This window comes from Bradyrhizobium sp. Ce-3, from assembly GCF_022835695.1.
In the GTDB taxonomy this organism is placed as follows: Bacteria; Pseudomonadota; Alphaproteobacteria; order Rhizobiales; family Xanthobacteraceae; genus Bradyrhizobium.
Genome location: NZ_BQUV01000003.1, coordinates 55,251 through 281,190 on the forward strand (window position 1 = coordinate 55,251; position 225,940 = coordinate 281,190).

A 225,940-nucleotide genomic window follows, 5' to 3' on the forward strand; every position below is an offset into this window, starting at 1 on the left:
TGTTCGGCCCCTCGCGCCGGAAATGGATCGCGCTATGAAACACCTTCGCATTCTGGTGCTGATGCATCCCGATTGTGTGCCGCCTGATTCCAGCGATGGATACTCCGCGCGGGAAATCAACGAATGGAAAACCGAGTACGACGTCGTGAGTACCCTGCGCGCGGCCGGCCACGAGGTGCGTCCGCTCGGCGTGCAGGAGGAGATCAAGCCGGTGCGCGACGAGATCGAGGGCTTCAAGCCGCACATCGTGTTCACCCTGCTGGAGGAGTTCCACTACGACGTCGTCTACGACCAGCACATCGCGAGCTATCTCGAACTGATGAAGATCGCCTATACCGGGTGCAATCCACGCGGCCTGATCCTGGCGCGCGGCAAGGATCTGTCCAAGACGCTGGTGCATCATCGCCGGATCCCGGTGCCCGCTTTCGCGGTGTTCCCGATGCGCCGCAAGGTCAAGCGGCCGCCGCGTCTCGAGTTGCCGTTGATCGTCAAGAGCCTGAGCAGCGATGGCTCGCTCGGCATCTCGCAGGCATCCATCGTCGATACCGACGAGAAGCTCGCGGAGCGCGTCGCCTTCATCCATGAGCGGATCGGCACCGCCGCGATCGCCGAGCAGTTCATCGAGGGACGCGAGCTCTATGTCGGCGTGATCGGCAACAACAGGCTGCGGGTGCTGCCGGTGTGGGAGCTGAAGTTCGGCAGCATGGGCGGCCCCGCCGCGCGGCAGATCGCCACCGAAAAGGTCAAGCACGACACCAGCTATCAGGAGCGGGTCGGAATCGTGGATGGGCCGGCCGAGGATTTGACGCCGGAATTATCCGCGCACATCCAGCGGCTGGCGAAACGCATCTACCGCACCCTGGGGCTCGACGGCTATGCGCGCATCGACTTCCGTCTGTCCACCAACGGGGTGCCGTATTTCATCGAAGCCAATCCGAATCCCGAAATCGCCAAGAGCCAGGAGTTCGCGACCGCCGCGGGCCATGACGGACTGAATTATCCGGATCTGCTGCATCGCATCGTGACGCTCGGAATCAACCGCGCCAAGGCCGGCGTGTCGTTGGGTTGAGGGGAGCTTTAGGTTTCTTGTTCTGACGCGTTTTCTTCACGCGAACCGGTGCCCACTTCGCTCGAAAACGCTTTAGAGACTGCGCTGCATCGAATGGCGTCGCGGATCCCTGGGGATGAACATCGCAAACGTTTCCCTAACGCGCGCCGCCGGCGTGGCGTTGGCGGCCGTCGCGGAAACGGCGGCCGCCGTGGCACGAAACTCATCCGGTTCCGGCCATCGCCGGGCAAGGATTTCGTTTACCGAAGCCGGCATCGAGCCGCCGTCGCTGCGGCAGGCGTCCTCAACGTACAAAACAGCAAGAAAAATCGATACGACAACAAGGATCGTCCTGAAAATCGGCATTGTGATTGCGCCTTCTTGATTGAGGCGAACAATGCCCGGCGACGGTGAACCGCGCGTTTAGCGCTGCGGCCGATCGGCCGATACGGTTCCCAACTGATGAACGGGCTTCAGGTAAACGGCTCGCTTACCAATGCCTTCAAGGTTGCGGCAACCAGCTTTCCTCACCGGCGGGAAAGAACTCTCTGGCATTGAGGGAGCAAGAAAAAGACTGAGGAGGCACCATGTTCGTCGCCATTCGAGTCATGATCCTGATCGCCAGTGCATACGCCGGCTCGGCCGTTGCAGAGATGCAGTTCGCGCCGCTGCCGAGCCTTGCGGCGTCGTCGGCGCCGTAGCGCCGGCAAGCCACGCAACGCCGCGGCGTCATGCTGGATTCGGCGTCGCCGCGCCAACCCCGATGGCGCGGGCTGCGTTCTCCGTCATCCGGGTCGCGGTCAGGCGCAGGAAATACAGCGACAGTCCCGGATTGCGCTCGCACAGCTTTCGCAGCGCGCCGTCGCTGATCCACAGCAGATCCACGTCGGTCGCTGCGATCGCCGTCTGCGTGCGGCGGCGCTCGAGCGAGAACAGTCCGATCTCGCCGAACAATTCACCGGCCGAGACGCCGCGATCGATCTCGGGAAACCTGACCTCGCCGGACACGACCATGTAGAGCAGGTCCGCGGCGTCGCCCTTCCGGAAGATCGTTTCTCCCGCCTTGACGTGTTTCGGCCGCATGAACGGTTGCAGCCAGTTCGGAGAAAGGTCCGTCGCTGCAGCACGCTTCGCTTTCCGAAGCAGCCGAACCATCTGGAACAGCAATACCACGTTCAGCGGCAGCAGAATGATATGCAGGAAGAGCACCGGGTAGATCCGGTCGCCCAATCCATAGCTGATGAATGCCAGATTGCTGAATATCGCGACAGCGCGCAGGCTCAACATCGTGCTCATGCAGAACGTCAGCAACACAAGCGCCGACGCCAGATAACCCAGGCCATCGATGAATGTCATGATAGCACTCACTGAAAAATGAATTGCAAGCAAACCGATCTGAAAACGGCGAGCAACATACACCGATGAGTTGATTTCCCTCAGCGGAAATCTGGCTGGCGCGCGCTTGCGGCGGTGCACCCGTCGTGACGCGGCCCAGTTCGACGCCCGCGCGGGCCTTGACGAGCGAAGCTACGATATCGGCGGTTCCAGCGCGGAACGTTGCCGCTATCCACATTGGAACTTCGGCGCTTTCCGGAGCTTGACGGAAGGTAGTGACGTTGGGATCCGCGATGTTCCGCCCGTTTTCCGCTGCACGTTTTGCCATTGCAGTTCTGCTTGCGCCGGTCGCGCCGGCGATGGCCGCCGGACTCGATGCCGCCGCGATCAATGACGCGGCCGCGCCTTCGGCAAAATTGCCTGACCGTCACCAGGTCAGCGCTTCCATCGTCAGGCTCGAGATCCTGCTCGACCGCGCGCATTTCTCTCCCGGCGAGATCGATGGCAAGCTTGGCGAGAACGCGCAGAAGGCGCTCGCGGCGTTTGCCAAGGTGAATGGATTATCCTTCGACAAGGCGGTGACGGCGGATATCTGGGACAGGCTCGCCGCTGCCAGCGAAGGTGCCGCAATCGTCACCTACACGATCGCCGATGCCGACGTGAAAGGCCCGTTCCTGACGAAGCTGCCTGCAAAGATGGAAAGCATGAAGAGCCTGCCGGCGCTGAACTACACCAGTCCGCGGGAAGCGCTCGCCGAGAAATTCCACATGAGTGAGACGCTGTTGCAAGCGCTCAATCCCGGACGAAAGTTCGACAGGGCCGGCGAGACCATTGCGGTTGCGAATGTGCTCGGCGTCGCGAGCCCGGTGCCGGTCGCGCGCGTGGAGGTCGACAAGACGCGACAGACGCTCAGCACATTCGATGCCGCGGGGAAGCTCGTCGCCGTCTATCCTGCAACGGTCGGCAGCGCGGAGAAGCCGACGCCGAGCGGCACGCTGAAGGTGACGGCGGTCAACAAGGACCCGACCTATCGTTACAATCCGAAATACAAGTTCAAGGGCGTCAAATCGAGCAAGCCGTTCACGATCAGGCCCGGCCCGAACAATCCGGTTGGCGCGGTGTGGATCAACCTGTCGGCGGAAGGCTATGGCATCCACGGCACGCCAGATCCCGGCAAGGTCTCCAAGGCGGAGTCGCATGGCTGCGTCCGGCTTACCAACTGGGACGCGCAGCGCGTCGCGGCCGGCGTCGCGAAGGGGACGCCGGTCAGCTTCGTGGACGGCACGCGCTAGCGTGATCGGCGCGGAGCCGGCGCGGGATTGGATCTACGTCGGACGTTTGCGGCACAGCGAGCATCGCGCTACGGGTTCGGCGGAGGGCATGGCATCGTCCAGCAACAGAAAGTGCACGCAGCCTTCGACCGCTTGCGACGAACGGGCAAATTGCTCGGCGAGCTCGAGAATGATGGCGCGCTTGTCCGGCTCCATGATGCAGTAGAACGCCAATGCGAGCCTCAGTGCGTCCTTGTCGTCGGGGCGGCCGAGCATTCAATCGTCCGCTGGCGTCGTTGCTTGATGAGCGGTGAAGGTCACCTTCGACAGCACCTCGATCGTCGCCGATGCCTTCTCGAATGCCGTGATGAAATCCTGGCGCGACACCCACAGTCTTTCGAGCAGCCCTTGCCGGGACCCAGCGGCAGCGTGCCGCTCGATCAGCTCTTCGATCGCGACCGTGATTTCGAGGATCGTGCCGATCTGACGCCGCACCGCCCGGCAGGCTGAAAGGGCGGCAGCGGGGTCTGCTTTCGATTGGCGTCCTGATGCTTCGCTTTCCCCGACGTCACCGATGCGATTGCGGAACTGCTGGAGGTCGATGATGCGTCCCATTCAGAGTGGACCTCGCTGGCAACGGAGCATAACGCCACGGCAATGCTCTGCATCGGCCTATATCCCGAACGCCGGGTCGCAATCGATTTCAAGAGAAAGGCTCGAAGCCGTTCGCAGAATCGGAAACACCGTCGCAAGCTTAATCGCTCGCCTGCGCAATTCACCTCGTAACTTTACTAGTTTTGAACCCGTCACGCGGTTGGTGTTGCTGCTAGAGCAAGTTCAGACGAATGGCGATGGTCGCGGCGTGCACCTTGTTCGTCGCATTCAGCTTGCGCGTTGCGTTGCGCAGATGGAATTCAACTGTTCTGGCGCTTCTGCCTATAGTTGCTGCGGTTTCTGCAGCGGTCTTGCCAGCGCTGACCCATCTCAAGCACTCCCGTTCCTTGTCGGTGAGCTCGATTTCTCCACCTCCGCTGCCGGTAACGGTCACGGCGTTTCGAGTGGGGGCCGGTTCTTTCTGAGCCTCGGACGATTGCGAGGCCTGCCCGGCTTCGGGCGTGCGAAACTCGGTAATGTCGGTCACGCAGCCGATCGCGCGGCGGTGATGGCTGGAGGAATCCCGGATCAGACAGGCGACCGAGCGGAGCCAGCGGATCTCTCCGGACGGACGCACAATCCTGAACTCGACCCGGTAGTGTTCATTTTTCGCCAGCAGCTCAGATACTTCGGCGTCATCGATTCTTGTCGCGATCTCCAGATCGTCGGGATGAATATAGGGTTTGAAGGCTTCGATCGAAGTGATCGGGTGTGTCGCCTGAGCCAGGCCCAAGATCTCGTACCAGCGCTCGTTGCAGAACAGAATGTCGGCATCGATATCGTAGTCCCAGAGGCCGACACCCATCGCCTTGAACGAGAGCGAGAGGCGCTCATACTCGAGTTGATCGATTGCGCTTCCCTTGGTCGGCTTCCGCATTGTGCTTGGCCTCAACGCTCCGTTGACCTGCGAATGCACTCTTGCGCTTCTTCTCGTCGTGGCTCGAGCCGGCATCGACTCGTCGCGATTTGGCTGACTTGCAAATCGATTTGCAAGTGCCGAGTGGCCGGCATCGCGAGTTGGTGCCACCGACATCGACAGGTTTGCACAAGGTGCGTCCCCGATGCGCCGGTCAAGCGATCGGACGCGTTGCAGAGATAAGAGCCAGATGGGGCTCTGACCCCCAGCCTTCATCAGGAAGATTTCGGATCGTTTCCGCGCAGCCGCCAACGCCCGGTTTGGCGAGCACCTCAACAGCCGGCGCAACCCCGCAAGGCAGAAGTGATGATTTCACGCTCTGGCATGGGAAACTTTGGTATGCCAGTATCTCGCGTAAACCCGCGGGAGGTCAGCATGCGAACAAGAAGAACGAACATGATGGGAGCGCTTTGCGCCCTCGCAATGGTTGCGAGCGCACACGCGGCGGTCAAGGAGGAGCCGGTCACCTACACCGACGGCGAGACCACGATGAAGGGCTTCGTGGTCTATGACGACGCCACCCAGGCCAAGCGGCCCGGCATCGTTATGGTGCATGAATGGTGGGGCATCACCAAGCATATTCACGACGAGGCGCGGAAGTTCGCGGAGCAGGGCTACGTCGCGTTCATCGCGGATATGTACGGCGACGCCAAGACCGCCGACAACCCGAAGGACGCCGGCGCGCTGGCGGGGTCGGTGATGAAGGACCCGAAGGTGATGGAACAGCGCTTCAACGCCGCGCGCGAGCAACTCGCCAAGCAGGCCGCGGTCAATCCGCAGCGGATCGGCGCCGTTGGTTACTGCTTCGGCGGCGCGGTGGTGCTGAACATGGCGCGCACCGGCGCCGATCTCGCCGCCGTCGCGGGCTTCCACGCCTCGCTCGGTCTCAACACCCCCGCTCCGGCGCCGGGTACCGTCAAGGCGAAGATCCTGATCCTGAACGGCGCCGACGACCCGTTCGTGAAGCGCGAGCAGTATGATGCGCTGAAGAAGGATTTCGACGCCGCGAAGGCCGACTATCGGATCGTCGAGTATCCCGGCGCGGTGCACGCGTTCACCAACCCGGAAGCCACCGAGCTCGGCAAGAAGTTCAATCTGCCGCTCAGATACGACGCCAAGGCCGATCAGGAAGCGAAGGCCGAAGCGGCCAGGCTGTTTGCCGCAAACCTCAAGAAATAAGCAAAAGGGCCACCACCGCGGTGGCCCTTTTCATCCGTGGCCGGGTTAGTTGCGGAGGAGCGCCTCGCGCCGGCACGCTCGCGCCTTGAAGCCATGCGGAGGACGCAGCCGGCCGCGCGGACGCTGGCCGGCTCGCACGGTTGCCATGCGCTGCCGCCCGGCCGATGATGCGCAAAACGGATCTAATCCGATCGAGAGGGAGCGAATGCGCGGGCGCCGTGTGCTGATGGAATCGTTCGTGTCGCACGGCGTGCGCCACATCTTCGGCAATCCCGGCACGACGGAAACGCCGTTGCTTGACAGCCTGCCGGCATTTCCGCAACTCGACTACATCATGGCGCTGCACGAAGGCGTCGCCGTCAGCGCCGCCAGCTTTTACGCGCAGGCATCGGGACGCGTTACCGTCGCCAATCTGCACGTCGCGCCCGGCCTCGGCAACGGCATCGGCTCGCTTTACGGCGCGCTGAAGGCAGGTTCGCCCGTGGTCGCAACGGCCGGCCAGCAGGACACGCGGATGCGGCTCAACAATCCGCTGCTCGGCCATGACCTCGTCGCGATGGCGGCACCGGTGACCAAGTGGAGCGTGCAGATCGAGCGTGCCGACGAGATCGCGCCGATCATGCGCCGGGCCTTCAAGGTGGCGACCGATGCGCCGCAAGGGCCGGTGTTCGTGTCGCTGCCGATCGACGTCCTGGAGCAGGAGACCGCGGTGGATGCGTCGGCGCCGGATCGTCTGTGGCGCGCGACGCGCCCCGATCCGGTCGGCATCGACGCACTGGTCGCGCTGCTCCTCAAGGCGAACAATCCGGCCATCATCGCCGGCGACGACGTGGCGCGATCGGGCGGCGAGCAGGCGCTGGTGGCGCTTGTGGAGGCGATCGGCGCCACCGTGTGGTTCGAAGGGCTGCGCCATCACGCGCCGTTCCCGACCAGCCATCCGAGCTATCGGCAGTCGCTCCCGGGCGACGCCCGGCAGGTGCGCAAGGCGCTCGGCGAGACCGATCTCGTGCTGCTGGTCGGCGGTCCCTTCTTCGAGGATATCTGGTTTGCGCCCGGCGGCCACATTCCCGACGGTGCGTCCCTGCTGCAGATCGAGGCTTCGGCCGAACGTCTTGCGCTCAACAACCGGCTCGATGCCGGCATCGTCGGCGACATCGCGATCAGCATCAGTGCATTGACGGACGCGTTGCACGCCAAGGCTGGCGCGGACTTCAAGCAAGCCGCACAAAATCGCAATGCGCGGCTTGGCGAAGTGCAGGCGAAAGAAAAGGAAGCCTATCGCGCGCGGGTCGAGAAGAGCTGGAATCGCGAACCGAGTTCGATGCCGCGCGTCACCGCGGAACTGCGCCGCGGCCTGCCCGACAATGTCGTGATCGTCGATGAAAGCATCACGGCGAGCCTCGATCTCGCGCGCGCCTTCGACTATCGCGGCTTCGGTGATTATTTCGGCGGTCGTGGCGGCGGCATCGGCCAGGGCCTGGCCGGTGCGATCGGCGTCAAGGTCGCGATGCCGGATCGTCCGGTCGTCGCCATTTCCGGCGACGGCTCGGCGATGTATGCGATTCAGGCGCTGTGGACCGCCGCGCACCACAGGCTTGCGATCGTGTTCGTCGTGCTGGCGAACCGCGAATACCGCATCCTCAAGCACAATGTGGACGTCTGGCGGCAGAATTTCGAAGCCGGCACCCAGCATCCCTATCAGAACATGGATATCACCGGCCCCGCGCTCGACTTCGTGCATCTCGCGGCCGGCATGGGCGTCGAGGCCGTGAGGGTCGAGAAGGCCGACGACATCGCCGGCACCGTCGCAAAGGCCGTGGCGGCTCAGCGGCCGTATCTCGTCGAGATCGCGATCGAAGGCAAGCGCTGATCACCGGAGCAGTTTCATGACAGGCATTCTGGACGGCAAGGCGGCATTGGTGACCGGCGGCGGCTCGGGCATCGGCCGGGCAACTGCGATTGCGATGGCGCGCGAAGGCGCGCGTGTGGCGGTCTCCGACCTCTCGAAGGACGGCATCGACGAGACGGTCGCGTTGATCAATGCCGCCGGCGGCCAGTCGATCGCGATCCGGGGCGACGTCACCGACGAGGCCGATGTCGCGAACATGGTGGCGCGCACGGTGTCGGCATTCGGCCGCATCGATTGTGCGTTCAACAATGCCGGCGTCGCAGGGCGCTCCGTCGGCCCGCCGGGCCAGCGCATTCATGAACTGACGCAGTCCTCGGTCGCGAAGATGTTCTCGGTGAACCTGATGGGCGTGTTCCTGTGCCTCAAATACGAGGTCGCACAGATGCTCAAGCAGGGCGGAGGCGGCGCCATCGTCAACACGGCCTCGATCGCAGGCCTGGTCGGCCTCGCCACCTCGGGCCATTATGTCGCGACCAAGCACGGTGTCGTCGGGCTGACAAAGTCTGCTGCGATCGAATATGCCCAGGACGGCATCCGCGTGAATTGCGTCAATCCCGGATACATCAAGACGCCGATGACCAAGGAGACGATGGACGAGCGTTACGACGAGATCATCGCCAAGGTGCCGATGCGTCGCCTCGGCGTACCCGAGGAGATCGCCGAAGCCGTGGTCTGGATGTGCTCGGACAAGGCGTCCTTCATGACCGGCGCATCGCATGTGGTGGACGGCGGCTACAGCGCCGCCTGATGATCTGAAGGGCGTCGATGAGAAGCGCGATGGGGGCCGTCGCGGCGTAATCGCGGCAGCCGCAAACGCGACGCAATTCGGTCGTCGGTGGTCGGGGAAAATTCTGTCAGCGTGGTTCTCAAGAATGAGACGGCATCACCTGGACGACTTCGTCATTCGACCAGCGACCGAGGCGGACGCAGCATCCATTGCTGAAATACATACTGCAAGCTGGCGCGATGCGTATGCGCACATCCTCGCGCCGGATTTCCTGAGCGGCAGCATCGAAACAGACCGGCTCGCCGTCTGGTCGCAGCGGCTCCGTGACGGCTCTCCAACGCAACTGGTCAACGTCGTCCTTTCCCCGGCTGGGCAGGCGCAGGCGTTTGTCTGTGGCTATTGTGATTTTGACCCGGTTTGGGGAAGTCTTGTGGACAATCTTCACGTTCGTCCCGACGCGCGTGGTCGAGGGATAGGTGACCGGCTTTTTCGTGCTGTCGCCGGCGAACTGTCGGCAAAAGCTTCCGGCTCCGGCTTGCACCTGTGGGTGTTCGAGGCAAATGTGGCGGGCCTTCGCTTCTACGAACGGCTCGGCGGTCGTGTCGTCGAAAGCGCCAGGTCTGAGATTCCAGCGGCGGGCGGAAAGGCTGTCTTGCGGGTACACTGGCCAACCATCGTGCAGATTGGCTGAACGAGACGTGACAGCTTCTGCTCCCGGCTCAAAAGCAGCCATCCCGGCGATGCCAGCTTGCGACCCTTCGGGAGATCGCGTGACGACCGGCAAGATCGTCCCGGCTGCATGGCTCCATGCACGCGCAGTCAGGCCACCGGAGAACTGCGCGCTCAACGTTTCGGGTTGCGCCCGCGAATATGGTCAAAGCCTTGCTTGATGGCGGCGAAGCGCGCGTCGACCAACGGCTCGAATTCGAGGTCAGTGAAAATATATGGCCAGTCGTTCTCGACGCCTTCGCGGACGAGTTCACCGACATAGAAGGGATCGATGCCCTGAGCGACCCGTTCCCGGACCTGATTGATCCGCTCGGCAAGCGGGCCCGACGTCGGCATGGCACGGACCGCCCCCTCGAAGCGCTTGGGCAGGTTGCGCCCTGAGTTTATGATTTGAGTGCGGATGAATCCGGGACAGAGCACCGATACGCCGATCCCGCGGGGGGCGAGTTCAGGCCGCAGTCCCTCGGACAGCGCGACCACACCGTACTTTGAAACGTTGTAGGCCGTGCTTCCCCCTGAAATGAGACCGGCGAGCGAGGCTGTGGAGACGATGTGTCCACCCTCACCATGCTGCTCGATCAGCGGCCCGAAAATCTCGATCCCCCAAATCGTCGCCATCAGGTTGACGCCCAGGGTCCAATTCCACGACGCGTCGGTCCAGGTGCCATAGGGCCCGCCGCCGCCGACGCCGGCGTTGTTGACCAGGATATGCACCTTGCCGTAGCGGGCGGTCGTGGCTTCGGCGGCGGCCACGAGTTCGGCCTTCAGCGAGACGTCCGCCTTCACGCCGTCGACATCGACGTTGGTACGCCTCAGTTGCTCGAGCGCGGCGGACAGCGCCGCGTCTTCAATGTCGCACAGCATGACTTTCACCCCCGCCTGGGCGAGCGCGGTCGCGATCCCCAGTCCGATGCCTGACGCGGCACCGGTGACGAACGCGGTCTTTCCAGCGAGGTCCTTCACGCGCATTCTCCCCGTGCAAGCGGACACCGTCGTGCAAAAAACGCCAAGTATCGCAGGACGCCAAGTATCGCAGGACGCCATATGACCGCACTTTCAGGCGATTGGGAAGTGTGCGGGATGTCCGCTTCCGACCCAAAGCGAGCATCGCGGTTGCGGTGATGTCTCCGTCTGGTCCCAGGCATCTTGGCGAGCCCTTCGCCAATCAGCCCTGCAGGGCGGTGGGTTGATCCGCCTTGTGGGCTCACGTAGTCGTTCGTGATGAGCGAGCGTAAGGCCGGCGCCAGGACTGCAGCCCCTCCAGATACGAAAACCATTTTGCTCGGGGTCGCCTGCGGCCTCGGCGCGGCGCTTTGCTGGGCGCTCGGCTTCGTGGCGACGCGGCACGGCCTGAGGGTCGGGTTCACTCCCGTCGATCTCTTGATGCATCGCTTCCTGTGGTCGGGCATCGCCTTCCTGCCGCTCGTTGTGCGCGCCGGCCTCCGCGATCTCTGCGGCATCGGCTGGGGCCGCGGCATGGCGCTGATGCTGCTGGGCGGGCCGGTGATGTCGCTGATCAGCTATGCCGGCTTCATGTTCGTGCCGCTCGGCCACGGCAGCGTGATCCAGCCGTCCTGCGCGACGCTGGGCGGGCTGTTTCTCGCGGTAGTCCTGCTGAAGGAGGCGATCTCGCTCTCTCGGATCGCCGGCGCTGTTATCATCGTGGTCGGCCTTGCGGTGATCGGCAGCGAGTCGATCGGCCACATGGGAACGAGCGCCGTGATGGGCGATCTGATCTTCGTGATGACCGGATTGATGTTCGCAGGCTTCGCCACCCTGGTGCGCTATTGGCGGGTCTCTGCGTTCTCGGTGGCGACGGTCATCAGCGTGCTGTCGCTCGCGCTGTTTCCGCTGTACGCCGCCTCGGGCGGGCTGGCGCGCGATGCGGCCATCGGCCTCAACGAAAATGCGCTGCAGGCTGTCGCTCAGGGCATCCTGGCCGGGCCCGTGGCAATGTATCTGTTCGCGCGGTCGATCCAGCACCTCGGCGTTGCCCGCGCGGCGGTTCTTCCCGCGACCGTGCCGGCGCTGACCCTGCTGTTGGGATGGCTCCTGATCGGCGAGCCGCCGACCACGCTGCAGGTGGCCGGATTGGTCACCGTGCTGGCCGGATTCTACCTCGCGCAACGCCAGGGTTAGGGGTGCTGTCGTCGCCACGCGTGAGGCGGCCCGATGGATTCCGGGCTCTCGCTTCGCGAGCCCGGAATGACAGTGAGGTGGACGCTCTCTTCGGACCCCCTAGGGGGTGAGCGACGACAGCGGTGGACGTAGCGCGATGTGCGTCCCATGCGCCCATCGAGGGCGAGGCGTCGAGCTTAGTGGTCGGTCTTCGGCGCCTTCGCCGCAAAGTCGAGGCCGAGACGGAGGGCGCGCTCCTCGCGGTCTTCGGTCAAGAACTTCAGTTCCCGTTCCAGCGACCGCGCGACCTCGTCTTGTGTTTCCTTGGCGTGGCGGCGGGAGCCGCCTGACGGTTTGGCCGGTTGGGCAGTCACGGGAGAACCCTTGTCATCGCAGTGTCACAGGCTCAGGCATGCCACGGTGGGCGTCGCGCGCACAATCAAAAAGAATTCAGTGCGCGCCGATTGGAATGTTTGTTGTGCATCTGACTCAAATTTAAGCAGGAAATTCTCCAGCCTCGTTTCGGGTCGCGCCGCGGCCGCGATCTCATCAATTCGGATGAGAAAGCCCGGTTCCGACGAAATCATTTCTGAAATCGCACGAAGGCGTCCTGAAACGGACAAGGTCTAACCTTAGTAGCGTTGTGAAGGACAGGTGCCTGGTAGACGCTGATGGCCAGCGGTCGTGAGATTCACGACGGAGGTCGTTGGTCAGTGCGCCTGAGTTGTTGGGGATGATCCCGGAAATGAAGAAGCCGAATGCTGTGCCATATGTCTGGGCGGCCGCGCTGATCGCGGTCGCCATCTGGGGTGTGAGCGGCACCCCGCAGATGGCACATACCTCCGCCAGCACGCATCTGGCCCGCGCGCGGTAAAGCCCTCTCGCGTGCATTTGGCTCCCGGTTCGTCCGGAGAGCGCGTCAGAACCTCAGAACAGAAGCCTAGAGCTTCGGCCGCAGCGAGCGCTGCATATCCATCGTGTAGGTGTAGCGCCCTTCGGGGTGCGTGGTGATGGTGACCTCGAACAGTTCCTCGCGCAGCCCGTAGTAGCGGCGTACCACGGTGAGCGCCGGCGAGCCGGTCTTGACCCCGAGCGCCTTGGCGATCGGCGCCGGCATGCCGCGGACGAAGATTTCCATCTGCGCGCGCTCGGTGACCTGGCCGTACATCTTGGCGATCTGCTCGTGCACCGGGGTGCGGCCGTGGTCGCTGCGGGTCACCACATCGGCGAACCGGCGCAGCACATAGATCTCGGTCCAGCCGAGCGGGGCGGCGAACTGGTCTGAGCGGCGCACCGCCTCGATCAGGAACCAGCTCTTGCCGGGCTCGCATTTCAGCAGCCCGGCGAGCTTGCGATCGGCGACGATGTCGCTGCTGTTGACGACGTCGCGGTAGGTCTCGTTGGAATAGCGCAGCCATTCGCCGAGCGACTTGACGCTGTGGGTGAACAGCACCGGCGGCTCGGAAGCGATCACCACCGAGCCGAGCCCGGCGCGGCGCACGATCAGGCCCTGGTCGATCAGGATGCGCAGCGCCTCGCGCACGGTCTGGCGGCTCGCCTGATAGCTCGCCATCAGCTCGGTCTCGGTCGGCAGCAGATTGCCGACCGCGTAGGTGCCGAGACGGATGTCCTTCTGCAATCCGGTGGCGATGTCGCGGTAGCGGGACGATCTCGCCCTCTCCGGTTGTTCAGACATGGCGGATCACTGGTATGCCGTATGGCAGGCGACCGGATGTCCAGACTGCATCGACTGCAGCGCGGCCTCGAATGCGGCGAGCGTCGCCAGCACATCTGCCTCCGGCACCGGGAACGGCTGCGTGCCTGCGATCGCATCGGCAAAGGCGGCAAGTTCCGCAGCTAGCGTGTCGACCGCCGGGTAGCGTCGGGTCGCGGGCGCCGCGCCGGATGTCCGTAGCACCATCGTCGTCTCGTCGAGCACTTCGGCAGATCCCTTCGTTCCGAACACATGCACGCGCCAATAGAACGGTGTTGCGCGGATCGTCGCAAGGGTTGCACTCACGCCATTCACAAATTCAATCGCTAAAGTTGCAGTGTCGAGCGGCGGCGGTCCCGCTTCGCGTTCATGCAGCGTGGCATAAACCTGTCGTGCCGGGCCGAGCAGGCTGACGAAACCATCGAGCACATGCAGCCCAGCGCCGGTCAGCCCGCCGCCCGGCGACTCCCCGGGCGACAGCCGCCAGCCCTGCGTGATGCCTTGCGAGTTCTCGTTGCTGTTGTGGCCCTCGACATGCAGGATCGTGCCGAGCTCGCCGTTCGCGGTGATCGCGCGCAGCGCCTGCATCGACGGCCAGAACCGGCGGTTATGCCCGACCGCGAGCGTCACGCCGGCGCTGCGGCAGGCCGCGAACATCTCGGCCGCATCGCTGCGCCGAAGCGCCAGCGGCTTCTCGCAAAACACCTGCTTGCCGGCCCTCGCTGCCGCGATCACCTGGCCCTTGTGCAGCGAATGCGGCGTCGCCAGCAGCACCGCATCGATGGCGGGGTCGGCGAGCACGGCGTCCAGGCTCGCTGCGGGCGACAGGCCGTGCGCGGCGCAAAAGCTCGCGGCGCCGGCGATGTCGGGTTCCACCGCGCTTGTTATCCTGAGCCGGGGTTCGTTGCGCGCGGCCTCGACCAGCGCGCGGCCCCATCGCCCGAGGCCCGCGATCGCACAATTGATCATGAATGGTCCTTGTCCTGATCGCGTCCGGCCCGGATCGCCTCGATGACGGCGGCGCTGTCGCTGTCCGGGCCTTCGAGTGTGATCGCCGCGCGCAGCAGCTCGGCCTGCACCGAGGTCAGCGGCAGGGGCAGGCCGTGCCGGCCGGCCTCCTGCAGGATCAGCTCGGCGTCCTTCAAGGTCTGCGCGATATGCGATTGCGGCGAGAAGTCCCGCGCCAGCATCTTCGGTCCCTTGCTGTCCATCACCTTGGAATATGCGGCCGATCGCCGCGCGGTCGCAAGGAACGTCGCGCCGTCGAGGCCGAGGCTCTCGGCAAAGGCGATGCCTTCGGCCAAAGCGGCGCGGTTGTTCTGCAGGATCAGGTTGATGGCGAGCTTGGTGCGGCTGGCATTACCGATCGCCCCGACGTCGATCCGCTGCGGGCAGAGAATGTCGAGCGTTGGCGCGGCGGCGGCGATGACGTCGGCATCGCCGGCGACCAGCGCGGTAGCGGTGCCGGCGCGGACCTCGGCGCTGGTGCCGGAGATCGGCGCTTCGATCAAGGAGAGGCGCGAGCGTGCGGCGAACTCGGCGATCGCCGCGATCTCGCCGGGGGCGCAGGTGGTGGTGCAGATCAGGCGCGGCGGCACGGCCGCGTTGGCGAAGTCCGGCAGCAGGCCCGTGACCTGGGCCGCGTCATACACCGCGATGACGATGGTCCGGCAGCGCGCCGCGACGTCGGCGGCGAAGGCCGCGAACTCGGCGCCGCTGGCCCGCAGGCCGTCCGTCTTCGCCGCGTCGATGTCGAACCCGATCACGCCTATGCCGGCGTCGATCAGCCGCGCGGAAAGCGCCGATCCCATCAACCCCAGGCCAATCATGCCGACAGGTGTCTCGCGAGCCATGATGAGCCGCCGCTTCGTGCTATTGCGGCTGGATGCCGGCCGCCTTCACCTCCGCCGACCAGCGCACCACCTCGCTCTTGACGAAGGCGCCGAACTCGGCCGGCGGCAGCGGCGCCACGATCACGCCGACATCGGCGAGCTTCTTCCTGGTCTCCGGCATCGCGAGGTATTTCGCGCATTCGGCGTAGAGCTTGTTGACCACCGGCTCCGGCGTGCCGGCTGGCGCGAACAGGCCGTACCAGATGGTGGCCTCGAAGCCGGGCATCGCTTCTGACAGCGCGGGCAGGCCGGGCGTCAGCTCGTTGCGGGTCGCCGATGTCACGGCGATACCGCGCAAGGTGCCGCCTTGCATCTGCGGGATCGCGACCGAGAAATCGCCGAAGGTCAGGTCGATCACCCCCGCCATCACGTCGGTCATGGCCTGCGGCACGCCGCGGTAGGAGGCGGCGATCAGCGACAGGCCGCCGCGCGACTGCAGCTGCGCGATCGAGATCTGCGATGCGCCGGAGCCATAGCCCGCGGTCAGGTTGGGCGTTGCCTTGGCGTAGGCCAGGAACTGCGGCAGGTCCTTGGGCGCGAGCTTCGGGTTGACCAGCAGCACCATCGCCGTGGTGGTGGTGCGGATGACAGGTGCGAAATCCTTCACCGGATCGTAGGGCAGGCTCTTGAGCGTCGCGACATTGCTGGCATGGGTGGTGTTGGTGCCCATCAGCAGCGTGTAGCCGTCGGGGGCACTGCGGGCGACTTCCTGGGCGCCGATGCTGCCGAGCGCGCCGGCGCGATTCTCGATCAGCACGGTCTGGCCGAATGCGTCCTGCAGATGCTGGCCGACCAGCCGCGCGACATTGTCGGGGCCGGCGCCGGCCGGGAACGGCACGATGATCTTGAGCGGCCGTTGCGGGAAATCGTCCGCCGCGAAAGCCGGCAGGACCGGAAGTGCCGCGAGCAGGACGACGAGCAGCCCCAGCCGTAACTTCATCCCGGTCCCCTCCGTGTCTGCTTTTGCAACTTTATACGGACAAATATGCGGAAAGTGCAAGCCAGAAGCCTATCGGAATATTGAGATGCGACATATTTATCCGTATAAATAGCCCAAACAGGGGAGCCAGACGACGATGGTGGACATCAGCGATCTCCATGCGCGCGGGCTGCGCCGGCGCCAGAAGATGTTCGGCGAGGGCGATGTCGCCAAGCGGATGGCCGCCGCGGGCGATTTTGGCACGCCGCTGCAAAACATCATCAATGCTTACGTCTATGGCGACGTCTGGGAGCGCTCCGGGCTGTCCGACCAGATTCGCAGCCTGGTGATGCTCGGCATCACCGCGGCGAGCAGCAAGCCGACCGAGTTCCGCGTCCATGCCAAGGGCGCGCTCGCGAACGGCTGCACCGCCGCACAGGTCCAGGACGTGCTGCTGCTGGTCGCGATGTATTGCGGCATTCCGGCCGCGATCGAGACCAGCAAGATCGCAGCCGAGGTGTTCGGCGAGGCGTCGCCGGAGGGGTAGGGCGCTGGGCTCCGCCGTGATAGGGACGTTGCCAACTGCGATCGGCAACAGGATGCGCCCAAGGATCTGCCCATGTCCGGCTTCCCGACCTCGACCACCGTGCTGGATTCCGTGCTGTTTCGCGATGCCTTCGGCACAAGCGAGATGCGCGAGGTGTTTTCCGACCTGCGGCTGGTCGCGCGTTATGCCGAGGTCGAGGTCGCGCTGGCAAAGGCCGAGGCGCGCTGCGGCGTGATCCCGGCGGACGCGGCCGCGGAGATCGCGAAGCGGACCGATGTCGCCGCATTCGATTTCGACCTGCTGCGCCAGGAGACCGACGTGGTCGGCTATCCGATCCTGCCGCTGGTGCACCAGATGGCCAAGCAGTGCGGCGAGGCCGGCCGCTATGTGCATTGGGGCGCCACCACGCAGGACATCATGGACACCGCCGTGGTGCTGCAGCTGCGCGATGGCCTTGCGATCATCGAGGACGATATCGCTGCGCTGCGCGGCATCCTCGCCGATCTCTCGAAAAAATACCGCGACACGCCGATGGCCGGCCGGACCCATCTGCAGCAGGCGCTGCCGGTGACCTTCGGCTACAAGACCGCGATCTGGCTCGCCGCGCTCGATCGCCACGCAGCGCGGCTGGCTGAACTGAAGCCGCGCGTGCTGGTCGGCCAGTTCGCGGGGGCTGCCGGCACGCTGGCCTCACTGGGCGGCAAGGGATTCGAGGTCCAGGCCGCGCTGTGCGAGGAACTCGGCCTCGGCGTTCCCGTCTCGACCTGGCATGTCGCGCGCGACGGGCTCGCCGAAGCGGTGAATTTCCTCGCGCTGGTCACGGGTACGCTCGGCAAGATCGCGCTCGACATCATGATCATGGCGTCGACCGAGTTCGCCGAAGTCTACGAGCCGTTCGTGAAGGGGCGCGGCGCCTCCTCGACCATGCCGCAGAAGCGCAACCCGATCTCGTCGGAGCTGATGCTCGCCGCCGCCAAGGCGGTGCGGCAGCATGCCGGCCTGATGCTGGATGCGATGGTGCAGGATTTCGAGCGCGCCACCGGCCCGTGGCACGCCGAATGGATGGCTATCCCGGAAAGCTTCGTGCTGACCGCGGGCGCGCTGCACCAGGCCAGGTTTGCGCTTGGCGGCCTCATTGTTGATGAAAAGCGGATGGCCGCCAATCTCGACATCAGCCGCGGGCTCATTGTGGCCGAGGCCGTGATGATGGGGCTTGCGCCCGCGGTCGGCCGGCAGGAGGCGCATGATTTGGTCTACGACGCCTGCCGTGTCGCCAACGACAAGGGTCTGACGCTGGCTGAGGCGCTGGCGGCGGATCAGCGCGTCGCGAGCCGGATCGATCGGGCGACGATCGATCGCCTCACCGCACCGAAAAACTATCTCGGCCTCGCCCCCGAGATGGTCGATCGCGTGCTGGCCTCGGTGAAGCGGTAAAATTCGAGGCAATTGCTCGCCGTCGCGTGATCGGACGCGACGGGCAGGAACCTTGCGAATGCGGATCGAATTGGACTACGAATCCTAAAAGCCCTCAAACGACACGGCCGGACGCTTCATGACCGCACATCAACGCAATCTTTCCGCCTCGATCGATCCCGTCAAACTTGATCGGCTCGCCGAAGTCGCGATCAAGGTCGGCCTGCAGCTGCAGCCGGGGCAGGATCTCCTGCTGACCGCGCCGTCCGCGGCCATGCCGCTGGTGCGGCGGGTCGTCGAGCATGCCTACAAGGCCGGCGCCGGTCTCGTGACCCCGTTCTTCTCCGACGAAGAGCTCACGTTGGCGCGTTACCGCTACGCCAATGATGCGAGCTTCGATCGTGCCGCGGGCTGGCTCTACGAGGGCATGGCGAAGGCGTTCGGTGCCAACACCGCGCGGCTTGCGATCGTCGGCGACAATCCGATGCTGCTGTCGGGCGAAGACCCGGCCAAGGTGGCACGCGCCAGCAAGGCCAATTCGATCGCCTACCAGCCGGCGCTGGAGAAGATCGTCAATTTCGACACCAACTGGAACATCATCGCCTATCCGAGCATGTCGTGGGCGAAGCAGGTATTTCCTGACGATGCCGAGGACGTCGCGGTGGCCAAGCTTGCCGATGCGATCTTCTCCGCGTCCCGGGTCGACCAGGACGGCGCCGTCTCCAACTGGGACAAGCACAATGCCAGGCTTCGCGAGCGTACCGAATGGCTGAACGGTCAGCGCTTCCATGCGCTGAAATATTCCGGTCCCGGCATGGACCTCACGATCGGCCTTGCCGACGGCCATGAATGGGAAGGCGGCGCCTCGACCGCCAAGAACGGCATCGTATGCAACGCCAACATCCCGACCGAGGAAGTCTTCACCACGCCGCACTGCCGCCGCGTCTCAGGCCACGTCGTCAGCTCCAAGCCGCTGTCGTATCAGGGCACGCTGATCGACAACATTTCGGTCAAGTTCGAGGAAGGCCGCATCGTCGAGGCCAAGGCCTCGCGCGGCGAGGAAGTGTTGAAGAAGGTGCTCGACACCGACGAGGGCGCACGCCGCCTCGGTGAGGTCGCGCTAGTGCCGCACTCCTCGCCGATCTCGAAGAGCGGGCTGTTGTTCTTCAACACGCTGTTCGACGAGAATGCCGCCTCGCACATCGCGCTCGGCCAGTGCTACTCGAAATGCTTCGTCAACGGCGACAAGCTGACGCCGCAGCAGATCGCCGAGCAGGGCGGCAACAAGAGCCTGATCCACATCGACTGGATGATCGGCTCCGCCCACACCGACATCGACGGCATCCACGCCGACGGCCGCAGCGTGCCGGTGTTCCGCAAGGGCGAGTGGGCGTAAGGCGCGGCTCACCTGCCTAATCCCGTCATCCTGAGGTGCGCGCTCTTGCGCGCCTCGAAGGATAGAGGGCCCGGATATCGCGTGCGCGGAGAGACTTCGGTCGTTCGCCCTTCGAGGCTCGCTTCGCTCGCACCTCCAGGGTGACGGGAATAGATTAGTGTTCTCGAACCATTCCGAATGATCGCCTATTGAAACCGCCGCTCCCGCGCGGCGATCAGCTCGCTCCGCGGCGCGCTGAAGCGGCAGGTCTCGTGCTGCGGCTTGAAGCCGAGCCGGCGGTAGATCTTCAGCGCGGGCGCGTTGCGGCTCGAGACGTTGAGCCAGCAGGGATGCTCGACCGACACGTCGTGGGCGGCCAGCACGCGATAGACCAAGAGCTGGCCGAGCCCGCGTCCCTGTCGCGCCGGGTCGACGGCGACCGACTCGATCCACATCGAGTTTCGCTCCGGCTCGGTCAGGCAGAAGCCCGACATCTGTCCATCCTCCGACGCGATCCAGACTTCGCTCTCGGTCAGGACCTGCGCCATCTCCTCCCGCGAGTACAGGCGGAACGCGGCGTCCGAGGCATAGGCGGCGTTATGGATGCGCGCGACCTCGCCCGCACAGGCGGTGACGTCTGAGGCCTGTTCGATGGTGGCGCGGGCGGCCGCGAGCGTACGCGCCGGCTGCAACGGCTCGACGCATTTCATCCCGATCTCGGACTCAAGATGAACGAAGCCGAAGGCGGCGACGAACGCCATTCCCGCCGGCCAGTCGCTGCTCACCAGCGTCTGGACCGCGAGATCCGCGTCGGTGTCGATCGCAAGCACATCGTCGAACAGCGCGAGGCCAATCCGGCGGCGCCGCATCTCGGGCGCCACGACGATCTTGAGGAACCGGGAGTGATGCGCGCCCTGATCGCGCATCGAGGACTCGGCGAGCCCGAGCAGCCGGCCATGGCGCTCGGCGACACGAAAGTCGCGGCCGCCACGGTTCTGCGGCAGTTTCAAGAACTGGTCCCATTGCGGCAGCGTGACAGGGCCTAGCCGCGGTTCCACCGCAGCTGCCTTTGCGTAGAGTTCAACCACCGCTTCTGCATCAGCCTCTCGAAGCGGCCGGATGGTGATGCTGTCATCCATGAGTCGAGAGTTTACCCGATATCGAGCCGATAGACATCCTTTGCCGTCTTCAAGAACAACGCCGTCTTTTCGGCTTCGCTATATTGTGATGCAAGCCGTTTAAAGGTGTTGAAGATCACCTGATAGCTGCACTGTCCCTTATCAGGTGGGAAGTTGCTCTCGAACATGCAACGGCTCGGCCCGAACGCCTCGATGCAAGTCTCCACATAGGGCCGCCAGGCGGCGGCGAGTTCCTCCGAGGAGGGCGGCCTGGGGCGGAGGTGGAAGTCGTAGCCGAGCAGGCACATCGCCAGCCCGCCTAGCTTGACCGCGACATTCGGGCATTTGGCGATCTCCTGGATCGACGCCTTCCAGACCGGAAAGGTCTCCTCGCGCTTGCCCGCGAAGCGGCCGGTGCCGACCGGGCCGCCGCAATGGTCGAGCACGATCCTGGTGTCGGGGAAGGCGCGGGCGAGGTCGGTCAGCTCGCCGATCTGCGGGTGGAACAACCAGGCGTCGAAGCTGAGGCCGAGCGGCGCCAGACAGGCGAAGCCCCTGCGGAAGGTGGAATCGAGCAGAATTCCCTTCGGCCGGTTGGCGTACATGTGGGCGACGTTGGGGTCCTCGTCCCATGCCGAGGAGTGGCGGATGCCGCGGAACCGGCCGTTGCCGGCAGCGATCTCCGCCTCCAGCACCGCCTTGGCCTGGTCGCCGATCAGAAGGTTAACGTGGCTGACGATGCCGGCGCAGATCGCCGCCTTGCCGTAGCCGCCGCTCGCCGCCATCGCCGCGACGCCGTTGGCGAACTCGACCTCGCCGACCGGGCGGAACGCCTCCGGCCCGTCGGCACGATACATCGACCGGCAATCGACATAGACGGTCGCGACGATGTTGTGGCCGGAGGCGATGTCGTCGCGCATCTCCTCGATCAGATAGCGCAAGCCGCCGCGATCCCAGAGATGGTGGTGCGGATCGACGATCGGCCGGTTAGGATCGATGATCTCCTCGGTATATTGAGCGAGCCAATCTTCGCGCGGATTGGCATAGAGCCCGCTGGCGGAGGCGGGTAACGTGCTGGCCATCGATTTTCACTCCCGTTGGTTTTGCTTCTTCTTGAATAGAGCCGCTACACCCCGTCGAGGATGATCACCGTCGGCGTCGCCGGCAAGGTGTCGCGCGATATCCGCAGCGTGCGCTCGCCGCCGCGGCGGTCGATCTCGAACTGCTGGCCGATCAGGCGCATGAATTCGTCGAGCGGGGTGGCGAAGCGGTGCATCGGCAGCACCACGGCGGCGCGCAGCCGCTTGGTGATCTCGGAGATGCCGTCGAGCGACATCGTATAGGTGCCGTCGATCGGCACCATCACGATGTCGAGCCGGCCGATCGCCGCGAAATGGCTGTCGTCCAGCTTGACGTGGAGGTGGCCGAGATGGCCGATGCAGAGGCCGGCGACCTCGAAGATGAAGATCGAGTTGCCGTCCTTGATCATGTCGCCGCCGGAATCCTCGCCCCAATAGCGGCGGATGTCGGTCGTGACGTTGCGGAAATAGACGTCGCCGATCCGCATCGCGTAATGCGTGGCCTGGCCGTTGTCGCCCCAGCCATGCAGCACGTGGGGAATCCTGGGGTCCGGAAACAGCGTGTAATGCGTCGCATGGGCCCGGTTCATGGTGGCGACGTCGGGCAACCGTCCGGTCTGATAGACGCCGTTGTAGTCGGTCGCGATCCTGATGCCCTCAGGGGTGTCGATGTAATAGGTCGAGTGGCCCGCATAGGTGATTGCGACCTCGTCGGCTTTGGCCGCGACGCGCCGGTAGTTCACCGGGACGGCGCGCGGCGGTGCATTGGCCATCGCCAGACATTCGCTGCGCTGGGCATCCTGCGCGAAGGCGTGGCTGATGAACGTTCCCAGCAAGACGAGCGCGGCGAGCAATCTCAGCATGACCTGTTCCGCTTTCGGCGAACTCCGCCGTGGCGAGACTATCGCGCAATTGGCGTGCCGTCATGATGAGACCGGTGCATCGCTCCATGGCGCCGGCTGCAACGCGATCGCAGCGGATTGTTGCGTCGGGACGCGCTATCATGCCGCGCAGACAACCGGGATCAGGGAGTTACGCGTGACTGACACTGCCTCCGCGCCGCGCGCGCCTTCGACCAAGCGGCTCGAACCATTGCGCCATGTCGACGCAGGCGTGCTCAACATCGCCTACTACGAGGCTGGTCCGGCCGACGGGCCGGCCGTGATGCTGTTGCATGGCTTTCCCTACGATATCCATGCCTATGTGGACGTCGCGCCCGCCCTGGCGGCGCGGGGCTGCCGGGTCATCGTGCCCTATCTGCGCGGCTACGGGCCGACCGTGTTCCGCGACAAGGCCACGCCCCGCTCGGGCGAGCAGGCCGCGGTCGGCGCCGACCTGATGGCGCTACTGGATGCGCTCGGCATCAAGCGCGCGGTGTTCGCCGGCTATGACTGGGGCGGCCGCGCCGCCTCGATCGGCGCGGCGCTGTGGCCGGAGCGTTGCATCGGGCTGGTCTGCGCCAATGGCTACATGATCCAGGACATCGCCCATGCGATGGTGCCGGCGCGCCCGGAGCGCGAGGTGCCGCTGTGGTATCAATATTACTTCCAGCTCGAGCGGGGGCGGGCCGGGCTTGCCGCCAACCGGGTCGGAATTGCGAAGATCCTGTGGTCGCAATGGTCGCCGAGCTGGGCGTTCGACGAGGCCTGCTTCGCGCGCAGCGCGGTTGCATTCGATAACCCTGATTATGTCGACGTGGTGATCCACAGCTACCGGCATCGCTACGGCGTTGTCGCTGGGGATCCGCAGTATGCCGACATACAGCGGCGGCTGGATGCGCTGCCGGCGATCACAGTCCCCACCATCTCGCTCGACGGCGCCGACGACGGCGTGACGTTCGTGACCGACGGCAGCGGCACTGCGGAAAAATATACAAGCCGCCTGGCCTATCGCGTGATTCCAGGCGCCGGCCACAATCTGCCGCAGGAAGCGCCCGAGGCGTTTGCCGCGGCGGTGCTGGAGGTGATGAAAGCCTGATCGCCGTCAGGCGCGCCGCGGGCTGATCTTCCAGGCGATCGCCAGCGTCAACAGCGTCAGAATGCCGCTGATGAGCGCGCCGATCGGGATCGTCAGGGCCAGAGCCGCCGTTGCGGCCCAGCCGATCGAGCAGAAGGCTTCCGCGAAGGTGGCAATGCGCGAGGAGGTCTGGCGCCGGCGGAACTGGCTGCGCTTGGCCTGCGCGCGGAACCAGAGCTGGACCGCGGCGGCGGATGCGGTCGCAATGATGATCGCGATCGCCGTCACCGCGGCTTGCTGCAGCGAAGCGAATGCCAGCGCGGCCACCAGCGGCGCGAACACGGCGGCGATCGCGAGCAGGACGACTTCGACCTTGGCGCGGGTCACGCGTGACGGCGGCAGCGGCGCGGTCGCCACCAGGTCGGGCGCGTCCTCGCCCGAGATGGTCAGCCAGGCGAGCCCGCCGGCGAGCTGGCCCGCGGCCATCACGATCACAGGCGTGATCAGCACGATCGCGGTCGACGTGCCGGAGAAGCTGCGCCACAGCATCAGCGCCGGCGGCAGCAGATAGAGCATTTGCATCAGGCTCTGCGACAGCAGCCACGGATCGCGGCGCAGCAGCAGAAATTCCTTGCGCCGCAGCGCCTGTTGCCGCGAGCCGGTCCGGAACGCGCGGGCGCGCCCCCGCGTGACCGCGGCCGGATTGGCGGCGACGCGTGCAACCGTGTCGGCAAACCGCGGCGCGAACACCGCCATCACGACGCCGAGCAGCACGAGGCTTGCGGCGAGCAGCAGCATCATGATCTCGAGATCGCCGAGTGATGCGCGCGCTGGCCACCAGATCAGGCTGTCGGGGGCGGGGGCAATGTGCGCGGCAGTTTCCGAGGTCAGAAAGGCAAAGCGCGACAGCGTGCCATAGGACAGCACGGCGACGACCTGCAGCGCGATGACGAAGCCCGCGCCGATCACGGCGGAAACGATCTGCGCCACCAGCCGCGTCCGGCCCGGCCCGATCAGACGGAACAGCAACGCCGTGATGGCGATCGCGGTGGCTGCCGCTGACAGCCCGATCGCCGCGACGACGCCGAAGCCGGAGAGCCAGCGCGGGCCGCCGAGATACACCAGCACGTCGATGAACGGCGTGGACAGCAACAGCGCCATGCTGCTCACCGTCAGCGCGATGGCGGCGATCCGGATCGAGAAGATGTTGGTGAGCTTCGCCGGCGACGACATGATCAGATCGAGATCGGCGCGGGCATAGAACACCCGCGTCACCGACTCGATCGCCTGCGACAGCATCAAGGCCCAGGCCAGGAAGATCGTCGCGGTCAGCACGATCAGCGAGGACGGATCGAGCGGAAACCGCAGCTCGGCGTAGCGGTTGACCACGGCATAGGCCGGCAGATGCAGGATCGCCGCGAAGATCAAGAGCCCGATCACGGCGCGATTGCGCCGGCGCCGGCCGCCGGTCATCATCGCCAGCCATTCGCGCCAGGCCAGGCGGAATTCGTGGCGCGCGAACCAGCCGAGATGGGCGACCGAGCTCACGCGGCCGCCGCCTCTGTATCGACCAGCGCGATGAACATGTCCTCGAGGGTGGTGTCGTTGCGGCCGTTCTGCGCGCGCAACTCGGCCAGCGTGCCCTCGGCGATCAGTCTTCCGGCCGCGATCACGCCGATCCGGTCGGCCATGCGCTCGGCGACTTCGAGAATATGGGTCGTCATGATCACCGTGCAGCCGGCGCGGACGCGCTCCTGCAACAGTCCCTTGACGTGGCGCGCCGACAGCGCATCGAGGCCGGTCAGCGGCTCGTCGAGGATGATCAGGCGAGGATCGTGCACCAGCGCGCCGGCCAGCGCCACCTTCTGGCGCATGCCCTTGGAGAAGCCTTCGCACCGCTCGTTGAGATGCGGCTCGAGCCCGAGCGACACCAAGAGATCGTGCGCCGACCGCTCCGACGTGCGCGGATCGATGCCCCACAGGCCGGCGACGAATTCGAGATATTCCAGCGGCGTCAACTTGTCGTAGATCATCGGCTCGTCGGACACCCAGGCCATGATCTGCTTGGCGGCGACGGGATCGGCCAGCGCATCGATGCCGAGGATCGACACCGAGCCGGCGTCGGGCCGCAGCAGCCCTGCGACCATCCGCAGCGTCGTGGTCTTGCCGGCGCCGTTCGGCCCGAGCAGCGCATAGAACTCGCCGACACGGATGGTGAGATCGAGCGCGTCGACCGCCGGCCGGTCAAAACGCTTGGTTAACCCTCGCACCGCGAGTGCGGACAGTTCCGATGTCATGGTGTGTAGCGATCCGGGATTTCGCTCGTCGGTTGCGCAAGATGGACAAAAACCGTTTCGGTGCAGTGAATCGCACGGGGTAAATCGAAGGTGATATCCGTATTAGTCCGTGCTGCGGCAAATCTCCGCAAATGTGATGATATAGCCGGAACAGCGGTTTGTTGACAGGGATCGGGCCTTTTGGCTCAATCGGGGCGGACATAGGCGGCTTTCAGCGCTTCCGACACAAGGGCGTGAAGGCGGGATGCAACGAGCGATCGGATAAGAATCGCCGGGCATCGGGGAGGGAACGATGCTGGACTTTGTTCAGCAGCTCGTCAGCGGCATTGCGCTCGGCTGCGTTTACGGCCTGATCGCGCTTGGCTTCGTGCTGGTCTACAAGGCAACCGAGGTCGTCAATTTCGCGCAGGGCGATCTGATGATGCTGGGCGGCTTTTTCGCCTTCACCTTCATCGGCATGCTCGGACTGAACTACTGGGTCGGCTTCGCCGGCGCGGTGATCTGCATGGCGCTGTTCGGCATGCTGGCCGAGCGGCTCGTGGTGCGGCCGATCCTCGGCTATCCGCAGTTCTCCATCATCATGGCGACGATCGGGCTCGGCTATTTCCTGCGCTCGGTCTCCGGCATGATCTGGGGCACCGACGACTTCAAGATCGAGACGCCGTTCAGCCAGGGCGTGCTGCGGATCGGCAGCCTGGTGCTCGCCTATGACAAATTGTCGGTGATCGCGGCGACGATCATCCTGTGCGCGCTGCTCTATCTGTTCTTCAACCGCACCACGCTCGGCACCGCGATGCGCGCCAGCTCGGAGAACATGCTGGCTGCCTATTACATGGGCATCCCGGTCAAGCGCGTGGTCTCGATCGTTTGGGCGATCTCGGCGGCGGTCGCAACCTGCGCCGGTGTGCTGCTGGCGCCGATCACCTTCATCCATTCCAATGTCGGCCTGGTGCTGGGGCTGAAGGCGTTTCCGGCCGCGGTGCTCGGCGGCTTCGGCTCGATCCCCGGCGCGGTGGTCGGCGGCGTGCTGATCGGCGTGATCGAGAGCATGGCCGGCTTCTATCTGCCGCAGGGCTGGAAGGACGTCGCGCCCTACATCGTGCTGCTCGCGGTGCTGCTGCTCAAGCCCGAGGGCCTGTTCGGCCTTCACGTCCGCAAGAAGGTCTAGAGCATGATCCGGAAAAGTGGAAACCGGCTTTCCGAAAAGATCATGCTCAAACAAGGAGACGAGATCATGATGCGACTGAATCGCACCATGATCTAGGGAGCAACGCATGCGGTTTCTCTTCAAGACCGACTATGAAGACGACATCAGGCTGTTCCCGCATTCCGGCTATATCTATTCCTACGGCCTGCTGCTGGCGGTGCTGCTGCTCGCGCCTTACGTGCTCTCAAGCTACCTGATGAGCCAGGTCGTTTTCGTCTGCATCTACGCGACCGTCGGTGTCGGGTTGTTGATCCTGACCGGCTTCACCGGACAGGCCTCGCTCGGCCATGCCGCGTTTCTGGCGATCGGCGCCTACACCGCGGCCTATCTGCAGCAATTCAACGTGCCGTTCCCGGTCTACTTCCTCGCCGCGGGACTGTTGACCGGCGCGGTAGGCGCGCTGGTCGGTTTTCCGGCGCTGCGGCTGCAGGGCATTTATCTCGTGATCGCGACGATCTCGTTCGCCTTCATCGTCGAGGAGATCCTGGCGCGCTGGGAAAGCGTGACCCACGGCAATGAGGGCATGCGGGTCAAGACCATGCAGCTGCTCGGCACCACGGTGTCGCGCGACGGCCCGACTTTCTACTATCTCTGCCTCGCGGTGCTGGTGCTGACCATCGTCGGCACGCTCAATCTGCTGCGCTCGCCGACCGGGCGCGCCTTCGTCGCGATCCGCGACAGTGAGACCGCGGCGCGCAGCATGGGCATCAATGTCGCGCTCTACAAGGTGAAGTCGTTCGCGATCTCGGCCGCGATCACCGGCTTCGCCGGCGTGCTGTTCGCGCACAAGCTGTCGTTCATCTCGCCCGAGATGTTCACCTTGCAGCTCTCGATCGAGTTCATCATCGTGATCCTGATCGGCGGCACGTTCAGCCTGCATGGCGCGGTGCTCGGCGCGATCTTCCTGGTCATGATCGATCCGTTCCTGACCTACCTGAAGGACGACATGCCCGGCGTGATCGCCGGCGTCGCGGCAACACTCGGCGCGGGCACCGAACGTGCCGGCCACATCCAGGATGCGGTCGCGGCCTTCGCCTCAGCCAACGGGCTGAAGGGCGCGATCTACGGCATCATCATCGTGGTGTTCGTGCTTTTCGAACCCTTGGGACTCTACGGCCGCTGGCTCAAGATCAAGCTCTTCTTCCAGCTGTTCCCGCTCTACAAGCGCGCCACCTTCAAGCGGCAGAAGATCTACGTGAAATCGGAGCGGAACCGATGAGCTACTTCCGCGCCGAGAACCTGTCCCTGCATTTCGGTGGCCTGAAAGCGGTCGATGCCGTGAGCTTCGCGGTCGAGAAGGGCGAGATCCTGTCGATCATCGGGCCGAACGGTGCCGGCAAGAGCTCGATCTTCAACCTGATCTCGCGGATCTATCCGCCGACCTCCGGCAAAATCTTCTTCGAGGATCAGGACATCACCCAGGAGCCGGCTTACGATATCGCCAAACTCGGCATCGCGCGCACCTTCCAGAACATCGAGCTGTTCGAGAATGCCACCGTGCTGAGCAATCTCCTGGTCGGCCGCCATCGCCACTCCACCACCCGGCTCTGGCAGGAGCTCTTGTTCCTGCCGAATGTCCGCGCCGGCGAGAAGGCGCATCGCCGCCGGGTCGAGCAGGTGATCGAATTCCTCGATCTCGAGCCGTACCGCGACAAGCTGATCTCGGGGCTGCCCTACGGCGTGCGCAAGGTGATCGAGCTGGCGCGCGCGCTGTGCTCGGAGCCGAAGCTGATCCTGCTCGACGAGCCGTCGTCCGGCCTCAATGTCGAGGAGACCGACGACATGTCGTTCTGGATCCGCGATATGAAGAGCGAGCTCGGCATCACGGTCTTGATGGTCGAGCACGACATGACGCTGGTCAACCGGGTCTCCGACCGCGTCATCGCGTTGAACTACGGCCGCGTGCTTGCGATGGGCTCGCCGTCCGAGGTGCAGCACCATCCCGACGTCGTCGCAGCCTATCTCGGCGCATGAGGATGATGCCATGAGCACGTCGGACATCATCCTGAAGCTCTCCAACATCGAAAGCTATTATGGGCCGATCATGGCGATCCGCGGCATCAGCCTCGAGGTGCCGCGCGGCCAGATCGTGACGCTGCTCGGCGCCAACGGCGCCGGCAAGACCACGGTGCTGAAGACGATCTCCGGCATCCTCGATCCGCAGAAGGGCTCGATCGAATTCCTGGGCAAGCCGATCCAGCGCATGGAGGCCGACCGGATCGTGCGACTCGGCCTCAGCCATGTGCCCGAGGGACGCGAAGTGTTTCCGTTCCTGTCGGTGCGCGAGAACCTGATGATGGGCGCCTATCTGCGCAAGGACCGCGACGGTGTGGCGCAGGACCTCGAACGCGTCTACGGCTATTTTCCGCGGCTGAGGGAGCGGCTCGGCCAGCCCGCCGGGCAGCTCTCGGGCGGCGAGCAGCAGATGCTGGCGATCGGACGGGCGCTGATGAACCGGCCGACGCTGCTGCTGCTCGATGAGCCGTCGCTCGGGCTGTCGCCGATCCTGGTGAAGGAGATCTTCACCATCATCCGCCGCGTCAATGAGGAGCAGGGCATGTCGATCCTGCTGGTCGAGCAGAATGCCAAGATCGCGCTGGAGACGGCGCATTACGGCTATGTGCTGGAGATCGGCCGCGTCGTCATGAACGACACCTGCGAGCGGCTGATGAATTCACCCGATATCCAGGAATTCTATCTCGGCGCCAAGGAAGCCGGCGCGCGGGGCGAGCGGCGCTGGAAAAAGAAGAAGACGTGGCGTTGAGGAGGGCTGGCGTTGAGGAAGGCTGGCGTCGACGAAAGTCGACGCTGCGTTGAGCGAGAGTTGGAGCTAGGTTTCAGGCCTGTTTCGCGAACAAGACCGGCATTCGAGCCGGCGCGTGAAGCAGGCGGCAGAGGAGGGAGCGCGCATGGCAGGACCAGCGGTGCTGACGGTTGCCGACACGATCGCGCGGAGCTTTCTGCTCGCGGTTCAAACGCGTGGCGACAGGCCTGCGATCCGCGAGAAGAAGTTCGGCATCTGGCAACCGACCAGTTGGCGCGAATGGCTGCAGATATCCAGGGATATTGCCTTCGGCCTGCATGCGACCGGCTTCCGCCCCGGCGACGTCGCCTCGATCATCGCCAATGCGGTGCCGGAATGGGTTTATGCCGACATGGGCATCCTGTGCGCCGGCGGCGTCTCGTCCGGCATCTACCCGACCGATTCGGCGGCACAGGTCGAATACCTCATCAATGACTCCCGTACGCGGGTGATCTTCGTCGAAGACGAGGAGCAGCTCGACAAGGTGCTGACCTGCCGGTCGCGCTGCCCGACGCTGGAGAAGATCGTGGTGTTCGACATGGAGGGCCTCTCCGGCTTCTCCGATCCGATGGTGCTGTCGCTCGCCGAGTTCACCGCGCTCGGCCACAACCATGCGTGGGGCAATGACGCCTTGTGGGATGAAATGACCGGCAGCCGCACCGCTGCGGATCTCGCAATCCTGGTCTATACGTCGGGCACGACAGGGCCGCCCAAAGGCGCGATGCATTCCAACCGCAGCGTAACGCACCAGATGCGCCACGCCAACGATCTCTATCCCTCGACCGACAGCGAGGAGCGGCTGGTGTTCCTGCCGCTCTGCCATGTCGCCGAGCGGGTCGGCGGCTATTACATTTCGCTCGCGCTCGGCTCAGTGATGAATTTCGCCGAGAGCCCGGAGACGGTGCCGGACAATCTGCGCGAGGTGCAGCCGACCGCCTTCCTCGCGGTGCCCCGGATCTGGGAGAAGTTCTATTCCGGCATCACCATCGCGCTGAAGGACGCGACCCCGTTCCAGAACTGGATGTATGCCCGCGCGCTTTCGATCGGCAACCGGATGACCGAGTGCCGGCTGGAGGGCGAGACGCCGCCGCTGTCGCTGCGACTTGCCAACCGCGCGGCTTATTGGCTGGTGTTCCGCAACATCCGCCGCATGCTCGGGCTCGACCGCTGCCGGATTGCCTTGACGGGTGCCGCACCGATCTCGCCGGATCTGATCCGCTGGTATCTCGCGCTCGGCATCGACATGCGCGAGGTCTACGGCCAGACTGAGAATTGCGGCGTCGCGACCATGATGCCGGCGGACCGCATCAAGCTCGGTTCGGTCGGCAAGGCCGCGCCGTGGGGCGAGGTGATGATCTGCCCGAAGGGCGAGATCCTGATCAAGGGCGACTTCCTGTTCATGGGCTATCTCAACCAGCCGGAGAAGACCGCCGAGACGATCGACGCCAAGGGCTGGCTGCACACCGGCGATGTCGGTGCGATCGACAATGAAGGCTATGTCAAGATCACCGACCGGATGAAGGACATCATCATCACCTCCGGCGGCAAGAACATCACGCCGTCCGAGATCGAGAACCAGCTCAAATTCTCGCCCTATGTCTCGGATGCGGTCGTGATCGGCGACAAGCGGCCGTATCTCACCTGCCTGATCATGATCGATCAGGAGAATGTCGAGAAATACGCCCAGGACCAGGACATCCCTTTCACCAATTACGCGAGCCTGTGCCGTGCTCGCGAGATCCAGGACCTGATCCAGCGCGAGATCGAGGCGGTCAATGTGAAGTTCGCCCGCGTCGAGACCATCAAGAAATTCTTCCTGATCGAACGCCAGCTCACGCCCGAGGATGAGGAGCTGACGCCGACCATGAAGCTGAAGCGCAGTTTTGTGAACAAGCGCTACGCGGCCGAGATCGACGCCATGTATGGCGTGCGGGCGGTGGCTTAGAGCATGATCCGGAAAAGTGCGAAGCGGTTCTCCGGATAGATCATGCTCAAGGAGAGAGACGAGGACAGACGCAGCGAAGGAGCGAGCAGGCCCGACCCTTCGCTCAACATGGGCCATGTAAGGAGGAGACTGCAATGTCGAAATCGCTGAAGGCGCTGGGCCTTGCGGTGAGCGCGCTGGCGCTGACCTGTCTGCCGGCCGCAGCCCAGACCAAGGTCACCAATGAAGGCATCTCGCCAACCGAGATCGTGATCGGGACGCATCAGGATTTGTCCGGTCCGATCAAGGTCTGGGGCGTCCCGGTATCCAACGGCATGAAGATGGCGGTCGAGGAGATCAACGCCAGCGGCGGCATCAACGGCCGCAAGATCAAGATGATCCTGGAGGACAACGGCTACGACCCGAAGAAAGCCGTGCTGGCCTCGCAGAAGATGGTCGAGCGCGACAAGGTGTTCGCGATGATCGGCCCGATGGGGTCGCCGACCGTGCTCGCCGCGCAGGACATCCTGTTCGACGCCGGCGTGCTGCAGCTGTTTCCGCTGACCGCCGCCGAATTCACCTTCAAGTTCGATCCCGCCAAGCCGCAGGAACGTCTGAAGTTCAACAACCTCTTGCCCTATGTCGAGAGCACGCGCGCTGCGCTCAAATACATGATGGACTGGAAGAGCTTCAAGAAGCCCTGCATCATGCACCAGGACGACGAGTACGGTAAGAACGTGCTCGACGGCTTCACCCAGCAGCTCGCTGCGATGAAGGTGCAGCCGGCCTCGGTCACGAGCTACAAGCGCGGCGCCTCCGACTTCTCGGCGCAGGTCGCCAAGATGAAGTCCGATGGCTGCGACCTCGTCGTGCTGGGCACCGTGATCCGCGAGACCATCGGCGCGATGAACGAGGCCAGGAAGCTCGGCTGGGACGTGACCTTCCTCGGCGCCACCCCGACCAACGTGCTCGAAGTGCCGGCGCTCGGCAAGGAAGCCGTCGAAGGGCTCTATGCGGCGTCGGGCTTCGAGATTCCCTACGAGGACACGGCCAAGGGCAAGGTGAAGGACTGGCTGGTCAACTACAAGAAGATGTTCAACTCCGACGCCAACACGCAGGCGATCATCGGCTACAACGCGGTGATGACCTTCGCCTTCTACGCCCAGAAGGCGGGCAAGGATCTCACCGGCCAGAAGATGCTGGACGCGCTGGAGTCAGGCGACAAGTTCCTCGACATCTTCAGCTCGCCGCCGACCAAGTTCTCCAAGACCGATCATCTTGCCAACACCATCACCCAGGTGCAGCAGGTCAAGGGTGGCCGTTGGGTGCTGGTGAAGGACAATCTGATGTTCTGAGCGGATGGCCCGCGTCGCCAACCGGCTGTCATTGCGAGCGAAGCGAAGCAACCCATTCTTCTGCGCATGCGGAGCGATGGATTGCTTCGTCGCTTCGCTCCTCGCAATGACGGAAAATGAGTCTAGATCGCCTGATTTAATTCATCCGCGCCGCCGGCCGCCACGCGGCCTCGGTGACGAGCGGCGCATCGACGTAACGGCTGACGCCGTTCTGGTCGATCACGAAGGTCGGCCGAAAACTCCTGATGTCGGTATCCTCGATCATCGCCATGCGGCGGTTGTCGAGCGTCAGCCAGTGGCCGTCGAGCCGGGCCGCCACCACCGCATGGTCCTCGCCGCCGAGCAGATCATGCATGACGACGATGCGCAGATCCTCCGGCGCCACGCCGGCCTTGGCGAGCGCCACCAATTTCGCGATCGCATAGTCCTCGCAATCGCCGCTGCCGCGGGCGAATGTGGCGAGCGGCGTCGCCCAGACGTCGGGCTCGCCATAGGCCGCAAGATCGCTGCCCGGACGAATCGCAAGGTTGATGGCACGGTTGATCTCGCCGAGCCTGGCGCGGCCTTGGCGTGCCCGTCCGGCATCGACGATTGCCAGGAACCGCAGTGCTTCCGGCGACGCGCAACCGGCGCGGTCGCGCTCGCAGGCTGCGAGTTGCGCCAGTTCATCGGCGAGCTGGCGCTGCACGCCGAGCCATTTGTCGTGCAGACCGCCGTCGGCAAGCAGGCTGGTCGCGAGGCCAAACGGTTCGGTGGACGTTCTGAGCAGGGTTGCCGGGCCGGGCGAGAGCAGCGAAGCGGCATTGAGCTCGGCAACCGGCGCGGCGACGGCCAGGCCGAAGCCCAGCATCACGGCGCGCAGCGCATACGAGCGAAGCGAGAATCCCATGTGACACCCCCTGTCCGCTCGTCGGCGGGTGGACACTACACCGCACACGCGACCGGATCGTTTCATGCCGCCAGCATGACCAACGATCCGTTCGAATCGACTTAAGATGTGGGGAATCAGGCCGGCAGGCTGAAGGGCGCCTGCCCGGGGTCCCGAAAACTTTACCGGTTTGTGAAACGAACCGGCGAACCTTTATCCACCGTCTTCCGTCTCATGCTTGCCTCCTGGTTAACCGGCCGGTCCGCGCGCGGGACTGCTGTGATTTGTAAGCTCATTCACAGCTTTGGCCGGGAATTTGGAGTCAAATGCCCTCTCGGGGCTGCGGGGAAATAGAGGCAAGTACAGAAATGCCGGTTAATACCACGAATACGTGGCGGAATACCTATCTTGGCATAAATCCCACCATATGCTACCACTCCATGAGCCGAAACTACGCGGCTTCTACAAGAGTGAGCCAAGTCACACCCGCTCAAACGGCACGATCGAACCACCTTGCGCAAGCACAGGACAGTTTCGTCGAGCTTTATCCGATGATATGCAGGCAAAATCGTTCGGATATTCTTGAGTTATTAACCTTCGTGGTGCGGTGATCCGCAGTGAACTTTGTCGAGAAATTCGACGGCCATTCGCCGAACGTGGACGGTTATGTCCGCGGATCGGTGCATGTCGACAGCGTTTCCACGCACGCTCCGCCCGGCGCGATCACGGTCGACGACGGGCAATTGCTGTTCACCGGCGACTTCAAGCGAACCGGGCTCGACCTCGCCATCTCGAAGGACGACCAGGAACTCGTCCTGCACGACTACTTCAAGGGCGAGAAGCGCGCGGCGCTGGCGTCGCCCGATGGCGCGCATCTGACCGGCGACCTCGTCAACGCGCTCACCGGTTACACACAATATGCCCAGGCCGGCGGCCCGGCGGAGCCGGCCAAGGTCATCGGCCATGTCACCAAGCTGACGGGCAGTGCCACCGCCATCCGCAACGGCGTCGCCGTCGTCCTGAACCAGGGCGACAACGTCAACAAGGGTGACGTGGTTCAGTCCGGCAGCGACTCGACGCTCGGCATCACCTTCATCGACGGCACCGTGTTCGGTCTCGGACCGAACGCCAAGATGGTGCTGAACGAGATGATCTACGACCCGAACGGGTCGAGCAATTCGTCGCTGATGAGTCTCGTCTCGGGCACGATCTCGTTCGTTGCCGGCGCGACCGCCAAGCATGGCGACATGAAGGTCGATACGCCGGTCGCGACCATGGGCATCCGGGGCACCGCGGTGCTGGTCGAGATCGATTTCGACGTGCAGGGCACCGGCGGGGTGCCGCCGGCCAAATTCCAGGTGCTGGTCGAGCCCGACGGCAGCACCGGCTCCTACATCCTGTTCGACAAGACGACGCTCAATCCGATCGCGACCGTCGATCAGGCCGGCACCCAGACCATCGTCAACGGCCAGGGCAGCGTCAGCTTCGTCTCGTCGGCGCAGCTGTCGACCGACGCGCAGAAGCTGATCTCCGACGTCTTTGCGCTGAAGTTCACCGACAACAACAATCCCAACACCAAGCTCACGACGAACTTCACCGACAGCGTCGTGCCGGTCACGACCACCCTCAAGCTCGCTACCGGCGAAGTGACGTTACCGACCAGCTTTCTGCTGGCCTTGACCGGCAATGCCGGACCGCAGGCCGCTGCCCCCAAGACCGACCATGCCCCCGGGCCGCCGGCGGTCGTGACGCAGAATGCCGCGTTCACCGAGCAGGCCGGCCAGACCCATAGCGGGGCGCTCGACACGGTGACCGGCCGGATCAACTGGCTGGACGTCAATCTCGGCGACAAGCCGAGCGCGATCGTCTCCTTCAGCGCGTTCAGCTACCACGACGCCGGCGGTGCCGACGTCACCTCGTCGCTGACGGCTGCGGAACAGCAGGCCATCAAGGCCGTCGAGATTCCGCTGCTGCTCGAGCACAATCCGCTGAACACAAACTTCGGCTCGGCAACCTGGACCTACAGCCTTGCCGACGGCGCCTTCGACTTCCTGGCCGCCGGCGAGACGCTGACGCTGACCTATATCGCGCGCGTCGACAACAACTACGCGCCGAGCAACGAGACTGCGTTCAAGACCTTCACCATCACGATCACCGGCACCAACGACACGCCGGTCGTGACGTCGGCGGCGCAGGTCGGCTCGATCACCGAGCTGCCATGGACGACGAATTCCGCGGCGCCGGATACGGTGCTGGGCACCATCACGTTCACCGATGCTGACCTGACCGATACGCACACGGTCGCCATCATCGGCGTCACCGAAGCCGGCGTCACCAGCGGACTTGCCAGCCAAGCCACCGTGCTGAGCTGGTTGTCGCTGGGCGCGCTGACCGATGCGACCGACGGCGTGACGGGATCGCGCGGCTGGACGTTCTCGGCCGCCGACAAGAGCTTCGACTACCTCGCCGCCGGCGAGACGCTGACGCTGACCTACACGATTCAGATCGACGATCATCTTGGCGGTGTAATCACTGTGCCCGTGACGATCACGATCGTCGGCACCGACGACGTGCCGGTGATCACCTCGCCGACCCAGGCGGCCGCCATCACCGAGGCCCAGGGGATCACCGGTTCGGTGAAGCCGGATACCGCGACCGGTACCGTGGCCTTCACCGATGTCGATCTCAGCGACACCCACAGCGTCACCGTGGCCAGTGTCACCGAAACCGGCGTAACCACGGGACTTCCGGGTCAGGCGACGATACTGAGCTGGATGTCGCTCGGCGCGCTGAAGGATTCGACCGGCGGCGTCACCGGATCTAGCGCCTGGACGTTCTCGGCCGCCGACAAGAATTTCGACTATCTCGCAGCCGGCGAAAAACTGACGCTGACCTACCTGATCCAGGTCGACGACCATCATGGCGGCGTCGTCACCCAGCCCGTCACGATCACCATCACCGGCACCAACGACACCCCGACATTCGCATCGGAGCCGTCGACCGTCACGGTCCCCGAGATGATCGGCGAGACCGGTTCGCTCAAGCCGGACACGGCGATCGGCGTCGTGGCGTTTGCCGACGTCGACCTCAGCGACACCCACACCGTGTCGATCACCGGTGTGACCGAATCCGGAACCACCACCGGCCTGCCCGAGGACGAGTCCACGGTTCTCAACTGGCTCTCGCTCGGCACGCTGACGGATTCGACCGGCGGGGTGGCCGGGTCGCAGGCCTGGAGCTTCTCGGCCGCGGACCAGAATTTCGATTATCTCGCCGCCGGCGAGATGCTGACGCTGACCTACACGATCCAGATCGACGACCATCATGGCGGCGTGATCAGCCAGCCCGTGACGATCACGATCACCGGCAGCAATGACACGCCAACCGTCACGTCTGCGGCGCAGACGGCGATCATCCCCGAGCAGCCGGACACGACGGGTTCATCCGACCTGGACAGCGCATCGGGCGCCGTGACCTTCACCGATGTGGACCTCAGCGATACACACAGCGTGACCATCATCGGCGTGGCCGAAGCCGGAGCGATCGCGGGCCTGCCCGAGGACGAGGCCACCGTCCTGAACTGGCTGTCGCTCGGCACGTTGACGGATACCACCAATGGCGGGATCGGATCGCAGGCCTGGACGTTCTCGGCCGCGGACCAGAATTTCGACTACCTCGCCGTCGGCGAGAGCCTGACGCTGACCTACACGATCCAGATCGACGATCATCATGGCGGCGTCATCAACGAGCCCGTGACGATCACGATCAACGGCGCCAACGACGCGCCGACGCTGGCTGACGTCAATGCCGGTACGCTCACCGATACGCCAGCTGACGACACGTTCGGCGCGCTGACCGGAACGCTCCATGGCCATGATGTCGACGATGGCGAGACCGCGACGCTGACGTATGCCGCCGTCAATTCGGACCACGCTGCGGTCAACCAGATCTCGGGCCTCTACGGCGTACTCACCGTCAATCCGAACGGCACCTACAGCTATGCTCCCGACGCTGCCGCGATCAATGCGCTGGCCAAGGGAACCTATGCCGACGTCTTCACCGTCGAGACGATCGACGCGCAAGGCGCAGTTGGAACGGCCAAGCTGACCATCGATGTGATCGGCGCCGACGATGCGCCCGTGATCCATGCCGATAACATAGGCATCACCGACAATGCCAACGGGACCGAGACGATCACCGGGCTGACGGTGACGGATGTCGATGCGGCAGCCAACGAGACCTTCAGCGTAGCGGCGACGACGACGGGTTCGGGCAGCAGCGTGACGCCTGCCTCGCAGGGAGGACTTCTCTCCAGTATCAATACCGCGCTCGGATCGACCGGCCTCGTCTACAACCCCGGCCAGACCCCACCGGCGACCGACAAGATCGCGCTGTCAGTGACCGACGGCCATGGCGCGACCGATACGGTCAATCTGATCTTCAACGTCCAGCAGGATCCGCCACAGCCCGTGACGCTGACGGGGACCAGCGACAAAGACGTCTTCTTCGGATCGGGCTATCAGGACAAGTTCGTGTTCGCGCCGAACTTCAACCACGACACGATCCTGAATTTCACCCCGGGCCAGGACCAGATCGACCTGTCGACGGTCACCTCGGCAAGCACCTTCAGCAGCTGGTTCGATCAGTATGTGGCGACATCGCCGACCAATTCGGCCGATACGCTGATCACGATCGATAGTGCAGACACCATCACGTTGCACAATGTCTCGAAGGCGAGCCTGTCTCAGAACGACTTCATCATTCATTACACGTGACGGGCGTAGGCCTCCCAGAGGCCGGCGGGGCGCTGCGTTGCGCAGTGCTTGCCCGATTGGAACCCGCTCTGGCGCGTGATATCCAGACGACATGAAACGGCTGAAGGCGATACGAAGGTGGTTCGGACGGCGCTTCGGTTATGCGCGGCTGGCCTGTGTAGCGCTGCTGATCGGCTTTGCTGCGCTGCGGGCCGCGGATCCGGCCCCGGTACAGGAGCTTCGCGTCAGGACGTTTGACACATTCCAGGTGCTCGAACCCCGCCAGAAGACCGCGCGCCCCGTCACCATCGTCGACATCGACGAGAAGAGCCTCGCCGATCCCCGGCTCGGGCAATGGCCTTGGCCACGGACCCGGCTCGCCGACATCGTCACCAATCTCACCCGGCTCGGCGCCGTGGTGATCGCCTTCGACGCGGTGTTCTCCGAGCCGGACCGCCTCAACCCCGACATCGCCGCCGATACGTTCAGCAGCCTCGACGAGGAGATGCGCGCCCGGCTGCGGCAATTGCCGAGCAATGACAGCATCCTCGCCGATGCCATCAAGAATTCACGCGTGGTGCTCGGCGAATCCGGCGGGCCCAACGTGCGCGCCGACCTCAACGAGAAGCTCCCGGTCACCGGCCTTGCGACGCTCGGCGAGGAGCCGCAGCCCTTCATGTTCATGTTTCCGGGGTTGCTGCGCAATGTGCCGGTGCTGGAGGAGGCGGCCGCCGGGCGCGGCCTGTTCACGATCCGGCCGGAGCGCGACGGCATCGTGCGCCGCGTGCCGATGATCATGGTGGCGCAGGGCATCACCATGCCGTCGCTGAGCTTCGAGATGCTGCGGGTGGCGAGCGGCTCGGGCACCATCCTGATCAAGGCCGACAAGGCCGGCATCCAGAGCCTCGGCCTCAAGGGCTTTGCGATCCCGACCGACCTCCATGGCCAACTCTGGATTCACTACGCCCGCCGCGATCCCTCGATCTATGTCTCGGCCGTCGATGTGCTGGACGGGCGCGTATCCCCGGACAGGATTGCCGGCAAGCTGATCGTGATCGGCACCTCGGCGGTCGGGCTGAACGACATCAAGACGACGCCGGTGACGCCGGCAATGCCTGGGGTCGAGGTTCACGCCCAGGTGCTGGAGAGTGCGCTGACCGGCGACGTCGTTTCGCAGCCGAACTACGGCATCGGCATCGAGTTCTTCGCCGCGTTGATCATGGGGCTTCTGGTGATCGCCTTTGCGCCGAAGTTCGGTCCGATCACGCTGGTCGTCGTCGGCGGGATGTTCGCCTCGGTGCTGACCGGCGCGTCCTGGTACTTCTATTCCCAGCACCGACTGCTGATCGACTTCACCTATCCGCTGATGTCGACCACGGCGATCTATCTCACGCTGATCTTCTCCGCCTTCGTGCGCGAGCAGCAGCAGCGCCGGCAGATCAGGTCGCAATTCGTGCAGTACATGTCGCCGGCGCTGGTCGAGCAGCTGGCGCAGTCGCCGGAGCGGCTCGTGCTCGGCGGCGAGGAGCGCGAAATGACCATCATGTTCTCGGACATGCGCGGCTTCACCTCGATCTCGGAAACCTACAAGAGCGATCCGCAAGGCCTCACGGCGCTGATGAACCGTTTCCTCACGCCGCTGTCGAACGCGATCCTAGCCCGCAAGGGCACCATCGACAAATATATGGGCGACGCCATCATGGCGTTCTGGAACGCGCCGCTCGACGACAGGCAGCATCAGCTCAATGCCTGCGGCGCGGCGCTCGACATGCTGGAGCGTGTCGACGACCTCAACCGCGCGCGCGAGCAGGAGGCCAAGGACGGCGGCCATGTCTATGTGCCGCTCAACATCGGCGTCGGTCTCAACACCGGCACCTGCGTGGTCGGCAATATGGGCTCCGACGTGCGCTTCGATTACTCGGTGTTCGGCGACAGCGTCAATCTGGCCTCGCGGCTGGAGGGGCAATCAAAGGAATACGGCTTCCCGATCATCGTGGGATCGAAGACCGCGCTCGCGGTGAAGGAGAAGTTTGCGATCCTCGAGCTCGATTTCATCATGGTCAAGGGCAAGAAGGAGCCCGAAGTGATCTATGCGATCGCCGGCCGCGAAGACGTGGCGACTTCCGGCCGCTTTCAGCGGCTGCGCAACCTGACCATCGAGATGCTCGCCTGCTACCGCAGCCGCGACTGGGACGGTGCGCTCGCCGCGATCGAGCGCGGCCGCAAGACCGACGAGGCGCAGACGCTGCAATATCTCTACCGCCTCTACGAGGCGCGCATCCGCGCCTTCCAGAAGGAGCCGCCGCCGGATGACTGGGACGGCGCCTTCGCGTTGACGACGAAGTAGGTGTCTGTCGTCGTCCCGGCTGGGGACGAAGTAGACGCCACAAACCGAGCGTCGTCCCGGCGAAGGCCGGGACCCATAACCACAAATGGGCGTTGGCTGAAGAGCGTCTCGCCGCGTGCCCATTGCGCCGGCCGCGGAGTATGGGTCCCGGCCTTCGCCGGGACGACGGTGGAGAAATCTACTCCAGCCCGATCTGCGTCAGATCCTGAAACCAGTGCTGCGCCTGCACGAACCGCTTCACCTTCGGCGATAGCGCGTGCGGATTGGTGTCGTGCACCACCCACACCAGCGCCGCATCGTCGACGATCAGCGCGTGCGCCTGTGCCAGCAATTCGTCCTGCCTGGCGGTGTCGAAAGTCTGCTTGGCCTCGTCGATCAGCGCGTCGACCTTTGGGTTCTTGTAGCCGCCCCAGTTGACGCCAACCGGCGCCACCTGGCCGGAATGGAAGAAACGCACGATGGCATACAGCGGGTCCGACGTGACATAGGCGATGTTGTTGGCGGTGATGCCGGCGTTCATCTCGTCGGCCGCGCCCTTGCGCCAGTGTGAATAGAGCGTCTCAAGCTCGACCACCTTGAAGTCGATGTCGATGCCGATTTCCTTGAAGCTCTGCTGCAGGAATTCGTTCATCGGCAGCGACAGCATCTGCCCGGTGCCGCCCTGGGCGATGATGAAGGTGGTCTTCAGCGGCTTGTCCTTGGAGTAGCCGGCTTCCTCGACCAGCTTCTTGGCCGCCGCGAGGTCGTATTTCAGCTCGAAGCTCGGCTTGCCGAACCATGGGCTCGACGGGTCGACCTGGCCTTTGGCGGGCTTGGCGAGACCATTCATCAGGCCGACTACGGCATCGCGGTCGATCGCAAGGTTGAGCGCCTTGCGCAGCCGGATGTCGGTCCAGGGCGAGCCCGGCAGCACGCTCAGATGGTAATTCCAGACATGCGGCGTGACGTTGTCGACGATCCTCATGCCGGCGGCCTTGAGCTGCGGCACGGCGTCGGGCGCCGGCGTTTCGATCAGGTCGACCTGGCCGGCCAGCAGCGCGTTGGTGCGGGTCAGCGCCTCCGGCATCGGAATCAGGATCATCTTGTCGACCTTGGCCAGCCGCTTCTTGTCCCAATAGTCCGGATTCCTGGTCAGCTCGGCGAGCTCGCGCGGCACCAGCTTGGTCAGCTTGAACGGGCCGGTGCCGGAGGGCTGGCTGGCGAACTTGTCCCAGTCCTTGCCGAGCTTCTCATATTGCGCGGGGCTCGAGACCAGGAACCAGAGCATCTGGTAGGGAAAGAAGGAGTCGACAGTCTTGGTCGTGATCTCGATGGTATAGTCGTCGATCTTGGCCCAGCTCGCGACCGAAGGCAGCCGGGTCTTGACCTGCGCACTCTGCCGCTTGTCGAATTGCGGTGCCTTGTCGTTCAGCACCTTGTCGAGATTCCAGATCACCGCGTCGGCGTTGAAGTCGCTGCCATCGTGGAATTTGACGCCCTTGCGCAAGGTGAAGCGCCACTTGGTCTTGTCGTTGTCGTCGACCTTCCATTCGGTCGCAAGCCCGGGCACCAGTTTGCCTGGCCGGTCGGCAACGTCCATCTCCCAGGCCACCAGCGGATCGTAGATCGTGTAGGCGGTGAACTGGTAGGCGCCGGCGCCGCGATCGGGCTGGCCCGTCGTCAGCGGAATGTCGGCCATGGAAATGCCGTAGCGCACAACGGACTCCGCGCGCGCCGGCGCGGTTCGCCAGTTTGCGATGAGGGCGAGCAGCGTTGCCGCCATCAGGATTGAACTGCGCGCACGCATAATAAAGGCTCCGTTGCTGAAAGTCGGAGCTGAAACGTGCAAGCATGGTGCCAGAATAGGCACGGTTTCCCCGTCTTAGCCTAAGGTGGGAAGAAATGACGCGCCCAGTGGTTATTTGCTGAAGAACTATTCCCCTTGGCACACGCATTGCATACGCTTGCCCAAGAAATAATCACCAAAACGTCACCGGACTTGAAGGGGTTGCTCAGATGCGTAACAGGAAGACCAATGCGACGGCGATCATGCTGGCGCTTGCGATGGCGGCGTGTGTGCCTGCCATCGCCAGTGCCGAGACCGTGCTGCGTATTGGCATGACGGCTGCCGATATTCCGCGCACGCTCGGCCAGCCCGACCAGGGTTTTGAGGGCAATCGCTTCACCGGCCTGACGATGTACGACGCGCTGACGATGTGGGACCTGTCCTCGGCGGACAAGGCGAGCGCGTTGATCCCGGGCCTCGCCACCGAGTGGAAGGTCGACGATGCCGACAAGACCAAATGGGTTTTCAAGCTACGTCCCGGCGTCACCTTTCATGACGGCTCGCCGCTCAATGCCGATGCCGTGGTCTGGAACGTCGACAAGGTCCTGAAGCAGGACGCACCGCAATTCGATCCCAGCCAGGTCGGCGTCACCGCCTCGCGCATGCCGACCCTGGTTTCGGCGCGCAAGATCGACGACATGACGGTGGAGCTCACCACCAAGGAGCCGGACAGCTTCCTGCCGATCAACCTCACCAATCTGTTCATGGCGAGCCCGGCCAAATGGCAACAATTCTACGACAAGGCCGAAGGCGCCGATGCCAAGGCGAAGTCGCAGGCTGCCTGGGCCGCGTTCGCCAAGGATGCGTCGGGCACCGGCCCCTGGAAGATGTCGAGCTTCACCCCGCGCGAGCGGCTCGAGCTGGTGAAGAACGACAACTACTGGGACAAGGCGCGCGTGCCGAAGACCGACAAGATGGTGCTGTTGCCGATGCCGGAGGCTAACGCGCGCACCGCGGCGCTGCTGTCCGGGCAGGTCAACTGGATCGAGGCGCCGGCGCCGGATGCGCTGCCTGAGATCAAGCAACGCGGCTTCAATCTCTATTCCAACGAGGAGCCGCATGTCTGGCCGTGGCAATTCTCGCGCGTCGAGGGCTCGCCGTGGAATGACATCCGCGTCCGCAAGGCCGCCAATCTCTGCATCGATCGCGAAGGACTGCGTGACGGCCTGCTCGCGGGCCTGATGGTGCCGGCGACCGGGACGTTCGAGCCCGGCCATCCCTGGCGCGGCAACCCGACGTTCCAGATCAAATACGACAAGCCAGCCGCGCAGAAGCTGATGCAGGAGGCGGGCTTTGGTCCGAACAAGAAGCTGACCGTGAAGATCCAGACCTCGGCGTCAGGGTCGGGCCAGATGCTGCCGCTGCCGATGAACGAGTATCTGCAACAGGCTTTGGCCGAGTGCTATTTCGATGTGCAGCTCGACGTCATCGAGTGGAATACGCTGTTCACCAACTGGCGGCGCGGCGCCAAGGATCCGTCGGCCAACGGTTCGAATGCGACCAACGTCACCTATGCCGCGATGGATCCGTTCTTCGCGCTGGTGCGCTTCCTGCAATCGGGCATGGCGCCGCCGGTCTCGAACAATTGGGGCTTCATCAACAATCCGAAGTTCGACGAGCTGGTGAAAAAGGCGCGCCAGACCTTCGAGCCGGCGGCCCGCGACGCGGCGCTCGCCGAGCTGCACGCCGCCTCGGTCGACGACGCGGCGTTCCTGTACGTCGCCCACGATGTCGCGCCGCGTGCGATGAGCCCGAAGATCAAGGGCTTCGTGCAGCCGAAGAGCTGGTTCGTCGACTTCTCGCCGGTCACGGTCGCGCCGTGACGCCGGCGGCGTAAACCGGTGCACCCTCTCCCCTGTGGGAGAGGGTGGCTTCGCGGCAGCGAAGCCGGGTGAGGGGGTCTCCGCGGACGCTCCTCCCCGATCTGAAGTGACGATGTCCGCGGACAGAACCCCTCATCCGGCGCGCTCGCGCGCCACCTTCTTCCACAAGGGGAGAAGGAAGAAAGAACGCAACGTGCTCGCCTATACGTCCAGACGGATCGTCTACGTCATTCCGATCGTGCTCAGCGTCGCGCTGGTGTGCTTCCTTCTGGTGCATATCACGCCCGGCGATCCGCTGGTCGCGGTGCTGCCGGCCGATGCCTCGCAGGAGCTTGCCGCGCAATTGCGCACGGCCTACGGCTTCGATCGCCCGCTGCCCGTGCAGTTCGGGCTGTGGCTGTGGCGCGCGATCCATGGCGATCTCGGCAACTCGATCGCGACCGGGCGCCCCGTCCTGTCGGAGGTGATGCGCGCGGTCGGCAACACCGTGATGCTGGCGATCGCGGCTGCGATGATCGGCTTCACGCTCGGCCTGCTGTTTGGCCTGATCGCCGGTTATTTCCGCGACACCTGGGTCGACAAGGTTGCGACCTCGATCGCCATCGCCGGCGTCTCGCTGCCGCATTACTGGCTCGGCATGGTGCTGGTCATCATCTTCTCGGTGCAGCTCAACTGGCTGCCGGCGGTCGGAGCAGGTCCCGGCGGCTCCGGCGCCTGGGCGTGGGACTGGGAGCATCTGCGCTATCTGGTGCTACCCGCGATCACCACCGCGGTGATCCCGATGGGTATCGTCACCCGCACGGTACGCGCGCTGACCGGCGATATCCTGAGCCAGGATTTCGTCGAAGCGTTGCGCGCCAAGGGCCTGCGCGAGACCGAGGTGTTCCATCACGTCATCAAGAACGCGGCGCCGACTGCGCTTGCGGTGATGGGTCTGCAACTCGGCTACATGCTCGGCGGCTCGATCCTGATCGAGACCGTGTTCTCCTGGCCGGGCTCGGGGCTGCTGCTGAACTCGGCGATCTTCCAGCGCGATCTGCCGTTGCTGCAGGGCACGATCCTGGTGCTGGCGTTGTTCTTCGTCCTGCTCAATCTCCTGGTCGATATCGCGCAAGCCGCGATCGATCCGCGGATCAAGCGGAGCTGACCAATGAGTGCGATGAGCGATACCGCATTGCAGGCTGCCCCCGCGACCAAGGCGCGCGGCTACTGGGCGACGGTCGGGCGCCGCATCCGGCGCGACAAGGTCAGCATGGTCTGCGCCATCATCCTGGTGCTGATCTTTGCCTCGGCGTTGCTTGCGCCGTGGCTGCATCTCGCCGATCCCTACCAGGGCTCGATGATCCGCCGCCTTCGCCATATCGGCACGCCGGGCTATCTGCTCGGCACCGACGAGCTCGGGCGCGACATGCTGGCGCGGCTGATCTATGGCGGCCGGCTGTCGCTGGTGATCGGCATCCTGCCGGTGATCTTCGCTTTCGTGATCGGCACCTCGCTCGGCCTCGTCGCCGGCTATGTCGGCGGCAAGCTCAACACCGCGATCATGCGCACCGTCGACGTGTTCTACGCCTTCCCGTCGGTGCTGCTGGCGATCGCGATCTCGGGCGCGCTCGGCGCCGGCATCACCAATTCGATCGTGTCGCTGACCATCGTGTTCGTGCCGCAGATCACCCGCGTTGCCGAAAGCGTCACGACCGGCGTTCGCAACATGGATTTCGTCGAGGCCGCGCGTGCGTCGGGCGCGGGTCCCTTCACCATCATGCGCGTGCACATGCTCGGCAATGTGCTCGGCCCGATCTTCGTCTACGCCACCGGCCTGATCTCGGTGTCGATGATCCTCGCCGCCGGCCTCTCGTTCCTCGGGCTCGGCACCAAGCCGCCGGAACCGGAATGGGGCTTGATGCTGAACACGCTGCGCACCGCGATCTATGTCAATCCGTGGGTCGCGGCGCTGCCGGGTGCGATGATCTTCGCGGTCTCGATCTGCTTCAACCTGCTCAGCGACGGCATGCGCAGCGCCATGGACATCAGGAACTAGTGTGATGACGGATGCGAATCCCGTAACCGACATGCTGGAGCCGGTCGCCGACATCGGCGGTGCCGCGCAGCCGCTGCTGCAGGTCAACGGGCTGACCAAACACTTCCCGGTGCGCGGCGGACTGTTCAGTCCGCGCAAGACCGTGCGGGCCGTCGATGACGTCAGCTTCGCGGTGATGAAGGGCGAGACCGTCGGCATCGTCGGCGAATCCGGCTGCGGCAAGTCGACCACGGCGCGGCTCTTGATGCATTTGATGACGCGCGACGCCGGCGACATCATCTATGACGGACGGCAGGTCGGCCCGGCGCTCTCGCTGCGCGATCTGCGGCGCGGCGTGCAGATGGTGTTCCAGGACAGCTACGCCTCGCTCAATCCGCGCCTCACCATCGAGGAGTCGATCGCCTTCGGACCGAAGGTCCACGGCATGGCCGACGACACGGCGCGGACCCTGGCGCGTGAGCTGCTCGGCAAGGTCGGCCTGCGGCCGGAGATATTCGCCAACCGCTATCCGCATGAAGTGTCCGGCGGCCAGCGCCAGCGCGTCAACATCGCCCGCGCGCTGGCGCTGTCGCCGCGGCTCGTGATCCTCGACGAGGCGGTTTCCGCGCTCGACAAATCGGTCGAGGCGCAGGTGCTCAATCTGCTCGCCGACCTGAAGCGCGAATTCGGCCTGACCTACCTCTTCATCAGCCACGATCTCAACGTCGTCCGCTACATCTCCGACCGCGTGCTGGTGATGTATCTCGGCGAGGTCGTCGAGCTCGGCCCGGTCGACGCGGTGTGGGCCGCGCCGGCGCACCCCTATACCCGCGCGTTGCTGGCGGCGATGCCGTCATCCGATCCCGACAGGCGCACCGAGGTGCCGCCGATTTCGGGTGATCCGCCCAATCCGATCGATCCGCCCTCGGGATGCCGGTTTCACACCCGTTGCCCATTCGCGGAGCCGCTCTGCGCAAACGTCACGCCAAAACTCAGCGATCTCGATACAATGGGCCATCAAGCGGCGTGCTACATGGCCATTCCTGGCTCGGGGCACAGCCGCGCGCCGGCAAAAGCAAAAGGAGAAAACGCGGCATGACGAGACCCACTCCCAAGGACGTCAAGGTGATCGCGCAGGTCGCCGACCTGCCCGCCGACGACGAAGTCGCCACCCGCATCGCCAATTCGATCGGGCCGGCTTTCGACGGTTTCGCACCGATCTCCGGCACGCTGCCCTTCGATCTCGAACCCGCGAGCTTCCTGCTGGCGCAGATCGCAAAGGTGTCGAAATGAGCGCTGATCCGGCCCTGATGACATTAACCGCAGTCGCCAAGGCGATTGCCGACAAGAAACTCTCCTCGCATGAGGTAACGCGCGCCGTGCTGCACCGCATTGCGGAATGGCAGCCGCGGCTGAACGCCTATATGGCGATCGAATCCGAACAGGCGCTCGCCGCCGCCAGCGAAGCCGATGCCGCGCTTGCCAAGGGCAGTTCGCGTGGCCCGCTGCATGGCGTGCCGCTGGCGCACAAGGACATGTATTACGATGCCGGCAAGGTCGTGACCTGCGGTTCGCTGATCCGCCGCGACTTCGTGCCGAAGACGACGTCGACGGCGTTGCAGCGGCTGAAGGATGCCGGACAGATCCGGCTCGGCTCGCTGCAGATGGTCGAGTTCGCTTTCGGGCCGACCGGACACAACGTGCACTACGGGGCGGTGCGCAATCCCTGGAATGTCGAGCACATCACCGGCGGCTCGTCGTCGGGGTCGGGCTCGGCGGTCGCCGCGCGGCTCACCTTTGCCGCGCTCGGCTCCGACACCGGCGGATCGATCCGGATGCCGGCGCATTTCTGCGGCGTCACCGGGCTGAAGACCACGGTCGGCCGCGTCAGCCGGGCCGGCGCGATGCCGCTGTCGCAGTCACTCGATACCGTCGGTCCGCTGGCGCAGACCGCGGAAGACTGTGCGCTGCTGCTCGGCCTGATGGCTGGTGCCGATCCGGAGGATCTCACCGCGTCGACGCAGCCGGTGCCCGACTACATGGCCGCGACCAGACAGTCGCTGAAGGGTCTGAAGATCGGTGTGCCGACGGCGTTCTATATAGACGACCTCGATCCCGAGGTGGCGCGCAGTCTCGACGAGACCGTTGCCACGCTGAAGAAAGAGGGCGCCGAGATCGTCAAGGTCGAGTTGTCCGATCAGCGCCAGCTCTCGTCGGCCTCGCAACTGGTGCTCGCGGTCGAGGCCGCCGCCCTCCACAAGCGCTGGATGATCGAGCGGCCGCAGGATTACGGCGCGCAGGTTCTGATGCGACTGCAGAACGGCCTGACCATTCCGGCCGTCACCTATCTCGAAGCGATGCGCTGGCGTGGCCCGGCGCTCGCCGCGCACAATGCGGCGGTCAACGGGATCGATGCCGTCATCGCGCCGTCGTCGCCGGTGCCGGCGCCGACCATTGCCGAGAGCGATGTCGGCAACGGTCCGGGCGCCGACGCGGTGCTGCAGCGGCTGACGCGGTTCACTCGCCCCGTCAACTATCTCGGCCTGCCGTCACTCTCGATTCCATCGGGCTTCACGAAGTCAGGCCTGCCAGTAGGCATGCAACTGATCGGCCGTTCCTTCGAGGAAGCGACATTGCTCCGGATCGGCGCGGCCTTCCAGCGCGCGACCGACTTCCACGCCAGGGTGCCCAAACTCGCATGACCAATCTCGTCGAGATCAACAACCTCAACATCCGCTTCACCGGCGACCGCACGGTCCATGCCGTGAACGACCTTAGCTTGCGGCTCGGCGAGGGCGAGGTGTTGGGGCTGCTCGGCGAGTCCGGCTCGGGCAAGAGCGTGACGCTGCGCGCACTGATGCGGCTGTTGCCGCGAAAGCGCACGCAGATCTCCGGTAGCGTCAAGGTGCTGGGGCAGGAGGTGTTGGCGATGGATGACGACGCGCTGTCCGCGTTCCGCGGCCAGACCGTTTCGATGATCTTCCAGGAGCCGGCGCTGGCGCTCGATCCGGTCTACACCATCGGCCGCCAGATCGCGGAGACGGTGATGCGCCACGAGGGCAAGAGCGAACGCGAGGCCACCGCGCGCGCGCTCGAGATGCTCGAAGTGGTGCGAATCCCCTCCGCCAAGCGACGGCTGGACTCATATCCGCACGAGATGTCGGGCGGCATGCGCCAGCGCGCGATGATCGCGCTCGCGCTGGCCTGCAAGCCGAAGATCCTGCTCGCGGACGAGCCGACCACGGCGCTCGATGCCACCGTGCAGATCCAGATCCTGCTGCTGCTGCGCGAACTGCAGCGCGAGTTCGGCATGTCGGTCATCTTCGTCACCCACGACATCGGGGTCGCCATCGAGATCTGCGACCGGGTCGCGGTGATGTATGCCGGCCAGATCGTGGAGCAGGGCGCGCTGCGCGACATCGTGCGCACGCCGGTGCATCCTTATGCGAAGGGCCTGCTGGCCTCGACCATCCATGGCGCGCTGCGCGGCCAGCGGCTCGAGACCATCCCGGGTACGCCGCCTTCGCTCGACCAGGCCCCGGCCAGCTGCTCCTTTGCGCCGCGCTGCAAGTTCGCCGAGCAACGTTGCAGCGAGAGCTTGCCGCCGAGCGTGCAGGTCGCTCCCGGTCACCTTGCACGCTGCGTCCTGGCTGAATCCGCCGCCGCCGCGGTCTAGCTGGCGCGCGCGACCGCGTCGGCGATCCAGCGCCGCACGGCTGATATCCGCCGGTCGCGTGCCTGTTCGGTGCGGGACACCAGATAGATCGTCTCGCTGTGGACGGGCTCGAACGCAAACGGCGCCACCAACCGCTTGCCGAAGCCCGGCCGCGCCTTGATCAGGGGCGCCATGGCCAGCGCCACGCCGAGCCCGTGTTCGGCGGCCTCCAGCATCGCCGGCACGCTGTCGAGCCACAGGTGTCCTCGTGGCGAAAGATTTGGCAGCCCGGCCTCCTTCAGCCACGCCGGCCACGCCCGCGGTTGCGTCGTAACATGGATCAGCACCTCGCGCGACAGGTCGGCAGGCGTCCGAAGACCGGCCTTGACCAGCGTCGGCGTACAGACCGGCAATCCCGTGACCTTGACCAGCGGCTCGACCTTCAGCCCGGCGGCATGTTCCCGCCCGTAACGGATCGCGACATCGACGCGCGAGCTTGCGAAGTCGGCATATTGATGGGTGGCCTCGATCCGCAGCATCAGCTGCGGATGGCGCCGCTTGAACTCCGGCAGCGCCGGCAGCAGCACGGCGCTGGTGAAGAACGGCAGCGAGCTGATCCAGAGTTCGCCGCTGGCCTCGCCACGTTGCCGCAGCATGTCGCGGCTCGCCTCCTGCAAGGTCGCCAGCGCCACCGATACTTTTGCCAGATACCGCTCGCCGTCGTCGGTCAATCGCACCGAGCGCGCGCCGCGGATGAACAGCCTGGTGCCGAACTGCTGTTCCAACCCGCGGATCTGGTGGCTGATCGCGGATGGGCTCAGCGACAGGTCGCGTGCGGCGCGGCGGAAGCTGAGCTGGGTGGCCGCGCGCTCGAAGGCGAGCAGCGCCGAAAGAGGCGGGATGGCCCGCGGGTCGGGGGCATCCAATGGATGAATTCTGCTCACCTGGAGTGAGGAATGGCCTTTTGTCATGGCCATAAATTTTGGATCAGATCGGCCGGACGCTCAATCCCATTCATCTGTCGGATCACACCCTTGGCCATCTTCGAACCTACAGCCACGCCCCATCACTGGAAACCCGCTGCATTGGCGGCGGGGCCGTTCGCAGGCCTGCAGGGCGGCGCGGTTGCGAGCCTGTTGACCGGCGAGGTCGAGGCGATGGCCGGTGCGCGCAACTGGGGCAGTGCGATCTCGGCTTCAGCCTGGTTCCTGCGGCCGACGCCGATGGCAGAGCTGCGCACGCGGGTTGCCGTCGTGACCGAAGGCGGCCGGGTCAGCGTCGTCGACAACACGCTGTGGCCGGCCGGCGAGGAGCAGCCTTGTGCAACGGTGCGCGTGACGCTGTCGCGGGAGCGTCCGGTGGACGTCCCGGGCTTCTGCAGGCCGGCAGCCGACCGCGTCGACCCCACGGTATTTCCGCTGCGCAGCCCGCACGCCGTACACGGCCGCAGCTGGTTCATGGACGCGATGGAAGCCCGCGCCGGCGGCGATGTCGCCTGGTTTCGCATGCATCACAGCGTGATTACGGACGCCGGCCCGCTGGCGCGGGTGCTCAGTCCCGCGGATTGGACCCACGGCATTGCGCGCCCGGTGCAGAACGCGGTGGCCGATCCCAATCCGAACCTCGCGGTCCAGCTGTTCAAGCCGCCGCGGGGCGAATGGATCGGCGTGCGCGCCGAGGCGCGGTGGCGCCCGGAGGCCGGGCTCGGCGTCGGCAGCGGGGTGTTGCTCGACGTGGACGGCGAGATCGGCCGGGTCTCGATGTCGGTCATTCTCGTGCCGTTTCCGAGAAACGCGCCCGCCTCCGGGGCGGGTTCCGCGGCCGGTTAACCCTAATTATTCCGTCAACTGTCTGTGCGATCACAAAAATAGGCCGCGAACCGTGCTCTGATGGATGCGACTTGAAATGGACGGTGGTCGCAAACGTCTGTACAACGTGGTGATCACGTAACGCTTTTGTTTTGCAGAGATCAGTTTTCATGGCAGCCGCGCCCGCTGTCCGGCGTTCCGAACTGGCTGAGGCGCTGCGCGCGTGCCGCAGTGCCTTCGTCGGCGTCGGCCTCATCAGTTGCATGATCAACCTGCTGTACCTGACAGGTTCGATGTTCATGCTGCAGGTTTACGATCGGGTGCTGCCGAGCCGCAGCGTTCCGACCCTGGTCGGTCTCGTCGTCATCGCAGCCGCCCTCTACATGGCTCAGGGCGTGCTCGATCTGCTGCGCGGACGGATCCTCGGCCGCGTCGGCACCTCGCTCGACGAGGCGCTCAATGCAAGGGTGTTCGACACCATCGTGCGCCTGCCGCTGCTGGCCGGCAACCGCAGCGAGGGCCTGCAGCCGCTGCGCGATCTCGACAATGTGCGCTCCTTTCTCGGCAGCATGGGCCCCGGTGCGTTCTTCGATCTGCCCTGGCTGCCGTTCTATCTGTTGATCTGCTTCGCGTTCCATTGGCTGCTCGGCGTCACCGCGCTGGTCGGCGCCATCATCCTGGTGACGCTGACGCTGATCACCGAATACATGTCGCGCACGCCGGCCAAGGAAGCGATGTCGCTGGCGGCGCGGCGCAACGATCTCGCCGCCTCCAGCCGCCGCAACGCCGAGGTGCTGGTCGCGATGGGCATGGCCGGGCGGATGAACCGGCGCTGGAACGAGGCCAACGAGGAATATCTGTCCGGCAACCAGCGTGCGAGCGACGTCACCGGCGGGCTCGGCGCGGTCGCCAAGGTGCTGCGCATGATGCTGCAGTCGGCCGTGCTCGCGGTCGGCGCCTATCTCGTGATCCATCAGGAAGCCACCGGCGGCATCATCATCGCCGGCTCGATCCTGAGCGCGCGGGCGCTGGCGCCGGTCGATCTCGCGATCGCACATTGGAAGGGCTTCGTCGCCGCACGGCAGAGCTGGCAACGGCTCAACCGCCTGCTGCAGCAGATGCCGGCGCGGCCCGAGCAGACGCTGCTGCAGGCGCCGGAGAAGAGGCTTTCGGTCGAGGCGGTGACCATGGTGGCGCCGGGCGACCAGCGCTCCATCGTGCAGGACGTCACCTTCACCGTCGAGGCCGGCAGCGGCGTCGGCGTGATCGGCCCGAGCGGTTCCGGCAAGTCGTCGCTGATCCGGGCGCTGGTCGGCGTCTGGGTGCCGGCGCGCGGCAAGGTGCGGCTCGACGGCGCCGCGCTCGACCAGTGGTCGTCGGACGAACTCGGCCGCCATGTCGGCTATCTGCCGCAAGACGTCGAATTGTTCGCCGGCACGGTCGCGCAGAACATCTGCCGGTTCGATCCCGACGCCAAGTCGGACGGCATCATCGCGGCGGCCAAGGAGGCCGGCGTGCATGAAATGATCATCAAGATGCGCGAGGGTTACGACACCCAGGTCGGCGAGCAGGGCACCGCGCTGTCCGCCGGCCAGGCGCAGCGCGTCGCGCTGGCGCGCGCGCTCTACGGCAATCCGTTCCTGATCGTGCTGGACGAGCCGAACTCCAATCTCGACAGCGAAGGCGACGAGGCGCTGACCCGCGCGGTGCGCGGTGCGCGCGAGCGCGGCGCCGTCGTGATCGTGGTCGCGCACCGGCCGATCGGCATCGAGGGCGTTGACCAGCTGCTGGTGCTGAAGGACGGCCGCATGCAGACGTTCGGGCCGAAGGAGACCGTGCTCGCGCAGGTGCTGCAGCGCGTCGCGCCGCCGGCACCGACGCCGATCAAGATCGTCGCCGATGCGGGGGTGGCCAAGCCATGAGCGACCGCACGACCGATCAACCGCGCAATGCGCATGTTTCGATCAGGAAGCACCTCGTGGTCGGCCTCGCGGTGGTTCTGGTGCTCGGTGGCGGCGTCGGTGGCTGGGCCGCCACGGTGCCGATCTCGGGCGCGTTGATCGCGCCGGGCTCGGTTGTGGTGGAATCCAACGTCAAGAAGGTGCAGCATCCGACCGGCGGCGTGGTTGGCGAGGTCCGGGTGCGCGATGGCGACGTGGTCAAGGCCGGCGACATCGTCGTGCGCCTCGACGAGACGGTCGTGAAGGCGAGCCTTGCGATCGTGGTCAAGACGCTGAACGGCCTCTATGCGCGCGCCGCGCGGCTCCAGGCCGAGCAGTCGGGCCGCGACAAGATCGCGTTCCCGCCGCAGCTGATCGAGCAGGCGGCCAAGGATCCCGACGTTCGCGACATCATGGCGAGCGAGACCAAGCTGTTCGAGGTACGGGTCAACGGCCGTGCCGGCCAGAAGGCGCAACTGCGCGAACGCGTCACCCAGCTCAACGAGGAAATCGCCGGCCTGCAGGCGCAGGAAACCGCCAAGGACAAGGAGATCGCGCTGGTGCAGCAGGAGCTGGTCGGCGTTCGCCAGCTCTATGAGCAGCATCTGGTGCAGCTCACCCGACTGACCACGCTGGAGCGCGATGCGGCGCGGCTCTCCGGCGAGCGCGCGCAATACATCGCCTCGCGCGCCCAGGCCAAGGGCAAGATCACCGAGACCGAGCTGCAGATCATCCAGGTCGACAAGGACATGCTGGCGGAGGTCTCGAAGGATCTGCGCGAGGCCAACGACAAGATTGGCGAGTTCGTCGAGCGCAAGGTCACCGCCGAAGACCAGCTCCGCCGCATCGATATCCGCGCGCCGCAGGACGGCGTGGTGCTGCAATCGACCGTGCACACCGTCGGCGGCGTCATCACCGCGGGCGATGCCATCATGATGATCGTTCCCAAGGCCGACGATTTGTCGGTCGAGGCCAAGGTCAACCCGCAGGACATCGACAAGCTCCAGGTCGGACAGAAGACCGTACTGCGGCTCTCGGCCTTCAACCAGCGCACCACGCCGGAGCTGAACGGCGTCGTCACCCGCGTCTCCGCCGACGTCAACACCGACCAGCGCACCGGGCAGAGCTACTACACGATCCGCGTCTCGATGCCGCCGGAAGAGGTCGCACGCCTCGGCAGCGAGGTGAAAATCATCCCCGGCATGCCGGTGGAAGCCTTCGTCCAGACCGGCGACCGTACCATGCTGTCGTATCTGATGAAGCCGATGAGCGACCAGTTCGTGCGCTCATTCCGCGAGAAGTGAGCTCGCGCGCGAGCGCTCTCGTAGCCCGGATGCAGCGCAGCGAAATCCGGGAACAGTCGTGCGGCGGATGCAGCCGCCCCGGATTGCGCTGCGCTCCATCCGGGCTACGACGCTACGACGCCTTCGTTAGCTTATGGGCTCCTTCCCCACGTCGTCCCTGCGAAAGCAGGGACCCATAATCACCGCAGATCATTGCGGCACAGCGCAGTGGCCCCAGCGTTCTCCAACGCTGGCAGCTCTCGTAGCCCGGATGAAGCGCAGCGAAATCCGGGAATAGTCGCGCGGCGGATGCAGCCGCCCCGGATTGCGCTACGCTTCATCCGGGCTACGGAATTGAAGTCACCGCGCCAGGTTCCTCAGCAACAGCTCCAGCGCCGCTTTCGCAAACGCCTGCATGTTGGCTTGCCGGTCGCCGCTGGCGGTCTCCAGCGTGATCACCTGCTGGCGGGGACCTGCGACCGCCATGCAGCTGTGACCGGCGGCATCGCCGTAGCGGTTGCCGGTCGGGCCCGCGGCGCCGGTCTCCGACAAGCCCCAGTCGGTCGAAAGCCGCTCGCGGATCTGCCGTGCCAGCAACTGCGCATAGGGTTCCGACGACGAGCGCAGGCCGCGCATCGCATCGTCGGAAATATCCATCAGCGCGCGCCGCGCGTCGCGGGTGTAGATCACGCCGCCGCCGAGGAAATACGCCGACGCGCCCGGCACTGCCAGCAGCGATGCCGAGATCAGCCCGCCGGCCGAGGATTCCGCGACCGCAATCGTCTGCTTGTTCGCGATCAGTTTTGCGGCGACCTGTTCCGCGATGGATATGAGTGCGTTCATCGGCGCTCTTTCTTGTTCCTTGCCATGAAAACCGCCAAGAAGACTGCCATGACAACTGCCATGAAAATCCCGTGGGGTGTTCTGTCTTCCTAGCACACCACGCCGGCCTCTGCCGAGTTGCGGACCGCAGCCCGGGCTGCTTGAATGCCTGACAATAACGAAGCGGCGCCCCGACGGCTGTTGCGAGAGCGTGCGCGGAGGAAACATCATGACGTCGCCGATCGCGGGTGGCGTGGATTGCGATCTGCATCCCGCCGTGCCGCACCTCACCAGCCTGCTGCCGTACATGAACGATTACTGGCGCGACCAGGTCACGACGCGCGGCATGACGGATTTGATCTCGCAATCCTATCCGACCAATTCGCCGATCTCGTCACGGCCGGACTGGCGCCCGGCGCAGGGCAAACCGGGCTCGAGCCTTGCCGACATGCAGCGCCAGGCGCTCGACCCGTTCGGTGCCGCCTACGGCATCTGCAATCCGCTCTATGGCGTGCAGATGGTGTTTTCCGAGGACATGGCCGATGCGTTCTGCCGCGCGCTGAACGATTGGCTGGCCAAGGAATGGCTCGACAAGGACGATCGCCTGCGCGGCTCGATCGTCATTCCGGTGCAGAGCATCGAGAAGGCGGTCGCCGAAATCGAGCGCTGTGCGCAGGACAAGCGCTTCGTGCAGATTTTGATGCTCGTGATGGGCGACATGCCGCTCGGCAAGCGGCACTATTGGCCGATCTACGCCGCGGCCGAACGGCTCGGCCTGCCGATCGGCATTCATGCCGGCAGCGCCTATCACAATCCGCCGACCTCGGTCGGCTGGGGTTCCTATCACATCGAGGATTATGTCGCGCAGGCGCAGGCGTTCCAGACCCAGCTGACCAGCCTGATCGTCGAGGGCGTGTTCGCGCGCCATCCGAACCTGAAAATGGTGATGCTGGAATCCGGCTTCACCTGGCTGCCGCCATTCCTGTGGCGGCTGCACAAGTTCTGGCGCGGCGTGCGCATGGAGACGCCGTGGGTTGACCGCGCGCCGCTGGAGATTGTGCGCAGCAACATCCGCTTCTCGCTGCAGCCGGTCGACGCGCCGCCGGAAGGAGACACGCTGAACCGGCTGTTCGACCATATGCAGTCGGACGAATTGATCCTATTCTCGTCAGACTATCCGCATTGGCAGTTCGATGGCGACGAGGTGCTGCCGAAGGGGTTGTCGCAGGAATTGGTTCGCAAGATCATGATCGACAATCCGCATGCGACCTATCCGCGGTTGAAGATGAAGGAGGCGGTGCGATGAACATCCAGTTTCGGGAGCGCCCCAACGGGGGCGCGTCGACCAGCATCAAGACCGCGATCGCCGATTGCGACATCCATCCCGCGCGCGCGACCAAGGACGAACTGTACCCCTATCTCGCCAAGCGCTGGCACGCCCATCTCGAGACCTTCGGCGTCCATCCCTATCAGGGCATGATGGAAGGCCCGCCCTATCCGAAGGCGCAGCCGAATGCCTCGCGCCGCGACGCCTATCCGCCGGAAGGCGGGCCGCAGGGCTCGTCGCTGTCCTTCATGCAGAAGCAGCACCTCGATCCCAACAATGTCGCGCTCGGCGTGCTCAATCCGCTCAACACCGGGCAGGGCATCCGCAACCAGGATCTCGCCGGCGCGATCTGCTCGGCGATCAACGACTGGCAGATCGAGAAATGGACCAGCAAGGATTCGCGTTTGAAAGGCTCGGTCGTCGTCGCCAATGAGGACGGCGTGTCCGCCGCGGCCGAAATCCGCAGGCGCGCGGGCGATACGAATTTCGTCCAGGTCCTGCTCTTGAGCCGCAATGTCGAGCCGCTCGGTCAGCGCCGCTACTGGCCGATCTATGAGGCGGCGCAGGAGGCCGGCCTGCCGATCGGCGTGCACGCCTTCGGCTTCGGCGGCAACCCGATCACCGCCTCGGGCTGGCCGAGCTATTATATCGAGGAGATGGTCGGCCATTCGCAGTGCCAGCAGACCGCGCTGGCGAGCCTGGTGCTCGAGGGTGTGTTCGAGCGCTTCCCGAAATTGAAGATGGTGATGGTCGAGGCCGGCTTCGGCTGGGCACCCTCGCTGGCGTGGCGGCTCGACAAGGTGTTTGCGCGGCTGCACGCCGAGGTGCCGCATCTGAAGCGCAAGCCGTCGGAGTATATCCGCGACCACATCTGGTGGACCACGCAGCCGATGGAGGATCCTGAGAGCCGCGACCATCTGTTCCAGACCATCGAGTGGATCGGCTGGGACAGGCTGCTGTTCGCGACCGACTATCCGCATTGGGACTATGACGAGCCGTCGCGCGTGCTGCCGGCCGGCGTCAGCGACGCCAACCGCCAGGCGTTCTATCTCGATAACGCCAGGCAGCTGTATGGTATCGCATGATCCGGAAAAGTGGGAACCGGTTTTCCGAATCAGATCATGCGTGAGAACAACTGATGGCGCGGCATGTGATCGCTCCGGTGGATGAGCTGCCGCCGGGGTCGCGAAAATTTCTCGAGATCGACGGACGGCCGATTGCAATCTTCAACGTCAAGGGCGAATTCTTCGGCCTGTTGAACCGCTGCCCGCATCAGGGCGCGGCGCTGTGCGAGGGGCCGCTGATCGGGCTCGCGTCGTCGTCGGATCCAGGCGAGATCGAATACACCAAGCTCGGCGAAATCCTGCGCTGTCCCTGGCACGGCTGGGAGTTCGATATCCGCACCGGCCAATCCTATTGCGACCCGCGCCGCTTCCGCGTGCGCGCCTATCCGGTCAGCGTCGAGCCGGGCACCAATGTGGTGAAGGGGCCGTACGTTGCCGAAACCATCAAGGTCGCGGTGGAGAGCGACTATGTGGTGGTGGAGCTCTGACCACCCGTCATTCCGGGCTCGATGTTGCGCATCGCCCCGGAATGACGGCGGGAAATTATTCGCCGTGTGCCATCATCTGCCGTTCCCGCGCGTAGCGCACCAGCGCGACGAAGCGGTAGATGCCGTGCACGAATTTGCCGTAGGGCATGGTGATGAACAGCGCGAACACGACGCCGAGATGCAGCGCCAGCAGCGGGCCCATCGCGGCGCTCTCGCGCCACAGCAGCAGGGCAAGCCCGGTGATGCTGGTCAGGAACAGCATCAGGATGAATGCGGTGTCCATGCCCATGGCCTGCTCGTCGATCAGCACGCGGTCGCGCTTCCATTTCTCGCTGAGCAGCCCGATCGGGCCGGCCACGAGCCCGATGCCGCCGAGCGTGCCGAGCACCACGGGCAGGTCCCACCACGGATAGGGCGCCTCGCGCGCCAAGAGGTAATGGTACAGCGTGCCGACGCAGGTCGCGGCGAAGCACAGCACAAAACCGTAGAAGGTGAGGTGGTGATACAGCTTGCGGCGGTCGGTCGGGTGATCGTCCTCGTTGAAGCAGCCGACACCGCCGCCGTCGAGATAGCGCAGCTCGCCGGCGTCGCGGACCGCCTGCAACAGCGCCTTCGCATCGGTTGTCATGCCGATCGGTTCGCCGATATCGCGCCAGAACGCGCGTACGCCCATCACGAGCGCCAGGATGGCGTAGAGCAGGGCCAAGCCGAACAGCAGCGCCATCGCATTGTGCGGCATCAATTTGTAGAACGCGCCGGGGCCGGTGTGGATGCCGGTGAGCATGCCGCGGTCGTTGATCGCGGCAAAGCCGAAGATGAAGGCGGCGACGCTGAGTGCTGCGATCAGGCTGATGACGAGGCCGTTGCGCGTAAACGCTCCGGCAAAGGCGCGCGGCCAGGCATAGGCGGCATAGGATTCGGCGCGCGCGACCGCCAGCGTCTTCGGCACATTGACGTTGAACTCGTGCGGCGGCGAGAACTGGCAGTCGGAGTAGCAGGCGCCGCAGGAATGGCACAGATTGGCGAGATAGTTGAGGTCGCCGTCGGAGAAGGCGCGACGCATCTCCATCGCGGGAAACACCGCGCACAGGCCCTCGCAATAGCGGCAGGAATTGCACACCGTCATCAGACGGTCGGCCTCCTGCAAGATTTTGGTCCCGTGCATCGCGCTCTGCTCTTTATCTGACGCGTTTTCTTGACGCGAACCGGTTCCCGCTTCGCTTGAAAACGCCATGTACCCTATTTCTTCGTCAGCCCTTTGCCTTCCAGCCATGTCTGGATCAGGCCGGCGACCTCGGCATTGTTCTTGTCCATCATCATCATGTGCGAATTGCCCTTGATGCCGGCCTTGGGCAGATCGACCACATCGACGCTGCCGCCGGCGGCGCGGATGGCGTCGGCGAAGGCGCCACCGGTGGCACGGATCTTCGGCCAGCGCGAATCGCGCTCGATGTAATCGCCATAGACCATCAGCGTCGGGATGTTCTTCAGCGCGTCGACCTTGGCGGGATCGCCGACGCCGGCCGGCTCGATCGCGATCAGCGCCTTGACCTTGTCGGGCCGCGCCTGCGCGACCTTGAAGCCGAACGTACCGGCCTGGCTGTGGAACAGGATGACGCAGGGCCCGACGCGATCGATCTCGGCGATGTAGGCCGCGATCGTCGCGTCATCGGTGGTGGTCCAGCGCGGTACGTTCTGCTTGACGAAGTTCTCGTAGCCCTCGTTCGGGAACTGGCTGCCCGGCATCAGCTTGCGCTTGGCCGGGTCGGGATCATAGGAGTCCGGGCCGTCGCCGATGCGAAACCGCTGGAACGGATTCGACGTGGTGAGGAACACCGGTTCGCCCTTGAAGATGTCGGGGTATTGCGCCCAGCCGGCGCGGCCGCGCTCGACCGCGTCGGAATTGTAGACGCTCCAGCCCCTGCGCAGGAAATAGTTCAGCCAGCCCTCGCGTCCGTCCGGCGTCGTCTCATAGGTGACGCCGGTCAGGCCGCCGCCGTGCCACAGCAGCAGCGGATAAGCGCCCTTTTCGTTTTGCGGCAGAAAGTACTGCACGTACATCTGCTCGACCTGATAGGTGCCGTTCGGATCGACCTTGGCCGGCACGCCGCCGGGCGTGAAGGTGACCTCCTTGACCGGCTTGCCTGATATCTCGACCAGACGACCGCCGACATGGAACGAGCCCATGTCGCGCAGCGCGATCGGCTCGGCGGCGTGGCTCGCGGTCGATGCCATCAGGGCAACCGCCGCGGCGAACATTGCAAGACGTGACATCGCTCCTCCCGGATCGCGCGCGGCTCAATTCCGCGCATTCTTCGCCGCTTCCCGCCCGGCGACGCGGCCGAACACGCTGCCGATGGTCATGCCGATGCCGGCGGCGTAGCCCTTGCCGAGCACGTTGCCGGCCATGATCTCGCCGGCGGCGAACATGTTGGCGGACGGCTTGCCGTCCTTCATCAGCATCCGCGACTGCTTGTTTACGCGGGTGCCGAGATAGGTGAAGGTGATGCCGGGCCGCACCGGATAGGCGAGATAGGGCGGCGTCTCGATCCGGCGCGCCCAATGCGTCTTCGCCGGCGTGACGCCTTCAGTACGGCAATCGTCGAGGATGGTGTGGTCGAAGGTGCCGGGCTGCACCGCGGCGTTGAACTCTGTGATGGTCTTTTCCAGCGCTGTGGCGTCGAGCTCGAGCTTGCCGGCGAGTTCGGCGATGGTTGAGCCGGCGATCGGCGGAAACAGCGTCGGCATGAAGCTGGTCACGACGGTGGAATCGAAGATGATGTAGGCGATCTGGTCCGGCTGCGCGGCGACCAAGCGGCCCCAGATCGCGTAGCGCTTCGGCCAGATGTCCTCGCCCTCGTCGTAGAAGCGCTCGGCATGCTTGTTGACGACGATGCCGAACACCACCGAGTCGTGGCGGGTGATGATGCCGCCGTCGAATTTCGGCGCGCGGGCGTCGATCGCCACCGCATGGCATTGGGTGGGATCGCCGATCTCCTGCACGCCTTTGGCCAGCAGCATCTTGAGGATCGCGCCGCGGTTATAGGGGGTGCCGCGGATCAGGAAATTGTCGGCGGCCTCGCCCCAATATTCCTTCAGCCATTCGATGTTGGCCTCGAAGCCGCCGGCGGCCGCGACCAGGGTCGAGGCGCGCACTTCGGTCCGGCCGCCGACCGGCTGCTTCAGCTGCGCCGCGAGGAACATGCCGTGCTCGATGGTGAGATCGATCACCTCGGCGTCGTAGAGGATGTCGACGCCGAGCTCCTCGGCGGTGCGATAGAGCGCGTTCAGCATCGCGCGGCCACCGCCGAGGAAGAACGAGTTGGTGCGGCCGAGGCTGAGCGTGCCGCCGAGCGAAGGCTGCCAGCGCACCCCCTGTTCGACGATCCAGTTCAGGATGTCCTTGGACTCGTGAATCATGAAGCGGGCCAGTTCCTCGTCGGTCTGGCCGCCGGTCACCAGCAGCAAATCCTTCCAGAACTCCTCCTCGGTGTAAGGGCCGGTGAGGATCTCGGTCGCCGCGTCGTGGGCGCAGCGCATGTTGCGGGTGTGCCGGGTGTTGCCGCCGCGGTAGAATTTCGGCGCGCCTTCCAGCACCAGCACGGAGGCGCCGGCGCGTCGTGCGCTGATCGCAGCGCAAAGGGCGGCGTTGCCGCCGCCGATCACCAGCACGTCGAACCTGCGTGTCAGATCAACCATGCGCTCTTGTTATCGTTGTTGGCATGTAAAGCAACATGCCGGGACAGGCCATCGGCCTGCCCCGATTGCATGCGGAAGATCAGGCCGCGACGGTCTCGCGCTGCTCGATGGTCTGGCCGCCACGATAGACGATCAGCGCGGCGATGATGCCGAGAACAGCGCCGAACATCAGCCAGTAGGCCGGCGAGGCCTTGTCCTGCCCGGTCATGGCGATCAGCTTGGTCGCGACAAACGGGGTCGACGTGCCGAATATGCCCGCCGCCAACGCGAACGCGATCGAGAAGCAGGTGGTGCGGACATGCGCCGGCACGATCTCGACCAGGCATCCCAGCATCGTGCCGCTGTAGACGCCAAAGTAGAACGAGAACATCATCTGCACGGCCAGCAGTTTTCCAAGCGTGGGCTCATGCGAGAGCCACGACAGCGCCGGGTAGGCGGTCACGAACGACAGGCTCGCGATCGCGATCAGCACCGGCTTGCGGCCGATCCGGTCGGACAGCGCGCCGCCGACCGGGTTCCAGATGAAATTCGTCACCGCAACGAGCAGGGTCACCAGCAGTGTCCCGGAGGCCGAAAGGTGCAGCTCCTTGCCGAAGCCGGGCGCATAAACGGTGATGAAATAGAACGTCGTGGTGGTCAGAACCGCGATCATCATGCCCAGGATGACGATGCGCCAGTTCTCCAGCGCCGAGGCGAACACTTCGCTTGGCGTCGGATGCTTCTTCATGGCCAGGAAGGCCGGCGTCTCCTCGAGCGAACGCCGCAGCATGAAGATCACGGGAATGATGAGGCAGCCGATGAAGAACGGGATGCGCCATTTGGCGACGCCGCCGCCGATCGCATCCAGGAAGGTGTCGCCCGGAATCGCCTCCCTCAGGACGAAGCCGATCACGGCTGCGACGAAAATCGCGACCTGCTGGCTCGAAGATTGAAACGAGGTGTAGAATCCGCGGTTGCCGGGCGTTGCGATCTCGGAAAGATAAACGGAAACGCCGCCCAGCTCGACGCCGGCTGAGAATCCCTGGATCAGCCGGCCAATCAGCACGATGATTGTTGCGGCAATGCCGATCGATGCATAGGATGGGCAGAACGCAATCACCACCGTGCCCAGCGCCATCAGTGCGAGCGTCACGATCAGGCCTTGGCGACGGCCGATGCGATCGATGTAGGAGCCGAGCACGATCGCGCCTACGGGACGCATCAGCGCCCCGAGCCAAAACACGCCATACGCATTGAGCAACGCCGCGGTCTCATTCTGGGCGGGGAAGAACGCTTTTGCGATGTCCTGAGCATAGAAGCCGAACAGGAAGAAGTCGAATTGCTCGAGGAAATTGCCGCTGGTCGCGCGCAGGATGGCGCCAAGACGCGATTTGATCTGCGGGACTTGCGATGAACTCGACTGCGACATAACGCCCATTCCTCCCCGTGACAAAACGGCCGGCGCAAATTGTCTCGCCGGCCAAGGCAGTTAACTGCCATATGCGGCAATTTGGCACGGCTGTCCGGCGCGACCAACCTGAAATCGCGCCGCGGCTATGGGAAAAAAGCCGTAGGTGGAAATCTCGGAGCGCTTTCGCACGCAGCTTCACGCGGCGTTTGCCGCATCAAGGCGCCGTATGCGCCGTGGCGCCGAGCCACGACCGGAACGCGGAGAGCTTCGGTGAATCGGCGCGGCCCTGCGGCGTGACCAGATAGAAGCCGGCGTCGGCGGGCAGCGCGATCTTGAATGGAACCACGAGGCGGCCCTTGGCGATGTCGTCCTGCACATAGGAGGTGCGGCCCATCGCGATGCCGATGCCGTCGATCGCGGCCTGGATCGTCACGAACAGCAGGTCGAAGGTCACCCCCGGCTGCTTGGAAATGTCGTTCGGCAACCCCGCTGCGGTCAGCCACAGCCGCCAGTCGTCGCTGTTGGCATTGCTGGTGTGCAGCAGCACGTGATCCCTGAGGTCTTCGGGACATTTCAGCGGCTTGGTTCCCTGCAGCAGCGACGGGCTGCACACTGGAAACAGTTCGTCCGCCATCAGCCAGTCCGAACGCAGGCCCGCCCATTGACCGCGGCCATAGCGGATCGCTGCGTCGACCTTGTCGCGCTGGAAGTCGACCAGGCTGGTCGAGGTGGTGATGCGGACATCGATCCCGGAATGCGCCTCCTGGAACGCCGACAGCCGCGGCAGCAGCCATTTGGCGGCGAGCGATGCCAGCGTCGAGACCGTCAGCACGTGGTCGTCGTCCCGGCGCAACAGGCGGTCGGTCGCGAGCCGGAGGTCGTTGAAGGCGGCGCGGACGCCGGGAAGGTATTCGGCGGCCTCCGGCGTCAGGCTCAGCGAGCGGTTCTGGCGGATGAACAGGCGGACCCCGAGCTCTTCCTCCAGCCGCCGGATCTGATGGCTGATCGCGGTCTGCGTCACGTTCAGTTCGGACGCCGCCACCGTGAAGCTCATATGCCGCGCGGCGGCCTCGAACGCCCTCAAGCCGTTCAGCGAAGGCAGGCGGCTGGTCATTCCCAAATCGCTCCCAAATACATGACTTTAATTCATGCGAAACGGTACAAAGTGTCGTTTGTGAACGGGCCGAATGGCGCAGATATTACCGCCAACAGGTTACCGATAGGAGCCGCAAATGTCCATTTTCACCCATGAATCGATGACAAATCATCATACCCCGGGGTTGCTGAACCAGGTCGGCGAGACCCTGCACGTCTGGTGGGATCGCTATGAGCGCCGCCGCGAGCTGTCGCAGTGGACCGAGCGCGACCTGCACGACATCGGCATGTCCCGCAGCGACATCGTGTTCGAGACCGACAAGCCGTTCTGGCGGGCCTGACAAGGACGCCGGAGCGCGACCAGCAAAAGTGGACGCCGGTTTTGCGTCCGGTCGCGCTCTAAAACTTAAAGAAGGCGCATGACCCGGCCACTAAACCGCTCAGACTTTGGCGGGTCATGCGCCGCCCGGCGCCGCCTCGATCGAGGGGTGCCGGCCAATTCTTTCACCCGAGGAGCGTGTCATGGTTGCGCTGCATCTCGACGATCTCAAGCAATACTCCGATGTGCTGCGCGCCAAGGACGGCAGCGAGATCAGGGTGCGCTTCGTCGAGCCGCGCGATCGCGAGGAGCTGCAGAGCTACATCCGCTCGCTCTCCGCGGGTTCCCGTTACAACCGCTTCCTGGGCGCGTTGAGTGAGCTGCCGAAGACGGAGCTCGAGCGTTTCATCCATGTCGGCGAGGCTGACCGGTTCACGGTGGTCGCGACGATGCTGGTCGATGGCTTTGAAACCATCGTCGGCGAAGCCCGCTACGCCTTCCATGCCGATACGTCGAGCGTCGAGTTCGGCCTGTCGATCGATGACCGGTGGCAGGGCCACGGCATTGGCAAGGCGCTGTTGAAGAATCTCGAATGCCGCGCGGCGTCCTTCGGAGCCGAGAGCATTTTCGGCGACACCTTGCGATCCAATGCGACGATGATCGGCCTCGCCCGGAAATCCGGCTACGCGTTCATGCAGAGCCCTGGAGATTGGAAACTGGTGCGCTTTGCGAAACAGATCCACGTCGAGCCGCAAGACATTCCCTGTGCCAGCTGGCGGCTTGCCGCCACTTCCCGCTCGGCCGTGATGTCCTCGCTTGCGGTTTGACTGACTAGGCCCGGTTCTGGCCCCTCCAGAACCGGGCCCTTTTCTTTTTGATGCCCCGACCTTGTAGCCCGGATGAAGCGCAGCGCAATCCGGGATCAATTCTGCCCCGGATAGTCTGTCCCGGATTTCGCTGCGCTCCATCCGGGCTACGCGCTCTCACCTCCCCTTGAAAAGGGGAGGTCGTTTTGCTCGTCAGAGCGAAGCGGGTGAGGATCAAGTCTCTCCCCGAACAGCCGTGCGTGTGGCTGACCCCCATCCCGACCTTCCCCCTTGCAAGGGGAAGGGGGAGAGACGCCGCCGACGATCTCAACTGCCCCGAAACACCGGCTTGCGCTTCTCGATGAAGGCCTGCACGGCCTCCTTGTGATCGGCTGTCGTGGTGAGGCGGATCAGCCGTTCGGCCTCGTGGTCGCGCGCGGTGGCGAAGTCGAATTGCAGCGCCTCGTCGAGATTGTCCTTCATGTAGCGCAGCGCCAAAGTCGGGCCTTCGGCGATCGACTTGGCCAGCGCAAAGGCCTCGTCCTGCAGCGTCTCGTCCGGCACCACGCGGTTGACGAGCCCGATCTGCTCGCATCTGGCGGCATCAACCTTCTCCGAGGTGAACATCAATTCGCGGGCACGCGATGTGCCGACCAGCCGCGTCAACAGCCAGGCCATGCCGTAGTCGCCGCTCAGCGCCACGCGCAGATAACCGGTCGAGATGAAGGCGGATTGCGCCGCGATCCTGATATCGCAGGCCATCGCGATCGCAAGCCCGGCGCCGACCGCGGGACCGGGCAGTGCGGCAATGGTCGGCTTGCGCACCGAAGCGAGCGCGCCGGTCAAGAGGCGCTGGCGCTCCTGCAGGTCGGCGACCTTGTCCTCGTAGGACATTTCGAGCTTCTTCGGGTCGCGATTGGCGCCCATGCCCTTGACGTTGCCGCCGGCGCAGAACGCCTTGCCGGCGCCGGTGACGAGCAGCACGCCGACCTCGGGGTTCTCGCCGCAGGTCCGGATCATGGTGCGCAGCGCCGGCGTCAGCGTGTCCGACAGCGAGTTGCGGGCATCCGGGCGGTTCAGCGTGATGGTGGCGACGCGGTCGCGGATCACGCAGAGCAGTTCGTCGGTGCCGGTCTCGACCTTGATTTCGTGCGTCATGTTTCCTCTCCGAGGCCAATCGTTGCCGTCATTGCGAGGCGTGAAACGCCGAAGCAATCCATCCCACCGCGCGTGGTGGCATGGATTGCTTCGCTCCGCTCGCAATGACGGATGCGGCGGACGGTCGTGGACGAGGTTACGCCGCTTGCATGATCGCCGTCATCTCAAAACTTCTCAACCCAGGGCCGCAATTCCAGCTCCCAGGTCCAGGCGCTGCGCGGCTGCTGCAGCACGTTCCAGTAGCTCAGCGCGATCGCATCGGGATCGAGCATCGAGTCCGGACGGTCAGCAGGCTCGCTGCGCGCGGCGCTGCGGATCCCGCCGTCGATCACGAAATGCGCGACATGGATGCCCTGCGGCGACAATTCACGCGCCATGCTCTGCGCCAGCCCGCGCAATGCGAACTTGCCCATCGCGAATGGTGCCGATTGCGCATAGCCCTTGACGCTGGCCGACGCCCCGGTGAACAGGATCGCGCCCTTCTTGTTGGGCAGCATGCGCTTCGCCGCTTCCTGCGCGACCAGGAAGCCGCCGAATGCGGAGACCGCGATCGCCTGTGCGACCTCGGAGGGAACGAGTTCGACGAACGGCCCGCGCGAGCGGCCGCTCGCATTATAGACCACGAGGTCGGGGGTTCCGATCTCGCGCTCGACCAAGCCGAACAGACGCTCGACATCCTCCGCCTTGGTGGCATCGCAGGCATAGGCGCGCGCGCCGGTCTCGTGGCAGAGCGCGCCGAGCTTCTCGATGCTGCGAGCGCCCAGTGCCACGCGAATTCCCTCCCGCGAAAATAGCCGCGTCAAGGAGGCACTGACGCCCTCGCCGGCGCCGACGATCAGGGCGATCTTGTATTTCGGAATATCCATTGGGCTTTCCTTTGCTCGGCCGGAGGAGGATAGTCGTGCCCCAACAAATGAGCACCGCAGCCGGGAATTCAATGCAGCCGCACAAGCAGGATCCGAAAACCTCGTTCACCAGCCAGCCGGGTCTGCTGGCGCCCGACACGACGGGAATGAATTTCTACCGGGCCGATCCGGCGCTGACCGATCTCCTGAAGCTGCATTTGCCCGAGGCATTGTTCCGCCACATCGAACCGCATCTCGACCGGCTCGGCGGACTGGCCGGCGGCACTCTCGACGAATGCGCGCGGCTTGCCGACCGGCATACGCCGGTGCTGCACCAGCGCGACAAGTTCGGCCGCGACGTGCAAACAATCGAATATCATCCGGCCTATCGCGAGATCGAGAAGGCCGCGTTCGGCGAGTTCGGCATTCACGCACTGTCGCTGCGCAAGGGCATCATGGGCTGGCCGGACAAATATCCCGTCGTGGCCAAGCATGCCTTCACCTTCCTGTTCAACCAGACCGAATTCGGCATGGGCTGCCCGATCAACGTCACCGACGGCTGCGCCAAGCTGCTGGCGAATTTCGGCAGCGAGGCGCTGAAGGCGAAGTATCTCGACGGCCTGACCCAGACCGACATGAACAAGCTGACCCAGGGCGGCCAGTTCATGACCGAGAAGGAAGGCGGCTCCGACGTCGGCACGCTGACCACGCGCGCGGTGCAGGAGGGTGACCACTGGCGTCTCTACGGCGAGAAGTGGTTCTGCTCGAATGCCGATGCCAAGGTGGTGATGCTGCTGGCGCGGCCGGAAGGCGCGGGGCCGGGAACCAAAGGCGTCGGCCTGTTCCTGATGCCGCGCTTCCTCGACGACGGGGCGCAGAATCATTACCGGATCGTGCGGCTGAAGGACAAGCTCGGCACCCGCTCGATGGCCTCGGGCGAGATCAAGTTCGACGGCGCGATCGCCTATGCGGTCGGCAAGCTCGACCGCGGCTTCGTGCAGATGGCCGAGATGGTGAACTCGTCGCGGCTGTCCAACGGCGTGAAGTCGACCGCGCTGATGCGCCGCGCCTGGCACGATGCGATCACGGTGGCGCGCGGTCGCGTCGTCTTCGGTCAGCGCATCATCGACCTGCCGCTGGCGCGGCGCCAGCTGATGAAGATCCTGCTGCCGACCGAGCAGGCGCTGTCGATGAGCTTCCTGACCGCCGACGCACTCGACCGCGCCGAGGCCGGAAGCCAGGATGCCGCGGCGCTGCTGCGCATTTTGACGCCGACGCTGAAATTCCGCGCCACCCGTGATGCGCGGAAGGTTTGCGGCGACGCGATGGAGATGCGCGGCGGCATCGGCTACATCGAGGAATTCGTCACGCCGCGGCTGCTGCGCGACGCGCATCTCGGCTCGATCTGGGAGGGCACCGGCAACATCGTCGCGATCGATGCGCTGAAGCGCGCGGTCGGGCGCCATGGCGCCGACAACGCGCTCGCTGCCGATCTGCATGCGCGGCTCGACGACAGTCCGAACGTACCGCAGGCCTGGCGCAACCGGCTGCGCGATCTCAGCGGCCGCGCGATTGCGTTTGCGCGCGAGGTCGCAGGCCGCATCGACAATGAGGGCGACGCGCGCCGCGCCACCAGCCTGCTCTATCATGTGGCGAGCGCGGTGGCGCTGGCGTGGGAGGGCGGACGCATCCACGAGATGCGCGGCGATGCGCGCCGGCTGCTGCTGTCGCGGATGGTGATCGACCATCGCGTGGCGCCTGGTGATCCGTTCCGGCTTGCGGAAAATACCGTTCAGCGCAGGATGACCGAACACCTGCTCGGTGATCGCGCCGTCGGCATGGCCGAGGTTGGCGAATTGCTCGTCGCAGCGTAGGCTGCGGCTCGAGCGAATTTTTCAAACAAGCAAAAACGTCAAGGGAGACCCCGATGAAGGCCGCCGTCCTGCATGAAGTCAATCAGCCGCTGGTGATCGAGGATGTCAGCGTGCCCAATCCGGGGCCGCGCGAGGTCCTGATCCGCACCGCGGTTGCGGGCCTCTGCCATTCCGACCTGCACTTCATGGAAGGCCTCTATCCGCATCCGCTGCCGGCGGTGCTCGGCCATGAATCGGCCGGCGTGGTCGAGAAGGTCGGCTCCGACGTCAATTACGTGAAGCCCGGCGATCACGTCGTCACCTGTCTCTCGGTGTTCTGCGGCACCTGCGACAATTGCACCACCGGCCGCACCGTGCTGTGCACCGACACCACGGTGAAGATGCTGCCCGGCGCCTCCAACCGCCTGTCGTGGGGCCGGAAGGAGAAGCTCAACCAGTTCCTCAATCTGTCGTCCTTTGCCGAGCAGATGCTGGTGCACGAGAACGCGATCGTGAAGATCAAGAAGGAGATGCCGCTCGATCTTGCCGCGCTGATCGGCTGCGGCGTCATCACCGGCTATGGCGCCGTGGTGAACACCGCGAAGGTGACCGCCGGCGAGACCGTGGCGGTGATCGGCTGCGGCGGCGTCGGCATGGCCGCGATCAACGGCGCGCAGATCGCCGGCGCCGGCCGCATCATCGCGATCGATACCAATCCGGCCAAGCTGCAGCTTGCGACCAAGCTCGGGGCCACCGACATCGTCGATCCCGCGCGCGGCGACGTGGTCCAGCAGGTGCGCGAACTCACCGGCGGCGGCGTGCATCATTCCTTCGAGGTGCTCGGCCGCAAGGAAACCGCCGAGCAGGCCTTCGCCATGCTGGCGGCGGGCGGCACCGCGACCATCGTCGGCATGATCCCGTTCGGCCAGAAGATCGAGCTGCACGGTTTCGACTTCCTGCGCGAACGTCGCATCCAGGGCTCGTCGATGGGCTCCAACCACTTCCGCGTCGACATGCCCCGCCTCGTCGACTTCTACATGCGCGGCAAGCTGCATCTGGAAGACTGGATCTCGGCCAAGCTGAAGCTCAGCGAGATCAACGAGGGCTTTGCCAACATGAAAGCCGGCAAGACGCTGCGCAGCGTGATCATGTTCGACAGCTAGCGCTGGTCGTCGTCGCCCGGCTTGACCGGGCGACCCAGTATTCCAGAGGCGGTTGTGCTTGAGCCGAGAAGCCGCGGCGTACTGGATGCCCCGCATGAAGCGGGGCATGACAGCGGAGTGTGACGGCTCGTCCGCCTCACCGCGCGACGTGCGCGGACACCGCGAGCCATTTGCCGTTCTGCCGCGCCCAGCAGTCGGTGTAGCGGCCGTGCGCGGGCTCGCCGTCTGCGTTGGTGTAGCTGGTCTGGGCGTGGATGATGGCGAAATCGCCGAGGATGCGGATCTTGACGTCCTCGGCCTTCAGTCCCTTGATCCTCACCGGGATTGCCGTCTGCTTCAGGAAGGCGGCGCGGTCGACCAGGCTCTTGTCGGGATTGGTGCAGTAGAAGTCCTGCGCCAGGATTTCGTCGAAGCGCTTGACGTCGCAGTTCTGAACCGAGTCCACGTAATCCTTGTTGAGTTTTGTCAGCTCTTCGAGGTCGTTGCTCATTGTTGGTCCTCCCTGTATTCCCCCGTCATTGCGAGGAGCGAAGCGACGAAGCAAACCATCGCTCCGCGCACGTTGATATATGGATTGCTTCGCGGAGTTCACCATCGGGCGCGCGTTCGCGCGACCCGTTGGCTCGCAATGACGGTGAGGGCCTCACTCAATCATCAAACATCTTCGGCGGCACGAAGCCGCCGAACTCGCGCTCGATCAGCTCGGCGAGTTTCAGCGGCGTGCGGTCCTCTAGCCAGGGGCCTACGATCTGCACGCCGACCGGCAATCCGTCGGGCGCAAAGCCGGTCGGGATCGCGGTCGAAGGCAGGCCGGGCAGGGTTGCGATGCCGGGCCAGGCGAGCTGGTCGGTGTAGACGTGTGGTTCACCGTCGATCAGGATCCGCCGCTGCTCCTGGTCGGGCGAATGATCGTGCGGATAGGCCGGCGTCGGCATGATCGGGCAGATCACCGCGTCGAAGGATTTGAACAGCTCGCGCCATTGCGCGCGCAGCCGCGAGCGGGCGTAGGTCGCCTGCACCCAGTCGCGATGGCTGAGCGCGATGCCGCGCAGCCGCTCGGCTTGCAGGCTGTTGTCGCTGGCCGGCAGTGCAGCGGCCGCCGCGCAGGCGCCAGCATAGACCTCCGGCGGGAAGGTCGCGGCGAGGAACGACAGCAGCATCCGCATATAGAGCCGCGAGGACGCCGCGAAGTCCGGCAGCAGCGGGCTCGACCGCGAGATTGTCGCGCCTGATTTGTCGAGATTGCCGGCGAGCTTGTCGATGCTGCCGCGAACCGCCTTATCGGTCGGCAGCACCGGATCGGTATCGATGACGAGGATGCGGAAATCCTTCAAGCTGGTGTGGCGCGCCGCAGGCAGGTCGAGGCGATACGCCTTGCCGACGTCGTGCGGATCGGGGCCGGCCATCACGTCGAGCAGCAGCGCGAGGTCGGCCGCGCCGCGTGCCATCGGGCCGATCACCGCGAGGTCGCGCTCATAGATGATCGGCGGCGCCGGCGGCGCGGTGTGGCCGCGCGACGCCAGCAGATCGAAGGTCGGCTTGTGCGCATAGATGCCGCAGTGGAATCCGGGCACCCGCAGCGAGCCGCCGATGTCGGAGCCGAGCGACAGCGCGCCGTAACCCGCAGCAAGTGCCGCCGACGATCCGCCGGAGGAGCCGCCCGGCGTGCGGCCGACGTCGTAGGGGTTGTTGGTGGTGCCGTAGATCTCGTTGTAGCTCTGCCAGTCGGCGAGGGCGACCGGTACGTTGGTCTTGCCGAGGATCACTCCGCCGGCATCCTTCACCCGCTGGATCGGCAGCGCGTCCTCGGACGGCGTAAAGTCCTTGTGCGGCGGAAAGCCCCAGGTGGTCGGCAATCCCGCGACATTGAAGGATTCCTTCACGGTCATGGGAATGCCGAGCAGCGGCTTGTGCTCGCCGCGCGCAATCGCGGCATCGGCGGCGCGGGCAGCAGTGAGGCCCCGCTCGAAATCGCGCACGCAGACCGCATTGACCTTGCCGTCATGGCGCTCGATGCGGCCGATCACATCTTCCGCGAGCTCGACGGCCGAAACCTGCTTGTTGCGCAGCGCCTCCGATAGTTCGACGGCGGTCTTGAAACTGTATTGCGATCTGGCCACGGCGTGCTCCCGGTTTTGTCGTTGGCGCGATGATGGGCAGTTTGGCTGCCGCCCGCAAGCGCTGTAGCCGTGGTGGTGCCGCCGCGTTTGATCGGGATTGCTACGCGGCGCCGATCAATATGCCGACCGCGAGCACGATTGCGCCGCCGAGCACGATCTGGAACACCGCCTGCAGGAACGGCGTATCCATGTAGCGCGCGCGGATGAAGGCGATCGCCCACAATTCGAAGAACACCACGATGCCGGCGATCGCGGTCGCGATCCAGAACGCGTTCGGCCAGGCGTCGGGCACCAGATACGGAATCGTGTGGCCGAGGCCGCCGAGCGTCGTCATCAATCCGCAGGTCGTGCCGCGCAGCCAGGGCGAGCCGCGGCCGGTCAGCGAGCCGTCGTCGGACAATGCTTCGGCAAAACCCATGCTGATGCCGGCGCCGATCGAGGCGGCAAGGCCGACCAGGAAGGTCTGCCAGTTGTGATGCGTGGCGAAGGCGGCGGCGAACAGCGGCGCCAGGGTCGAGACCGAGCCGTCCATCAATCCGGCGAGGCCCGGCTGCACATATTGCAGCACGAACATCCTCCGCCGCGTGCGGTCTTCCTCGGCGCGCACATCGGGCTTGAGGATCTCGCCGGTGAGCTTCACCGCGAGCTTCTCATGGCCCTTCTCCTCCTCGGCGAGATCGCCGAGCAGCCGGCGCACGCCGACATCCTCGGCCTTCTCGGCGGCGCGGGCGTAGAAGCGCTCGGCCTCCAGCTCCATGGTCTCGACTTCCTTGCGGATGGTGTCGAGCGGCAGGTTCTTGGTCAGCCAGATCGGGCGCCGCCGCAGGAAACCTTTCACGTCCTCGCGCCGGATCGGCGGCAAGTGCGGACCGAAACGCTGTTCGTAGGTTTCCAGCAGCCGATGGCGATGGCCGCGCTCCTCCTCGGCCATCTCCTCGAAGATCTTTGCGGTATCGGGATAACGGTCGGCCAAGTCCTCTGCAAAGGACATGTAGATCCGGCTGTCCTCCTCCTCGGAGGCAATCGCGACCGCCAGCACCTCGCGCTCGGTCAGATCGGCGAAATTCTTCACGGCAACGCTTTCTTCATCTAATTTAGAATTAGAATAATTCTAATATTGTTTCATGATGCTCTGGTCAACCGAATGGGGCGTCGCACCGCACCGTTTTGATCACGATGAAGGGAACCAGGCGATCCCGCGCCCGTTCGAGTTCCGGTGCCGATCAGCGGGGGACTCCATGAGCACGGTCAAATATCGCCTGAACGATCCGGGGCTGGCGCCGCGGCGAACCAGGCTCGAAATTCCCGGCTGGGCGGGTCAGCGCGAGCCGCGCGCCGACGGCTCACGCGAGCAGGTCTGGCATTGCGTGCCGTTCTCGGAGGGCGCGCAATACGGTATCGAACTGTTCTACCCCTACGCCTTCGAGCTGCACGTCACCACGCGGGACGGTCAGCTGCATCTCGATGCGGATTGGGGTGCGCCGCCGGACAGCGGCGTGCAATGGCCGCCGTTCCGGAATTTCGGCACCACGTTCTACACCTATCAGATCCTGCTCGACCTCAAGGTCGAACCGGGCATGGCGATCCGCACCGAGCCGCATCCGCGCTTCTACACCGACCGCACCGACACCGTGCCGATCGCCGTGCCGGCGCTGATCCGCAACTGGTGGCCGATGATGTTCTTCTGCGTGTTCAAGGCGCCGGCCGAGGGGCGCACCCACATCTTCCGGCCCAACGAGCCGTTCGCGCAGATCATCGTGATCCCGGAGGAGGCGAACTTTCAGCTCGAGCCAATGGGTGAGGAGGAAGCCGCCGAGCGCGAACTGCAAGCGCGCCGCATCTACAACAGCCGGCCGAAGCTCGCCGCGGGCACCGAATGGACCTCGTCGACCGACACGGTGTTCGACGGCACCTACCGCCACCTGCACCGCGCTGCAAAGGAGAAGACGCGCCAGGAGTGAGGCGGTGCCGCATCATGATCGGCAAAAACAAACGGGGCCAACCGGCCCCGTTGTGGTGACGCTCAACCATCGCTCAGTAGTCGCGGCGATAGAAGCTGTGGTGGTGATGGTGATGATGGTGGTGATGATGGTAGCGCCGATAGCGCGGCACTACGACGACAGGCCCCTCGTAGCGGCGATAGTAGCCGTGATGGTGGTGATGATGATGGTGGTGATGGTGATGATAGAACTGCGCGACTTGAACGTTGTCGCGGGCCTGCGCCGGCGCACTCTCATCGATGGCCTGCAGCTTCGCCGCAGCGTTCGAGATCGGCTGAAGCAGCTCCGCATAGGAATTCGCGCGCAGGTCTGATGGTGCCGGCGCGGCTTGCGCGGTGCCGAACGCGCCGAGCGAAACGACCGCTCCCAGCAGTCCGGCAATCTTCTTTTCCATGGTCTTTCTCCTGATCAGGTCGCCGGACGCACAGCCGACTGACCGCAACGCCAGGTTCCATGGAATGTTCCCGGATATTTCCGGGACACTGACCTATTGCGCCGCACGTGCGAGGAACTGAAACAGCAGCCGGCTCACCTCGTCCGGCTGCTCCTGCTGCACCCAGTGGCCGGCGCCGTCGACCAGATGGCAGCCGATCATGTTGGTGCAGGCCTTGGTCTGCATCGCCTCGAACACGCCGGGCCGCTGATAGGTGCCCCAATCCTGCTTGCCGGAAATGAATGCGGACGGCTGGTCGATGTTGCGGCCGCTCCAGGTCTGCAATTCCGCCGTGAACGCGCCCGACGTGCCGCAGCGATACCATTGCAGTCCGCCCTGGAATCCAGTGCGCTGATACTCCGCGCTGTAATAGGCGAGCTCGCGGTCCGGCAGCCAATTGTTGGCAGCGATCGCCTCGCGCGACGGCATCTCCTCGGCGACGGTCGCGGCCATGTCCCTGGCGAGATCCATCACGTAGTAGGTCGGCAGCTTGGCGAGTTCGCCCGCCGACCAGGATTGCAGCGGATACGGCTTGTTGTCTTTCCAGTCCGCGCTCTTGTGATGATAGTAGGCGCGCAGGAAATCGTGCACGCCTTGCGGCGCGCGATGCATGTCGGCATTGGCCGGACGTGTCGAATAGTACCATTGGTAGTGCTTGCGCGGCCGCGACAGTGCGGCGAGCTCGCGATGCACCGGGTCTTCGCTCGCGGGCTTCGCCGATTCATTGGCGATGTTGAACGGCAGCGACGGCGGCCCCGAGAACGGCGCGCTCATCATCACTACCGCGCGGAACACGTCGGGGCGGATCAGCGCGCACCACGCCGCGACCGACGAGCCGAAATCGTGCCCGATCACCGCATCGACATGGGTGTAGCCAAACGCCGCCACCAGCCCCAGCGCATCGCGCACCAGATTGGGCAGCCGGAACGATGCGAGGTCGCCGTCATAATCCGCGTTCCAGCCGGTGGTGCGGCCATATCCGCGCTGGTCCGGCGCGATCACGTGATAGCCGGCCGCAGCCAGCTTCGGCATCACCTTGCGCCAGGAAAACGCCAGCTCCGGAAATCCGTGCAGCAGCAACAGGCAGGGCCGACCGGATGTTTCGAAGCCCGCTTCGAGCACATGCATGCGCAGGCCGTTGATCCCGTCGACATAACGCGAGCGGATGGTGGCGGGGAGCGGGACGTCGGGAAGCGTTTCCATCTGTGATCACCTGTTGAGCATCGCCGCACAACCAGCGCATTTGGCTGTATGCTGGCGGTCGTTGATTCACGATAGCAACTTTACCCAGGGGATGCATACCGCATGCGTCACGCGAGGATTGCAGAGCTGACCGGCCGGATCTCGCGCCTCGGTGTGATGATCGTGGCCGCCGTCGTGGTGCTGATATCAGCGGTCCGCGCGGCCGACATCACCGAGCTGACGGAAAAACTGCCGCGCGCCTATATCGGTGAATTCCTGTGGGACGGCGACAACACGGTGCAGAACGTCGTCATCACCTTCGACAAGGTCACGGCCCTGAACGAGCAGAACGCAGAAGCGCGCGGCTGCGGTTCATATGAGGTCGGCCGCCGCGTGACCAAGATCGATGTGCGGATGTTCATCCGGCTGTCCGATCTCGAGGTCGAGATTTTTGAGCGTTCGCCCGACGGCAATGGCGCGTTCGAGACCGAGGGCAGCCATCGCGGCAAGCTGTCGGAGGATCTTCAGCAGATCGATGCGCAGTGGACCACGACGGCATCAGGCAAGCATGGCCAACTGCATCTGCGCGCCGCGGCCAAGGTCGCGTGCGAGCCGGCTGCGGATTTGTAGGTGTGGTCAGCAGGGCCGGCAGGCGCAGCCGCATGCGCCCTTCATCCTCCCCTGGAGGGGGAGGATCGGTTTGCATGAAATGCGAGCCGAGGTGGGGTGACAGTCTGTCCACACAAGCGCTGCTCGTGTTGAGAGATCACCCCACCCCGGCTCACATCTCGCTTCGCTCGTTGTGAGCCGACCCTCCCCCTCCAGGGGAGGGTGAAGTGCGGCTACGCCTTCACTGCCGCCTTCGGCCAGTATCTGTCGCGCAGATGGCGCTTCACCAGTTTTCCGGTCGGCGTGCGCGGCAGCTCCTGCTCGAAGTCGATGCTTTTCGGGCATTTGATCGGCGAAAGGTGCTGGCGGCAGAACGCGATCAGCTCGGCTTCGAGATGCTTGCCGGCCTTGCCGATGTCGTGCGGCTGCACCACGGCTTTGACCTCTTCGCCCATCTCCTCGTTCGGTACGCCGAACACCGCGACGTCGGAGACCGCGGGATGCGTGATCAGCACGTCCTCGGTCTCCTGCGGATAGATGTTCACGCCGCCGGAGATGATCATGTAGCTCTTGCGGTCGGTCAGATAGAGGAAGCCTTCTTCGTCGAGGTAACCGACGTCGCCGAGCGTCGACCAGCCCCTGGCGTTGTAGGCCTTCTTGGTCTTCTCGGGATCGTTGTGATAGGTGAACGCGGGTGCGTCGGCGAAATAGACTTGGCCGATCTGGCCGGTCGGCGCCTCCTCGTCGTTCTCGTCGAGGATCTTGACCTTGCCGACCACGGCGCGGCCGACCGTGCCGCGATGATCAAGCCATTGCTGCGAGGTCGAGACCGTGACGCCGTTGCCTTCGGAGCCGGCGTAATACTCGATCAGGATCGGTCCCCACCAGTCGATCATCTTCGCCTTGACGTCGACCGGGCAGGGGGCGGCGGCATGAATCGCGCCCTTCAGCGATGAGACCTTGTAGCGGGCGCGAACCTCGTCGGGCAGCTTCAGCATGCGCACGAACATGGTCGGCACCAGCTGCGATTGCGTCACCTTGTGTTTCTCGACCTGCTTCAGGAATTCCTCGGCGTCGAAATGCTCCATGATGACGGAGGTGCCACCCAGCACCGTTGCCATCATGTTGAAGCGCAAGGGCGCCGCGTGATAGAGCGGCGCCGGTGACAGATAGATCGAGTCCGCATTCATGCCGCACATGTCGGCCGTGAGAATCCGCAGGAACGGGTTCGGCACATCGATCCGGTTGCCTTCGAACTCCTTCTTGATGCCCTTGGGCCGGCCGGTGGTGCCGGAGGAATACAGCATGTCGTAGCCGGCGACCTCGTCGGCAACCGGCGTGGTCGGCTGCGCGGCGGCTTCCTTGTCGTAGGAGCGGAAGCCCGCTGCCGGCTCGTCCATCATGTAGAACAGCGGTTCGCCGGGCTCGCCCTTGATCAGCCCACGCACCTTGTCGGCGCATTGCGGCGTGGTGATGAACACCTTGGCTCCGCAATCCTTGATGATGTAGGCGATTTCCTCTTCGGTCAGGTAGCGGCTGATCGCGGTGTAATACAGCCCCGAGCGCTGCGCGGCCCAGCAGATCTCCATGAAGGCGAGCCGGTTTTCCATCAACAGCGCGATGTGGTCGCCGGGCTTGAGGCCGAGCGAGCGGAACAGATGCGCGCCCTGGTTCGAGAGCTCGTCGAGCTCGCGATAGGTGATCGCCTTGCCTGACGCCGCCATCTGGTAGGCGATCTTGTTCGGGTGATTACGCGCGTGGATGGACGGATGGGTCACAGACGTTTCCTCAGGTGATGCGTCGTCCCGGCGAAAGCCGGGACCCATAACCACCGCTTTGTGTTGTTGACTGAGTTGGGGCCGCAGCCCGGCATAACCACAAGCACCTGTGGTTATGGGTTCCGGCCTGCGCCGGGACGACACTTTTTGTGCGGAGAGCTTTGGGCTCGCCTAACGCGGCTTCACAGCCGCTCGACGATCGTCACGTTTGCCATGCCGCCGCCTTCGCACATGGTCTGCAGGCCGTAGCGCTTGTTGCGTTGCTTCAGGGCATGCAGCAGCGTCGTCATCAGCTTGGTGCCGCTGCCGCCGAGCGGGTGGCCGAGCGCGATGGCGCCGCCATTGACGTTGAGCCTGGCCGGATCGGCGCCGGTGGTCTTCAGCCACGCGGTCGGCACCGAGGCGAAGGCTTCGTTGACCTCGAACAGGTCGATGTCGTCGATCGTCATGCCGGCCTTCTGCAGCGCGCGCTGGGTTGCCGGCAGCGGCGCTTCCAGCATGATCACGGGATCGCCGCCGATCATCGTGAGGTGATGGATGCGCGCGATCGGCTTGACGCCGAGCGCCTTCAGGCCCTTTTCATTCACGACCATCACGCCGGAAGCGCCGTCGCAGATCTGGCTGGCGCTGGCGGCGGTGAGCTTGCCGTTCTCGGCGATCAGCTTGACGCCCTTGATGCCGTCGAGGCTGGCGTCGAAGCGGATGCCTTCGTCGATGTGATGGGTGTCGGTCGAGCCGTCGGCGCGGGTGATCGTCACCGGCACGATTTCTTCCTTGAAGTGACCGGCTTGCGTTGCCGCGATCGCGCGCTGATGGCTGTTATAGGAGTATTCGTCGAGCTCATCCTTCGACAGGCCGTACTTCTCAGCCATCATCTCCGCGCCGGTGAACTGGCTGAACACGATGTTGGGATACTTCGCCTCGATGCCCGGGCTCTTGTAGTGGCCGAAGCCGTTCTTGGCCGGCAGTGAGGAGGCGAGGCCCATCGGCACGCGGGTCATCGATTCCACGCCGGCGGCGATCACGCAGTCCATGGTGCCGCTCATCACCGCCTGCGCCGCGAAGTGCAGCGCCTGCTGCGAGGAGCCGCACTGGCGGTCGATCGAGGTCGCGGGCACGCTCTCCGGCAGCTTCGAGGCCATCACCGCGTTGCGCGCGACGTTGTTGGATTGCTCACCGGCCTGCATCACGCAGCCCATGATCACGTCCTCGACCTGCGCCGGGTCGGCACCGCTGCGGTCGACCAGGGCGTCCAGCACGGTGGCGGCCAGATCGGCCGGATGCCAGCCGGCGAGGCGCCCTCCCTTGCGGCCGCCGGCGGTGCGGGCGGCGGCGACGATATATGCCTCGGCCATGTCTGATCTCCCTGATGTTTCTGGATTGGGCGTTTCAAAGTTGGGCCGGATTTAAGGGGCGGCTCAGCATTTAGTCAATCAATCAATTAACTCTTGAGTGCAGCCCCGCCATGGGCTTATGTGCGGCCTCGATTTACCGGCGAGAAGCCGCCGGGACACAGAGCGGGACCAGAGCGCAGTTGAACACCAGCGTACCGACGAAACTTGCCGCGAGCAAAAATGCCACCGCCGACAAGCTATTGGTCGCGGCCAGCGAACTGATGATCGAGCGCGCCTCGATCGAGGTCTCGCTGTCCGACATTGCGCAGAAGTCGGGCGTCAATGCCGCGCTGGTGAAATATCATTTCGGCAACAAGGACGGGCTGTTGCTGGCGCTGCTGGCGCGGGACGCCGCCACCGAGATCTCGCAGCTCGAATATCTCATCAGCCAGCCGATCACGCCGTCGGCCAAACTGCGCCTGCATATCGGCGGCATCATCCGCGCCTATCACCAGTTCCCCTACATGAACCGGCTGATTCATTATCTCCTGCACGAGAGCTCGACCGCCGCCGCCAACGAGGTGTCGAAATTCTTCGTCGCGCCGCTGCTGGATTTTCATCGCCGCCTGCTCGCCGAGGGCATCAAGGCCGGCGAATTCCGCAACATCGATCCGGTGCTGTTCTACACCAGCCTGATCGGCGCCTGCGATCATCTGTTCTTCGGCCGCCACGCGATGTCGCGCGCGGTCGGCGTCGGTCCTGTGACCGACGAGGTCTGCCGCGAATACATCAAGCACATGGAAGCCTTGATCTTCGGCGGCGTGCTCAATCCCGATAAGGAAACGGCAGCCGCCGCTGCCGGATAACAAGTTCAAGTCTAGAGAAGAAACGCCCAAGGAAAGGTTGTTCTCATGCAGTTGAAAGACGTTGCCGTTCTCATCACCGGCGGTGGCTCCGGCCTCGGTGCCGCAACCGCGCGCGCCATGGCCGCCAAGGGCGCCAGGATCGGCGTGATCGACCAGAACAAGGAAAACGCCGAGAAGGTCGCCGCCGAAGTGAAGGGCGTTGCCCTGCACGCCGACGTCACCGACGAGGAAGCGATCAAGGTGGCGATTGCCAAGGCCGAGGCCGCGCACGGCATCGCGCGCGTGCTGATGAACTGCGCCGGCATCGGCGGCTCGCAGCGCATCGTCGGCAAGGACGGCGTCTATCCGTTGGCGAAGTTCGTCCGCATCATCAACGTCAATCTGATCGGTACCTTCAACGTGCTGCGGCTGTTCGCCGAGCGGCTGGCCACCGAAGCCCCGATCGGCGAGGAGCGCGGCGTCGCGATCAACACCGCGTCGGTTGCGGCCTATGAAGGCCAGATCGGCCAGATCGCTTATTCGGCCTCGAAGGGCGGCGTCGTCGGCCTCACGCTGCCGGCCGCGCGCGATCTCGCCAGCCTGAAGATCCGCGTCAACACCATCGCGCCGGGCCTGTTCCTGACGCCGCTGCTGATGGGCTTGAATGAAGAAGCCCGCAAGAGCCTCGGCGCCCAGGTGCCGCATCCGGCCCGCCTCGGCGACGCCTCGGAGTACGGCAACCTCGCCGTCCACATCGTCGAGAACCCGATGCTCAACGGCGAAACCATCCGCCTCGACGGCGCCATCCGCATGGCGCCGCGCTAGTACCTTCTCCCCTTGTGGGAGAAGGTGGCGCGCAGCGCCGGATGAGGGGTTTCTCTCCGCGGAGACAGACCCCTCACCCACGCGAACACGCGGCATCCACGCGCATGCCCCCTCCCACAAGGGGAGAGGGCGCATCAATTGCCACCGCATTTGCAGATGCAGGAGTGTAACGCGTGTCTCAGCCGCTGCTGATCGAACATCACGACGGGGTCGATTGGGTCACGCTCAATCGTCCCGAGAGTCTCAACGCGCTCGATCCCACCATGATCGACGCACTCAATACTTACTTCCAGGGTCTGCAGCGCAACCGCGACACCCGCGTCGTGGTGCTGAAGGGCGCCGGCGCGAATTTCTGTGCCGGGCTCGATCTCAAGCATGCAATGGCGCGGCGCGGCGGACAGACCGAGCCGCCCGGCGTCACCGAGTCGCTGGACTCGCAGCGCCGCATTGCCGACATCGTGATGCTGATGCGGCGCGCGCCGCAGCCGATCATCGCGCTGGTGCAGGGTGCGGCCGCGGGCGGCGGCTTTGCGTTGGCACTCGCCGCCGACATCCGCATCGCGGCGAAGAATGCGCGGATGAATTGCGCTTTCATCAAGCTCGGCTTGGGGGGCTGCGATATCGGCACCAGCTATTTCCTGCCGCGCTTGGTCGGCGTGTCGGTGGCATCAGAGCTGATCCTCACCGGCCGCTTCATCCACGCCGATCGCGCGCTGGCGGTGGGCCTGGTGTCCGAGGTGGTCGAAGCCGCCGATCTCGACGCTGCGGCCAATCCTTATGTCGATGCGATGATGACGGCGTCGCCGGTCGGCCTTCGTCTCTCGAAGGAATGCATCAACATGAGCGTCGATGCCGGCTCGATCGAGGCCGTGATCGCGATGGAGGATCGCAATCAGGTGCTGTGCAGCCGCTCGGAAGATTTCCAGGAAGGCATCAGGGCCTTCCTTGAGAAACGAAAGCCTGTCTATATCAAGCGCTGATAAAAAGTCCGCAAAGGACAAGAATTCCGGGAGACGCAAAATGGATGGAGACGCGGCGATGCTGACGAAACCTGCCTTTCGCAAGGTGGATTGGCTCGCACGTGACATCGCGGTCGAGCGGCGTGCTGACGGCACCGTCATCCTGAAGTCGCGAATTCCGCTCCAGGGCTACGAGACACACATCCCGGCCTACCTCGCCAAATGGGCGGCGCAGGCGCCGGAGCGGATCTGGCTCGCGCAACGCGGCGGTCCCGACCGGCAATGGCGCAAGGTCTCCTATGGTGAAGCGAAACGCACCGTCGATGCGCTCACGCAGGGCCTGCTCGATCTCGGCGTGACCGATGACCGGCCCGTCGCGATCCTGTCGGGCAATTCGATCGAACACGCGCTGATGACGCAGGCTGCGATGCAGGCCCGGCTGCCGGCCGCGCCGGTGTCGCCGGCCTACTCGCTGATGAGCCAGGATCATATCAAGCTCAAATACCTGTTCAACCTGATCAAGCCCGCCGTCGTGATGGTGCAGGATGGACCTGCCTTCGAGAAGGCGCTGAAGGCGATCGATCTCACCGGCATCACGGTGATCCATGTCCTGCGGCCCTGCGAGGGCATCAAGAGCGTGGCGTTTGCCGACCTCGCCGCAACGAAGGTGACGGCTGACGTCGACGCGTCGATCGCCAAGATCACGCCCGACACCGTCGGCAAGCTGCTGTTCACCTCGGGCTCGACCGGCATGCCGAAGGCCGTCATCAACACCCAGCAGATGATGTGCGCCAACGCGGCGATGATGATGCAGGTGCGGCCGCGCGAAACCGCCGGGCCGATCCCGACCGTGCTCGACTGGATGCCGTGGAATCACACCATGGGCGGCAACGCCGCGTTCAATCCGGTGCTGGTCGATGGCGGCACGCTCTATATCGACGACGGCCGGCCGATGCCGGGCCAGCTCGAGGAGACAATCAGGAATTTGCGCGAAGTGTCGCCGACCTATTACGCCAACGTGCCGGCCGGCTATGCCGCGCTCGCGGCCGCAATGGAGAAGGACGAGGCGCTGTGCGCGAGCTTCTTCAAGAACCTCTCGATCATGGCCTATGGCGGTGCGCGGCTGCCCGACGATCTCTATGACCGCATGCAGGCGCTGGCAGTGAAGACCACGGGCGAGCGCATCGTGTTCTACACCGGCTGGGGCTCGACCGAGACCGCGCCGACCTCGACCGGCACCTATTGGGACACCGAGCGCGTTGGCCTGATCGGCCTGCCGTTCCCCGGTGTCGAGTTGAAGATGGTGCCGTGCGGCGCGAAATATGAATTGCGGTTGCGCGGCGTCAACGTCACGCCGGGCTATTTCGGCCAGCCGGACCTCACGGCCAAGATGTTCGACGAGGAAGGCTTCTACTGCATCGGCGACGCCGGCGTGTTCGTCGATCCCGACGATCCGCTGCAGGGCATCATCTTTGCCGGCCGCGTGGTCGAGGATTTCAAGCTGACCACCGGCACCTTCGTCCATGTCGGCTCGCTGCGCACGGATGCGATCGCCGCCGCGACCCCGGTCGTGCATGACGCGCTGGTCGCTGGCCAGGATCGTGAGTTCATCGGCCTGCTGTGCTGGCCGAATTTGCATGCCTGCCGCCAGCTCGTCGGCAATGCCGACGCGAGCTATGAGGACGTGATCCGGCATCCGGCCGTGATCGCCTGTCTGGAAAAGGGCTTGCAGGCGCACAATGCGTCGACCACCGGCAGCAGCATGCGGATCGCGCGCGCGATGCTGATGGTCGAGCCGCCGTCGATCGACGGCAACGAGCTCACCGACAAGGGCTACATCAATCAGCGCGCCGGTCTCGAACGCCGCGCCGCGCTGGTGGAGAAGCTCTATGCCGATCAGCCGTGCAGCGAGGTGATCGTGCTGTGCTGATGCCGATGCTCTCTCAACACGTCATTCCGGGATGCGCCGAAGGCGCAGGCCCGGAATCCATCAAACCACATCATCTGCGGCTCGATGGATTCCGGGCTCGCGCTTCGCGCGCCCCGGAATGACGGCGAACTGAAACGACAAGAACCAAGAAGGTAGCGCCATGAATTTCGATTTCTCCGACGAACAGAAGCAGATGCGCGACGAGGCGCGGAAATTCCTCAGCGAGCAGTGCCCGCCGAAGGCGGTCCGCGAGGTGCTCGACGGCAAGGCGCCCTACGACAAGTCGCTGTGGAAGGGCCTCGCCGAGATGGGCTTCCTCGGCGTCGCGATCCCGGAGCAATTCGGCGGCGCGGGTGCCGGCCATCTCGAGCTCTGCGTGATCGCGGAGGAAATGGGCCGCGCGCTGGCGCCGGTGCCGTTCTCGTCGACCGTGTATCTCGCCGCCGAAGCGCTGCTGATCGCAGGCAGTGACGCGCAGAAGCAGAAGTGGCTGCCGAAAATCGCCTCCGGCGATGCCATCGGCACGCTGGCGCTGTTCGAGGGCCACGGCAATCCGTCACCGAAGGCGGTCAAGCTCACGGCCGATGGCGGCGCGCTCAACGGCGTCAAGAAGCCGGTTCCGGATGGCGCGATCGCCGATTTCGCCGTGGTCGCCGCGCGCACCGGATCGAGCGGTCGCGAGTCTGATATCTCGCTGTTCATCGTCGATCTCAAAGCTTCAGGCGTCGAGGTCAAGTCGCTGACCAACATCGATCTCACCCGCGGCCAGGCCGAGATCACCTTCAAGGACGCCAAGGCCGAGCCGCTCGGCGCCGCCGGCGAGGGCTGGGGCGTGATCACCCAGGTGCTGGATCGCGCCGCCGTGCTGATGGCGTTCGAGCAGGTCGGCGGCGCCGACCGCGCGCTGGAGATGGGCCGCGACTACGCGCTCGACCGTATCGCGTTCGGCCGTCCGATCGGCTCGTTCCAGGCGGTCAAGCACATGCTGGCCGACATGTATGTCTCGGCGACGCTGGCGCGTTCGAACTGCTATTACGGCGCCTGGGCGCTCTCGACCAATGCCGGCGAACTGCCGGAAGCCGCCGCCGCCGCGCGTATCAGCGCGACGCAGGCGTTCCAGCACTGCGCCAAGAACAACATCCAGGTCCATGGCGGCATGGGCTTCACCTGGGAGTTCGACTGCCACATGTACTACCGCCGTGCCAATGCGGTGGCGCTCGGTCTCGGCAGCCTGTCCTATTGGGAAGACGCGCTGATCGACCGCATGCGCAAGAAGAACGCAGCGTGAGCGAGAGGCCGTCATGAATTTCGACGACACCCCGCAGGAGGCCGCATTCCGCGCCGAGGCGAAAGCCTGGATCGCGGCCAATGCGCCGAAGCAATATGAAGACGAGCTGCGCAAGGCCTCGCTCGGCCGCGTTGCGCTCAAGGGCGCCAACATTCTCGAGGTCGCCAAGGCCTGGCAGAAGAAGAAGGCCGATGCCGGCTGGGCCTGCCTGCACTGGCCGAAGGAGTATGGCGGCCGTGGCGCCTCGCCGATCGAGCGCGTGATCTGGCAGCAGGAGGAGGGCCCGTTCGGCCGTCTGAGTTCAATGTTCATCATCGGCCACGGCATGTGCGGCCCGACCATGATGGCGTTCGCCGGCGAGGCGCAGAAGCGCAAATATCTGCCGCCGCTGGCTTCGGGTGAGAAGATCTGGTGCCAGCTGTTCTCGGAGCCCGCCGGCGGCTCCGACGTCGCAGGTTTGCGCACCCGCGCCGAGAAGCACGGCGACGAATGGGTGATCAACGGCCAGAAGATCTGGACCTCGGGCGCGCATTACTCCGATTACGGCATCCTGCTCACCCGCACCGATCCTGATGTCGCGAAGCACAAGGGCCTCACCATGTTCTTCCTGGACATGAAGAGCAGGGGTGTCGAGGTGCGGCCGATCAAGCAGGCGAACGGCGCATCCGACTTCAACGAGGTCTATTTCACCGACGTGCGCATTCCGGACTCGCAGCGGCTCGGCAACGTCAATGACGGCTGGAACGTGTCGCTGACCACGCTGATGAACGAGCGGATGTCGATCGGCGCCGGCGTGTCGACCGGCTTTCCCGAGCTGTTCGAGTTCTGCAACAGCCTGATGCTGGAGGATGGCCCCGCGATCGAGAACCGCGCGGTGCGTTCGAAACTCGCGAACTGGGCGGTGAAGGCGAGCGGGCTGAAATACACCAGCATGCGCGCGATCTCGGCGCTGTCGCGCGGCGAGCGTCCGGGACCGGAGAACTCGATCGGCAAGCTCGTCGCCGGTTCGATGATCCAGGATGTCGCGACCTACGCGCTCGATCTCCAGGGTGCCGCCGGCGCGCTGAGCGGACCCGAGGATGCCGAGGCTGCGGGTAAATTCCAGGCGATGCTGCTGCGTGCGCCGGGCACCCGTGTCGAGGGCGGCACCGACGAGATCATGCGCAACATCATCGCCGAGCGCGTGCTGGGCCTGCCCGGCGACATCAGGGTCGACAAGGACGTTCCCTTCAACAAGATCCCGACCAAGGGCCGCGCGTAACGGCGACGGAACAACGAGAGAGGTTCGCCATGAATTTCGATGACACGCCGCAGGAAGCCGAATTTCGCAAGATCGCGCGCACCTGGATCGCCGCCAACGCGCCGAAGGAGTTCGAGGAGGAGTTGTCAAAATCCTCGCTCGGCCGCATCCGCCTCGCAAAGCACGACATGGTCGAGGTCGGCAAGGCCTGGCAGAAGAGGAAGGCCGAGGGCGGCTGGGCCTGCCTGCACTGGCCGAAGGAATATGGCGGCCGCGGCGCGACCCCGATCGAGCGCGTGATCTGGCAGCAGGAAGAGGGCGTCTACGGCAAGCTGACGCAGCCGTTCCAGATCGGCGAGGGCATGTGCGGCCCGACCGTGATGGCCTGGGGTTCTGAAGACGCCAAGCGCCGCTATCTGCCGAAGCTCGCCTCCGGCGAGGAGATCTGGTGCCAGCTTTTCTCCGAGCCGTCCGCCGGCTCCGACGTCGCGGGGCTGCGCACCCGCGCCGAGAAGAAGGGCGACAATTGGGTCGTCAATGGCCAGAAGATCTGGACCTCCGGCGCGCACTATTCCGACTACGGCCTGTTGATTGCGCGCACCGATCCGAATGTGCCCAAGCACAAGGGCCTCACTATGTTCTTCCTCGACATGAAGAGCCCCGGCGTCGAGGTCAGGCCGATCAAGCAGGCCAACGGCATGCAGGAGTTCAACGAGGTCTATTTCACCGACGTCGTGATCCCGGACAGCCAGCGGCTTGGCGCGGTCGGCGAGGGCTGGAGCGTGTCGCTGACCACGCTGATGAACGAGCGCATGTCGATCGGTTCGCGGCTTGCGACCGGCGTACCCGAGATGTTCGAGTTCTGCTCCAATTTGATGCTGGAGGATGGGCTGGCGATCGACGATCCGGCGGTGCGCTCCAAGCTCGCGAGCTGGGCGGTGAAGGCAAGCGGACTGAAATACACCAGCTACCGCGCGATCTCGGCGCTGTCGAAGGGCGAGCGTCCCGGTCCGGAAAATTCCATCGGCAAGCTCGTCTCCGGCCTGATGCTGCAGGACATCGCAACCTATGCGATGGACCTCGAAGGCGCGGCGGGCAGCCTCACCGGGACCGACGAGGAGCAGGCCAACGGCCAGTTCCAGCAGATGCTGCTGTCGTCGCCCTCGATGCGCATCGCCGGCGGCACCGACGAGATCCTGCGCAACATCATCGCCGAGCGCGTGCTCGGCCTGCCCGGTGACATCCGCGTCGACAAGGACGTGCCCTACAACAAGATCCCGACCAAGGGGCGCTAAATGGATGCGAAAACACCCGGTGCACGTTACGCGACCGAAGACCGCATCGGCGCGCTCGAGGAGCTGCTCAACGAGCGCTACTCGGTGCGCGCGTTCCAGCCGCGCGAGGTGCCGCGCGACGTCATCGAACATATCCTCACCACCGCGCAGCGCACCGCGTCGTGGTGCAACAGCCAGCCCTGGCAGGTCCTGATCGTCTCCGGCGAGGCCAAGGAACGTTTCCGCAAGGCGATCTATGCCGAGGCTTCGCGCGGCCTCGGCGAGGACTACGACTTCACGCCGCCGCGCGAATATGTCGGGGTCTATCTGGAGCGCCGCCGCGAGAGCGGGTTCCAGCTCTACAACACGCTCGGCATCAGCAGAGGCGACAAGGCCGCCTACGCGAAGCAGGCGCTGGAGAACTACAATTTCTTCGGTGCGCCACACATTGCCGTGATCCACACCAACGAGCCGCTCGGCATCTATGGCGCGATCGACTGCGGCGGCTATGTCTCGAACTTCATGCTGGCCGCGCAGGCGCTCGGGCTCGGAACCATCCCGCAGGCCGCGATCGCGCGTCATTCCGGCCTGATCCGCGGCCACTTCAACCTGGCCGAGGATCGCCGGGTTGTCTGCGGTATCTCGTTCGGCTATGCGGATAACGCGCACAAGGTGAACGGCTACCGCACGTCGCGCGCGACTGTGGCGGATACTGTCACATTTGTGGATGTATAGTTTCCCTCAAGGCGGGACCTGACTTCCCGCCGAGGACAAGAAGACGCGACAAGAAGAACGACAAGAACAACAATGGCGAATAACGCCTCCCTGACGCCGGCTGAGATCAGCTGGCAGCTGCACCGTCTGCCTGCGCTCGAACGTGACGCGTTCATCGCCGCGCATTATCTGGGACAGCCCGTTGCCTGGAAGACCCGCTTCTTCGACGCGATCGACTGGGGCGCGGGCTCGGTGCTGCAATTCAGCTTCCTGCAACGCGGCTGGCATCGCCATTCGCGGCTGGACAATCCGATCTATGCCTATATCGACATCGAGCAACATCCGGAAACACGCCGCCTGCGCCGCGGCCGGCGGATCGACCTCCAGGGTAAGATCAAGGGCGTCGACTTCGTGACCGGGATTACGCTTGAGCTCGACAAGTTCGAGATCCTGCCGGTCAATTTGCTCGACCGCTTCGTCATCAGCTCCGACAGCCGGTATTAACCGCGGGCAGCGCGGCGTGCCGGCGCATCCGTATAGCGCGCGGCCATCGCGCTGGTGAGCTCGGCCATCTTCTCGCGCAGTCCCTCGGGTTCGATCACCTCAACCTCGGCGCCGAGCCGCAGCAGCTCGGTTGCAGCGTGCCACACCGTCTTGCCGACCGGCATGGTGGCGACTCGCCAGCCATCGGGCTCAGTGCCATCAGCAAGCTGCATCCGCGCCTTCACGTAAGGATGCGCCAGCGCGTCGAACAGTTGCAGCCCGAGCGGCGACAGCCGCACCGTGGCTTCGTTCGGATGCAGCTCGGCCTCGAGCCGCTCGATCGAGGCGCGCCAATAGGCGGCGAGATCAAAATCCGCCGGGCGTGCGAACGGCGTCTCCAGCGCGGTGCAATCCAGCACCCGCGCCACGCGGTAGGTGCGGACGTTGCCGTCGACGAGGCCGGCGACGTACCAGCTGCCGCCCTTCAGCACGAGGCCGAGCGGCGCCACGCGACGGCGCTTCTCCGCCTTCCAGCTCTGGTAGCGGATCTCGATCAGGTTTTCGCGCAGCACGGCACCTGCAATGGTGCGCAGGTGCTTCGGCTCCTCGGTCTCGCCGAACCAGCCGGGCGCGTCGAGGTGGAAGCGCTGCTGCATGCCTCGCGCGTTGGGGCGCAGATTTTCCGGCAGCGCCGCCATCAGCTTGGTCTGCGCTGCGACCATCGCGGCATCGAGGCCGAGCGCGGCGGCGGGGCCGGGCAGGCCGGCCATGAACAGCGCCTCGGCCTCGCCCTGCGACAGGCCGTTCAGCCGCACCCGATAGCCGTCGAGCAGCCGATAGCCGCCCTCGGCGCCGCGGTCGGCGTAAACCGGAACGCCGGCGGCGGCGAGCGCGTCGATGTCGCGATAGATCGTGCGCACGGAGACCTCGCAGGCCTCGGCCAATTCGGGCGCGGTGACCTGTCCCCGTGCCTGCAGGGTGGTGAGGATGGAAAACAGCCGGCTCGCGCGCATGCGAAGATCATACCTGACACAAGATGTCAGGTATAGGCGGACATAAGGAGGCCATGCCCCGACGGCGACAGGAGCCCCCCATGACCGGCCTGCCCATGACCACCGCTGCATCCACTGATCGCATCACGCTGTATTACGCGCCGCAGAGCCGCGCCACCGGCACCCGCGTGCTGCTGGAGGAGCTCGGCGCGCCCTACGATCTGCAAATCCTCAACATCAAGGCGGCCGAGCAGCGCAACGCCGCCTATCTCGCGATCAACCCGCTCGGCAAGGTGCCGGCGATCCGCCACGGCGACGCGCTGGTCACCGAGCAGGTCGCGATCTTCATCTATCTCGCCGACCTGTTTCCGCAGGCGGGCCTGACGCCCGCGCTGAACGACCCGCGCCGTGGCCCCTATCTGCGCTGGATCGCCTATTACGGCGCCTCGTTCGAGCCGGCCGTGATCGACCATTTCATGAAGCGCGAGCCGGCGCCGATCACGCAGTCGCCCTATGCCGATTACGACACCATGCTGGGCGCGTTGGAGGCGCAGCTCGCAAAGGGCCCCTATCTGCTCGGCGAACAGATCACGGCGGCCGACATCCTCTGGGGCATCGCGTTCTCCTGGACCATGATGTTCGGCATCGTGCCGAAAAGGGACGTGTTCGTCCGTTACGCCGAGCGCATCGCAGCGCGTCCGGCGTTCGTCCGGATCTCGAAGGCCGACGACGAGATGGCGGCGCAGCATGCAGCGGCCGCCGGAGTGTGATACGGATCGTGCCGATGGCGAAAGCGCTGTACAGCACCAACTGCTTCAACACCCTGATCCGCGTCGCGGAGGATTGTCCGGCGCAGCACGGCGAGGAGCCGCAGCTGCGTGGCGGCCAGCCGACGGTTGCCGTGCTGCAATTCCGGATGATCGCGGGCGCGCCTTACAAATACACCTCCGACGACGTCGTGTTCGCGACGTCGGCGGCCGGCCGCGCGCTTGATGCGAAAGCCGCGAAGAAGGAGCGGACTCTCGCCCGCGAGACGTTCTTCTCGCGCGGCCAGGCCTGCATGCGCGCCTCACCGCTGGGAAAACGTTTCGGCTGGGGCGTTCACGCCGATGCCGAGGGCCGCATCGCGCTCTGCGCCGTCGACAGCAAGCGGTACCAGGCGCTCGCCCGTGACCCCGAGGTCGCGCAGACGCGCGCGATGCGGTCGAAGCGGGCGTGACGCTTCTTATCCTTACCTGGAGGGGGAGGATCGACGCGAATGAAATGAGCGGCGAGGTGGGGTGATCTCTCCACTCGGCACTCCCCGCGTTGAGAGATCACCCCACCCCGTCTCACATTCCGCTGCGCTCCATGCGAGCCGACCCTCCCCCTCCAGGGGAGGGTGAAGCATCGGTGTATCCCCCAGTTCCGTCATCCTGAGGCGCGAGCGCTTGCGAGCCTCGAAGGATGCACGGCCACACTCGGGCCGTCGACCCTTCGAGACGCGCGCGATGCGTGCTCCTCACGGTGACGGTGTGGCAGCGCGGAATTCGACCTAAAATCTTGGCGCCCGTTTCTCGGCGAAGGCCTTGATGCCTTCCTTGATCTCGTCGCCGCGCATGCTGTCGCGGTGACGGGCGTCGGCGGCGGCAGCATCGAGCTCGCCGCGGGCGAATTCGTTGATGGCGCGCTTCATGCCGGCCATGGCCCTCGGCGCATTGCCGGCGAGAACATTCGCGAGCTTGTCGACCTCTTCATCCAAAAGCTCGAGCGACACCATAGCGGTGAGGTAGCCGATCCGCAGCATCTCCGGCGCCGTGATCTTCTGCGCGGTCAGGAACAGCATCTTGGCGTTGTCGACGCCGAGCCGCGTGACGTAGCGCTGGATGCCGCTCTTGTAATAATGCAGCCCGAGCCGTGCCGCCGGCATGAACATCTCTGCGGTGTCGACCCCGACGCGGAAGTCGCAGGCGAGCGCCAGGTCGGTCGAGCCGCCATAGACCCCGCCATTGAGCCGGCAGATCGTCGGCACGCTGAGATCCTCGAGACGGTTGACCACGACCTCGAACGCCGAGCCCGCGCTCTGCTGCTCATTGGCGCTCACCGCGCGCTCGGCCACCGAATTGAGATCGTAGCCGGCCGAGAACGCGCGCCCGGTTCCGGTCAGCACCAGCACGCGGATCGCGGGATCGGTCTCGATCCGGTCGAACAGCCTCACGAGCTCGCCGAGATCCTCGGCCTGCAGGCGGTTGAGGTGCTTCGGCCGGTTGAGGCGGATCGTGGCGCGTGCGCCGGCGATCTCGAGCACGGGTCCGCTGGCGGTGTCGGCCAACTCGGCCATGGCAGTCTCCATCATTGATTCTCGCGTTCGCGCCGCTTCGCCTCGGCGTCGATGGTCTCGGCGAGATCGGGGTGCCTTGCCATCAACAGGCGGAAATCGACCAGGTCAAGCACCAGCAGCCGGGTCACCTTGCTGGTCGAGACGCTGGCGCCGCGCTTGGCGTTGCCGAGCAGCGCCATCTCGCCGAAGAACGCGCCCTCGCCGAGCTTCACCTTGCGTCCGGGCAGGTCGACCTCGACCTCGCCGGCGGCGACGAAATACATGCAGTCGCCGTTGGTGTCCTTGCGGATGATCATGGTGCGCGGCGGCAGGTCCATGGTCCGCAGCATCTGGGTGACGTCGGCGATCGCGGCCGGGCCAAGATGCGCAAAGAACGGCACCTTGCTGACCGTCTCCCAGGTTTTCAGAAAGTTGTCGCGGCGGGTTTCGTTGGCAAAGCCGGTCGCCAAAATACCGGTCCATAGCCCGAATACGCCGAGGCCCGAGATCATCACCATGGCGGCGACCACGCGGCCGAGCGGGGTGATCGGCACCACGTCGCCATAGCCTGTCGTGGTCAGCGTCACCACCGCCCACCACAGCGCCGCCGGCACGCTGCCGAAGGTCTGCGGCTGGACGTCCCGCTCGAGATAATATTCGGCGACCGAGGCCAGGAACACCACCATCAGGAAGATCACGAGCACGCTGAGCAGCGGGCCGGATTCCACCACGAGCACACGCCGGAGCTGGCGCAGGCCGGGAATGCCCGGCACCACCTTGAGCACCCAGAGCACGCCGAGCAGCCACGCGGTTTTCGGCTCGATGCCGGCAAGCAGCGCCAGCGGCACCGCCAGCGCGCCGATCGCATCGACGATGCCGGCGCTGGACAGCGCGTAGAACCAGAACTTGTCCTGCCGCCGCATGTGGCGCAGCCGCACCAGCCATTCGAACACGAAATAGGCAAGGCAGGCCCAGAGCAGCGCATCGACCCAGTGCGGCACCGCGTCATAGGCAGGCGCGACCGTCAGCAGCGTCATCATGGCGACACCGGCCGTGACCGCGACATAGGCCGCCGTGGTCATGTTGCGACCGGCGGTGGCGGAAACGAAGCGCGTCAAGGCCGGAAGGACGAGCCGCTTGGACATCGGAACGGAGCTTGCCTGTCGATCAATTGCTGGAATGGAGGCCCTGCGACCGGCGGAGCCTGTGTCACAACGTGCCTCTCCCGGGTGGGGCCGTCAACGCGCAGGCTTGCTGGCGCGATCGCGGCGAAAGGCCGATCCGTTGGACAAATAGCCTAACCATGTTGGCCCGTTTTTGCGCCCGCGAATGTGAGAAATCAGACAAATCGTCGCTTTTTCCCCGTATATCAGGGATGCTGGTCACCGCTGCGACCTCGGCCGGAATGAAGCGACTAATAAGGCGATCTTATTCACTTCTTGAGAAATTGGTTGGTTTCCGATGGATACCTCACATCTCGCGGAGCACGCCGGCGCCGCCGGCAGTTTCTTCGCCTCGATCTTCGTGGTCGCCACGCTGTCGATGCGCACCATGATCCCGTTGCGGGTCTTCGCCATCCTGACCAACATCATCCTGATCGCGACCGCCGTCCCGACCCATAATTACGCGACGCTGATCCTGCATGCCGTGCTGCTGCCGGTGAACACCTATCGGCTGCACCAGATGCTGCAGCTGGTCCGCAGCGTGAAGAAATCGGTCAACAGCGATCTGTCGATGGACTGGCTGAGGCCGTTCACGACGGAGCGCAAATGCACGGCGGGCGAAGTCCTGTTCTACAAGGACGAGAAGGCCGACAGCATGTTCTACATCGTCAGCGGCCGCTTCCGCCTGGTCGAATCCGGCATCGAGCTGCCGGTCGGCGCGCTGGTCGGCGAGTTCGGCATGCTGTCGCCGTCGAACACCCGAACCCAGACGCTGGAATGTGCCGAGACCGGCATGGTGCTGTCGGTGACCTATGACCAGGTCGAGCAGCTCTACGTCCAGAACCCGGCGTTCGGCTTCTACCTCCTGCGTCTCTTCAGCGCCCGCCTGTTCGAGAATATCTCGACGCTCGAGCAGCGGCTCGCGCAGCACGCCACCCCACAGGCCGCGGAGCCCAAACCTGCATGAGCCCAGCGACGAGTTCTGGAGGCGCCGCAGTGCCGGATGACGACAGTCTGCTGGCTTCGCTTCGTTACCTGTTTGCCGATATCATCGGCGACGAGGACGAGGGGCCGCCGGTGCTGCCCGAAGCCTGCCCGGACCACCTCGGACCCGCGGTCACCGAGCTCATCGATCTCTTGATCGCCTATCAGAGCACGAGCTACGCCCAGCTCTATATCGACCGGCTCAAGCGCTTCGTCGGCCGCCGCGGCGTCGATGATGCCCTGCTCGCGGACATCGCGCGGCTGATGGCCGAGCGCATGGCCTATGAGGACGCGATCCGCATCGCGCAGCTCAAGCTCGGCGAAGTCAACGCGGCGGGCGGCCTTGCGGCGCGCTCGGCCGACGACGTCAAGAAGTTTCGCCTCGACGAGTTGATCGACGCCCTGCCGGAGATGGTCGCCGATCCGATCCTTGCCGTGCTCGACCAGTTCGGCTGGCGGCGTCGCCGGGTTTCGATCCGCTTCAGCGCCAACAACCGCTTCAGCGTGCGCCGGCTCAGGATCGAGGCGGGCCTGAAGCGCTGGCGGCTGTTCTCGGGGCGCTACGCCAGGGAACGGGTCTGGGTCGAGCGCTGGCTGCACATGATCGACCGCAGCCTGACCAAGCAGCCGGCCGCGGCTCCGGCGGTCGTGCAGACCGCGACCATGATCCAGGGCTACGGCGATCCCTATCGCCAGGGCATCGCGGACTGGCACGTGATCATCGACGGACTGGTCAAGCCGACCTTCGACGGCGTGCTCGCGCTGCCCGATCTCGCCGCCGCGATCGCTGAAGCCCGCGGCGCCATCATGCCCGATCCCCGACAGGCCGCGCTGAAGCGCAAGATCGCAGAGATTCGCGCCCGGGTGCCGGCGGCTTTATCACCGTCTCCCTGAGGAGCGCGCCCGCGCGCGCGTCTCGAAGGGTCGACGGCCCGGCTGGTGGCCGTGCACCCTTCGAGACGCGCTGCGCGCTCCTCAGGGTGACGGGCTGAAAGCCTGCCGGGGCTCTGCTTCGCCATCACCTACCGCTTGATGTGCGGCGGCTCGTCGTAGCCGCGGCGGCTGGAATAGAACAGCAGGCCCATCAGGCCGGCGCAGACCGCAGCGAGCAGCACAATTCCGATCGAAAAGATGACAATGGCGTAGGCCGGCGCCGGGGCGTCGACGGTCAGGCCTTGATAGGCGTAGGCGCCGACGGCAGCCAGAAGCGCCAGCAGGCCGATGCTGATTATGATGCGCATGGATATCTGCCTTTGCCGAAGGCCAGGAACAAGGCAGATTCAGCAGGGGAGGTTGCGCCGACTATCCTGCTGCGGCGGTGACCTTGGCCAACGCCTGCTGTCCGGCTTCGGTGAGCTCGGAGAGCGTCGTCCTGCCGTTCTTGGCGCATTTGATGATGTATCTGGCAACGCGCCTGCGGGTGTCATGTTCCTCGCCATGCAGCGCGCCGGCGCAGACGTGGTCGAGCGCAAAGCTCATGGCCGCGAGTGTACGTGAGTCGAATCGTTCCTCGATCATCGCGCTCTCCCTTGTGGCCCGCGGCTATTTGCGGGACGTCAAGCACTCGCTGACTTCCATCACGGTCTCGGTCTGTCTGGCTTTCTTCATCAGCGCCTCGCGTTCCCGTCCAGGTGGCAGTTTGCGTGCCGCAACGCGGGATTCGTCGGCGAATTTTTGCAGGCGATCCTCGAACGATCCGGAAGGCCGTGACCTGTTGCGTTTCTTCTTGATCATGCCGTCTCCGCCTTGGAACCAGCAATTCTAGGCATGTTCCCCGGAGGCCGTCGTTAACCCATGACATCAGCGGGGCGAATTCGCTTGCGGCATCGCAGGAACGTTCTCCCGCGCCATGCGTAACTCCCCCGTGTTCACTGCTCTGCTCCCCGAGAGCACTGGACCACTCCGGTGACGGGCCTCGGCGAATGACATCGCCGGGGCCCGCATGACTTCGAGGGATATCAGCCAAGGAAGGACATCAGCAAATGGCACATTCAAATCAGGGCATCGTGAAAGACGACAAGGGTCAGGAGCAGCCGGTCGACAAGGAGCGTGCGCAGAGCGCTCACAAGACCGACACCCGAAAGCCGCCGGCGCGCGAAGCGACGCGGGACCCGAAACTGAACGATGCCGACAAGACGCCAGGCTCGGGCATGACATCAGACGATCGCGGCGATCCCCCGACTGGCTGAACGGCGTTTTGCCCTGCGGCAATGCGGCAGGAACAATGATCCCGCGCCACTGTTGGCTCTCGGAGTTCAATGGAGAATTGACATGGCGATGGACGAGAAGGAGCTCGGCAACCTGATCGGCAGCGACAAGGTTGAGGGTACCGCGGTCTATGGATCCGACGAGCGCAAGATCGGCTCGATCGAGCGCGTGATGATCGACAAGAAGAGCGGGCGGGTATCCTATGCCGTGCTCGGTTTCGGGGGCATCCTCGGTCTTGGCAACGACCATTATCCGCTGCCCTGGCAATCGCTCAAATACGACACGCGGCTCGGTGGCTACGTCACGGGCGTGACCGAGAGTCAGCTGCGCGGCGCGCCGAAATACGGCAGCGAGCGGGACTGGAATTGGGCCGATGTCGGCACCACGCGCGCAGTGAACGATTACTACGGCGTACCTTTGGTTTGAACGGCGCGGGCCCCGAGGGCCCGTATTTCACCGGTGCCGCCCACCGGAAGCTTGCTCGTACGGCGCTTGAGGATGTAACCGTCGCGTCCTCCGGTGTCTGTACACTAGTGAACAGACGTCAATAGCTGTGCAATGTAACATACGTTATTGATCGGCCCGACGGTTACCCGATTAAAGATCCGGGGAGACCAATGTCGTTGGCGTCGTTAGTCCGGAAATTGGAGCAGTTCGTACGGCTTTCGCCGGTGGATCACGCTATTCTCAATCGCGCATCGACCGAGCGCGTCCGGCATTTTGCTCCGCGCGTCGATATCGTCCGTGAAGGCGAGAAGCCGAAGGACGTCCATTTGATCCTGTCCGGCTGGGCCTATCGCTACAAGCAGCTCGAGGACGGCCGCCGTCAGGTGGTGTCGTTCTTCCTGCCCGGCGACATTTGCGACGTGAACGTCTTCATCCTGCGCGAGATGGATCATTCGATCGGCACCATCACCGCGGTGTCGATCGCCGATCTCTCCCGCGATTTCTTCGACAGGGTCGCCGCCGGACATCCGCGCATCGTCACCGCGTTCTGGTGGGAAACCCTGGTCAACGCGGCGATCCAGCGCGAATGGACCATGAGCCTCGGCCAGCGCACGGCGCTGGAGCGGATGGCCCATCTGCTCTGCGAGATCTGGCTCCGCCTGCGCCTCGCCGGTCTGACCCAGGGCGACAGCTGCGACTTCCCGCTGACCCAGGGCGATCTCGCCGACGCCACCGGGCTGTCCAAGGTGCACGTCAACCGCACCCTGCAGGAGCTGCGCGCCGACGGCCTGATCGTGCTCAAGGGAAAGACCCTGGCCGTCCCCAATCTCGACCGCTTGATGCGCGCCGGCCTGTTCAATCCGAACTATCTGCACATGGATCACGAAGGGCGGCAGCTCGACGCCGGCATGACGCCGTCGGATGCAGCGGCCGGGTGATCAAGGCTGGGCCGGCTGGAAGAAATCCGCAGGGCCTAACCTGTGTTATCGAATGACATAGGATGCCGTACTTAAATCGCGCGTCATATCGGTGATGAGAGCCGCATCGCTCCCGCCCAACGCAAACGGGAGTAGCGCCATGCAAGTGCGGCGTTGTTTCAAGCAGACCGAAACCCTGGAAGAGCGGCTCGCGCAGTTCGCGGCCAAGACCTGATCGGTCGCAAAGATCAAATCTGCCACGACCTGGGTCGTCGCGCCAAGAGCGCCTCGTAACGCTGAGGGGCGGCGCCGTTCCCTTGCTGCGTCCCTCACGATTACGGAGGCCGTAACGAGGGTGCCGCATCTGCCGCAGGGCAACGCAGGAACGAAGACCCGTCATCTCGGTTGATCGGTTTCCAGAGGACGGAGGTCTCACAATGGATTGGAATCGGGTTGAAGGAAACTGGAAGCAGATGAAGGGCAAGGTGAAGGAGCAGTGGGGCAAGCTGACGGATGATGACCTCGACGTCATCGCCGGCAAGCAGGACCAGCTCGAGGGCCGTCTGCAGCAGCGCTATGGCTACGCCAAGGACCAGGCCCACAAGGAAATCGATGACTGGTATGGCCGCCAGAAATGGTGACAGCAAAAGGCCCCGCGCTCGCGGGGCCTTTTTTCCTTCGCAGACTATTGCGCCTGATCGGCGCTCGAGATTCACCAGCAGGGCTGTCTACTTGCCTTGCGGGACCCAGGTCGTGCTCGCCTTGTCGTACTTGAAGCCCGGCGCGGACTTGAGCCCATCCTTGGTCTCGTTCAGGGTCAGCCACCATTTATTGTCCTTCTTGGCGGTCTTGACAGCGGTGAACGGCACGATGACATCCTTCTCTCCCGCGCCGAGAAATCCGCCGACGCCGATCACCAGGCCGTTGACCTTGCCGGACTTGTCGACCAGCACGTCGTCGACGTCGCCGATCTTGTTCTGCTGCGGATCATAGACCGACTGCTTGTAATAGTTGGTCACGGTCCAGCTCTCGGCGGGAGCAGCAGACATGGTTTCCGCGGCGTGCGCTGCCGTGATCATTCCGGCGGCAATGATACTTCCTGCAATGAGCTTGTTCATTGTCTCTCCTCCATATGAGGCAGTTGTAACCTCACGCTTGCGGAGAAGTTCCTAGCCGGCGCGGAGTGGGCTGCGAAGCGGTCATTCCGGCGCGCCGGGCATGGACCCGGGAGCAGTGAGTTGAGCTCGCCTCTCAGGCTCCCTCTCCCGCAAGGTGTCGCGAGCATGCGGATGCGTGACTCGCGGGCCGCGCAACATATCCGCTGTCGTCCCGGTGCAGGCCGGGACCCATAACCACCGCTTTTGCTTGTCGCGCAATGTCGCAACGACGAGTCCCGTTCGCAACACCTGCTGCGGCGTATGGGTCCCGGCCTGCGCCGGGACGACGGCGAGGATCGGACGACAGCGCGGCTCACATCAGCCGCATGCCCTTGAGACTCGTATGTCCGTTCTTGCCGACGATGATGTGATCGTGCACGGCGATCCCGAGCGGCTTGGCGATATCGACGATCGCCTTGGTCATCTGGATGTCGGCCTGCGACGGCGTCGGGTCGCCGGAGGGATGGTTGTGCACCAGGATCAGCGCGGTCGCCGACAATTCGAGCGCGCGCTTGATCACCTCGCGCGGGTACACCGGGGTGTGGTCGATGGTCCCGGTCTGCTGCACCTCGTCGGCGATCAGCTGGTTGCGCTTGTCGAGGAACAGCAGGCGGAATTGCTCCTTGTCGGCGAATGCCATGCCGGAGCGACAATAGTCGATGACGTCGTTCCACGACGACAGCGCGACGCTGCGCTTGATCTCGCCCTTGGCGATGCGGCCGGCGGCCGCGGCAAGCAGCTTGAGCTGGTTGATCGAGGCGTCCTTGACGCCCTCGACCTCGCGCAGCCGGGCGACCGGCGCGTGCACCACCTCGGCGAACGAGCCGAACTTCTTGAGTAGCGCCTTGGCCAAGGGTTTGGTGTCGCGGCGCGGGATCGCGGCGAACAGCGCCATCTCCAACAGCTCATAGTCGGTCAACGCGTCCGGCCCCGCCGCATAGAAGCGCTCGCGCAGCCGCTCGCGATGGCCGTGATAATGCGGCGTCTCGCTGGCGTCGTCGTCGCTGGGGTCGGGTTTGGCGGGCATCGGGCACAACCATGCCGTGCCTGCCGGGTTTTGCAAGGGGCGATGCGACTTCACGGTTTGCCACGATGCCACGGGCGAATTACCGTCGGCCGCAAAGTTCAGGATCGAAATGGGGAGGGTTGCGTGACGTCATTCAAGGTGATCCGCTCGCGCGCCGAGAAACGCAAGGGTGGGCCGAAGGCGCTCGAGAAATTGCTGCGGCCGCCGGCGGGCGCCAAGGCGCTGGCCAAGCTCGGCGACGACCGCGTGCTGGCCGAGATGACCAGGCGGGTGTTCTGCGCGGGGTTCGCCTGGAGCGTGATCGACGCCAAATGGGAGGGCTTCGAAGTAGCTTTCCTCGGCTTTCAGCCCGCCAAGCTCGCGTTCAAGCCGGACGAATATTGGGAGAAGCTGACGAGCGACGCCCGGATCGTGCGCAACGGCGCCAAGATCATGTCGGTGCGCGACAATGGCCGCTTCGTGCAGGAGATCGCGCGCGAGCATGGCAGCTTCGGCAAATTCCTTAGCGCCTGGCCGTCTTCGGACGAGGTCGGGCTGCTCGACCTGCTCGCCAAGCGCGGCAGCCGGCTCGGCGGCAACACCGGGCAGATGCTGCTGCGCTTCCTCGGCTGGGACGGCTTCGTCACCTCGCGCGACGTCGTCGCCTGCCTGCGCGATGCCGGGCTCGATATCGCCGAGGAGGTCAAGTCGAAGCGCGATCTCGCCAAGGTGCAGGCGCAGTTCAACGCCTGGGCGGAGGAGACCGGGCTGTCCTATCTGCATCTGTCGCGGATCTGCGCGATGTCGATCGGAGAGAACCACACGCCCGAGGAGATCATCGAACGCACCCGGAGCGACTATTGACCTGCCGCGTTGCACAAAGACGTGAGTTGACTTAGGGAACAATCTTTCCCTAAATGGCGAGATGAGAGCCATGGCCAAATTGCCGCAAGAGGTTGGACGTCCGCGCGGGCGGCCGCGGGAGTTCGACCTCGACGAGGCGCTCGACAAGGCGATCAGGGTGTTTCGCGAACAGGGCTACAACGCCACCTCGATCGGCGACCTGACGGAGGCGATGGGGCTGGCCTCGGGGAGCATTTACAAAGCGTTCAAGGACAAGCGGACGGTATTCCTGGCGGCGCTCGATCGCTACATGCTCTTGCGCAACGAGCAGATTGCAGCTGTCGCCCGCGCGGCTCGGACGGCTCGCGAGCGGCTGCGCGCCGTGCTCGGCTTTTACGTCGAGTCGGCGAAGGGCGTCGAAGGGCGGCGCGGTTGCATGGTCGTCGGCAGCGCAATAGAGCTCGCGATCGCCGATCGAGAGGTTGCGGCGCGGATCACCGCGGCCCTCTCGCGGAACGAGGCGCTGCTGGCCGACCTGATTCGGCAAGGGCAGGCGGATCGATCGATTCCGGGCAAGATCGATCCGGATGAGACCGCCCGCGTCATGATCTGTTTGACGCAAGGGCTGCGCGTCGTCGGACGAGCCGGACGCGCGCCGGCGGACACCTCGGCAGCGGTGGACATCGCGATGAAGCTGCTCGCCTGACTAATTTGACTATTTAGGAAACGATCGTTCCCCAAATTGGAGTATCCATGACGACCATCACGTCCGACGTCCGGCCGGAGCCGGATTCGGTGTCCACCCGGCTCACCTTTCTGCTGGCGCTGTCCTGCGGTCTGATCGCGGCCAATATCTACTATGCCCAGCCGTTGGCGGGGCCGATCGCGGCCGAACTCGGCTTGCGGCCGGAATCAGCCGGCTTGATCGTGACGATGACCCAGATCGGCTACGGCGTCGGACTGTTGCTCGTCGTCCCCCTGGGCGATCTCATTGAGAACCGCCGGCTGATCTCGTCCGTGATTGCGGTCGCGGCGGTGGCGCTGGTTGCCGCCGCGCTGTCGACGCATCCGCTGCCATTTCTCGTTGCCGCGCTGTCGGTCGGCTTTGCGTCGGTCGCTGTGCAGATTCTGGTCCCCTACGCGGGCCATCTGGCGCCCGAGCGCATCAGGGGCCGGGTCGTCGGCAACGTCACCAGCGGCTTGATGCTCGGAATCATGCTGGCGCGTCCGGCGTCGAGCTTCATCGCGTCGATCTCGTCCTGGCACATGGTCTACTGGATCTCGTCCGCGCTGATGGTGTCGCTCGCGCTGCTGTTGCGCTGGACGCTGCCGACGCGCGTGCCGCAAGCGCGGCTCGGCTACGGTGCGCTGCTGCGCTCGATGGTTCACCTCGCCCGCAACACGCCGGTTCTGAAGCGCCGCGCGCTCTACCAGGCCAGCCTGTTCGCGGCGTTCAGCCTGTTCTGGACCACGGTGCCGCTGGTGCTCGCCGGACCAGCCTTCAGATTCACGCAGTCCGGCATCGCGCTGTTTGCGCTGGTCGGCGCCGCCGGCGTGGTCTCGGCGCCGCTCGCGGGCCGCGTCGCGGATCGCGGCTGGACCCGCCCGGCCACCGCGGCAGCCTTGCTGCTGGCGAGTGCCGGCTTCGCGCTCACCATGATCGTGGAGCCGGGCTCGACGCTGTCGCTGGCTTTGTTCGTCGCCGCGGCGATCGCGATCGATTTCGGCGTGCAGGCCAACGTCGTGCTCGGCTTTCGCGCGCTGTTCGTGCTCGGCGCGGAATCGCGCAGCCGGCTCAACGGGCTCTATATGGCGACGTTCTTCCTGGCCGGCGCGCTGGGCTCCGGCGTCGGCGGCTGGGCCTACGCCGCGGGCGGATGGTCGCTTGCGGCCGCGATCGGCGGCGTGCTGCCGCTCTGCGCGCTCGCCTATCTTGCGACGGAGACGAAGTAGTGCGGGCCGCTGCGGCCGTGCACCTGAACCCGATTAGACCTGAACCCGATTAGACCTGCACCCAAGGCTTCTCGCCGTGGCGCTCGGACAGCGTGAAGATCTCGACGCCGTCGGCGGTGACGCCGACCGAGTGCTCAAACTGCGCCGACAGCGAGCGGTCGCGGGTCACCGCGGTCCAGCCGTCGGACAGGATCTTCACATGCGGCTTGCCGAGATTGATCATCGGCTCGATGGTGAAGAACATGCCGGGCTTCAGCGGCGCGCCTTCGCCGGGGCGGCCGATATGGATGATGTTCGGCTCGTCGTGGAACAGGCGGCCGAGGCCATGGCCGCAGAAATCGCGCACCACGCTCATGCCCTGCGGCTCGACGAAGCTCTGGATGGCGTGGCCGATATCGCCTGTGGTGGCGCCGGGCTTCACCGCGGCAATGCCGCGCATCATCGCCTCATAGGTCACCTCGATCAGCCGCTCGGCCTTCCGCGCGATGGCGCCGATCGCATACATCCGGCTGGAATCGCCGTACCAGCCGTCGACGATGAAGGTGACGTCGACATTGACGATGTCGCCTTCCTTCAGCGGACGGTCACCCGGCATGCCGTGGCAGACCACGTGATTGATCGAGGTGCAGGTCGAGTAGCGATAGCCGCGATACATCAGCGTCGCCGGATAGGCGCCGTGGTCGAAGGCGAATTTGCGCACGAACTCGTCGATCACGGAGGTCGGGACGCCCGGCTTGACGATGTCGGTGAGCGCATCGAGGCATTTCGACACCAGGGCGCCGGCCTTGCGCATGCCGGCAAAGCCGCTCGGTCCGTGCAGCTTGATCTGGCCGGTCTTGCGAAGCGAGGTGTCGGTGGCGTCGATATAGCTCATGGGCGGGGGCGTTTCTGCGGGCAAGGGGCTGATTTCAGGCCCTAATTTAATGATCGGCGCGCCCGGCGCAAGCCAAGCTTGGGCATGGGGACAATGTCCACACCGCTTGATTTCAGGGCGAAATCCGGACAGCGGCCGCACTACCGCGCAAAAACGGGCTCAAACGCCTAGCTGGAGACCTCGACCACGCTCTCGACCGGCAGCGCGCCGCCGCGGATGCGCAGTTCCCGCACCGGATAGGGCACCTTGATGCCCTGCTGCTTGAAGGCGTCCCACAGCGACAGCATGACGTCGCTCTTCACGCTGTCCATGCCGTCGGGATCGGCGATCCAGAAGGTCAGCGAGAACTTCATGCCGAGCTCGGCGAATTCGGTCAGGATGCAGTTCGGCGGCTTGCCCTTGAGCGCGCGGGCGTGGGCGGTCGCGGTTTCGATCGCGAGCTTGCAGACCAGCCGTGGATCGGCGTCGTAATTGGTGGCGAAGGCGATCTTCACCAGCGTGTTCTTGTCGGTGTAGGTCCAGTTGGTGACCTTCTGTGTCACCAGGTCCTCGTTCGGGATCAGGAACTCGCGGCCGTCGCCGGCGGCGACCGAGATGTAGCGGGTCTTCATCGCGCTGATGCGGCCCTGGCTGTCGCCGATGGTGACGAGATCGCCCGGCTTCACCGACTTGTCGACCAACAGGATGATGCCCGAGATGAAGTTGGCGACGATCTTCTGCAGGCCGAAACCGATGCCGACGCCGACCGCGCCGGACAGTACCGCCAGCGCCGAAAGGTTGATCCCGACCGCGCTCAGTGCAATCGCGACCGCGACCACCATCAGGCCGATGCGGATGATCTTGACCAGCAGCACCTGGATCGACGGGGTCAGGTCGGTCGAGCGGGTGATCTGGCCGTCGATGAAATTGCTGGCGATATTGCTCAGCCACAGCGCCAGGATCAGCACCGCGCCGGCCTTGATCAGCAGCAGCGGGCTCAGCCGCAGGCCGCCGACCACGACGGCGAACGAATCCAGCGTTTCGGCGGCCCAGTCGAGCTGGCCGATGATGCTGAGCGCCGCGACCAGCCAGGCCGCGATCGAGACCAGTTTGACGATGAAGGCGTTGTCGATCACCGAGGTGACGAGGCGGATCACCAGCCAGGCCAGTGCCAGCTTGGCGGCAACCGCGATCAGATAGCTGCGGCTCGGCCAGGTCGCGTGCCACATCACGATGCGCGAGATGATCATCAGCACCGCGAACACCGCGGTCGAGGCGCTCGTCACCATCACCCGGGCAAAGTGCCGGAGCGGCAGCGGCCAGCGGCTCGCCAAAGTGGACATGTTGACCCGCGCATGAATGGCGGTATCGGCGGCGTAAGCGAGCCCCGCGGCGGCGAGGATGATGCCGAATTGCAGATAGAACCAGGGCGAGGCCACCTCGGCCCCGACCGAGCGCGCTGCCATCTGGATCGATTCCAGGACGTCCTTCCAACTCATGTCCATCGGCAAATTCTCAACTCGAGGCGCGGGTCAGGCAAATGTGATTCGAAGGTGCGCCGAGAATCCCACAAAGGCGCGCGCGCGACCATCGATACACCACAGTGTCGAGGCGAATTAGAGCGTTTTCGAGCGAAGTGGTCACCGGTTCGCGTGAAGAAAACGCGTCAAAACAAGAATCGAGAGCCCGTTCCGATCTCGTCGGAATGGAAAAAGCTCTCGGGGTTCACGGGACCGGGCACATTGCCGCTCATCTCAGAAATCGGTTGGCGTCCCAGTGTGGCGACGATAAGGATGCAATTGCAAGTATTTGAGACCTCCCAAGTTCTTGAGACCTCCAAAGGCGCATGGCATCCCTCGACTCCGTCAGTATAGCGATCCTGCTCGGTGCGGTGCTGGTGATGGCCGGCATCCTGTCGAGCCTGCTGGCGTTGCGGTTCGGCGCCCCCCTGCTGCTGGTGTTCTTGCTGGTCGGCATGCTGGCGGGCGATTCCGGCCCCGGCCGGCTGCAGTTCGACGACGTCCGCACCACCTATCTGGTCGGCTCGGTGGCGTTGGCGCTGATCCTGTTCGACGGCGGATTGAAGACGCGGTTTGCCAGCATCCGCACGGTGCTGGTGCCGTCGATGGTGCTGGCGACCGCCGGCGTGCTGCTGACCGCGCTGATCACGGCGCCGGTCGCCCGCTATGTGCTCGACCTCAACTGGGCCGAGTCGCTGCTGGTCGGCGCCGTCGTCGCCTCGACCGATGCGGCGGCGGTGTTCCTGCTGGTGCACACCCAGGGCCTGCGCCTGCGGCCGCGCGTCGGCGCGACGCTGGAGGCGGAATCCGGCACCAACGACCCGTTCGCGATCTTCCTCACCTTGATGCTGGTCGAGTTCATCTCGGTCGGCCAGAGCTCGGCCTCGCACATCGCGCTGGAGTTCATCCAGGAGGCCGTGCTCGGCGCCATCATCGGGGTGATCGGCGGCCGGCTGGTGGTGATCGCGCTGAACCAGGTCGCGCTGCCGCAGGGCCTGCATGCGCCGTTCGTCACCACAGCGGCGCTGGTGATCTTCGGCGGCTCGCAGATCGTGCATGCCTCGGGATTCCTCGCGGTCTATCTCGCCGGTATCATCATCGGCAACCGGCCGACCCGCGCGCATAATTCGGTGGTGACCTTCCTCGACGCCGCGACCTGGCTGGCGCAGATCGTGATGTTCGTGCTGCTCGGCCTGCTGGTGTCGCCGCACCGCCTGCTCTCCAGCGCCGGCGGCGCGGTGCTGGTGGCGTTCGCGCTGATGCTGGTGGCGCGGCCGCTGGCGGTCTTGATCTGCCTCGCGCCGTTCAAGTTCAACTGGCGGGAGAAGGTGTTCATCGCCTGGACCGGCCTGCGCGGCGCGGTCGCGATCTTCCTCGCCTCGATCCCGATGCTGGTCGGGCTGTCGAAGGCCTATCTGTATTTCGACGTCGCCTTCGTCGTCGTCATCATCTCGCTGCTGCTGCAGGGCTGGACGCTGGCGCCGGCGGCGCGGCGGCTGCACGTCGCGCTGCCGCGCGCCGAGCGCGGTCCGCGCCGCGTCGAGCTGGATCTGCCCGGCCAGCTCGAGCAGCAGCTGGTCGGCTACCCGGTGCGGCCGAAAAGCCTGTATTTCCGCCGCGGGCTGATCCCGTCCTGGTCGAAGCCGACGCTGGTGATCCGCGACGAGCGGATCCTGACACCTGTCGAGGCCGATCCGGTCGCGCCCGGCGATTACATCTATCTGCTGGCGCCGCCGGAGCGCGCCGAGGCACTCGACCGCTTCTTCGTCGACATGGCGCCGTCGAGCGAACCCGATCCGCATCTGCTCGGCGACTTCATGGTGTCGGGCGAGCACACGCTTGGGGAGCTCGCCGAGATCTACGGCGTCAAGGTCGACGAGCAGCAGGCCAAGCTGACGCTCGCGGATTATTTCGACATCAATCTCGACCGCGCGCCGAAGGAAGGCGCCGAGCTCGCGCTCGACGAGATCGTGCTGGTGGCGCGCAGCATCAGCGGCGGCCGCGTCAATGTGGTCGGCCTGCGCCTGCCGGAGGAAGAGGACGTGGTCGTGCCGCGGACGCGGATGCAGACCGTCCGGCGCAAGCTCGCCGACATCTGGGCGTCGGTCGCGGGCGTCTAAAGCGTTTTCGATTCGCCTGAAGAAAACGCGTCAGAACAAGATCGGCGCCGTCATTGCTTGCGCAGGAAGCTCGAATCCGGGGCGAACTTCTTGATCATGTCGGACAGGCCGTCGTCGGCCGCCGGGCCCTTCGACGCGCCGTCCGGCTTGGACTCGTCCTTGAACTTCTGGCCGGAAATCTCGGCCAGCGCCGCGAGCAGCGTCTCGTCGAGATTGTCGGCTGGGCTTTTCGCCGGTGGTGTCTTCGCCGGCAATGCCGGAGGAGCGGCAGGCGCGACGCTGCGAATCTCGGGCTCGCGTGTCGCCGGCGACGGCGCGGGCTCCGGTGCCGGCTTCGGCGCGTCCGTGGGGACGTCCTTGCGGACGTCCTTGGAGGTGTCGGCCCGCCGGGCGGCGGCCTCGCTGACGGCGGCGATCAGCGACGCTTCGAGGTCGGTGGGCGTGTCGGTCGGCGTCGGCGGCGGTGCCGCTGGTATTGGCGGCGGTGAGGCTGGCTTCGTGTCCCGGCGGCTTCGACCGAACAACGGTTCGCGCTGGTTCGCCGTTTGCGGCGGGCTGTCGGTTGCCTTGACAGGTTCTTTGCCAGGCTCCTTACCAAGCCCCTTGCCAGGCTTGAACAGACCCGCGCGTTCGGCGGCGATCCTGGCGGAGGCCTCCTCGACCGTGGCGAGCAGCGACGCTTCCAGTGCATCGGCGGGATTGCTCGGCAAAGCCGCCGGCTTGGCGGCTGGGACGGTCACCTGCTTTGGCTCCGGCCGGGGCGGCAGCGGCGGCGGCCGCGAGGCTTCGACCGGCGCGGGCGGCGGCGGGACCGGCTGGCCGTCGCGGGCGCGCGCGATGATGCCGTCGACGATCTCGGCCAGGCGGCCCTTGTCGGGAGCGGCCAGATAGCTCGCCGCCAACTCGTCGACATATTGCGGGCCGTAATCGGCCAGCACGTTGGTGAGCTGGGCGAGATCGGGGTCGCTCTCGACCAGCCGGCGCCAAGTGTCTCGATCGTAAGTCTCTCGATCGTGAGTCTCTCGATCGTGAGGCTCCCGGTCGTGGGGCGCCCGGTCAAAGGCCGCGTCCGCCGTCTTGTCGGGCCAGGCGACCCGGCGCGGCTGGCGCTGGGGCCCGTTGTCCTGGCCGACCGGGTCGAGGGTCGGCGGCTGCAGGCCGGGGCTGAGGCGCGGCGGGGTAAATCCGGAGCCGCCGGCCGGCACCGCGTCATCGGCCGGATGCCGGCGCCGCTCGGCGACCTGCAGCGCGATCAGGCCGACGCCCATCAGCAGGAAGCCGAGCGCGGCCCACGAAATCGTGGCGCACAGCAGCCCGCCGATCAGCAGCAATACCCAGCCAGTCAGTCGCAAAGTGCCACCTCTCCCCACGCCCGGTCGGGACGTTCGAATGCGGGCCTAGCAGACAAGATGGGCTATCTTATGCCGACTTTCGGAAAAACGGCCAGCCGGGGCGTTTTCGAGCGAAGTGGGCACCGGTTCGCGTGAGGAAAACGCCTCGAGACCAGAACCTAGAGCTTCGGTTCTGATTCAATCAGAACCGTAGCTCTAGGTGCCCGCCGTCAACACCTTAACACCGCCGAACGCGGTCACCTGACCCCGGCGCAGCATCACGATCTGGGTAGCGAGCTGGCGCAGCTCGGCGGCGTCGTGGCTGACATAGACCATCGGGACACCGGCCTCGTCGCGCAGCCGGACCAGGTAGGGCAGGATCTCGAGCTTGCGGCTCTCGTCGAGCGCGCCGAGCGGCTCGTCCAGCAGCAACAGCCGCGGCTTGGACAGCAGCGCCCGGCCGAGCGCGACGCGCTGGCGCTCGCCGCCGGACAGCTTGCCGGGACGGCGGTCGAGCAGGGCACCGATGTCGAGCAGGTCGACGACGCGCTTGTGTTGCGCGGGATCTTCGGTGAGGCCGTTCATGCGGCGGCCGTAGTCGAGGTTCTGGCTGATACTGAGATGCGGAAACAGCCGCGCGTCCTGAAACACGTAGCCGATCCGGCGGCGCCAGGTCGGCACGTGAATGCCGGCCGCGGTGTCGTCGACCGTCTCGCCGTCGATCACGATGGTGCCGCGATCGGGACGCACCAGCCCTGCGATGGTGTTGATCAGCGAGGTCTTGCCGGAGCCGGACGCACCGAACAGGCCGGTGACGCGGCCCTCGCTGCTGAACGACGCCGCGAGCGAGAACTCGCCGAGTTGCTTGGTGATGTCGACCCTTAGCATCGCTAAAGCGCGATGAGATTGAGTTGAATCGTCATCGCGCTATAGCTCCTTGTTTGAGCATGATCTGTTCGGAAAACCGCTTCACACTTTTCCGGATCATGCTCTATTGCCCATGCAGCCGCGCGGTGGCGCGGCGGGCGAATACTTCCGCGGCGATCAGCGCGCCGACCGCGAGCACCACCGAGATGATCACGAGCCGTGCCGCGGCGGTGTCGCCGTCGGGCGTCTGGATCAGCGAATAGATCGCCGACGAAATGGTCTGGGTCTCGCCCGGGATGTTGGAGACGAAGGTGATGGTCGCGCCGAACTCGCCGATCGCCTTGGCGAAGCCGAGCACCATGCCGGCCAGCACGCCGGGCAGCGCCAGCGGCAGCGTCACGGTTGCGAACACCCGCCAGGGCGCGGCGCCGAGCGTCTCGGCGGCCTGTTCGAGGCGGCGGTCGACCGCCTCGATCGACAGCCGGATCGGCCGCACCAGCAGCGGAAACGACATCACGCCGCAGGCGAGCGCAGCGCCGGTCCAACGGAACGCGAACACGATGCCGAGATGATCGGCGAGCCAGCCGCCGACCAGGCCGCGCTTGCCGAAGGTCAGCAGCAGCAGATAGCCGGTGACGACCGGCGGCAGCACCAGCGGCAGATGCACGGCGGCATCGAGCAGCGACTTGCCCCAGAAATCGCGCCGCGCCAGCAGCCAGGCGAGCGCGATCCCGAACGGGGTCGCCACCAGCGTTGCGATGACGGCGACCCGCAGCGACAGCAGGATCGCCGTCCATTCGGTCGGCGAGATCTCGAACATCAGGTCGTCGGGCTGACCAGGAACTTGAAGCCGTATTTCTCGAGGATCGTCTTCGCCGCGGACGAGCGCAGGAAGGCGAGATACTCGGTGGTCTCGGGCTTCGCGGTCGTGGTCGCCGCCACCGGATAGATGATCGCCGGATGGGTGTCGGCCGGGAAGGTGCCGACGATCTTGACGCCGGGCTCGACCTTGGCGTCGGTCGAATAGACGATGCCGAGCACGGCCTCGCCGCGCGCCACCAGCGTCAAGGCCGCGCGCACGCTCTCGGCCATCGCGAATTTCGGCTCCGCCGCCTGCCAGGCGCCGAGCTTCTCGAGCGCGGCCTTGGCGTATTTGCCGACCGGCACCGCCTTGACGTCGCCGGTTGCGATCTTGCCGTCGCCGGCGAGCTTGGCGAGATCGAAGCCCGGTCCGATGTTGACGTTGCTGATCATGGAATCCTTCGGCGCGATCAGCACGATCGAATTACCGAGCAGGTTGACCCGCGTCGGCTCATTGATGTTCTTCTGCTTGATCGCATAGTCCATCCAGTCCGTATCGGCGGAGACGAACACGTCGGCCGGCGCGCCCTGCTCGATCTGCTTGGCCAGCGCCGAGCTCGCGGCATAGCTGGCGCTGATCTTGACGCCGGTCTTGGCGGTGTAGGCCGCGTCGATCTCGTCGAGCGCATTCTTCATCGAGGCGGCGGCAAAGACGGTGAGGGTCTTGTCCTCGGCTCGTGCCGGCGAATGGATCGCGCCGAGCAGGATGACGAAGGCAGTGAAAAGTCCGGCAAGCCGAGAGATTGAAAGTCGTGACATGGAAAGCGCTCCGTGCGAGCTCGCGCGCGAACGGCACGCGCAAATCAGGCGTTGGTTGGGTTCTGGGCGCGACGGGCGGAAGCGCTGTTCCGCAGATCCCCGAAGGACTTACGGTCCTCGGGGATATCGCACTGCAAACATAGCAGGCTGGGACTTACGGTAAAGGCGACCGTTTGTCTAACGGCTCGTGCTATTCATCCGATGGCTGGATCGCGATCGACAGCGAGTTCTCTTTTGCGCCGCTGACCTGCAGCACGAAGGGGCTGGCAGCAAGGTCATATTTCATGGTCTTGCGGATGCCGTCGCAGTCGGTGGCGCCGCTGAACGCCTTCGGCTTCAGGAAATGCCCGTCCTGCACCAGGTCGACCCAGGCTCCGGCCGAGAGGCTGACGGTATAGAGCCCGGCCTTCGGTGCGGCCTTGAAGCTGGCGAAGCCGGCGAAGGTGCCTTCCTTCGGCGCGCGCTCCGGCGCCGTCGGCAATTTGGCATCGGCGGGGGCCACCAGCGCCAGCGTGATCGCAGTCGCGGGCCATGCCGCCTGTTCGCTGCCCGAGACAAGTTTGGCGCGATCGGGCGCCGTGAGCGCGGCGCGTGCGCGGTCGATCGACCATTTGAACTTGTCGCAGCCGCTCGGCTCTTCCGCGGCGAAGGCGGGAGCGGAAACAAGCAGCAGCGATGCGGCGAAGAGCGATTTGCGCATGTCTGGTCCAATGCAATTGTGACGGATGGAAGAGATCAGCGGCCCCGATCCATCGCCCGACCGCGCTTACGGCGCGACGGCGCGGGATCATAACGCAGTTCAAGCCGGCCGGCATAGCCGCCTGACAAAGATGTTATTGCTTGAATACTACTGCTTGGCGTCGGGCGCGTTCAGCACCGTCTTGCACTCCGCCGGCATCTGCGCCAGCGTCATCGGCGGGCGCGGTTTCGGTGGCTTCGGCGGCGGCTTCGGATGCAGCACCGAGTCCTTGAACCAGAAGGCGAGATCCGACGGCTTGCAGCCTTCGCCCTCCGTCTGCGGCTTCTGTGCCTCGCATGCCGGGCTGCCCGACGGACACCGCATCCGGATATGGAAGTGGTAGTCGTGGCCCCACCACGGCCGGATCTTCGACAGCCAGCTGCGGTCGCCCTTGGCCTCCCGGCACAGCGCCTTCTTGATCGCCGGATTGACGAAGATGCGCTGCACCGCCGGCTCCCGCGCGGCGTCGCGGATAACCAGCACATGACCCGGCGTGAACACGCGCGGATCGATATCGAGCCGGTCGTCGCGCACCATCATCACCGCCGACATCTCTTCGCGATCCTCGCGCGACAATTTGCGATCGGGCATCGGCGTCAGCCAGATATCGGCGTCGAGCCCGATCTGGTGGCTGGCATGACCTGACAGCGCCGGGCCGCCGCGCGGCTGGCCGATATCGCCGACCAGGATGCCCGGCCAGCCGGCGTCCCTCTGGGCGTTGACCGCAAGCCGCTTCAGCAGCGCGATCATGTCGGGGTGACCCCAATAGCGGTTGCGCGACAAGCGCATCACCTGCCAGGTGTCGCCGTTGAGCGGCATCTGCGCCGCGCCGGCGAGGCAGCCCTTGGTGTAGCCGCCGATCGATCGGGTGGGCATCGCCGCCGGCAGCACCTTGCGCGCGAACAACTGCTTCGCCCCGATCGTCGGATCGTTAGGGTTAGCGAGCGGCGGCAGCGGCTGCGGATTGAGCGAGCCCTTGTCTTGCGCCCGCGCGGAGATGGTGCAGGCGACGAGGGTGGAGAGCAGGAGCGGGATCAGACGCAGGCGGGATGTCATTCGGATCACTCTGTCTGCGCAAAAGCTAACATGGATTCGCCGCAGCCGGACCGCGCGTTCATCCCAATTGCTTGATCGCCCACAAGGCGAATTAAGATTACCCGCGGCTTCCCGGCTCGCATGTGATCCTCGCCACTTTACAAGCATGCGTTGTGGGCGACATCATGCGCCAAAATAATTTCAGGGTAGGCGTTTTTATGACGAGCGTATGTTGCGTACGGCCGGCGTTTGCCGCCGCGATTGCCGCGTCGACATTGGCACTCTCTCCGGCGCGCGCCGACATCGTCGTGCACATCGACAAATCATCGCAGCGCATGGCGGTCAGCGTCGACGGCGCGGCGCGCTACAACTGGCCGGTGTCGACCGGGCGCCGCGGCTACGGCACGCCGAACGGTGTGTTCCGTCCGCAGATGCTGGCGCGCCGCTGGTACTCGAAGAAGTACTACAACTCGCCGATGCCGTATTCGATCTTCTTCCATGGCGGCTTTGCCATCCACGGCACCTATGAGCTCACCCGTCTCGGCGGACCGGCCTCGCATGGCTGCGTGCGCCTGCATCCCTCGCACGCCGCCCAGCTCTATGGGCTGGTCGAGCGCAACGGCCGCGGCGGCACGCGGATCGAGATCACCAACTAACCGCGCAATCCGGTCGCGGCTTTACCTCGCGATAACCCTGTCACGCGCTGGCAATCATTGATGCGCTCGAAGCGTTTCGGCGCATTCATTGTGCAGGCGGACGCTGGTTTACCGTTCCTTCACCACGCTGTGGCGCTTCCGCGCCGCAAATTGCCGCGGTCGGCCATCTGCACGGCGCCAGCCCACTCGCGTCGGGCGTGACTTCGCCTGCAAAGCAGGCATGTCCGGCTTTCTCAGCCAGCGCAGCTATTCGCCGAGAGATACCAATTTTTCAGAGACTTATCGCAGAAATGTCACCGAACTGGAATGCGCGTGGGGCGTGCGATAGCGATGATGCGGCCAAAGAAAATCAAGAAGCCGAAGCAGGCCAAACTGTCCGGTCCCCGGGGCCGCCGGCCCAAGCCTTTGCCGAACAGGCCGCTGCCGAAACTGCCGGGCAGTCCACGCCGCGCCGCCGTCGAGATCGGCGAGCTGGTGCGCCAGCGCGCGCAGGCCGAGGCCGCGATCGCCGAGGCCCGCAGGTCCAATGCGCGGCTGCGTGAGGCGATCGACATCCTGCCGCAAGGCATCGTGTTCCTCGACCCCGAAGGCCGCTACACGCTCTGGAACAAGAAATACTCGGAAATCTACAAGCGCAGTTCCGATCTGTTCGAGCACGGCGCGCGCCTCGAAGACACCATCCGCATCGGTGTCGCGCGCGGCGATTATCCCGAGGCGGCCGGCCGCGAGGAAGAGTGGATCGCCGAGCGGCTCCAGAAGATGTACCAGCCGGGTGCACGGCACGAGCAGGTGCTTGCCGACGGTCGCGTGGTCCTGATCGAGGAACGGTTGACCTCGGATGGCGGCATCGTCGGCCTGCGCGTCGACATCACCGAGCTGAAGCAGCGCGAAGCCTCGTTCCGCCTGCTGTTCGACGGCAATCCGGTGCCGATGATCCTGTGCGCGCTGGACGGCGAACGGATCCTCGCCGTCAACGACGCCGCGATCGCGCATTACGGTTATGTGCGTGCCGAATTCGAGAGAATGACGATCCGGAGCCTGCAGGCGTTCGATACCGAGCTGCCGTGGGCCGCCGGCCGCAGCAGCGACGAGCAGGCGGCGCGGACCTGGAAGCATGTGCGCGCCGACGGCACGCTGATCGACCTTGCGATCTATTCGCGCCAGCTGATGCATGGCGACCAGCCGGCGATGCTGCTGGCGCTGATGGACATCACCGAGCGCAAGCGCGCCGAGGCGCGGCTCGCCTTCATGGCCCAGCACGACAGCCTGACCGGCCTGCCGAACCGCAATCTGCTGCGCCAGCAGATGGAGGAGATGCTGCAGCACACCCGCCGCTCCACCGACAAGGTCGCGGTGCTGATGCTGGGCCTCGACAATTTCAAGGCGGTCAACGACACGCTCGGCCACGGCATCGGCGACAAGCTGCTGCGCGGGGTCGCCAAGCGGCTGCGCTCGACCTTGCGCGAGGAAGACGCGCTGGCGCGGCTCAACTCCGACGAGTTCACCATCGTGCAGGGCGGCGTGATGCGGCCCGAGGACGCGGTGCTGCTGGCGCGGCGGATCCTGGATGCGATCGGCGAGCCCTATCTGCTCGAGGGACATTCGGTGGTGATCGGTGCCAGCATCGGCATCGCGATGTCGCCCGGCGACGGCGAGGATTCCGAAAAACTGCTGAAGAGCGCGGACATGGCACTGTCGCGCGCCAAGAGCGAATTCCGCGGCACCTTCTCGTTCTTCGAGGCCGAGATGGATGCGCGGGCGCAAAGCCGCCGCAAGATCGAGATCGATCTGCGCGATGCGATCCAGAACGAAGGCTTGCGGCCGTATTACCAGCCGCTGGTCGATCTCGCGAGCGGGCGCATCACCGGCTTCGAGGCGCTGGTGCGCTGGCCGCATCCGGAGCGCGGCATGATCTCGCCGGCCGAGTTCATCCCGGTCGCCGAGGAGACCGGCCTGATCAATCCGCTGGGCAGCCTGATGCTGCATCGCGCCTGCATGGACGCGGCGCAATGGCCCGACGATGTGCGCGTCGCGGTCAATCTGTCGCCGCTGCAATTCCGCACCGGCAATCTGCTGGCGCTGGTTACCGACGCGCTGCGGCAATCCGGCCTGCCGGCGCGGCGGCTCGAGCTCGAGATCACCGAGACGCTGCTGCTGGAAAAGAGCAGCCAGGTGCTGGCGACGCTGCATGCGCTGCGCGCGCTCGGGGTGCGGATGTCGATGGACGATTTCGGCACCGGCTATTCGAGCCTCAGCTATCTGCGCAGCTTTCCGTTCGACAAGATCAAGATCGACCAGTCCTTCGTGCGCGACCTTGCCGCGAACCCGGACGCGCAGGCGATCGTGCGTTCGATCGTCAGCCTCGGCATGGGGCTCGGCGTCACCATCACCGCCGAGGGCGTCGAGACGGAGGAGGAGCTGAGCTGCCTGCGCGCCGAAGGCTGCCACGAGGGCCAGGGTTTTCTGTTCAGCCGCGCCCGGCCGAACGCCGAGGTCATCAGTCTCTTGAAGGCGCAGCGCGTCGCCACGGCGCTGGTGGCGTAGGCAAGTTGCATCCACCGCGTCATTGCGAGTCTGGACCGCCGTCGGGGTGGGCGCATTTTCCTCCTGATTCATGTCGCGTGAATGCGAGGCTGTATCCCACCCAAGCTGTCGTCGCCCGGCTTGACCGGGCGATCCAGTACGCCGCGGCCTCTCGGCTCAAGCACAGGCGTCTCTGGAATACTGGATCACCCGCATGCGCGGGTGATGACACCGACCGCGCATAAACGCGCAAGTCGCTTCGCCCGCAATGACGGTGAGCTAGCTGGCCACGCCGGCCTTCCGCCGCAGATGATAAGTCAGCGCCAACCCGACGCAGTGGCGCAGCGCCGCCTCCGGGAGCTTGCCCGCGACATCGAGCAGGATCGCGCGGTTGCCGCTGTAGTTGAGCTCGGGATAGAGCTCGCGAAAGGTCTCGACCAGGTTGGTCTGGCAGTGGAAGTAGACCGCGACCTGGTCGGCGGCCGGCTTCACCTGATCGATCCGCACCGTGCTGCCGCTGCCGGTCTCCGGCGTGAGATAGCTCGGTTGGCCCCATTTCAGCGTCTCTTCGAGCGCCCCGACACCTCTGGTCGCCTTCGCGGTCTCGAAGATCAACCGCCGCAGCGCCAGCAGTTTTGTCTTCACCGGCGCAGGGTAGGCGTCGAACAGCGCATCGGCCGATTTGGTCTGCGGTCGTCGTGTCGCCTTGCTGGTCGATCTTGCCGGCTTGCGCATCGAAGGCTCCGCGAGAAGGACGGTTGCGTCAGTCTAGCATAGCCTCAGATGCGCCGCCGCTCAGGCCGCGTTGCGCAGGCCGGCGAGGAAGGTGTCGACGCTGTGCGACAGCGCCGAGGCGTGATCGCCGAGCTGGCCGGAGGTATCCAGCACATTGCCGGTGAGGGCGCGGGATTGCCCGGCGGCTTCGCTCGCGCCCGCGATGTTGGCGGAGACCTCGACCGTGCCGGACGAGGCCTGCTGCACGCTTCGGGCGATCTCGCGGGTCGCCGAATCCTGCTGCTCCACCGCGGCCGCGATGGCGGTGGCGATGCCCGAGATCTCGCGGATGGTGCTGCTGATGTCGCCGATCGCGCTGACGCAGTTGCCGGTGGCGGACTGGATCGCGCCGACCTGGCCGGCGATCTCGTCGGTCGCCTTCGCGGTCTGGCTCGCCAGCTCCTTCACCTCGGCGGCGACCACGGCAAAGCCGCGGCCGGCCTCGCCGGCGCGGGCGGCCTCGATGGTGGCGTTGAGCGCCAGCAGGTTGGTCTGGCTCGCGATCGCGCTGATCAGGCGCAGCACGTCGCCGATCTTCTCGGCGGATGCGGCGAGGCTCGTCACCATCTCGGTGGTCTCCACCGCCTTCGCCACCGCATTGTCGGCGACGCGGCTGGAATGGGTGACCTGGCGGCCGATCTCGGTGATCGAGGACGCCAGCTCTTCGGTCGCCGCCGCCACCGCATTGACGCTGGCCGACGCCTCTTCGGACGCGGCGGCCGCCGCCGAGGTCCGTTCGGAGGTGCCGTTGACGCTGGTCGTGATCTCGCCCGCGACGCGCTGCATGTCGCTCGACGACCGCGCGACGGCGGCGACCATGTCCTTGACGTCGGATTCGAAGCGGTCGGCCATCCGCCGCTGCAGCGCCTGCCGGTCGGCTTCCGCCTTCAGCTTGTCGGCCTCCTGCGCCTCGCGCAGCGAGGAGGTCTCGATCATGCTGCGGCGGAACACGTCGACCGCCTTGGCCATGGTGCCGAGCTCGTCGCGGCGCTCGCTGCCGGGGATCGTGACGCCGGTGTCGCCGCTCGACAGGCGGTTCATCACCGCGGTGATCGCGGTCAGCGGGCGCGACAGGCCGCGGCCGAGCAGGAAGGCGAGCAGCACGGCGGCCGCCATGATCGCGACCACGCCGAGGATCAGATTGCGCTGCGCGCTCGCGGCAGCGGCTGCATAGTCGCTGGTGTCCTTGATGATCTCGAGCACGGCGACCGGTTCGCCGGCATAGTTCTTGATCTGGCCGAGATAGAGCTCCACCTCATGCCCGTCGAGATCCGCATCGCGCAGCACGGCCGCGCCGTTCATCACGCGCTTGAGCTCGTCCTGGGTGGCGACCACGGTGTCGCCGAAGGTCGAGGACAGCCGCTTGAAGCTCTGGCCGTCGAACGAATGCACCGCGAGGTCGATGCCGAAGCGCTTCTTGGCGCGGTCGACGAACTCCTTGCCGAAGGCCGCGCCGATATCGACATTGGCCAGCGTCTTGCCGTCATGCATCACCGGGGTCATGCCGAAGATCGACAGCGCCTCGCGGCCGGGCTCGACGCCGACGATCGGCTTGCCGGCCTTGATCGATTCCACCACCGTGGTGCGCCGGGTGGAGGCGTCGTCGCCGAACGTCTTCGGCGCATGGACCCGGTAGAAGCTGGTCGCCGGCGCCTGCCAGAACGAGATCAGCGGCATGCCCTGCGCCTTGATCGCGGCCCAGGGCGCGCCGAGCAGCTTGCCGAGGCCGTCGCGGTCGCCCTTGGCGATCGCGTCCTCGACCGGCGGCAGGGCGGCGATCACGGCGGAGACCGCGAGCGCCGCGCGGCCCTCATAGTCGATCGCTGCAATCACGCTGTCATATTGCAGCTTGAGCTGCTGATCGAGCGCGAGCCGGGTCAGCGCACGCTGCTGGCTGATGGAGAAGCCGCCGAGGATGGCGCAGGCCACTGCAACGGTCAGTGAAATCGCCAGAATCAGGCGGGCGGCAATCGATCGAAGCGTGAACATGGGACCAGCGGAACTCCAGGCATTAGCGCCGTCCGCAAAGTCCCAGAAAAAGCTTAACAACCGGATGTTGCGCCGCCGAAATTTCGTGCCGCGACCACGGCCGCGGGTGCCTACTTTCGTACCATGCGGCGAGGGCGTGTTCTCACAAACGCCGGCGTTAACGCGGAGATTCGTCGGCGGGCGGATCGCTGCGCCCCATAGATCGAGGTGCGCGCCGAAGCGTCTTGCCAAGAAGGCGGCTTCGTAGGATGGGTGGAGCGCAGCGGTACCTATCGACCTCGTGCTGCGCGGTGGGATGATGGGTATCGCCGCGCTCCACCCATCCTGCAGACTCGCGTCGAAAACTGGAAATTGCTCTTCCGATTGGCCCCTAACAGGTGACATCATCATGAGCATGGGCTTGGACCGCAAACCGCAGGTGCGGCGGACGACGCCGCCGTCGGAAAGTGTCGTTGCGAACTGGTACGAGAACGCCAGTCTGCTCGATAGCTACAGCATCGACTTGAGTGCATCGGACCAGTCGAGCATGCGCGAGCTGGCGACGCGGACGCTGGTCAATCCACCGGCGTGGCAAAAGACATTGATCGCGCTGCGCGACGCCATGGTGACGCCCTTTGGCATCAAAACCTCCGATACGGTCAGGACGTCCCCCGACAGCCACGACCGGGTGGATTTCTTCCCGGTGCTCTGCGAGGGCAAGGACGAAATTGTGCTTGGTGCGGATGACCGGCACCTGGACTTCCGGCTGTCGCTGCTCCGGCGCCATTCCCCAATCGGCGCGTTGCTCATCGCGACGACCGTCGTGCATACCCACAATGCCCTCGGCTTCACCTATCTCAACGCGATCAGGCCGTTTCATCACCTCGTGGTCAGGGCCAACCTGGCCCGCTGTGCGCAGACACAACTGCAGTAGCGGTCCGCAGCTGACCTCTGAATGACCTCCGAGGTGCGAGCCTCTTCGGCGAGCCAAGGATGCACGGCCCCGATACCGCTGCGCGGATAGTGCCGGGCCGTCGCCCTTCGAGACGGCCGCTTCGCGGCCTCCTCAGGGTGACGGAGATGGATTTTGGATGGTGGAAGTGTAGCGGAGAACGTCGGCTCTCCGAGGTGAACCGGAAGTCCCTGGGTTCGGTGGCTCCGGCGCGCTGCATCATTCAACCGGGCTAACCCAATGAATGCTTCTCCAAGGCCACCGCAATCCGCTCCAGGACGGCGTTCTTGCGCTGCATGTCGACGACGTCGCGTTCGCACATCTCAGCCACAGTCCGCCGAGGCCACCATACGCCCGCATGTCTGCCTGTTCGGTAACAAAGCCATATCGCCACTGCCGAAAGCACAATGGTGGCGAGCCAGATCAGCGCCTGCCCTTGACTGTAGTCCGCGATGGCGCGGCGGAAATCGCCCCTGGACAGATACGCAGCGGCGCGACTGCCAAGCGCATCCCGATCATTCGGATCGAGCGCGATCATGTGATCGTAGTCGGCGATGGCGCGGTCGAAATCGCCCTTGGCTTGATTGGCGTAGCCGCGGTTGAAGTAGGCGTCCCGATAGTTCGGATAGAGCGCGATCGCCTCGCTGCAGTCGGCGATGACGCGATCGAGGTCGCCTTTCGCCCTGTGTGCGAGAGAACGATTGTAGTAGGCGATCGCATATTTCGGATCGAGTGCGATCACCCGGTCGTAGTCGGCGGTGGCACGATCGGGATCGCCTTTGGCCAAATAGGCGTTGCCTCGCGCGGTGAGGGCGGCCTTGTTGTCCGCATCGAGCCGGATAACGTCGGTATAGTCGGCGATGGCACGGTCATTGTCGCCCTTGGCCTGATAGGCATAGCCACGCTCGCCATATCCGACCCGCTTTCCATAGTCCGACGGACCGCCGTCGAACGCCTGGTTCACGTCCGCTATCGCCCGGTCGTAGTCGTGCCGCTGGTTGTCGATATGCGACCGGTTGAGCAGTGAGCCAACCGCTTTCGGGTCGAGCCGGATCGCCTCGGAGTAATCCTTGAAAGCGCGGTCGACGCGATCGGCGGAGCTTGTCCATGACCAGGCAAAGCCACGCTGATGATACAGGCTGGACAGCTCGCGGCCGTTGTAGTCTCCGCTTTCGATCGCATGTGTGCAGGCGACGATGGTCGCGGCAACGGTTTCCTTCGATCCCTTCAGACAGTCCTGTCGATCGTCGGCCGTCGCTGGCCGGCTGGCAGTAGCCGCTATTGCGAAAGCTACCAGCCAGACCTGCGCGGAAATCCCTGAGCGCATACCCCTTCTCCCGCGATGCGCCAATGTTCGAACTAACCCGGAGCGTGTTTTTCCAGAGCCGCCGCGATCCGCTCCAGCAGGGCGTTGGTGCGCTGGGACTCGACGATCTGCTGCTCATAGAGATCGACCCAACTCGTCCCGGACGATCCGCGCCAATTCCTGCGCGACAGCCACACCCAGACGCCCACCAGCATCAGGAACGGCAACCACGAGACGATCAGGCTAACCACCCAGGACGTCGAACCGCCGCCTGCCTTGTTGATCAGCGTAAAGCAAACGACGAGAGCTCCGACGAGTGCGATCCACGCAGCAACGAGCAGGAACCAAGAGCGAGGCTTGGTCATTCCGGTCACGGCAGTTTCCCTTGGTTGATTCAATGCAGCGCATGCTATCATTGGTTGATCGGCCGTCCCATGCCGTCGCGGATGCGCGTCGCAACGTGGTTAGTCATTCCTTTGCAGGATGCTTCAGCCGCATTGCCCGGATCCGGCCATGCCGTCATGCGGCGCCGACCAACCAAGGTCCGGTGTTGAGGGTGAGGCTAAGTCAGGGGTAACGCGATCCGATTTTCCGGTTTGACCCAGGCCGACGTTCATTCGTTCATTGAAAATTGAATATCTGGCGATGGTAAGTTTGACCCGCCGAAGGCGTTGAACGATAAGACTGTCGGTCTCGATCCGTGGGCCAACGCGACATGATGATACATGATGATCCGCTGTTTGCGCTCTGGTTCTTCTTCCATTCATGGTTTCACGAAGTTGTTCATCACCCCGGCAAATTTCTGCCGGCCCTGATCATCGCTTCGATGCTTGCGTATATTGGTTCTGAATTTGTCCGCGCCCATCTTCGTCGGCGTCGCCGATTGGCCGTTGCAGCAGCGCCGGAACCGCCTCAGGACATAGTCTGAGCTCGGTTCCTGGCCCAAAACCGACATGCCGTGGTCACCCGGTCATATCAGGTTTTTGCGCGCGGAGCCGACGTGGCGGACGCATGAAGACGCGCCGGTTTAATCTGACTTCATCGCGCTTTAGCCTTGACGATTAAGGAAATCTCGCACCACGTCACACTTGCGTAATGGATCGCGTTCTCACAAACGTAATTGTTTTGGACCAACCTTCGGCGCGATCATTGCACGGAAAGCAATTCATGAATGCGTTCATCGTTCGCCCAATCAACGGAACGCTTGGAAGTGCGATCGCTATTCGCGACGGCTTCGCGGAAGAGCAGAAACTCGCCATATTCGCCGACGCCAGGATCCAGGATTGCACACGCGTCGGCGACGACCGCTGTCTTTTCCTCTCGCATAAAATGGGCATTGCGCTTGTCGATCTCAGCTCTCGTAAGGTGATCGAGCGCGGCCGGTTGAAGCAAGCGGCGGATCGCATCGCAGTTTCCCGTGACGGAAGGTGGGCGGTCGCCTATCACTGCAATCCCGGCCTGATCGCGGTCATCGAACTACCGACACTTCAGGAATCCGCCAGATACAACCTGATCCAGACGCGGGAGGATGGCGCTTTCCAACTCCTCCACCGCGATAACGATGTCCTGAATGAAAGCGGGGCTCCCTGGAATTCAATCCCCTTTTCCGACGGCCCCCTTCGTGGGGAAGCCGGGGCCGATCAATTCTGGCTGAAATATGCGCCGGTCGAACCCAACGGCCTGCGACGCATACGGTTCGACCGCGGCGCGCGCGCGACGTTCCGGGCCGACGGCAAACTCGTGGCGCCATTCGAATTCAGCGTCAACGGACCGGAATGGGTGTGGAGCAGGCTACGAAACAAGCCGATCACGACCATGGCGCGGGATACAACCGTCGGCGTCGCCGTGATCGACCTGGACACAGCGCGGCTCGAAATGCAGGTGATCCAGCGGCAAATCGAGCCATCGGTCTATACAACCTTTCCCGTCCAGTCGATCAGCCCGGACGGAACGCACGCGATTGTTCGCGCCTTCGATCCCGTCGATGCCGGTGCGCGGGAGCATGGGCTTGGCGGCCGGCTGCGCCAATTGTTCGGGAGCGAGCCGGACGCCGCCCTCGCCTTCGGTCTCGAGGTTTGGGACGTAACGGGTACGCCCCGCCTGACGAGGTCCATTGCGTTCAAGCCTTTGAATGGCGAGACATTGCGCAGGATCAATACGCTACGTTTCAATGATGCCGAACTCGCCGAGGCGCGCAAGGAGATCGGTCTGGTTTTTCCCGGCGTCGAGGCTGGCTTTGCGGGCCGCGAGCACGAATGGCGCACAAGCCGCGAAAAGCAACTGGAAGACGCCTATTTCGACCCGCTTGAAACGCGAGAGGCGCCCGCTTTCAATCCTGCTTTCGGCCACGTCCATTTCCCTGTTCTGTACGCCGAGGCGACGCAATTATTCTGGAAATTGCGGCCAAGACCTTTTTCAACGCTTCCCTGGGATCATTTCGACGACCGGCAGCGGTGCTTCGTCGCCAGCGTCTTGAACGGTTGGTCTGCGCATTCCGCCTATTCGGTGGATTCGATAGCCTGGATCGCGCGCGACCGATTTGTCGTCCTGTCGCGCGATGGAACTGTCCGCGAACTCTCCATTGCCGGTGACGTGGGCCAAACCTATCAACTGGTCGATCCCAAGACCGGCACATGGTCTTTTACTGAGCCGAGTCTGTTTCCGCATGAGCTGATCCACATTCGCAGCAGCGCCTTCGCGATCACTGCGTTCAACCATCGGTTGGAATTCGACCTGCCGTCCATGGCGGCATCCAGCGTCGGCGCTCTCGGTGCGCCGATTCCCTTGGCTTACCGTGCCGTGGCGGATGTCGCTGCTCGGAATGCAGAAGTGAAGAGAGTCGACAGCCTCGCCGAAGCGATCAGGCGCGGCTACGTCAAGATCGGGTCGAAAGAGCCAGCCCGCTTGATCGCCGGCTTGCGCGAATTGGCGCGCGAGGCGCGCGAGCATTTCGATGAAATCGTGGTCGACGAACGCTGGCTTCCGACCCTCCATTATCGCGGCAAGGCCGTTGGCGAGACGGAGTTTTGCGACATCCTGGCCGCCGACGGCTCTGACGCCGCCACGCGCGCGCTCGACGAGCTGCTGACCGCCTTCCTCGATGCGACAGCAGTCCGGCGACAGAATGTCTGGCATCCGGATGACGTGACGCCGACGATGGGGCCGGTAACCTTCGCGCTCATCAGGCTTTGCGACCCGTTGCCGCCTTCGGTCGCCCGCTTCTATGACAGACGCGACATGAGCCACGACACCTGGACCCCTCAGGAATTCGAGCGCCTTGATCTTCCGAAAAGCCGTTTCTCGTCGCCGGACCTGTTGACCCTGCAAATCCGCCTCGCGATCCAGGACATCTGCACGGGCAACGTCAAAGCCGATATCTTCGCGCTCTATCGCCTTCCGCTCGTGCGCGAGGCGCTTCACGTCGATCCATCTCGTTCGGCCGATCTGGCCCAAGCAATCATCGATCAGCTCTCGGGACAAGCATCCGATCTCGCCTGGGCAACCAGTGCCGGGGTGGCGGGGGTGCTTGAGGCGATCGTCGAAGGACTCGATGCCGGCATTCCAGCAGAGGCGGCTCTTGCAGATGAACTTCGCCGCCGCAGCAAGTTCGCCAGTTCCTGAGGTCCTTGGATTAGTTCAATCGGACTTCATCCCGCTTTAGGCATGACCTTTCCGGAAACCCGCTTCGCACTTTTCCGGATCACCCCCTAGCGCGCCGTCGGCGGCGCCGCGAGATTCCCCGCCAGGATCGCCTTGCCGGCGTCCTCGTATTGGGTGTCGCGGGCCTGGATCTGCTGCGCGATCGCGTGCATGTCGCGAAACCGCCGCTCGAACGGATTTTTGGCGAACACCGCCGTTGCCCCCGACATGTGATAGGCGATGTCGACCACGGCGGCGGACTGGTGGATGGTCCAGGTCGAGGCGATGCGGATCGCGATCCGATGTGCCTCGCTGATCGCTTCACCGCGGGCGAGATCGCTCCAGACCTCGTGGGCGGTCGTGTACAGATAGGCGCGCGCGGCGCGCAGGCTGGCCTCGGTGCGGCCGATCTGGCCCTGCACGGCGTTGTTGTCGCGCATCGCCTTGAGGCCCTGCGGGGTCTTGCCGCGGGCAAGCTCGGTCGCCGCATCCAGCATCGCGCGGGCGACGCCGAGCGCGGTGGCGGCAAAGCCCATGCTGAACACCATGTTGGTGGTGAGCTTGTAGAGCGGGCCGCTCTCGCGGCACGCGGCGGGATCGTCGCGCAGCGCGGCGAACTTGTCCGGAATGAAGAGGTTGTCGACCGAATAGGAATCGGTGCCGGTGCCCTTCAGGCCGATCACATCCCAGACGTCGTACATGGTCGCTTGCGACATCGGGAACAGGATGGTGCGGATCTCCGGCGAGCCGTCGGCCTTCCTGCGCGGTGTGCCGTCGGCCTCGGCGACCCGAACATGGGCACCGAGCCAGCTCGCCTGCCGCGAGCCTGAGGCAAAGTCCCAGCGCGCACTGGCGCGGTAGCCGCCGGGCTCGGCCCGCACTTCATGGGCGATCGCGCCCCAGGCCAGGATGCCGGGCGCGGTGTTGAAGATCTCATTGGCCGCGTCGGGCTCGAGATAGGCCGCGGTCATGGCGCAGACGCTGCACTGGCCGAGGCACCAGGCGGTCGACGCATCGGCCTTGGCGATCTCCTCCTGCATCTGCATGAAGGCGTCCAGCGTCGCCTCGGCGCCGCCAAAACGCTTCGGCAGCAGCGCGCGATACAGCCCGTTGTCGACCAGCGCCGCGGTGACGGACGGCGTCAGCCGCCGCGTCCGTTCGATCTCGTCGGCTTCAGCGATGATCAGCGGCGCCAGCGCGCGTGCCCGCTCGACAAGGTCTACTCCCTGCGGCTTGTTCATGCGTGTCCTCGGCGCCTTCTGTCATTCTTGTTGCGCGGGTGCGTGATGGTGACGCATCCGGGAAAGGAGGGCAAGGCGGGACCGCGCCGATGCAGATCAGCCATCCATCAACGGCGCGCGAGCGCGGCGCATGCAGCCGCGCTCAGGCAGCGGCGCGGCCGAGATCGAGCGACGGCTGCCGCTTGGTCGAGAAACTCAGCGCCACCGCGACCGCGGCAAGGCCGATCGCAAAGGAACCGGCGTGCAGCCATGTGTAGCCATGGAACGTGTCGAACACGTAACCGCCGGCCCACGGCCCGAGCGCCATGCCGAGGCTGGCAAATGCCGACACCGCGCCGAACACGGTGCCCATGATGCGCGCGCCGAAGAATTCGCGCACCAGCACGGCGTAGAGCGGCATCACGCCGCCATAGGCGAGCCCGAACACGACCGACAGCGCGTAGAACTGGCCGAGCTGCGCCACCGCCAGATAAGTCGCAATCGACAGCGCCTGCACCAGCAGGCCGCCGACCAGCACCGGCTTGGCGCCGAGCCGGTCGGCGAGCACGCCGAGCAGCAGCCGTCCGCCGAGCCCGGAGAAGCCGGCGAGGCTGTAGACCGTGACCGCGGTGAGCGGCGCGATGCCGCACACCATGGCGTAGGACACCATGTGGAAGATCGGGCCCGAATGCGCCGCGCAGCAGGCAAAATGTGCCAACGCCAGCGTGATGAATTGCGGTGTGCGCAGCGCCTGCGCCACGGTCCATTCGGTTTGCGGTGCGCCTGCCGCCGTCGGCATCGCGACGGTCGATCCCTGCGGTGCCGGGCGCACCAGGAACGAGGCGGGGATCAGCAGCACCCATGCGGCGATGCCGATCACGAGCATCGCGAAGCGCCAGTCATAGGCGGTGATCAGCCAGCTCGCGGATGGCGCCACCGTCAGCGGCGAGACGCCCATGCCGGCCGAGACCAGCGCGACGGCGAGGCTGCGATGCTTGTCGATCCAGGCGCTGGCGAGCGCCATCATCGGCGCATAGAAGCTGCCGGCGGCGATCCCGATCAGCACGCCGAAGCAGAGCTGGAATTGCCACAGGGTCTGCGCCTGGCTTGCGGTGACGAGGCCGAGCCCGAGCAGCAGGCTGCCCGCCAGCACCACGATGCGGGTGCCGAAGCGGTCGGACAGCGCGCCCCAGGCGAACGCCGCAAAACCCATGCAGAGGAAATCCAGCGTCGCGGCCGCCGAGATACCGGCGCGCGACCAACCCATCGCATCCGAGATCGGCTGCAGGAACACCGCGAGCGACAGCATGGTGCCGAAGCCGACGCAGGTCATCAGCGCGCCCGCGCCGACCACGACCCAGCCATAATCGAACCGAGCGGCCTTGCTCATGCGTTTCCCCGTCTGCGCGGTTTGATTTTTGGGTCCGCGGTTGGCGGGATGGTGGCGCATCCGTCCGCTGCGGGCAAGCTCGCTTGGTCGCTGCAGGACTTCGTGCCGCGCATGGCGCGCAGCCACGTCAACGCGCGTCAGGACAGCAGCGAACGGGGCTTTTGGTCAGGCTAGCCGCACTGCCAGGCCCGCCCGATCGGCGTCCAGACCCAGCACGGGCCGTAGCTGCCGCCATTGTAACGCCCGCCGCCATGGAAGCCGGGGCGGCCGAAATAGTGCCAATCGCCGCCATAGTAATATTCCGGCGAAAAGTCCGGATAGCCGCGGGCGGCGCCGCGCGGGCCGAGCACCGGAATGGTTTGGTTGGGCGGCTGCCGATAGCCGGGCAGGAAGCCATAGCCATGCCAACGGGTCGAGCCGTGCCGCTTCTTCGAGGAGGCGGCCGAGCTCAGATCGGGCTGCAGCAATGCGAGGATGACGATCGTGAGGGACAGGATGCGCAACATGTCAGGAGCTTAGTCGGGCCGCCCAGTGATGGCGATTCAAATCATGGTGCGTTTTGTTGCTGCGACAAGGATCGGCAACATGCGCGCCTGCGACAGCGTGTCAGCTATCCGGCTACTGTGCATGGGGTTGTTTTCGAGATTTTTAGGTGCACGGGAACTGGCGCGCCGTGACCGCGCCTCAGCTGTCCACCTTGAGCGCGGCGATGAAGGCTTCCTGCGGAATGTCGACCTTGCCGAACTGCCGCATCTTCTTCTTGCCTTCCTTCTGCTTCTCCAGAAGCTTGCGCTTGCGCGTGATGTCGCCGCCGTAGCACTTCGCGGTGACGTCCTTGCGCAGCGCGCGCACGGTTTCGCGCGCGATCACCTTGCCGCCGATCGCCGCCTGGATCGGGATCTGGAACATGTGCGGCGGGATCAGCTCCTTCATCTTCTCGACCATGGCGCGGCCACGGCCCTCGGCGCGGGTCCGGTGCACCAGCATCGACAGCGCGTCGACCGGCTCGGCGTTGACCAGGATCTGCATCTTGACCAGGTCGGCCGGCTTGTAGTCGGTCAGATGATAGTCGAACGAGGCGTAGCCCTTGGAGACCGACTTCAGGCGATCGTAGAAATCGAATACCACCTCGTTGAGCGGCAAATCGTATTTCACCATCGCGCGGGAGCCGACGTAAGTCAGCTCCTTCTGCGCGCCGCGGCGGTCCTGGCACAGCTTCAGCACGCTGCCGAGATATTCGTCGGGGGTGAGGATGGTGGCCTCGATCCACGGCTCCTCGATCTCGGCGATCTTGACCACGTCGGGCATGTCGACCGGGTTGTGGATCTCGAGCTCGGTGCCGTCGGTCAGCTTCATCTTGTAGATCACGCTCGGCGCGGTCGCGATCAAATTGAGGTCGAACTCGCGCGACAGCCGCTCCTGGATGATCTCCAGATGCAGCAGTCCGAGGAAGCCGCAGCGGAAGCCGAAGCCGAGCGCGGCGGAGGTTTCCATCTCGAAGGAGAAGCTGGCGTCGTTGAGGCGGAGCTTGCCCATCGCCGCGCGCAGCGTCTCGAAATCGTCGGCGTCGACCGGGAACAGGCCGCAGAACACCACCGGGATCGCCGGCTTGAAGCCGGGCAGCATCTCGGTGACCGGCTTCCTGTCGTCGGTGATGGTGTCGCCCACACGCGTGTCGGCGACTTCCTTGATCGCTGCGGTGATGAAGCCGATCTCGCCGGGGCCGAGCTCGTCGACCTGCGTCATCTTCGGGGTGAAGAAGCCGACCCGCTCGACGTCATAGGCAGCACCGGTGCCCATCATGCGGATCCGGCCGCCCTTCTTCATCGTGCCGTCAACGACGCGGATCAGAACGACCACGCCGAGATAGACGTCGTACCAGCTGTCGACCAGCAGCGCCTTCAAGGTCGCGTCGCGGTCGCCCTTCGGCGGCGGCAGGCGGGTGACGATCGCCTCCAGCACGTCGGGAACGCCAAGGCCGGTCTTGGCCGAGATCATCACGGCATCCGATGCGTCGATGCCGATCACGTCCTCGATCTGCTGCTTGACCTTCTCGGGCTCGGCCGCGGGCAGGTCGACCTTGTTCAGGACCGGGACGATCTCATGGCCCGCATCAAGGGCGTGGTAGACGTTGGCCAGCGTCTGCGCCTCGACGCCCTGGCTGGCGTCGACCACCAGCAGGGAACCCTCGCAGGCCGCCAGCGACCGCGACACTTCGTAGGCGAAGTCGACGTGGCCGGGCGTGTCCATCAAATTGAAGATGTAATCCTTGCCGTCCTTGGCGCGGTAGTTGAGGCGCACGGTCTGCGCCTTGATCGTGATGCCGCGCTCGCGCTCGATATCCATCGAATCGAGCACCTGCTCCTTGCCCGCCATCTCGCGATCCGACAGGCCGCCCGTCATCTGGATCAGGCGGTCGGCGAGGGTCGATTTGCCATGGTCGATATGGGCGACGATGGAGAAGTTGCGGATGTTGGAAATCGGGGCAGTTGTCATGGGGCGCGGGATAGCATCCGCACCCCCGCGCGGGCAACCATATTGCGGTATTTTGCAGGGCTGTGACGGCGAATCACGGGGGCATTTCCGGCCTGGTTGCAATGATCGATTTCCAGGCATGCTTCTGCTAGGTCTAGCGGCCCAAAATCGTGGATTTGACGATGCGCTGGACCCTTCTCGCCGCCGGATTGCTCGCAATGTTGTTCGTGCAGCCTGCGGCCGCCGACAAGCGTGTCGCGCTGGTGGTCGGCAATTCGACCTATCAGAACGTGTCGCGGCTGCAGAACCCGAAGAGCGATGCCGAGCTCGTGGCCGGCACGCTGCAGCGGCTGGGCTTTGCGCTGGTCGGCGGGCAGGCCCAGGTCGATCTCGACAAGGCCGGCTTCGATGCCGCGATCCAGCGCTTCGGCAGCCAGCTGATGGGCGCGGACGTCGCGCTGTTCTATTACGCCGGCCACGGCATCCAGGTTCGCGGCACGAATTATCTGGTGCCGGTCTCCGCCAATCCCACACGCGAGGCCGATGTCGATTTCCAGATGGTCGATGTCGGCCTGGTGCTGCGGCAGATGGAAGGCGCCGGCACGCGGCTCAACATCGTCATCCTCGATGCCTGCCGGAACAATCCGTTCGGCGGCCGCGGCCTGCGCGCCGCCGACGGCGGCCTTGCCCAGATCCGCGCGCCGGAGGGCACGCTGTTGTCCTACGCGACCCAGCCCGGCAACGTCGCACTTGACGGCGATGACGGTCACAGTCCCTACACGCGCGCGCTGGTCGACACCATGCAGAAGCCCGGGCTCGACGTGCTGCAGGCCTTCAATCAGGTCGGCCTGGTCGTCAAGCGTGCCACCGGCAGCGCGCAGCAGCCCTGGGTCTCGACCTCGCCGATCGACGGCGCGTTCTATTTCGCCGGCAATGCGCCGGCACAGGTCGCGACCGCCGATCCGCCGGCGACGGTGATCCCGCCGCAGCAAACCCTGCCGCCGCAGAACTCGCGTCCATCGGAGCCGCCGCCGGTGCTGCGCACGCAGTCGGACTTCATCATTCCGGATTCCGACAGCCGCCTGTTGTCGGAGAGCGAGCTCCGGGCGCTCAACAAGGACGACCTGCGGATCGCCCGCAATGAGATCTTCGCGCGGCGTGGGCGCTACTTCAACGCGCCGGACCTGACCGCGCGGTTCAGCAAATTCGCATGGTACGTGCCCCGCTCATGGGATCCGCCGCTCAACGCGATCGAGAGCGCCAATGTCGCGCTGATCGATCGCTTCGAATCCGGTGGTGCTGCGCCTGGTGGTTTCATCTTCCCGGATTCCGACCGGCGCCTGTTGACGCCTGCCGATCTGCGGCGGTTGTCACGGGATGAGTTGCGGATCGCGCGCAACGAGATCTTCGCCCGCCGCGGACGCTATTTCGATTCCGCCGATCTCAAGGCGTATTTTTCGCGCTTCCCCTGGTACGCGCCGAACAGCTGGAATCCGAAGCTGAACGCGATCGAGGAAGCCAATATTGCGCTGATCGATCAGGCCGGAAAGCGCTGAATGGCCGCGCGCAAGACGGCCTGCATTGTTGCCCTGCTGGCGCTGACCTCGCCGCTCGCGCATGCTCAAAGCAAGAGCGAGCTGCTCGACCGGCTGGTGCGCGCCTATCCCGATGCGCTGTCCGGGCACGACGACAAGACCATCACCTGGCGCGACGGCACGGTGATGCCCGTCGATGACGGCGTCGCCGACAAGCCGTTCGATCAGCTCTTACGCAATGCCTCGATCCTCGATCAGATGCGGCAGCCTTATCCGTCCGGGCCATCGGCGCCGCCGGCCCCGAACATCGATCCCGGCCGCTTCCGCAACGAGGCGTTCTTCAAGAAGATGTATGGCGACTGCAACACGGCGGAGGTCAGGCGGAACCTGGTCACGATCACCTGGCTGCCGCGCTCCTGGGGCAAGCCGGTTCAGGTCACGCGGGTCAATGGCATCGCCGAGCGGCTCAAGCAGGTCTCCGCCGAGATCGAGGCGCTCGATCCGGCGCTGCGCGCCGCGGCGTTTCCGATCGCGGGTGTGCTGTCTTGTCGCGCCGTCGCCGATACCGGGCGGATGAGCATGCATGGCTACGCCGCCGCGATCGACCTCAACCTGAAGGTCTCGGATTACTGGCTGTGGGCGAGCAAAGGGGACGGCAAGGGCGAAGGCAAGGGCAAGACCATCCCCTACAGGAACCGGATGCCGCGGGAGATCGTCGACATCTTCGAGCGCCACGGCTTCATCTGGGGCGGCAACTGGTATCACTACGATACCATGCACTTCGAGTACCGGCCGGAGCTTCTCGACAAGTGAACCGGCCGGCTCGAGCATGATCCGGAGATGCGGGCAGCGGTTTTCCGAAGCGATCATGCGCAAATCCCGCTCTTGAGCCATTCTCACGCCAAGCTGATTTCACTGGCCACAAAAACGCGCTAAAGGGCGCTGAAGTGCTGGTGAGCATTCACTCATCGCGCTTCCGCTTCCACTCGGCATGAATCCCTCCGGAAAGCCAGTTTCCCCTTTTCCGGGTCATGTCTCAGGCACAGGCCATGTCGACCGTTTCCACGCTTCCCGCCGCACGGCGCTCCACCCGCAGGCTGACGATCCGACGGATTGCCGCCTGGATTGCCTCGCGCGCCATCGATCCCCGGACGAGCCTGTGGTTCGTGATCGGCTTCGCACTGGTTCACGCGGTGCTGTGGACGCTGATCCTGGTCAAGCTCAAGGCCGCGCAGGACGTCCATATGGATGTTGCGGAGGCCTATGCCTGGGGCCAGCGCTTCCTGCTCGGCTATGGCAAGCACCCGCCGCTGTCGGGCTGGATCGCCGGGGTCTGGTTCAGGATCTTCCCCGTCACCAACTGGTCGACCTACGCGCTCGCGATGGCGACCGTCAGCTTCGCGCTGGTGGTGTGCTGGCTGATCGCGCTGCGCGTCGTCGACCGCCGCCGCGCGTTCTTCATGGTGGTGATGCTCGCGCTGTACCCGATCTTCAATTTTAAGGGCTTCAAGTACAACGCCGACCTCGCGCAGCTGGTGCCGCTGCCGCTGCTGGTGCTGGCCTATCTGAACGCGTTCGAGAAGCGCAGCTTCAAATCGGGGCTCTGGCTCGGCTTCGCCGGCATGCTGGCGCTGATGACCAAATACTGGGTGGTGACGATGATCGGCGCCATCGGGCTCGCCGCGCTGATCCATCCGCAGCGCGCGCAATTCCTGCGCTCGCCGGCGCCATGGGTTGCGATCGGCACGATGCTCGTGGCGATGATTCCGCATCTGGTGTGGCTGGAGGAGGTGAACTTCGTACCGTTCACCTATGCCGGTGACGTCTACGCGCTGTCGAGCCGCGAGCTCAACGTCCAGCTCGTGATCGGCTACATCGTGCACAATCTCGGCCTTCTCGCGATTCCCGTCGTGCTGGGCCTCGTGGCGCTGCTGCTGGGGTCGGTGCCATGGCGGCCATCGGACGTGCTGGCGCGGATCTGGTCGCGCGGACCCAACCCGGCCGTCAACCTGCCGCAGGCGCTCAACGTCTGGATCATCCAGGCAATCGTCGCGATCGGGCCGCCGCTCGGCGCGCTGGCATTCACGGTCTACATCAAGACCGACTGGGGCATCCCGCTGTTCTTCCTGGTGCCGCTGGCGCTGGTTGCGATCCCCTCGCTGCGTTTCCCGCGCATGGCGCTGTTCTCGATCATTGCGGTCTGGTTCGTGGCCACCATCGCCACGCTGATCGCCGCTCCCAGCATCGCCACGCAGGAGATCGCGTCCAACCATATCGGCGGCTCGACCTACGCCGCGCGCTCCGAGCTGGCGCGCGAACTGACCCAGACCTGGCAGGAAAAATTCCATTCGCGCTGGGCCGTGGTCGTCGCACGCTCCGACATCGGCGAGCCGATGACGTTCTACAGTCCGGATCATCCGGCCTCGCTGGTGCCGGGCGAAGCGTGGTCGTCGGGGCTGACGTCATTCGACGAGGCCAGGCGCCTCGGCTTCATCGGCATCTGCGACACCACCGATCCGGTGTTCCTGCAGCCATGCGAGGCCTGGATGGCGGAGCATGCCAAGGATGCCGAGCCGCTTGTCATGACCACCATGCGCTTCTTCAACGGCCATCCCGGTCCGTCGACGGCCTGGAAGGTCTATCTGGTGCCGCCGGCGAAGTAGCTTCGGCTCCCTCGCCCCGCGCTTGCGGGGAGAGGGTTGGGGTGAGGGGCTCTCACCGCGATGGCAGTCTATCGATAGACCTGTACCCCTCGGATCGCATCGTTCGATGCGATCCGACCTCTCCCCGCAAGCGGGGCGAGGTAAGAGGTGGCGGCCCTACGTGCCCTCTTCGTTGAACTTGCTGGCGACGAGCTCGGCGATGGCGTCCAGCGCCTGCTGCGCTTCGTCGCCTTTCGCGGAGACCACGACCGTGGTGCCGGGCCCTGCGGCCAGCATCATCAGGCCCATGATCGAGGTGCCGCCGACGGTCTCGCCGCCGCGCGTCACCCAGATCTCGGCGTTGAAGCGCTCGACCAGCTGGACGAACTTGGCCGATGCCCGCGCATGCAGGCCGCGCTTGTTGACGATCAGGAGTTCACGCGAAATAGCGCCCGCCGGCACGCCCGGGCCGACATGGTTTTCGCCCGGGGCCTCGCCGCTCATTTGCCTGCAAGAACGCGGCTGGCGATGGTGACGTATTTGCGGCCGGCTTCCTGCGCCATCGCGATCGCGTCGGGCAGCGAACGCTCCTCGCGAACCTTGGCGAGCTTGACCAGCATGGGAAGATTGATGCCCGCGAGCACTTCCACCTTCGGGCGGCTCATGCAGGAGATCGCAAGGTTGGACGGCGTGCCGCCAAACATGTCGGTGAGGATCGCGACGCCGTCGCCACTGTCGACGCGGTTCACCGCCTCGATGATGTCGCTTCGACAGAGATCGGAATCGTCCTCGGCTCCGATCGTAATCGCTTCAATTTGTTTCTGCGGACCCATGACGTGTTCGAGCGCCGCTCTGAACTCGTCGGCAAGGCGCCCATGGGTCACCAGCACTAGACCAATCATCGGAAACTCCTCGCGGGCGCCCTTTGGTGCACCGCACGAACGCGCCACTTTGACCATCCAGAGCCCCCGCGCAAGGGGGCATCTTGGCTAGTCTCCCGGTTCCTGGCGGTAGAGAGGGGAGGCTGCGCCGGCAAAATCCGACGCGATAGTGGATGTGATATGGTTACCAATTCCCTTCCCACAATTGGCCGCAAGATTACGGGAACATGAACTTTCAGGTTGTCGTCAGCGCAGCGACAACCAGCGGCAGGGGTTGGAAGCCGGCTGCCACGGGAATTCGCGGTATCAATACACCATTAAGGCGTATTACGAGCGCCTCGGGCGGCGGTAGCCGCTCGGCGTCGTCAGCGGCCAGGTCGACAATCAGCCGCACCACCGCCTCGTCTGCGAACGGGCAGTGGCGGATTCCGAGGCCTCGTATCTCGATCAGACCGGCCAGTTGCGGTGCCGGGCGAACCCACAATTGTTCGCCGGCTGTGTCGAGATGGACACGGTCATCCCCCACCAGAACGGCCGGCGGGAGCGCTCCGGTGCGCCCGGCGAGAATCAGATCGAAGGCGAGACGCGACTTGCCGGAGCCCGATGGGCCGCGGATCAGCACCGCACGCTCGCCGACCAGAACGGCGGATGCGTGCACGCTTGAATTGTCGCTCATTGTGTCGGCAGCCTGACCACGAAACGTGCGCCGGCGACGGTCGGCTTGCCGTCGTCGTCCGCGGGGCCGGGACGGTTCTCGGCCCAGATGCGCCCGCCATGCGCCTCGATGATCTGCTTGGAGATCGAAAGCCCGAGGCCGGAGTTCTGGCCAAAGCCCTGGTGCGGCCGGTCGGTGTAGAAGCGCTCGAAGATCCGCTCCAGCGCGTCCTCGCCGATGCCGGGCCCGTCGTCGTCGACCACGATCTCGACCTCGCCGCGGTTGCGGCGGCACACGATGCGCACCTTGTCGCCCGGCTTGGAGAACGATTGCGCGTTGGACAGCAGGTTGGAGATCACCTGGCCGAGCCGGGAATCATGGCCGGGCACCGACAGCGTGTCGGTCGGCCCGCGGCCCTCGAAGCGGGCTTCGACGGCGACGTCGTGGCCGAGCCGGGTCTCGTTGGCGACGCTGGTCAGCGTCGCCAACAGACGGCGCAGATCGACCGGCGCCATGTCCTGGCGCTGCATTTCGGCATCGAGCCGGCTGGCGTCGGAGATGTCGGAGATCAGGCGGTCGAGCCGCCTGACGTCATGCTCGATCACGGCGAGCAGCCGCGCCCGACTGTTCTCGTTGCGCGCCAGTGGCAGCGTCTCGACCGCGGATCGTAGCGAGGTCAGTGGATTCTTCAGCTCATGGGCGACATCGGCGGCGAACATCTCGATCGCCTCGATGCGGCTGTAGAGCGCGTTGGTCATGTCGCGCAGCGCGCCGGAAAGATGGCCGATTTCGTCGCGGCGTCCGGTGAAGTCGGGAATCTCGACGCGGGTCTGGATGCGGTGACGGACGCGCTCGGCGCTTTCGGCCAGCCGCCGCACCGGGCCTGCGATCGTGCTCGCCAGCAGCAGCGACAGCATGATCATGACGGCGGAGGCGACGCCGCCGATCTTGAGGATGGCGAGGCGTTCCGACATCACCAGCTGGTCGATGTCGTCGCCTTGCGTGGTCAGCATCAACGCGCCGCGCACGGCGCGGAAATGCTGCACCGGAACCGCGACCGAGACGATGATCGCGCCGCGCTCGGTGACGCGCACCGCGCTGCCCTTCATGCCTTCGAGCGATTGCGCGACTTCGGAATAGCCCCTGCCGCCTTCGGGGCCGAGCTCGCGATAGATCGGCAGGTCGCCGCGGTTGAGCCAGGTCTTGATCGTCGCCTTGGTCTTCTCATAGAGCGACGGCTTCTCCGATGGCGGCGGCAGCTCCATGCGCAGCACGTCGCCGCGCGCGAACAGATTGCGGCTGTCGAGGATCAGCCCGCCATCGCGGTCGAAGATGCGGGCCCGCGTCTTGGTCGGTGCGATCAGGCGGCGCAGGACCGGCGCGACCCGCTCGGGATTGATCGGGAAGTCAGCCGATTCATCCGGCTGGCCGTAACTCTCGCCGGGCTTGAGGTCGAGCAGCCGGTCGGGATCGATGGTGACCGTGTTGCCTTCGACGGTCGCGGACGCCGCGATCGCCTCCGAGATGATCTCGGCATAGACCAGGAGGCTCTGCGTCCGCGCCTCGATCAGGCCGGCGCGGAATTGCGAGAGATAGAGGATGCTGGCGACCAGCGCGACGAGGCCGGCGAGGTTGAGCGAGACGATGCGGCGCGTCAGGCTGGAGAACGACAGTGCGAAGAAGAACTGGCCGGCGCGGCGCAGCCAGCCGAGCGGACGGCGCCAGCCTTTGTCCCGCGCCAGATCGTCGGACACGGCCTCTTGATCGAGGAGCTGTGTGGCGTCCTCGGTGGTCAGGCCCTGCTCGAGCTGCGTTCGATCAAGCACTTGGCAAAGCTGCCGGTTGGTATGGATGTCGTCCCGCGAAGCAGATAGTCGCCCGAGCTTACCCCAGCCGCGCGGAGCCTGTCAGTTAACAAGCCGCCCGGGACGTGCAGATCAGGCTTCCTTGAAGCGATAGCCGACGCCGTACAGCGTCTCGATCATCTCGAAGTCGTCGTCGACCACCTTGAACTTCTTGCGCAGCCGCTTGATGTGGCTGTCGATGGTGCGGTCGTCGACATAGACCTGGTCGTCATAGGCCGCGTCCATCAGCGCGTTGCGGCTCTTCACGACGCCGGGGCGGGTCGCGAGCGCCTGCAGGATCAGGAATTCGGTCACGGTGAGCGTCACCGGCTCGTTCTTCCAGGTGCAGGTGTGGCGCTCCGGATCCATCCGCAGCAGGCCGCGGTCGAGCGCGCGGGCGTCCGGCTCCTTCGGCGCGGCGGTCGGATCCTTCGGCTGGCCGCGGCGCAGCACGGCCTTGACGCGTTCGACCAGCAGGCGCTGCGAGAACGGCTTGCGGATGAAATCGTCGGCGCCCATTTTCAGGCCGAACAATTCGTCGATCTCCTCATCCTTCGAGGTGAGGAAGATCACCGGCAGGTCGGACTTCTGGCGCAGCCGGCGCAGTGTCTCCATGCCGTCCATGCGCGGCATCTTGATATCGAGGATCGCAAGATCGGGCGGTGACGTGCGAAACCCATCCAGCGCCGACGCACCGTCCGTGTAGGTCATGATGCGGTAGCCTTCGGCTTCAAGCGCGATCGAGACCGAAGTGAGAATGTTGCGGTCGTCGTCGACCAAGGCGATTGTGGGCATGAGCTGCTTTCACAATGAGAGTGGCTTAAACGGCGGGCACTCTGGCAACGCGCCGTGGAAATGGGCTTCGAACGCGGTCAACGAGCAATGTAAGCTGGGCTGAAGTGTGACCGAGTTCCGCAAAAAATACGCTTCTGCGACCCATGCGATGGACCCCATATACCACCCTGAGACCATGAAAACAGGCCCTTTTTTCAGGCGGAACCGGCCCGATTCGCCCTCAAAATGACCCGATAGGCCCATGCAACCGACCGCCGACTTCGATCCTGCCCACCTTGCCCGCTCGCTGCTGCGCCGCAGCCGGCAGGGCGCGCTCGCCACGCTGATGGCCGGGTCCGGCGATCCGTATTGCTCGCTGGTCAATCTGGCGAGCCACCCCGACGGCTCGCCGATCCTGCTGATTTCCCGGCTGGCGCTGCACACCAGGAATATCCTGGCCGACGGCAGGGTGTCGCTGATGCTCGACGAGCGCGCCGAGGGCGATCCGCTGGAGGGCGCCCGCATCATGCTGGCGGGCCGTGCCGAGGAGGTCGCCGAGGCCGAACAGGAGCTCGTCCGACGGCGCTATCTCGGCGCCCAGCCATCGGCGGAAGCCTTTGTAGAATTTAAGGATTTTTCGTTTTTCGTGATCCGGCCGAGCGGCGCTCATCTGGTCGCGGGGTTCGGCCGCATCGTCGACCTCAAGCCGGCGCAGTTTCTGACCGATCTCGGCGGCGCCGAGGCGCTGCTGGAGGCCGAGCCGGGCGCGGTGGCGCATATGAACGAGGACCACCGCGAGGCCATGAACCTCTACGCCACGCGGCTGCTCGGCGCGGACAATGCCGAGTGGCTGTGCACCGGCTGCGACCCGGACGGCATGGACATGCAGGCCGGCCGCGCCACGCTGCGGCTCGATTTTCCCGAGCGCGTCAGCAACGGCACCGAGCTGCGCAAGATGCTGGTGCGGCTCGCCGGCGACGCGCGCGCCAAGGCATAGACGAGCCATAGGGAGCGCGACCTGCCGCCTCCGGGCCGCGGCGCCGAGCCCGACGAGGCATGGTGTCGCATGGCTTGCTGCTGCATGCGCGTTTGTCGAGGCGGCGTGAGATGTCGTGCTTCGCGCGCTGACCGAATGTTTGATAGCGCGATCATTTTGCGCACGCGTCTCCTGACATGCGCAGGCGTGACGCACTGATTGCGTTACCATCGATCGTCGTGGTGAGCGGTGTTGTGGCGGCTGAATGCGATGGGCACCGCGGAACATTCGCCGTCGCCACGCATTGAGGTACCCCAGATTCGACGATGCGTGTTGAGCTCGGTCGAGCATGCTCATCTGCAGCTCAATGCCGACGAGGTGGTGCTATCCGCGTGCGATACCATCGTGGACGACATGCTCGGTGCTGCAGCGCTGCGTCAGCTCGCGGCGGCACATCGCAACGACACATCCTCAGCGCGAAACGCATACCCGGCATTCCCTGCGCCTTTGGTCTTGCTCGGCGCAGGCAGCCGCCGATCGCTGGCACCCTTTGTGCATCGCAACGCCTTGTTCGCAGCGGGAAGGGCGACCAAACGCCGCCCGACCGCGGTGAAAGCAACGAGAAAACGAAAGCAAAGCGAAACTGTTTCGCGCTGCGGCATTTGCATCAGAAGATGGGCCCGCCTTGGAATAAACCAAAAGCCGTTCGACTGGCTTGGCAAGCCCGGCGATCCCCACTATTAGGTCGCCGGACCGGGGCCGAGAGGCTATATTCTGATGAAGGTCACCGCGGGGGGGCGCGATTAGCGATATTCGCGCGAACAAGTATACGCGGGTTCGAGGAGGTTCTTCGTGCAAGAGACGGGCGTGCATAACGGTGCCTTCGGTGCCGACAAATTCGGCTTAAAAAATCTCAAGGGCGTGCACTGGAACTATGGTGCGCCGCAGCTCTACGAGCACGCGTTGCGCAACGGCGAAGCGGTGCTCTCGGCCGACGGCGCGCTTTGCGCTGATACCGGTGAATTCACCGGCCGCAGCCCGAAGGACAAGTTCACGGTTCGCGACGGCCTGACCGACAAGAGCATGTGGTGGGCCGGCAACCAGTCGATCACCTCGGATCAGTTCGCGACACTCTACGCCGACTTCCTCAAGCATGCCGAAGGCATGACGCTGTTCGCGCAGGATCTCTACGGCGGCGCCGATCCGAAGCATCGCATCAAGACCCGCGTCTTCACCGAGCTTGCCTGGCACTCGCTGTTCATCCGCACGCTGCTGATTCGCCCGGAGACGCCGGAGCTCGCGGGCTTCGTGCCGGAGCTCACGATCATCGATCTGCCGAGCTTCCGCGCCGATCCGAAACGTCACGGCTGCAAGTCGGAGAACGTCGTCGCGATCGATTTCGCCCGCAAGATCGTCCTGATCGGCGGGTCTTATTATGCCGGCGAAATGAAGAAGAGCGTGTTCACCACGCTGAACTTCTATCTGCCCGAGAAGGGCGTGATGCCGATGCACTGCTCGGCCAATGTCGGCCCCGACGGCGACACCGCGATCTTCTTCGGGCTGTCAGGCACCGGCAAGACCACGCTGTCGGCCGATCCGAAGCGCACGCTGATCGGCGACGACGAGCATGGCTGGAGCGAGGACGGCGTCTTCAACTTCGAGGGCGGCTGCTACGCCAAGTGCATCAAGCTCTCAGGCGAAGCCGAGCCGGAAATCTACGCCGCCAGCAAGCGCTTCGGCGCGGTGCTGGAAAACGTCGTGCTCGGTGCCAATGATCGCGTGCCGGATTTCGACGACGGCTCGAAGACCGAGAACACCCGCTCGGCCTATCCGCTCGATTTCATCCCGAACGCCTCGCGCACCGGCCGCGCGCCGCATCCGAAGAACGTGGTGATGCTCGCTGCCGACGCCTTCGGCGTGATGCCGCCGATCGCCAAGCTGACGCCGGCGCAGGCGATGTATCACTTCCTGTCCGGCTACACCGCGAAGGTCGCCGGCACCGAGCGTGGTCTCGGCAACGAGCCGCAGCCGGAATTCTCGACCTGCTTCGGTTCGCCGTTCCTGCCGCGCGATCCGTCGGTCTACGGCAATTTGCTGCGCGAGCTGATCGCCAAGCACAATGTCGATTGCTGGCTGGTCAACACCGGCTGGACCGGCGGCAAATACGGCACCGGCCGCCGCATGCCGATCAAGGTGACGCGCGCGCTGCTCACCGCGGCGCTGAACGGCTCGCTCCGCAACGCCGATTTCCGCACCGACAAGTATTTCGGCTTCGCAGTGCCGACCTCGCTGCCGGGCGTCGAGCCGCACATCCTCGATCCGATCAAGACCTGGGCCGACAAGGCCGACTTCGACAAGACCGCCCGTGCGCTGGTCGGCATGTTCCAGAAGAACTTCGCCAAGTTCGAAGCCCAGGTCGACGCCGAAGTCCGCGCCGCCGCGCCGGAAGTGAAGCTCGCGGCGGAGTAGTTCGCTCGCGCCGATCTCGCGATGTGAAAGGCGGCCCGCGTGGCCGCCTTTTGCTTGCCCAGTCGGCGCGGCGACGTTTCAATCCGTCAAGCGGAGCGGCGCCACATCCACTACTGTCGTCCCGGCGAAGGCCGGGACCCATACCCCGCGGCGGATGTTGTGAACGGGACTCGTCATTCCACCGACGCGCAACGATGACCATTGGTGGTTATGGGTCCCGGCCTTCGCCGGGACGACACCGAATCTGTTGCCTGCTACTCGCCCATCTCCGGCAGCACGGCGTTGCTCGGCGTCTGCCGGTCGGTGATCTGCAAACCGAACAGGCTGCCGATCAGTTCGACCGCGACACGCGCGGTGCGGCCGCGCTCGTCGAGGAATGGATTGAGCTCGACGATATCGAGCGAGCGCACCAGTCCGGAATCGTGCAGCAGCTCCATGATCAGATGGGCTTCGCGATAGGTTGCGCCGCCCGGCACCGTGGTGCCGACGCCGGGGGCGACTGCCGGATCGAGGAAGTCGACGTCGAACGAGACGTGCAGCACGCCGTTCTTGGCGCGCACGCGCTCGATCACGCGGCGGGTCAGCACGGCGACGCCGAACTCGTCGATCTGCCGCATGTCCGCGATCGAGACGTTGCGCTGCCGCAGCAGCTTGCGCTCCAGCGGGTCGACCGAGCGGGTGCCGATCAGGTCGAGCTGTTCGGGCGGGATCGAGGCGCGCGGCAGCCCGCCGAGCAGATCGTCGAGGCCCGCCTCGCCGCACAGGAAGGCCGCCGACATGCCGTGCATGTTGCCGGTGATGGTGGTGGCCGGCGTGTTGTAGTCGGCATGCGCGTCGACCCACAGCGCAAACAGCGGCCGGCCCTTTTCCTGCCAGTAGCGCGCGACGCCGTTGATCGAGCCCATCGACAGCGAGTGATCGCCGCCCATGAAGATCGGGATCGCGCCGGAATGCGCCAGCCAGTAGGCGCGCTCGGACAGCGCGCGGGTCCAGGTCTTCACCTCGTCGTAGAATCTGGTGTTGGCCGGCACCGGGCCGTCGGCGACGACCTGCGGGATCGCAAGGTTGCCATGGTCATCGACCTGGAAGTCGAGCTGCTCGAGCAGCCGGGCGATGCCGGCGGTGCGCAGCGCGTCCGGCCCCATCAGCGGTCCGGCCTGCGACGCGCCGATCTCGATGGGAACGCCAAGCAGCGCGATGCGCGAGGGCTTTGAAGTGTCGGCTTCGGACATGCAGCAGTGCTCCCAAAGGTGTGGAACAGAAGCGACCTGCCAATGTTCCCTCAACCCTTGAAATAGGCAATGCGGTCGTAGCAGACCAATGTGGATATTTGGCTACGCCGCGAAATGCCCTACGCCTTGAAATAGGCGATCTGCGTCGTGGTCGCGAGCAAGCGGCCGGACGGCGACCACAATTCGCCGTGCTGGTCGCCATAGCTCTTGTGGAAGATTTTCGCGTCGGCCACGGCGAGCACGCGGGTGGTGTCCTCGGCATCGAGGTCGGCGGCATCGACGTGGAAATAGGTCGTCAGCGACACCGTGCCGAACGGCACCAGTTCACCCCGCGCGTGGAAGACACGGCCGAAGAACGCGTCCGACATCGACATCAGCGACAATGCATCGAGCTTGCGCGGCATGCGGTCGGCGATCCACATCCTGGAATACGCGTGCGCTGGCTCCGTCGCGGCGCCCTCGTGAAACCTCGGCTCGCCGTCGGCGAAGCGGAAATCGTACTGGTTGGCCCAGGTCATCTTGAGCTTCGGAAACGAGCGCAGCTGTTCGAACGGCGCGGCGCCGGGAAAGGTGGCTGGCTGGTGCGACCACGAGGGCCGGCGCTCGGCGAACACCGCGGTCGCCAGCGTCGCGACCTCGCCGCCGCCCTGCGTCATCTCGACCGACCAGTGCTGGCTCGAGCGGTTGGCTTTCACCAGGCGGACATCGAGGTCGAAGGCGCCTTCGGCGACCGGCGCGCAGTAGTTCACCGTCAGCGCCAGCGGATCGCCGGCCCGCTGCGGATGCTGCATCAGCGCGCGCAGGATGGTCGCGGCGGTGCAGCCGCCGAACGGGCCGACGAAGGCCCAGTAATCCGGGCTGGTCCGTCCCTGCCAGCGGCTGTCGCCGGCGGTCACGGCGGTGGCTTCATCGAAGAGGTGTGGTGTCTTGGTGAGCATGCAAATCCTTAAGTACCAATCGTCATTGCGAGGAGCGAAGCGACGAAGCTATCCATCTATCAGCATGTGAGGCGAGAGATGGATCGCTTCGCTAACGCTCGCAATGACGCTCGTCATGCAATATCGCTGCTGGCGCGCGAAATTCAATGACGTCTGACGTCATCGATTTCCGTGTCGCGGGATTAGCCCTTCGCCTCGCGCTGATTGCCGAGCTGCGGCGAGGCGGTCGGATGCACCGGCACGTGCCAGATGTCCTCGGCATATTCGCGAATGGTGCGGTCGGAGGAGAACCAGGCCATCCGCGCCACGTTGAGGATCGAGGCGCGGGTCCAGGCCGGCACCACCTGCCAGCGCGCGTCGATGCCGCGTTGCGCGTCGTAATAGGAATCGAAATCGGCCGAGACCATGTAGTGATCGAGGTAGCGCAGCGCGTGCCCGATCGAGGCGAAGCGCGCGGCATCGCCGGGCGAGAACTCGCCGCTTTCGACGGCGCGGATCGCGCGCTCGAGCCGCGGCGATTTGCGGATCACGTCGGAGGCATCGAGCCCCTGCTTGCGGCGGACCATGACGTCGCCGGCCTCCAGGCCGAAGATTGCGATGTTCTCGGGTCCCACCGCGTCGCGGATCTCGATATTGGCGCCGTCGAGCGTGCCGATGGTCAGCGCGCCGTTCAGCGCCAGCTTCATGTTGCCGGTGCCCGAGGCCTCCATGCCGGCGGTCGAGATCTGCTCGGAGAGATCGGCGGCGGGAATGATCACCTCGGCGAGGCTGACATTGTAGTCGGCGAGGAAGGCGACCTTCAGTCTGCCATTGAGCGCGGCATCGTTGTTGACGACCTCGGCGACGTCGTTGATCAGCTTGATGATCAGCTTGGCGTAGCGGTAGCTCGCCGCCGCCTTGCCCGCGAAGATTTTGACCCGCGGCACCCAGTCGCGTTGCGGCTCGTCCTTCATCGCGTGGTACAGCGCGATGGTCTCCAGGATGTTGAGCAGCTGCCGCTTGTATTCATGGATGCGCTTGATCTGCACGTCGAACAACGCCGACGGATCTACCTTGATGTGGTTGCGCTCGCCGATCAGCCGCGCCAGCGCCAGCTTGTTGTGATGCTTGACGTCGCGGAAGCGTTTCTGGAATTCGAGGTCGCTGGAATGGGTTTCGAGCCGCTCGAGCAGCGCGAAGTCGTCGAGCACCGCCTCGCCGCAGGCCTCGCGCAGCAGATCGGTCAGCCGCGGATTGGCCAGCATCAGCCAGCGGCGGAAGGTGATGCCGTTGGTCTTGTTGGTGATGCGCTGGGGGTAGAGATGATGGAGGTCGTGGAACACGGTCTCCTTCATCAGGTCGGAATGCATCGCCGAGACGCCGTTGATGCGGTGCGAGCCGACGAAGGCGAGCTGGCCCATCCGCACCCGGCGGCCGCTGCGCTCGTCGATCAGCGAGACCGAGGCGCGGTATTCGATGTCGCCGGGGAAGCGCTCCTCGGCGAGCGCGAGATGCGCCACGTTGATGCGGTAGATGATCTCGAGATGCCGCGGCAACAGCCGCTCGAACAATTCGACCGGCCAGGTCTCGAGCGCCTCCGGCAGCAGCGTGTGGTTGGTGTAGGACAGGGTTGCGACCGTGATCTTCCAGGCCTCATCCCAGCGGAAACTGTGCAGGTCGACCAGGATCCGCATCAGCTCGGTGACCGCAAGGCTCGGATGGGTGTCGTTGAGCTGCACCGCGGCCTTCTGCGCGAGGTTGCGCAGGCCGCCGTCGGACGCGAGATGCCGGTTGACGAGATCCTGCAACGAGGCCGAGACGAAGAAATATTCCTGGCGCAGCCGGAGCTCGCGGCCCGCCGCGCTCTCGTCGTTCGGATAGAGGAATTTGCAGATCGCCTCCGCGCGCGCCTGCTCGGCGCTGGCCGAGACGTAGTCGCCTGAGTTGAAGACGTCGAGCTTGAGCGGGTCGGGTGCGTGCGCCGACCACAGCCGCAGCGCGTTGACGTGCTGGCCGCGCCAGCCGACGATCGGCGTGTCATAGGCCATCGCCTCGACGGTTTCCGTCGGATGCCAGGTGGCGCGGTCGCGGCCGCGATCGTCGACATGCTCGACATGGCCGCCGAAATGGACGTTGTAGACCACCTCCGGCCGCTGGAATTCCCAAGGGTTGCCGAAGGCGAGCCACTCGTCGGGATATTCCTGCTGCCAGCCCTGGTTCATGATCTGGCGGAACAGGCCGAAATCGTAGCGGATGCCGTAGCCGGTCGCCGGAATCGCCAGCGTCGCCATGCTTTCCATGAAGCAGGCCGCGAGCCGGCCGAGGCCGCCATTGCCGAGCGCGGCATCGGGCTCGCATTTGCGCAGGTCGGAGAGATCGACGCCGAGGTCGCCGAGCGCGGCCTCGAACAGCGGCAGCAGCCCCATATTGTTCAGCGCGTCGGTGAACAGGCGGCCGATCAGGAATTCGAGCGACAGATAATAGACCCGCTTGGCGCCGGCGTCGTAGGTCTGCTTCTCGGCGGTCAGCCAGTGGTGCACGATGCGATCACGCAGCGCCAGCGCCGCGGCCTTGTACCAGTCGCGCCGGGTCGCCATGCCCGCGTCCTTGCCGATCGCAAGCCGCAGCTTGGCCAGGATCGCGCCCTTGATCTCGGTCAGCGCCAGCTCGTCGATCGGCTGGTTCAATGCCGGGTAGTTTGTCTGTTCCTGCAACGCGCCCAATCCCTGCCGTTCAGATTTGAGCATGATCCGCGGAAATCCCGGTGTCGGCGGTTTCCGATCATGTTCCAACGCAATGATACGCGCCTTGCATGGCAATCGAAACTGTCGGCGACAAGGCCATACGCGGCGCTGCCGTAATTTTATGCAAGGACCGGGCCGCTCCGGGAACCCTTCGGGCTCATCGCCACCGATGCTACAATGGGCCGTGGGAAGCCGGGATGTTGCGACAATCGAGCGGAGGGATGCGTGATGAGACTGCTGATCGAGATCGCGGCCGCCGCACTCCTCGTGGTGTGCATCACGGCGACCAGCGCAGCCTATGCGGCGGGCAAAACGGGCCGCAGCGCCGATGGCCTCAGCTGCAGCTTCAGCGTGGCGCAGAACGCATCGCCCGCCGCGCGCTGCGCCGCCATCAAGCGGCAATGCGGCGGCAAGTTCTACGCGAATGCCTGCGGCGACAAATTGCTGTCGGCAGCCAATTGAACGCCGCGCAACACGCTCTCATGCGCGCGTCGGGAACACCGTGGTGATACGGATTCCCAAGGTTTAACAAGTCCTTTACAACCACACCTGTCGCTCGTGGGGCGGGCACATATTTTAGCTCCGACGCATTTCATTCCGAAGCAATTTTCAACGGGCCGCTGACTTAAGTCAGCGGCCCGAATTGCGTCCGGGGGCGAGCATTCGCGTGACGGCGATGCTGCCTCCTTCGTCGTCCTGGCGAAAGCCAGCACCGCAAACTCGTCGCCCCGCCGGCGAAGGCCGGGGCCCATAACCACAGCTGTCAGAGAAGATGGGACAGGTCGCCCCATTCCGGATTGTCTGTCTCGATCAGGCGAATCTTCCAGTCACGGCGCCATTCCTTCAACGCTTTCTCCCGTGCGATCGCCTCCAGTGGTGAAGCGTAGACCTCGATGTAAACCAGCCGCGTGACGCCGTACTTCTTGACGAATTGCGAGCCGCGTCCAGCGCGATGAAGCGTAAGCCGATTGCGGAGATCGTTGCTGACGCCGATGTAGAGCGTCCCATGGCGGCGGCTCGCGAGAATGTAGACGTAATAGGCTGTGGCGTTCATTTCGCGGCACCGATCATGCGAGATATCGGATAGCGGTGGTTATGGGCCCCGGCCTTCGCCGGGGCGACGTTCAGGAATGAACCATAAACCAATCAGAACGAATTAAGAACACTTTAGCAAGTCTTTGATATATCATTGTGATTCGGCGCCTGCGCCGACACAATATCTATGGTCTCACAGTCTCCGCGAGGACTACATGTCCACCATCGCCTTTGATCAATTCGCCCTGACCCGGATTGCCGATTTCGCGCGGTCGCTGTCGCGGCTGCACCAGGCCTCGCGGCGCCAGCCGATCGACGACGACCAGCTCGACCGCGAGTTCAACGCGGTCTGCATGTCGATCTGGGGCTACACCACGGATGATTTCAGCGACGAGCTGTTCTCACTGGAGGATCACGCCTGGCTCGATTCGCTTGATGAGGCGCATGCGCGGATCTTCGCCGGCGAGCAGGGCTACGACCTGGTCGACGATCAGGGCATGCTGACGGACTGGTGGGGCTATTGCTGGATGATCCTGGCCGAGAAGCGCGGCCTCCTCAATCCGGAGAACCGCGCCGCCGCGCGGGCCGCGATCGAGGAGAAATACATGGCCGCGCCGAACGTGATCGGCGTGATCGTGGCGCGCTGATTGTCGTCGTGACGACGGGCTTACGCCCGTCAGTTCGCCTCGGCCCGCTTGGCGGGCTTTGCGGCATGGCCCTTCGGCACAACGGATGACGGCGCAGCTGGCGCGACATCGCTTCTGGTTTCCGGCAGCGGCGCGTCGCCGGCGAGCTCGGCGCTGACCGGCGCGACTTTCATTTCTCCGAGCCGTGCACGGACCGCCGTGGTCAATCCGGGATAGGAGGCGACCGGCGTGAAGTCGAACGACTGCTCGTTGCCGACGCGGACGCCGGTGTAGGCGACGAGGCCGTCGGTGGTCGCGATCACGTCGCCGGCCTTCAGCGAGGCATCGAGCGCAAGGTCGACCGGTGCGAGCCCGGCCGGATCGCGGCCATTGCAGGTGCAGTCGGCGCGCAGCGCCTTGCGATAGGCGAAGGCGTTTTCGCTGTCGGCGTAGCGCTCACCGGTGGCCGAGGCGGAGCTGTCGATATGGCTGCCGTAATAGACCTTGGTCGCGCTTGCCGGACAGAACGCCTGGCAGAGCTGCGCCGGCGTCGCGTTGCCGCGCATCGTCAGCGGGAAATACTTGCCGTCGCAGCTGCGCACGCAATAGGCCGGTCCGGAACCGGCGACGCGCGGCGCCGAGATCGGCGCGGATTGCTGCCGTTCCGGCTGCTGCTGGTTGAGGCCGAACGGATCGGCGAAGAAATTGGCTTGCGGCGGCGCCTGCCGGCCCTGCTGCTTCTGGGAACCGCCGAAGAAGAGGTCGAACAGCCCTTCGGCTGAGACGGGAGCGGGCACCACCAGGACGGAACCCGCAAACGACGCGGCGGCAAGCATCACGCGGCGCCGCATGCGCCGATCACTCAACTCTGTACGCAACGCCAACTCCACCCGACGCGCCACGCCGCGGCGACAAGCTGCCCCGGCGGATTCACCTTACGGCGGGATGGTAAACGAGCGATTGATTTGGGGTGACGGCGTCACACGAAGAAAGCGGGGCCGGGGCGCCCTCTTCTCCCTCGCCCCGCTCTCTTGTCCGCCAAAGCCCGCCTTCGGGCGAAGGTGGATGCGGGGAGAGGTGAAGAGACACCGTCAATCCTTCAGGAACTCGCCGGCCTTGTACAGCGCGCGGAATTGCAGCCCGGCTTCGGCGAATGTCTCGGTCGCGCCTTCCTCGCGGTCGACCATGGTGAAGACCAGCGCGACCTCGCCGCCGGCTTCGCGCACCGCTTCCGCCGCCTTCAGCGCCGAGCCGCCTGTCGTGGTGACGTCCTCGACGATCACGATGCGCTTGCCGACCAGCGTCTCGCCCTTGGCGAGCCCTTCGACCGACAGCCGCGCGCCATGCTCCTTCGGCTTCTTGCGCACGAAGAAGGCCGCGATCGGATGGCCCTTCAGCCAGGACAGCTGCGCGATGGCGCCGGCGAGCGGCACCGCGCCCATCTCGAGCCCGCCGACGAAATCGAGCCGGTCGTCCTTCAGCGCCTCATAGGTCAGCTCGGCGAGCAGCGCCGCGCCTTCGGGATCGAGCATCGTCGGCTTCAGGTTGAAATAGAAGTCGCTCTTGCGGCCCGACGCCAACGTGATCTCGCCGCGGCCGAACGAGCGCTTGCGGATGATCTCGGCGAGGCGGGCGCGGGAGGCTGATTTGGACAAAGGCTTTTTCCCTTGAGGGTTCTTTGGGGGCTTTGAGGCGGCCGGCAATCTATCGGCGGTCTTTCGCACATTCCAGCGGGTAAATCCCGCCGTCAACAGTGCCCGCGCCGCCATTTCAGCGCAGCAGCGTGCGGAAAGCACGGGTTGTGCGGCCGTGCCAATCCCCGTAAGCAAGCCCCAAACGCTCGGCCAAACACTTGGCCAAACACTTGCACGGGAAGCGGAAATGACCATCGAGCTGCACACCTGGAACACCCCCAATGGCCGCAAGATCTCGGTGGCGCTGGAGGAGATGGGGCTGCCCTACAAGGTGATCTCGGTGAATATCGGCAAGGGCGAGCAGATGGCGCCCGCCTTCCTTGCGATCAGCCCAAACAACAAGATCCCGGCGATCGTCGATCCGGACGGTCCGGGCGGCAAGCCGGTCAGCATCTTCGAGTCCGGCGCGATCCTGCTCTATCTCGGCGAGAAGACCGGCAAGTTCCTGCCGAAGCCGCTGGCGGAGCGGATCCCGGTCTATGAGTGGCTGATGTGGCAGATGGGCGGTTTCGGCCCGATGCCGGGCCAGGTCCACCATTTCATCGCGCTGGAGAACGAGCAGGACCGCGCCTATGGCCTGAAGCGCTACATGGCCGAGACGCGGCGGCTCTACGGCGTGCTGGATCGCAGGCTCGATGGCCGCGACTTCGTCGCCGGCGATCTCTCGGTGGCCGACTTCGCCATCCTCGGCTGGGCCTGGCGCCATCCGCGCCACAAGGTGGAGCTATCAGACTTCCCCAACGTCAAGCGCTGGTACGAGACGCTGATGGCCCGCCCCGCGACGAAGCGGGGGATGGACGCGAAGCTGGATTGAGACGCGTCTTCTTCCCTTGTCCCGTTGTGGGAGAAGGTGGCGCGCAGCGCCGGATGAGGGGCTGTCTCCGCGAGCAAGCTCGTGGAGAGAGACCCTCACCCGGCTACATCTCGCTTCGCTCGATTTCGCCACCCTCTCCCACAAGGGGAGAGGGTACTGATCAGGCCTTCCTCGCCTCGAGCGCCATCTTCATCGCAAGCCCCGCGAGCACGGTGCCCATCAGCCAGCGCTGCACCAACAGCCAGGTCGGGCGGGTGCCGAGGAACACCGCGATCGAGCCGGCCGCGAGCGCGATCATCGCGTTGACGCTGACGCTGATCACGATCTGGATCGAGCCGAGCGCGAGCGACTGCGACAGCACGCTGCCGCCGGTGGGATCGATGAACTGCGGCAGCAGCGCGAGATAAAGCATCGCGATCTTCGGGTTCAGCAGGTTGGTGACGAGACCCATCGCGAACAATTTGCGCGGGCCGTCGACCTTCAGCGCCTTGACCTGGAACGGCGAGCGGCCGCCGGGCTTGAGCGCCTGCCACGCCAGCCAGAGCAGATAGCCGGCGCCGGCGAAGCGCAGCGCGTCATAGGCGTAGGGAATCGCAAACAGCAGCGCGGTGATGCCGAACGCCGCGCACAGCATGTAGAACACGAAGCCGAGCGCGACGCCGCCGAGCGAGACGATGCCGGCCGCCGGCCCCTGCGTGATCGAGCGCGAGATCAGGTACATCATGTTCGGTCCCGGCGTCAGCACCATGCCGAGGCAGACGAGCGCAAAGCCGAGCAGGGCGGATGTGTGGGGCATGACAGGTCTCGCGAGGGGATGCATGCACTTCTAGCGTGCCGTGCGCGGCGCGGCCATGCTGGAATTGCTCTCGGAGCAATGTCGATCTCGCGGCGGTGTGCTCCCTCGCCCGGTCTCTCGTCGTCATTCCGGGACGTGCGAAGCACGAACCCGGAATCCATCGGGCCGCATAATTTATGGATGAGTGGATTCCGGGTTCTCGCCTGCGGCGAGCCCCGGAATGACGAGAGAGATGAGGCTAATGCGCCTCGTCCCAATTGTTGGCGGCGCGGGCGTCGACCTGCAGCGGCAGCGACAGGATCACGGCCGGGAACGGCGCATCCTGCATCACCTTCTGCACCACCGGCAGCGTCGCCGCGACCTCGTCGTCGGGCACCTCGAAGATCAGTTCGTCATGCACCTGCAGCAGCATCTGCGCCGAGAGCTTCTTCTCCGTGAGCGCGTCCTCGACCCGGATCATGGCGCGGCGGATGATGTCGGCGGCGGTACCCTGCAGGCGTGCGTTGATCGCGGCGCGTTCGTTGAAGGCGCGCACCGAGGCGTTGGAGGCCTTGATATCCGGGTAGTACATCTTACGGCCGAACAGCGTCGTCACATAGCCGTTGCGGCGGCAGGAGTCCTTGGTCTCGTCCATATAGGCGCGGATGCCGGGGAAGCGCTCGAAGTACTTCTTGATGTAGGCCGAGGCCTCCTCGCGCGCGATGCCGAGCTGGTTGGCGAGGCCGAACGCCGAGATGCCGTAGATGATGCCGAAATTGATCGCCTTGGCGCGGCGGCGCACCTCGCTCGGCATGTCCTTGATCGGCACGCCGAACATCTCCGAGGCGGTCATGGCGTGAATGTCGAGCCCGTCGCGGAACGCCTGGCGCAGCACCGGCACGTCGGCGATCTCCGCCAGCAGCCGCAGCTCGATCTGCGAGTAATCGGCCGACACCAGCTTGTGGCCGGGCGTGGCGATGAAGGCGCGGCGGATCTTGCGGCCGTCCTCGGTACGCACCGGGATGTTCTGCAGATTCGGCTCGTTCGACGACAGCCGCCCCGTGGTGGTCGCGGCCAGCGCGTAGGTGGTGTGGACGCGATGGGTCTGCGGGTTGACGTAGGTCGGCAGCGCGTCGGTGTAGGTCGATTTCAGTTTCGAGACCTGGCGCCATTCCAGGATCTTCTTCGGGAAGTCGTGGCCCTGCTCGGCGAGATCGTCAAGCACCTGCGCGGTCGTCGACCACGCGCCGGTCTTGGTCTTGGTGCCGCCGGGCAATCCCATCTTGCCGAAGATGATGTCGCCGATCTGCTTCGGGCTGCCGACATTGACCGGCTCGCCGGCGATCTCCTGGATCTCGGCCTCGACCCGCGCCGCGGTCTGGGCGAAATCGCCCGACAGCCGCGACAGCACCTGGCGGTCGATCGAGATGCCGCGCCGCTCCATCCGCGCCAGCACCGACACCAGCGGCCGCTCCAGCGTCTCGTACACCGTCGTCATCCGCTCGGCGACGAGGCGCGGCTTCAGCACCCGCCACAGCCGCAGGATCACATCGGCGCTTTCGGCCGCGTATTCAGTCGCCTTGTCGATCGTGACCTGATCGTAGGTCAGCTTGCCCTTGCCGCTGCCGACGAGGCCGCCGTAATTGACGACGGCGTGGCCGAACCAGCGCTCGGCGAGCGACTCGATCGCGTGCGAGCCGCGGCCGGCATCGAGCGCATAGGACATCAGCTGGGCATCGTCGATGTTGCGCAGCGTAACGCCGTGCTGCGCCAAGGTCACCGAGGTGAATTTGACGTTGAAGCCGACCTTCTGGAGTCCTGTGGACTCCAGCAGCGGCTTCAGCGCCTTCAATGCATCGGCGGTCTTGAGCTGGCCGGGCGCGAGGCCGGCATCGAACAGGCCGGCGCCACCGCCGGGCTCGCGGTGGCCGAGCGGGATGTAGCAGGCGTCGTTGGGCGCCACGGCGAGCGCCAGTCCGGACAGCTCGGCCTGCATCGGGTCGATCGATTCCGACATCGCCTCGATCGCGAGGTAGCCGGTGTCGTGCGCGCGCGCGATGACGGCATTGAGCTGGTCGAGGCTGCCGATCGCCTGGTAGGCCTTGCGATCGAAGGGCGTCTTGCGGATCGCCTCGCCGCGGGCTTCGGCGAGCGTGGCCGGCGTGCCCTTGCGGTTGGAGTTCTTGTCGTCGCGCGCGCCGGTCGGCTTGGCTTTCGCCAGCGGTGCTGCGGCCGATGCCGGAGCGTCGCCGGGCACAGGCGTCACGTCCGACGGCGGCAGCGGCGAGAACACGCTGGCGCCGCTCTTGTTGCCGGGATCGGCGTCGACGTTGGCCGGGTCGATTTGCGCATAGTCGGCGACGCGGCGGGTGAGGGTGGTGAACTCCATCGCCTTGAGGAAGGCGATCAGCCGGCGCGAGTCCGGATCGTGCACCGCGAGGTCGTCGAGCGGCACCTCGAGCTCGACCTTGTCGTCGAGCAGCACGAGCTGGCGCGAGATCCGCGCCTTCTCTGCGTTCTCCAGCAGCGCCTCGCGCCGCTTCGGCTGCTTGATCTCGCCGGCGCGGAACAGCAGCTGATCGAGATCGCCATATTCGATGATCAGCTGGGCCGCGGTCTTGACGCCGATGCCGGGCACGCCGGGCACGTTGTCGGTGGAATCGCCGGCGAGCGCCTGCACCTCGACCACCTTCTCCGGCGGCACGCCGAATTTCTCGATCACCTCGTCGCGGCCGATGCGGCGATCCTTCATGGTGTCGTACATCACGACGTTGTCGTTGACGAGCTGCATCAGGTCCTTGTCTGATGACACGATCGTCGTGGTGGCGCCGCGCTCGGTGGCGAGCCGCGCATAGGTTGCGATCAGGTCGTCGGCCTCGAAGCCGACCTGCTCGAGGCAGGGCAGCTCGAAGGCGCGCACTGCCTCGCGGATCAGCGCGAATTGCGGGATCAGATCGTCGGGCGCCGGCGGCCGGTGCGCCTTGTAATCGGGATACAGCTTGTTGCGGAACGTGATCTCCGATTTGTCGAACACGATCGCCAGATGGGTCGGCCGGTTGTCCTCCGGCATGTCGCGCAGCAGCTTCCACAGCATGTTGCAGAAGCCGAGCACGGCGTTGACCTGCAGCCCGTCGGACTTGCGGTTCAGCGGCGGCAGCGCGTGGTAGGCGCGGAAGATGTAACCCGACCCGTCGACCAAAAAGATATGGTCGCCCTTGGCCGCGGGCTTGGCGGCAACGGGCTTGGGGGCGGTCTTCGGAGCTGGCTTGGCGGGGTCTTTGGAGGCTGTTTTCGGCATGGCCGAAACTTAGGGATTTTTGCGCGGATTGACAGCCTCAGCTGTGTGGATTCCGGGTGTGCCGCACAGCCAAATCGATAAATTCGAGGATGACGGGAATAGTGCCAGCGCGACGATCAGGCCTTGTCCCCGGTCGGCGAGAACAGATAGCCGCCGCCGCGGATGGTCCGGATCACCGAGGGCTTGGTCGGGTCGAATTCGATCTTGCGGCGGATCCGCATGATGCGGAGGTCGACGGCGCGGTCGAAGGCTTCGGCGTCGCGCGCATTGGCGAGTTCCAAGAGCCGCTCGCGCGACAGCACGCGCTTCGGGTTGGCCGCGAACACTTTCAGCAGGCCGAATTCCGAGGCGGTCAGCGGATGCTCGTTGCCCTCGTCGTCGCGCAGCGCCTGGGCCTCGAGATCGAGCCATTTGGTGCCGAACCGCACCAGCTGCTCCTTTTCGGCCTTGCCGCTTGCCGGTTCCGGCGCGGCCGTCTTGGCGGGCCCGCTCCGCCGCAGCACCGAGCGGATGCGGGCCATCAGCTCGCGCAGTTCGCAGGGTTTGGCCACGTAATCGTCAGCGCCGAGCTCGAGGCCGACCACCCGGTCGATCGGACTGGCGGTAGCTGTCAGCATGATGACGGGGACGTTGATCTTGCTCTTGAGGTCGCGGATGATCGACAGACCATCCTCCTCGGGCATGTTGAGGTCGAGCACCACGAGATCGGGCGTGCTGCTCTCGATCTCCTTGCGCAGGCTCTTGCCGCCATCGCACAGCGTCACGCCGAAGCCGTGCATCTTGAGGTAATCGCCGACCATCTCGCGGGCCGGCGCCTCGTCGTCGACAATGAAGATATGCGGGTTCTGGCTCATGATGTCTCTGTCGCCGGCAGTGTAACCGTAAAGGTCGACCCCTGTCCGGGGCCCGGGCTCTGTGCGGTCACATGGCCGCCATGCATGTCGATGATGCGCTTGACGATGGAAAGGCCGAGCCCGGTCGAGCTCTCGCCCGCGGTCGGCTTGGCCGACAGCCGCTGGAACCGGCCGAACAGCCGGCTGAGATCCTCGGGGCTGAGGCCAGGACCCTGGTCGACGATCCGGATCACGGTGTCGTCGCCCTCATGGCTGACCGCGACCGTGATCTTGCCGCCGATCGGCGAATATTTGATGGCGTTGCTGACCAAATTGTCGATCGCCTCGCGGATCCGGTCGGAGTCGCACATCGTGACGAAATGCTGCGGCCCCGAGACCGAGATGCTCTGCTGCTTGTTGACCGCCGAGGGCAAATTGGCCTCGGTGACCTCGTTGACGAGGGCTGCGACGTCGACCGGCTCGCGGCGGATGGTGATGTCGAAGGCATCGGCCATCGCGTCCGAGATCAGATGGTCGACCATCGAGGTCAGCCGCTTGGTCGCATCCCTGATGTGCTCGACCTGCGCGGTGACGTTCTCCTTCGGCGAGCCGGCGCCGATCAGTTCGGTCAGCATCTCGGTGCGGCCGAGGATCACGCCGAGCGGATTCTTCAGGTCGTGGGCGACGGTGCCGAGGATCTCGTTCTTGAAGCCGTTGGCGCGCTGCAGCCGCAGCCATTGCGCCGACAGCCGCCGGTTGGCCTGCATCAGCGCGCGGGTGCGCTGGGTGACGCGGTCCTCGAGCTGGGTGTTGGCTTCGTGCAGCTGCTGGTAGAGGATCACGTTGTCGAACGCGATCGACAGCCGGCTCGAGAAGATCTCGACCAGCGCGCGATCGGTGTCGGAGAGCTGGCGCTCGGCCTGCAGCAGCACCACGACCTCGCGGCCAGAGCCGGTGCGCGAATAGAGCACGCTGCGGTGGTCGGCGAACTCGTTCTTGCGGCGCTGGAAGGCTTCCTCGACCATGTGCCGCAAATCGGCATCGAGCGCCTTCGACGAGGTGGTGCCGATGAAGCGGCTGTAGCAGCCCGAGCAGGCCAGCACCGAGAAATCGCAGGCGGCGGCGTTGCCGTTGCCGTCGTCGCGCAGCACCAGGATCCCCGCGCAATCGACGTTGAGCAGCGAGGCGAGCTGGGTCAGCACGCCCTCGGCCAGCCGCTGCATCGACTTGAAGTCGTACAGCGTCGAGGCGGCGTCGATGATGATCTCGAGCCCGCGCCGGGTCTGCACCATGCGCTCGAGCTGCTGGTAGCTGCGCAGTGCCGCGGTCAGCGAGGTGAACAGCTTGTCGGCGGTGAGCTCGGTCTTCGCCTTGTAGTCGTTGATGTCGTACTGCACGATGACCCGCCGCTCGGGCGCCTGGCCGGGCTGGCCGGTGCGCAGGATGATGCGGACGGTCTCGTTCCTGATCTCGTTGCGGATGTACTCGACGAGCTCGAGGCCGGCGACGTCGGTCTCCATGATGACGTCGAGCAGCACGGCTGCGATGTCGGGATTGTCCCGCATCAGCGTGCGGCCTTCGGCCGCGGAGTAGGCCGAGAGGATCTCCAGCGTCGCACCGTTCAGATTGTAGTCGCTGAGCGCGAAACGGGTGCCTTCATGGACGGCGTGGTCGTCGTCGATGACGGCGATCTTCCATTTGCGGGCCGACGAGTCCTCCGGGGGGCTCTCGGTATCGTCGATCAGTTGGAGGACATCGTCCTGTTCGGCCATTGACTGGTTCCGTCGGCTGCTGCGTCAGTGATCGTGGGCTCGCCCTTGGCAGCCCCCTTGGCGATCCTGGGCATGATAATGCGAAAAGTTGTGCCTTGTCCTACCCTTGACTCCAGCATCATGCGTCCGCCGAGCTGCTGGGTGACCAGGTTATAGACGATATGCAGGCCGAGGCCCGTACCACCTTCGTTGCGCCGCGTCGTGAAGAACGGGTCGAATGCCTGCCGCTGCACGTCCGGCGTCATGCCAGCCCCGTCGTCCGCGAAGATGATTTCGACATCATCAGCGCCGCGCCCGCGCGCCGAGATCGTGATGTTGCCGGTGCGGCCATCGGCAAAGGCATGATTGACGGCGTTGAGGAAAAGATTGGTTAAGATCTGGCCATATGCACCGGGATAGCCGTCGATCAGCAGCCCCTCGGGCACGTCGACGGACAGCGCGATCGCGGCCTTCTTCAGCACCGGCCGCAGGCTCGCCACGATCTGGTCGGTCGATTCGCTCAAGGCGAACTGGCGGCGCTCGGCATGCGAGCGGTCGACCGCGACCTGCTTGAACGACTGGATCAGCTCGCCGGCGCGCTGCAGGTTGGAGACCAGTTGCTGCGATGCGTCACGCGAGGCGCGCACGAATTCGTCGAGCTTGGAGCGCCGCAGCGGCTCGGTCCTCAGGTCGTTCTCGAAGATCTCGCTGCGGCGGGCAAAGCTCGAGGCCACCGTCAGGCTGATGCCGATCGGGTTGTTGACCTCGTGGGCGACGCCGGCAACCAGGCCGCCGAGCGCGGCGAGACGCTCGGCGTCGATCAGGTTCTGCTGCGCGGCGTTGAGCTCGAGCAGCGCGCTCTCGGCCTTCTCCTTGGCGGTGCGCAGCTCGTCCTCGGTCTTGCGCTTGGCGATGGCATTCTCGCGGAACACCTCGACCGCGCGTGCCATCGCGCCGACCTCGTCCTTGGCCGAGGTGCCCTGCACCGGCCGGTCGAGATCGCCCGAGGTGATGGTGCGCATCGCCGCCATGATCTGCGCCAGCGGCAGCCGGATCGACAGCGCGATCATGACGCCGGCCGACATGATGACGCCGAGGAAGATCACGGCGATCGACAGCACCCGGCGCGAGATCGACGTCAGCGTCTTGTCGAAGGTCTCCTGCGCCTTCTGCTCGCGCTGGCGCATCTTCACCGAGAGATCGTCGATCGCGCCGATCGCATCGGCCTGGCTGGCGTCGATCGAGTTGCGCAGCAGATCGGTGCGGTTGGTGAGCTGTTCGCTGAGCTTGCCGAGCCCCTCGCGCAGCTCTGCGGTCTTGACCTTGAGCCGCGCCAGCGCCATGCGCTGCAGATCGTTCTCGGCCATATCGGTCATGACCGGGATCGTCTTCTCGATCGTATCGATGTTGCGGCGGGCTTCCTCGGCCGATGACGAGGCCAGCGAGAGATAATAGGCGTTGGCGGCGACCAGGAGCGAGGTGAAGGCTTCGCGCGATTTGCCGAGCGCGGGCCAGATCAGCGCGTCGCGATGCCCGGTGGCGCCCTCGATGATCGAATACAGCCCGGCCATGTCCTTGGTCGGCGACAGCACCTGCTCGTCATAGGTCTTGGAGATCTTGGTCTGCACCGTGCGCAATTCGCCGAAGCCGTCGAGGAAACGGCTGGTGACGCGCTCCAGCTCCTCGACCGAGCCCGACAGCACCGGGTCGGTCGAGGCCCGGTTGGTCAGCGTGCCGAGCACCGCCTCGCGCAGCAGCAGGATCTCCGCGAACAGGTCCGGGCTCGGCTGGTTGATGTAGCGATGGATCAGGTTCTGCAGCCGGCTGGTCTCGCTTTCGAGCTTGGCCAGGATCTTGTCGGATTCCCGCACCTGGCGGACATCCTCCCAGGCCGAGCCGAGCACCTTCGCCCCGTTCCAGATCAGTACCGCGAGCACGATCACGACCGCGGAGTTGAGCAGCGCGATCGACAGGATGCGCCAGCGGATCGGGACCGCACGCAGCAACTGGACGATGCGGAAGCGGCCCTGCGGCCCAAAGGCCGCCGGCCGTCGTATCGTCCTGTCCTGCTCTGGTGCGGCCAAGATCCGGTTACTCCATGTTGCGGATGCGTTCGATCAGCGCCGCAATCGCCGGATCGCGCTCCGCCTTGGCATAGATGCCGGCCATCGCCGCTTCGAGCGGCTTGCGGTCGATGTCGGTCACGATCTTGACGCCGGCCTGCTCCGCCTGCTTCCGCGAGTGCTCCTCGAGCTCGCGCCATCGCTCGCGCATGTAGGCGCTGGAGCGTTGCGCGGCCTCGCGGAAGATCGTCTGCTCCTCCGGCGAGAGCGCCGCCCAGGCCTTTTGCGACATCACCAGCACGTCGGGACTGACGGTGTGCCGGGTCAGCGTGTAGTAGCCGGCATATTTGTAGTGGCCGGTGGTGACGAAGGACGGCCAGTTGTTCTCCGCGCCGTCGATCAGCCGGTTGGCGAGGCCGGTCAGCACCTGGCCGTAGGGCATCTCGACCGGCTGGGCGCCGAGCGCGCGGATCATGTCCGACATCTGCTGGGATTGCTGCACGCGCAGCCGCAACCCCTTGAGATCGTCGAGCGAGCGCACCGGGCGGACGCTGTTGTAGATCGAGCGGGCGCCGGAATCGTAGAACGCCAGCCCGACAAAGCCGTGGGCCTCGAAGCTGTTCAGGATCTCGTTGCCGATCGGGCCGTCCAGCACGTGCTGCAGGTGCTCAAGCGATCGAAACAGGAACGGCATGGCCAGCACATTCACCGACGGCACCATGGTTCCGATCAGCGCGACATTGGTCCGGTTCAGATCGATCGCGCCGGCCCGGGTCTGTTCCAGCGTTTCCTTTTCCTCGCCGAGCTGGCGGGAATGGAAGACCACGATGCGGTGCCGGCCGCCGGTGCGTTCGGCGATCAGCTGGTCCATGTAATTCAGCGCCTGGACGGTCGGATAGTCCTCATTCTGGGTATCGGCGGTGCGGAATTCGCGCGCAAAGGCGCTCGCCGGGACCGCTGTCCATAACAGCGCGACGGCAAGCATCGTTATCCGCGAAAGGCCGGCGCGGCGGTACACAGGCAACAATTCCCCTTGTGATTTATGTCCTGGGCGGGAAGAAAAGGTTCAACGCTTTTTTAGCAGAACGGCGCTGGTTCGCCATTGGCCAAAACGTTAAATCCGGGTTGCAACCTTCGGTGTCGATTGAATCTGCGGTTGTGGCGCCGTATGACGGCACATTGGCATCCGGGAACGGCACGTCGTGAAGTTCACTTTGAAGCTCACCTTCAAGCTCTTGCAGCTCGTGGTCGTGGCCGTTCTGCTCGTCTCGCCGGCGCGCGCCGCGACCGAGATCATGTGGTGGCATGCGATGTCGGGCGAGCTCGGCAAGCAGCTCGAGAAGCTCGCCGCCGACTTCAACGCGTCGCAATCCGACTACCGGATCGTGCCGGCCTACAAGGGCAACTACACCGAGACCGTCACCGCGGCGATCTTCGCCTTCCGCTCGCGCAGCCAGCCGGCGATCGTTCAGGTCAACGAGATTGCCACCGCAACCATGATGGCGGCGCGCGGCGCGATCTATCCGGTGTTCGAGCTGATGCGCGACCAGTCGGCGGCGTTTGCACCGCAGGCCTATCTGCCCGCTGTGGCCGGCTACTATGCCGATGTCGACGGCAACATGCTGTCGTTCCCGTTCAATGCTTCGACGCCGATCCTGTACTACAACAAGGACATGTTCCGCTCCGCGGGGCTCGATCCGAGCCAGGCGCCGAAGACCTGGCCGGAGCTCGGCACGATGGCGAAGCGGCTGCGCGCGGCCGGTGCGATGTGCGGCGTCACCACGTCGTGGCCGTCCTGGATCAATGTCGAGAACTTCTCGGCGTTTCACAATCTGCCGATCGCAACCAAGGCCAACGGCTTCTCCGGGCTCGACGCCCAGCTGATCTTCAACAACCCGCTGGTGGTGCGCCACATCGCGCAGCTCGCGCAATGGCAAGCCGACAAGACCTTCGACTATAGCGGCCGCGGCCAGGCGGCCGAGCCGCGCTTCCAGAAGGGCGAGTGCGGCATCTTCATCGGCTCGTCGGGCACCCGCGCCGACATCAAGGCGAATTCGAAATTCGAGGTCGGCTACGCCATGATGCCGTACGATCCGGACGTGCAGGGCGCGCCGCAGAACTCCATCATCGGCGGCGCGACCTTGTGGGTGCTGCGCGACCGGCCGCGCGCCGAATATGCCGGGGTGGCGAAGTTCTTCGCCTATCTGTCGCGGCCGGAGGTGCAGGCCGCCTGGCACCAGAACACGGGCTATCTGCCGATCACCCGCGCCGCATTCGATCTCAGCCGCACGCAGGGTTTCTACGAGCGCAATCCCGGCGCCTCGATCTCGATCGAGGAGGTGACGCTGAAGCCGCCGACCGACAATTCCAAGGGCATCCGGCTCGGCTCGTTCGTCCTGATCCGCGACGTGATCGAGGAGGAGCTCGAGCAGGTGTTTTCAGGCAAGCGCTCGGCGCAGGCCGCGATGGACAACGCCGTCGACCGCGGCAACCGCCTGCTGCGCCAGTTCGAGCGCGCCAATCCGGATCGGTGATGTTGGTATGGCTGCGTAGCCCGGATGCAGCGAAGCGAAATCCGGGACCGGTGCTTCGGTTGGCGCAGAATCCCGGATTACGCTGCGCTCCATCCGGGCTACAAAGCTTGCAATGATCGCTCGGCTCCCGTCCATTACCACCTACGATACCTATCGCGCCTGGCGCGGTGACACCTCGCGCTGGCTGCCGGTGGCGCGCGAGATCGCCGACAGCCACGGGCTGCCGTGGGGCGCGCCGCCGCATGTGTTTGCGACCGGCACCAACCTCGTCGTCAGGCTCGATGACAGCCTGATCCTGAAACTGTTTCCGCCGTTCCTGCGTCCGCAATTCGTCTCCGAGCGCGGCGCGCTCGCCGAGCTGCGCGGACGACTCGGCATTCCGATCCCCGACCTCGTCGCGGAGGGCGAGCGCGACGGCTGGCCCTATCTCGTCATCACGCACCTCGCCGGCACCGTCGGCTCGGAGGTGTGGCCAGCGCTGCCGGAAGCCGAACGCGAGCGCGTGCTGGCCGAGATCGGCGCCGTGATCGCCGAGGTGCAGCGCGTGCCGCCCGGCTGCCTGCTGGCGCTCGAGCCGCGCTGGGAGGCCTTCATGCGCACCCAGATCGCGCAGTGCCGGGCGCGCCACGAGCGGCTCGGGCTGCCGGCGAAATTGCTCGCCGGGCTCGATGATCTGCTGCGCGACGCCACTGAGCTGATCCCGATGCACGCGCCGCCGGTGATCCTGACTGGCGAGTACATCCCGGAGAATTTCCTGCTCGGCCGCCGCGCCGACGGCTGGCATGTCGCCGGCCTGTTCGACTTCGGCGACGTCCGGACCGGGTGGGGCGAGTACGATCTGCTCGGGCCCAGCGCCTTCATGGCTGCCGGGCATCCGCGCCGGGTGCGCAGCCTGTTCGACGGTTTCGGCATCCCGCGCAGCGAGGTGAATTTCGCGCTGAAGCGGCGGCTGATGGCGCTCATGATGCTGCACTCGGCCAGCGACCCGCTGCGGCACATCTGCATCGCCGGCTGGCCGGACCGGGTCGACGACTTCGTCCAATTGCAGGAGCTGATCTGGCCGGACTAGCAGCTGAATCGATCGTCGGCCAGAAAGCGAGCAGGGCCCACTTTTTGCTCATTGATTGAGCATTGACCTGTCCTTTGTATGCAATGATTGGTGTCGCCGACAGCGCCAGATCAAGATACCTATGGCAGTTTCCTCCATCTCTCCAGCTGGTTAGCGCCTCATAAGGTTTCGTTAGGGGTTGGCACAAACCTTGCGATCCCGGTTCCAAAGCCATTTTCCAAAAAGGCATTTGGAGCATCACATGAAGCGTCGCGATTTCCTCAAATCGGTGTCCGGACTGGCGGCGGGGGCGCTGGCGCCGACCGCGCCGGCGATCTGGTCGCCGGCCAAGGCCGATGCGCGCTCCGAGACGCTGCTGATCGTCTCCGAAGGCGGTCCCAACAATCTCGACATCCACGGCATCGGCACCAACGTGCCCGGCTACGAGGTGTCGTGGAATTGCTACGACCGGCTGATCAGCCACGAGATGAAGAGCGGTCCGGGCGGCGTGCCCTATTACGACCGCGACAAGTTCAAGCCCGAGCTCGCCGAGGACTTCAACATCGGCGACATGTCGGTCACCTTCAAGCTGCGCAAGAACGCCAAATTCCATGACGGCACGCCGGTCACGGCAAAGGACGTCAAATGGTCGCTCGACCGTGCCGTCTCGGTCGGCGGCTTCCCGACCTTCCAGATGAGCGCAGGCTCGCTGACCAAGCCCGAGCAGTTCGTCGTCGTCGATGATCATACGGTGCGCGTCGACTTCCTCAGGAAGGACAAGCTGACGATGCCCGATCTCGCTGTGATCGTGCCCTGCGTCGTCAACTCCGAACTCGTGAAGAAGAACGCCAGCGAGAAGGATCCCTGGGGGCTCGAATTCACCAAGCAGCAGACCGCGGGCTCCGGTGCCTACAAGGTGACCAAATGGACCGCGGGCACCGAAGTGGTGATGGAGCGCAACGACGACTGGGTCTGTGGTCCGATGCCGAAGATCAGGCGCGTGATCTGGCGCATGGTGCCGCAGGCCGGCAACCGCCGTGCGCTGCTCGAACGCGGCGATGCCGACATCTCCTACGAGCTGCCGTTCAAGGACTTCCAGGAGATGAAGGCGAACGGCAAGCTCAACGTGGTGTCGCTGCCGTTCTCCAACGGCATCCAGTATATCGGCATGAACGTCACCAAGCCGCCGTTCGACAATCCGAAGGTGCGGCAGGCGATGGCCTACGCGATGCCGTACCAGAAGATCATGGATGCGGTGCTGTTCGGCCTCGCCAACCCGATGTTCGGCGCCGCCAAGGACAAGCCGACCGAGGTCGCCTGGCCGCAGCCGACGAAGTATTTCACCGACATGGAGAAGGCCAAGGCGCTGCTCGCGGAGGCCGGCTACGCCAACGGCTTCGAGACCACGATCTCGTTCGACCTGAACTTCGCCGGCGTCAACGAGCCGCTCTGCGTGCTGGTGCAGGAGAGCCTCGCGCAGCTCGGCATCAAGACCACGATCAACAAGGTGCCCGGCGCCAACTGGCGCACCGAGCTCACCAAGAAGGAAATGCCGCTGTTCACCAACGTGTTCTCGGGCTGGCTCGATTACCCCGAGTACTTCTTCTACTGGTGCTATCACGGCAACAATTCGATCTTCAACACGATGAGCTACAAGTCGCCCGAGATGGACAAGCTCATCGACGGCGCGCGCATCGCCGCCGCCAACGGCGACGCCGCGGCCTATGACGCCGACGTCAAGGGCTTCGTCGATCTTGCGTTTACCGACATCCCGCGCATCCCGCTCTACCAGCCCTTCGTCAACGTCGCGATGCAGAAGAACATCTCCGGCTACCAATACTGGTTCCATCGCCGCCTCGACTACCGCGCGCTGGTGAAGGGGTGAGGCGGCATGTCGATGGTCTACCGCGCATCGGCTTGTGCTTCTGGCTTAGGTGAGGTGAGCACACCTCTCAGGCTCCCTCCCCCCTTGCGGGGGAGGGTGGGGAGAGGGGTAAGCCGCATACGCGCATCGACGACGTTGGGCGAGATGGTGCCCAACCATTCGCTGTGTCACGCGCGGATCAGGGCGGCGCTCCATCTCGCAGCGGAGCAAGCGGCGCCCCTCGCCCCAACCCTCCCCCGCAAGGGGGGAGGGAGCCCGGCCACCGCCCGTGTGACTCTTCAGCTACAAGCGGCGAGGCCATCATGCTGACCCTGATCGGCAAGCGGCTGCTGTTCGCGATCCCCTCGTTGATCGGGGTCGTGATCGTGACGTTCCTGCTGACGCGTGCGCTGCCGGGTGATCCCGCCGCTTATTTTGCAGGACCTGCGGCGACCAAGGAAGCGGTCGACCAGATCAGGAAGAAGCTCGGCTTCGACAAGCCGCTGATCGAGCAGTTCGTCCGCTACAGCAACGATCTCGCCCACGGCGATCTCGGCACGTCGCTCACCACCGGCCAGCCGGTGGCGGCCGAGTTGCGCAACCGTCTGCCGGCATCAGCCGAGCTCACGCTGCTCGGCCTCGTCGTCTCGATCGTGATCGCGATTCCGCTCGGCGTGCTGGCGGCGACGCGGCCGGGCTCCTGGATCGACCATCTCTGCCGCGTCACCACCACGGCCGGCGTGTCGCTGCCGGTGTTCTTCACCGGGCTGGTGCTGGTGTATGTGTTCTACTTCCGGCTCGGCTGGGCGCCGGCGCCGCTCGGCCGGCTCGACGTGTTCTATAGCGCGCCGCCGACCATCACCGGCTTCTATCTGATCGACACCCTGATCGCGCACGACTTCGAGGCGTTTCGGTCTGCGCTCAGCCAATTGATCCTGCCGGCGGTGACGCTTGCGATCTTCTCGCTGGCGCCGATCGCCCGGATGACACGAGCCTCGATGCTCGCGGTGCTGGCGTCGGATTTCGTCCGCACCGCGCGCGCCAGCGGCCTGTCGCCCGGCAAGGTGATCGTCACCTACGCGTTTCGCAACGCGATGCTGCCGGTCATCACCACGCTCAGCATGGTGTTCTCCTTCCTGCTCGGGGCCAACGTGCTGGTGGAGAAGGTGTTCGCCTGGCCCGGCATCGGCTCCTACGCGGTCGAGGCGCTGATCGCCTCGGACTTCGCGCCGGTGCAGGGTTTCGTGCTGACCATGGCGATCATGTACGTGGCTCTCAATCTGTTGATCGACATCCTCTACGGCGTGATCGATCCCCGCGTCAGGCTGGAGGGCTAGAGCGATGAGCAGCGTTGCGCCGACCGTCGAGCCCGCGGGCTCCGCCCGCACCTCCGGACTTGCTGCGGTACTGGAGCAGACCCGCTACGTGCTGAGCGAGAACAAGGTCACCGGCTTCGCCTTTGCGCTGTTGATCCTGATCCTGTTCGCCGCGCTGTTTGGGCCTTACGTGGTGCCGTACGACCCGCTCGCCTCCGACACCGCGGCGGCATTGAAGCCGCCGTCCACCGCGCATTGGTTCGGCACCGACCAGCTCGGCCGCGACATCTTCAGCCGGGTCATCGTCGCGACCCGGCTCGACACCTTCATCGCGATCGCCTCCGTGGTGCTGGTGTTCCTGATGGGCGGGCTGGCCGGCATCGCCGCCGGCTATTTCGGCGGCTGGACCGATCGCATCGTCGGCCGCATCGCCGACACCATCATGGCGTTTCCGCTGTTCGTGCTGGCGATGGGCATCGTCGCGGCGCTCGGCAACACCGTGCAGAACATCATCATCGCGACCGCGATCGTCAACTTTCCGCTCTATGCCCGGGTCGCGCGCGCCGAGGCCAATGTCCGCCGCAACGCGGGCTTCGTGCAGGCGGCGCGGCTCTCGGGCAACGGCGAATACCGCATCCTGCTCGGGCACATCCTGCCCAACATCATGCCGATCATGATCGTGCAGATGTCGCTGACCATGGGTTACGCGATCCTCAACGCCGCGGGTCTCTCGTTTATCGGCCTCGGCGTCCGGCCGCCGACCGCCGAGTGGGGCATCATGGTCGCCGAGGGCGCCGGCTTCATGGTGTCAGGCGAATGGTGGATCGCGCTATTCCCCGGCCTTGCGCTGATGATCGCGGTGTTCTGCTTCAACCTGCTCGGCGACGGCCTGCGCGACATCGTCGACCCGCAGCGGAGGACGTGATGACGGTTTCGTCGCGGTGCCATGATACCGTCTCGCTACTGTGCATGGGGTTGTTTTCGATATTTTGTGGGAGGCGCGCATGACCGCCCAGCCGCTGCTCGACGTCAGCGATCTCACCGTCGAGTTCACCACCCGCCGCGGCATCGTCAAGGCGGTGCAGCACGTCAACATCTCCGTCGGCAAGGGCGAGACAGTCGGCATCGTCGGCGAGTCCGGCTCCGGCAAGTCGGTGACGTCATATGCGGTGATGCGCATCCTCGATCGCGCCGGCCGGATCGCCGACGGCTCGGTGATGTTCTCCGGCATCGACGTCAAGTCGGCTTCGGAGAGCCAGATGCGCGACCTGCGCGGCCGTGAAGTCTCGATGATCTTCCAGAACCCGCGCGCCGCGCTCAATCCGATCCGCAAGGTCGGGCACCAGATCGAGGACGTGCTGCGCCAGCACGTCCAGCAGGCGCAGGTCACCGACCGCGGCGAGACCGCGATCGCGGCGCTGGAGCAGGTCAAGATCGCGCGTCCGCGCGAGCGCTATCACGCCTATCCGTTCGAGCTGTCCGGCGGCATGTGCCAGCGCGTCGTCATCGCGCTGGCGCTGGCCTGCAATCCGCAGCTGCTGATCGCCGACGAGCCGACCACCGGCCTCGACGTCACCACCCAGAAGGCGGTGATGGATCTGATCGTCGAGCTGACCCGGCGCCGGGCGATGTCGACGATCCTGATCACGCACGATCTCGGCCTTGCCGCCGCCTATTGCGACCGCGTCGTGGTGATGGAGAAGGGCCGCGTGGTCGAGACCGCGGTCTCGGCCGACATCTTCGCCGCGCCCCAGCACGACTATACGAAGAAGCTGATGCGCGCGACGCCGCGGCTTGGGGTGTCGCTCAGGGATCTATTGCCGGAGGACGAAGCCTCGACGCTTTCTTCCGCCTCGCCCCGCCTGCGGGGAGAGGCCGACGCGCGCAGCGCGGCGGGTGAGGGGGACTCTCCCCGAGCTGTGCTTGTGGATAGAGCCCCTCACCCCAACCCTCTCCCCGTAAAGAACGGGGAGAGGGAGCGGATAGAGCCCCTCCTGTCCGTCGAAAAGCTCGTCAAGGAATATCCCCGCCAGGGCGCAGGCTCGGTGCTGACAAAGCTGTTCGGCCGCAAGCCGCCGGTCGAGGAGGAGATCTTCCGCGCGGTCGACGGCATCAGCTTCCAGGTCGACCATGGCGAGAGCGTCGGGCTGGTCGGCGAATCCGGTTGCGGCAAGTCGACGACGTCGATGATGGTGATGCGGCTGCTGGACCAGAGCTCCGGCCGCATCGTGTTCGACGGCGAGGACATCGGCGGCATTCCGCCACAGTCGTTCGCGCGGCTGCCGCGGCGCAGCCAGATCCAGATGGTGTTCCAGGACCCGACCGACAGCCTCAACCCGCGCTTCACCGCGGCGCGCGCGATCGCGGACCCGATCATGCAGCTCGGCGACATCAGGGGACGCGACGCGCTCCGCGATCGCTGCGAGGATCTGGCGCGGCTGGTCGGCCTGCCGGTCAATCTGCTGGATCGCTTTCCGCACCAGCTCTCCGGCGGCCAGAAGGCCCGCGTCGGCATTGCGCGCGCCATCGCGCTGCACCCGAAGCTCGTGATCCTCGACGAGCCCACTGCCGCGCTCGACGTCTCGGTGCAGGCGGTGGTGCTCAATCTGCTGCAGGACCTCAAGCAGTCGATGGGCATGAGCTATCTGTTCGTGTCGCACGACCTCAACGTGGTGCGGCTGCTGTGTGATCGCGTCATCGTGATGCGCGCCGGCCGCATCGTCGAGCAGGGCGCATCCGAACATGTCTTGGGCAATCCGCAGGATGCCTATACAAGGGAGCTGCTGACGGCGATCCCGCATCCGCCGTTGCCGGTTGCCTGAGAAACTCACTGGGAGCGAAATGGCCGATCATCTCGACGACTACATCAACGCCGTCGCTCGTGCGATGGCGTTGCCGCTGGAGGACGACTGGCGTCCCGCGGTGCGCGCCAATCTCGAAGTCTCGCTGCGGCTGGCAAGGCTGGTCGATGACTTCCCGCTGCCTGACGATGTCGCGTCGGCCGCCGTCTATTCGACCTGAGATCGCGATGCCTGAAACTTCCGCTTTCATGTCGGCCGCCGAAATCGCGCAGGCCGTTTCAAGCCGCAAGCTCACGGCGCTCGCCGTGACCGAAGCCGCGCTCGCGCGCATCGCCGCGCACGACAAGGTCCTTAACGCGTTCACCGACGTCACCGCCGACCGCGCCCGGGCCAAGGCCAAGGCGATCGATGCCGCGCTCGCCGCGGGGCAATCGGTCGGCCCGCTCGCCGGCGTGCCCTTCGCGGTCAAGAACCTGTTCGACGTCGAGGGGCTCTCGACCCGCGCCGGCTCCAAGATCAACCGCGACCTGCCGCCGTCGCCGCGCGATGCCACGCTGATCGAGCGGATGGAGGCGGCGGGCGCCGTGCTGGTCGGTGCGCTCAACATGGGCGAATACGCCTACGACTTCACCGGCGAGAACGTGCATGACGGCCCGTCGCGCAATCCGCACGATCCGACGCGGATGACCGGCGGCTCCTCGGGCGGCTCGGGCAGTGCGGTCGGCGGCGCGCTGGTGCCGATCGCGCTCGGCTCCGATACCAACGGCTCGATCCGGGTGCCGTCGTCGTTCTGCGGCACGTTCGGCCTGAAGCCGACCTACGGAAGGCTGTCGCGCGCGCGGTCCTATCCGTTCGTCGCGAGCCTCGATCATCTCGGTCCGCTGGCGCGCAGTGTGAAGGATCTCGCGCTCGCCTATGATGCCATGCAGGGACCCGACGGCGACGACCCCGCGTGCATCGTGCAGTCGGTCGAGCCGACCGTGCCGTTGCTGGCCAATGACGTCCGCGGGCTGCGGATCGCGATCGCCGGCGGCTACTTCCAGCAGAACGTGTTTCCGGAGGCGGTCGAAGCCGTCGCGCGCGTCGCCAAGGCGCTCGGTGCGAAGCAGACCGTGGAGCTGCCGGAAGCCGCGCGCGCCCGCGCCGCCGCCTACATCATCACCACGACCGAGGGCGCCGCGCTGCATCTCGACCGGCTGCGCCAGCGTCCGAACGATTTCGATCCGGCGGTGCGCGATCGCTTCATCGCGGGCGCGATGGTGCCGGCGGTCTATGTCGACAGGGCGCAGAAATTCCGCCGCTGGTTCCGCGCCAAAATGCTGGAGCTGTTCCAGTCGGTCGACGTGATCCTGGCGCCGGCAACGCCGTGCACCGCGCCGAAGCTCGGTCAGGTCAATTTCACGCTCGACGGCGTCGAGCTTCCGGTGCGCGCCAATATCGGCGTCCACACCCAGCCGATCTCCTTCATCGGCCTGCCGGTGGTGGCGGTGCCGGTGCCGCTCGAGCCGATGCCGATCGGCGTGCAGATCATCGCCGCGCCCTGGCGCGAGGACATCGCGCTACGGGTCGCCTATGCGCTGGAACAGATCGGTGTCGCGGCCGCGCCGGCGCCGAGAGGAATTGGCGCATGATCCGGAAAAGTGGGAACCGGTTTTCCGACAAGATCATGCGCAACTGAGAGGAAGCCATGGAAATCGATCTTCCCGACGTGATTGCCGAGGTCACCGCGCAGTTCGAGCGCTATGAAAAGGCGCTGGTGTCGAATGATGTCGCCGTGCTCGACGAGCTGTTCCGCAACGACAGCCGCACGCTGCGCTACGGCATCGGCGAGAACCTCTATGGCTATGCCGAGATCGCGGCATTTCGCGCGGGGCGGCCGGCGGCCGGGCTGATGCGCAAGATCGACCGCACCGTGATCACGAGCTATGGCCGCGACACCGCGATCGCCTCGACGCTGTTCTACCGGGACAGCGCGCCGGGTCGGGTGGGGCGGCAGATGCAGACGTGGATTCGCTTCGCCGAGGGCTGGAGAATCGTCGCAGCCCATGTCAGCGTCATCGACGAGCCCAAAGGCGTTTGAACAAGAGCGCTTGAACCATGAGCCTGGACGATCTTCCGACCCGCGCGCCGCAGCCGGCCGAGTCCGAGCCGGTGGTGCCGCGCGTCGATCGCCCGTCGTCGCTGGTCGACAAGGTCACCCGCGCCGAAGAGCTGCGCCTGCAACTCGCCGACGAGATCGTGCGCGGCACGCTGCCGCCCGGCGCCGGGCTCGACGAGACCGACCTTGCACGCCGCTTCAACGTGTCGCGGACCCCGGTGCGCGAGGCGCTGCGGCAGCTTGCCGCCAGCGGCCTGATCGATGCCCGCGCGCATCGTGGCGCGGTGGTGGCGCGGCCATCGCTTGAAAGACTCTCCGGCATGTTCGAGGCGATGGCCGAGCTGGAAGCGATCTGCGCCGGCCTTGCCGCCGAGCGGATGACGCCGGCCGAGCGCCACGCGCTGGAGGCGGTCCATGAGGAGCTGCGGGTTTTGAGCTACACCGGCAATCCCGAACGCTTCCACGAGGTCAATGAGCGCTTTCACAACGCGATCTATGCCGGCTCGCAGAACGCCTATATCGCCGAGATCACCCTGGCGACGCGGGTGCGCGTGCAGCCGTTCCGCCGTGCCCAGTTCCGCAACCTCGGGCGGCTGGCGAAATCCCACGCCGAGCATGACCGCGTCGTCGTCGCCATCCTGCGCGGCGACAAGCCAGGGGCTGCTGCGGCGATGCGCGCCCACATTGAGCAGGTGCGCGGCGAATACGAGACCTACGCGGTGTCGGTGTAGCGCGCTCTCGTCATTCCCCGGTGCGCAATTGCGCACCGGGGAATGACGAAGGCAGGGCTACGCCTTTATCCTTTCCGCCATGAACGCCCGCCAGCCGCCATAGGCGGAAATATCCTTCGCGCCGGCGATCGCGGCGGGCTCGACGATGAAACCCTTGGCCTGCCGTCCGTCGGCGAGCCTGATGGTGCCGATCGACAGCGGCGGCGGGATCGCAGCGACGAATGCGCCGAACGCGGCCGGCGACATCGCCCACAGTTCGAGCTTGATCGCGTGACCTGCACCGGCCTCGACACGCAGCATGCCGGGTTTCGGCGGCGTGGTGTCGAGCGCGTAGAGCTTGTAGTCGGCTGCGGTGACCGTTTCCTCCAGCAGCCGCGCATCGCGCGTCGTCAATTCGTGGTTCAGCGCCATGCCGGAGAGATGCGCGCCGACCACCGCGATCGTGATCTCGTCGGCCCCGGCTTGCGCTAGCACCTTGGCCAGCGGCGGCTGCGACAGCGCCTTGGCGCCGACCGCGAGCTTGGTGTCGGCATGGAAGACGCGGCCGATGCTGGCGAGTTCGGCATCGCAGCCTGCGGGCGCCAGCAGCGTGACGCCGAACGGCGCGCCGTCCGGCCGCATCGCGGCAGGCAAGGCAAGGCCGCAGAGATCGAGCAGGTTGACGAAGTTGGTGTAGGTGCCGAGCCGCGAGTTGAGCTCGATCGGATTCGCCAGCACCTGCTCGGTCGAATAGACCGTCGGGGCGGTCGGCAGCACGATGGCGTCACACTGCGCGAAGGTGCGCGCGGCAACCCGGCGCAGCGCCTGCAGACGATAGAGCGCGGAGAACGTGTCGGCAGCGCTGGGCCGCGCGCCGGCGATGGTGATCTCGCGTGTCACCGGATGGATCGCGTCCGGCGCCGATGCCAGCAGGTCGCGGATCACGAGATAGCGCTCGGCGACCCACGGGCCTTCATAGAGCAGCCGCGCCGTCTCGTAGAACGGCTCGAGATCGAATTCGACGAGTTCGGCGCCGAGCGCCTGCCAGCGCTTGCACGCCGCGTCATAAGCCTGCTCGGCGTCGCGATCGCCGAAGAAGATCAACTGGCCGCTCTTGGGAATGCCGAGCTTCAGCTTGGCCGGAAATGGTGTGAGCGCAGCCAGCGGCCGGTCGCGCGAGAACGGATCGGCGTCATCCGGCCCGGCCATCACCGCGAGCGCAGCCAGCGCGTCGTCGGTAGTGAGCGAGAAGATCGAGATGCAGTCGAGCGTGCGGCAGGCCGGCACCAGCCCCGCATTCGAGATCAGCCCGAGGCTCGGCTTGAGCCCGACGATGTTGTTGAGCATCGCCGGCACGCGGCCGCTGCCCGCGGTGTCGGTGCCGAGCGACAGCGGCACCAGGCCCGCCGAGACCGCGACCGCGGAGCCCGAGCTCGAGCCGCCCGGCACCAGATCGCCGCGCACCGGATTTTTGGGAATGCCGTAGGGCGAACGCACGCCGACCAGGCCGGTGGCGAACTGGTCGAGATTGGTCTTGCCGATGATGATGGCGCCGGCTGCGCGCAGTTTGGCCACCGCGGTGGAATCCTGCGCGGGCACATAGGAGAATGCCGGGCAGGCGGCGGTGGTCGGCAGCCCCGCCACGTCGATATTGTCCTTCACCGCGACCGGCACGCCGTAGAGCGGCAGCGTCGGGTCCGCGAGCCGCGCGGCCTCGGCGAGCGCCTCCTGCTCGTCGCGCAGGCTGATGAAGATGGCGGGGTCGCTGTGCGCGCGGATCCGCTGGTAGCTGCGCGCCACGGTTTGCGCCGGCGTCATGGTCAAGGTGCGGTGTGCGGCGACGATCGCGGCGACAGTTTCAGTCACGTGATGGGCCTCGTCTCTGGTGCGGCGAGGGATCGGATGCCCGCCGCGAGGGATTGCAGCCGGATCGAAGCAAGCAATGTGCCATTGTGTACAATTCGCCTGCGGCCGCTGCGCGACGGATTATCACACAATATCAGTTGCTTGTAATGGGCGCTGGCGGTTGGAGAAAGCCTGCCTCCGTGCGCATCTGCTCAACATTAAGGCAGGCGTGGTTGATCGATCAGGTGAAGCCGGCGAGGATCTGTAGCAGCTGCTCGCGGTTCTCCTTGCCGATCTTCTCGGCGACGTGCCGCTCGTGCTCGGCGGCGAGCCGCCTGAACTGGGCCAGCGCGGTCCTGCCGCGCGCAGTCAGATGCAGCGCGTGGGAGCGGCGGTCGGTGGCGGAGGGGATACGGCTGACGAAGTCGCGCTCCTCCAGGCTGTCGAGCAGATGCACCAGGCGCGCGCGCTCGATCCCGAGCCGCTTCGCGACCGCCATCTGGCTGAGGCCCGGATTGGCCCCGATCACGGTCATGACCGAATACTGCGTCGGACGGATATCGACCGCCGCCAGGGTCTTGATGAAGTCCTGGAAGATCCAGAGCTGGAAACGCCGCACCGCGTAGCCGGCGTGGCCGACCAGCGCGTCGAGGCCGACGTCATCGCCGGTGTCGCCGCCGGATGCCCGGCCATTCGTAGCGCGCGCCCGGCGGCGGATCGCCACTGCCGTTGCCTTGCGCGATGTCTTTTGCCGGCTCGCCATGCGCATAGGCTAGCGCGCCGGCGGCGAGAGGGGAAGATTGTTGTTGACGACAACAATTGATGTCCGCAACATTATGACCAAAGAGCCCGGCCGGGGCTACGCCGCCGCACCATGTTGCAGCGCGAACCCGATCAGACATGGGCGAGGAGGAAACCATGACGATGGCCAGCGCCAACGGAGACGATCCGCGCAATCTGTTCGCGACGCCCGCGATCGTTACCATCAGCCGCGACGACGGCAGCATCCTGGTCCGCTCCACCACGCCGCTCAAGGAAAGCGCCCGCTGCGTCGGCGACTGGCTGGAGCATTGGGCGCGGCAGGCACCGGATCGCATCTTCCTCGGCGAGCGCGCCAGCACCGAGGCGCCCTGGAGCACCGTCAGCTATCACGAGGCACTCGGAATCGTGCGACGGACCGCATCGTGGGTCCTGGCGCAAGGGCTGAGCGCCGAGCGGCCGCTGGTCATTCTCTCCGATAACGGCATCGATCACGCATTGTTCGCGCTCGCCGCCCAGCATGTCGGCGTACCTTCGGCTGCGATCTCGCCGGCCTATTCGCTGATGTCGAAAGACTTCGACAAGCTGAAGAGCATGATCAGCCTGCTCGATCCCGGTGCGATCTATGTCGCGGCCACCAAGCCGCTCGCCGCGGCGCTCGCCGCGATCGCGCCGCTGCATCGGGCCACCATCGTCAGCGGCAATCCCGAAGATGCCGACGCGCTGCCGTTCCGTACCGTCGCGGCGACGCCTGAATCGTCGGAGGTCGCCACCGCCTTTGCCGCGGTGACGCCGGACACGATCGCAAAATTCCTCTTCACCTCGGGCTCAACCGGCACGCCGAAGGCCGTGATCAACACCCAGCGCATGCTGACCTCGAGCCAGCAGGCCAAGGCGCAGACCTGGACATTCCTGGAGCAGCCCGGCGAGGAGCTGGTCATCCTGGACTGGCTGCCGTGGAGCCACACCTTCGGCGCCAACCACAATTTCAATCTGGTACTGCGCAACGGCGGCACGCTCTATGTCGACGGCGGCAAGCCGGCGCCCGGCCTGTTTGCGACCTCGCTCGCCAATCTGCGTAGCGTGGTGCCGACGGTCTATTTCAACGTGCCGCGCGGCTTCGACATGCTGATCGCGGCGTTGCGCACCGACGAGGAGCTGCGCCGCAAATTCTTCGAGGGCACCAAATTCGCCTTCTATGCCGGCGCGGCGCTGCCGCAGAATCTGTGGGACGCGCTGGAGGAGCTATCGCTGCAAACGGTCGGCCGCAAGCTGCCGATGGTGTCGGCCTGGGGCTCGACCGAGACCTCGCCGCTGGCGACCGACTGCCACTTCCTCGCCGAACGCTCCGGCAATATCGGCGTGCCGATCCCGGGCACCGAGCTGAAGCTGGTGCCGTCGGGCGACAAGCTCGAAGTGCGCGTGCGCGGGCCCAATGTCACGCCGGGCTACTGGAAGGCGCCCCAGCTGACCGCAGAGGCCTTCGACGATGAGGGCTTCTACAAGATCGGCGACGCCGTCACCTTCGCCGATTCGGATCGGCCCGATCTCGGCCTGTTCTTCGACGGCCGCGTGGCGGAGGATTTCAAGCTCAATTCCGGCACCTGGGTCAGCGTCGGCACGTTGCGCGTCGCCGGCATCGCGGCGCTGGCGCCGCTCGCGCAGGACATCGTGGTCGCGGGCCACGGCCGCGACGAGGTGGGCTTCCTGGTGTTCCCGAACCTTGCCGCCTGCCGGGCGCTGGCAGGCCAGCCCGAGAGCGCCGATGCGCGGGAGGTGATCGGCCATCCGGCGGTGCGTTCTGCGATCGGGCAGGGGCTGGCGCGGCTGAAGGCGCAGGGCGGTCATTCCTCCGGCCACGCCACCCGGGCGCTGTTGCTGGCTGAGCCTGCTTCGGTCGACGGCGGCGAGATCACCGACAAGGGCTACATCAACCAGCGCGCCGTGCTGACCCGCCGCGCGGTTGCGGTGGCGGTCCTGGAGGACGATGCGGCGGGCGAGGTGATCGCCTGTGCGGGCTGAGATCAGCAGGCTTGAGTGAGGAAGGCACCAGCGGAAGGGTTCCCTCCCCCCTTGCGGGGGAGGGTTAGGGAGAGGGGTACCGCTTGCTCCGCTGCTGATTGAACACGAGGACACGCGTTGGTCGGTCAAGCCAAGTCGTTGATGCGGCGTCGCGCAATGTCTCAAATCTCGCCCGGGGCCACCCCTCTCCCCAACCCTCCCCCGCAAGGGGGGAGGGAGCCTAAAGCGGCGTGCCCGCCTCACGCGTCACATCGCTCTGCTTGCGACCCGACGACGCAGCGCATCATGGATTCTTAGTTGCTATGGCAACTAGTCTGTGCGAGTTTTCGCCCGGAACAGGGCCGGTCAACGGCCGCGCTTTTGGGAGGACAATGTTGCGCAGCAGCGCGCGGACGGCTCGCATGGACGATCGGGCAGATACCGCGGTGGCGCAGGGCGCCGCCCGTGGCCCGGCCGCGTGGTCAGGTCGTGCCTTGCCCGGTCACGGCGCCGAGATTCTCGTGCAGCCGGCGCAGCAGGTCGATCAGCACCTCGCGTTCATCCTTTTTCAGGCACGACAGCAGCCGCCGCTCGCGCTCCAGCGCCGCGACGATGACCCTATCGTGGATGGCCCGGCCGCGCGCGGTCAGCGTGATCGAATGAGTGCGACCGTCGTCGGGCGCGGTGCGGATCGTCAGCAGCCCGCGCTTCTGCAGCGCGGCGAGGTTGCGGCTGACCGGGCCCTTGTCGAAGCCGATCACCTGGCAGATCCGGGAGGCCGGAATCCCCGGCTCGATCGCCAGTTGCGAGATGATTCGCCACTCGGTGACGTTGACGCCGAAATTCTTCTGGTAAAATGCGGTGGCGCTGTTCGACAGCTTGTTGCCGATGAAGGTGATGAACGCCGGCACATAGCGATTGAGGTCCAGCAGCGGGCCGTCGGTGGCATCTGCGGGATCGGCCGGTCTGGGCCGGCGGGGCTTTCGGGGGAGGGGCTGGCTGCTCATTTCTCAAATCATCGCTGCGAAACTGCTCGGGAGCAAGTGACATGCGGCCCGTGTTGACAAGAACAAACCTCGGGAGGTCCCGATGACTGCAACAGGGGGGACGTCAGTCCCGCATCTCGACGTCGATCCGTTCGCACTCGACTTCTTCGCCGATCCGTTCCCGACCCATCAGCGGCTGCGCGAGGCCGGGCCGGTGGTCTATCTCGACAAGTGGAATGTCTATGGCGTGGCGCGCTACGCCGAGGTCCATGCGGTCCTGAACGATCCCGCGACCTTCTGCTCCAGCCGCGGCGTCGGCCTCAGCGACTTTTCCAAGGAGAAGCCGTGGCGGCCGCCGAGCCTGATCCTGGAGGCCGATCCGCCCGCCCACACCCGAACCCGCGCCGTGCTGAGCACGGTGCTGTCGGCGACCGTGATGAAGCAGCTTCGCGGGCAGTTTGCCGCCGCCGCCGAGGCCCGCCTCGATGTATTGCTGGAGAAGCGCAGGTTCGACGCGATCGAGGACCTTGCCGAAGCCTATCCGTTGTCGATCTTCCCGGATGCGCTCGGCCTGAGGCCGGAGGGCCGTGAGAATTTGCTGCCCTATGCAAGTCTGGTGTTCAATGCCTTCGGCCCGCCGAACGAGCTCCGCAAGGAGGCGATCGAGCGCTCGGCACCGCACCAGGCCTATGTTGCCGAGCAGTGCCAGCGCGACAATCTCACCCCAGGCGGCATCGGCGCCTGCATCCACGCCCATGTCGACAGCGGCGCCATCACCGCAACCGAGGCGCCGCTGCTGGTGCGCTCGCTGCTGTCGGCCGGGCTCGACACCACCGTCAACGGCATCGGCGCCGCCGTCTACTGCCTCGCGCGCTTCCCCGACCAGTTCGAGAAGCTGCGCGGCGACCCGACCTTGGCGCGTAACGCCTTCGAGGAAGCGGTGCGGTTCGAAAGTCCGGTGCAGACCTTCTTCCGCACCACGACCCGTGACGTCGAGCTCAGCGGGGCGAGTATTCCCGAAGGCGAGAAGGTGCTGATGTTCCTGGCTGCGGCCAACCGTGATCCGCGCCGCTGGGAAGCGCCCGATAGCTACGACATCACGCGCCGCACGTCAGGGCATGTCGGTTACGGCTCGGGCATCCACATGTGCGTCGGCCAGCTCGTCGCCCGCCTCGAAGGCGAGGTGATGATGGCGGCGCTGGCGCGCCGTGTCGCCCGGATCGAAATCACAGGCGAGCCGAAGCGCCTGTTCAACAACACGCTGCGCGGGCTGAACAGCCTGCCGGTCGAGATCACGCCGGCCTGACGGGAAACGTGAAGCCGGCAACAGGTTAGCTGAGGAAAAACGGGGGATGCGATTGATGAAGGGCTTCGGGGTTGGTCTGGCGCTGGCATTGGCCTGCGTCGCGGGCAGCGCAAGCGCGGAGATATCAGACAATGTCGTGCGCGTCGGTGTGCTCAACGACATTTCCGGCATCTTCCAGGACACCAACGGCATGGGCTCGGTCGAGGCCGCGCGGATGGCGGCGGAAGACTTCAACGGCGGGGCTAAGGGCATCAAGGTCGAGATCGTCTATGCCGATCACCAGAACAAGGCCGACGTCGGCTCTGCGATCGCGCGCAAATGGCTCGATGTCGAAGGCGTCGATGCCATCGTCGACGTGCCGAACTCGGCGGTCGGCCTCGCCGTCAACACCGTGCTGCGCGATTCCAGGATGACGTTCCTGGCCTCGTCGACCGCGAGCTCCGATCTCACCGGCAAGGCCTGCTCTCCGAACACCATTCAATGGGTCAACGACGCCTGGGCGACCGGCAACACCACCGCGGCCGCGATGATGCAGCGTGGCGGCAAGGATTGGTATTTCGTGACCGTCGACTACGCGCTCGGCAAGGGCATTGAAGCCGAGGCGACCAACTACATCGAAAAGCACGGCGGCAAGGTGCTCGGATCGAGCAAGCATCCGCTCGGCACCTCGGACTTCGCGTCCTTCCTGCTGCAGGCGCAGAACTCGAAGGCAAAGGTGATCGGCCTTGCCAATGCCGGCGACGACACCATCAACGCGGTGAAGCAGGCGGCCGAGTTCGGCATCCAGGAGGGCGGCCAGACCATGGTGGCGTTCCTGCTGTTCGTGAACGACGTCCACGGCATGGGCCTCAAGGTCGCGCAGGGCCTGCAGCTGCTCGAAGCGTTCTACTGGGACATGAATGACGACACCCGCGCATTCGCAAAGCGCTTTGCCGCGCGGCCCGGCATGAACGGCAAGATGCCGAGCGGCAACCAGGCCGGCGTCTATGCGTCGACGCTCGCCTATCTCAACGCGGTCGCGGCCACCGGCAGCGACGATGCCAAGGTCGTGGTGCCGCAGATGAAGACCTTCAAGGGCAAGGACAAACTGTTCGGCGACACCACGATCCGCCAGGACGGTCGCGTCATCCACCCGATGTATCTGTTCGAGGTGAAGAAGCCGGAGGAGTCGAAGTACCCCTACGACTATTACAAGCTGATCGCGACCATCCCGGCCGAGCAGGCATTCCGGCCGCTGGCCGATGGCGGGTGCTCGCTGGTGAAGTGAGTGGCTGGCCGCGCGTGCTTCATCCTCCCCTGGAGGGGTCGAGACGAGCGAAGCTCGCTCTGGGATCGGTTCGCATGGAATGCGAGCCGAGGTGGGGTGAAGGTCCCTCCAGTCAAACAGTGCCCGCGTTGAGAGATCACCCCACCCCGGATCGCACGTCGCTTCGCTCGTTGCGATCCGACCCTCCCCCTCCAGGGGAGGGTGAAGAAGGTGAGATCTCTCCGCGGGGCATACTAAGTTGAACCACTATTCAGCTATGCCGCCTTCGAACTTGCGGCCTTCACCCTCCCCAGCATCTCGGCCGCCGTCATCACATGCGCGGTCGAGAACGCGAGGATCGTCAGCGTGGCGCGATGCACCTCTTCGGCTGATAGTGCGCCCTGGCCGACGTCGGGATAGTCGAAGGTGCCGGTCGCGTCCGACAGGAAGACGACCTTGTAATTGTGGAACATGGCGTCGCGCGCGGTGGCGTGGCAGCAATTCTCGGTGGTCGTCCCCGAGATGATCACCGTCGTGATGCCCCATTCGCGCAGGATGAGGTCGAGGTCGGTGGCGAAGAAGGCGCTGTAGCGGTGCTTCTTGATGACGTGCTCGCCGGGCGCGGGAGCAAGGTCGTTGAAGATCTCGACGCCCGCGGTGCCGTCGACCAGCGACGAGCGGTCGGCGATCGGACCATAGAGATCGTCATAGAGCCCCATGTCGCTGCCGTCGCGCCGATGCACATGCGCGGTGTAGACGACGCGGATGCCCTTGTCGCGGCAGGCCTTCAGGGTCTGCGCCAGCCGCGGCACCATGGCGGCGGCCTGCGCCGAGCGCAGCTTGGCGCCCTCGGCCACGAAATCGTTTTGCATATCGACCACGATCATGACGGTGCGGGCGGGGTCGATGACGTCGCATTGGTAGCCCATCTGGTGTCTCCTCTCCTGTGGGAGACATTTTCTACCTCCGCCGCGGCGGCCGTTCTTGGCTGCGCTGGCCAGTCGCTGGACTCTGCTTGCCAGAAGGGAGGGCTCGACGCAGAATGTCCCGCTGCCGGGTTGGGCGGGAGCGAGGTCCGATGCAGACCCCAGATCATACAGTCGTCGCGCAAACGCTGGTCGCGCCGGGTGACAGCTTCGACCGCTGGCATCACGTCACCTGCCGCGAATTCTCGCTGACCGAATGTCGCCGCGTCGCCGACGAGGCGTTTGCCGCATCGATTTCGATCCGCCATTTCGGCCCGCTTGCGATCAACGACATCTGGTCGTCGACGCCGGCCGCCGACCGCATCCGGGTGATGCGCAGCGTGGGTGACGTCCGCCGCGACCCGCGCGACTATTTCATGTTGTGGCTCACCTTGCGCGGCGAGGTCAGCTTCGCGCAGGGCGGCCGCGAGGTGCGCATGCGCCGCGGCGATCTCATGCTGCATGACCAGGCGCAGCCGTTCACGCTCGAATTCGCGCCCAGCGCGCGTTCGATCATGGTGTCGATCCCGCGGCCGCTGCTGCTCGCGCGGCTGCCGGATGCGCATCGGCTGACGGCACGGCGGGTCGGCAATGCGTCGAAAGTGGGCGCGCTGGCGGGATCGCTGATCCGGCAGCTGACACGCATCGATGACGAGGCCGGGCCCGCTGCGACAAGGCTTGGCGCCTCAATGCTCGATATCTTCGCGACCACGCTGCAGACCGAGCTGACGGGCGACGTGCCGCCGCACGGCGACGAACGGCTGGCGCGGGTCAAGGCCTACATGCTGGCCAATCTGGACGACCCCGAGCTCGATCTCGATGCGATCGCCACGGCGCAGCACATGGCGCCGCGCACGCTCAATCGGCTGTTCGCGCGCGAAGGCACGACGCCGATCCGCTGGCTCTGGCAGCAGCGCCTCGCGGGTGCCTACCAGGCGCTGGCCGAGCGGCGCTTCAGCCATGTCACCGATGCGGCGCTCAGCTTCGGCTTCAGCGACGTCTCGCATTTCAGCCGCGCCTTCAAGGCCCCGTTCGGCCGCTCGCCGCATCAGGTGATGGGGTGAGGGCGGAGCGACCTCACCTCACGGCGCGCAGGAGAAGCTCGACGCCGCGGTGACCGGTCCAGCCCTGTAGTGCGGCCAGGCCGGCCAGCGGCACAGCGGCAGCGCGCGCAGTGTGTCGAAGCCCGGCGCCTGCAGCTTCTGCTCCGTCACTTCCAGGTCGCCGGGCGCCTTGCCGTTCTCGACCCAGTCGACCAGCACGGTCAGCATATCGACATTGGCGGGTGCGCCGGAGCCGACATGGTCGACGCCGGGCGCGGTGTAGAGCCGGGCGAACTCCGCGGCCTTGTCCTTGCCGAGCGTCTTCTCGACGTTCTCGAAGTAGCGGATGCCGGCATAGGGGCTTTGCGCGTAGTCGGCCATGTGCTCGAGCATCATGAGCTTGCCGCCGTGGGCGTGGAAGCGGCTGAGGTCCGGATCGGTGGAATCCATCAACGCGGAGACTTGCAGCACGCGCGCCTTGTGGTCCTCCAGCTTGTAGGTCGTGACGTCGAGCTTCGGATCGCGGGCGAAGACATATTGAATGCCGCCGGCGCCGTAGATCCAGGCGATGCCGTTGGTCGGAGCCGGTGGCTGCGCCGGCGCCGTGGTGCCGAGCCACCACGCGCTCCAGCCGCCGGTCGGGCCGAACGCCGGCGTGTTCTCGCCGGATACACCCCAGCCCGGATAGTCGTCGAGCCCGTTGGCGAGCGGGAAGGAGAATTTGTACGGCGCATGCAGCGTCTCGATCGCAGCAATCTGCTTGCCGGTCAGGCAGTCGTCGCCGCTCTGCCCCGCGGCGCATGCCAGCGTGGCCGGCTTGAACGCGGCCTTGCAGCTGACGGGGTCCTGCACCAGTGCGTCGTCGGAGCCGTCCTGCGTGTCGCAAGCCTTCAGCACGGCGTCGGCTACGAGCTTGACCTGCGCCGGCCTGATCCAGCCCTCGCCCATGGTCACGAGGCCGGAGCGGGTGCCGGCGTGCTGCAATCCGACCCAGTTGATCACGGGGACGCGCGCGAAGATGCCGTCGAAATCGTCGGGGTAGCGCTGCGCCATGGTCAGCGCCTCACGGCCGCCTTCGGACGATCCCATGAAATACATCTTCGCCGGCGGCTTGCCGTAGGCGCGCACGATCAGCGCCCGCGCAGCGTCGCGCACCTTCTTGTAAGCCTTGTGCGAAAAATTCTCGAACGCCTCGTCGTTCAGCGCGAACAGCTGAGGCGGCTCGCCGGGCTTCTGTTCGTGGCCGGAATCGGTGCCGTAAGTGGCGAAGCCGAGCGCCAGCGGCGAGGGCTTGTCGAATGGATAGGCCGGCGGCAGGCCGAGGCCCGTGATCAGGACGCCGTTGAAGCCGCCGCCGCCATATTGCAGCGAACGGCCATTCCACTCGACCGGCAGGTTGACCTCGAACTTGATCGGCGGCGCCGCGGGGTCGGTGGGATCGATATGCCCGAGCACTTTGCAGAAGGCGGGATTGGCCGGGACGACGCGGCCGGCCGGTGTCGGCGCCTTCTCGGCGACTGCGAGCGGCGATGGTGCCTGAAGCGTGGCGCTGTCGATCTTGATCGCGCCATCGGCGGAGCCGGCAAGGCCGCCGCAGATTGCCGCGGGATCGCCGGTCATTGCCGTCGCGGATGCGGAGGAGGCGCACGACATCAACGTGACAAACGAAGCCGCGAACGCCCATAGGCGCGCATCGATCCGCATCATTTCCCCCCATACACATATTGTTGCTATGGCAAGTATTTCACGCGCGGGGTCAGTGCACAATGGTCGAACGCAGTTCCGTCACCCTGGGGAGCGCGCTCTTGCGCGCGTCTCAGGATGACGGAGATAGAGTGAGCGCGCGCAACATTCCGAGCGACGCTACTGCGCGACCTTGCTGCTGCCTTGGGTGATCAGCCGCGCGGCGCGCTGGTCGCGGGTGTGGATCCAGAGCCAGTTCATCGCCACCGCGATCCGGTGGCGCACGCCGATCAGGAAGTAGATGTGGGCGAGGCCCCAGATCCACCATGCCAGTGAGCCGCGCAGCTTGAGCCAGCCGAAATCGATCACCGCCTTCTTCTTGCCGATCTGCGCGAGGCTGCCGGCATGCTTGTAGCGGAACGGCGGCAGCGTCTTGCCGTCGAGCCGCGCCTTGATCAGTGCGGCGACGTAGCGCCCCTCCTGCTTGGCGGCCGGCGCGATGCCGGGCACCGGATTGCCGTCCGGACCCTTGATGGTGACGGTGTCGCCGACCGCGAAGATGTCGGGATGGCCCGGCACGGTCAAATCGGGCTCGACCTGCAGCCGGTGGGCGCGGTCCGCCGGCGCGTTCAGCCATTCGGCGGCGCGCGAGGCGCGCACGCCGGCGGCCCAGACGATGGTGCGTGCCTCCAGCCGCTTGCCGCCGAACACCACGCCGTCGGCGGAGCACTCGGTGACCGGCTGGCCCAGCATCACCTCGACGCCGAGTTTTTCCAGCGACGCCTGCGCATAGGCCGAGAGATCGTCCGGGAAGCCGGCCAGCACGCGCGGCCCTGCTTCGATCAGCACCACGCGCGCCTTGCGCGTGTCGATATGACGGAAGTCCTGCGGCAGCGTGTCCTGGGCGAGGTCGGCGATGGTGCCGGCCATCTCGACCCCGGTCGGCCCGGCGCCGATCACGACAAAGGTGAGCAGCGCGGCGCGCATCTCCGCGTCGGTCTCGCGCTCGGCGCGCTCGAACGCGACCAGGATGCGCCGCCGCAGCGTGGTCGCGTCCTCCAGCGTCTTCAGGCCCGGGGCGAACGGCTCCCATTCGTCATGGCCGAAATAGGCGTGGCGCGCGCCGGTGGCGAGGATCAGCGTGTCGTAGGGAACGCTGCCGCCGTCGTCGAGCTGCACGGTCTTCGCCGCTGCGTCGACGCCGCAGACATTGGCGAACAGCGTCGTCACCTCGGGCCGGTCACGCAGCAGATAGCGGATCGGCCAGGCGATCTCGCTGGTTGCCAGCGACGCGGTCGCGACCTGGTAGAGCAGCGGCTGGAACAGATGATGGTTACGGCGGTCGATCAGCGTGATCTCGACCGGCACGCCGGCGAGGCCGAAGGCGGCTTCCAGCCCGCCGAAGCCGGCGCCGACGATCACCACGCGATGAGGTTTGGCCGGCGCTTGCGTCATCTGATGTCGCCCTCGGTTTCGAACGGCTTCGTCGTCCGATTATGTAATCATTCGCGGCCTCATTCCAACACGAAATGCCCGATCGCCCGATAGCGAAACCCGATCACTGCACGCGTCACGCATCCTGCGGCGCGGCCGCGGCGACGACGCGCCGCCGCACCGGCAGGAACAATCCCGCCACCGCGCCGGCGAATGACAGCGTTGCCGCAAGGCTCATCGCCGCAGCGAATCCATTCGCGAAATGTCCGGATGAATCGGCCGCGCCGTTGGCCGAGAAGCTCGCGACCAGTGCGGCGATGCCGAACATCCCGCCGAGGAAGCGGCCCATGTTGAAGATACCGGATGCCTTGCCCATCTCGCTGACCGCAACCGCACTCAGCACCGCGTTCTGCGCGGCCGGCATTGCCATCGAGACACCGACGCCGGCGAGCACCGCCGGTGCGACCAGCGCGGAATAGGGCACGATGGGGCTCGCGATCTCGCCGATCCAGCCGAGCCCGATCGCCTGCATCAGGAGGCCGGCGACGACAAGCGTGCGTTCGCCGAACCGGTCGACCACGGCGCCGGCGATCGGCGCCGTGACGAACAGCGTCGCGGTCCATGGCAGCAAACGCAAGCCAGCGCCGAAGGCGTCGAAGCCGAGCGCGATCTGCAGGAACTGCGGCAGCAGGAACAGCGTGCCGTACATCGCGGCGTAGAACAGCACGCTCGCGGCCATGCCGGATGCGAACGGTCGTGCCGCGAACAGCCGCATCGGCACCATCGGGCTCGTCGCGCGCAACTCCCACAGCACGAACGTCACGGCGAGTGCGACGCCCGCGATCAGCGCGCCGGCCACTTCCGCGCTGGCCCATCCGACCGCGTTGCCGCGCAGCAGGCCCCAGACCAGCGCCAGCGCCGCCAGTGCGACCAGCGTCAATCCGGCGACGTCGAGCGGCGCCGTCGGCCCGAAACTTTCGCGCAGGCGCGCCATCACGAGCGCAATCGCGACGAGGCCGATCGGCAGGTTGATCCAGAAGATCCAGCGCCAGCCGAGATGCTCGGTGATGAAGCCGCCGATCGCGGGGCCGATGATCAGCGCGCATCCGGTGATGCCGCTGAAAATGCCGAGGGCGCGGGCGCGCTCCTCGCGGCCGAATGCGCCGCTCAGGATCGCCATCGCCAGCGGCATCACCAACGCCGCGCCGGCGCCCTGCAGAGCCCGCGCCGCGATCAATGCCGCGGCGTTGCCGGCCAGCGCGCAGGCAACTGAGGCCAGGACGAACAGGCCGATCCCGGCCGCGAACATCCGCCGCCGCCCGAAACGGTCGCCGAGCGCCGCGCCGGTCAACAGCAGCACCGCGAAGGTCAAATTGAAGGCGTTGACGGTCCATTGCAGCGTCTCCACGGCGCTGCCGAAATCGGCGCGGATGGTGGCAAAGGCGGTGGTCATGATCATGGCGTCCAGCGCCATCATGAAGGATGCCAGTGCGGTGAGGCCGAGCACCCAGCGCTGTTCGGTGCGCTGTTCAGGGGTCTGCATGGTGGTTCTCCGTTGGCCCGCCGCGGGCTTGCGGCGCGCTTCGCAGGCCAGGACGAACCGGAGCGGGCAAAGGATGCGGCCAGGAATTATTTTTGAATTATTTTTGCCGGACCGCATCCTTTGGCCGGCCGCAAACGTCCTTGGGTCTGACGCGGCCGGTTCAGGCCGAAAAACCGAGGCGAAGGAGGTTGCAATGAGACGGACCCTGATCAGGTACAAGACGAAGCCGGAGATGGCGGATAAGAACGCGGCGCTGGTTGCGGCTGTGTTCGCCGAGCTGAAGGCGGCCAGCCCGGACGGCGTGCGCTACATGACCCTGCGGCTGGAGGACGACACCTTCATCCATATGGTCGAGACGGCGGCCGAGGATGGCTCCAGCCCGATCCCGAAGCTGGCGGCGTTCCAGGCCTTCCAGGACGGCATCCGCGACCGCTGTGCCGAGCCGCCGGTGATTCGCAGTACGGTGATTGTCGGTAATTATCGTATGCTGGATGAGCGGTGAACCGATCTGGCGGAGCCATCATGACCTCACCACCCCAGGCGCCGGCCGCGACCGAGGTCGACGCGTTGTTGGCGGCGATGCGGCCGAGGCTGCATCGCTACTGCGCCCGCATGGTCGGATCGGTCATCGACGGCGAGGATGTGCTGCAGGACGCGCTGATCAAGGCGATGGAAGCCTTCGCGGCTGCAAGCCCGATCCAGAACCCGCAAGCCTGGCTGTTCCGGATCGCGCACAACACCGCGCTCGATTTCCTCAGGCGGCGCAACCGCCAGGACGCGCTCCACTCTTCGGAGGAGGTGGACATGATGGCCGCAGAGCTCGATGATTTCGGCCGCCGCGAGATCGCCGCGAGCAGCCTGCGCACCTTCATGCGGTTGCCGGTGGCGCAGCGCTCCAGCGTGATCCTGATGGACGTGCTCGGCTGCTCGCTGCAGGAGGTCTGCGGCATCATGGATTTCAGCCTGCCCGCGGTGAAGGCCGCGCTGCACCGCGGACGCACACAGCTGCGCGCGTTCGCCCGCGAACCGGACGATGCGCCGCGCCCCGGCCTGTCGCCGGCCGATCGTGTCAGGCTGAACGCCTATGTCGGCCGCTTCAACGCCCGCGACTTCGACGCCATCCGCGCCATGATCGCCGACGACATCAGGCTCGAGCTGGTCAACCGGACGCGGCTGAGCGGCAAGGCCGAGGTGTCACGCTATTTCGGCAATTACGCCAAGATCGACGACTGGCATCTGGTGACCGGCCAGGTCGAGGGACGTCCGGCGATCCTGGTGTTCGACCCGAGCGCTCTGGACGCGCCGCCGCGATCGTTCATGCTGCTCGACTGGTCGGCCGACAAGGTTGCGACGATCAGGGATTTCCGCCACGCGACCTACGCGATTGATGGGGCTGAATGGGTGGTGGATCAGGGGTAGTGATCGCTCCTGAGCCTATGGCTCAGTGACCGCGCCACAAACTCCCTGTCGTCCCGGACAAGCGAAGCGCGGTCCGGGACCCATAACCACGAATGGCGATTGTCTTGTCTCGCTGGGGCCACAGCCCTCTTCGACAACACAACCCTGTGGTTATGGGTCCCTGCTTTCGCAGGGACGACAGCCGCTACCGCGTCTTTCCGCCGAACTCGCCGTTGGCGATGCGGGCGACACGGCTGCCGGCTGCAGCCGGTGCACTGTCGCGCTGAAACGTGCCGTCGCTGCTGCTCTCGCGCGGCAGTGGCGCCGCGTCATGAGAATGGCCGCTGCCCGGCCAGAACATCAGGACCAGGTTCATCACGCCATTGACGGTAGCGCCGACCACCGTTGTGGTGTGCTGATAAGTCAGCGCATATTCGGGAAATCGTCCGGCGACGGCCCTGTCGAGCACCATGAGGGCGATCCAGGCCGCCATTACGCAGACCGGATCCCATCCGATGTCGCGCACCCGCATCGACTGCAGCATGAAGCAGACGACGAGCATGCCATAGAAGGCAAAGATCAAGGCGCGACTGCTCGCCGCCTGCGCCAGCAACACGTCCGACCTGCCGCTCGCCGGTGCGTTGCCCGTGATACCGTAGACCAGCATCAGGAAGCCGATGCCCGCTACGAAGCCGCAGAAGAAGAAAGCCAGCCGGCCCATCCGGGCGTTGAAGCCGAAGATGTAATTCAGCATGTGACGCATCCCTTTGGCTCGGACCATCACCGGCTGATGCTTTCCGGACCATAAAGCCGCGGCCGCTCTCAAGGCATGTGGTTTCCGGGCGCTTTACCGAATGCCTAAAGCCTGCTGCACTGCGTCCCGGGACAGGCGGCACCTGCGACAATCGTTGCCTACGCAACCGGCATTATATTTCTTGCCATGGTCGAATTGGACGAATTATGATGCAAGGTGCTGGGGTATGCGCCGAAGGTTCTAAGCGGGGCCGTCGGTTCATGCTTGCTGCAGACTTGCGATATCGCGCACAAAACACGTCACAGAACGACGCGCGGAAAGCGTGACCTCCGGCCCCATGATCGGGCCTGGCGGGATCTTTGGTTGAGGAGGGGAGTGAATATGAAAAAGGCATTTTGGCTGGCAGGCGCCATGGCTTTGGCGCTGGCGCAGCCCGCGACGGCGGCTGACAGCATCAAGATCGGCTTCGTCTCGACCTTCAGCGGTCCGACCGCCGTGATCGGCAACGACATGCGCAATTCCTTCGAGCTCGCGCTCGACCATCTCGGCCGCAAGATCGACGGCAAGCCGGTCGAGGTGATCTACGAGGACGACCAGCAGAAGCCCGATGTCGGCAAGCAGAAGACCGAGAAGCTGGTGCAGTCCGACAAGGTCGACTTCATCGTCGGCTACATCTGGTCGAACGTGCTGCTGGCGTCGCTGAAGACCGCAGTCGATTCCAAGACCTTCCTGATCTCGGCCAATGCCGGTCCGTCGCAGCTCGCCGGCGACCTGTGCTCGCCATACGTGTTCTCGACCTCCTGGCAGAACGACCAGACGCCCGCTGCGATGGGCCTCTACATGAACCAGAAGGGCGTCAAGTCGGTGTTCCTGATCGGCCCGAACTACGCCGCCGGCAAGGACATGCTGGCCGGCGTGAAGAGCACCTTCAAGGGCGAGGTGGTCGGCGAGGAATACACGGTGTGGCCGAGCCAGCTCGACTTCTCCGCCGAATTGACCAAGGCGCGCAACTCCAAGGCCGAGTCGATCTTCGTGTTCTATCCGGGTGCGGCCGGCGTCCAGTTCCTGAACCAGTACGCCCAGGCCGGCATCAAGGCGCAGATCCCGCTCTACACCGCCTTCACCATCGACGAATTGTCGCTGCCGCTGCAGAAGGACAACGCGATCGGCATTCCCGGTGCGCAGGAATGGGTCAACGACCTGCCGAACGCCGAGAACAAGAAGTTCGTCGAGGACTATCGCAAGAAGTATCCCGGCCTGCGCCCGACCTATTACGGCGCCCAGGCCTATGACGCCGCCCAGCTGATCAACAGCGCCGTCGTCGCGGTCAAGGGCGACGTCACCAAGAAGGACGCCATGAAGGCGGAGATGGAGAAGGCCAACTTCAAGTCGCTGCGGGGCCCGTTCAAATACGGCAACAACCACATCCCGATCCAGAACTTCTACCTGCAGGACGTGGTCAAGGACGCCGACGGCCAGCTCTCGCTGAAGACGGTCGCGACCATCGTCAAGGACGACCAGGACAAATTCCACGACAAGTGCTCGATGAAATAATCCTCGGGCGCTCCTGGGGCGATCCTGGGGCGATCTTGGCCCGGGCCTTGCTTTTCGTTGACCTCGCCCCGCTCTTGCGGGGCGAGGGAGAACACGCAGCGAGCAATGCGGCGGTGACCATGCACTGCCGCTGTTTTTTTAAGGGATGACGTAGCCTCACAATGTATCTCGTCGTCGAACAACTGCTGAACGGACTGCAATTCGGCCTGCTGCTGTTCCTGCTGGCGGCCGGACTGACGCTGGTGTTCGGCATCATGGACTTCGTCAATCTGGCGCACGGCTCGCTCTACATGATGGGCGCCTATTTCGCGGCGACCTTCGTGGCCTGGACCGGCAGCTTCGTGCTCGGCGCGCTGATGGCGCTGGGCGCCACGCTGCTGCTCGGCATCGTGCTCGAATATGTCGCGCTCCGGCACCTCTACGGCCGCGACCATCTCGACCAGGTGCTGGCGACGTTCGGCCTGATCCTGTTCTTCAACGATGCCGTCCGGCTGATCTGGGGCCCGGCCGGCCTCGCGTTGCCGCTGCCGGCCTGGCTCACCGTGCCGGTGCAGATCATCCCCGGCGTGTATTACCCGGCCTACCGTCTGATGATCATCGCGGTCGCGCTGGCGGTTGCCGCGATGCTTTATCTGGTCGTGATGCGCACCCGCGTCGGCATGCTGATCCGCGCCGGCGCCTCCAATCGCGAGATGATCGGGGCGCTCGGCATCAACATCAAGCTGCTGTTCACCCTGGTGTTCGGCCTCGGCGCCGCGCTCGCCGGCCTCGCCGGGTTGATGCAGGCGCCGATCCTCACCGTGCAGATCGGCATGGGCGAGAATATCCTGATCCTCGCCTTCGTCATCATCGTGATCGGTGGCATCGGCTCGATCCGCGGCGCGTTCATGGCCGCGATCTTCGTCGGCATCATCGACACGATGGGCCGGGCATTCCTGCCAGACCTGCTGCGCAAGGTGCTGAGCGGGGCTGCGGCCTCGACCGCGGCGCCGGCGCTGTCCTCGATGCTGATCTACCTCCTGATGGCGATCATCCTTGTGCTGCGGCCCGAGGGGCTGTTCCCGGCGGCCAAACGATGATGCCCAAGCTCAACGCCTCCAACGCGGTCGCGGCGCTGATGTGCGCCGCGCTGATCCTGCTGCCGGTCTATTCGGCGGCTACCGGCAACATCTTCATCCTGACGCTGTTCACCCGCATCACGATCTATGCGCTCGCCGCCGCCAGCCTCAATTTGATCATGGGCTATGGCGGCATGATGAGCTTCGGCCATGCCGCCTATCTCGGCATCGGCGGCTATGCCGTCGGCATCTTGGCTGCCGAGGGCATCGGCTCCGGCTTCATCCAGTGGCCGGTGGCGCTCGCGGTCTCTGCGCTGTTTGCGCTGCTGATCGGCTCGCTCAGCCTGCGTACCCGCGGCGTCTATTTCATCATGATCACGCTGGCCTTTGCACAGATGGCCTATTACGTCGCCTCCGCGCTGTCGCGCTACGGCGGCGACGACGGATTGACCGTCTACAAGCGCAGCGATTTCGCCGGCCTTATCAATCTGTCGGACCGTACGCAGTTCTATTATCTCTGCCTCGCCTGCCTGTTCGGCGGCCTCTATCTGATCTGGCGCATCGTCAATTCGCGCTTCGGCCTCGTGGTGCAGGGCGTCCGTTCCAACGAGCAGCGCATGCAGGCGATCGGCTTCCACGCCAACCGCTACCGCCTGGTCTGTTTCGTCATCGCAGGCACGATCTGTGGCCTGGCCGGCGCGCTGCTTGCCAACAACACCGATTTCGTCAGCCCCGCCGTGATGTACTGGACCCGCTCCGGCGACCTGATGGTGATGGTGATCCTCGGCGGCATGGGCTCGCTGTTCGGCCCCGTCGTCGGCGCGATCGTCTATCTCTTGCTCGAGGAGCTGCTGTCGCAGTTCACCGAATATTCGGGACTGATCCTCGGCCCGGTGCTGCTGCTGATCGTGCTGTTCGCGCGCGGCGGCATCATGGGCCTGCTCGGGAGGATGCGCCGTGGCTGAAGCATTGCTCCGCGTCGACAATCTGGTCCGCCGCTATGGCGGCATCACCGCGACCGACAACCTCTCGATGGAGGTGGTAGCGGGCGAGCTGCACGCCATCATCGGCCCGAACGGCGCCGGCAAGACCACGCTGATCAGCCAGCTCACCGGCCAGGTGATGCCGAATTCCGGCACCATCCGGTTTGCCGGCCGCGACGTGACCGGCCTGCCGTCCTACAAGCGCTCCAGGCTCGGGCTGGCGCGCTCGTTCCAGATCACCTCGCTGTTGAAGGATTTTTCCGCGATCGACAACGTCGCGCTGGCAGCGCAGGCGCATGATGGCCACTCCTTCCGCTTCTGGGGCAATGCGCGCAAGGAGCGGCAGCTGCGCGCCACCGCCCGCGCGGCGCTGGAGCGCGTCGGGCTCGGAAAGCGCGCCGATATCGTGGTCTCGCAGTTGAGCCATGGCGAGCAGCGCGAGCTCGAGCTCGCGGTCGCGCTCGCCACCAAGCCGCAGCTTCTGTTGCTGGACGAGCCGATGGCCGGCCTCGGCGTCACCGAGTCGGCACGGATGGTCGCGCTGCTGAAAGAGCTGCGCAAGGAAGTCACCATCGTGCTGGTCGAGCACGACATGGAGGCGGTGTTCGCGCTGGCCGACCGCATCACGGTGCTGGTCTACGGCCGCGTCATCGCCTGCGATGTGCCGGACGCGATCCGCAAGGACGAAGAGGTCAAGCGCGCCTATCTCGGCGAACAGCATGCGGTGACGCGCCATGGCTGATACCAAGACCGCGGATACCCTGCTCGAAGTCGATGCGATCGAGACCTGCTACGGGTTGAGCCAGGTGCTGTTCGGCCTGTCGCTACAGATCAAGTCGGGCGAGATGGTCGCGCTGATGGGCCGCAACGGCATGGGCAAGACCACGACGATCCGCTCGATCATGGGGCTGACGCCGGCGCGATCAGGTGCGATCCGTTTCGCCGGCGAGGCAGTGCGTGGCCTGCCATCCTACAAGATCGCCAAGCTCGGCGTTGGCCTGGTGCCGGAGGGCCGCCAGATCTTTCCGAACCTGACGGTGCGCGAAAACCTCGTCGCCGCCTCAGGCAATCGGCTCAATGCCGCCGATCCCTGGACGATCGACAAGATCCACGCGCTGTTCCCGCGGCTCGCGGAGCGCACCGGCAATATGGGCGTCACGCTGTCCGGCGGCGAGCAGCAGATGCTGGCGATCGGCCGCGCGCTGATGACCAACCCGAAACTCCTGATCCTCGACGAGGCCACTGAAGGCCTTGCACCGATGATCCGCGACGAGATCTGGAGCTGCCTGTCGATGCTGAAGGGCCGCGGACAGTCGGTGCTGGTGATCGACAAGAACGTCGGCAACCTCGCCCGCATCGCCGACCGCCACTACATCATCGAGCGCGGCAAGACGGTGTGGAGCGGCACCAGCGAGCAATTGATCGCGGAGCCGGATTTGCAGCACAAGTATCTGGGGATTTGACGCGGCGCATCGGCCGCGTCTTGGCTGTCAGAGAGACGAGCAGGCTCACTTCGGGTAGCGAACCAGTCATATTGACTGTAGAGTAGCTAAATCAGGGGTAGTGAGCGATTGGACGCTCGCGCCGGTTGACCAGCGACGCAGCCGTGCCATGAATTCTGCATCAAGATCAGACTCACGTGTATTGTTCTGGAGATGGACGCTGTTGCTGTTCGTTGTCCTCACGTTCTTTCCAGAGATCATCGTCCTCGCAACCTCGGTTGTCGCGAAGCTGAAGGGCTGCCAGCCAAGCAGCAACGTGACCTGCGAGATCGGGCCGAGTTCGGCGGGCGAGATCATCCGGAGTGCGCTGGAAGCCGGGTCTTTTGTGGGCCTCCGATTCAGCGACGGCCTGGCGGCGATATGGCTGACGCTGGGTTGCTTCCTGATCTGGAAAGGCTGGCAGCGCCTATCGAGCCGATTGTTGCTTGGGCTTGCTGTCAGCCTGGTCTGCGCTTTCGTTCCCTATTTTGGGCCGATGCTATCGATCGGATCCCTGGTCAATCCGAACTGCAATCCCAATGAGGGTGGCATCGGTCCCTGCATGATCTATGGCGGAAATATCGGCTTCGTCGCCCATGATACCGTACGGCTGGCGTGGCGGATTGCCGACGGTGCACCGATAGCTCTGGGCATTTTCGGCATCTTTGCAATCGTCGCCATTGGCGCTCAAATCGTAGCAAGGCGAGCGACATCCCCTACGGCCGAATAGGGCTGTTCCTGCTTGGTTCACGAAAACGTATTGTCAACCACTGGTTGCTGTGCTTTGATGCACGCATAGATTGACGATTTATTTTTTTCGGAGGCAACCTCCATGCGAACCAACCCAGCTTGGTCGATACTGAAGCTCGTCGCAATCGCGATGCCGCTGATCGTGGCGAATGCTGGTCCGGCGCTAGCCCAGACAGACGGTCGCTATATTCAGGCTTCGTTTGTCTACAACTACGCGAGATATTACGCTCCTTACGCCATCCAGGCGTCTGCGGCCTACCTGCCCGTCGACGAGTTCAACGCCAGGCGTGCGACGCTGGATGCGGATGGCAACGGCACCGATGTGAACTATGCCGTTCAGATGGTATTTCCGGATGAAAAGGTGAGGCCGCGGGCGCGGGAGGCATTCAAGCGTTGGCGATACCAGTTCGGAAGTGACGCCTACCTCACCTGCATCGATCCGTCCGACACCGAGTGCCTTACCGCCTACAACAACAGAGGCTGGAGTTTCAGTGGCGGCCCGGCCTTTCAGGTCTGGGCTCGCACTCGCTCGGCCAAAGCCGACCGGGGTGCTTGCAGCGAGGTGAGTATTGCATTTCGCGGAACGGTGGCCTCATCCCTTGGAGACTGGGTCTCCAATGCAGACCGGTTCGGCTCCCCCTATGATGATTACTATCATCAGCTGCGCCGCAACGTCGACGGCATCATCAAGTCGATACAGAATCTCGATTGCTACAAGCAAGCTGCCGTCAAGCCGCAGATCGTTTCGACGGGCCACTCGCTTGGTGGAGGCCTGGCACAGCTCGCCGCTCTCGCGAGCAAGTCGAAAGGGCCACGAATAGCGAAGGTATTCGCATTCGATCCTTCGCCGGTCACCGGAGCGCATCTGGTCAGTCAATCATTGCGCGACGCGAATGCGGCCGGCTTGACGATTGACCGGGTCTACCAGGAGGGGGAAGTCCTGTCCTACGTACGCAGTGCGGCCCAACAATATCCGTCGACAAAATCGACGTGCGATCCGTATGTCCGAACGGTCAAGGTCGACGCATTGCCGCCCGGTAGTCCCATTCAGCTTCATGGAATGGCCGGCCTGTCCACGCAGCTGGTGCAATTGTCTTACAACGGCGACACGCAGCTTGCCTATCAAGCGCCGCCAGGAGGCTGCAAGGGCATCAGATATCGCGCTCCGGTCACGGACCAGGACGAAGTGCTGGTCTCCAGCAACTCGCAGCGCCAGACACTGTTGGCCTCTGTCCGGAAGCGGCAGCGCGGTGGAAGCCAGCTTGCCGGATCAGGCGCGCTCGGAGGACCGAATAACAATTCAACCGCCGAGTTTGCGATCCAGGGAACCGCTGTCGCGTCCGGCAAGCGGACACGGGCGCTTCAGCGTCTTCATTCTCGCGAGGTCTTCGCCCAGATCGGCGGCGTGCCCGCCTTTGAACCTCTACCTCGAGCGCAATAGGGATCGTCGTTTGAGTTCGACTGGTCAAAACATCTCGAAATATTCGCGCTGCTCCCAGTCCGACACCTCGGCCTGGAAGCGCTCGATCTCGGCGTTCTTGATGAAGACGTAGTAGTCGACGAACTCAGGCCCCAGCGCCTGGCGGAAGAACGGATCGTCGTTGAGCGCGAACACCGCTTCGCGTAGCGACTTCGGCAACAGCGCGGCCTTGGTCTCGTAGGGCGTGTCGGCGGACGGGCCGGGATCGAGCTTGCGGTCGACGCCGTCGAGACCGGAGAGGATCTGGCTCGCCATGTAGAGATAGGGATTGGCGGCCGGCTCGCCGATCCGGTTCTCCAATCGCGTCGCCGGATCGCCGGCCGCCCCGAGCACGCGGATCATCACGCCGCGGTTGTCGCGGCCCCAGATCGCGCGATCCGGCGCCAGCGAATAGGAGCGGTAGCGCTTGTAGCCGTTGATGGTCGGCGTCGTGAACACGGTCGAGGCCCGTGCGTGCTCGATCAGGCCGGCCAGCCAGGCGCGGCCGAGCGCGCTGAGCGGCTCGCCGGTTTCCTTCTCGTTTTCCTTCTCGTTTTCCTTGGCCATGAAGACGTTGTCGCCGCCCGCGCGCGACACCACCGACTGGTGCAGGTGCCAGCCCGACGCGAACACGTTCGGCAGTTTCGGCCGGCACATGAAGGTCGCGTGATAGCCATGGCGGCGCGCGATCTGCTTCACCGCGGAGCGAAACAGCACCATGGTGTCGGCCGGCGCGAGGCCGGTGGTCGGCGCGAAGGTGAATTCGCACTGGCTCGGGCCGAACTCGACCTCGACCGAGCGCAACGGCAGGTCGAGCGCGATGATGTCGCGGCGGATGATCTCGAGCGCCGGCTCCATCAGATCGTAGCGCTGCTCGGTCAGATACTGATAGCCGTGCGACAGCAGGCTGACCGACGGCGGCCGCCCGGGCTGGCCGGCATCCTCCGGCGCCATATGGGCGTCGTCGAGCTTGAACAGATGGAATTCGACCTCGAGGCCGGCGACGAAATCGTAGCCGCGGCCTGCGAGCTGATCGAGCACCTTGCGATAGAGGTTGCGGGTCGCGAACGGCACCGGCCGGCCGTCGCTGAAATAGAGGTCGCACAGCAGCCAGCCGGTGTTCTCCGCCCAGGGCAGCACGCGGAACGTGGTGGGGTCGGCGACCATCAGCACGTCGGCCGCGCCCTCCATCTCCTTCATGCCGAAGCCGCCGCCCGCGGTGAACACCGGAAACACCGTCTTGTGCGAGGTGTCCTTGGCGAGCATCGTCGTGGTGATCGAGCAGCCGCCCTCCAGCGAGCGCACCGCCTCGCTGGCGATCAAGGTCTTGCCGCGCAGGATGCCATGCTGGTCGGGGAATGAGAGGCGGATGACCTCGAGGTTCTTCTCCTCGACGATGCGGCGGAGGCGAGTTGCAGCCTCCTTCTGCTCATCCGACCACAGGCCGTGACGCTCGACGAAGCTCACCGCGTCGCTCCTTCGCTTTTCCCTCGCCCCGCTCTTCGCGGGGAGAGGGTCGGGGTGAGGGGCTCTCTCCGACACCTCGATTGATCGATAGACCTGTACCCCCTCACCCGGATTGCATCTGGCGATGCAACATAGCCGAAGCTTTGCTTCGGCGTTCTTGAGGACCGCCGCCATAGGCGGCCTATGCCTCTCCGCGCAGGCGGGGCGAGGTGAGGGATGCTGTGCTGCGCGACCGAGGTCATCGTCACTCCGCCGCCGTCAGACGATGCACGTTATCGGCGATCTCGCGCGGCACCGGGGCGGCCCACGGCGCGCCGCGGCGGCGCTTGACGTCGACCTCCATCCAGTAGAGCTCCCAGCCCAGCGTCGGCCCGATGCCGTCCATTGTCGCCGGGCCCTGGATGCTGCGCGCGGAGGCCTCGTCGAGGAACAGCATCGGCTTTTCGCCGCCGCCGACCTTCTCGATCTCCTGCCGCAGCAGCCGGCGATACTGCACGATCGCCTTGTCGCTCTGGCCGAGATGCTCGTTGGTGCGATCCTGGATCGCGCCCATCGATTCCACCGCCCACTGGTCGTGGACATTGATGTCGGTGCCCATGCCGGTATAGGTCTCGGTCGCCTGCTCGTGCGGATCGAAGCCGTAATCGTTGCTGCGGTTCTTGCGCGATTTGTAATCCGGCAGCGTGTAGAGCTCGAGCCGCTGGTCGCGCATCTTCTGCTTGTCGACTGGCGCCGCGTAGCTGGTGAAGATCGCGTACCAGTAGCAGTTCTCGTCATCGACCGGCACGTGCCACTGCGTGATCGTCATCTCGGTCGACATCGGAATTACGAAGCCGTGCGGGAACAGCTGGTTGGTGACGCGGACATGGGTGCGCTCGTCGTCGAGCTGGCGCAGCGCGATCAGCCGCAGGCCGTATTCGGTGTGCTCGACATTGATGATCGGGCGATCATATTCGCGCAGGATCTTGGTCATCGGCATGTCAGAGCCGGCGGAGGCGCCGCGGAATTGCTTGCCGTAGGCCGCCGAGGTGTCCTCGTCCTCGAAGAAGCGATGCAGGAAGGAGGCGTGCGCCGGATCGATGCCGACCTCGAGCGCCTGCAGCCAGTTGCAGTTCATGTGGCCCTTGAACGCGAACGTATGGCTGCCGGGCGCGACGAAGCAGTCGAGCTCCGGAAACGCGGGCGGGGCGCCTTCGCCGAGATAAGCCCACAGGATGCCGCTCTTCTCGACCACCGGATAGGAGCGCTGCCTGATGCCCTTGCAGAGCTGCGAGCCGGCAGGCTCGGCCGGGGTCTCGATGCACTGGCCTGATGTGTCGAACAGCCAGCCGTGGAAGGCGCAGCGCAGCCCGCCATTCTCGAGCCGGCCGAAGGCGAGGTCGGCGCCGCGATGCGCGCAGTGGCGATCGATCAGGCCGTAGCTGCCGTCCTCGCCGCGGAACAGCACCAGGTTCTCGCCGAGCAACCGTACCGGCCGGATCGGGCGCGGACCGTCCAACTCGTCGACCAGCGCCGCCGGCTGCCAGTACATCCGCATCAGCTTTCCGCAGGGGTCCTTGCGCCCGGTGCGGGTGATCAGATCGTTCGCTTCCTGGCTCATCATGGCGGCGTCTCCCGGATTTGGATTTGTTCGCCTATTGAACGAATGTGCGAATTATGCCATGTCTGGTTTGGACAGCAAGCGCAATTTTTGAACCGTTCACAAAGCTGAACCCCAACCTGAAACGCCATGCCCAAGCTGAAGCGGACCGATCAGGACGAGCGCGCCACCGATTTCGTCGAGGCGCTCGACCGCGGTCTGCGGCTGTTGCAGGTGTTCGGCACTGTCACCGGTCCTGCAACCTTGAGCGATCTGGCGCGCGCCGCCGACCTGCCGCGCGCCACCGCGCGCCGCATCCTGTTCACGCTCGCGCATGGCGGCTTTGTCGCAACCGACGGCAAGCTGTTCACGCTGACGCCGCACGTGCTGACGCTCGCCGGCTCGTTCCTGCAATCCAACCAGGTGGTGACGGTGCTGCAGCCGGTGCTCGATCGCATCGCGACCGCAGCGCAGGAGATCGCCTCGCTGGCGCTGCTCGACGGCGACGACGTCGTATTCGTGGCGCGCTCGAGTCCGACGCGGGTGTTCTCCGCCGGGCTCGATATCGGCTACCGGCTGCCGGCGTTCTGCACTTCGGTCGGTCGCGCCATGCTCGGCCGGCTCGAGGATGCCGAGCTCGCCGCGCGGCTGAAGGCGATGCGTCGCGATCCTGTCACGCCACAGACGGTCACCGATCCCAAGAAGCTGCTCGCCACCATCGTCGCCGATCGCGCGCAGGGCTATTCGCTGGTCGACCGCGAGGCCGAACCGCATTTCCGTTCGATCTCGGTGCCGGTCCGCCGCTACGACGGCACGATCATTGCGGCCATCAACATGGGGGCGCATATCGATCGCGTTTCAGCGGCTCAGATGCTCGAAAGCTTCCTGCCGCTGCTGCGGGAGGGGGCTGATGATGTGAAGAGCAGGCTGCTTTAGTCCGGCTTACAGCGCCACGCTGCGCAGCCCGAAGCTCCGCGCCTCGTTCTGCAGCACCGGCCGCACCGAATCGATCAGCCGCGCGGCGGCGGCGTCGACCGAAAGTCCGGCGGTGTCGACCACCGCGGATGCGCGGGCGTAGAGCGGCTCGCGGCTGACCAGGATGTTGCGCAATTCGGCCATCGCCGAGCGGTCGTCGGCCATCGGGCGCAGATCGCCCTGGCGGCGGACGCGGGACATGTGCTCTTCCGGCTCGGCTTTCAGCCAGATCGTGTAGAACGACGACAGGATCAGGTCGAAGGTCAGCGCCTCTGAGACGATGCCGCCGCCGGTCGCCAGCACCATCAACTCCTTGCGCGCCAGCAGCTGCGTCAGCGCGGCCTGCTCCATGCGGCGAAAGCCTTCCTGGCCGTACAGCGCGATGATCTCGGCAACCGACAGGCCGTTTTGCGCCTCGATCTCCTTGTTGAGCTCGACGAAGCTCCAGCCGATCTTCTTCGCCAGCATTCTGCCGAGCGTGGTCTTGCCGGCGCCGCGCAGGCCGATCAGCGCGATGCCCGAGAACGAGGCGCGGCGTGGTGCCAGCGGGCTGCTGCCGGCGAGCATGTCCTTGGCCTGCGCGATCTGGCTCGGCGACGCCTTGCGCAGCAGATCGCGGATCACGGCCCAGTCCGGCACCGGCTCGCTGGAGGGGATCAGGTCCTCGAGATGCGCGCCCATCGCGCCTGCGACACGGCGCAGCAGCACGATCGAGACATTGCCTTTGCCGCTTTCGAGCTGGGCGATGTAGCGTTCGGAAATGCCGGAGACCTTGGCGAGCACCTTGCGCGACATGCCGCGCAGCGCGCGCGTGGTGCGGACGCGCTGGCCGAGCTGCTCGAGGAAGTCGGTTTCCGGATCGTTGGCTGCGGTCATGATCCCTGTGCGACGCGCGGTCCTGCCTGAATCAGACCGAGGTGTTAGGAAACATAGTGCCGATAAGGATTGACAGCAAGCCAACGTGGTGGCTTTGTATGAATTATAATTCTTAAATTCACAGGAGAGGGAAGCGTGGCGCGTCTGGGTCCGAGGAACGGGGCATGACTTATAACGCAGTCTCCTGGCTGCTCGACCGCAATGTCGATGAGGGCCGCGGCGACAAGGTCGTGTTCGACGACACGGTGTCGCAAATTACCTATGGCCAGTTGCAGCAGCAGACCCGCCGCGTCGGCAACATGCTGCGCCGGCTCGGCGTCCGCCGCGAGGAGCGGGTCGCCATGATCATGCTGGACACGGTCGATTTCCCGATCGTGTTCCTCGGCGCGATCCGCGCCGGCGTGGTGCCGGTGCCGCTCAACACGCTGCTGACCGCGGAACAATACGCCTACATCCTCAGTGACTGCCGCGCGCGGGTGCTTTTCGTCTCCGAAGCGCTGCTGCCGGTCGTCAAGGACATCATCGCGCGGATGCCCGACCTCGCGCATGTCGTGGTCTCCGGCAAGGACGCGCACGGCCACAAGAAGCTGTCCGACGAGATCGCGCGCGAGAGCGATGTGTTCGCCACCGCGCCGACCCATGCCGACGAGCCGGCATTCTGGCTCTATTCGTCGGGCTCGACCGGCATGCCGAAGGGCGTGCGCCATCTGCACTCCAATCTCGCGGCGACCGCGGAGACCTATGCGAAGCAGGTGCTCGGCATCCGCGAGGACGATGTCGGCCTGTCGGCGGCAAAGCTGTTCTTCGCCTATGGGCTCGGCAATGCGCTGACCTTCCCGATGTCGGTCGGCGCCACCACGGTGCTCAATTCGGAACGTCCGACGCCGGCGGTGATGTTCGCGCTGCTGAACAAATATCATCCCAGCATCTTCTTCGGCGTGCCGACGCTGTTCGCGGCGATGCTGAACGACGAGGCGACCAGGGCGCAGTCCGGCGGCAGTCGCCTGCGGGTCTGCACCTCGGCCGGCGAGGCGTTGCCGGAATCGGTCGGCAATGCCTGGCGCGCGCGGTTCGGCGTCGACATTCTGGACGGCGTCGGCTCGACCGAGCTGCTGCACATCTTCCTGTCGAACGCGCCGGGCGACATCAAATACGGCTCCTCGGGGCGTCCGGTGCCCGGCTACAAGGTGCGGCTGGTCAACGAGCTCGGGGCCGACGTTGCGGATGGCGAGGTCGGCGAGCTCCTGGTCGATGCGCCCTCGGCCGGCGAGAGCTACTGGAATCAGCGCGCCAAGAGCCGCGCCACCTTCGAGGGCGCCTGGACCCGCACCGGCGACAAATACACGCGCGATGCCGACGGCCGTTACACCTTCTGCGGCCGCGCCGACGACATGTTCAAGGTGTCGGGCATCTGGGTCTCGCCGTTCGAGGTCGAGAGCGCGCTGATCACCCATCCCGCGGTGCTGGAAGCCGCCGTCGTGCCGGAAGCCGATCCGGAAGGGCTGTTGAAGCCGAAAGCCTATGTGGTGCTGCGGCCGGAGAGCTCGGCCGAAGGTCTGCACGAGGCGCTCAAGGAGCACGTCAAGCAGAAGATCGGGCCGTGGAAATATCCGCGCTGGATCGATGTCGTCGACAATCTGCCGAAGACGGCGACCGGCAAGATCCAGCGGTTCAAGTTGCGCGATGGCGCGCACTAGCTCCCAACACGTCGTCCCGGCCTAGTGCGCAATTGCGCACTAGGCCGGGACGACGATGAGGAAGGCCCGACCATGACGAACTTGAACCCCAACGGCCTCCTCACCATCGACGGCGCCGAGCTCGAATACCGCTTGATCGGCCCGTCACCCGAGTCAGCCCCGACCATCGTGATGCTGCACGAAGGCCTCGGCTGTGTCGGCCTGTGGGGCGACTTTCCCGAGAAGCTGCAGGCGGCGACCGGCGCCGGCGTGTTCGTCTATTCGCGCGCGGGTTACGGGGCGTCCTCGCCGGCAAAGCTGCCGCGTCCGGTCGACTACATGCATCGCGAAGCACTCGACGTGCTGCCGAAGCTGCTCGACCGCATCGGCTTCCGCCGCGGCCTCTTGCTTGGTCATTCCGACGGTGCGTCGATCGCAGCGATTTATGCCGGCGCGCATCAGGATCATCGCCTGCACGGCCTTGCACTGCTCGCGCCGCACTTCATCGTCGAGGACATCTCGGTGCAATCGATCGCCGAGATCAAGACGGCATACGAGACCACCAATCTGAAAGAGAAGCTCGCGCGCTGGCACAAGGATGTCGACAACGCCTTCCGCGGCTGGAACGACGCCTGGCTCGATCCGAAATTCCGCGACTGGGATATCTCCGAGTATCTCGCCTATATCCGCGTGCCGGTGCTGATCGTGCAGGGTGCGGATGATCAATACGGCACGATGCGTCAGGTCGAGATCGCCCAGGAGGAGTGTTACTGCCCGGTCGATGTCGCCGCGATCGCCGGCGCGGGCCACTCGCCGCATCGCGAGGCGGCTGCGGTGACGCTGGAGGCGGTCACCGAATTCGCCAAGGCGGCACTGCGCGACGACCCGGCACAGGCCGCCTGACTTTTGGTGCCGGTCCCAGGCCATTGGCAGCGCGAGCGAATTTCCGGAACATGAAACAAAATGCATGTTTTTGCGTTTTGAACTAGACCAGATCGAAAACATGCATTATTGTGCATGAAGACCTCGACGGCGAACCGTCAAACGAACAACAGCAAGACAACAGATAAGGGTGGCCCATGGCTGGTGACGATCGCGTCCTTGCAGGCGGGGCGAAGTACATCGACTTCCAGACCAACCCGTCGCGTTACCGGCATTGGAAGCTCGACGTCGCCGGCGACGTCGCGACGCTGACCATGGACGTCGACGAGAACGCCGGCCTGTTCGAGGGTTATCAGCTCAAGCTCAATTCCTACGACCTCGGCGTTGACATCGAGCTGGCCGATGCCGTGCAGCGGCTGCGCTTCGAGCATCCCGAGGTGAAGGTCGTGGTGATGCGTTCGGGCAAGAACCGCGTGTTCTGCGCCGGCGCCAACATCCGGATGCTGGCGGGCTCCACGCACGCCCACAAGGTCAACTTCTGCAAGTTCACCAACGAGACCCGCAACGGCCTGGAAGATTCCAGCGAGAATTCCGGCCAGAGCTTCATCACCGTCGTCAACGGCACCGCGGCCGGCGGCGGCTACGAGCTCGCGCTCGCGACCGATCACATCATGATGGCCGACGACGGCGCCGCCGCCGTTGCGCTGCCGGAGGTGCCGCTGCTCGCGGTGCTGCCGGGCACCGGCGGCCTCACGCGCGTGGTCGACAAGCGCAAGGTGCGTCGCGACCACGCCGATTTCTTCTGCACCATCGAGGAAGGCATCAAGGGCAAGCGCGCCGTGCAGTGGCGGCTGGTCGACGAGATCGCGCCGAACTCCAAGCTCGAGGGCAAGCTCGCCGAGCGCGTCAAGGAATTCTCAGCCAGATCGAAGCGCAACGGCGAGGGCCGTGGCATCGCACTGGCGCCGCTGACGCGCACCATCGACGACAGCGCGATCCGCTACGGCTTCGTCAGCGTCGATATCGATCGCGCCGCGCGCATCGCCACCATCTCGATCAAGGCGCCGGAAACCACCGCGCCCGCCGATATCGACGGCATGGTCGCGCAAGGGCCGGCGTTCTGGCCGCTGCAGGTTGCCCGCGAGCTCGATGACGCCATCCTGCATCTGCGCATCAACGAGCTCGAGATCGCGATGCTGGTGTTCAAGAGCCATGGCGACCGCGCCAATGTCGTGTCCTACGACGCGTTCCTGGAGGCCAACAAGGCGCACTGGCTGGTCAACGAGGTCAGGCATTACTGGAAGCGCGTGCTCAAGCGCATCGACGTCACCTCGCGCACGCTGGTGACGCTGGTCGAGCCGGGCTCCTGCTTCGTCGGCACGCTCGCCGAACTCGTGTTCGCCGCCGACCGCTCCTACATGCTGATCGGCCAGAAGCAGGGCGACAACCGCCCGCCGCCGGCGATCGAGCTGACCGCGATGAATTTCGGGCCCTATCCGATGAGCCACGGCCTGACCCGGCTGCAATCGCGCTTCCAGGCCGACCCGTCGGATCTGGAACGTGCGCAGGCCTCGATCGGCAAGGCGCTCGACGCCGAGGAGGCCGAGGAGCTCGGCCTCGTCACCTTCGCGCTCGACGACATCGACTGGGACGACGAGGTCCGCGTGTTCTTCGAGGAACGCACCTCGTTCTCGCCGGACGGTCTCACCGGCATGGAAGCCAATCTGCGCTTCGTCGGTCCGGAGACCATGGAATCGAAGATCTTCTCGCGCCTCACCGCGTGGCAGAACTGGATCTTCCAGCGGCCCAACGCGGTCGGTGAGGACGGCGCGCTGCGCCGTTACGGCACCGGCCAGAAGGCGCAATTCGACATGACGAGGGTCTAGGAGATTTCGCCGCCATCCTGAGGTGCGAGCCTTGCGGCGCAATTGCGCCGCTGGGCGAGCCTCGAAGGATGAATATGACCAAGCCAGCATCCTTCGAGACGCGGCGAATACGCCGCTCCTCAGGATGACGGTTGAGCAAGACGCGGTATGCGTCAAACGACACCAAGGAGCACGGCCATGAACATGAACATCATGAACGTCGATTACTCGACCAAGATTCCGAACAACGTGAATCTCGCCGAGGACCGCCAGGTGCTGAAGGCGCTGGAAGGCTGGCATCCCGGTTACATGGACTGGTGGAAGGACATGGGGCCGGATGGCTTCCAGGAATCGCTGGTCTATCTGCGCACTGCCTATTCGGTCGATCCGCGCGGCTGGGCCAAGTTCGATTACGTGCGGATGCCCGAATATCGCTGGGGCATCTTGCTCGCGCCGCAGGAAGAGAACCGCGTCATTCCGTTCGGCGAGGATTATGGCAAGCCGGCCTGGCAGGAAGTCCCCGGCGAGCATCGCGCGATGCTGCGCCGCCTGATCGTGATCCAGGGCGACACCGAGCCCGCCTCGGTCGAGCAGCAGCGCCATCTCGGCAAGACCGCGCCGTCGCTCTACGACATGCGCAACCTGTTCCAGGTCAATGTCGAGGAAGGCCGTCATCTCTGGGCGATGGTCTATTTGCTGCAGAAGTATTTCGGCCGCGACGGCCGCGAGGAAGCCGACGATTTGTTGCGCCGCCGTTCGGGCGATGCGGATAGCCCACGCATGCTCGGCGCCTTCAACGAGGCGACGCCGGACTGGCTGTCGTTCTTCATGTTCACCTACTTCACCGACCGCGACGGCAAGATGCAGCTGCATTCGCTGGCGCAGTCGGGCTTCGATCCGCTGTCGCGCACCTGCCGCTTCATGCTGACCGAGGAAGCCCACCACATGTTCGTCGGCGAGACCGGCATCACCCGCGTCGTGCAGCGCACCTGCGATGCGATGACCGAAGCCGGCATCAAGGATCCGAACGACATCGCCAGGATCCGCGCGCTCGGCGTGATCGACCTGCCGACCATCCAGAAGAAGCTGAACCTGCACTATTCGCTGTCGCTCGATCTGTTCGGCTCCGAAGTGTCGACCAACGCGGCCAACGCCTTCAACGCCGGCATCAAGGGCCGCTACAAGGAAACCACGATCGAGGACGATCACCAGCTCAAGAGCTCGACCTATCCGGTCATGAAGCTGGTGGACGGCCAGATCAAGATGGTCGACGAGCCGGCGCTGACCGCGCTCAACATGCGACTGCGCGACGACTACACGCAGGATTGCGTCAAGGGCATGCTGCGCTGGAACAAGGTGATCTCGACATCAGGCATCGACTACAAGCTCGCGGTGCCGAGCACGGTCTTCCACCGCCAGATCGGCGAGTTCAAGGACGTCCATGCGACGCCCGATGGCCTCTTGATCGACGACGCCACCTGGGCCAAGCGCAAGAACGACTGGCTGCCGTCGCCCGCGGACGGCGACTTCATCGCCTCGCTGATGAAGCCGGTGACCGAGCCCGGCGAGTTCGCCTCCTGGATCTCGGCGCCCAAGGTCGGCATCGACAACAAGCCTGGCGACTTCGAGTATGTGAGGATCGAGAGCTGAGCTTCAGCTAGCAGTTCCTCTCCTCCCGGAGAGGCCGAAAAGGGGTGAGCCGAGAAGGTCCTGGCTTGCCCCTTTTCTTTTCGAGAAGCGCTTCATTCCGCCTCCGCTGAAGCTTCGGCGAGCCGAGGATCAAAGCCCCGTCGAAGCCTTGGCGTAGACGGGACCGGTCGATCCAGTATCCCAGAGACGTCAGTGCTTGAATCGAGAGGCCGCGGCGTACTGGATGCCCCGGTCTAGCCGGGGCATGACAGCGGTAGAATGGCGCCGATGGTCGATCGTGGCGATAGCGTGCTACCCCGCGATCTCCAGCCCCGCCGTCGCGTAGACCACGCCGCCATCGACTGCGATGGTGTTGCCCACGACGTAGTCGCCGGCGCGCGAGGCGAGATAGATCGCGGTGCCCGCCATGTCCTCGTCGCTGCCGACTCGCCGCGAGGGTACGCGCTTGGCGACCTCGTCGGCGTGGTCGCGCGCGGCGCGGTTCATGTCGGACTTGAAGGCGCCCGGCGCAATCGCGGTGACGTTGATGTTGTCCTTGATCAGGCGCGTCGCCATCCGGCGCGTCAAATGGATCACCGCAGCCTTGCTCGCGGCATAGGAATAGGTCTCCATCGGGTTGACGAAGATGCCGTCGATCGAGGCGATGTTGATCACCTTGCCGGGCTTGTCATGGGAGGCCGCGGCGCGCAGCGGCTTGGCCAGTGCCTTGGTCAGGAAGAAGATCGCCTTGACGTTGAGGTCCATCACCTTGTCCCAGCCGCTCTCCGGGAATTCGTCGAAGTCCGCGCCCCAGGCTGCGCCGGCATTGTTGACCAGGATGTCGAGCTTCGGCTCGCGCTTGATGATCTCGCCGGCGAGCTTGTCGCAGCCCTCGACGGTCGAGATGTCGATCGGCAGCGCGATGCATTCGCCGTCATAGGCGGCGGTGAGCTCCTGGGCGGTGGCCTCGCAGGGACCGGCCTTGCGCGCGGTGATGTAGACCCTGGCGGCACCCTGCGCGAGGAAGCCGGCCGCGATCATCTTGCCGATGCCGCGCGAGCCTCCGGTCACCAGTGCGACGCGGCCCTTCAGTGAGAACAGATCCTTGAACATGTTGCCTCCTTAGCTATGCCGAGCGTTCTGGCCGTGTTGGCGGAGCTAGTCAAGGAACCGAGATGGCCGGCGAACGCGCAGTTTGCTCGATCTCCGGCGATGGTCTGATCGGTTTGCCCGCGAAGGTCGCGCGATCTCGCTGATCGAGCCTTCCTGGATCAAGCTTTCTTGAGATGTGATGCAGTGCACAAATTGATCGGCCGACTCAGCGCATCATGCGCGTGGGGTGGAATTCCAAATCAAGGAGTTCCAGTAATGAAGCACATTTCATTGCCGGTGATCGGTGTGATGCCTATCACCCACATTCAATTCGGACGAAGGCGAAAGGGGCTGTTCGCCGCCATCCTCGGCGCAATGCATACCTCGCGGCGGATTCAGGCGCGACGCATTCTGAAGCAGCATCAGCATTTGATCGATCGCGCCGATCGGCGCCTTGCCAATCTGGAGGGCGGCGGCAATGTCCATCACTGATCGGTCGTCGACGCGCAAATCTGTCATCCGGCTTCCGGAGGTCAGCGAGATCACGCTGCTTGTTGCCATCGCAATCGGATTTCTCGTGCTGCACATCCTCACTGCGACGTTGCTGATGCCGGCAGCCACGGCCGATGCGGCCGCGCCGCAAGAGGTGAGGGCGGTTCACACCGACTAGCGCCCTCCCGATCCATCCATCATCGTTGTCATCAACGGAGGTCCACTCGTGGCCGACGTCACGTCATTTGCCGTGCTCAGCGCCGCGGTGTTTTGCGGCGCCTTCGTGTCCGGTCTCGCCGGCTTTGCGTTTTCGGCGATCGCCGGCGCCATCCTGCTGCATGCGATGCCGCCGACCGAGGCGGTGCCGCTGATGATGGCCTGCAGCGTCGGCGTGCAGGCAGCCAATCTGTGGGCGCTTCGGCACAACATTCAGTGGAAGCAGAGCCTGTCGCTGATTGTCGGTGGGCTGCTCGGCGTGCCGCTCGCGCTTTGGCTGTTGCACAACACCGACAGCCGGACCTTTCGTGAAGGCTTCGGAATCATGGTCGCGCTCTATGCCGGCTACATGCTGTTCAGGCCTGCGATCGGCTACGGCCGGTTGCCGGAGGGGCGCAACGCGCTTGTCGGATTTGGCGGCGGCCTGATCGGCGGCCTGACTGCGATGCCTGGCGCGCTGCCGACCATCTGGTGCGATATCCATGGTGTGCCGAAACAGCAGCAGCGCGGCCTCGTGCAACCCTTCATCGCCGCGATGCAGATTTCCGCGCTCGTGATGATGCTGCTGCATCACGACCTCTCCATGAAAGTCGCCTACGACGTCGTGCTGGGTGCTCCGGCACTGCTCGCCGGTTCGTGGCTCGGCATCTTTGCCTTTCGCAACATCGACGAAGCCAATTTCAGGCGGGTGATCCTCGGCCTGTTGCTGGTGTCGGGGCTGTTGTTGGTGATTTAGAATATGTAGCCCGGATGAAGCCCAACGAGTCTACGTCCGCACCTCCCCTTGAAAAGGGGAGGTCGCCTTGCTCGCAGAGCAAGGCGGGTGGGGATCTGCTCTCTCCACGGACACCGTCGTTATGGCTGACCCCCATCCGGACCTTCCCCCTTTCAGGGGGAAGGAGAAGACTGAATATCCGAGGCGGGATATCCTACGCGGATTATGCCGCGTCGATGCGGCGGAAGCCGTTCCACACCGCGGTGGCGGCGCCTGAGGTCAAGACCGGCAAGAGCCGCGCGTCCTGGTAATTGCCGTTCAGCGAGACCCGCTGCAACGCGGTCATGTGGTCGGCGCTTTCGGGAAACAGCATGCCCGGCCGCGTCGTCACCGCGGTCTTGAACCCGATCGACCTGGCGAGCGCGAATTCGCGCTGTCCGGCGGCGATCCGGTCGCCATAGGGATAGGCGAGGTGCGCGACCGGCCGCTGCAGCGCGTCCTCGATCCGCGCCCGGCTGGTGGCAAGTTCGAACGAGGCGATGGTCTCGCTCTGTTTGGCGAGATTGCAATGGGTGATGGTGTGCGCGCCGATCGTGACCAGCGGATCGTCGGCGAAGCCACGCAACTCGTCCCAGGACATGCAGAGCTCGCGCGCGATGCCGCTCTCGTCGACGCCGTGGCGGGCGCACAGTGCCGAGATCTCGGCCTGCATCTCCGTCTCACCCGGAAGCGAACGCAGCCAGTCGTGCATGCGGCCGAACGCGGCCCGCTTGGCTTGCGGCGTCGCGGTGTCGATCCGCGTCATGTTGCCGTCGATCGGAACCTCGATCGCCGATGCGCTCGCGATGGCCCGCTCCAGCGCGATCCACCACAATTTGCCGGACCCCTCGGCGAAATCGCTCGCGACAAAGACGGTGAATGGTGCGCCGAACTCGCGCATCACGGGCAGCGCGAAATCGCGGTTGTCGCGATAGCCGTCGTCGCAGGTGAAGCAGGCGAAGCGCCGCGTGAAATTCCGTTCGGTGAGACGGCGATGCGCCTCGTCCATGCTGACGACGTCGACGTCGAGCGCGCGCAGATGCGTCAGCATCGCGCGCAGGAAGTCCGGCGTGACCTCGAGATGATGGTTGGGCTGGAACGCGTCGTCGCGCGGCGGGCGGACGTGATGCAGCATGAAGATGGCGCCGACCCCGGCAAAGATCGGCCGCAGCAGGATATGCGCGCCCGAAAAATACAACGCCTCCATCCCGGCACGGATCACGGTGTTGCGGAGTTGTTTCATGAGGGCACGGGTCGGCCGATTTGCATTCCGCCGCAAACTTAGCGAAAGACCACTGAAGAAACTGTTATCCCGGTCCGACATGGCGCCCCCGCCATGGTGCTTGATTTGGGGTTTGACAGTCAGCCAAGGGTTTGTTTTCTCTCTGGTTCCCGACCCGCAGGACGCTGAATGCACGGACTTTTCAAGTGGAGTAGCAAGTGGTGGCCGGGGGTGATTCCACTGGTCGTCCTGTGGGGTATCGCGGCCTGGACCTCGACGGCAACGGTCGAAGCGGATCTGGCCGCGCGTTCTAATGCCGCACTGAAGGATACCGTGCTCGACAAGCGCCGCATCAGCGTCGACGGCCGCGACGTGACGTTTGCGGCCAACGCCTTCTCCGAAGACGGCCGTCTCAGCGCGGTGGCGTCGGTCGAGGCCGTGCCGGGCGTGCGGCTGGTCAACGACGAGACCCGCCTTGTTCCGGAAGCCAAGCCGTTCGTCTGGTCCGCCGAACGCGACGTGGTGCGCGTCACGCTTGGCGGCAACGCGCCGCTGCCGTCGAGCAAGAGCAAGCTGACCGAGGCCGCCAAGGCCAGTCTCGGTGGTGTCGAGGTGGTGGACCAGATGGCGCTCGCCCGCGGTGCGCCGTCGCGGTTCGACGCGGCGGCGCTGCTGCTGCTCGACCAGATCGGCAAGCTGAAGGAAGGCAAGATCACGCTGACCGACAACAAGGTCAATCTCGCCGGCATGGCGCGCGAGCTCGGTGGACGCGAAGCGGTCGCGGCGGCGCTGAAGAACCTGCCGGACGGCTATGCGATCGCCGCCAACGACATCAAGGCGCCGCCTTACGTGTTCCAGGCTTACAAGGATCCGGTCGCGGTGACACTGACGCTGACCGGCTACGTGCCCGACAACAACGTGCATGCCGCGCTGGTCGCCGCCGCCGGCCGCAAGTTCTTCAGCGAGAAGGTGGTCGACAATCTCAAGGCCAGCATCGGCGCGCCGTCGGGGTTCGCGGCGGCGGTGGTGCCGGCGCTCGGCGCGCTGTCGCGGTTGTCGACCGGAACGCTCGTGGTGTCGGACCGCGAGGTGAAGCTGTCGGGCGATGCGCTCTATGATGCCGCCGCCGGCCAGATCCGCGACGGGCTCGGCAAGGACTTTCCGCAGGGCTGGCAGTACAAGGCCGAGGTCACGGTGAAGCCCGCCGCCGCGCCGGTCGATCCCACCGTGTGCCAGCAGCTGTTTTCCGAGATCCTCTCCAAGGGCAAGATCCGCTTCGAGTCAGGGAAGGCCGACATCGTGCCGGATTCCGCCGGCCTGCTCGACCGCCTGATCGAGACCGCGATGCGCTGCCCCAATGCCACGATCGAGGTCGTCGGCCATACCGACAGTGACGGCGAGGAGGCCGCCAACCAGGTGCTGTCGGAGCGGCGCGCGCAGGCCGTGGTGGATTACCTCGTGCGTGCCGGTCTGCCCGCGAGCCGCTTCACGCCGATCGGCTATGGCAGCACCCAGCCGCTCGCCGGCAATGAGAGTGAAGACGGCAAGGCGCAGAACCGCCGCATCGAATTCGTGGTGAAGTAGCGATGATCGTGCTCGCGACATTCTTCTGGGGTTGGCTGCTCGGCGCCGCGCTGCTCGGCTTCGGCATGGGCTGGATCGCGGTGGTGCACCGGGCGCAGGCCGTCTCACGGGTCTGGATGATCTGGCTGGGGGTGCTTGCCGCCGCGCTGGTGGCGGCGTCGTGCGCGCGGATCGTGCCCGGCCGTTTCGGCTACTGGCTCGATCTCTTCCTGATCATGTTCGCGCTCTACCTCGTCGGCTGCGCGATCGGCTCCTGGCTGCGCGACTGGGTGGTTTCGCGCAGCAAGCCCGCGAGCTGACCTCCAAACCCTTGATCCAGCAGGTCTGAGCGGCGCCGCCACGCGCGGCGCGGACCGCGGTCAATTTATCGCTTGACACTAATACGTACGTACGTATTAGATGGCGCCCATGCCGAAACCCTCTCTCCGCGATGCCATCCTCGACGCCGGCCTGAAGGAAATGTTCCGGACCGGCTATCACGGCACCAGCGTGCGCGACGTCACCGCCGCCGCCGGCGCGCCGCAGGGCTCGTTCACCAACCATTTCCGCTCCAAGGAGCTGTTCGCCTCCGAAGTGCTCGACCGCTACTTCCTCTATGTCCGCGGCCTGGTCGCGGAAGCGCTCGGCGACACGACGCTGGCGCCGCGCGAGCGGCTCCGGCGCTATCTCGATCTGATCACCGGCAAGCTCGCGCATGACGGCTTCACCCGCGGCTGCCTGATCGGCGATTTCAGCCTCGAGGCATCGGGCTCCAGCGAGATGCTGCGCGCGCAACTCGACGACATCTTCCGGGAATGGCGCGCGCCGTTCGCGGCCTGCATCACCGAGGCCCAGGCCAAGCGCGAGATCGCGTCCGACTTCGATGCCGATGCGCTTGCCGACTTCCTGCTCGCATCCTGGCAGGGCGCGATGCTGCGCATGAAGGTCGAGCGCAGCGCCGCCGCGCTCGAGCGTTTCAAGACGATCGCCTTCCAAACCGTGTTCAAGGAGTTGCCATGACCACTTCTGCGGATATCAGCCTGCATCATCGCGCCGTGCTCGGCTCCACGATGGCCTACCGCGAAACCGGGCGCAGCGACGCGCCGCACGTGCTGTTCCTGCACGGCAATCCGACCTCGTCCCATATCTGGCGCAACATCATGCCGCTGGTCGCGCCGGTCGGGCACTGCATCGCGCCCGACCTGATCGGCTACGGCCAGTCCGGCAAGCCCGACATCGCCTACCGCTTCTTCGATCATGCCGACTATCTCGACGCGTTGATCGACGAGCTCGGCATCAGCTCGGCGTATCTCGTCGCGCAGGATTGGGGCACCGCGCTGGCGTTCCATCTCGCCGCGCGCCGTCCGCAACTGGTGCGCGGGCTCGCCTTCATGGAGTTCATTCGCCCGATGCGGGACTGGTCCGACTTCCACCAGCACGACGCCGCACGGGAGACGTTCCAAAAATTCCGTACCCCGGGCGTGGGCGAGGCGATGATCCTCGACAACAACGCGTTCGTTGAACGCGTGCTGCCGGGCTCGATCCTGCGCACGCTCAGCGAGGAGGAGATGGCAGCCTACCGCGCGCCATTTACGACGCGCGAAAGCCGCAAGCCGACCCTGATGCTGCCGCGCGAGCTGCCGATCGCGGGCGAGCCCGCCGATGTCGATCGGGCGCTCACCACGGCGCACGCGGCGCTCGCGGCATCGACCTATCCGAAGCTGCTGTTCGCGGGCTCGCCCGGGGCATTGGTGTCACCGGGCTTCGCCGCCGATTTCGCAGCGAAGTTGCAGCACTGCACGGTCATTCAGCTCGGCGCCGGCGCGCATTATCTGCAAGAGGACCATCCGGAGGCGATTGGCCGTTCGGTGGCTGGCTGGATCGCCGGCATCGAGGCCGCGAACGCGCAACATCTTGCCGCATGAGCGATGGGAGCGCACGCCATGACCGACCTCTCGATTACCTATTGCCGTCCCTGCGGCTACGAGACGCGCGCCAGGGAAGCCGCCGCGCTGCTGCGCGAACGCCTTGGCCTCGATGCAGAGCTGGTGCCCGGCAAGGGCGGCATCTTCGAGGTCAGGCTTGACGGCAAAGTGATCGCCAAGCGCGTGAAGGGGCATTTCCCCGCAGCCGCCGAAATCGTCACCGCGGTGACTGCGGCGCGGGCATAAAAATCCGCACAGGCTTGCCTCGTCGCCGCCGCATGACCCATTGCGGCGGCGCTTTTCGTTGCGCGGGCGCCGCGGCGCCGCTCCCGCTCCCGTAGTTTTCCGGATGGCCTTATGTGCCGTTCGGCGGGCTAACTGCCGCACGTCGATGTCAAGCCTTGTCGAAGATGGCGAGAAACGCGCATATTTGTGCACCCGCTGTCATGAATCATTCCTAATATCTTGAAGATGCGCGTTTTATTGTCCTTTGACGAATTCCACTCCGGCTTAAAACGCGCTACACGGGGCAGGGAACAGCGAAGCGCCGGCGGAGATCGCCCGGGAGCCGTCGTCGCGGGATCGCAATTCGAGGTCTAGATGCTGGAAGCAATAGGCAGGGCGATGGCGTTTCTGCGCCAGAAGCAAATCCTGCATCGGCTGGGTGTTGTCATCAGCATCGCCGTTATCGGCATCGCCTGCTACGTCCTCTATCATATGCTGCGCGGCATCGACACCAACGAGGTGTTCGAGGCCATCAAGAGCACCGAGCCGCGACAGATCGCGCTGGCGGGGCTGTTCGTCGCAGCCGGCTACTTCACGCTGACCTTCTACGACCTGTTCGCGGTGCGCGCGATCGGCCACGCCCACGTGCCCTATCGCATCAATGCGCTCGCGGCGTTCACCTCCTATTCGATCGGCCACAATGTCGGCGCCAGCGTCTTCACCGGCGGCGCGGTGCGCTACCGGATCTATTCGGCCTGGGGATTGAACGCGATCGACGTCGCCAAGATCTGCTTCCTCGCCGGCCTCACCTTCTGGCTCGGCAACGCCGCGGTGCTCGGGCTCGGCATCGCCTATCACCCGGAGGCCGCCGCCAACATCGACCAGCTGCCGCCATGGCTCAACCGCACCCTGGCGTTCGGCATCATCATCGCGCTGGTCGCCTACGTGGTCTGGGTCTGGACCCAGCCGCGGGTGGTCGGCCGCGGCCCCTGGACCGTGACCCTGCCGGGCGGCCCGCTGACGCTGCTGCAGATCGCGATCGGCATCGTCGACCTCGGCTTCTGCGCGCTGGCGATGTACGTGCTGGTGCCGGACGAGCCCAATCTCGGTTTCGTCGTGGTCGCGGTCATCTTCGTGTCGGCGACCCTGCTGGGCTTTGCCAGCCACTCCCCCGGCGGGCTCGGGGTGTTCGACGCCGCCATGCTTGTCGGCCTCTGGCAGATGGACCGCGAGGACCTGCTCGGCGGTATGCTGCTGTTCCGGCTGCTCTACTATATTGCGCCGTTCGTCATATCTGTAATCTTGCTGACGTTTCGGGAGGTTATCGTCGGCGCCCGACTCAAACGGCTGCCGCAGGCTGATTCGGGTCCCCGCGCCGAACCGCATCATGAGGCGGTTCTGGTCCGCAAGCGCGGTGACTCCGGGGTCTGATGACGCGGCCCGATGCCTCCCGCAGGAAGGTCGTTGTGACCGCGCCTGGGCGAGACATGAACCGACGGGAAGAAAGCCGCCGCGATGGCAATTGACGATTCTCCGCCTTCCATATTCTCGCCCTGGCCCGACCGGCTGCGCCATTCCGCGCTGATCCTGCTTGCCGCAGCGCTGGCCCTGAGCGTGGTGGTCGCGCTCGGCGAATTGTCGCTGGTGCGCGCCTGCGCGGTGTTCGTCTGCATCGCGGCCGCGGCGCTGGTGCCGTGGCGGCTGCATGATGCGGGCACCTCGCGCGAGGACGTCCGCAGCGGCAATCCGGTCGAGGCCGCCTCGGTCAGCGCGGTCGTCGCCGGCATGCCGGACCCGGCCGTGCTGCTCGATCGCGCCGGCCGCGTCATCCATCTCAACGCCGCCGCGGCCGAGCTCGCGCCGGCGCTGCGCCGCAACGAATTGGCGCAATTTGCCCTGCGTTCACCGGAGATCATCACCGCGCTGCGCGAGGCGATCGCGACCACCGAGCCGCGCCGCGCCACCTACACCGACCACGTTCCGGTCGATCGCTGGATGGAGCTGGTGATCACGCCGGTGCCGGTGCCGACCCAGTTCGGCGGCACCGAGAAGTGCATGCTGATGACGTTCCACGATTTGACCCCGCTGCGCCGGGTCGAGGAGATGCGCGCCGACTTCGTCGCCAATGCCAGCCATGAGCTGCGCACGCCGCTCGCCGCCTTGTCCGGCTTCATCGATACGCTGCAGGGGCCGGCGCGCGACGACGCGCGGGCGCGCGAGCGCTTCCTCGGCATCATGCACACCCAGGCGACCCGCATGGCGCGGCTGATCGACGATCTGTTGTCGCTGTCGCGGGTCGAGCTGTCGGCCCATGTGCGGCCCGAGGCCTCGATCGACATCGTGCCGATCATCCGCCAGGTGGCCGACGGGCTCGAGGCACTGGCCAGCGAGCGCCAGGTCGAGATCGACGTCGACCTGCCGCAGGCCCCGGTCATGATCGCCGGCGACCGCGAGGAACTGCTGCGGCTGTTCGAGAACCTGATCGAGAACGCCCTCAAATACGGCGCCTCGGGAGGCCGCGTCATAGTGTCGCTCAACCAGAGCGCACCGGCCGCCTCGGGCGAGGGAACCCCCGAAATCCGTGTCCTGGTACGGGATTTCGGCCCCGGCATCGCCCCGGAGCACCTGCCACGGCTGACCGAGCGCTTCTACCGGGTGGACGTCGGCGACAGCCGTAACCAGGGCGGAACCGGCCTCGGATTATCGCTGGTGAAACATATTCTTAACCGTCATCGCGGGCGTCTTTTGATCGAGAGCGTGCCGAGAAATGGCGCGACTTTTACCGCGTGTTTTCCCCGCCCGAAGACCCCCTTACCAACCCAAAGCTAAGCATTTTCAGCTGCTTAGGGCTGTCATCCAACTGTCATCCAACCTTCGTAAAAGCGGCACCGACCGCTCCTAGATGGACCGGTGTGAGCGCGATCGGGCGCATTCGGCGCTTCGCTCACGAGATGGAGACCACCCCATGAATTTCATCAAAGCAATCGTCGCTGCCGGCATGGTCGCCGCTTCGACGTCGGCCTTCGCTGCCGATATTACCGGCGCGGGCGCGACGTTTCCGTTCCCGATCTATTCCAAGTGGGCTGACGCCTACAAGAAGGAGACCGGCAACGGTCTGAACTACCAGTCGATCGGCTCCGGCGCCGGCATCAAGCAGATCCAGGCCAAGACCGTGACCTTCGGCGCCACCGACGCGCCGCTCAAGGCCGAGCAGCTCGAGAAGGACGGCCTTGTCCAGTGGCCGATGGTGATGGGCGCGATCGTTCCGGTCGTGAACGTCGAAGGCGTCAAGTCGGGCGACCTCGTGCTGTCCGGCGAAGTGCTCGGCGACATCTATCTCGGCAAGATCACCAAGTGGAATGACGCGGCGATCGCCAAGCTCAATCCGAAGCTGACCCTGCCGGCCGACGCGATCACCGTCGTGCGCCGTTCGGACGGTTCGGGCACCACCTTCAACTTCACCGACTATCTGGCCAAGTCGAACGCCGACTGGAAGTCCAAGGTCGGTTCCGGCACCGCGGTCGAATGGCCGGTCGGCGTCGGCGCCAAGGGCAACGAAGGCGTTGCCGGCAACATCAGCCAGACCAAGAACGCGATCGGGTATGTCGAATACGCCTATGCCAAGCAGAACAAGCTGACCTACACCGCGCTGGTCAACAAGGCCGGCAAGACCGTGCAGCCGACCATCGGCGCGTTCCAGGCGGCCGCGTCGAATGCCGACTGGGCCAAGGCCCCCGGTTACTACGTGATCCTGACCGACCAGCCGGGCGATGCCTCCTGGCCGATCACCGCGGCGACCTTCATCCTGATGCACAAGGACTCGACCGACAAGGCGGCCTCGCAGGAAGCGCTCAAGTTCTTCAAGTACGCCTTCGAGAAGGGTGACAAGGCGGCCGAAGAGCTCGACTACATCCCGATGCCGGACTCGGTCGTCAAGCTGATCGAGAAGACCTGGTCCTCGGACATCAAGAGCTAAGTCCGACGCTTCGAACAAGGCCTGTGCCGCGTGAGCGCGGCGCAGGTCGAGCGATCAAGACCCGGGCCCCGTCAACCGCGGCAAGAAACGTGGATTGGGCCCGGGGTTCGCGTCCCGAGCGGCGCAAGCCGGACATGACGCCGGCCAAATGCGTCAATGAGAAGATCGCTTCGGGGCGTAGCGGTTTGCGTGGCTTTCACATAGTAATGAGGGGATTGGCGTGGCAGACATGGCTGTTCAGGGCGATGTAATGGAAGCCGCGGGACCTTACGATCGCGCCAAGGCCCTCAGCGCCTTCAAGCTCGGTGATCTCACCTTCTACTGGATCACCCGCATCTCGGCGATCTCGGTTCTGCTGATCCTCGGCGGCATCATCCTGTCGCTGATCGTCGGCGCCTGGCCGGCGATGAAGGAATACGGCTTCGCCTTCCTCTGGACGCAGCGCTGGGCGCCCTCGGCCGATCCGCCGGTGCTCGGCGCACTCGGCCCGATCTACGGCACGCTGATCACCTCGATTATCGCGATGCTGATCGCGATTCCGGTCGGCATCGGCATCGCGGTGTTCCTCACCGAGCTCTGCCCGCAAATGCTGCGCCGCCCGATCGGCATCGCCATCGAGCTGCTCGCCGGCATCCCATCGATCATCTACGGCATGTGGGGCTTCTTCGTGCTGGGCCCGTTCCTGGCCAACACGTTCCAGCCCTTCATGATCCGGATATTCGAAGGCGTTCCGGTGCTCGGCGCCGTATTCGCGGGCCCGCCGTCCTATCTCAGCCTGTTCAACGCCGCGCTGATCCTTGCGATCATGGTGCTGCCCTTCATCACCGCGATCTCGGTCGACGTGTTCAAGACCGTGCCGCCGGTGCTGAAGGAAGCCGCCTACGGCATGGGCTGCACCACCTGGGAAGTCGTCCGCAGCGTCGTGATCCCCTACACCCGCGTCGGCGTGATCGGCGGCGTCATGTTGGCGCTCGGCCGCGCCCTTGGCGAGACGATGGCGGTAACCTTCATCATCGGCAACTCGTTCCGCATCTCGTCGTCGATCTTCGCGCCGGGCACCACGATCTCGGCTGCGATCGCCTCCGAATTCGCCGAGAGCGACGGCCTGCACCAATCCGGCCTGATCCTGCTCGGCCTGCTGCTGTTCGTGCTGACCTTCTTCGTGCTCGCCGGCGCACGGCTGATGCTGATGCGGCTTGAAAAGAAGGCGGGGAAGTAACGCCATGAACCCGATCTACAAATCCCGCCGCCGCAGCGACATCGTCATCCGCGCACTTTGCGTCGGCGCGGCGCTGTTCGGCGTCACCTGGCTGGCGTTGATCCTGTTCACGCTGCTCTATAACGGCCTCGCCGGCCTCAGCGTGCAGCTGTTCACCCAGAACACGCCGCCGCCGGGCTCGACCGAAGGCGGTCTGCTCAACGCCATCGTCGGCTCGATCATCATGACCGTGATCGGCGTCGGCATCGGCGCGCCGCTCGGCCTGTTCGCCGGCACCTATCTCGCCGAGTACGGCAAGCACGACAAGCTCACCTCGGTGATCCGCTTCATCAACGACATCCTGCTCAGCGCGCCGTCGATCATCATCGGCCTGTTCATCTATGGCGCGGTCGTGGTGCCGATGCGCGGCTTCTCGGCGATCGCCGGCGCGCTCGCGCTCGCGGTGATCGTGATCCCGGTGGTGCTGCGCACCACCGAGGACATGCTGCTGCTGGTGCCCAATCCGCTGCGCGAGGCGGCCTCGGCGCTCGGCCTGCCGCGTTCGCTGGTGATCAAGCGCATCGCCTATCGTGCCGCGCGTAGCGGCCTGATCACCGGCGTGCTGCTGGCGACCGCCCGCGTCGCCGGTGAAACCGCGCCGCTGCTGTTCACCGCGCTGTCGAACCAGTTCTTCAGCTGGGATTTGACCAAGACGATGGCCAACCTGCCGGTGACCATCAACAACTTCGTGCAGAGCCCCTACGCCTACTGGAAAGAGCTGGCGTGGAGCGGTGCACTGCTCATCACATTCACCGTGCTCGCGTTGAACATCGGCGCGCGTATCCTTGGTGCCGAAAGGGCCGCAAAATGACCGAGCTTTCCGTCTCCACGACTGTCGCGGGCCACGCTCCCCAGGTTCCGCTGCCGGAAGCGCCGCCGAAAGTCACGGTGCGCAACCTCAACTTCTATTATGGCGAGCACCACGCGCTGAAGAACATCAACCTGACGCTCGGCACCAACCGCGTCACGGCGTTCATCGGCCCGTCCGGCTGCGGCAAGTCGACCCTGCTGCGTATCTTCAACCGGATGTACGACCTCTATCCGGGACAGCGCGCGGTCGGCCAGCTGATGCTGGACCAGACCAACATCCTCGACCCCAAGCTCGACCTCAATCTGCTGCGCGCGCGGGTCGGCATGGTGTTCCAGAAGCCGACGCCGTTCCCGATGACGATCTACGAGAACATCGCTTTCGGCATCCGCCTCTATGAGAAGATCTCGAAGTCCGAGATGGACGACCGGGTCGAGAAGGCGCTGCGCGGCGGCGCGCTGTGGAACGAGGTCAAGGACAAGCTCAACGCCTCCGGCCTGTCGCTCTCCGGCGGCCAGCAGCAGCGCCTGTGCATCGCGCGCACCGTCGCGGTGCGTCCCGAGGTGATCCTGTTCGACGAGCCGTGCTCGGCGCTCGATCCGATCTCGACCGCCAAGGTCGAAGAGCTGATCCAGGAGCTCTCCGAGGACTACACGATCGCGATCGTCACCCACAACATGCAGCAGGCGGCCCGCGTCTCCGACAAGACCGCCTTCATGTATCTCGGCGAACTGATCGAGTTCGACGACACCAACAAGATCTTCACCTCACCGAGCGATCGACGCACCCAGGATTACATCACCGGCCGGTTCGGTTGACCGGGCTGAGGAGATAAGCAATGGCTTCTGAACATACCGCCAAGGCATTCGACAGCGACCTGCAGGAGTTGACCCGCCTGGTCGCCGAGATGGGCGGCCTCGTCGAACGGATGATCACCGAGTCGGTCGATGCGCTGATCCGGCGCGACGTCGCGCTCGGCAAGCGCGTGGTCGCCGCCGACATCGAGATCGACAATCTGCAGCGCGTCATCGAAGAACGCGCGGTGCTGACGATCGCCCGCCGCCAGCCGATGGCGATCGACCTGCGCGAGATCGTCAGCGCGATGCGCGTGGCAACCGATCTGGAGCGGATCGGCGACCTCGCCAAGAACATGGGCAAGCGCGTCGCAGCCCTTGAGAGCGATTTCCAGCCGCTGAAGCTGATCCGCGGCCTGGAGCACATGACCGACCTCGTGCTGTCGCAGGTCAAGTCGGTGCTCGACGCCTATGCCGCGCACGATCTGCCGGCGGCGATGAACGTCTGGAAGGGCGACGAGGAGGTCGATGCGATCTGCACCTCGCTGTTCCGCGAGCTGCTCACCTACATGATGGAAGACCCGCGCAACATCTCGTTCTGTATCCATCTGATGTTCTGCGCCAAGAACATCGAGCGGATCGGCGATCACGCCACCAATATCGCCGAGACCGTGTTCTACATGATCGAGGGCCAGCAGATCACCGACAAGCGTCCGAAGGGTGACATGACCAATTTTGCCACCACGGTGCCGGGCAATTAGGACATGATCCGCAAGCGCGGGACCGGACTGTCTTCGCGACAAGCCGTTTCCGCAGGGATTATGCTCAAGAAGGTAAGCGTTTCGGTTTGCGTCTGGGCAACGGATCACCACAGAGAAAGAACTTAAACCGATGAGCGCACGCATTCTGGTAGTCGAAGACGAGGAAGCGCTGACGACGCTGTTGCGCTACAACCTCGATGCGGAAGGCTACGATGTCGAGACGGTGGGGCGCGGCGACGACGCCGATACCCGCCTGAAGGAGCGCGTTCCCGACCTCGTGGTGCTCGACTGGATGTTGCCGGGCCTGTCCGGCATCGAGCTATGCCGCCGCCTGCGGGCGCGGCCCGAGACCAAGCAGCTTCCGATCATCATGCTGACCGCGCGCGGCGAGGAGAGCGAGCGGGTGCGCGGCCTTGCCACCGGCGCCGACGACTACATCGTCAAGCCGTTCTCGGTGCCGGAATTGCTGGCGCGGGTGAAGGGCTTGCTGCGCCGCGCCAGCCCGGAGCGGCTGGCAACCGTACTGACCTATGGCGATATCGAGCTCGATCGCGAGAAGCGCCGCGTGGCGCGCTCGGGCCGTCCGATCGATCTCGGTCCAACCGAATATCGTTTGCTTGAATTTTTCCTCGAGCATCCCGGCCGCGTGTTCAGCCGCGAGCAGCTGCTCGACAGCGTTTGGGGCCGCGACATCTACATCGACGAGCGCACCGTGGACGTGCATATCGGCCGCCTGCGCAAGCTGCTCAATCCGGGCCGCGAGCAGGATCCGATCCGCACCGTGCGCGGCGCCGGCTACGCGCTCGACGACCGGTTCGCGAAGGCCGAGCCGCAGCCGTAGCTGTCGTGAGGTAATCTCAAGTCACAACGTCACGTCGTCCCGGCGAAAGCCGGGACCCATAACCACCGTTCTTTTTTTGCTTGAATGCGCTGTTGCCGCAGCCCGCCTTAACCACTCGCGTCGATGGTTATAGGTCCCGGCCTGCGCCGGGACGACGCCGGTGATGTAGCCGTAGCCCGGATGGAGCGAAGCGTAATCCGGGGCAGCTCTCCCCGTTGCGCGAGGGGTCCCGGATTGCGCTTCGCTTCATCCGGGCTACGCGTCACAAAAAAATCCCCGCTTGCGCGGGGATTTGTTTTGCAGTCCAGGCTAGTTTCCCGAGTGCTACTTGATCTGCGGCTTGTTCGACGGCCGGCGGCGATCGGCGGCGGGCTGGTAGGCGACGCGCGAGTGATGCGCGCAATAGGGCAGGCCGGCGAGCGCCTTGCCGCCGCAGAAGAAGAATTCCGGGCTCGAGGGGTCGCCGACCGGCCAGTGGCAGGTGGCCTCGTTGAGCTCGAGCAGCGACAGCCGCTGGCTCATCGGCACCACATTGTCGAAGGAGATCGGATCGGGCTCCATCTCGACCTCGAAGGCGTGCGCGAGCGCGGTGTTGCCGCGTGAGACCGGGCGCGCCACCCGCATCATGTGCTGGGCCGGGCGCGCCTTGCGCTGCCGCGGCGCCGCCGTGGAGGGTGCCTTGGCGCGACCGGACAGGCCGAGCCGGTGCACTTTGCCGATCACGGCGTTTCGCGTCACATTGCCAAGTTCCGCTGCGATCTGGCTGGCCGAAAGGCCAGACTCCCAGAGCTTCTTCAGCTGCTCGACGCGATCGTCGGACCAGGTCAATACCGTCATCGCATTCTTCCTTTCGCATGGCGCCGGCCAGTCATCGGAGCGGCGCTGCGAGCCAATCTGGACAAATATCCCTGCGGCCAGAATCCCTTAGCCCTCGCCGGGCACGGTGTTGCGCCCGAACGTTTACGCGAGACACAAAGGCTACTTAAGGGGTCCAGTACTGCCGCACGAGATGTCGTACCCGACAGGCCAAACGCTACAATATGGCGTGACTCAGGCGCAAGAGTCCGCGGCCGTGCGTCCAC

Annotated in this window: 209 protein-coding genes (1 of these 209 running past the window's edge); 119 read left to right on the plus strand and 90 right to left on the minus strand. The window is 65.1% G+C overall.

The window, feature by feature from the left end:
- From BRSPCE3_RS11325 to BRSPCE3_RS11335, 3 genes are all read left to right on the plus strand, one after another.
- Positions 1-38, plus strand: partial view of a putative zinc-binding metallopeptidase gene (locus tag BRSPCE3_RS11325; RefSeq protein ID WP_244065900.1) — the 3' end only. 946 nt of this gene lie to the left of the window's left edge; 38 of the gene's 984 nt are visible here — the last part of the coding sequence; the start codon falls outside the window, past its left edge; it ends in the stop codon at positions 36-38.
- A complete protein-coding gene (locus BRSPCE3_RS11330; protein ID WP_244065901.1) occupies positions 35-1,069 on the plus strand; it encodes an ATP-grasp domain-containing protein in 1,035 nt (344 codons plus the stop codon). Before BRSPCE3_RS11325 ends, BRSPCE3_RS11330 begins: the two co-directional genes overlap by 4 nt.
- A 115-nt stretch (positions 1,070-1,184) precedes the next feature.
- Positions 1,185-1,433 (plus strand): hypothetical protein, encoded by a 249-nt coding sequence (locus tag BRSPCE3_RS11335; protein ID WP_244065902.1) that lies wholly within the window; start codon positions 1,185-1,187, stop codon positions 1,431-1,433.
- Between the two features lie 344 nt (positions 1,434-1,777).
- Here BRSPCE3_RS11335 and BRSPCE3_RS11340 read toward each other — a convergent pair whose 3' ends face one another.
- The gene (locus BRSPCE3_RS11340; protein WP_244065903.1) at positions 1,778-2,524 is read right to left on the minus strand and encodes a Crp/Fnr family transcriptional regulator; all 747 of its coding nucleotides are present in this window, start codon (positions 2,522-2,524) and stop codon (positions 1,778-1,780) included.
- Between the two features lie 152 nt (positions 2,525-2,676).
- Here BRSPCE3_RS11340 and BRSPCE3_RS11345 point away from each other — a divergent pair, with 152 nt between their 5' ends.
- Positions 2,677-3,675: a L,D-transpeptidase family protein gene (locus BRSPCE3_RS11345; protein WP_244065904.1), complete on the plus strand. Its 999-nt coding sequence runs from the start codon at positions 2,677-2,679 to the stop codon at positions 3,673-3,675.
- A gap of 33 nt (positions 3,676-3,708) precedes the next feature.
- Here BRSPCE3_RS11345 and BRSPCE3_RS11350 read toward each other — a convergent pair whose 3' ends face one another.
- The 3 genes from BRSPCE3_RS11350 to BRSPCE3_RS11360 all read right to left on the minus strand — a co-directional run bounded on the left by BRSPCE3_RS11350 (position 3,709) and on the right by BRSPCE3_RS11360 (position 5,185).
- Positions 3,709-3,930, minus strand: coding sequence for a hypothetical protein (locus BRSPCE3_RS11350; protein WP_244065905.1), 222 nt, complete (start codon positions 3,928-3,930; stop codon positions 3,709-3,711).
- Complete coding sequence (locus BRSPCE3_RS11355) at positions 3,931-4,269, minus strand: hypothetical protein (RefSeq protein WP_244065906.1); 339 nt, start codon at positions 4,267-4,269, stop codon at positions 3,931-3,933.
- Positions 4,270-4,480: 211 nt separating this feature from the next.
- Complete coding sequence (locus tag BRSPCE3_RS11360) at positions 4,481-5,185, minus strand: helix-turn-helix domain-containing protein (protein WP_244065907.1); 705 nt, start codon at positions 5,183-5,185, stop codon at positions 4,481-4,483.
- A 435-nt stretch (positions 5,186-5,620) separates the two neighbouring features.
- Between BRSPCE3_RS11360 and BRSPCE3_RS11365 the strand changes: the two genes are divergently transcribed.
- The 4 genes from BRSPCE3_RS11365 (at position 5,621) to BRSPCE3_RS11380 (ending at position 9,730) form a co-directional block, all read left to right on the plus strand.
- Positions 5,621-6,403 carry a dienelactone hydrolase family protein gene (locus BRSPCE3_RS11365; RefSeq protein WP_244065908.1) on the plus strand — a complete coding sequence of 261 codons (783 nt, stop codon included), beginning with the start codon at positions 5,621-5,623 and terminating at the stop codon, positions 6,401-6,403.
- A gap of 145 nt (positions 6,404-6,548) precedes the next feature.
- Positions 6,549-8,273, plus strand: coding sequence for a thiamine pyrophosphate-binding protein (locus BRSPCE3_RS11370; RefSeq protein WP_244065909.1), 1,725 nt, complete (start codon positions 6,549-6,551; stop codon positions 8,271-8,273).
- 16 nt (positions 8,274-8,289) lie between these two features.
- The gene (locus BRSPCE3_RS11375) at positions 8,290-9,060 is read left to right on the plus strand and encodes an SDR family NAD(P)-dependent oxidoreductase (RefSeq protein WP_244065910.1); all 771 of its coding nucleotides are present in this window, start codon (positions 8,290-8,292) and stop codon (positions 9,058-9,060) included.
- Between the two features lie 124 nt (positions 9,061-9,184).
- A complete protein-coding gene (locus BRSPCE3_RS11380) occupies positions 9,185-9,730 on the plus strand; it encodes a GNAT family N-acetyltransferase (RefSeq protein WP_244065911.1) in 546 nt (181 codons plus the stop codon).
- A gap of 152 nt (positions 9,731-9,882) precedes the next feature.
- Here the strand turns inward: BRSPCE3_RS11380 and BRSPCE3_RS11385 are convergent, their stop codons facing one another.
- Positions 9,883-10,731 carry an SDR family NAD(P)-dependent oxidoreductase gene (locus BRSPCE3_RS11385; RefSeq protein ID WP_244065912.1) on the minus strand — a complete coding sequence of 283 codons (849 nt, stop codon included), beginning with the start codon at positions 10,729-10,731 and terminating at the stop codon, positions 9,883-9,885.
- A gap of 258 nt (positions 10,732-10,989) precedes the next feature.
- Between BRSPCE3_RS11385 and BRSPCE3_RS11390 the strand changes: the two genes are divergently transcribed.
- Positions 10,990-11,907, plus strand: a complete 918-nt coding sequence (locus BRSPCE3_RS11390; protein ID WP_244065913.1) for a DMT family transporter — start codon at positions 10,990-10,992, stop codon at positions 11,905-11,907.
- Positions 11,908-12,083: 176 nt separating this feature from the next.
- On the opposite strand, the gene BRSPCE3_RS11395 is transcribed toward BRSPCE3_RS11390, so the two are convergent.
- Both BRSPCE3_RS11395 and BRSPCE3_RS11400 read right to left on the minus strand, forming a co-directional pair.
- Positions 12,084-12,260 carry a hypothetical protein gene (locus BRSPCE3_RS11395; protein WP_244065914.1) on the minus strand — a complete coding sequence of 59 codons (177 nt, stop codon included), beginning with the start codon at positions 12,258-12,260 and terminating at the stop codon, positions 12,084-12,086.
- Positions 12,261-12,284: 24 nt separating this feature from the next.
- The gene (locus BRSPCE3_RS11400) at positions 12,285-12,473 is read right to left on the minus strand and encodes a hypothetical protein (protein ID WP_244065915.1); all 189 of its coding nucleotides are present in this window, start codon (positions 12,471-12,473) and stop codon (positions 12,285-12,287) included.
- A 158-nt stretch (positions 12,474-12,631) separates the two neighbouring features.
- On the opposite strand from BRSPCE3_RS11400, the gene BRSPCE3_RS36030 reads away from it, so the two are divergent.
- On the plus strand, positions 12,632-12,760 hold the full coding sequence (locus BRSPCE3_RS36030) for a hypothetical protein (RefSeq protein ID WP_283843107.1): 129 nt from the start codon (positions 12,632-12,634) through the stop codon (positions 12,758-12,760).
- A gap of 66 nt (positions 12,761-12,826) precedes the next feature.
- Here BRSPCE3_RS36030 and BRSPCE3_RS11405 read toward each other — a convergent pair whose 3' ends face one another.
- The 4 genes from BRSPCE3_RS11405 to BRSPCE3_RS11420 are packed head-to-tail and all read right to left on the minus strand — an operon-like array spanning position 12,827 to position 16,432.
- Complete coding sequence (locus BRSPCE3_RS11405) at positions 12,827-13,582, minus strand: GntR family transcriptional regulator (RefSeq protein ID WP_244065916.1); 756 nt, start codon at positions 13,580-13,582, stop codon at positions 12,827-12,829.
- 6 nt (positions 13,583-13,588) lie between these two features.
- Entirely contained in the window at positions 13,589-14,569 is a 981-nt protein-coding gene (locus BRSPCE3_RS11410; protein WP_244065917.1) for a Gfo/Idh/MocA family protein, read from the minus strand.
- On the minus strand, positions 14,566-15,453 hold the full coding sequence (locus tag BRSPCE3_RS11415; protein ID WP_244065918.1) for an NAD(P)-dependent oxidoreductase: 888 nt from the start codon (positions 15,451-15,453) through the stop codon (positions 14,566-14,568). The genes BRSPCE3_RS11410 and BRSPCE3_RS11415 overlap by 4 nt, the downstream gene beginning before the upstream one ends.
- Before the next feature lie 19 nt (positions 15,454-15,472).
- Positions 15,473-16,432, minus strand: coding sequence for a tripartite tricarboxylate transporter substrate binding protein (locus BRSPCE3_RS11420; RefSeq protein ID WP_244065919.1), 960 nt, complete (start codon positions 16,430-16,432; stop codon positions 15,473-15,475).
- 136 nt (positions 16,433-16,568) lie between these two features.
- Here BRSPCE3_RS11420 and BRSPCE3_RS11425 point away from each other — a divergent pair, with 136 nt between their 5' ends.
- The 3 genes from BRSPCE3_RS11425 (at position 16,569) to BRSPCE3_RS11435 (ending at position 19,767) form a co-directional block, all read left to right on the plus strand.
- Positions 16,569-16,958, plus strand: a complete 390-nt coding sequence (locus BRSPCE3_RS11425) for a carboxymuconolactone decarboxylase family protein (protein ID WP_244065920.1) — start codon at positions 16,569-16,571, stop codon at positions 16,956-16,958.
- 72 nt (positions 16,959-17,030) lie between these two features.
- Positions 17,031-18,392: an adenylosuccinate lyase family protein gene (locus BRSPCE3_RS11430; RefSeq protein WP_244065921.1), complete on the plus strand. Its 1,362-nt coding sequence runs from the start codon at positions 17,031-17,033 to the stop codon at positions 18,390-18,392.
- Positions 18,393-18,510: 118 nt separating this feature from the next.
- Positions 18,511-19,767: an aminopeptidase gene (locus BRSPCE3_RS11435; protein ID WP_244065922.1), complete on the plus strand. Its 1,257-nt coding sequence runs from the start codon at positions 18,511-18,513 to the stop codon at positions 19,765-19,767.
- A gap of 185 nt (positions 19,768-19,952) precedes the next feature.
- On the opposite strand, the gene BRSPCE3_RS11440 is transcribed toward BRSPCE3_RS11435, so the two are convergent.
- From BRSPCE3_RS11440 to BRSPCE3_RS11450, 3 genes are read right to left on the minus strand one after another with little or no spacing between them, the layout of a single operon-like run.
- Positions 19,953-20,885, minus strand: a complete 933-nt coding sequence (locus BRSPCE3_RS11440; RefSeq protein WP_244065923.1) for a GNAT family N-acetyltransferase — start codon at positions 20,883-20,885, stop codon at positions 19,953-19,955.
- Positions 20,886-20,896: 11 nt separating this feature from the next.
- A complete protein-coding gene (locus BRSPCE3_RS11445; RefSeq protein ID WP_244065924.1) occupies positions 20,897-21,946 on the minus strand; it encodes an amidohydrolase in 1,050 nt (349 codons plus the stop codon).
- A gap of 44 nt (positions 21,947-21,990) precedes the next feature.
- Positions 21,991-22,806, minus strand: a complete 816-nt coding sequence (locus BRSPCE3_RS11450; RefSeq protein WP_244065925.1) for an MBL fold metallo-hydrolase — start codon at positions 22,804-22,806, stop codon at positions 21,991-21,993.
- Between the two features lie 175 nt (positions 22,807-22,981).
- Between BRSPCE3_RS11450 and BRSPCE3_RS11455 the strand changes: the two genes are divergently transcribed.
- Positions 22,982-23,920 carry an alpha/beta fold hydrolase gene (locus tag BRSPCE3_RS11455; protein ID WP_244065926.1) on the plus strand — a complete coding sequence of 313 codons (939 nt, stop codon included), beginning with the start codon at positions 22,982-22,984 and terminating at the stop codon, positions 23,918-23,920.
- Positions 23,921-23,926: 6 nt separating this feature from the next.
- Here BRSPCE3_RS11455 and BRSPCE3_RS11460 read toward each other — a convergent pair whose 3' ends face one another.
- Entirely contained in the window at positions 23,927-25,447 is a 1,521-nt protein-coding gene (locus tag BRSPCE3_RS11460; RefSeq protein WP_244065927.1) for a permease, read from the minus strand.
- Entirely contained in the window at positions 25,444-26,196 is a 753-nt protein-coding gene (locus BRSPCE3_RS11465; RefSeq protein WP_244065928.1) for an ABC transporter ATP-binding protein, read from the minus strand. The genes BRSPCE3_RS11460 and BRSPCE3_RS11465 overlap by 4 nt, the downstream gene beginning before the upstream one ends.
- 292 nt (positions 26,197-26,488) lie before the next feature.
- Here BRSPCE3_RS11465 and BRSPCE3_RS11470 point away from each other — a divergent pair, with 292 nt between their 5' ends.
- The 6 genes from BRSPCE3_RS11470 (at position 26,489) to BRSPCE3_RS11495 (ending at position 33,485) form a co-directional block, all read left to right on the plus strand.
- Entirely contained in the window at positions 26,489-27,364 is an 876-nt protein-coding gene (locus BRSPCE3_RS11470; RefSeq protein WP_028336612.1) for a branched-chain amino acid ABC transporter permease, read from the plus strand.
- A 106-nt stretch (positions 27,365-27,470) separates the two neighbouring features.
- Positions 27,471-28,622 (plus strand): branched-chain amino acid ABC transporter permease, encoded by a 1,152-nt coding sequence (locus BRSPCE3_RS11475; protein WP_244065929.1) that lies wholly within the window; start codon positions 27,471-27,473, stop codon positions 28,620-28,622.
- Positions 28,619-29,377, plus strand: coding sequence for an ABC transporter ATP-binding protein (locus BRSPCE3_RS11480; RefSeq protein WP_244065930.1), 759 nt, complete (start codon positions 28,619-28,621; stop codon positions 29,375-29,377). Before BRSPCE3_RS11475 ends, BRSPCE3_RS11480 begins: the two co-directional genes overlap by 4 nt.
- Before the next feature lie 10 nt (positions 29,378-29,387).
- Positions 29,388-30,167 (plus strand): ABC transporter ATP-binding protein, encoded by a 780-nt coding sequence (locus BRSPCE3_RS11485; protein WP_029077992.1) that lies wholly within the window; start codon positions 29,388-29,390, stop codon positions 30,165-30,167.
- A 145-nt stretch (positions 30,168-30,312) separates the two neighbouring features.
- A complete protein-coding gene (locus BRSPCE3_RS11490; RefSeq protein WP_244065931.1) occupies positions 30,313-32,151 on the plus strand; it encodes a long-chain fatty acid--CoA ligase in 1,839 nt (612 codons plus the stop codon).
- A 134-nt stretch (positions 32,152-32,285) separates the two neighbouring features.
- Positions 32,286-33,485: an ABC transporter substrate-binding protein gene (locus BRSPCE3_RS11495; protein ID WP_244065932.1), complete on the plus strand. Its 1,200-nt coding sequence runs from the start codon at positions 32,286-32,288 to the stop codon at positions 33,483-33,485.
- Positions 33,486-33,621: 136 nt separating this feature from the next.
- On the opposite strand, the gene BRSPCE3_RS11500 is transcribed toward BRSPCE3_RS11495, so the two are convergent.
- The gene (locus BRSPCE3_RS11500) at positions 33,622-34,374 is read right to left on the minus strand and encodes a transglutaminase-like cysteine peptidase (RefSeq protein WP_244065933.1); all 753 of its coding nucleotides are present in this window, start codon (positions 34,372-34,374) and stop codon (positions 33,622-33,624) included.
- Between the two features lie 596 nt (positions 34,375-34,970).
- Here BRSPCE3_RS11500 and BRSPCE3_RS11505 point away from each other — a divergent pair.
- Positions 34,971-39,128 carry a VCBS domain-containing protein gene (locus BRSPCE3_RS11505; RefSeq protein ID WP_244065934.1) on the plus strand — a complete coding sequence of 1,386 codons (4,158 nt, stop codon included), beginning with the start codon at positions 34,971-34,973 and terminating at the stop codon, positions 39,126-39,128.
- Positions 39,129-39,219: 91 nt separating this feature from the next.
- Positions 39,220-41,454: a CHASE2 domain-containing protein gene (locus tag BRSPCE3_RS11510; RefSeq protein ID WP_244065935.1), complete on the plus strand. Its 2,235-nt coding sequence runs from the start codon at positions 39,220-39,222 to the stop codon at positions 41,452-41,454.
- 178 nt (positions 41,455-41,632) lie between these two features.
- Here BRSPCE3_RS11510 and BRSPCE3_RS11515 read toward each other — a convergent pair whose 3' ends face one another.
- Complete coding sequence (locus tag BRSPCE3_RS11515; RefSeq protein WP_375709896.1) at positions 41,633-43,240, minus strand: ABC transporter substrate-binding protein; 1,608 nt, start codon at positions 43,238-43,240, stop codon at positions 41,633-41,635.
- Positions 43,241-43,482: 242 nt separating this feature from the next.
- Here BRSPCE3_RS11515 and BRSPCE3_RS11520 point away from each other — a divergent pair, with 242 nt between their 5' ends.
- From BRSPCE3_RS11520 to BRSPCE3_RS11550, 7 genes are all read left to right on the plus strand, one after another.
- The gene (locus BRSPCE3_RS11520; protein WP_244066521.1) at positions 43,483-45,102 is read left to right on the plus strand and encodes an ABC transporter substrate-binding protein; all 1,620 of its coding nucleotides are present in this window, start codon (positions 43,483-43,485) and stop codon (positions 45,100-45,102) included.
- A gap of 193 nt (positions 45,103-45,295) precedes the next feature.
- A complete protein-coding gene (locus BRSPCE3_RS11525) occupies positions 45,296-46,249 on the plus strand; it encodes an ABC transporter permease (RefSeq protein ID WP_244066522.1) in 954 nt (317 codons plus the stop codon).
- A gap of 3 nt (positions 46,250-46,252) precedes the next feature.
- Positions 46,253-47,140, plus strand: coding sequence for an ABC transporter permease (locus tag BRSPCE3_RS11530; protein ID WP_244065936.1), 888 nt, complete (start codon positions 46,253-46,255; stop codon positions 47,138-47,140).
- Positions 47,141-47,144: 4 nt separating this feature from the next.
- Positions 47,145-48,218 (plus strand): ABC transporter ATP-binding protein, encoded by a 1,074-nt coding sequence (locus BRSPCE3_RS11535; RefSeq protein ID WP_244065937.1) that lies wholly within the window; start codon positions 47,145-47,147, stop codon positions 48,216-48,218.
- Positions 48,215-48,412 carry a hypothetical protein gene (locus BRSPCE3_RS11540; RefSeq protein WP_244065938.1) on the plus strand — a complete coding sequence of 66 codons (198 nt, stop codon included), beginning with the start codon at positions 48,215-48,217 and terminating at the stop codon, positions 48,410-48,412. Before BRSPCE3_RS11535 ends, BRSPCE3_RS11540 begins: the two co-directional genes overlap by 4 nt.
- Positions 48,409-49,821 (plus strand): amidase, encoded by a 1,413-nt coding sequence (locus BRSPCE3_RS11545; RefSeq protein ID WP_244065939.1) that lies wholly within the window; start codon positions 48,409-48,411, stop codon positions 49,819-49,821. The genes BRSPCE3_RS11540 and BRSPCE3_RS11545 overlap by 4 nt, the downstream gene beginning before the upstream one ends.
- The gene (locus BRSPCE3_RS11550; RefSeq protein WP_244065940.1) at positions 49,818-50,795 is read left to right on the plus strand and encodes an ABC transporter ATP-binding protein; all 978 of its coding nucleotides are present in this window, start codon (positions 49,818-49,820) and stop codon (positions 50,793-50,795) included. Before BRSPCE3_RS11545 ends, BRSPCE3_RS11550 begins: the two co-directional genes overlap by 4 nt.
- On the opposite strand, the gene BRSPCE3_RS11555 is transcribed toward BRSPCE3_RS11550, so the two are convergent.
- Entirely contained in the window at positions 50,792-51,700 is a 909-nt protein-coding gene (locus BRSPCE3_RS11555) for a LysR substrate-binding domain-containing protein (protein ID WP_244065941.1), read from the minus strand. The two genes, BRSPCE3_RS11550 and BRSPCE3_RS11555, sit on opposite strands and share 4 nt — an antisense overlap.
- 108 nt (positions 51,701-51,808) lie before the next feature.
- On the opposite strand from BRSPCE3_RS11555, the gene BRSPCE3_RS11560 reads away from it, so the two are divergent.
- The 3 genes from BRSPCE3_RS11560 (at position 51,809) to BRSPCE3_RS11570 (ending at position 55,826) form a co-directional block, all read left to right on the plus strand.
- Entirely contained in the window at positions 51,809-52,603 is a 795-nt protein-coding gene (locus BRSPCE3_RS11560) for an acyl-CoA thioesterase domain-containing protein (protein WP_244065942.1), read from the plus strand.
- A 149-nt stretch (positions 52,604-52,752) separates the two neighbouring features.
- Positions 52,753-54,504: a type I secretion system permease/ATPase gene (locus tag BRSPCE3_RS11565; RefSeq protein ID WP_244065943.1), complete on the plus strand. Its 1,752-nt coding sequence runs from the start codon at positions 52,753-52,755 to the stop codon at positions 54,502-54,504.
- On the plus strand, positions 54,501-55,826 hold the full coding sequence (locus BRSPCE3_RS11570) for an HlyD family type I secretion periplasmic adaptor subunit (RefSeq protein ID WP_244065944.1): 1,326 nt from the start codon (positions 54,501-54,503) through the stop codon (positions 55,824-55,826). The genes BRSPCE3_RS11565 and BRSPCE3_RS11570 overlap by 4 nt, the downstream gene beginning before the upstream one ends.
- A 339-nt stretch (positions 55,827-56,165) precedes the next feature.
- Here the strand turns inward: BRSPCE3_RS11570 and BRSPCE3_RS11575 are convergent, their stop codons facing one another.
- Entirely contained in the window at positions 56,166-56,648 is a 483-nt protein-coding gene (locus BRSPCE3_RS11575) for a CinA family protein (protein ID WP_244065945.1), read from the minus strand.
- 208 nt (positions 56,649-56,856) lie between these two features.
- Between BRSPCE3_RS11575 and BRSPCE3_RS11580 the strand changes: the two genes are divergently transcribed.
- From BRSPCE3_RS11580 to BRSPCE3_RS11590, 3 genes are read left to right on the plus strand one after another with little or no spacing between them, the layout of a single operon-like run.
- Positions 56,857-57,933, plus strand: coding sequence for an amidohydrolase family protein (locus BRSPCE3_RS11580; protein WP_244065946.1), 1,077 nt, complete (start codon positions 56,857-56,859; stop codon positions 57,931-57,933).
- Positions 57,930-59,039, plus strand: coding sequence for an amidohydrolase family protein (locus BRSPCE3_RS11585; protein ID WP_244065947.1), 1,110 nt, complete (start codon positions 57,930-57,932; stop codon positions 59,037-59,039). The genes BRSPCE3_RS11580 and BRSPCE3_RS11585 overlap by 4 nt, the downstream gene beginning before the upstream one ends.
- Positions 59,040-59,092: 53 nt before the next feature.
- On the plus strand, positions 59,093-59,506 hold the full coding sequence (locus BRSPCE3_RS11590; protein WP_212012681.1) for a Rieske (2Fe-2S) protein: 414 nt from the start codon (positions 59,093-59,095) through the stop codon (positions 59,504-59,506).
- Positions 59,507-59,561: 55 nt separating this feature from the next.
- Here the strand turns inward: BRSPCE3_RS11590 and tcuB are convergent, their stop codons facing one another.
- From tcuB to BRSPCE3_RS11615, 5 genes are all read right to left on the minus strand, one after another.
- Positions 59,562-60,671: a tricarballylate utilization 4Fe-4S protein TcuB gene (gene tcuB / locus BRSPCE3_RS11595; protein WP_244065948.1), complete on the minus strand. Its 1,110-nt coding sequence runs from the start codon at positions 60,669-60,671 to the stop codon at positions 59,562-59,564.
- A 74-nt stretch (positions 60,672-60,745) separates the two neighbouring features.
- On the minus strand, positions 60,746-61,780 hold the full coding sequence (locus tag BRSPCE3_RS11600; protein ID WP_244065949.1) for an esterase: 1,035 nt from the start codon (positions 61,778-61,780) through the stop codon (positions 60,746-60,748).
- Positions 61,781-61,804: 24 nt separating this feature from the next.
- A complete protein-coding gene (gene tcuA / locus BRSPCE3_RS11605) occupies positions 61,805-63,205 on the minus strand; it encodes an FAD-dependent tricarballylate dehydrogenase TcuA (RefSeq protein WP_244065950.1) in 1,401 nt (466 codons plus the stop codon).
- A 79-nt stretch (positions 63,206-63,284) separates the two neighbouring features.
- Positions 63,285-64,613, minus strand: coding sequence for an MFS transporter (locus BRSPCE3_RS11610; protein ID WP_244065951.1), 1,329 nt, complete (start codon positions 64,611-64,613; stop codon positions 63,285-63,287).
- Between the two features lie 196 nt (positions 64,614-64,809).
- Complete coding sequence (locus BRSPCE3_RS11615; protein ID WP_244065952.1) at positions 64,810-65,709, minus strand: transcriptional regulator GcvA; 900 nt, start codon at positions 65,707-65,709, stop codon at positions 64,810-64,812.
- A gap of 118 nt (positions 65,710-65,827) precedes the next feature.
- Between BRSPCE3_RS11615 and BRSPCE3_RS11620 the strand changes: the two genes are divergently transcribed.
- The gene (locus BRSPCE3_RS11620) at positions 65,828-66,031 is read left to right on the plus strand and encodes a DUF1127 domain-containing protein (protein ID WP_207834731.1); all 204 of its coding nucleotides are present in this window, start codon (positions 65,828-65,830) and stop codon (positions 66,029-66,031) included.
- Between the two features lie 181 nt (positions 66,032-66,212).
- On the plus strand, positions 66,213-66,836 hold the full coding sequence (locus BRSPCE3_RS11625; RefSeq protein WP_244065953.1) for a GNAT family N-acetyltransferase: 624 nt from the start codon (positions 66,213-66,215) through the stop codon (positions 66,834-66,836).
- 306 nt (positions 66,837-67,142) lie between these two features.
- Here the strand turns inward: BRSPCE3_RS11625 and BRSPCE3_RS11630 are convergent, their stop codons facing one another.
- Positions 67,143-67,973, minus strand: coding sequence for an enoyl-CoA hydratase (locus BRSPCE3_RS11630; RefSeq protein WP_244065954.1), 831 nt, complete (start codon positions 67,971-67,973; stop codon positions 67,143-67,145).
- A gap of 164 nt (positions 67,974-68,137) precedes the next feature.
- Positions 68,138-68,839: an SDR family NAD(P)-dependent oxidoreductase gene (locus BRSPCE3_RS11635; RefSeq protein ID WP_244065955.1), complete on the minus strand. Its 702-nt coding sequence runs from the start codon at positions 68,837-68,839 to the stop codon at positions 68,138-68,140.
- 71 nt (positions 68,840-68,910) lie between these two features.
- On the opposite strand from BRSPCE3_RS11635, the gene BRSPCE3_RS11640 reads away from it, so the two are divergent.
- Positions 68,911-70,692: an acyl-CoA dehydrogenase family protein gene (locus BRSPCE3_RS11640; RefSeq protein ID WP_244065956.1), complete on the plus strand. Its 1,782-nt coding sequence runs from the start codon at positions 68,911-68,913 to the stop codon at positions 70,690-70,692.
- Between the two features lie 53 nt (positions 70,693-70,745).
- Positions 70,746-71,834, plus strand: coding sequence for a Zn-dependent alcohol dehydrogenase (locus BRSPCE3_RS11645; RefSeq protein ID WP_092119616.1), 1,089 nt, complete (start codon positions 70,746-70,748; stop codon positions 71,832-71,834).
- Positions 71,835-71,970: 136 nt separating this feature from the next.
- Here the strand turns inward: BRSPCE3_RS11645 and BRSPCE3_RS11650 are convergent, their stop codons facing one another.
- The 3 genes from BRSPCE3_RS11650 to mbfA form a co-directional block, all read right to left on the minus strand.
- On the minus strand, positions 71,971-72,324 hold the full coding sequence (locus BRSPCE3_RS11650; protein WP_244065957.1) for a nuclear transport factor 2 family protein: 354 nt from the start codon (positions 72,322-72,324) through the stop codon (positions 71,971-71,973).
- Between the two features lie 157 nt (positions 72,325-72,481).
- Positions 72,482-73,954, minus strand: a complete 1,473-nt coding sequence (locus BRSPCE3_RS11655) for an amidase (RefSeq protein WP_244065958.1) — start codon at positions 73,952-73,954, stop codon at positions 72,482-72,484.
- Between the two features lie 100 nt (positions 73,955-74,054).
- Positions 74,055-75,026 carry an iron exporter MbfA gene (mbfA, locus tag BRSPCE3_RS11660; protein WP_244065959.1) on the minus strand — a complete coding sequence of 324 codons (972 nt, stop codon included), beginning with the start codon at positions 75,024-75,026 and terminating at the stop codon, positions 74,055-74,057.
- A gap of 166 nt (positions 75,027-75,192) precedes the next feature.
- Here mbfA and BRSPCE3_RS11665 point away from each other — a divergent pair, with 166 nt between their 5' ends.
- Positions 75,193-75,915 (plus strand): DUF6065 family protein, encoded by a 723-nt coding sequence (locus BRSPCE3_RS11665; protein ID WP_244065960.1) that lies wholly within the window; start codon positions 75,193-75,195, stop codon positions 75,913-75,915.
- Between the two features lie 73 nt (positions 75,916-75,988).
- Here BRSPCE3_RS11665 and BRSPCE3_RS11670 read toward each other — a convergent pair whose 3' ends face one another.
- Positions 75,989-76,348 carry a hypothetical protein gene (locus BRSPCE3_RS11670; RefSeq protein WP_244065961.1) on the minus strand — a complete coding sequence of 120 codons (360 nt, stop codon included), beginning with the start codon at positions 76,346-76,348 and terminating at the stop codon, positions 75,989-75,991.
- A 93-nt stretch (positions 76,349-76,441) separates the two neighbouring features.
- Positions 76,442-77,590 carry an alpha/beta fold hydrolase gene (locus BRSPCE3_RS11675; protein WP_244065962.1) on the minus strand — a complete coding sequence of 383 codons (1,149 nt, stop codon included), beginning with the start codon at positions 77,588-77,590 and terminating at the stop codon, positions 76,442-76,444.
- Positions 77,591-77,692: 102 nt separating this feature from the next.
- Between BRSPCE3_RS11675 and BRSPCE3_RS11680 the strand changes: the two genes are divergently transcribed.
- A complete protein-coding gene (locus BRSPCE3_RS11680) occupies positions 77,693-78,199 on the plus strand; it encodes a hypothetical protein (protein WP_244065963.1) in 507 nt (168 codons plus the stop codon).
- A 212-nt stretch (positions 78,200-78,411) separates the two neighbouring features.
- On the opposite strand, the gene BRSPCE3_RS11685 is transcribed toward BRSPCE3_RS11680, so the two are convergent.
- Positions 78,412-79,956: an acyl-CoA synthetase gene (locus BRSPCE3_RS11685; protein ID WP_244065964.1), complete on the minus strand. Its 1,545-nt coding sequence runs from the start codon at positions 79,954-79,956 to the stop codon at positions 78,412-78,414.
- 182 nt (positions 79,957-80,138) lie between these two features.
- On the minus strand, positions 80,139-81,311 hold the full coding sequence (locus tag BRSPCE3_RS11690) for an acetyl-CoA C-acetyltransferase (RefSeq protein ID WP_244065965.1): 1,173 nt from the start codon (positions 81,309-81,311) through the stop codon (positions 80,139-80,141).
- 179 nt (positions 81,312-81,490) lie between these two features.
- Here BRSPCE3_RS11690 and BRSPCE3_RS11695 point away from each other — a divergent pair, with 179 nt between their 5' ends.
- The 9 genes from BRSPCE3_RS11695 to BRSPCE3_RS11735 all read left to right on the plus strand — a co-directional run bounded on the left by BRSPCE3_RS11695 (position 81,491) and on the right by BRSPCE3_RS11735 (position 90,869).
- The gene (locus tag BRSPCE3_RS11695) at positions 81,491-82,156 is read left to right on the plus strand and encodes a TetR family transcriptional regulator (protein ID WP_244065966.1); all 666 of its coding nucleotides are present in this window, start codon (positions 81,491-81,493) and stop codon (positions 82,154-82,156) included.
- A gap of 45 nt (positions 82,157-82,201) precedes the next feature.
- A complete protein-coding gene (locus BRSPCE3_RS11700; protein WP_244065967.1) occupies positions 82,202-82,960 on the plus strand; it encodes an SDR family NAD(P)-dependent oxidoreductase in 759 nt (252 codons plus the stop codon).
- A gap of 173 nt (positions 82,961-83,133) precedes the next feature.
- On the plus strand, positions 83,134-83,940 hold the full coding sequence (locus BRSPCE3_RS11705; RefSeq protein ID WP_244065968.1) for an enoyl-CoA hydratase/isomerase family protein: 807 nt from the start codon (positions 83,134-83,136) through the stop codon (positions 83,938-83,940).
- 40 nt (positions 83,941-83,980) lie between these two features.
- On the plus strand, positions 83,981-85,849 hold the full coding sequence (locus BRSPCE3_RS11710; protein WP_244065969.1) for an AMP-binding protein: 1,869 nt from the start codon (positions 83,981-83,983) through the stop codon (positions 85,847-85,849).
- 160 nt (positions 85,850-86,009) lie between these two features.
- Entirely contained in the window at positions 86,010-87,137 is a 1,128-nt protein-coding gene (locus BRSPCE3_RS11715) for an acyl-CoA dehydrogenase family protein (protein WP_244065970.1), read from the plus strand.
- A gap of 13 nt (positions 87,138-87,150) precedes the next feature.
- On the plus strand, positions 87,151-88,398 hold the full coding sequence (locus BRSPCE3_RS11720) for an acyl-CoA dehydrogenase (protein WP_244065971.1): 1,248 nt from the start codon (positions 87,151-87,153) through the stop codon (positions 88,396-88,398).
- A gap of 29 nt (positions 88,399-88,427) precedes the next feature.
- On the plus strand, positions 88,428-89,672 hold the full coding sequence (locus tag BRSPCE3_RS11725; protein ID WP_244065972.1) for an acyl-CoA dehydrogenase: 1,245 nt from the start codon (positions 88,428-88,430) through the stop codon (positions 89,670-89,672).
- Positions 89,673-90,386 (plus strand): nitroreductase, encoded by a 714-nt coding sequence (locus BRSPCE3_RS11730; RefSeq protein ID WP_244065973.1) that lies wholly within the window; start codon positions 89,673-89,675, stop codon positions 90,384-90,386.
- A 72-nt stretch (positions 90,387-90,458) separates the two neighbouring features.
- Entirely contained in the window at positions 90,459-90,869 is a 411-nt protein-coding gene (locus BRSPCE3_RS11735; RefSeq protein ID WP_244065974.1) for a hypothetical protein, read from the plus strand.
- On the opposite strand, the gene BRSPCE3_RS11740 is transcribed toward BRSPCE3_RS11735, so the two are convergent.
- Complete coding sequence (locus BRSPCE3_RS11740; protein WP_244065975.1) at positions 90,866-91,861, minus strand: YafY family protein; 996 nt, start codon at positions 91,859-91,861, stop codon at positions 90,866-90,868. The genes BRSPCE3_RS11735 and BRSPCE3_RS11740 overlap by 4 nt on opposite strands.
- 80 nt (positions 91,862-91,941) lie before the next feature.
- On the opposite strand from BRSPCE3_RS11740, the gene BRSPCE3_RS11745 reads away from it, so the two are divergent.
- Both BRSPCE3_RS11745 and BRSPCE3_RS11750 read left to right on the plus strand, forming a co-directional pair.
- A complete protein-coding gene (locus tag BRSPCE3_RS11745) occupies positions 91,942-92,610 on the plus strand; it encodes a glutathione S-transferase family protein (protein ID WP_375709897.1) in 669 nt (222 codons plus the stop codon).
- A 14-nt stretch (positions 92,611-92,624) separates the two neighbouring features.
- A complete protein-coding gene (locus tag BRSPCE3_RS11750) occupies positions 92,625-93,059 on the plus strand; it encodes a DUF6157 family protein (RefSeq protein WP_244065976.1) in 435 nt (144 codons plus the stop codon).
- A gap of 315 nt (positions 93,060-93,374) precedes the next feature.
- Here the strand turns inward: BRSPCE3_RS11750 and BRSPCE3_RS11755 are convergent, their stop codons facing one another.
- Both BRSPCE3_RS11755 and BRSPCE3_RS11760 read right to left on the minus strand, forming a co-directional pair.
- Positions 93,375-94,160, minus strand: a complete 786-nt coding sequence (locus tag BRSPCE3_RS11755; protein WP_244065977.1) for an enoyl-CoA hydratase/isomerase family protein — start codon at positions 94,158-94,160, stop codon at positions 93,375-93,377.
- A gap of 11 nt (positions 94,161-94,171) precedes the next feature.
- Positions 94,172-95,284, minus strand: a complete 1,113-nt coding sequence (locus BRSPCE3_RS11760) for a cyclic nucleotide-gated ion channel (protein WP_244065978.1) — start codon at positions 95,282-95,284, stop codon at positions 94,172-94,174.
- Between the two features lie 316 nt (positions 95,285-95,600).
- On the opposite strand from BRSPCE3_RS11760, the gene BRSPCE3_RS11765 reads away from it, so the two are divergent.
- Positions 95,601-96,269 carry a Crp/Fnr family transcriptional regulator gene (locus tag BRSPCE3_RS11765; protein ID WP_244065979.1) on the plus strand — a complete coding sequence of 223 codons (669 nt, stop codon included), beginning with the start codon at positions 95,601-95,603 and terminating at the stop codon, positions 96,267-96,269.
- Entirely contained in the window at positions 96,266-97,180 is a 915-nt protein-coding gene (locus BRSPCE3_RS11770; RefSeq protein WP_244065980.1) for a DUF6537 domain-containing protein, read from the plus strand. Before BRSPCE3_RS11765 ends, BRSPCE3_RS11770 begins: the two co-directional genes overlap by 4 nt.
- Positions 97,181-97,308: 128 nt before the next feature.
- Here BRSPCE3_RS11770 and BRSPCE3_RS11775 read toward each other — a convergent pair whose 3' ends face one another.
- The 3 genes from BRSPCE3_RS11775 to BRSPCE3_RS11785 all read right to left on the minus strand — a co-directional run bounded on the left by BRSPCE3_RS11775 (position 97,309) and on the right by BRSPCE3_RS11785 (position 98,020).
- Complete coding sequence (locus BRSPCE3_RS11775) at positions 97,309-97,527, minus strand: hypothetical protein (protein ID WP_244065981.1); 219 nt, start codon at positions 97,525-97,527, stop codon at positions 97,309-97,311.
- Positions 97,528-97,588: 61 nt separating this feature from the next.
- Positions 97,589-97,804, minus strand: a complete 216-nt coding sequence (locus tag BRSPCE3_RS11780; protein WP_244065982.1) for a hypothetical protein — start codon at positions 97,802-97,804, stop codon at positions 97,589-97,591.
- A gap of 24 nt (positions 97,805-97,828) precedes the next feature.
- Positions 97,829-98,020, minus strand: a complete 192-nt coding sequence (locus BRSPCE3_RS11785; RefSeq protein WP_244065983.1) for a hypothetical protein — start codon at positions 98,018-98,020, stop codon at positions 97,829-97,831.
- A gap of 248 nt (positions 98,021-98,268) precedes the next feature.
- On the opposite strand from BRSPCE3_RS11785, the gene BRSPCE3_RS11790 reads away from it, so the two are divergent.
- From BRSPCE3_RS11790 to BRSPCE3_RS11805, 4 genes are all read left to right on the plus strand, one after another.
- A complete protein-coding gene (locus BRSPCE3_RS11790; protein WP_244065984.1) occupies positions 98,269-98,475 on the plus strand; it encodes a hypothetical protein in 207 nt (68 codons plus the stop codon).
- 82 nt (positions 98,476-98,557) lie between these two features.
- On the plus strand, positions 98,558-98,920 hold the full coding sequence (locus tag BRSPCE3_RS11795; RefSeq protein WP_244065985.1) for a PRC-barrel domain-containing protein: 363 nt from the start codon (positions 98,558-98,560) through the stop codon (positions 98,918-98,920).
- A gap of 197 nt (positions 98,921-99,117) precedes the next feature.
- Positions 99,118-99,879, plus strand: coding sequence for a Crp/Fnr family transcriptional regulator (locus tag BRSPCE3_RS11800; RefSeq protein ID WP_244065986.1), 762 nt, complete (start codon positions 99,118-99,120; stop codon positions 99,877-99,879).
- Positions 99,880-100,295: 416 nt separating this feature from the next.
- Positions 100,296-100,499, plus strand: coding sequence for a CsbD family protein (locus BRSPCE3_RS11805; RefSeq protein ID WP_244065987.1), 204 nt, complete (start codon positions 100,296-100,298; stop codon positions 100,497-100,499).
- Positions 100,500-100,586: 87 nt separating this feature from the next.
- Here the strand turns inward: BRSPCE3_RS11805 and BRSPCE3_RS11810 are convergent, their stop codons facing one another.
- Together BRSPCE3_RS11810 and radC are read right to left on the minus strand one after the other, a co-directional pair.
- Positions 100,587-100,976, minus strand: coding sequence for a PRC-barrel domain-containing protein (locus tag BRSPCE3_RS11810; RefSeq protein ID WP_244065988.1), 390 nt, complete (start codon positions 100,974-100,976; stop codon positions 100,587-100,589).
- Between the two features lie 352 nt (positions 100,977-101,328).
- A complete protein-coding gene (gene radC / locus BRSPCE3_RS11815; protein WP_244065989.1) occupies positions 101,329-102,042 on the minus strand; it encodes a DNA repair protein RadC in 714 nt (237 codons plus the stop codon).
- 123 nt (positions 102,043-102,165) lie between these two features.
- Here radC and BRSPCE3_RS11820 point away from each other — a divergent pair, with 123 nt between their 5' ends.
- The 3 genes from BRSPCE3_RS11820 (at position 102,166) to BRSPCE3_RS11830 (ending at position 104,817) form a co-directional block, all read left to right on the plus strand.
- Positions 102,166-102,885, plus strand: coding sequence for a DNA-3-methyladenine glycosylase I (locus BRSPCE3_RS11820; protein ID WP_244065990.1), 720 nt, complete (start codon positions 102,166-102,168; stop codon positions 102,883-102,885).
- A 61-nt stretch (positions 102,886-102,946) separates the two neighbouring features.
- Positions 102,947-103,570 (plus strand): TetR/AcrR family transcriptional regulator, encoded by a 624-nt coding sequence (locus BRSPCE3_RS11825; RefSeq protein ID WP_375709898.1) that lies wholly within the window; start codon positions 102,947-102,949, stop codon positions 103,568-103,570.
- 47 nt (positions 103,571-103,617) lie between these two features.
- Positions 103,618-104,817 (plus strand): MFS transporter, encoded by a 1,200-nt coding sequence (locus tag BRSPCE3_RS11830; RefSeq protein WP_244065992.1) that lies wholly within the window; start codon positions 103,618-103,620, stop codon positions 104,815-104,817.
- A gap of 49 nt (positions 104,818-104,866) precedes the next feature.
- On the opposite strand, the gene map is transcribed toward BRSPCE3_RS11830, so the two are convergent.
- Positions 104,867-105,691, minus strand: a complete 825-nt coding sequence (gene map / locus BRSPCE3_RS11835) for a type I methionyl aminopeptidase (RefSeq protein ID WP_050426054.1) — start codon at positions 105,689-105,691, stop codon at positions 104,867-104,869.
- Positions 105,692-105,858: 167 nt separating this feature from the next.
- Entirely contained in the window at positions 105,859-107,175 is a 1,317-nt protein-coding gene (locus BRSPCE3_RS11840; protein ID WP_244065993.1) for a mechanosensitive ion channel family protein, read from the minus strand.
- Positions 107,176-107,516: 341 nt separating this feature from the next.
- Between BRSPCE3_RS11840 and BRSPCE3_RS11845 the strand changes: the two genes are divergently transcribed.
- Positions 107,517-109,310, plus strand: a complete 1,794-nt coding sequence (locus BRSPCE3_RS11845) for a potassium/proton antiporter (protein WP_244065994.1) — start codon at positions 107,517-107,519, stop codon at positions 109,308-109,310.
- A gap of 50 nt (positions 109,311-109,360) precedes the next feature.
- Here the strand turns inward: BRSPCE3_RS11845 and BRSPCE3_RS11850 are convergent, their stop codons facing one another.
- The 6 genes from BRSPCE3_RS11850 to mepA form a co-directional block, all read right to left on the minus strand.
- Positions 109,361-110,662, minus strand: a complete 1,302-nt coding sequence (locus tag BRSPCE3_RS11850) for a hypothetical protein (RefSeq protein ID WP_244065995.1) — start codon at positions 110,660-110,662, stop codon at positions 109,361-109,363.
- 195 nt (positions 110,663-110,857) lie between these two features.
- Complete coding sequence (modC, locus tag BRSPCE3_RS11855) at positions 110,858-111,529, minus strand: molybdenum ABC transporter ATP-binding protein (RefSeq protein ID WP_244065996.1); 672 nt, start codon at positions 111,527-111,529, stop codon at positions 110,858-110,860.
- Between the two features lie 103 nt (positions 111,530-111,632).
- Complete coding sequence (gene modB, locus BRSPCE3_RS11860) at positions 111,633-112,328, minus strand: molybdate ABC transporter permease subunit (protein ID WP_163161570.1); 696 nt, start codon at positions 112,326-112,328, stop codon at positions 111,633-111,635.
- Positions 112,328-113,113, minus strand: a complete 786-nt coding sequence (gene modA / locus BRSPCE3_RS11865) for a molybdate ABC transporter substrate-binding protein (RefSeq protein WP_244066524.1) — start codon at positions 113,111-113,113, stop codon at positions 112,328-112,330. The genes modB and modA overlap by 1 nt, the downstream gene beginning before the upstream one ends.
- A 205-nt stretch (positions 113,114-113,318) precedes the next feature.
- Positions 113,319-113,828 (minus strand): hypothetical protein, encoded by a 510-nt coding sequence (locus BRSPCE3_RS11870; RefSeq protein ID WP_244065997.1) that lies wholly within the window; start codon positions 113,826-113,828, stop codon positions 113,319-113,321.
- Between the two features lie 147 nt (positions 113,829-113,975).
- On the minus strand, positions 113,976-114,923 hold the full coding sequence (gene mepA / locus BRSPCE3_RS11875) for a penicillin-insensitive murein endopeptidase (protein ID WP_244065998.1): 948 nt from the start codon (positions 114,921-114,923) through the stop codon (positions 113,976-113,978).
- Between the two features lie 197 nt (positions 114,924-115,120).
- Here mepA and BRSPCE3_RS11880 point away from each other — a divergent pair, with 197 nt between their 5' ends.
- Entirely contained in the window at positions 115,121-115,558 is a 438-nt protein-coding gene (locus BRSPCE3_RS11880; RefSeq protein WP_244065999.1) for a L,D-transpeptidase, read from the plus strand.
- 333 nt (positions 115,559-115,891) lie between these two features.
- The gene (locus tag BRSPCE3_RS11885; RefSeq protein ID WP_375709899.1) at positions 115,892-118,102 is read left to right on the plus strand and encodes a putative bifunctional diguanylate cyclase/phosphodiesterase; all 2,211 of its coding nucleotides are present in this window, start codon (positions 115,892-115,894) and stop codon (positions 118,100-118,102) included.
- A gap of 258 nt (positions 118,103-118,360) precedes the next feature.
- Here the strand turns inward: BRSPCE3_RS11885 and BRSPCE3_RS11890 are convergent, their stop codons facing one another.
- Both BRSPCE3_RS11890 and BRSPCE3_RS11895 read right to left on the minus strand, forming a co-directional pair.
- A complete protein-coding gene (locus BRSPCE3_RS11890) occupies positions 118,361-118,816 on the minus strand; it encodes a DUF1801 domain-containing protein (protein ID WP_244066001.1) in 456 nt (151 codons plus the stop codon).
- 60 nt (positions 118,817-118,876) lie between these two features.
- Complete coding sequence (locus tag BRSPCE3_RS11895) at positions 118,877-120,844, minus strand: methyl-accepting chemotaxis protein (RefSeq protein ID WP_244066002.1); 1,968 nt, start codon at positions 120,842-120,844, stop codon at positions 118,877-118,879.
- A 388-nt stretch (positions 120,845-121,232) separates the two neighbouring features.
- Here BRSPCE3_RS11895 and BRSPCE3_RS11900 point away from each other — a divergent pair, with 388 nt between their 5' ends.
- Positions 121,233-121,757: a DUF2867 domain-containing protein gene (locus BRSPCE3_RS11900; protein ID WP_244066003.1), complete on the plus strand. Its 525-nt coding sequence runs from the start codon at positions 121,233-121,235 to the stop codon at positions 121,755-121,757.
- A gap of 250 nt (positions 121,758-122,007) precedes the next feature.
- Here the strand turns inward: BRSPCE3_RS11900 and BRSPCE3_RS11905 are convergent, their stop codons facing one another.
- Both BRSPCE3_RS11905 and BRSPCE3_RS11910 read right to left on the minus strand, forming a co-directional pair.
- Positions 122,008-123,102 (minus strand): tetratricopeptide repeat protein, encoded by a 1,095-nt coding sequence (locus BRSPCE3_RS11905; RefSeq protein WP_244066004.1) that lies wholly within the window; start codon positions 123,100-123,102, stop codon positions 122,008-122,010.
- 32 nt (positions 123,103-123,134) lie between these two features.
- Positions 123,135-123,455, minus strand: coding sequence for a hypothetical protein (locus tag BRSPCE3_RS11910; RefSeq protein ID WP_244066005.1), 321 nt, complete (start codon positions 123,453-123,455; stop codon positions 123,135-123,137).
- 341 nt (positions 123,456-123,796) lie between these two features.
- Between BRSPCE3_RS11910 and BRSPCE3_RS11915 the strand changes: the two genes are divergently transcribed.
- Positions 123,797-124,009 carry a hypothetical protein gene (locus BRSPCE3_RS11915; protein ID WP_244066006.1) on the plus strand — a complete coding sequence of 71 codons (213 nt, stop codon included), beginning with the start codon at positions 123,797-123,799 and terminating at the stop codon, positions 124,007-124,009.
- Positions 124,010-124,248: 239 nt separating this feature from the next.
- A complete protein-coding gene (locus BRSPCE3_RS11920; protein WP_244066007.1) occupies positions 124,249-126,702 on the plus strand; it encodes a hypothetical protein in 2,454 nt (817 codons plus the stop codon).
- Positions 126,703-126,788: 86 nt separating this feature from the next.
- Here BRSPCE3_RS11920 and BRSPCE3_RS11925 read toward each other — a convergent pair whose 3' ends face one another.
- The 4 genes from BRSPCE3_RS11925 to lepA all read right to left on the minus strand — a co-directional run bounded on the left by BRSPCE3_RS11925 (position 126,789) and on the right by lepA (position 131,826).
- The gene (locus tag BRSPCE3_RS11925; protein WP_244066008.1) at positions 126,789-127,961 is read right to left on the minus strand and encodes an acyl-CoA dehydrogenase family protein; all 1,173 of its coding nucleotides are present in this window, start codon (positions 127,959-127,961) and stop codon (positions 126,789-126,791) included.
- A 142-nt stretch (positions 127,962-128,103) separates the two neighbouring features.
- Positions 128,104-129,330: an MFS transporter gene (locus tag BRSPCE3_RS11930; RefSeq protein ID WP_244066009.1), complete on the minus strand. Its 1,227-nt coding sequence runs from the start codon at positions 129,328-129,330 to the stop codon at positions 128,104-128,106.
- A 170-nt stretch (positions 129,331-129,500) separates the two neighbouring features.
- The gene (locus tag BRSPCE3_RS11935; RefSeq protein WP_244066010.1) at positions 129,501-129,836 is read right to left on the minus strand and encodes a hypothetical protein; all 336 of its coding nucleotides are present in this window, start codon (positions 129,834-129,836) and stop codon (positions 129,501-129,503) included.
- Between the two features lie 178 nt (positions 129,837-130,014).
- A complete protein-coding gene (lepA, locus tag BRSPCE3_RS11940; RefSeq protein ID WP_244066011.1) occupies positions 130,015-131,826 on the minus strand; it encodes a translation elongation factor 4 in 1,812 nt (603 codons plus the stop codon).
- A gap of 161 nt (positions 131,827-131,987) precedes the next feature.
- On the opposite strand from lepA, the gene BRSPCE3_RS11945 reads away from it, so the two are divergent.
- The 3 genes from BRSPCE3_RS11945 to BRSPCE3_RS11955 all read left to right on the plus strand — a co-directional run bounded on the left by BRSPCE3_RS11945 (position 131,988) and on the right by BRSPCE3_RS11955 (position 136,003).
- Complete coding sequence (locus BRSPCE3_RS11945; RefSeq protein ID WP_244066012.1) at positions 131,988-133,361, plus strand: YARHG domain-containing protein; 1,374 nt, start codon at positions 131,988-131,990, stop codon at positions 133,359-133,361.
- Complete coding sequence (locus BRSPCE3_RS11950; RefSeq protein ID WP_244066013.1) at positions 133,362-134,153, plus strand: M15 family metallopeptidase; 792 nt, start codon at positions 133,362-133,364, stop codon at positions 134,151-134,153.
- A gap of 236 nt (positions 134,154-134,389) precedes the next feature.
- A complete protein-coding gene (locus BRSPCE3_RS11955) occupies positions 134,390-136,003 on the plus strand; it encodes a glycosyltransferase family 39 protein (protein WP_244066014.1) in 1,614 nt (537 codons plus the stop codon).
- A gap of 156 nt (positions 136,004-136,159) precedes the next feature.
- Here the strand turns inward: BRSPCE3_RS11955 and BRSPCE3_RS11960 are convergent, their stop codons facing one another.
- From BRSPCE3_RS11960 to BRSPCE3_RS11980, 5 genes are all read right to left on the minus strand, one after another.
- Positions 136,160-136,486, minus strand: coding sequence for an HPr family phosphocarrier protein (locus BRSPCE3_RS11960; protein WP_173639261.1), 327 nt, complete (start codon positions 136,484-136,486; stop codon positions 136,160-136,162).
- Positions 136,483-136,884, minus strand: coding sequence for a PTS sugar transporter subunit IIA (locus BRSPCE3_RS11965; protein ID WP_021076632.1), 402 nt, complete (start codon positions 136,882-136,884; stop codon positions 136,483-136,485). The genes BRSPCE3_RS11960 and BRSPCE3_RS11965 overlap by 4 nt, the downstream gene beginning before the upstream one ends.
- Positions 136,885-137,098: 214 nt before the next feature.
- Positions 137,099-137,539, minus strand: coding sequence for an HPr kinase/phosphorylase (locus BRSPCE3_RS11970; RefSeq protein ID WP_244066015.1), 441 nt, complete (start codon positions 137,537-137,539; stop codon positions 137,099-137,101).
- Complete coding sequence (locus tag BRSPCE3_RS11975; protein WP_283843124.1) at positions 137,536-139,272, minus strand: sensor histidine kinase; 1,737 nt, start codon at positions 139,270-139,272, stop codon at positions 137,536-137,538. Before BRSPCE3_RS11975 ends, BRSPCE3_RS11970 begins: the two co-directional genes overlap by 4 nt.
- A 183-nt stretch (positions 139,273-139,455) precedes the next feature.
- Positions 139,456-140,157, minus strand: a complete 702-nt coding sequence (locus BRSPCE3_RS11980; protein ID WP_016843287.1) for a response regulator transcription factor — start codon at positions 140,155-140,157, stop codon at positions 139,456-139,458.
- 241 nt (positions 140,158-140,398) lie between these two features.
- Here BRSPCE3_RS11980 and BRSPCE3_RS11985 point away from each other — a divergent pair, with 241 nt between their 5' ends.
- The 3 genes from BRSPCE3_RS11985 (at position 140,399) to BRSPCE3_RS11995 (ending at position 143,581) form a co-directional block, all read left to right on the plus strand.
- Positions 140,399-141,133: a HugZ family protein gene (locus tag BRSPCE3_RS11985; protein ID WP_244066016.1), complete on the plus strand. Its 735-nt coding sequence runs from the start codon at positions 140,399-140,401 to the stop codon at positions 141,131-141,133.
- A 312-nt stretch (positions 141,134-141,445) separates the two neighbouring features.
- Entirely contained in the window at positions 141,446-141,856 is a 411-nt protein-coding gene (locus BRSPCE3_RS11990) for a hypothetical protein (protein WP_244066017.1), read from the plus strand.
- 108 nt (positions 141,857-141,964) lie between these two features.
- Positions 141,965-143,581, plus strand: a complete 1,617-nt coding sequence (locus BRSPCE3_RS11995; protein ID WP_244066018.1) for a phosphoenolpyruvate carboxykinase — start codon at positions 141,965-141,967, stop codon at positions 143,579-143,581.
- 254 nt (positions 143,582-143,835) lie between these two features.
- Here BRSPCE3_RS11995 and rocF read toward each other — a convergent pair whose 3' ends face one another.
- The 3 genes from rocF to BRSPCE3_RS12010 form a co-directional block, all read right to left on the minus strand.
- Positions 143,836-144,813 (minus strand): arginase, encoded by a 978-nt coding sequence (gene rocF, locus BRSPCE3_RS12000; RefSeq protein ID WP_244066019.1) that lies wholly within the window; start codon positions 144,811-144,813, stop codon positions 143,836-143,838.
- Positions 144,814-144,932: 119 nt separating this feature from the next.
- Positions 144,933-145,751: an acyl-CoA thioesterase II gene (locus BRSPCE3_RS12005; protein ID WP_244066020.1), complete on the minus strand. Its 819-nt coding sequence runs from the start codon at positions 145,749-145,751 to the stop codon at positions 144,933-144,935.
- Between the two features lie 182 nt (positions 145,752-145,933).
- Entirely contained in the window at positions 145,934-148,477 is a 2,544-nt protein-coding gene (locus BRSPCE3_RS12010; protein WP_244066021.1) for a glycogen/starch/alpha-glucan phosphorylase, read from the minus strand.
- A gap of 225 nt (positions 148,478-148,702) precedes the next feature.
- Between BRSPCE3_RS12010 and BRSPCE3_RS12015 the strand changes: the two genes are divergently transcribed.
- The gene (locus tag BRSPCE3_RS12015) at positions 148,703-148,936 is read left to right on the plus strand and encodes a hypothetical protein (RefSeq protein WP_244066022.1); all 234 of its coding nucleotides are present in this window, start codon (positions 148,703-148,705) and stop codon (positions 148,934-148,936) included.
- Between the two features lie 301 nt (positions 148,937-149,237).
- On the opposite strand, the gene BRSPCE3_RS12020 is transcribed toward BRSPCE3_RS12015, so the two are convergent.
- Positions 149,238-149,528, minus strand: coding sequence for a GIY-YIG nuclease family protein (locus tag BRSPCE3_RS12020; RefSeq protein ID WP_244066023.1), 291 nt, complete (start codon positions 149,526-149,528; stop codon positions 149,238-149,240).
- 196 nt (positions 149,529-149,724) lie between these two features.
- Here BRSPCE3_RS12020 and BRSPCE3_RS12025 point away from each other — a divergent pair, with 196 nt between their 5' ends.
- Entirely contained in the window at positions 149,725-150,156 is a 432-nt protein-coding gene (locus tag BRSPCE3_RS12025; protein WP_244066024.1) for a hypothetical protein, read from the plus strand.
- Positions 150,157-150,185: 29 nt separating this feature from the next.
- Here the strand turns inward: BRSPCE3_RS12025 and BRSPCE3_RS12030 are convergent, their stop codons facing one another.
- On the minus strand, positions 150,186-150,986 hold the full coding sequence (locus tag BRSPCE3_RS12030; RefSeq protein WP_244066025.1) for a DUF2865 domain-containing protein: 801 nt from the start codon (positions 150,984-150,986) through the stop codon (positions 150,186-150,188).
- Positions 150,987-151,226: 240 nt separating this feature from the next.
- Positions 151,227-151,790 carry an orotate phosphoribosyltransferase gene (pyrE, locus tag BRSPCE3_RS12035; RefSeq protein ID WP_244066026.1) on the minus strand — a complete coding sequence of 188 codons (564 nt, stop codon included), beginning with the start codon at positions 151,788-151,790 and terminating at the stop codon, positions 151,227-151,229.
- Positions 151,791-152,016: 226 nt separating this feature from the next.
- Between pyrE and BRSPCE3_RS12040 the strand changes: the two genes are divergently transcribed.
- Positions 152,017-152,643, plus strand: a complete 627-nt coding sequence (locus BRSPCE3_RS12040; RefSeq protein ID WP_244066027.1) for a glutathione S-transferase family protein — start codon at positions 152,017-152,019, stop codon at positions 152,641-152,643.
- 160 nt (positions 152,644-152,803) lie between these two features.
- Here BRSPCE3_RS12040 and BRSPCE3_RS12045 read toward each other — a convergent pair whose 3' ends face one another.
- The 6 genes from BRSPCE3_RS12045 to BRSPCE3_RS12070 form a co-directional block, all read right to left on the minus strand.
- A complete protein-coding gene (locus BRSPCE3_RS12045) occupies positions 152,804-153,439 on the minus strand; it encodes a LysE family translocator (protein WP_244066028.1) in 636 nt (211 codons plus the stop codon).
- Positions 153,440-153,677: 238 nt separating this feature from the next.
- On the minus strand, positions 153,678-156,716 hold the full coding sequence (polA, locus tag BRSPCE3_RS12050; RefSeq protein WP_244066029.1) for a DNA polymerase I: 3,039 nt from the start codon (positions 156,714-156,716) through the stop codon (positions 153,678-153,680).
- A gap of 116 nt (positions 156,717-156,832) precedes the next feature.
- A complete protein-coding gene (locus BRSPCE3_RS12055; RefSeq protein ID WP_244066030.1) occupies positions 156,833-157,570 on the minus strand; it encodes a response regulator in 738 nt (245 codons plus the stop codon).
- Positions 157,567-159,321 (minus strand): DUF3369 domain-containing protein, encoded by a 1,755-nt coding sequence (locus BRSPCE3_RS12060; RefSeq protein ID WP_244066031.1) that lies wholly within the window; start codon positions 159,319-159,321, stop codon positions 157,567-157,569. The genes BRSPCE3_RS12055 and BRSPCE3_RS12060 overlap by 4 nt, the downstream gene beginning before the upstream one ends.
- Positions 159,291-161,357, minus strand: coding sequence for a HAMP domain-containing sensor histidine kinase (locus BRSPCE3_RS12065; RefSeq protein ID WP_244066526.1), 2,067 nt, complete (start codon positions 161,355-161,357; stop codon positions 159,291-159,293). Before BRSPCE3_RS12065 ends, BRSPCE3_RS12060 begins: the two co-directional genes overlap by 31 nt.
- A gap of 34 nt (positions 161,358-161,391) precedes the next feature.
- A complete protein-coding gene (locus tag BRSPCE3_RS12070) occupies positions 161,392-162,387 on the minus strand; it encodes a TRAP transporter substrate-binding protein (RefSeq protein ID WP_244066032.1) in 996 nt (331 codons plus the stop codon).
- Between the two features lie 190 nt (positions 162,388-162,577).
- On the opposite strand from BRSPCE3_RS12070, the gene ugpB reads away from it, so the two are divergent.
- From ugpB to BRSPCE3_RS12120, 10 genes are all read left to right on the plus strand, one after another.
- Complete coding sequence (ugpB, locus tag BRSPCE3_RS12075) at positions 162,578-163,897, plus strand: sn-glycerol-3-phosphate ABC transporter substrate-binding protein UgpB (protein WP_375709908.1); 1,320 nt, start codon at positions 162,578-162,580, stop codon at positions 163,895-163,897.
- A gap of 112 nt (positions 163,898-164,009) precedes the next feature.
- Positions 164,010-164,966: a phosphotransferase gene (locus BRSPCE3_RS12080; RefSeq protein ID WP_244066034.1), complete on the plus strand. Its 957-nt coding sequence runs from the start codon at positions 164,010-164,012 to the stop codon at positions 164,964-164,966.
- Positions 164,967-165,207: 241 nt separating this feature from the next.
- Positions 165,208-166,830 carry an ABC transporter substrate-binding protein gene (locus BRSPCE3_RS12085; RefSeq protein ID WP_244066035.1) on the plus strand — a complete coding sequence of 541 codons (1,623 nt, stop codon included), beginning with the start codon at positions 165,208-165,210 and terminating at the stop codon, positions 166,828-166,830.
- 302 nt (positions 166,831-167,132) lie between these two features.
- Complete coding sequence (locus tag BRSPCE3_RS12090) at positions 167,133-168,146, plus strand: ABC transporter permease (RefSeq protein WP_244066036.1); 1,014 nt, start codon at positions 167,133-167,135, stop codon at positions 168,144-168,146.
- Positions 168,147-168,150: 4 nt separating this feature from the next.
- Positions 168,151-169,050 carry an ABC transporter permease gene (locus BRSPCE3_RS12095; protein WP_244066037.1) on the plus strand — a complete coding sequence of 300 codons (900 nt, stop codon included), beginning with the start codon at positions 168,151-168,153 and terminating at the stop codon, positions 169,048-169,050.
- Positions 169,051-169,129: 79 nt separating this feature from the next.
- Positions 169,130-170,947: an ABC transporter ATP-binding protein gene (locus BRSPCE3_RS12100; protein ID WP_244066038.1), complete on the plus strand. Its 1,818-nt coding sequence runs from the start codon at positions 169,130-169,132 to the stop codon at positions 170,945-170,947.
- A gap of 19 nt (positions 170,948-170,966) precedes the next feature.
- Complete coding sequence (locus BRSPCE3_RS12105; RefSeq protein WP_244066039.1) at positions 170,967-171,146, plus strand: DUF4089 domain-containing protein; 180 nt, start codon at positions 170,967-170,969, stop codon at positions 171,144-171,146.
- A gap of 28 nt (positions 171,147-171,174) precedes the next feature.
- The gene (locus tag BRSPCE3_RS12110) at positions 171,175-172,557 is read left to right on the plus strand and encodes an AtzE family amidohydrolase (protein ID WP_244066527.1); all 1,383 of its coding nucleotides are present in this window, start codon (positions 171,175-171,177) and stop codon (positions 172,555-172,557) included.
- 56 nt (positions 172,558-172,613) lie between these two features.
- The gene (hpxZ, locus tag BRSPCE3_RS12115; protein ID WP_244066040.1) at positions 172,614-173,006 is read left to right on the plus strand and encodes an oxalurate catabolism protein HpxZ; all 393 of its coding nucleotides are present in this window, start codon (positions 172,614-172,616) and stop codon (positions 173,004-173,006) included.
- A 17-nt stretch (positions 173,007-173,023) separates the two neighbouring features.
- Positions 173,024-173,755, plus strand: coding sequence for a GntR family transcriptional regulator (locus BRSPCE3_RS12120; protein WP_244066041.1), 732 nt, complete (start codon positions 173,024-173,026; stop codon positions 173,753-173,755).
- Between the two features lie 57 nt (positions 173,756-173,812).
- Here BRSPCE3_RS12120 and atzF read toward each other — a convergent pair whose 3' ends face one another.
- Entirely contained in the window at positions 173,813-175,552 is a 1,740-nt protein-coding gene (gene atzF, locus BRSPCE3_RS12125) for an allophanate hydrolase (protein ID WP_244066528.1), read from the minus strand.
- A 268-nt stretch (positions 175,553-175,820) separates the two neighbouring features.
- Positions 175,821-176,342, minus strand: coding sequence for a MarR family winged helix-turn-helix transcriptional regulator (locus tag BRSPCE3_RS12130; protein ID WP_244066042.1), 522 nt, complete (start codon positions 176,340-176,342; stop codon positions 175,821-175,823).
- A 155-nt stretch (positions 176,343-176,497) separates the two neighbouring features.
- Between BRSPCE3_RS12130 and BRSPCE3_RS12135 the strand changes: the two genes are divergently transcribed.
- Entirely contained in the window at positions 176,498-178,360 is a 1,863-nt protein-coding gene (locus BRSPCE3_RS12135) for a feruloyl-CoA synthase (protein WP_375709900.1), read from the plus strand.
- A gap of 461 nt (positions 178,361-178,821) precedes the next feature.
- On the opposite strand, the gene BRSPCE3_RS12140 is transcribed toward BRSPCE3_RS12135, so the two are convergent.
- Entirely contained in the window at positions 178,822-179,346 is a 525-nt protein-coding gene (locus BRSPCE3_RS12140) for a MarR family winged helix-turn-helix transcriptional regulator (protein WP_244066043.1), read from the minus strand.
- Between the two features lie 82 nt (positions 179,347-179,428).
- Here BRSPCE3_RS12140 and BRSPCE3_RS12145 point away from each other — a divergent pair, with 82 nt between their 5' ends.
- On the plus strand, positions 179,429-180,631 hold the full coding sequence (locus BRSPCE3_RS12145) for a cytochrome P450 (RefSeq protein WP_244066044.1): 1,203 nt from the start codon (positions 179,429-179,431) through the stop codon (positions 180,629-180,631).
- A 55-nt stretch (positions 180,632-180,686) separates the two neighbouring features.
- The gene (locus BRSPCE3_RS12150; RefSeq protein WP_244066530.1) at positions 180,687-181,898 is read left to right on the plus strand and encodes an ABC transporter substrate-binding protein; all 1,212 of its coding nucleotides are present in this window, start codon (positions 180,687-180,689) and stop codon (positions 181,896-181,898) included.
- A 254-nt stretch (positions 181,899-182,152) separates the two neighbouring features.
- Here BRSPCE3_RS12150 and BRSPCE3_RS12155 read toward each other — a convergent pair whose 3' ends face one another.
- Positions 182,153-182,806 (minus strand): isochorismatase family protein, encoded by a 654-nt coding sequence (locus BRSPCE3_RS12155; protein WP_244066045.1) that lies wholly within the window; start codon positions 182,804-182,806, stop codon positions 182,153-182,155.
- 149 nt (positions 182,807-182,955) lie between these two features.
- On the opposite strand from BRSPCE3_RS12155, the gene BRSPCE3_RS12160 reads away from it, so the two are divergent.
- A complete protein-coding gene (locus tag BRSPCE3_RS12160) occupies positions 182,956-183,906 on the plus strand; it encodes a helix-turn-helix domain-containing protein (protein ID WP_244066046.1) in 951 nt (316 codons plus the stop codon).
- An 18-nt stretch (positions 183,907-183,924) separates the two neighbouring features.
- On the opposite strand, the gene BRSPCE3_RS12165 is transcribed toward BRSPCE3_RS12160, so the two are convergent.
- The 3 genes from BRSPCE3_RS12165 to BRSPCE3_RS12175 form a co-directional block, all read right to left on the minus strand.
- The gene (locus tag BRSPCE3_RS12165) at positions 183,925-185,538 is read right to left on the minus strand and encodes a tannase/feruloyl esterase family alpha/beta hydrolase (protein ID WP_375709909.1); all 1,614 of its coding nucleotides are present in this window, start codon (positions 185,536-185,538) and stop codon (positions 183,925-183,927) included.
- Positions 185,539-185,748: 210 nt separating this feature from the next.
- A complete protein-coding gene (locus BRSPCE3_RS12170) occupies positions 185,749-187,023 on the minus strand; it encodes an NAD(P)/FAD-dependent oxidoreductase (RefSeq protein WP_244066048.1) in 1,275 nt (424 codons plus the stop codon).
- A gap of 115 nt (positions 187,024-187,138) precedes the next feature.
- Entirely contained in the window at positions 187,139-188,545 is a 1,407-nt protein-coding gene (locus BRSPCE3_RS12175) for a DHA2 family efflux MFS transporter permease subunit (RefSeq protein ID WP_244066049.1), read from the minus strand.
- Positions 188,546-188,738: 193 nt separating this feature from the next.
- Here BRSPCE3_RS12175 and BRSPCE3_RS12180 point away from each other — a divergent pair, with 193 nt between their 5' ends.
- Both BRSPCE3_RS12180 and BRSPCE3_RS12185 read left to right on the plus strand, forming a co-directional pair.
- The gene (locus BRSPCE3_RS12180) at positions 188,739-189,047 is read left to right on the plus strand and encodes a hypothetical protein (RefSeq protein ID WP_244066050.1); all 309 of its coding nucleotides are present in this window, start codon (positions 188,739-188,741) and stop codon (positions 189,045-189,047) included.
- A 20-nt stretch (positions 189,048-189,067) separates the two neighbouring features.
- Positions 189,068-189,964, plus strand: a complete 897-nt coding sequence (locus BRSPCE3_RS12185) for a sigma-70 family RNA polymerase sigma factor (RefSeq protein WP_244066051.1) — start codon at positions 189,068-189,070, stop codon at positions 189,962-189,964.
- 184 nt (positions 189,965-190,148) lie between these two features.
- Here the strand turns inward: BRSPCE3_RS12185 and BRSPCE3_RS12190 are convergent, their stop codons facing one another.
- The gene (locus tag BRSPCE3_RS12190) at positions 190,149-190,697 is read right to left on the minus strand and encodes a hypothetical protein (RefSeq protein WP_244066052.1); all 549 of its coding nucleotides are present in this window, start codon (positions 190,695-190,697) and stop codon (positions 190,149-190,151) included.
- 381 nt (positions 190,698-191,078) lie between these two features.
- Between BRSPCE3_RS12190 and BRSPCE3_RS12195 the strand changes: the two genes are divergently transcribed.
- The 7 genes from BRSPCE3_RS12195 (at position 191,079) to BRSPCE3_RS12225 (ending at position 197,964) form a co-directional block, all read left to right on the plus strand.
- On the plus strand, positions 191,079-192,251 hold the full coding sequence (locus BRSPCE3_RS12195; protein ID WP_244066053.1) for an ABC transporter substrate-binding protein: 1,173 nt from the start codon (positions 191,079-191,081) through the stop codon (positions 192,249-192,251).
- A 161-nt stretch (positions 192,252-192,412) separates the two neighbouring features.
- On the plus strand, positions 192,413-193,330 hold the full coding sequence (locus BRSPCE3_RS12200) for a branched-chain amino acid ABC transporter permease (RefSeq protein WP_244066054.1): 918 nt from the start codon (positions 192,413-192,415) through the stop codon (positions 193,328-193,330).
- Positions 193,327-194,274 carry a branched-chain amino acid ABC transporter permease gene (locus BRSPCE3_RS12205; protein WP_244066055.1) on the plus strand — a complete coding sequence of 316 codons (948 nt, stop codon included), beginning with the start codon at positions 193,327-193,329 and terminating at the stop codon, positions 194,272-194,274. Before BRSPCE3_RS12200 ends, BRSPCE3_RS12205 begins: the two co-directional genes overlap by 4 nt.
- Positions 194,267-195,034 carry an ABC transporter ATP-binding protein gene (locus BRSPCE3_RS12210; RefSeq protein WP_244066056.1) on the plus strand — a complete coding sequence of 256 codons (768 nt, stop codon included), beginning with the start codon at positions 194,267-194,269 and terminating at the stop codon, positions 195,032-195,034. Before BRSPCE3_RS12205 ends, BRSPCE3_RS12210 begins: the two co-directional genes overlap by 8 nt.
- Positions 195,027-195,755, plus strand: coding sequence for an ABC transporter ATP-binding protein (locus tag BRSPCE3_RS12215; protein ID WP_244066057.1), 729 nt, complete (start codon positions 195,027-195,029; stop codon positions 195,753-195,755). The genes BRSPCE3_RS12210 and BRSPCE3_RS12215 overlap by 8 nt, the downstream gene beginning before the upstream one ends.
- A 202-nt stretch (positions 195,756-195,957) precedes the next feature.
- Positions 195,958-196,503 (plus strand): hypothetical protein, encoded by a 546-nt coding sequence (locus BRSPCE3_RS12220; protein ID WP_244066058.1) that lies wholly within the window; start codon positions 195,958-195,960, stop codon positions 196,501-196,503.
- Between the two features lie 102 nt (positions 196,504-196,605).
- Positions 196,606-197,964 (plus strand): hypothetical protein, encoded by a 1,359-nt coding sequence (locus BRSPCE3_RS12225; protein WP_244066059.1) that lies wholly within the window; start codon positions 196,606-196,608, stop codon positions 197,962-197,964.
- 24 nt (positions 197,965-197,988) lie between these two features.
- Here the strand turns inward: BRSPCE3_RS12225 and BRSPCE3_RS12230 are convergent, their stop codons facing one another.
- Both BRSPCE3_RS12230 and BRSPCE3_RS12235 read right to left on the minus strand, forming a co-directional pair.
- A complete protein-coding gene (locus BRSPCE3_RS12230; RefSeq protein WP_244066060.1) occupies positions 197,989-199,449 on the minus strand; it encodes a glutamine synthetase family protein in 1,461 nt (486 codons plus the stop codon).
- A gap of 244 nt (positions 199,450-199,693) precedes the next feature.
- Positions 199,694-201,052 carry an aromatic ring-hydroxylating dioxygenase subunit alpha gene (locus tag BRSPCE3_RS12235; RefSeq protein ID WP_244066061.1) on the minus strand — a complete coding sequence of 453 codons (1,359 nt, stop codon included), beginning with the start codon at positions 201,050-201,052 and terminating at the stop codon, positions 199,694-199,696.
- A gap of 126 nt (positions 201,053-201,178) precedes the next feature.
- Between BRSPCE3_RS12235 and BRSPCE3_RS12240 the strand changes: the two genes are divergently transcribed.
- Entirely contained in the window at positions 201,179-201,964 is a 786-nt protein-coding gene (locus BRSPCE3_RS12240) for an IclR family transcriptional regulator C-terminal domain-containing protein (protein WP_244066062.1), read from the plus strand.
- Positions 201,965-201,970: 6 nt separating this feature from the next.
- On the opposite strand, the gene BRSPCE3_RS12245 is transcribed toward BRSPCE3_RS12240, so the two are convergent.
- On the minus strand, positions 201,971-202,963 hold the full coding sequence (locus BRSPCE3_RS12245; RefSeq protein WP_283843110.1) for a helix-turn-helix transcriptional regulator: 993 nt from the start codon (positions 202,961-202,963) through the stop codon (positions 201,971-201,973).
- A gap of 80 nt (positions 202,964-203,043) precedes the next feature.
- Here BRSPCE3_RS12245 and BRSPCE3_RS12250 point away from each other — a divergent pair, with 80 nt between their 5' ends.
- From BRSPCE3_RS12250 to boxB, 4 genes are all read left to right on the plus strand, one after another.
- The gene (locus BRSPCE3_RS12250; RefSeq protein ID WP_244066064.1) at positions 203,044-204,576 is read left to right on the plus strand and encodes a benzoate-CoA ligase family protein; all 1,533 of its coding nucleotides are present in this window, start codon (positions 203,044-203,046) and stop codon (positions 204,574-204,576) included.
- A 72-nt stretch (positions 204,577-204,648) separates the two neighbouring features.
- Positions 204,649-205,458 (plus strand): alpha/beta fold hydrolase, encoded by an 810-nt coding sequence (locus BRSPCE3_RS12255; RefSeq protein ID WP_244066065.1) that lies wholly within the window; start codon positions 204,649-204,651, stop codon positions 205,456-205,458.
- 176 nt (positions 205,459-205,634) lie between these two features.
- Complete coding sequence (gene boxC / locus BRSPCE3_RS12260; protein ID WP_244066066.1) at positions 205,635-207,323, plus strand: 2,3-epoxybenzoyl-CoA dihydrolase; 1,689 nt, start codon at positions 205,635-205,637, stop codon at positions 207,321-207,323.
- Between the two features lie 177 nt (positions 207,324-207,500).
- A complete protein-coding gene (gene boxB, locus BRSPCE3_RS12265; protein ID WP_244066067.1) occupies positions 207,501-208,952 on the plus strand; it encodes a benzoyl-CoA 2,3-epoxidase subunit BoxB in 1,452 nt (483 codons plus the stop codon).
- A gap of 291 nt (positions 208,953-209,243) precedes the next feature.
- Here boxB and BRSPCE3_RS12270 read toward each other — a convergent pair whose 3' ends face one another.
- Positions 209,244-210,044 (minus strand): SDR family NAD(P)-dependent oxidoreductase, encoded by an 801-nt coding sequence (locus tag BRSPCE3_RS12270; RefSeq protein WP_244066068.1) that lies wholly within the window; start codon positions 210,042-210,044, stop codon positions 209,244-209,246.
- A gap of 267 nt (positions 210,045-210,311) precedes the next feature.
- Positions 210,312-210,509, minus strand: a complete 198-nt coding sequence (locus tag BRSPCE3_RS12275; RefSeq protein WP_244066069.1) for a hypothetical protein — start codon at positions 210,507-210,509, stop codon at positions 210,312-210,314.
- Between BRSPCE3_RS12275 and BRSPCE3_RS12280 the strand changes: the two genes are divergently transcribed.
- On the plus strand, positions 210,502-210,693 hold the full coding sequence (locus BRSPCE3_RS12280) for a hypothetical protein (protein WP_244066070.1): 192 nt from the start codon (positions 210,502-210,504) through the stop codon (positions 210,691-210,693). The genes BRSPCE3_RS12275 and BRSPCE3_RS12280 overlap by 8 nt on opposite strands.
- A gap of 48 nt (positions 210,694-210,741) precedes the next feature.
- Positions 210,742-211,467, plus strand: coding sequence for a sulfite exporter TauE/SafE family protein (locus tag BRSPCE3_RS12285; protein ID WP_244066071.1), 726 nt, complete (start codon positions 210,742-210,744; stop codon positions 211,465-211,467).
- Between the two features lie 202 nt (positions 211,468-211,669).
- On the opposite strand, the gene BRSPCE3_RS12290 is transcribed toward BRSPCE3_RS12285, so the two are convergent.
- Positions 211,670-212,728, minus strand: a complete 1,059-nt coding sequence (locus tag BRSPCE3_RS12290; RefSeq protein ID WP_244066072.1) for a polysaccharide deacetylase family protein — start codon at positions 212,726-212,728, stop codon at positions 211,670-211,672.
- Between the two features lie 168 nt (positions 212,729-212,896).
- Between BRSPCE3_RS12290 and BRSPCE3_RS12295 the strand changes: the two genes are divergently transcribed.
- The 13 genes from BRSPCE3_RS12295 to phoB all read left to right on the plus strand — a co-directional run bounded on the left by BRSPCE3_RS12295 (position 212,897) and on the right by phoB (position 224,858).
- Positions 212,897-214,291 carry an OmpA family protein gene (locus BRSPCE3_RS12295; protein WP_244066073.1) on the plus strand — a complete coding sequence of 465 codons (1,395 nt, stop codon included), beginning with the start codon at positions 212,897-212,899 and terminating at the stop codon, positions 214,289-214,291.
- Between the two features lie 2 nt (positions 214,292-214,293).
- Positions 214,294-214,590: a hypothetical protein gene (locus BRSPCE3_RS12300; protein WP_244066074.1), complete on the plus strand. Its 297-nt coding sequence runs from the start codon at positions 214,294-214,296 to the stop codon at positions 214,588-214,590.
- 109 nt (positions 214,591-214,699) lie between these two features.
- The gene (locus BRSPCE3_RS12305) at positions 214,700-215,290 is read left to right on the plus strand and encodes a TetR/AcrR family transcriptional regulator (protein WP_244066075.1); all 591 of its coding nucleotides are present in this window, start codon (positions 214,700-214,702) and stop codon (positions 215,288-215,290) included.
- Positions 215,287-216,195 (plus strand): haloalkane dehalogenase, encoded by a 909-nt coding sequence (locus BRSPCE3_RS12310; RefSeq protein WP_244066076.1) that lies wholly within the window; start codon positions 215,287-215,289, stop codon positions 216,193-216,195. The genes BRSPCE3_RS12305 and BRSPCE3_RS12310 overlap by 4 nt, the downstream gene beginning before the upstream one ends.
- An 18-nt stretch (positions 216,196-216,213) precedes the next feature.
- Positions 216,214-216,441: a SelT/SelW/SelH family protein gene (locus BRSPCE3_RS12315; protein WP_244066077.1), complete on the plus strand. Its 228-nt coding sequence runs from the start codon at positions 216,214-216,216 to the stop codon at positions 216,439-216,441.
- 354 nt (positions 216,442-216,795) lie between these two features.
- Positions 216,796-217,851: a lysylphosphatidylglycerol synthase domain-containing protein gene (locus tag BRSPCE3_RS12320; RefSeq protein WP_244066078.1), complete on the plus strand. Its 1,056-nt coding sequence runs from the start codon at positions 216,796-216,798 to the stop codon at positions 217,849-217,851.
- Positions 217,852-217,935: 84 nt separating this feature from the next.
- Positions 217,936-219,249 (plus strand): cell wall metabolism sensor histidine kinase WalK, encoded by a 1,314-nt coding sequence (locus BRSPCE3_RS12325; RefSeq protein WP_244066079.1) that lies wholly within the window; start codon positions 217,936-217,938, stop codon positions 219,247-219,249.
- A gap of 136 nt (positions 219,250-219,385) precedes the next feature.
- A complete protein-coding gene (gene pstS, locus BRSPCE3_RS12330; protein WP_244066080.1) occupies positions 219,386-220,396 on the plus strand; it encodes a phosphate ABC transporter substrate-binding protein PstS in 1,011 nt (336 codons plus the stop codon).
- Between the two features lie 229 nt (positions 220,397-220,625).
- Positions 220,626-221,615, plus strand: coding sequence for a phosphate ABC transporter permease subunit PstC (gene pstC / locus BRSPCE3_RS12335; protein ID WP_244066081.1), 990 nt, complete (start codon positions 220,626-220,628; stop codon positions 221,613-221,615).
- A gap of 4 nt (positions 221,616-221,619) precedes the next feature.
- Positions 221,620-222,465 (plus strand): phosphate ABC transporter permease PstA, encoded by an 846-nt coding sequence (pstA, locus tag BRSPCE3_RS12340; protein ID WP_244066082.1) that lies wholly within the window; start codon positions 221,620-221,622, stop codon positions 222,463-222,465.
- Positions 222,462-223,280 carry a phosphate ABC transporter ATP-binding protein PstB gene (gene pstB / locus BRSPCE3_RS12345; protein WP_244066083.1) on the plus strand — a complete coding sequence of 273 codons (819 nt, stop codon included), beginning with the start codon at positions 222,462-222,464 and terminating at the stop codon, positions 223,278-223,280. Before pstA ends, pstB begins: the two co-directional genes overlap by 4 nt.
- Positions 223,281-223,300: 20 nt before the next feature.
- Positions 223,301-224,017: a phosphate signaling complex protein PhoU gene (gene phoU / locus BRSPCE3_RS12350; RefSeq protein WP_024578984.1), complete on the plus strand. Its 717-nt coding sequence runs from the start codon at positions 223,301-223,303 to the stop codon at positions 224,015-224,017.
- Positions 224,018-224,147: 130 nt separating this feature from the next.
- On the plus strand, positions 224,148-224,858 hold the full coding sequence (phoB, locus tag BRSPCE3_RS12355) for a phosphate regulon transcriptional regulator PhoB (protein WP_016844067.1): 711 nt from the start codon (positions 224,148-224,150) through the stop codon (positions 224,856-224,858).
- A gap of 324 nt (positions 224,859-225,182) precedes the next feature.
- Here the strand turns inward: phoB and BRSPCE3_RS12360 are convergent, their stop codons facing one another.
- Positions 225,183-225,695, minus strand: a complete 513-nt coding sequence (locus BRSPCE3_RS12360) for a GcrA family cell cycle regulator (protein WP_244066085.1) — start codon at positions 225,693-225,695, stop codon at positions 225,183-225,185.
- Between the last annotated feature and the right edge of the window lie 245 nt (positions 225,696-225,940).

Excerpts from the sequence above, each read along its gene's own strand:
- BRSPCE3_RS12215 (WP_244066057.1), top strand. The coding sequence starts at position 195,027 with ATGGCTGATACCAAGACCGCGGATACCCTGCTCGAAGTCGATGCGATC.
- BRSPCE3_RS12310 (WP_244066076.1), top strand. The coding sequence starts at position 215,287 with ATGACCACTTCTGCGGATATCAGCCTGCATCATCGCGCCGTGCTCGGC.
- BRSPCE3_RS11425 (WP_244065920.1), top strand. The coding sequence starts at position 16,569 with ATGGTGGACATCAGCGATCTCCATGCGCGCGGGCTGCGCCGGCGCCAG.
- BRSPCE3_RS11440 (WP_244065923.1), bottom strand. The coding sequence starts at position 20,885 with ATGGATGACAGCATCACCATCCGGCCGCTTCGAGAGGCTGATGCAGAA.
- BRSPCE3_RS12055 (WP_244066030.1), bottom strand. The coding sequence starts at position 157,570 with ATGAGCCAGAACCCGCATATCTTCATTGTCGACGACGAGGCGCCGGCC.
- BRSPCE3_RS11365 (WP_244065908.1), top strand. The coding sequence starts at position 5,621 with ATGATGGGAGCGCTTTGCGCCCTCGCAATGGTTGCGAGCGCACACGCG.
- BRSPCE3_RS12155 (WP_244066045.1), bottom strand. The coding sequence starts at position 182,806 with ATGGGCTACCAATGCGACGTCATCGACCCCGCCCGCACCGTCATGATC.
- BRSPCE3_RS12320 (WP_244066078.1), top strand. The coding sequence starts at position 216,796 with ATGCTGGAAGCAATAGGCAGGGCGATGGCGTTTCTGCGCCAGAAGCAA.
- BRSPCE3_RS11520 (WP_244066521.1), top strand. The coding sequence starts at position 43,483 with ATGCTGGCGCTTGCGATGGCGGCGTGTGTGCCTGCCATCGCCAGTGCC.
- BRSPCE3_RS11415 (WP_244065918.1), bottom strand. The coding sequence starts at position 15,453 with ATGGCTCGCGAGACACCTGTCGGCATGATTGGCCTGGGGTTGATGGGA.
- BRSPCE3_RS12280 (WP_244066070.1), top strand. The coding sequence starts at position 210,502 with ATGTCCATCACTGATCGGTCGTCGACGCGCAAATCTGTCATCCGGCTT.
- BRSPCE3_RS12100 (WP_244066038.1), top strand. The coding sequence starts at position 169,130 with ATGACCGCCCAGCCGCTGCTCGACGTCAGCGATCTCACCGTCGAGTTC.
- BRSPCE3_RS11745 (WP_375709897.1), top strand. The coding sequence starts at position 91,942 with ATGACCGGCCTGCCCATGACCACCGCTGCATCCACTGATCGCATCACG.
- BRSPCE3_RS11780 (WP_244065982.1), bottom strand. The coding sequence starts at position 97,804 with ATGATCGAGGAACGATTCGACTCACGTACACTCGCGGCCATGAGCTTT.
- BRSPCE3_RS11390 (WP_244065913.1), top strand. The coding sequence starts at position 10,990 with ATGAGCGAGCGTAAGGCCGGCGCCAGGACTGCAGCCCCTCCAGATACG.
- BRSPCE3_RS12195 (WP_244066053.1), top strand. The coding sequence starts at position 191,079 with ATGAAAAAGGCATTTTGGCTGGCAGGCGCCATGGCTTTGGCGCTGGCG.
- BRSPCE3_RS11915 (WP_244066006.1), top strand. The coding sequence starts at position 123,797 with ATGATGATACATGATGATCCGCTGTTTGCGCTCTGGTTCTTCTTCCAT.
- BRSPCE3_RS12105 (WP_244066039.1), top strand. The coding sequence starts at position 170,967 with ATGGCCGATCATCTCGACGACTACATCAACGCCGTCGCTCGTGCGATG.
- BRSPCE3_RS11710 (WP_244065969.1), top strand. The coding sequence starts at position 83,981 with ATGGATGGAGACGCGGCGATGCTGACGAAACCTGCCTTTCGCAAGGTG.
- BRSPCE3_RS12015 (WP_244066022.1), top strand. The coding sequence starts at position 148,703 with ATGAGACTGCTGATCGAGATCGCGGCCGCCGCACTCCTCGTGGTGTGC.
- BRSPCE3_RS11540 (WP_244065938.1), top strand. The coding sequence starts at position 48,215 with ATGACGAGACCCACTCCCAAGGACGTCAAGGTGATCGCGCAGGTCGCC.
- BRSPCE3_RS11515 (WP_375709896.1), bottom strand. The coding sequence starts at position 43,240 with ATGCGTGCGCGCAGTTCAATCCTGATGGCGGCAACGCTGCTCGCCCTC.
- BRSPCE3_RS11725 (WP_244065972.1), top strand. The coding sequence starts at position 88,428 with ATGAATTTCGATGACACGCCGCAGGAAGCCGAATTTCGCAAGATCGCG.
- BRSPCE3_RS12160 (WP_244066046.1), top strand. The coding sequence starts at position 182,956 with ATGCAGACCCCAGATCATACAGTCGTCGCGCAAACGCTGGTCGCGCCG.
- lepA (WP_244066011.1), bottom strand. The coding sequence starts at position 131,826 with ATGACAACTGCCCCGATTTCCAACATCCGCAACTTCTCCATCGTCGCC.
- BRSPCE3_RS11350 (WP_244065905.1), bottom strand. The coding sequence starts at position 3,930 with ATGCTCGGCCGCCCCGACGACAAGGACGCACTGAGGCTCGCATTGGCG.
- BRSPCE3_RS11955 (WP_244066014.1), top strand. The coding sequence starts at position 134,390 with ATGTCGACCGTTTCCACGCTTCCCGCCGCACGGCGCTCCACCCGCAGG.
- BRSPCE3_RS12095 (WP_244066037.1), top strand. The coding sequence starts at position 168,151 with ATGAGCAGCGTTGCGCCGACCGTCGAGCCCGCGGGCTCCGCCCGCACC.
- BRSPCE3_RS12045 (WP_244066028.1), bottom strand. The coding sequence starts at position 153,439 with ATGCCCCACACATCCGCCCTGCTCGGCTTTGCGCTCGTCTGCCTCGGC.
- atzF (WP_244066528.1), bottom strand. The coding sequence starts at position 175,552 with ATGACGCCGGCGCAAACCGTGGCGCGCAGCTACCAGCGGATCCGCGCG.
- BRSPCE3_RS11810 (WP_244065988.1), bottom strand. The coding sequence starts at position 100,976 with ATGAACAAGCTCATTGCAGGAAGTATCATTGCCGCCGGAATGATCACG.
- BRSPCE3_RS11790 (WP_244065984.1), top strand. The coding sequence starts at position 98,269 with ATGGCACATTCAAATCAGGGCATCGTGAAAGACGACAAGGGTCAGGAG.
- BRSPCE3_RS12175 (WP_244066049.1), bottom strand. The coding sequence starts at position 188,545 with ATGCAGACCCCTGAACAGCGCACCGAACAGCGCTGGGTGCTCGGCCTC.
- BRSPCE3_RS11675 (WP_244065962.1), bottom strand. The coding sequence starts at position 77,590 with ATGGAAACGCTTCCCGACGTCCCGCTCCCCGCCACCATCCGCTCGCGT.
- BRSPCE3_RS11965 (WP_021076632.1), bottom strand. The coding sequence starts at position 136,884 with ATGATTGGTCTAGTGCTGGTGACCCATGGGCGCCTTGCCGACGAGTTC.
- BRSPCE3_RS11760 (WP_244065978.1), bottom strand. The coding sequence starts at position 95,284 with ATGTCCAAGCGGCTCGTCCTTCCGGCCTTGACGCGCTTCGTTTCCGCC.
- BRSPCE3_RS11680 (WP_244065963.1), top strand. The coding sequence starts at position 77,693 with ATGCGTCACGCGAGGATTGCAGAGCTGACCGGCCGGATCTCGCGCCTC.
- BRSPCE3_RS11905 (WP_244066004.1), bottom strand. The coding sequence starts at position 123,102 with ATGCGCTCAGGGATTTCCGCGCAGGTCTGGCTGGTAGCTTTCGCAATA.
- BRSPCE3_RS11405 (WP_244065916.1), bottom strand. The coding sequence starts at position 13,582 with ATGTCTGAACAACCGGAGAGGGCGAGATCGTCCCGCTACCGCGACATC.
- pstC (WP_244066081.1), top strand. The coding sequence starts at position 220,626 with ATGGCTGTTCAGGGCGATGTAATGGAAGCCGCGGGACCTTACGATCGC.
- BRSPCE3_RS11355 (WP_244065906.1), bottom strand. The coding sequence starts at position 4,269 with ATGGGACGCATCATCGACCTCCAGCAGTTCCGCAATCGCATCGGTGAC.
- BRSPCE3_RS11510 (WP_244065935.1), top strand. The coding sequence starts at position 39,220 with ATGAAACGGCTGAAGGCGATACGAAGGTGGTTCGGACGGCGCTTCGGT.
- BRSPCE3_RS11550 (WP_244065940.1), top strand. The coding sequence starts at position 49,818 with ATGACCAATCTCGTCGAGATCAACAACCTCAACATCCGCTTCACCGGC.
- polA (WP_244066029.1), bottom strand. The coding sequence starts at position 156,716 with ATGCCGAAAACAGCCTCCAAAGACCCCGCCAAGCCAGCTCCGAAGACC.
- BRSPCE3_RS11565 (WP_244065943.1), top strand. The coding sequence starts at position 52,753 with ATGGCAGCCGCGCCCGCTGTCCGGCGTTCCGAACTGGCTGAGGCGCTG.
- BRSPCE3_RS11360 (WP_244065907.1), bottom strand. The coding sequence starts at position 5,185 with ATGCGGAAGCCGACCAAGGGAAGCGCAATCGATCAACTCGAGTATGAG.
- rocF (WP_244066019.1), bottom strand. The coding sequence starts at position 144,813 with ATGTCCGAAGCCGACACTTCAAAGCCCTCGCGCATCGCGCTGCTTGGC.
- BRSPCE3_RS11445 (WP_244065924.1), bottom strand. The coding sequence starts at position 21,946 with ATGGCCAGCACGTTACCCGCCTCCGCCAGCGGGCTCTATGCCAATCCG.
- BRSPCE3_RS12200 (WP_244066054.1), top strand. The coding sequence starts at position 192,413 with ATGTATCTCGTCGTCGAACAACTGCTGAACGGACTGCAATTCGGCCTG.
- mepA (WP_244065998.1), bottom strand. The coding sequence starts at position 114,923 with ATGACATCCCGCCTGCGTCTGATCCCGCTCCTGCTCTCCACCCTCGTC.
- BRSPCE3_RS11645 (WP_092119616.1), top strand. The coding sequence starts at position 70,746 with ATGAAGGCCGCCGTCCTGCATGAAGTCAATCAGCCGCTGGTGATCGAG.
- BRSPCE3_RS12235 (WP_244066061.1), bottom strand. The coding sequence starts at position 201,052 with ATGATGAGCCAGGAAGCGAACGATCTGATCACCCGCACCGGGCGCAAG.
- BRSPCE3_RS12010 (WP_244066021.1), bottom strand. The coding sequence starts at position 148,477 with ATGCTCAAATCTGAACGGCAGGGATTGGGCGCGTTGCAGGAACAGACA.
- tcuB (WP_244065948.1), bottom strand. The coding sequence starts at position 60,671 with ATGCACGGGACCAAAATCTTGCAGGAGGCCGACCGTCTGATGACGGTG.
- BRSPCE3_RS12135 (WP_375709900.1), top strand. The coding sequence starts at position 176,498 with ATGACGATGGCCAGCGCCAACGGAGACGATCCGCGCAATCTGTTCGCG.
- BRSPCE3_RS11930 (WP_244066009.1), bottom strand. The coding sequence starts at position 129,330 with ATGAGCAAGGCCGCTCGGTTCGATTATGGCTGGGTCGTGGTCGGCGCG.
- BRSPCE3_RS11600 (WP_244065949.1), bottom strand. The coding sequence starts at position 61,780 with ATGTCACGTCTTGCAATGTTCGCCGCGGCGGTTGCCCTGATGGCATCG.
- BRSPCE3_RS11765 (WP_244065979.1), top strand. The coding sequence starts at position 95,601 with ATGGATACCTCACATCTCGCGGAGCACGCCGGCGCCGCCGGCAGTTTC.
- BRSPCE3_RS11625 (WP_244065953.1), top strand. The coding sequence starts at position 66,213 with ATGGTTGCGCTGCATCTCGACGATCTCAAGCAATACTCCGATGTGCTG.
- hpxZ (WP_244066040.1), top strand. The coding sequence starts at position 172,614 with ATGGAAATCGATCTTCCCGACGTGATTGCCGAGGTCACCGCGCAGTTC.
- radC (WP_244065989.1), bottom strand. The coding sequence starts at position 102,042 with ATGCCCGCCAAACCCGACCCCAGCGACGACGACGCCAGCGAGACGCCG.
- pstS (WP_244066080.1), top strand. The coding sequence starts at position 219,386 with ATGAATTTCATCAAAGCAATCGTCGCTGCCGGCATGGTCGCCGCTTCG.
- BRSPCE3_RS12305 (WP_244066075.1), top strand. The coding sequence starts at position 214,700 with ATGCCGAAACCCTCTCTCCGCGATGCCATCCTCGACGCCGGCCTGAAG.
- BRSPCE3_RS11795 (WP_244065985.1), top strand. The coding sequence starts at position 98,558 with ATGGCGATGGACGAGAAGGAGCTCGGCAACCTGATCGGCAGCGACAAG.
- BRSPCE3_RS11450 (WP_244065925.1), bottom strand. The coding sequence starts at position 22,806 with ATGCTGAGATTGCTCGCCGCGCTCGTCTTGCTGGGAACGTTCATCAGC.
- BRSPCE3_RS12040 (WP_244066027.1), top strand. The coding sequence starts at position 152,017 with ATGACCATCGAGCTGCACACCTGGAACACCCCCAATGGCCGCAAGATC.
- BRSPCE3_RS11805 (WP_244065987.1), top strand. The coding sequence starts at position 100,296 with ATGGATTGGAATCGGGTTGAAGGAAACTGGAAGCAGATGAAGGGCAAG.
- BRSPCE3_RS11490 (WP_244065931.1), top strand. The coding sequence starts at position 30,313 with ATGGCAGGACCAGCGGTGCTGACGGTTGCCGACACGATCGCGCGGAGC.
- BRSPCE3_RS11960 (WP_173639261.1), bottom strand. The coding sequence starts at position 136,486 with ATGAGCGGCGAGGCCCCGGGCGAAAACCATGTCGGCCCGGGCGTGCCG.
- BRSPCE3_RS12240 (WP_244066062.1), top strand. The coding sequence starts at position 201,179 with ATGCCCAAGCTGAAGCGGACCGATCAGGACGAGCGCGCCACCGATTTC.
- BRSPCE3_RS11870 (WP_244065997.1), bottom strand. The coding sequence starts at position 113,828 with ATGCGCAAATCGCTCTTCGCCGCATCGCTGCTGCTTGTTTCCGCTCCC.
- BRSPCE3_RS11635 (WP_244065955.1), bottom strand. The coding sequence starts at position 68,839 with ATGGATATTCCGAAATACAAGATCGCCCTGATCGTCGGCGCCGGCGAG.
- BRSPCE3_RS11430 (WP_244065921.1), top strand. The coding sequence starts at position 17,031 with ATGTCCGGCTTCCCGACCTCGACCACCGTGCTGGATTCCGTGCTGTTT.
- BRSPCE3_RS12360 (WP_244066085.1), bottom strand. The coding sequence starts at position 225,695 with ATGACGGTATTGACCTGGTCCGACGATCGCGTCGAGCAGCTGAAGAAG.
- pstB (WP_244066083.1), top strand. The coding sequence starts at position 222,462 with ATGACCGAGCTTTCCGTCTCCACGACTGTCGCGGGCCACGCTCCCCAG.
- map (WP_050426054.1), bottom strand. The coding sequence starts at position 105,691 with ATGAGCTATATCGACGCCACCGACACCTCGCTTCGCAAGACCGGCCAG.
- BRSPCE3_RS11735 (WP_244065974.1), top strand. The coding sequence starts at position 90,459 with ATGGCGAATAACGCCTCCCTGACGCCGGCTGAGATCAGCTGGCAGCTG.
- pstA (WP_244066082.1), top strand. The coding sequence starts at position 221,620 with ATGAACCCGATCTACAAATCCCGCCGCCGCAGCGACATCGTCATCCGC.
- BRSPCE3_RS12140 (WP_244066043.1), bottom strand. The coding sequence starts at position 179,346 with ATGAGCAGCCAGCCCCTCCCCCGAAAGCCCCGCCGGCCCAGACCGGCC.
- BRSPCE3_RS12085 (WP_244066035.1), top strand. The coding sequence starts at position 165,208 with ATGAAGCGTCGCGATTTCCTCAAATCGGTGTCCGGACTGGCGGCGGGG.
- BRSPCE3_RS11465 (WP_244065928.1), bottom strand. The coding sequence starts at position 26,196 with ATGACATCGGAACTGTCCGCACTCGCGGTGCGAGGGTTAACCAAGCGT.
- BRSPCE3_RS11945 (WP_244066012.1), top strand. The coding sequence starts at position 131,988 with ATGCGCTGGACCCTTCTCGCCGCCGGATTGCTCGCAATGTTGTTCGTG.
- BRSPCE3_RS12290 (WP_244066072.1), bottom strand. The coding sequence starts at position 212,728 with ATGAAACAACTCCGCAACACCGTGATCCGTGCCGGGATGGAGGCGTTG.
- BRSPCE3_RS11720 (WP_244065971.1), top strand. The coding sequence starts at position 87,151 with ATGAATTTCGACGACACCCCGCAGGAGGCCGCATTCCGCGCCGAGGCG.
- BRSPCE3_RS11840 (WP_244065993.1), bottom strand. The coding sequence starts at position 107,175 with ATGGACATGAGTTGGAAGGACGTCCTGGAATCGATCCAGATGGCAGCG.
- BRSPCE3_RS11880 (WP_244065999.1), top strand. The coding sequence starts at position 115,121 with ATGACGAGCGTATGTTGCGTACGGCCGGCGTTTGCCGCCGCGATTGCC.
- BRSPCE3_RS11380 (WP_244065911.1), top strand. The coding sequence starts at position 9,185 with ATGAGACGGCATCACCTGGACGACTTCGTCATTCGACCAGCGACCGAG.
- phoU (WP_024578984.1), top strand. The coding sequence starts at position 223,301 with ATGGCTTCTGAACATACCGCCAAGGCATTCGACAGCGACCTGCAGGAG.
- BRSPCE3_RS11700 (WP_244065967.1), top strand. The coding sequence starts at position 82,202 with ATGCAGTTGAAAGACGTTGCCGTTCTCATCACCGGCGGTGGCTCCGGC.
- BRSPCE3_RS11640 (WP_244065956.1), top strand. The coding sequence starts at position 68,911 with ATGCAGCCGCACAAGCAGGATCCGAAAACCTCGTTCACCAGCCAGCCG.
- BRSPCE3_RS12255 (WP_244066065.1), top strand. The coding sequence starts at position 204,649 with ATGACGAACTTGAACCCCAACGGCCTCCTCACCATCGACGGCGCCGAG.
- BRSPCE3_RS11935 (WP_244066010.1), bottom strand. The coding sequence starts at position 129,836 with ATGTTGCGCATCCTGTCCCTCACGATCGTCATCCTCGCATTGCTGCAG.
- BRSPCE3_RS11650 (WP_244065957.1), bottom strand. The coding sequence starts at position 72,324 with ATGAGCAACGACCTCGAAGAGCTGACAAAACTCAACAAGGATTACGTG.
- BRSPCE3_RS12020 (WP_244066023.1), bottom strand. The coding sequence starts at position 149,528 with ATGAACGCCACAGCCTATTACGTCTACATTCTCGCGAGCCGCCGCCAT.
- BRSPCE3_RS11590 (WP_212012681.1), top strand. The coding sequence starts at position 59,093 with ATGGCGCGGCATGTGATCGCTCCGGTGGATGAGCTGCCGCCGGGGTCG.
- BRSPCE3_RS12110 (WP_244066527.1), top strand. The coding sequence starts at position 171,175 with ATGTCGGCCGCCGAAATCGCGCAGGCCGTTTCAAGCCGCAAGCTCACG.
- BRSPCE3_RS11670 (WP_244065961.1), bottom strand. The coding sequence starts at position 76,348 with ATGGAAAAGAAGATTGCCGGACTGCTGGGAGCGGTCGTTTCGCTCGGC.
- BRSPCE3_RS11925 (WP_244066008.1), bottom strand. The coding sequence starts at position 127,961 with ATGAACAAGCCGCAGGGAGTAGACCTTGTCGAGCGGGCACGCGCGCTG.
- BRSPCE3_RS11665 (WP_244065960.1), top strand. The coding sequence starts at position 75,193 with ATGAGCACGGTCAAATATCGCCTGAACGATCCGGGGCTGGCGCCGCGG.
- phoB (WP_016844067.1), top strand. The coding sequence starts at position 224,148 with ATGAGCGCACGCATTCTGGTAGTCGAAGACGAGGAAGCGCTGACGACG.
- boxC (WP_244066066.1), top strand. The coding sequence starts at position 205,635 with ATGGCTGGTGACGATCGCGTCCTTGCAGGCGGGGCGAAGTACATCGAC.
- BRSPCE3_RS12090 (WP_244066036.1), top strand. The coding sequence starts at position 167,133 with ATGCTGACCCTGATCGGCAAGCGGCTGCTGTTCGCGATCCCCTCGTTG.
- BRSPCE3_RS11570 (WP_244065944.1), top strand. The coding sequence starts at position 54,501 with ATGAGCGACCGCACGACCGATCAACCGCGCAATGCGCATGTTTCGATC.
- BRSPCE3_RS11420 (WP_244065919.1), bottom strand. The coding sequence starts at position 16,432 with ATGAAGTTACGGCTGGGGCTGCTCGTCGTCCTGCTCGCGGCACTTCCG.
- BRSPCE3_RS11730 (WP_244065973.1), top strand. The coding sequence starts at position 89,673 with ATGGATGCGAAAACACCCGGTGCACGTTACGCGACCGAAGACCGCATC.
- BRSPCE3_RS12130 (WP_244066042.1), bottom strand. The coding sequence starts at position 176,342 with ATGGCGAGCCGGCAAAAGACATCGCGCAAGGCAACGGCAGTGGCGATC.
- BRSPCE3_RS11615 (WP_244065952.1), bottom strand. The coding sequence starts at position 65,709 with ATGACCAGCCGCCTGCCTTCGCTGAACGGCTTGAGGGCGTTCGAGGCC.
- BRSPCE3_RS11620 (WP_207834731.1), top strand. The coding sequence starts at position 65,828 with ATGTCCATTTTCACCCATGAATCGATGACAAATCATCATACCCCGGGG.
- BRSPCE3_RS11755 (WP_244065977.1), bottom strand. The coding sequence starts at position 94,160 with ATGGCCGAGTTGGCCGACACCGCCAGCGGACCCGTGCTCGAGATCGCC.
- BRSPCE3_RS12275 (WP_244066069.1), bottom strand. The coding sequence starts at position 210,509 with ATGGACATTGCCGCCGCCCTCCAGATTGGCAAGGCGCCGATCGGCGCG.
- BRSPCE3_RS11575 (WP_244065945.1), bottom strand. The coding sequence starts at position 56,648 with ATGAACGCACTCATATCCATCGCGGAACAGGTCGCCGCAAAACTGATC.
- BRSPCE3_RS12165 (WP_375709909.1), bottom strand. The coding sequence starts at position 185,538 with ATGTCGTGCGCCTCCTCCGCATCCGCGACGGCAATGACCGGCGATCCC.
- BRSPCE3_RS11845 (WP_244065994.1), top strand. The coding sequence starts at position 107,517 with ATGGCATCCCTCGACTCCGTCAGTATAGCGATCCTGCTCGGTGCGGTG.
- BRSPCE3_RS12295 (WP_244066073.1), top strand. The coding sequence starts at position 212,897 with ATGCACGGACTTTTCAAGTGGAGTAGCAAGTGGTGGCCGGGGGTGATT.
- BRSPCE3_RS11330 (WP_244065901.1), top strand. The coding sequence starts at position 35 with ATGAAACACCTTCGCATTCTGGTGCTGATGCATCCCGATTGTGTGCCG.
- BRSPCE3_RS11985 (WP_244066016.1), top strand. The coding sequence starts at position 140,399 with ATGCAACCGACCGCCGACTTCGATCCTGCCCACCTTGCCCGCTCGCTG.
- BRSPCE3_RS11750 (WP_244065976.1), top strand. The coding sequence starts at position 92,625 with ATGGCGAAAGCGCTGTACAGCACCAACTGCTTCAACACCCTGATCCGC.
- BRSPCE3_RS12190 (WP_244066052.1), bottom strand. The coding sequence starts at position 190,697 with ATGCTGAATTACATCTTCGGCTTCAACGCCCGGATGGGCCGGCTGGCT.
- BRSPCE3_RS11630 (WP_244065954.1), bottom strand. The coding sequence starts at position 67,973 with ATGACGCACGAAATCAAGGTCGAGACCGGCACCGACGAACTGCTCTGC.
- BRSPCE3_RS12025 (WP_244066024.1), top strand. The coding sequence starts at position 149,725 with ATGTCCACCATCGCCTTTGATCAATTCGCCCTGACCCGGATTGCCGAT.
- BRSPCE3_RS11530 (WP_244065936.1), top strand. The coding sequence starts at position 46,253 with ATGAGTGCGATGAGCGATACCGCATTGCAGGCTGCCCCCGCGACCAAG.
- BRSPCE3_RS12145 (WP_244066044.1), top strand. The coding sequence starts at position 179,429 with ATGACTGCAACAGGGGGGACGTCAGTCCCGCATCTCGACGTCGATCCG.
- BRSPCE3_RS11335 (WP_244065902.1), top strand. The coding sequence starts at position 1,185 with ATGAACATCGCAAACGTTTCCCTAACGCGCGCCGCCGGCGTGGCGTTG.
- BRSPCE3_RS11900 (WP_244066003.1), top strand. The coding sequence starts at position 121,233 with ATGAGCATGGGCTTGGACCGCAAACCGCAGGTGCGGCGGACGACGCCG.
- BRSPCE3_RS11885 (WP_375709899.1), top strand. The coding sequence starts at position 115,892 with ATGCGGCCAAAGAAAATCAAGAAGCCGAAGCAGGCCAAACTGTCCGGT.
- BRSPCE3_RS11375 (WP_244065910.1), top strand. The coding sequence starts at position 8,290 with ATGACAGGCATTCTGGACGGCAAGGCGGCATTGGTGACCGGCGGCGGC.
- boxB (WP_244066067.1), top strand. The coding sequence starts at position 207,501 with ATGAACATGAACATCATGAACGTCGATTACTCGACCAAGATTCCGAAC.
- BRSPCE3_RS11920 (WP_244066007.1), top strand. The coding sequence starts at position 124,249 with ATGAATGCGTTCATCGTTCGCCCAATCAACGGAACGCTTGGAAGTGCG.
- BRSPCE3_RS11950 (WP_244066013.1), top strand. The coding sequence starts at position 133,362 with ATGGCCGCGCGCAAGACGGCCTGCATTGTTGCCCTGCTGGCGCTGACC.
- BRSPCE3_RS11485 (WP_029077992.1), top strand. The coding sequence starts at position 29,388 with ATGAGCACGTCGGACATCATCCTGAAGCTCTCCAACATCGAAAGCTAT.
- BRSPCE3_RS12030 (WP_244066025.1), bottom strand. The coding sequence starts at position 150,986 with ATGCGGCGCCGCGTGATGCTTGCCGCCGCGTCGTTTGCGGGTTCCGTC.
- BRSPCE3_RS11610 (WP_244065951.1), bottom strand. The coding sequence starts at position 64,613 with ATGTCGCAGTCGAGTTCATCGCAAGTCCCGCAGATCAAATCGCGTCTT.
- BRSPCE3_RS12300 (WP_244066074.1), top strand. The coding sequence starts at position 214,294 with ATGATCGTGCTCGCGACATTCTTCTGGGGTTGGCTGCTCGGCGCCGCG.
- BRSPCE3_RS11715 (WP_244065970.1), top strand. The coding sequence starts at position 86,010 with ATGAATTTCGATTTCTCCGACGAACAGAAGCAGATGCGCGACGAGGCG.
- BRSPCE3_RS12225 (WP_244066059.1), top strand. The coding sequence starts at position 196,606 with ATGCGAACCAACCCAGCTTGGTCGATACTGAAGCTCGTCGCAATCGCG.
- BRSPCE3_RS11345 (WP_244065904.1), top strand. The coding sequence starts at position 2,677 with ATGTTCCGCCCGTTTTCCGCTGCACGTTTTGCCATTGCAGTTCTGCTT.
- BRSPCE3_RS11370 (WP_244065909.1), top strand. The coding sequence starts at position 6,549 with ATGCGCTGCCGCCCGGCCGATGATGCGCAAAACGGATCTAATCCGATC.
- BRSPCE3_RS12250 (WP_244066064.1), top strand. The coding sequence starts at position 203,044 with ATGACTTATAACGCAGTCTCCTGGCTGCTCGACCGCAATGTCGATGAG.
- BRSPCE3_RS12170 (WP_244066048.1), bottom strand. The coding sequence starts at position 187,023 with ATGACGCAAGCGCCGGCCAAACCTCATCGCGTGGTGATCGTCGGCGCC.
- BRSPCE3_RS11785 (WP_244065983.1), bottom strand. The coding sequence starts at position 98,020 with ATGATCAAGAAGAAACGCAACAGGTCACGGCCTTCCGGATCGTTCGAG.
- BRSPCE3_RS11400 (WP_244065915.1), bottom strand. The coding sequence starts at position 12,473 with ATGATTTCGTCGGAACCGGGCTTTCTCATCCGAATTGATGAGATCGCG.
- BRSPCE3_RS12120 (WP_244066041.1), top strand. The coding sequence starts at position 173,024 with ATGAGCCTGGACGATCTTCCGACCCGCGCGCCGCAGCCGGCCGAGTCC.
- BRSPCE3_RS11585 (WP_244065947.1), top strand. The coding sequence starts at position 57,930 with ATGAACATCCAGTTTCGGGAGCGCCCCAACGGGGGCGCGTCGACCAGC.
- BRSPCE3_RS11495 (WP_244065932.1), top strand. The coding sequence starts at position 32,286 with ATGTCGAAATCGCTGAAGGCGCTGGGCCTTGCGGTGAGCGCGCTGGCG.
- BRSPCE3_RS11825 (WP_375709898.1), top strand. The coding sequence starts at position 102,947 with ATGAGAGCCATGGCCAAATTGCCGCAAGAGGTTGGACGTCCGCGCGGG.
- BRSPCE3_RS11770 (WP_244065980.1), top strand. The coding sequence starts at position 96,266 with ATGAGCCCAGCGACGAGTTCTGGAGGCGCCGCAGTGCCGGATGACGAC.
- tcuA (WP_244065950.1), bottom strand. The coding sequence starts at position 63,205 with ATGGTTGATCTGACACGCAGGTTCGACGTGCTGGTGATCGGCGGCGGC.
- BRSPCE3_RS11895 (WP_244066002.1), bottom strand. The coding sequence starts at position 120,844 with ATGTTCACGCTTCGATCGATTGCCGCCCGCCTGATTCTGGCGATTTCA.
- BRSPCE3_RS11980 (WP_016843287.1), bottom strand. The coding sequence starts at position 140,157 with ATGCCCACAATCGCCTTGGTCGACGACGACCGCAACATTCTCACTTCG.
- BRSPCE3_RS11500 (WP_244065933.1), bottom strand. The coding sequence starts at position 34,374 with ATGGGATTCTCGCTTCGCTCGTATGCGCTGCGCGCCGTGATGCTGGGC.
- BRSPCE3_RS12080 (WP_244066034.1), top strand. The coding sequence starts at position 164,010 with ATGATCGCTCGGCTCCCGTCCATTACCACCTACGATACCTATCGCGCC.
- BRSPCE3_RS11410 (WP_244065917.1), bottom strand. The coding sequence starts at position 14,569 with ATGATCAATTGTGCGATCGCGGGCCTCGGGCGATGGGGCCGCGCGCTG.
- BRSPCE3_RS12180 (WP_244066050.1), top strand. The coding sequence starts at position 188,739 with ATGAGACGGACCCTGATCAGGTACAAGACGAAGCCGGAGATGGCGGAT.
- BRSPCE3_RS11830 (WP_244065992.1), top strand. The coding sequence starts at position 103,618 with ATGACGACCATCACGTCCGACGTCCGGCCGGAGCCGGATTCGGTGTCC.
- BRSPCE3_RS12315 (WP_244066077.1), top strand. The coding sequence starts at position 216,214 with ATGACCGACCTCTCGATTACCTATTGCCGTCCCTGCGGCTACGAGACG.
- BRSPCE3_RS11470 (WP_028336612.1), top strand. The coding sequence starts at position 26,489 with ATGCTGGACTTTGTTCAGCAGCTCGTCAGCGGCATTGCGCTCGGCTGC.
- BRSPCE3_RS11740 (WP_244065975.1), bottom strand. The coding sequence starts at position 91,861 with ATGCGCGCGAGCCGGCTGTTTTCCATCCTCACCACCCTGCAGGCACGG.
- BRSPCE3_RS12185 (WP_244066051.1), top strand. The coding sequence starts at position 189,068 with ATGACCTCACCACCCCAGGCGCCGGCCGCGACCGAGGTCGACGCGTTG.
- BRSPCE3_RS12325 (WP_244066079.1), top strand. The coding sequence starts at position 217,936 with ATGGCAATTGACGATTCTCCGCCTTCCATATTCTCGCCCTGGCCCGAC.
- BRSPCE3_RS11890 (WP_244066001.1), bottom strand. The coding sequence starts at position 118,816 with ATGCGCAAGCCGGCAAGATCGACCAGCAAGGCGACACGACGACCGCAG.
- BRSPCE3_RS11545 (WP_244065939.1), top strand. The coding sequence starts at position 48,409 with ATGAGCGCTGATCCGGCCCTGATGACATTAACCGCAGTCGCCAAGGCG.
- BRSPCE3_RS36030 (WP_283843107.1), top strand. The coding sequence starts at position 12,632 with ATGAAGAAGCCGAATGCTGTGCCATATGTCTGGGCGGCCGCGCTGATC.
- BRSPCE3_RS11480 (WP_244065930.1), top strand. The coding sequence starts at position 28,619 with ATGAGCTACTTCCGCGCCGAGAACCTGTCCCTGCATTTCGGTGGCCTG.
- modB (WP_163161570.1), bottom strand. The coding sequence starts at position 112,328 with ATGTTCGAGATCTCGCCGACCGAATGGACGGCGATCCTGCTGTCGCTG.
- BRSPCE3_RS12005 (WP_244066020.1), bottom strand. The coding sequence starts at position 145,751 with ATGCTCACCAAGACACCACACCTCTTCGATGAAGCCACCGCCGTGACC.
- BRSPCE3_RS12270 (WP_244066068.1), bottom strand. The coding sequence starts at position 210,044 with ATGTTCAAGGATCTGTTCTCACTGAAGGGCCGCGTCGCACTGGTGACC.
- BRSPCE3_RS11475 (WP_244065929.1), top strand. The coding sequence starts at position 27,471 with ATGCGGTTTCTCTTCAAGACCGACTATGAAGACGACATCAGGCTGTTC.
- BRSPCE3_RS11775 (WP_244065981.1), bottom strand. The coding sequence starts at position 97,527 with ATGCGCATCATAATCAGCATCGGCCTGCTGGCGCTTCTGGCTGCCGTC.
- BRSPCE3_RS11535 (WP_244065937.1), top strand. The coding sequence starts at position 47,145 with ATGACGGATGCGAATCCCGTAACCGACATGCTGGAGCCGGTCGCCGAC.
- BRSPCE3_RS11435 (WP_244065922.1), top strand. The coding sequence starts at position 18,511 with ATGACCGCACATCAACGCAATCTTTCCGCCTCGATCGATCCCGTCAAA.
- BRSPCE3_RS12205 (WP_244066055.1), top strand. The coding sequence starts at position 193,327 with ATGATGCCCAAGCTCAACGCCTCCAACGCGGTCGCGGCGCTGATGTGC.
- BRSPCE3_RS12060 (WP_244066031.1), bottom strand. The coding sequence starts at position 159,321 with ATGGCCGAACAGGACGATGTCCTCCAACTGATCGACGATACCGAGAGC.
- BRSPCE3_RS11580 (WP_244065946.1), top strand. The coding sequence starts at position 56,857 with ATGACGTCGCCGATCGCGGGTGGCGTGGATTGCGATCTGCATCCCGCC.
- BRSPCE3_RS12150 (WP_244066530.1), top strand. The coding sequence starts at position 180,687 with ATGAAGGGCTTCGGGGTTGGTCTGGCGCTGGCATTGGCCTGCGTCGCG.
- BRSPCE3_RS11690 (WP_244065965.1), bottom strand. The coding sequence starts at position 81,311 with ATGGCCGAGGCATATATCGTCGCCGCCGCCCGCACCGCCGGCGGCCGC.
- modC (WP_244065996.1), bottom strand. The coding sequence starts at position 111,529 with ATGCTAAGGGTCGACATCACCAAGCAACTCGGCGAGTTCTCGCTCGCG.
- BRSPCE3_RS11970 (WP_244066015.1), bottom strand. The coding sequence starts at position 137,539 with ATGAGCGACAATTCAAGCGTGCACGCATCCGCCGTTCTGGTCGGCGAG.